This is a genomic window from Cupriavidus sp. PB-02 (assembly GCF_058252315.1).
Genome location: NZ_CM177695.1, coordinates 562318 through 789813, shown reverse-complemented (window position 1 = coordinate 789813; position 227496 = coordinate 562318). Strand labels below are relative to the sequence as shown.

At 66.8% G+C, this 227496-nt stretch carries 195 protein-coding genes and 2 pseudogenes (2 of these 197 cut by a window edge); 74 read left to right on the top strand and 123 right to left on the bottom strand.

Annotated features, from left to right (window positions below):
- Both AC10V3_RS24325 and AC10V3_RS24320 read left to right on the top strand, forming a co-directional pair.
- Positions 1-861: the 3' portion of a 3'-5' exonuclease family protein gene (locus AC10V3_RS24325; protein ID WP_454752764.1), read on the top strand. The gene continues 735 nt to the left of window position 1, outside the view; only the last 861 of its 1596 coding nucleotides appear in the window; its start codon lies beyond the left edge, outside the window; it ends in the stop codon at positions 859-861.
- Positions 862-979: 118 nt separating this feature from the next.
- A complete protein-coding gene (locus AC10V3_RS24320) occupies positions 980-1420 on the top strand; it encodes a hypothetical protein (protein WP_454752763.1) in 441 nt (146 codons plus the stop codon).
- Between the two features lie 43 nt (positions 1421-1463).
- Here the strand turns inward: AC10V3_RS24320 and AC10V3_RS24315 are convergent, their stop codons facing one another.
- Positions 1464-2435, bottom strand: a complete 972-nt coding sequence (locus tag AC10V3_RS24315; protein WP_454752762.1) for a pyridoxamine 5'-phosphate oxidase family protein — start codon at positions 2433-2435, stop codon at positions 1464-1466.
- A 51-nt stretch (positions 2436-2486) separates the two neighbouring features.
- Positions 2487-3137 (bottom strand): glutathione S-transferase family protein, encoded by a 651-nt coding sequence (locus AC10V3_RS24310; RefSeq protein WP_349605225.1) that lies wholly within the window; start codon positions 3135-3137, stop codon positions 2487-2489.
- A 121-nt stretch (positions 3138-3258) separates the two neighbouring features.
- On the opposite strand from AC10V3_RS24310, the gene AC10V3_RS24305 reads away from it, so the two are divergent.
- From AC10V3_RS24305 to AC10V3_RS24290, 4 genes are all read left to right on the top strand, one after another.
- Positions 3259-4149 (top strand): LysR family transcriptional regulator, encoded by an 891-nt coding sequence (locus AC10V3_RS24305; protein ID WP_022537969.1) that lies wholly within the window; start codon positions 3259-3261, stop codon positions 4147-4149.
- A 60-nt stretch (positions 4150-4209) separates the two neighbouring features.
- Complete coding sequence (locus tag AC10V3_RS24300; RefSeq protein WP_022537968.1) at positions 4210-4944, top strand: VIT1/CCC1 transporter family protein; 735 nt, start codon at positions 4210-4212, stop codon at positions 4942-4944.
- 170 nt (positions 4945-5114) lie between these two features.
- On the top strand, positions 5115-5801 hold the full coding sequence (locus AC10V3_RS24295) for a TetR/AcrR family transcriptional regulator (protein WP_022537967.1): 687 nt from the start codon (positions 5115-5117) through the stop codon (positions 5799-5801).
- A gap of 285 nt (positions 5802-6086) precedes the next feature.
- A complete protein-coding gene (locus tag AC10V3_RS24290) occupies positions 6087-6761 on the top strand; it encodes a histidine phosphatase family protein (RefSeq protein WP_454752761.1) in 675 nt (224 codons plus the stop codon).
- Positions 6762-6944: 183 nt separating this feature from the next.
- Here the strand turns inward: AC10V3_RS24290 and AC10V3_RS24285 are convergent, their stop codons facing one another.
- The 3 genes from AC10V3_RS24285 to AC10V3_RS24275 all read right to left on the bottom strand — a co-directional run bounded on the left by AC10V3_RS24285 (position 6945) and on the right by AC10V3_RS24275 (position 9715).
- Positions 6945-8120 (bottom strand): acetyl-CoA C-acetyltransferase, encoded by a 1176-nt coding sequence (locus AC10V3_RS24285; RefSeq protein WP_022537965.1) that lies wholly within the window; start codon positions 8118-8120, stop codon positions 6945-6947.
- A gap of 145 nt (positions 8121-8265) precedes the next feature.
- Complete coding sequence (locus AC10V3_RS24280; protein WP_022537964.1) at positions 8266-8739, bottom strand: PaaI family thioesterase; 474 nt, start codon at positions 8737-8739, stop codon at positions 8266-8268.
- Between the two features lie 4 nt (positions 8740-8743).
- The gene (locus AC10V3_RS24275; protein ID WP_022537963.1) at positions 8744-9715 is read right to left on the bottom strand and encodes an NAD(P)H-dependent flavin oxidoreductase; all 972 of its coding nucleotides are present in this window, start codon (positions 9713-9715) and stop codon (positions 8744-8746) included.
- A gap of 240 nt (positions 9716-9955) precedes the next feature.
- Here AC10V3_RS24275 and AC10V3_RS24270 point away from each other — a divergent pair, with 240 nt between their 5' ends.
- Both AC10V3_RS24270 and AC10V3_RS24265 read left to right on the top strand, forming a co-directional pair.
- Positions 9956-10831, top strand: coding sequence for a crotonase/enoyl-CoA hydratase family protein (locus tag AC10V3_RS24270; protein WP_454752760.1), 876 nt, complete (start codon positions 9956-9958; stop codon positions 10829-10831).
- A 35-nt stretch (positions 10832-10866) separates the two neighbouring features.
- A complete protein-coding gene (locus AC10V3_RS24265) occupies positions 10867-11538 on the top strand; it encodes a nitroreductase (protein ID WP_022537961.1) in 672 nt (223 codons plus the stop codon).
- Between the two features lie 9 nt (positions 11539-11547).
- Here AC10V3_RS24265 and AC10V3_RS24260 read toward each other — a convergent pair whose 3' ends face one another.
- The gene (locus tag AC10V3_RS24260) at positions 11548-14322 is read right to left on the bottom strand and encodes a winged helix-turn-helix domain-containing protein (protein ID WP_454752759.1); all 2775 of its coding nucleotides are present in this window, start codon (positions 14320-14322) and stop codon (positions 11548-11550) included.
- A gap of 224 nt (positions 14323-14546) precedes the next feature.
- On the bottom strand, positions 14547-16094 hold the full coding sequence (locus tag AC10V3_RS24255) for an AMP-binding protein (RefSeq protein ID WP_454752758.1): 1548 nt from the start codon (positions 16092-16094) through the stop codon (positions 14547-14549).
- Between the two features lie 255 nt (positions 16095-16349).
- Between AC10V3_RS24255 and AC10V3_RS24250 the strand changes: the two genes are divergently transcribed.
- The 3 genes and pseudogenes from AC10V3_RS24250 to AC10V3_RS24240 form a co-directional block, all read left to right on the top strand.
- On the top strand, positions 16350-17504 hold the full coding sequence (locus AC10V3_RS24250) for an acyl-CoA dehydrogenase family protein (RefSeq protein WP_490924094.1): 1155 nt from the start codon (positions 16350-16352) through the stop codon (positions 17502-17504).
- A 48-nt stretch (positions 17505-17552) separates the two neighbouring features.
- On the top strand, positions 17553-18788 hold the full coding sequence (locus AC10V3_RS24245) for an acyl-CoA dehydrogenase family protein (protein WP_454752757.1): 1236 nt from the start codon (positions 17553-17555) through the stop codon (positions 18786-18788).
- Between the two features lie 125 nt (positions 18789-18913).
- Positions 18914-19465, top strand: a pseudogene (locus tag AC10V3_RS24240) (IclR family transcriptional regulator); the annotation flags it as partial.
- A 54-nt stretch (positions 19466-19519) separates the two neighbouring features.
- On the opposite strand, the gene AC10V3_RS24235 reads toward AC10V3_RS24240, so the two are convergent.
- The 6 genes from AC10V3_RS24235 to AC10V3_RS24210 form a co-directional block, all read right to left on the bottom strand.
- Positions 19520-20371, bottom strand: a complete 852-nt coding sequence (locus tag AC10V3_RS24235) for an IclR family transcriptional regulator (RefSeq protein WP_454752756.1) — start codon at positions 20369-20371, stop codon at positions 19520-19522.
- A 102-nt stretch (positions 20372-20473) separates the two neighbouring features.
- Positions 20474-21217: an SRPBCC family protein gene (locus AC10V3_RS24230; RefSeq protein WP_022537954.1), complete on the bottom strand. Its 744-nt coding sequence runs from the start codon at positions 21215-21217 to the stop codon at positions 20474-20476.
- On the bottom strand, positions 21207-21683 hold the full coding sequence (locus AC10V3_RS24225; RefSeq protein WP_022537953.1) for a (2Fe-2S)-binding protein: 477 nt from the start codon (positions 21681-21683) through the stop codon (positions 21207-21209). Before AC10V3_RS24225 ends, AC10V3_RS24230 begins: the two co-directional genes overlap by 11 nt.
- Before the next feature lie 9 nt (positions 21684-21692).
- Positions 21693-22559 carry an FAD binding domain-containing protein gene (locus tag AC10V3_RS24220; RefSeq protein ID WP_022537952.1) on the bottom strand — a complete coding sequence of 289 codons (867 nt, stop codon included), beginning with the start codon at positions 22557-22559 and terminating at the stop codon, positions 21693-21695.
- A complete protein-coding gene (locus tag AC10V3_RS24215) occupies positions 22552-24843 on the bottom strand; it encodes a xanthine dehydrogenase family protein molybdopterin-binding subunit (protein ID WP_490924093.1) in 2292 nt (763 codons plus the stop codon). Before AC10V3_RS24215 ends, AC10V3_RS24220 begins: the two co-directional genes overlap by 8 nt.
- Before the next feature lie 49 nt (positions 24844-24892).
- Complete coding sequence (locus AC10V3_RS24210) at positions 24893-25885, bottom strand: Bug family tripartite tricarboxylate transporter substrate binding protein (RefSeq protein ID WP_022537950.1); 993 nt, start codon at positions 25883-25885, stop codon at positions 24893-24895.
- Positions 25886-26207: 322 nt separating this feature from the next.
- Here AC10V3_RS24210 and AC10V3_RS24205 point away from each other — a divergent pair, with 322 nt between their 5' ends.
- Entirely contained in the window at positions 26208-26723 is a 516-nt protein-coding gene (locus tag AC10V3_RS24205; protein ID WP_022537949.1) for a MarR family winged helix-turn-helix transcriptional regulator, read from the top strand.
- A gap of 87 nt (positions 26724-26810) precedes the next feature.
- On the opposite strand, the gene AC10V3_RS24200 is transcribed toward AC10V3_RS24205, so the two are convergent.
- Positions 26811-27710, bottom strand: a complete 900-nt coding sequence (locus AC10V3_RS24200) for a LysR family transcriptional regulator (RefSeq protein WP_454752755.1) — start codon at positions 27708-27710, stop codon at positions 26811-26813.
- 106 nt (positions 27711-27816) lie between these two features.
- Between AC10V3_RS24200 and AC10V3_RS24195 the strand changes: the two genes are divergently transcribed.
- Genes AC10V3_RS24195 through AC10V3_RS24185 form a run of 3 tightly spaced genes read left to right on the top strand, consistent with a single transcriptional unit; the run spans position 27817 to position 30869 of the window.
- Entirely contained in the window at positions 27817-28989 is a 1173-nt protein-coding gene (locus AC10V3_RS24195) for a TauD/TfdA family dioxygenase (protein WP_490924092.1), read from the top strand.
- On the top strand, positions 28986-29861 hold the full coding sequence (locus AC10V3_RS24190; RefSeq protein WP_454752753.1) for an isocitrate lyase/PEP mutase family protein: 876 nt from the start codon (positions 28986-28988) through the stop codon (positions 29859-29861). Before AC10V3_RS24195 ends, AC10V3_RS24190 begins: the two co-directional genes overlap by 4 nt.
- A 54-nt stretch (positions 29862-29915) precedes the next feature.
- Positions 29916-30869: a tripartite tricarboxylate transporter substrate binding protein gene (locus tag AC10V3_RS24185; RefSeq protein WP_022537945.1), complete on the top strand. Its 954-nt coding sequence runs from the start codon at positions 29916-29918 to the stop codon at positions 30867-30869.
- Positions 30870-30942: 73 nt separating this feature from the next.
- On the opposite strand, the gene AC10V3_RS24180 is transcribed toward AC10V3_RS24185, so the two are convergent.
- From AC10V3_RS24180 to AC10V3_RS24120, 13 genes are all read right to left on the bottom strand, one after another.
- Entirely contained in the window at positions 30943-32346 is a 1404-nt protein-coding gene (locus AC10V3_RS24180; RefSeq protein ID WP_374063736.1) for an MFS transporter, read from the bottom strand.
- Between the two features lie 291 nt (positions 32347-32637).
- A complete protein-coding gene (locus AC10V3_RS24175) occupies positions 32638-33594 on the bottom strand; it encodes a PDR/VanB family oxidoreductase (protein WP_022537943.1) in 957 nt (318 codons plus the stop codon).
- A 31-nt stretch (positions 33595-33625) separates the two neighbouring features.
- Entirely contained in the window at positions 33626-34600 is a 975-nt protein-coding gene (locus AC10V3_RS24170) for a VOC family protein (protein ID WP_490924091.1), read from the bottom strand.
- A 22-nt stretch (positions 34601-34622) separates the two neighbouring features.
- On the bottom strand, positions 34623-36101 hold the full coding sequence (locus AC10V3_RS24165; RefSeq protein ID WP_022537941.1) for an aldehyde dehydrogenase: 1479 nt from the start codon (positions 36099-36101) through the stop codon (positions 34623-34625).
- 40 nt (positions 36102-36141) lie between these two features.
- On the bottom strand, positions 36142-36948 hold the full coding sequence (locus tag AC10V3_RS24160) for an aspartate dehydrogenase (RefSeq protein WP_022537940.1): 807 nt from the start codon (positions 36946-36948) through the stop codon (positions 36142-36144).
- 14 nt (positions 36949-36962) lie between these two features.
- Complete coding sequence (locus tag AC10V3_RS24155) at positions 36963-38672, bottom strand: thiamine pyrophosphate-binding protein (protein WP_490924090.1); 1710 nt, start codon at positions 38670-38672, stop codon at positions 36963-36965.
- The gene (locus tag AC10V3_RS24150) at positions 38665-39468 is read right to left on the bottom strand and encodes an SDR family oxidoreductase (protein WP_041681712.1); all 804 of its coding nucleotides are present in this window, start codon (positions 39466-39468) and stop codon (positions 38665-38667) included. The genes AC10V3_RS24155 and AC10V3_RS24150 overlap by 8 nt, the downstream gene beginning before the upstream one ends.
- 5 nt (positions 39469-39473) lie before the next feature.
- Entirely contained in the window at positions 39474-40328 is an 855-nt protein-coding gene (locus tag AC10V3_RS24145) for an IclR family transcriptional regulator (RefSeq protein ID WP_041681960.1), read from the bottom strand.
- A 32-nt stretch (positions 40329-40360) separates the two neighbouring features.
- Positions 40361-40897 (bottom strand): cupin domain-containing protein, encoded by a 537-nt coding sequence (locus tag AC10V3_RS24140; protein ID WP_022537936.1) that lies wholly within the window; start codon positions 40895-40897, stop codon positions 40361-40363.
- 32 nt (positions 40898-40929) lie between these two features.
- Positions 40930-41703 carry an SDR family oxidoreductase gene (locus AC10V3_RS24135; protein WP_022537935.1) on the bottom strand — a complete coding sequence of 258 codons (774 nt, stop codon included), beginning with the start codon at positions 41701-41703 and terminating at the stop codon, positions 40930-40932.
- Positions 41696-42766: an aromatic ring-hydroxylating dioxygenase subunit alpha gene (locus AC10V3_RS24130; RefSeq protein ID WP_022537934.1), complete on the bottom strand. Its 1071-nt coding sequence runs from the start codon at positions 42764-42766 to the stop codon at positions 41696-41698. Before AC10V3_RS24130 ends, AC10V3_RS24135 begins: the two co-directional genes overlap by 8 nt.
- A gap of 47 nt (positions 42767-42813) precedes the next feature.
- Positions 42814-43119 (bottom strand): recombinase-like helix-turn-helix domain-containing protein, encoded by a 306-nt coding sequence (locus AC10V3_RS24125; protein ID WP_374063702.1) that lies wholly within the window; start codon positions 43117-43119, stop codon positions 42814-42816.
- 250 nt (positions 43120-43369) lie between these two features.
- Positions 43370-44260: an alpha/beta fold hydrolase gene (locus AC10V3_RS24120; RefSeq protein WP_022537932.1), complete on the bottom strand. Its 891-nt coding sequence runs from the start codon at positions 44258-44260 to the stop codon at positions 43370-43372.
- A 635-nt stretch (positions 44261-44895) separates the two neighbouring features.
- On the opposite strand from AC10V3_RS24120, the gene AC10V3_RS24115 reads away from it, so the two are divergent.
- The gene (locus AC10V3_RS24115; protein WP_490924089.1) at positions 44896-45990 is read left to right on the top strand and encodes a porin; all 1095 of its coding nucleotides are present in this window, start codon (positions 44896-44898) and stop codon (positions 45988-45990) included.
- Positions 45991-46088: 98 nt separating this feature from the next.
- A complete protein-coding gene (locus AC10V3_RS24110; protein WP_022537930.1) occupies positions 46089-47081 on the top strand; it encodes a Bug family tripartite tricarboxylate transporter substrate binding protein in 993 nt (330 codons plus the stop codon).
- 117 nt (positions 47082-47198) lie between these two features.
- Here the strand turns inward: AC10V3_RS24110 and AC10V3_RS24105 are convergent, their stop codons facing one another.
- Together AC10V3_RS24105 and AC10V3_RS24100 are read right to left on the bottom strand one after the other, a co-directional pair.
- The gene (locus AC10V3_RS24105) at positions 47199-48782 is read right to left on the bottom strand and encodes a fatty acid--CoA ligase (RefSeq protein WP_454752750.1); all 1584 of its coding nucleotides are present in this window, start codon (positions 48780-48782) and stop codon (positions 47199-47201) included.
- Positions 48783-48862: 80 nt separating this feature from the next.
- The gene (locus tag AC10V3_RS24100) at positions 48863-49645 is read right to left on the bottom strand and encodes an SDR family NAD(P)-dependent oxidoreductase (RefSeq protein WP_022537928.1); all 783 of its coding nucleotides are present in this window, start codon (positions 49643-49645) and stop codon (positions 48863-48865) included.
- A 429-nt stretch (positions 49646-50074) separates the two neighbouring features.
- Between AC10V3_RS24100 and AC10V3_RS24095 the strand changes: the two genes are divergently transcribed.
- Positions 50075-52330 (top strand): mechanosensitive ion channel family protein, encoded by a 2256-nt coding sequence (locus tag AC10V3_RS24095; RefSeq protein WP_454753531.1) that lies wholly within the window; start codon positions 50075-50077, stop codon positions 52328-52330.
- Between the two features lie 414 nt (positions 52331-52744).
- The gene (locus tag AC10V3_RS24090) at positions 52745-53935 is read left to right on the top strand and encodes a helix-turn-helix transcriptional regulator (RefSeq protein WP_022537926.1); all 1191 of its coding nucleotides are present in this window, start codon (positions 52745-52747) and stop codon (positions 53933-53935) included.
- 18 nt (positions 53936-53953) lie between these two features.
- On the opposite strand, the gene AC10V3_RS24085 is transcribed toward AC10V3_RS24090, so the two are convergent.
- Positions 53954-54853: a LysR family transcriptional regulator gene (locus AC10V3_RS24085; RefSeq protein WP_022537925.1), complete on the bottom strand. Its 900-nt coding sequence runs from the start codon at positions 54851-54853 to the stop codon at positions 53954-53956.
- Positions 54854-54960: 107 nt separating this feature from the next.
- On the opposite strand from AC10V3_RS24085, the gene AC10V3_RS24080 reads away from it, so the two are divergent.
- From AC10V3_RS24080 to AC10V3_RS24065, 4 genes are all read left to right on the top strand, one after another.
- Positions 54961-56190 (top strand): CaiB/BaiF CoA transferase family protein, encoded by a 1230-nt coding sequence (locus AC10V3_RS24080; RefSeq protein WP_454752749.1) that lies wholly within the window; start codon positions 54961-54963, stop codon positions 56188-56190.
- The gene (locus AC10V3_RS24075; RefSeq protein WP_022537923.1) at positions 56187-56648 is read left to right on the top strand and encodes a MaoC family dehydratase; all 462 of its coding nucleotides are present in this window, start codon (positions 56187-56189) and stop codon (positions 56646-56648) included. Before AC10V3_RS24080 ends, AC10V3_RS24075 begins: the two co-directional genes overlap by 4 nt.
- 143 nt (positions 56649-56791) lie before the next feature.
- The gene (locus AC10V3_RS24070) at positions 56792-57952 is read left to right on the top strand and encodes an acyl-CoA dehydrogenase family protein (protein ID WP_454752748.1); all 1161 of its coding nucleotides are present in this window, start codon (positions 56792-56794) and stop codon (positions 57950-57952) included.
- A 34-nt stretch (positions 57953-57986) separates the two neighbouring features.
- Positions 57987-58985, top strand: coding sequence for an acyl-CoA dehydrogenase family protein (locus AC10V3_RS24065; RefSeq protein WP_022537921.1), 999 nt, complete (start codon positions 57987-57989; stop codon positions 58983-58985).
- 58 nt (positions 58986-59043) lie between these two features.
- Here AC10V3_RS24065 and AC10V3_RS24060 read toward each other — a convergent pair whose 3' ends face one another.
- From AC10V3_RS24060 to AC10V3_RS24025, 8 genes are all read right to left on the bottom strand, one after another.
- Positions 59044-60594, bottom strand: a complete 1551-nt coding sequence (locus AC10V3_RS24060) for a SpoVR family protein (protein WP_041681710.1) — start codon at positions 60592-60594, stop codon at positions 59044-59046.
- Positions 60595-60727: 133 nt separating this feature from the next.
- The gene (locus AC10V3_RS24055; RefSeq protein ID WP_022537919.1) at positions 60728-61990 is read right to left on the bottom strand and encodes a YeaH/YhbH family protein; all 1263 of its coding nucleotides are present in this window, start codon (positions 61988-61990) and stop codon (positions 60728-60730) included.
- Between the two features lie 37 nt (positions 61991-62027).
- Entirely contained in the window at positions 62028-63950 is a 1923-nt protein-coding gene (locus AC10V3_RS24050; protein ID WP_022537918.1) for a PrkA family serine protein kinase, read from the bottom strand.
- A 434-nt stretch (positions 63951-64384) separates the two neighbouring features.
- Entirely contained in the window at positions 64385-65572 is a 1188-nt protein-coding gene (locus tag AC10V3_RS24045) for an acyl-CoA dehydrogenase family protein (RefSeq protein ID WP_022537917.1), read from the bottom strand.
- Between the two features lie 139 nt (positions 65573-65711).
- Complete coding sequence (locus AC10V3_RS24040) at positions 65712-66491, bottom strand: enoyl-CoA hydratase/isomerase family protein (RefSeq protein WP_022537916.1); 780 nt, start codon at positions 66489-66491, stop codon at positions 65712-65714.
- A gap of 23 nt (positions 66492-66514) precedes the next feature.
- Positions 66515-67510, bottom strand: coding sequence for a Bug family tripartite tricarboxylate transporter substrate binding protein (locus AC10V3_RS24035; protein ID WP_022537915.1), 996 nt, complete (start codon positions 67508-67510; stop codon positions 66515-66517).
- A 34-nt stretch (positions 67511-67544) separates the two neighbouring features.
- A complete protein-coding gene (locus tag AC10V3_RS24030; protein ID WP_349605219.1) occupies positions 67545-69257 on the bottom strand; it encodes a long-chain fatty acid--CoA ligase in 1713 nt (570 codons plus the stop codon).
- 33 nt (positions 69258-69290) lie between these two features.
- On the bottom strand, positions 69291-70295 hold the full coding sequence (locus AC10V3_RS24025) for a tripartite tricarboxylate transporter substrate binding protein (RefSeq protein WP_022537913.1): 1005 nt from the start codon (positions 70293-70295) through the stop codon (positions 69291-69293).
- 344 nt (positions 70296-70639) lie between these two features.
- Here AC10V3_RS24025 and AC10V3_RS24020 point away from each other — a divergent pair, with 344 nt between their 5' ends.
- Positions 70640-71800: an AraC family transcriptional regulator gene (locus tag AC10V3_RS24020; protein WP_022537912.1), complete on the top strand. Its 1161-nt coding sequence runs from the start codon at positions 70640-70642 to the stop codon at positions 71798-71800.
- A 30-nt stretch (positions 71801-71830) separates the two neighbouring features.
- Here the strand turns inward: AC10V3_RS24020 and AC10V3_RS24015 are convergent, their stop codons facing one another.
- The 7 genes from AC10V3_RS24015 to AC10V3_RS23985 form a co-directional block, all read right to left on the bottom strand.
- Positions 71831-73183, bottom strand: a complete 1353-nt coding sequence (locus AC10V3_RS24015; protein WP_490924088.1) for a TolC family outer membrane protein — start codon at positions 73181-73183, stop codon at positions 71831-71833.
- Between the two features lie 156 nt (positions 73184-73339).
- Positions 73340-78643, bottom strand: a complete 5304-nt coding sequence (locus tag AC10V3_RS24010) for a beta strand repeat-containing protein (RefSeq protein WP_490924087.1) — start codon at positions 78641-78643, stop codon at positions 73340-73342.
- A gap of 74 nt (positions 78644-78717) precedes the next feature.
- The gene (locus tag AC10V3_RS24005; RefSeq protein WP_022537909.1) at positions 78718-80118 is read right to left on the bottom strand and encodes an HlyD family type I secretion periplasmic adaptor subunit; all 1401 of its coding nucleotides are present in this window, start codon (positions 80116-80118) and stop codon (positions 78718-78720) included.
- Entirely contained in the window at positions 80102-82294 is a 2193-nt protein-coding gene (locus AC10V3_RS24000) for a type I secretion system permease/ATPase (protein ID WP_022537908.1), read from the bottom strand. The genes AC10V3_RS24005 and AC10V3_RS24000 overlap by 17 nt, the downstream gene beginning before the upstream one ends.
- Before the next feature lie 304 nt (positions 82295-82598).
- The gene (locus tag AC10V3_RS23995) at positions 82599-82805 is read right to left on the bottom strand and encodes a DUF6494 family protein (protein WP_022537907.1); all 207 of its coding nucleotides are present in this window, start codon (positions 82803-82805) and stop codon (positions 82599-82601) included.
- A gap of 98 nt (positions 82806-82903) precedes the next feature.
- Positions 82904-84163 (bottom strand): CaiB/BaiF CoA transferase family protein, encoded by a 1260-nt coding sequence (locus AC10V3_RS23990; RefSeq protein WP_022537906.1) that lies wholly within the window; start codon positions 84161-84163, stop codon positions 82904-82906.
- Between the two features lies 1 nt (position 84164).
- Positions 84165-85079 carry an SDR family NAD(P)-dependent oxidoreductase gene (locus AC10V3_RS23985; protein WP_022537905.1) on the bottom strand — a complete coding sequence of 305 codons (915 nt, stop codon included), beginning with the start codon at positions 85077-85079 and terminating at the stop codon, positions 84165-84167.
- A gap of 190 nt (positions 85080-85269) precedes the next feature.
- On the opposite strand from AC10V3_RS23985, the gene AC10V3_RS23980 reads away from it, so the two are divergent.
- The gene (locus tag AC10V3_RS23980; RefSeq protein WP_022537904.1) at positions 85270-86172 is read left to right on the top strand and encodes a LysR family transcriptional regulator; all 903 of its coding nucleotides are present in this window, start codon (positions 85270-85272) and stop codon (positions 86170-86172) included.
- Between the two features lie 35 nt (positions 86173-86207).
- Here the strand turns inward: AC10V3_RS23980 and AC10V3_RS23975 are convergent, their stop codons facing one another.
- The gene (locus tag AC10V3_RS23975; protein ID WP_022537903.1) at positions 86208-86717 is read right to left on the bottom strand and encodes a DUF2628 domain-containing protein; all 510 of its coding nucleotides are present in this window, start codon (positions 86715-86717) and stop codon (positions 86208-86210) included.
- A gap of 195 nt (positions 86718-86912) precedes the next feature.
- Positions 86913-87380: an MgtC/SapB family protein gene (locus tag AC10V3_RS23970; protein ID WP_022537902.1), complete on the bottom strand. Its 468-nt coding sequence runs from the start codon at positions 87378-87380 to the stop codon at positions 86913-86915.
- A 512-nt stretch (positions 87381-87892) separates the two neighbouring features.
- On the opposite strand from AC10V3_RS23970, the gene AC10V3_RS23965 reads away from it, so the two are divergent.
- The 5 genes from AC10V3_RS23965 (at position 87893) to AC10V3_RS23945 (ending at position 93475) form a co-directional block, all read left to right on the top strand.
- Positions 87893-89062, top strand: a complete 1170-nt coding sequence (locus AC10V3_RS23965; RefSeq protein WP_022537901.1) for an acyl-CoA dehydrogenase family protein — start codon at positions 87893-87895, stop codon at positions 89060-89062.
- A 9-nt stretch (positions 89063-89071) separates the two neighbouring features.
- The gene (locus AC10V3_RS23960) at positions 89072-90274 is read left to right on the top strand and encodes a CaiB/BaiF CoA transferase family protein (protein ID WP_022537900.1); all 1203 of its coding nucleotides are present in this window, start codon (positions 89072-89074) and stop codon (positions 90272-90274) included.
- Between the two features lie 71 nt (positions 90275-90345).
- Positions 90346-91728: an MmgE/PrpD family protein gene (locus AC10V3_RS23955; protein ID WP_022537899.1), complete on the top strand. Its 1383-nt coding sequence runs from the start codon at positions 90346-90348 to the stop codon at positions 91726-91728.
- A 10-nt stretch (positions 91729-91738) separates the two neighbouring features.
- A complete protein-coding gene (locus tag AC10V3_RS23950) occupies positions 91739-92563 on the top strand; it encodes an HpcH/HpaI aldolase/citrate lyase family protein (protein WP_022537898.1) in 825 nt (274 codons plus the stop codon).
- Between the two features lie 45 nt (positions 92564-92608).
- Positions 92609-93475, top strand: coding sequence for an HTD2 family dehydratase (locus AC10V3_RS23945; RefSeq protein ID WP_490924086.1), 867 nt, complete (start codon positions 92609-92611; stop codon positions 93473-93475).
- A 173-nt stretch (positions 93476-93648) separates the two neighbouring features.
- Here AC10V3_RS23945 and AC10V3_RS23940 read toward each other — a convergent pair whose 3' ends face one another.
- Together AC10V3_RS23940 and AC10V3_RS23935 are read right to left on the bottom strand one after the other, a co-directional pair.
- Positions 93649-94620, bottom strand: a complete 972-nt coding sequence (locus tag AC10V3_RS23940; RefSeq protein ID WP_022537895.1) for a Bug family tripartite tricarboxylate transporter substrate binding protein — start codon at positions 94618-94620, stop codon at positions 93649-93651.
- Between the two features lie 72 nt (positions 94621-94692).
- Positions 94693-96213 (bottom strand): class I adenylate-forming enzyme family protein, encoded by a 1521-nt coding sequence (locus tag AC10V3_RS23935; protein ID WP_022537894.1) that lies wholly within the window; start codon positions 96211-96213, stop codon positions 94693-94695.
- A gap of 319 nt (positions 96214-96532) precedes the next feature.
- Between AC10V3_RS23935 and AC10V3_RS23930 the strand changes: the two genes are divergently transcribed.
- The 3 genes from AC10V3_RS23930 (at position 96533) to AC10V3_RS23920 (ending at position 99627) form a co-directional block, all read left to right on the top strand.
- Positions 96533-97726, top strand: a complete 1194-nt coding sequence (locus AC10V3_RS23930; protein WP_022537893.1) for an acyl-CoA dehydrogenase family protein — start codon at positions 96533-96535, stop codon at positions 97724-97726.
- 13 nt (positions 97727-97739) lie between these two features.
- The gene (locus tag AC10V3_RS23925) at positions 97740-98867 is read left to right on the top strand and encodes an acyl-CoA dehydrogenase family protein (protein WP_490924085.1); all 1128 of its coding nucleotides are present in this window, start codon (positions 97740-97742) and stop codon (positions 98865-98867) included.
- A gap of 310 nt (positions 98868-99177) precedes the next feature.
- Positions 99178-99627 carry a cellulose biosynthesis cyclic di-GMP-binding regulatory protein BcsB gene (locus tag AC10V3_RS23920; RefSeq protein ID WP_490924084.1) on the top strand — a complete coding sequence of 150 codons (450 nt, stop codon included), beginning with the start codon at positions 99178-99180 and terminating at the stop codon, positions 99625-99627.
- A gap of 104 nt (positions 99628-99731) precedes the next feature.
- Here the strand turns inward: AC10V3_RS23920 and AC10V3_RS23915 are convergent, their stop codons facing one another.
- The 4 genes from AC10V3_RS23915 to AC10V3_RS23900 all read right to left on the bottom strand — a co-directional run bounded on the left by AC10V3_RS23915 (position 99732) and on the right by AC10V3_RS23900 (position 103880).
- Positions 99732-100904, bottom strand: coding sequence for a thiolase family protein (locus AC10V3_RS23915; protein WP_022537890.1), 1173 nt, complete (start codon positions 100902-100904; stop codon positions 99732-99734).
- A gap of 3 nt (positions 100905-100907) precedes the next feature.
- Complete coding sequence (locus AC10V3_RS23910) at positions 100908-101300, bottom strand: Zn-ribbon domain-containing OB-fold protein (RefSeq protein ID WP_041681707.1); 393 nt, start codon at positions 101298-101300, stop codon at positions 100908-100910.
- 188 nt (positions 101301-101488) lie between these two features.
- Positions 101489-103033: an acetolactate synthase large subunit gene (locus AC10V3_RS23905; protein WP_041681957.1), complete on the bottom strand. Its 1545-nt coding sequence runs from the start codon at positions 103031-103033 to the stop codon at positions 101489-101491.
- A 61-nt stretch (positions 103034-103094) separates the two neighbouring features.
- The gene (locus AC10V3_RS23900; RefSeq protein WP_022537887.1) at positions 103095-103880 is read right to left on the bottom strand and encodes a GntR family transcriptional regulator; all 786 of its coding nucleotides are present in this window, start codon (positions 103878-103880) and stop codon (positions 103095-103097) included.
- A 319-nt stretch (positions 103881-104199) separates the two neighbouring features.
- Between AC10V3_RS23900 and AC10V3_RS23895 the strand changes: the two genes are divergently transcribed.
- Positions 104200-104697: an acyl-CoA thioesterase gene (locus AC10V3_RS23895; RefSeq protein WP_022537886.1), complete on the top strand. Its 498-nt coding sequence runs from the start codon at positions 104200-104202 to the stop codon at positions 104695-104697.
- Positions 104698-104781: 84 nt separating this feature from the next.
- On the opposite strand, the gene AC10V3_RS23890 is transcribed toward AC10V3_RS23895, so the two are convergent.
- The 7 genes from AC10V3_RS23890 to AC10V3_RS23860 all read right to left on the bottom strand — a co-directional run bounded on the left by AC10V3_RS23890 (position 104782) and on the right by AC10V3_RS23860 (position 115134).
- Positions 104782-106206, bottom strand: a complete 1425-nt coding sequence (locus AC10V3_RS23890) for a sensor histidine kinase (RefSeq protein ID WP_022537885.1) — start codon at positions 106204-106206, stop codon at positions 104782-104784.
- Between the two features lie 343 nt (positions 106207-106549).
- Positions 106550-106753 carry a CsbD family protein gene (locus tag AC10V3_RS23885; RefSeq protein ID WP_022537884.1) on the bottom strand — a complete coding sequence of 68 codons (204 nt, stop codon included), beginning with the start codon at positions 106751-106753 and terminating at the stop codon, positions 106550-106552.
- A gap of 107 nt (positions 106754-106860) precedes the next feature.
- Positions 106861-107442: a hypothetical protein gene (locus AC10V3_RS23880; protein ID WP_022537883.1), complete on the bottom strand. Its 582-nt coding sequence runs from the start codon at positions 107440-107442 to the stop codon at positions 106861-106863.
- Between the two features lie 339 nt (positions 107443-107781).
- A complete protein-coding gene (locus AC10V3_RS23875) occupies positions 107782-110904 on the bottom strand; it encodes an efflux RND transporter permease subunit (RefSeq protein WP_022537882.1) in 3123 nt (1040 codons plus the stop codon).
- A gap of 13 nt (positions 110905-110917) precedes the next feature.
- A complete protein-coding gene (locus tag AC10V3_RS23870) occupies positions 110918-112129 on the bottom strand; it encodes an efflux RND transporter periplasmic adaptor subunit (RefSeq protein WP_041681706.1) in 1212 nt (403 codons plus the stop codon).
- 53 nt (positions 112130-112182) lie between these two features.
- Positions 112183-113433, bottom strand: coding sequence for a TolC family protein (locus tag AC10V3_RS23865; RefSeq protein WP_349608664.1), 1251 nt, complete (start codon positions 113431-113433; stop codon positions 112183-112185).
- A 543-nt stretch (positions 113434-113976) separates the two neighbouring features.
- Positions 113977-115134 (bottom strand): acyl-CoA dehydrogenase family protein, encoded by a 1158-nt coding sequence (locus AC10V3_RS23860; protein ID WP_022537879.1) that lies wholly within the window; start codon positions 115132-115134, stop codon positions 113977-113979.
- A 232-nt stretch (positions 115135-115366) separates the two neighbouring features.
- Between AC10V3_RS23860 and AC10V3_RS23855 the strand changes: the two genes are divergently transcribed.
- Positions 115367-115606: a hypothetical protein gene (locus AC10V3_RS23855; protein WP_022537878.1), complete on the top strand. Its 240-nt coding sequence runs from the start codon at positions 115367-115369 to the stop codon at positions 115604-115606.
- Positions 115607-115621: 15 nt separating this feature from the next.
- Here the strand turns inward: AC10V3_RS23855 and AC10V3_RS23850 are convergent, their stop codons facing one another.
- From AC10V3_RS23850 to AC10V3_RS23840, 3 genes are all read right to left on the bottom strand, one after another.
- Complete coding sequence (locus AC10V3_RS23850) at positions 115622-116482, bottom strand: LysR family transcriptional regulator (RefSeq protein WP_022537877.1); 861 nt, start codon at positions 116480-116482, stop codon at positions 115622-115624.
- A gap of 228 nt (positions 116483-116710) precedes the next feature.
- Entirely contained in the window at positions 116711-117094 is a 384-nt protein-coding gene (locus AC10V3_RS23845) for a hypothetical protein (RefSeq protein ID WP_454752740.1), read from the bottom strand.
- 218 nt (positions 117095-117312) lie between these two features.
- On the bottom strand, positions 117313-118824 hold the full coding sequence (locus AC10V3_RS23840) for an SLC13 family permease (protein WP_022537875.1): 1512 nt from the start codon (positions 118822-118824) through the stop codon (positions 117313-117315).
- Positions 118825-119106: 282 nt separating this feature from the next.
- Between AC10V3_RS23840 and AC10V3_RS23835 the strand changes: the two genes are divergently transcribed.
- Positions 119107-119844, top strand: coding sequence for an AraC family transcriptional regulator (locus tag AC10V3_RS23835; RefSeq protein ID WP_022537874.1), 738 nt, complete (start codon positions 119107-119109; stop codon positions 119842-119844).
- Positions 119845-119881: 37 nt separating this feature from the next.
- Here the strand turns inward: AC10V3_RS23835 and AC10V3_RS23830 are convergent, their stop codons facing one another.
- From AC10V3_RS23830 to AC10V3_RS23815, 4 genes are all read right to left on the bottom strand, one after another.
- On the bottom strand, positions 119882-120706 hold the full coding sequence (locus AC10V3_RS23830; protein ID WP_022537873.1) for a class I SAM-dependent methyltransferase: 825 nt from the start codon (positions 120704-120706) through the stop codon (positions 119882-119884).
- 131 nt (positions 120707-120837) lie between these two features.
- Positions 120838-121083, bottom strand: a complete 246-nt coding sequence (locus AC10V3_RS23825) for a hypothetical protein (RefSeq protein ID WP_454752739.1) — start codon at positions 121081-121083, stop codon at positions 120838-120840.
- Positions 121084-121170: 87 nt separating this feature from the next.
- Entirely contained in the window at positions 121171-122514 is a 1344-nt protein-coding gene (locus tag AC10V3_RS23820; protein WP_454752738.1) for a PQQ-dependent sugar dehydrogenase, read from the bottom strand.
- 167 nt (positions 122515-122681) lie between these two features.
- On the bottom strand, positions 122682-123386 hold the full coding sequence (locus AC10V3_RS23815; RefSeq protein WP_041681955.1) for a glutathione S-transferase N-terminal domain-containing protein: 705 nt from the start codon (positions 123384-123386) through the stop codon (positions 122682-122684).
- Positions 123387-123702: 316 nt separating this feature from the next.
- Between AC10V3_RS23815 and AC10V3_RS23810 the strand changes: the two genes are divergently transcribed.
- The 3 genes from AC10V3_RS23810 to AC10V3_RS23800 all read left to right on the top strand — a co-directional run bounded on the left by AC10V3_RS23810 (position 123703) and on the right by AC10V3_RS23800 (position 126306).
- Positions 123703-124239 carry a fimbrial protein gene (locus tag AC10V3_RS23810; protein WP_454752737.1) on the top strand — a complete coding sequence of 179 codons (537 nt, stop codon included), beginning with the start codon at positions 123703-123705 and terminating at the stop codon, positions 124237-124239.
- A 72-nt stretch (positions 124240-124311) separates the two neighbouring features.
- The gene (locus AC10V3_RS23805; RefSeq protein ID WP_022537868.1) at positions 124312-125145 is read left to right on the top strand and encodes a fimbria/pilus periplasmic chaperone; all 834 of its coding nucleotides are present in this window, start codon (positions 124312-124314) and stop codon (positions 125143-125145) included.
- Between the two features lie 30 nt (positions 125146-125175).
- A complete protein-coding gene (locus AC10V3_RS23800; RefSeq protein WP_454752736.1) occupies positions 125176-126306 on the top strand; it encodes a fimbria/pilus outer membrane usher protein in 1131 nt (376 codons plus the stop codon).
- A 102-nt stretch (positions 126307-126408) separates the two neighbouring features.
- Here the strand turns inward: AC10V3_RS23800 and acnB are convergent, their stop codons facing one another.
- Complete coding sequence (gene acnB / locus AC10V3_RS23795; RefSeq protein WP_022537866.1) at positions 126409-129000, bottom strand: bifunctional aconitate hydratase 2/2-methylisocitrate dehydratase; 2592 nt, start codon at positions 128998-129000, stop codon at positions 126409-126411.
- 465 nt (positions 129001-129465) lie between these two features.
- Here acnB and fliL point away from each other — a divergent pair, with 465 nt between their 5' ends.
- The 8 genes from fliL (at position 129466) to AC10V3_RS23755 (ending at position 134979) form a co-directional block, all read left to right on the top strand.
- Positions 129466-129960, top strand: coding sequence for a flagellar basal body-associated protein FliL (gene fliL / locus AC10V3_RS23790; RefSeq protein WP_022537865.1), 495 nt, complete (start codon positions 129466-129468; stop codon positions 129958-129960).
- A 59-nt stretch (positions 129961-130019) separates the two neighbouring features.
- Positions 130020-131039, top strand: a complete 1020-nt coding sequence (fliM, locus tag AC10V3_RS23785) for a flagellar motor switch protein FliM (RefSeq protein WP_022537864.1) — start codon at positions 130020-130022, stop codon at positions 131037-131039.
- Positions 131032-131481 (top strand): flagellar motor switch protein FliN, encoded by a 450-nt coding sequence (fliN, locus tag AC10V3_RS23780; protein WP_022537863.1) that lies wholly within the window; start codon positions 131032-131034, stop codon positions 131479-131481. The genes fliM and fliN overlap by 8 nt, the downstream gene beginning before the upstream one ends.
- Positions 131478-131987, top strand: a complete 510-nt coding sequence (gene fliO, locus AC10V3_RS23775; RefSeq protein WP_454752735.1) for a flagellar biosynthetic protein FliO — start codon at positions 131478-131480, stop codon at positions 131985-131987. Before fliN ends, fliO begins: the two co-directional genes overlap by 4 nt.
- Positions 131984-132805: a flagellar type III secretion system pore protein FliP gene (fliP, locus tag AC10V3_RS23770; protein ID WP_454752734.1), complete on the top strand. Its 822-nt coding sequence runs from the start codon at positions 131984-131986 to the stop codon at positions 132803-132805. The genes fliO and fliP overlap by 4 nt, the downstream gene beginning before the upstream one ends.
- A 35-nt stretch (positions 132806-132840) precedes the next feature.
- Positions 132841-133110, top strand: a complete 270-nt coding sequence (gene fliQ / locus AC10V3_RS23765) for a flagellar biosynthesis protein FliQ (protein ID WP_022537860.1) — start codon at positions 132841-132843, stop codon at positions 133108-133110.
- Positions 133111-133155: 45 nt separating this feature from the next.
- Positions 133156-133941, top strand: coding sequence for a flagellar biosynthetic protein FliR (gene fliR / locus AC10V3_RS23760; protein WP_022537859.1), 786 nt, complete (start codon positions 133156-133158; stop codon positions 133939-133941).
- Between the two features lie 315 nt (positions 133942-134256).
- On the top strand, positions 134257-134979 hold the full coding sequence (locus tag AC10V3_RS23755; protein ID WP_454752733.1) for a hypothetical protein: 723 nt from the start codon (positions 134257-134259) through the stop codon (positions 134977-134979).
- A gap of 79 nt (positions 134980-135058) precedes the next feature.
- Here AC10V3_RS23755 and AC10V3_RS23750 read toward each other — a convergent pair whose 3' ends face one another.
- The 3 genes from AC10V3_RS23750 to AC10V3_RS23740 form a co-directional block, all read right to left on the bottom strand.
- A complete protein-coding gene (locus AC10V3_RS23750; RefSeq protein ID WP_490924083.1) occupies positions 135059-136288 on the bottom strand; it encodes an RtcB family protein in 1230 nt (409 codons plus the stop codon).
- A 91-nt stretch (positions 136289-136379) separates the two neighbouring features.
- Positions 136380-137345: a threo-3-hydroxy-L-aspartate ammonia-lyase gene (locus AC10V3_RS23745; RefSeq protein WP_022537856.1), complete on the bottom strand. Its 966-nt coding sequence runs from the start codon at positions 137343-137345 to the stop codon at positions 136380-136382.
- Between the two features lie 73 nt (positions 137346-137418).
- The gene (locus AC10V3_RS23740; protein WP_490924082.1) at positions 137419-139053 is read right to left on the bottom strand and encodes a methyl-accepting chemotaxis protein; all 1635 of its coding nucleotides are present in this window, start codon (positions 139051-139053) and stop codon (positions 137419-137421) included.
- A 396-nt stretch (positions 139054-139449) separates the two neighbouring features.
- On the opposite strand from AC10V3_RS23740, the gene AC10V3_RS23735 reads away from it, so the two are divergent.
- The gene (locus AC10V3_RS23735; protein ID WP_490924081.1) at positions 139450-140961 is read left to right on the top strand and encodes a serine hydrolase; all 1512 of its coding nucleotides are present in this window, start codon (positions 139450-139452) and stop codon (positions 140959-140961) included.
- A 56-nt stretch (positions 140962-141017) separates the two neighbouring features.
- Here AC10V3_RS23735 and AC10V3_RS23730 read toward each other — a convergent pair whose 3' ends face one another.
- The 11 genes from AC10V3_RS23730 to AC10V3_RS23680 all read right to left on the bottom strand — a co-directional run bounded on the left by AC10V3_RS23730 (position 141018) and on the right by AC10V3_RS23680 (position 153201).
- Positions 141018-141551: a cytochrome b gene (locus AC10V3_RS23730; protein ID WP_022537851.1), complete on the bottom strand. Its 534-nt coding sequence runs from the start codon at positions 141549-141551 to the stop codon at positions 141018-141020.
- Positions 141548-142621, bottom strand: coding sequence for a catalase family peroxidase (locus tag AC10V3_RS23725; RefSeq protein WP_454752729.1), 1074 nt, complete (start codon positions 142619-142621; stop codon positions 141548-141550). The genes AC10V3_RS23730 and AC10V3_RS23725 overlap by 4 nt, the downstream gene beginning before the upstream one ends.
- A gap of 107 nt (positions 142622-142728) precedes the next feature.
- Entirely contained in the window at positions 142729-144132 is a 1404-nt protein-coding gene (locus AC10V3_RS23720; protein ID WP_022537849.1) for a heavy metal sensor histidine kinase, read from the bottom strand.
- Positions 144129-144803, bottom strand: a complete 675-nt coding sequence (locus AC10V3_RS23715; RefSeq protein ID WP_022537848.1) for a heavy metal response regulator transcription factor — start codon at positions 144801-144803, stop codon at positions 144129-144131. The genes AC10V3_RS23720 and AC10V3_RS23715 overlap by 4 nt, the downstream gene beginning before the upstream one ends.
- A gap of 327 nt (positions 144804-145130) precedes the next feature.
- Entirely contained in the window at positions 145131-146456 is a 1326-nt protein-coding gene (locus AC10V3_RS23710; RefSeq protein WP_041681703.1) for an MFS transporter, read from the bottom strand.
- A gap of 176 nt (positions 146457-146632) precedes the next feature.
- Positions 146633-147955, bottom strand: coding sequence for an amidase (locus AC10V3_RS23705; RefSeq protein WP_022537846.1), 1323 nt, complete (start codon positions 147953-147955; stop codon positions 146633-146635).
- Positions 147952-148629, bottom strand: a complete 678-nt coding sequence (locus AC10V3_RS23700) for a DUF2848 domain-containing protein (protein WP_022537845.1) — start codon at positions 148627-148629, stop codon at positions 147952-147954. Before AC10V3_RS23700 ends, AC10V3_RS23705 begins: the two co-directional genes overlap by 4 nt.
- A gap of 51 nt (positions 148630-148680) precedes the next feature.
- The gene (locus AC10V3_RS23695; protein WP_490924080.1) at positions 148681-149379 is read right to left on the bottom strand and encodes a GntR family transcriptional regulator; all 699 of its coding nucleotides are present in this window, start codon (positions 149377-149379) and stop codon (positions 148681-148683) included.
- Between the two features lie 644 nt (positions 149380-150023).
- Positions 150024-151526 carry a tripartite tricarboxylate transporter permease gene (locus AC10V3_RS23690; protein ID WP_022537842.1) on the bottom strand — a complete coding sequence of 501 codons (1503 nt, stop codon included), beginning with the start codon at positions 151524-151526 and terminating at the stop codon, positions 150024-150026.
- Between the two features lie 10 nt (positions 151527-151536).
- A complete protein-coding gene (locus AC10V3_RS23685; protein WP_022537841.1) occupies positions 151537-151998 on the bottom strand; it encodes a tripartite tricarboxylate transporter TctB family protein in 462 nt (153 codons plus the stop codon).
- A 273-nt stretch (positions 151999-152271) separates the two neighbouring features.
- Entirely contained in the window at positions 152272-153201 is a 930-nt protein-coding gene (locus tag AC10V3_RS23680) for an MBL fold metallo-hydrolase (protein WP_490924079.1), read from the bottom strand.
- Between the two features lie 349 nt (positions 153202-153550).
- On the opposite strand from AC10V3_RS23680, the gene AC10V3_RS23675 reads away from it, so the two are divergent.
- Together AC10V3_RS23675 and AC10V3_RS23670 are read left to right on the top strand one after the other, a co-directional pair.
- Positions 153551-154525 (top strand): Bug family tripartite tricarboxylate transporter substrate binding protein, encoded by a 975-nt coding sequence (locus AC10V3_RS23675; protein WP_490924078.1) that lies wholly within the window; start codon positions 153551-153553, stop codon positions 154523-154525.
- A gap of 17 nt (positions 154526-154542) precedes the next feature.
- A complete protein-coding gene (locus tag AC10V3_RS23670; RefSeq protein WP_041681950.1) occupies positions 154543-155988 on the top strand; it encodes an N-acyl-D-amino-acid deacylase family protein in 1446 nt (481 codons plus the stop codon).
- Positions 155989-155991: 3 nt separating this feature from the next.
- Here the strand turns inward: AC10V3_RS23670 and AC10V3_RS23665 are convergent, their stop codons facing one another.
- Positions 155992-156900, bottom strand: a complete 909-nt coding sequence (locus AC10V3_RS23665) for a LysR substrate-binding domain-containing protein (protein WP_490924077.1) — start codon at positions 156898-156900, stop codon at positions 155992-155994.
- A gap of 153 nt (positions 156901-157053) precedes the next feature.
- Between AC10V3_RS23665 and AC10V3_RS23660 the strand changes: the two genes are divergently transcribed.
- Together AC10V3_RS23660 and AC10V3_RS23655 are read left to right on the top strand one after the other, a co-directional pair.
- A complete protein-coding gene (locus tag AC10V3_RS23660) occupies positions 157054-158535 on the top strand; it encodes an amidase family protein (RefSeq protein ID WP_490924076.1) in 1482 nt (493 codons plus the stop codon).
- 73 nt (positions 158536-158608) lie between these two features.
- Positions 158609-159538 (top strand): LysR family transcriptional regulator, encoded by a 930-nt coding sequence (locus AC10V3_RS23655; RefSeq protein WP_022537835.1) that lies wholly within the window; start codon positions 158609-158611, stop codon positions 159536-159538.
- Between the two features lie 10 nt (positions 159539-159548).
- Here the strand turns inward: AC10V3_RS23655 and AC10V3_RS23650 are convergent, their stop codons facing one another.
- Entirely contained in the window at positions 159549-160511 is a 963-nt protein-coding gene (locus AC10V3_RS23650; protein WP_490924075.1) for an aliphatic sulfonate ABC transporter substrate-binding protein, read from the bottom strand.
- A 162-nt stretch (positions 160512-160673) separates the two neighbouring features.
- Here AC10V3_RS23650 and AC10V3_RS23645 point away from each other — a divergent pair, with 162 nt between their 5' ends.
- The 4 genes from AC10V3_RS23645 to AC10V3_RS23630 all read left to right on the top strand — a co-directional run bounded on the left by AC10V3_RS23645 (position 160674) and on the right by AC10V3_RS23630 (position 165623).
- Positions 160674-161039, top strand: coding sequence for a glyoxalase superfamily protein (locus tag AC10V3_RS23645; RefSeq protein ID WP_490924313.1), 366 nt, complete (start codon positions 160674-160676; stop codon positions 161037-161039).
- A 306-nt stretch (positions 161040-161345) separates the two neighbouring features.
- Entirely contained in the window at positions 161346-162203 is an 858-nt protein-coding gene (locus AC10V3_RS23640) for an adenylate/guanylate cyclase domain-containing protein (RefSeq protein WP_490924074.1), read from the top strand.
- A 294-nt stretch (positions 162204-162497) separates the two neighbouring features.
- Positions 162498-163700 (top strand): MFS transporter, encoded by a 1203-nt coding sequence (locus AC10V3_RS23635; RefSeq protein WP_022537831.1) that lies wholly within the window; start codon positions 162498-162500, stop codon positions 163698-163700.
- 162 nt (positions 163701-163862) lie between these two features.
- Positions 163863-165623 carry an FAD-dependent oxidoreductase gene (locus AC10V3_RS23630; RefSeq protein ID WP_490924073.1) on the top strand — a complete coding sequence of 587 codons (1761 nt, stop codon included), beginning with the start codon at positions 163863-163865 and terminating at the stop codon, positions 165621-165623.
- Positions 165624-165713: 90 nt separating this feature from the next.
- On the opposite strand, the gene AC10V3_RS23625 is transcribed toward AC10V3_RS23630, so the two are convergent.
- The 3 genes from AC10V3_RS23625 to AC10V3_RS23615 all read right to left on the bottom strand — a co-directional run bounded on the left by AC10V3_RS23625 (position 165714) and on the right by AC10V3_RS23615 (position 168354).
- Positions 165714-166049 carry a hypothetical protein gene (locus tag AC10V3_RS23625; RefSeq protein ID WP_022537829.1) on the bottom strand — a complete coding sequence of 112 codons (336 nt, stop codon included), beginning with the start codon at positions 166047-166049 and terminating at the stop codon, positions 165714-165716.
- 263 nt (positions 166050-166312) lie between these two features.
- Positions 166313-167614: a sensor histidine kinase gene (locus tag AC10V3_RS23620; RefSeq protein ID WP_022537828.1), complete on the bottom strand. Its 1302-nt coding sequence runs from the start codon at positions 167612-167614 to the stop codon at positions 166313-166315.
- Positions 167611-168354 carry a response regulator gene (locus AC10V3_RS23615; protein WP_022537827.1) on the bottom strand — a complete coding sequence of 248 codons (744 nt, stop codon included), beginning with the start codon at positions 168352-168354 and terminating at the stop codon, positions 167611-167613. The genes AC10V3_RS23620 and AC10V3_RS23615 overlap by 4 nt, the downstream gene beginning before the upstream one ends.
- Before the next feature lie 228 nt (positions 168355-168582).
- On the opposite strand from AC10V3_RS23615, the gene AC10V3_RS23610 reads away from it, so the two are divergent.
- The 3 genes from AC10V3_RS23610 to AC10V3_RS23600 all read left to right on the top strand — a co-directional run bounded on the left by AC10V3_RS23610 (position 168583) and on the right by AC10V3_RS23600 (position 172416).
- The gene (locus tag AC10V3_RS23610; RefSeq protein ID WP_022537826.1) at positions 168583-170376 is read left to right on the top strand and encodes a cytochrome c biogenesis protein DipZ; all 1794 of its coding nucleotides are present in this window, start codon (positions 168583-168585) and stop codon (positions 170374-170376) included.
- Positions 170377-170632: 256 nt separating this feature from the next.
- Positions 170633-171034: a cupin domain-containing protein gene (locus AC10V3_RS23605; RefSeq protein WP_022537825.1), complete on the top strand. Its 402-nt coding sequence runs from the start codon at positions 170633-170635 to the stop codon at positions 171032-171034.
- Positions 171035-171087: 53 nt separating this feature from the next.
- Positions 171088-172416 carry an epoxide hydrolase family protein gene (locus AC10V3_RS23600; protein WP_041681698.1) on the top strand — a complete coding sequence of 443 codons (1329 nt, stop codon included), beginning with the start codon at positions 171088-171090 and terminating at the stop codon, positions 172414-172416.
- A gap of 9 nt (positions 172417-172425) precedes the next feature.
- Here the strand turns inward: AC10V3_RS23600 and AC10V3_RS23595 are convergent, their stop codons facing one another.
- Both AC10V3_RS23595 and AC10V3_RS23590 read right to left on the bottom strand, forming a co-directional pair.
- Positions 172426-173565, bottom strand: a complete 1140-nt coding sequence (locus AC10V3_RS23595) for an acyl-CoA dehydrogenase family protein (protein WP_022537823.1) — start codon at positions 173563-173565, stop codon at positions 172426-172428.
- Complete coding sequence (locus tag AC10V3_RS23590; protein WP_022537822.1) at positions 173558-174805, bottom strand: CaiB/BaiF CoA transferase family protein; 1248 nt, start codon at positions 174803-174805, stop codon at positions 173558-173560. Before AC10V3_RS23590 ends, AC10V3_RS23595 begins: the two co-directional genes overlap by 8 nt.
- A gap of 143 nt (positions 174806-174948) precedes the next feature.
- Between AC10V3_RS23590 and AC10V3_RS23585 the strand changes: the two genes are divergently transcribed.
- Complete coding sequence (locus AC10V3_RS23585) at positions 174949-175893, top strand: LysR family transcriptional regulator (RefSeq protein WP_490924072.1); 945 nt, start codon at positions 174949-174951, stop codon at positions 175891-175893.
- 40 nt (positions 175894-175933) lie between these two features.
- Here the strand turns inward: AC10V3_RS23585 and AC10V3_RS23580 are convergent, their stop codons facing one another.
- From AC10V3_RS23580 to AC10V3_RS23520, 13 genes are all read right to left on the bottom strand, one after another.
- Positions 175934-176302 carry a hypothetical protein gene (locus AC10V3_RS23580; RefSeq protein ID WP_490924071.1) on the bottom strand — a complete coding sequence of 123 codons (369 nt, stop codon included), beginning with the start codon at positions 176300-176302 and terminating at the stop codon, positions 175934-175936.
- A gap of 227 nt (positions 176303-176529) precedes the next feature.
- Positions 176530-177462 carry a LysR family transcriptional regulator gene (locus AC10V3_RS23575; RefSeq protein WP_490924070.1) on the bottom strand — a complete coding sequence of 311 codons (933 nt, stop codon included), beginning with the start codon at positions 177460-177462 and terminating at the stop codon, positions 176530-176532.
- Between the two features lie 87 nt (positions 177463-177549).
- Complete coding sequence (locus AC10V3_RS23570) at positions 177550-178533, bottom strand: Bug family tripartite tricarboxylate transporter substrate binding protein (RefSeq protein WP_022537818.1); 984 nt, start codon at positions 178531-178533, stop codon at positions 177550-177552.
- 69 nt (positions 178534-178602) lie between these two features.
- On the bottom strand, positions 178603-179577 hold the full coding sequence (trxB, locus tag AC10V3_RS23565; RefSeq protein ID WP_454752721.1) for a thioredoxin-disulfide reductase: 975 nt from the start codon (positions 179575-179577) through the stop codon (positions 178603-178605).
- Positions 179578-179622: 45 nt separating this feature from the next.
- Positions 179623-180852 carry a CaiB/BaiF CoA transferase family protein gene (locus tag AC10V3_RS23560; RefSeq protein ID WP_490924069.1) on the bottom strand — a complete coding sequence of 410 codons (1230 nt, stop codon included), beginning with the start codon at positions 180850-180852 and terminating at the stop codon, positions 179623-179625.
- Positions 180853-180958: 106 nt separating this feature from the next.
- Positions 180959-181297, bottom strand: coding sequence for a thioredoxin family protein (locus AC10V3_RS23555; protein ID WP_041681695.1), 339 nt, complete (start codon positions 181295-181297; stop codon positions 180959-180961).
- Positions 181298-181299: 2 nt separating this feature from the next.
- Positions 181300-181881 (bottom strand): UGSC family (seleno)protein, encoded by a 582-nt coding sequence (locus AC10V3_RS23550; protein WP_022537814.1) that lies wholly within the window; start codon positions 181879-181881, stop codon positions 181300-181302.
- Between the two features lie 44 nt (positions 181882-181925).
- Positions 181926-183041, bottom strand: coding sequence for a hypothetical protein (locus tag AC10V3_RS23545; RefSeq protein ID WP_490924067.1), 1116 nt, complete (start codon positions 183039-183041; stop codon positions 181926-181928).
- Between the two features lie 354 nt (positions 183042-183395).
- Positions 183396-184361, bottom strand: coding sequence for a tripartite tricarboxylate transporter substrate-binding protein (locus tag AC10V3_RS23540; protein ID WP_490924066.1), 966 nt, complete (start codon positions 184359-184361; stop codon positions 183396-183398).
- A gap of 60 nt (positions 184362-184421) precedes the next feature.
- The gene (gene gorA, locus AC10V3_RS23535) at positions 184422-185852 is read right to left on the bottom strand and encodes a glutathione-disulfide reductase (RefSeq protein WP_490924065.1); all 1431 of its coding nucleotides are present in this window, start codon (positions 185850-185852) and stop codon (positions 184422-184424) included.
- A gap of 17 nt (positions 185853-185869) precedes the next feature.
- Positions 185870-187156, bottom strand: a complete 1287-nt coding sequence (locus AC10V3_RS23530; protein WP_022537810.1) for a CaiB/BaiF CoA transferase family protein — start codon at positions 187154-187156, stop codon at positions 185870-185872.
- A 19-nt stretch (positions 187157-187175) separates the two neighbouring features.
- Positions 187176-187880: a glutathione S-transferase N-terminal domain-containing protein gene (locus AC10V3_RS23525; protein ID WP_022537809.1), complete on the bottom strand. Its 705-nt coding sequence runs from the start codon at positions 187878-187880 to the stop codon at positions 187176-187178.
- Between the two features lie 11 nt (positions 187881-187891).
- A complete protein-coding gene (locus AC10V3_RS23520) occupies positions 187892-188518 on the bottom strand; it encodes a 2-hydroxychromene-2-carboxylate isomerase (RefSeq protein WP_022537808.1) in 627 nt (208 codons plus the stop codon).
- A gap of 165 nt (positions 188519-188683) precedes the next feature.
- Here AC10V3_RS23520 and AC10V3_RS23515 point away from each other — a divergent pair, with 165 nt between their 5' ends.
- From AC10V3_RS23515 to AC10V3_RS23500, 4 genes are all read left to right on the top strand, one after another.
- Positions 188684-189661 carry a LysR substrate-binding domain-containing protein gene (locus AC10V3_RS23515; RefSeq protein ID WP_022537807.1) on the top strand — a complete coding sequence of 326 codons (978 nt, stop codon included), beginning with the start codon at positions 188684-188686 and terminating at the stop codon, positions 189659-189661.
- Positions 189662-189751: 90 nt separating this feature from the next.
- Positions 189752-190984, top strand: a complete 1233-nt coding sequence (locus AC10V3_RS23510) for a CaiB/BaiF CoA transferase family protein (RefSeq protein WP_490924063.1) — start codon at positions 189752-189754, stop codon at positions 190982-190984.
- A 610-nt stretch (positions 190985-191594) separates the two neighbouring features.
- The gene (locus tag AC10V3_RS23505; RefSeq protein WP_022537804.1) at positions 191595-191918 is read left to right on the top strand and encodes a DUF3175 domain-containing protein; all 324 of its coding nucleotides are present in this window, start codon (positions 191595-191597) and stop codon (positions 191916-191918) included.
- A gap of 85 nt (positions 191919-192003) precedes the next feature.
- Entirely contained in the window at positions 192004-193026 is a 1023-nt protein-coding gene (locus AC10V3_RS23500; RefSeq protein WP_490924062.1) for a class I fructose-bisphosphate aldolase, read from the top strand.
- Between the two features lie 119 nt (positions 193027-193145).
- On the opposite strand, the gene AC10V3_RS23495 is transcribed toward AC10V3_RS23500, so the two are convergent.
- On the bottom strand, positions 193146-194033 hold the full coding sequence (locus tag AC10V3_RS23495; protein WP_041681693.1) for a LysR substrate-binding domain-containing protein: 888 nt from the start codon (positions 194031-194033) through the stop codon (positions 193146-193148).
- A 159-nt stretch (positions 194034-194192) separates the two neighbouring features.
- Between AC10V3_RS23495 and AC10V3_RS23490 the strand changes: the two genes are divergently transcribed.
- Positions 194193-195182, top strand: coding sequence for an SLAC1 anion channel family protein (locus AC10V3_RS23490; RefSeq protein WP_022537801.1), 990 nt, complete (start codon positions 194193-194195; stop codon positions 195180-195182).
- An 83-nt stretch (positions 195183-195265) separates the two neighbouring features.
- Here AC10V3_RS23490 and AC10V3_RS23485 read toward each other — a convergent pair whose 3' ends face one another.
- From AC10V3_RS23485 to AC10V3_RS23470, 4 genes are all read right to left on the bottom strand, one after another.
- Positions 195266-197395 (bottom strand): TonB-dependent receptor family protein, encoded by a 2130-nt coding sequence (locus AC10V3_RS23485; protein WP_490924061.1) that lies wholly within the window; start codon positions 197393-197395, stop codon positions 195266-195268.
- 245 nt (positions 197396-197640) lie between these two features.
- Positions 197641-198432 (bottom strand): GntR family transcriptional regulator, encoded by a 792-nt coding sequence (locus AC10V3_RS23480; protein WP_022537799.1) that lies wholly within the window; start codon positions 198430-198432, stop codon positions 197641-197643.
- Positions 198433-198518: 86 nt separating this feature from the next.
- The gene (locus AC10V3_RS23475; RefSeq protein ID WP_022537798.1) at positions 198519-199511 is read right to left on the bottom strand and encodes an HpcH/HpaI aldolase/citrate lyase family protein; all 993 of its coding nucleotides are present in this window, start codon (positions 199509-199511) and stop codon (positions 198519-198521) included.
- A 45-nt stretch (positions 199512-199556) separates the two neighbouring features.
- A complete protein-coding gene (locus AC10V3_RS23470) occupies positions 199557-200618 on the bottom strand; it encodes a MaoC family dehydratase (protein ID WP_022537797.1) in 1062 nt (353 codons plus the stop codon).
- Positions 200619-200871: 253 nt separating this feature from the next.
- On the opposite strand from AC10V3_RS23470, the gene AC10V3_RS23465 reads away from it, so the two are divergent.
- The 5 genes and pseudogenes from AC10V3_RS23465 to AC10V3_RS23445 all read left to right on the top strand — a co-directional run.
- The gene (locus AC10V3_RS23465) at positions 200872-202038 is read left to right on the top strand and encodes an acyl-CoA dehydrogenase family protein (protein ID WP_022537796.1); all 1167 of its coding nucleotides are present in this window, start codon (positions 200872-200874) and stop codon (positions 202036-202038) included.
- Positions 202039-202054: 16 nt separating this feature from the next.
- Positions 202055-203431 (top strand): MmgE/PrpD family protein, encoded by a 1377-nt coding sequence (locus AC10V3_RS23460; protein ID WP_022537795.1) that lies wholly within the window; start codon positions 202055-202057, stop codon positions 203429-203431.
- 21 nt (positions 203432-203452) lie between these two features.
- Positions 203453-204694 carry a CaiB/BaiF CoA transferase family protein gene (locus tag AC10V3_RS23455; RefSeq protein WP_022537794.1) on the top strand — a complete coding sequence of 414 codons (1242 nt, stop codon included), beginning with the start codon at positions 203453-203455 and terminating at the stop codon, positions 204692-204694.
- An 89-nt stretch (positions 204695-204783) separates the two neighbouring features.
- Positions 204784-205749 carry a Bug family tripartite tricarboxylate transporter substrate binding protein gene (locus tag AC10V3_RS23450; protein WP_022537793.1) on the top strand — a complete coding sequence of 322 codons (966 nt, stop codon included), beginning with the start codon at positions 204784-204786 and terminating at the stop codon, positions 205747-205749.
- Positions 205750-205839: 90 nt separating this feature from the next.
- Positions 205840-206697: pseudogene (locus AC10V3_RS23445) on the top strand (CaiB/BaiF CoA transferase family protein); the annotation flags it as partial.
- A gap of 122 nt (positions 206698-206819) precedes the next feature.
- Here the strand turns inward: AC10V3_RS23445 and AC10V3_RS23440 are convergent.
- From AC10V3_RS23440 to AC10V3_RS23420, 5 genes are read right to left on the bottom strand one after another with little or no spacing between them, the layout of a single operon-like run.
- Entirely contained in the window at positions 206820-207785 is a 966-nt protein-coding gene (locus AC10V3_RS23440) for a tripartite tricarboxylate transporter substrate binding protein (protein ID WP_022537791.1), read from the bottom strand.
- 32 nt (positions 207786-207817) lie between these two features.
- Positions 207818-208708: an amidohydrolase family protein gene (locus tag AC10V3_RS23435; RefSeq protein WP_022537790.1), complete on the bottom strand. Its 891-nt coding sequence runs from the start codon at positions 208706-208708 to the stop codon at positions 207818-207820.
- Positions 208701-209897: a CaiB/BaiF CoA transferase family protein gene (locus AC10V3_RS23430; RefSeq protein WP_022537789.1), complete on the bottom strand. Its 1197-nt coding sequence runs from the start codon at positions 209895-209897 to the stop codon at positions 208701-208703. Before AC10V3_RS23430 ends, AC10V3_RS23435 begins: the two co-directional genes overlap by 8 nt.
- 24 nt (positions 209898-209921) lie before the next feature.
- Positions 209922-210914 carry a tripartite tricarboxylate transporter substrate binding protein gene (locus AC10V3_RS23425; RefSeq protein ID WP_022537788.1) on the bottom strand — a complete coding sequence of 331 codons (993 nt, stop codon included), beginning with the start codon at positions 210912-210914 and terminating at the stop codon, positions 209922-209924.
- Positions 210915-210957: 43 nt separating this feature from the next.
- Positions 210958-211836 carry an HpcH/HpaI aldolase/citrate lyase family protein gene (locus AC10V3_RS23420; RefSeq protein WP_490924312.1) on the bottom strand — a complete coding sequence of 293 codons (879 nt, stop codon included), beginning with the start codon at positions 211834-211836 and terminating at the stop codon, positions 210958-210960.
- 95 nt (positions 211837-211931) lie between these two features.
- On the opposite strand from AC10V3_RS23420, the gene AC10V3_RS23415 reads away from it, so the two are divergent.
- Entirely contained in the window at positions 211932-212807 is an 876-nt protein-coding gene (locus AC10V3_RS23415) for a LysR substrate-binding domain-containing protein (protein ID WP_022537786.1), read from the top strand.
- Positions 212808-213106: 299 nt separating this feature from the next.
- Here the strand turns inward: AC10V3_RS23415 and AC10V3_RS23410 are convergent, their stop codons facing one another.
- The 4 genes from AC10V3_RS23410 to AC10V3_RS23395 all read right to left on the bottom strand — a co-directional run bounded on the left by AC10V3_RS23410 (position 213107) and on the right by AC10V3_RS23395 (position 219171).
- On the bottom strand, positions 213107-213535 hold the full coding sequence (locus AC10V3_RS23410; RefSeq protein WP_041681943.1) for a TOBE domain-containing protein: 429 nt from the start codon (positions 213533-213535) through the stop codon (positions 213107-213109).
- 46 nt (positions 213536-213581) lie between these two features.
- Positions 213582-214751, bottom strand: coding sequence for a hypothetical protein (locus AC10V3_RS23405; RefSeq protein WP_022537784.1), 1170 nt, complete (start codon positions 214749-214751; stop codon positions 213582-213584).
- Between the two features lie 109 nt (positions 214752-214860).
- On the bottom strand, positions 214861-215376 hold the full coding sequence (locus AC10V3_RS23400) for a hypothetical protein (protein ID WP_022537783.1): 516 nt from the start codon (positions 215374-215376) through the stop codon (positions 214861-214863).
- A gap of 204 nt (positions 215377-215580) precedes the next feature.
- Positions 215581-219171 carry an indolepyruvate ferredoxin oxidoreductase family protein gene (locus tag AC10V3_RS23395; protein WP_454752715.1) on the bottom strand — a complete coding sequence of 1197 codons (3591 nt, stop codon included), beginning with the start codon at positions 219169-219171 and terminating at the stop codon, positions 215581-215583.
- Positions 219172-219325: 154 nt separating this feature from the next.
- On the opposite strand from AC10V3_RS23395, the gene AC10V3_RS23390 reads away from it, so the two are divergent.
- Complete coding sequence (locus AC10V3_RS23390) at positions 219326-220258, top strand: LysR substrate-binding domain-containing protein (protein WP_022537781.1); 933 nt, start codon at positions 219326-219328, stop codon at positions 220256-220258.
- A gap of 13 nt (positions 220259-220271) precedes the next feature.
- On the opposite strand, the gene rraA is transcribed toward AC10V3_RS23390, so the two are convergent.
- The 3 genes from rraA to AC10V3_RS23375 form a co-directional block, all read right to left on the bottom strand.
- A complete protein-coding gene (gene rraA, locus AC10V3_RS23385) occupies positions 220272-220772 on the bottom strand; it encodes a ribonuclease E activity regulator RraA (RefSeq protein WP_490924060.1) in 501 nt (166 codons plus the stop codon).
- Positions 220773-220787: 15 nt separating this feature from the next.
- On the bottom strand, positions 220788-221780 hold the full coding sequence (locus AC10V3_RS23380) for a Bug family tripartite tricarboxylate transporter substrate binding protein (protein ID WP_022537779.1): 993 nt from the start codon (positions 221778-221780) through the stop codon (positions 220788-220790).
- Between the two features lie 105 nt (positions 221781-221885).
- Entirely contained in the window at positions 221886-222797 is a 912-nt protein-coding gene (locus AC10V3_RS23375) for a LysR family transcriptional regulator (RefSeq protein ID WP_022537778.1), read from the bottom strand.
- A gap of 182 nt (positions 222798-222979) precedes the next feature.
- Here AC10V3_RS23375 and AC10V3_RS23370 point away from each other — a divergent pair, with 182 nt between their 5' ends.
- A complete protein-coding gene (locus tag AC10V3_RS23370; protein ID WP_490924059.1) occupies positions 222980-224953 on the top strand; it encodes an aconitase family protein in 1974 nt (657 codons plus the stop codon).
- Positions 224954-225021: 68 nt separating this feature from the next.
- On the opposite strand, the gene AC10V3_RS23365 is transcribed toward AC10V3_RS23370, so the two are convergent.
- Positions 225022-225486: an ElaB/YgaM/YqjD family protein gene (locus tag AC10V3_RS23365; RefSeq protein ID WP_022537776.1), complete on the bottom strand. Its 465-nt coding sequence runs from the start codon at positions 225484-225486 to the stop codon at positions 225022-225024.
- A 363-nt stretch (positions 225487-225849) separates the two neighbouring features.
- Here AC10V3_RS23365 and AC10V3_RS23360 point away from each other — a divergent pair, with 363 nt between their 5' ends.
- Complete coding sequence (locus tag AC10V3_RS23360; protein ID WP_022537775.1) at positions 225850-226029, top strand: hypothetical protein; 180 nt, start codon at positions 225850-225852, stop codon at positions 226027-226029.
- A 72-nt stretch (positions 226030-226101) separates the two neighbouring features.
- Here the strand turns inward: AC10V3_RS23360 and AC10V3_RS23355 are convergent, their stop codons facing one another.
- The 3 genes from AC10V3_RS23355 to leuD form a co-directional block, all read right to left on the bottom strand.
- Positions 226102-226563, bottom strand: coding sequence for a ferritin-like domain-containing protein (locus AC10V3_RS23355; RefSeq protein WP_022537774.1), 462 nt, complete (start codon positions 226561-226563; stop codon positions 226102-226104).
- A 178-nt stretch (positions 226564-226741) separates the two neighbouring features.
- Positions 226742-227173, bottom strand: a complete 432-nt coding sequence (locus AC10V3_RS23350; protein ID WP_022537773.1) for a universal stress protein — start codon at positions 227171-227173, stop codon at positions 226742-226744.
- Between the two features lie 170 nt (positions 227174-227343).
- Positions 227344-227496 carry the end of a 3-isopropylmalate dehydratase small subunit gene (leuD, locus tag AC10V3_RS23345; RefSeq protein WP_022537772.1) on the bottom strand. It continues 492 nt past the right edge of the window, so only the last 153 of its 645 coding nucleotides appear in the window; its start codon lies beyond the right edge, outside the window; the stop codon is at positions 227344-227346.

The following is a 227496-nucleotide window of genomic DNA, read 5'->3' as shown; positions in this document are numbered from 1 at the left end:
AGCGTGCACCTGCGGCAGCGCATCGGTGCCCATTTCTCGGGCGACTATCGATACGGCAAGGACATGCGGCTGGCCCGGCTGGTACGCCGCGTCGAATGGCGCGAAACCGGCGGCGAGACCGGCGCGCTGCTGCTCGAAGCCCAACTGGTCAAAAGCCTGCAGCCCGTGCACAACCAGCTGCTGCGCCGCAATGCCCGGCTCTACGCCTGGGAGTTGCCGCAACAACTGCCCGTGCCGCGCCTGCGCTCGGACCGCGACACCAACTTCTGCCGCCATCGCGACCTCTTTGGCGTGTTCGGCAGCCGCGGCGCGGCCGAGGCGCGTTTGCGCGCGCTGGCGGAAGAGCATGGCCTGTGCATGGCCACGCTGTCGCTGGAAAAAACCACGCTCCGCGGCAGCCCCTGCTTTGCGCGCCAGGTCCACCGCTGCGCCGGCGCCTGCGTCGGCGCCGAACCCCTGGCGGGGCACCGCGCCCGGCTGGCCGCCGCGCTGGCCCCGATCGCGCTGATGCGCTGGCCCTTCGATGGTCCGGTCGCCTGGCGCGAGCAGCATGGCGAGCGCGCGTGGTGGCATGTGGTTGAGGACTGGTGCTACCTCGGCTGCGCCGGCACGCTGGAGGAAGCACAGGCGCTGGCCGGTGCGCCCGCACGATTCGACCTCGACACGTACCAGATTCTCGCGCCCCGCATGGCGCAATGGATGCCGCAGGCGGTGCCGATGGCCGTGGCGAAGGCCTTCGCGCTGACGGCACCCGAAGCCCCTGCCGAAGCGCCGCGCCCGCTGCGTGCCCCGCCCGGGCTGGCCGCGCGCAAGGCACCGTCCGCTGCCGGACAGCAAACCCTGGGTCTGTTCGCCGACTGAAGACTTCCTGCCCGGGCTCTGTTCGCCATCGCGCAAAACGTGCTTGCGACGCGGCCCTCGCCTCCGTTAGTCTCCACAGACCGGCTCTTGCGGCCGGCAGCGCCGACGCGGAGTGATCATGTCTGCCAACCCAGTTCGTCCCGCCGAGAAAGTCTGCGGCGCCGCCCGGCTGCGCGCATGCCTGGCCGCCATGTGGGCGATGGCCGCCACAGGCGCCTGCGCGGGCCTGGAAGCCAGCGCCATGCAGGACGTCTTCGATTCCTGGAAGAATGTTTCCATCGACGAAGCCAAACGCCAGTGGGGACCACCGCAAGCGGTGCAGGCCATGCCCTCCGGCACGGCCTACGTGTGGAACGACACCATCCCGGCCGCGCGGCCGCCGGGCACCGGCCCGCGCGATGCCGGCATGGAACGCACGCCGATGCCCGGGCATTGCCAGCGCAAGCTGGTGGCAGGCCCGGACGGCATCGTGATCGGCGGGGAATGGCGCGGCAATGCCTGCTGCGTCACCACCCTGGTCGGCCGTTGCGCCGGCCTGAAATACCGCGGGCGCGACTGAGCGCGGCGGCCATCGCTCCGGTTGTCCTGACGCGCGCCGCTACTCACGGCGCCGGCCAGGCCCCCGTATCCTCCAGCACCGGCGAATACTCCCGCAACTGCCAGCGCAGCGGCAGCACGCCCGGGCGCCGCACCACATGCTCGACATGCAGCCGCACCAGCCGCTCGGCGCCGGCGAATGACGCCAGTTCGGCGCCGTCCCAGACCACTTCGGCGCGCCCGCCGACATGCAGCAGCGAGCCGTCGGCAAAATCCGGCACGACCAGCCCGGCACGCGGGTTGGCAAGCAGGTTGCCGACCGTATTGAAGTAGTTGTTGCCGTTGAAGTCCGGAAAGGTCAGCGTGCCGTCGTCGTCGACGCGGATAAAGCCCGCCTTGCCGCCACGGTGCGAGACATCCACGCCGCCGGTGTGCGCGCCCTCTGCTTCCGACGCCGTATGGCTGGTCGCGATAAACAGCGTGTCGGCGCCGCGCAGCCAGGCCGCGGCCTGATCATCCAACGCGGCGCCTTGCCAGGCTGCCACGGCCGGCGCCGGCTCGGCAAAGCTCAGTTCGCGCAGCTGGATATAGCGCGGGCAGTTGCCGAAGCTCTGCTCGACCTCCACCGTCAGCCCCGCCTCATCGCGCTCGACCACGATGCCGTTCATGCGGTTGCGCCGCCGCGTATGCAACTCGATGCCGAGCAGGCCGATGCTCGCGCCCCGCGCCAGCGCAGACTGCGCCGGATCCCCCGGCAGCGGCAGCGCGTCGATGCGCAAGTGCCTGGCGTCAGGCGTGTGCGCAAACCCCGGCCTGCCGGCCAGCGCCGTCGCCCACGGCAGCCCGTCGGCGTCGACCGCGCCGAGCAGAAGGAAGGGCAACTGGGCAAAGAACGCCCGGTGCTGCTCCGGCATCTCGCCCCGGATCACACGGTTCGCGACCGCGGCCAGGCGCTCGCGCTTGCCCGCGCGTTCCTGCGCGGCCAGTTCGCCGGCGTGGAAAGGCAGGCCGGCATGCGGCCAGATCGGCAGGTCCATGATGCGCTCCTGGTTCGGCGCTGCTTCAGCGGTAACTACGACAGGCCGGCCTCAGGCAGCCAGTCCGACCTTTGACGGCACCATCGGCACAAAGCCGGGCAAGGCCTCGATGCGGCGCAGCCATGCATTCAGCGCGGGGTACGGCGCCAGCGGCACGTTGCCCTCTTCGGCCCGGGCAATATAGCTGTAGGCGGCGACGTCGGCGATGGTGGCGTGGTTGGCAGCGAGGAACGGCTGTGCCGCCAGCACGGCTTCCATCACCGCGAACAGCCGCTGCGCCCGTGCGATGGCGTCATCCATCGCCACCGGCCGGCCGAACAGCACGCCCAGGCGCGCCGTCGCCGGCCCGAAGGCGATCTCGCCGGCCGCCACCGACAGCCATCGCTGCACGCGCGCCGCGCCCGCCGCGTCGCGCGGCAGCCAGCGGCCGTCGTCATAGCGCGTGGCCAGGTAGACCAGGATCGCATTGGAATCGGCCACCACCACGCCATCATCGTCCAGCACCGGCACCTGGCCGAACGGATTGAGCCTCAGGAACGGCTCGCCGCGCTGCTCGCCGCCGCGCAGGTCGACGTCCACCATCCGGTGAGGCAGCGCCAGCAGCGACAGGAACAGCTGCGCCCGATGGGCGTGGCCGGACAGCGGCGAGCGGTACAGCACCAGCGGGGTGGCCGGCGCGGCGGGGCGGTTGGTGGCTTGCATGGCATCTCCTCGACAGTCTGGGTTCGACGGTTGGTATATGGGGATTCTGGGCGCCGGCCACCTTGCAATAAAGGGGGCGTTTGATATTTGACTACTCCACAAATCGGAGTAATGTGGCGCCATGGACAAGCTACGCGCGATGCAGACCTTTGTGCGGATCGTCGACGAGGGCAGCCTGACCGCCGCCGCCGCGACGCTGCATACCTCGCTGCCAGCCGTGGTGCGCACGCTGGCCGCGCTGGAGTCGGAGTTGCAGGTGCGCCTGCTCAACCGCACCACGCGGCGCCTGTCGCTGACCAGCGAGGGGCGCAGCTACCTGGACAGCTGCCGGCGCATCCTGGCCACCATTGACGAGGTGGAGGCAGGCCTGAGCGCCAGCCATGTGGAACCCAGCGGCCAGCTCACGCTAACCGCGCCGGTGCTGTTCGGGCAGATGTACGTGGCGCCGGCGGTCACACGCTTCGTGCAGCGCTATCCGCGCGTGCGCTGCCGCATGGAATTCACCGACCGCGTGGTGAACCTGCTCGAAGAAGACCTGGACGTGGGTGTGCGCATCGGCCCGCTGGCGGATTCCACGCTGGTGGCGCAGAGCGTCGGCCGCATCCGGCGCGTGGTGGTGGCCACGCCCGCCTACCTGCGCAAGCACGGCGTGCCGCGCCGCCCGGAGAAACTGGCCGACGCCAATTGCGTGCGCTTTACCGGCAATGCCGCGGACTGGTGGACCTTCCAGGAAGACGGCCGCCCGTTCCACGTGCAGGTGTCGGGCAACCTCGAATTCAACCAGACCGCGCCCGCCGTGGCGGCGTGTGCCGAAGGCGCGGGCTTCGGCAACTTCCTGTCGTACCAGGTGGCCGAGCTGGTGCAGGCGCGCAAGCTGCGCATCGTGCTGGAAGCCTTCGAGCAGCCGGCGTGGCCGCTGTCGCTGATCTATCCGCATGCGCGGCTGCTGCCCGCGCGCACGCGGGCCTTTATCGAATGGATGCGGGATGACCTGGGCCCGCGCTTCGGCTGACTTTGCACGCTGCCGCCGCTCGCCCCATCGACAAGCACGCCGCCCTTACCCCCACTGACCATGCCCCTGACCAGCGCCCCGACTCCAACCAGCTTTGGCGCCCGCGTGCGGCGCCTGATCCATCGCCCCTCCGGCAATGCGCTGCGCGCCGCGGTGCTCGGCGTCAATGACGGACTGGTGTCCAGCTTCTGCCTGGTGATGGGGCTCGAAGGCGCCGCCGCCACGCGCGAGGCGGTCATCCTCGCCGGGTTGGCCGGCCTCACGGCGGGGGCGTGCTCGATGGCGCTGGGCGAATGGCTGTCGGTCACCAACAGCCGCGAGATGAACAGCAAGCGGCTGCGCGATATGGCGTACGAGATCGCGCACGATGCGGGCAAGGCGCGGCAGCGACTGGTGGCGGTGATCACGGCCAAGGGTGTACTGCCGGCCGATGCCGTGCGCGCCGCCGACGAGATTATGCGCAACCCGCAGGCGGCGCTCGACACGTTTGCGCGCGACGTGCTGGGTATCAACCCGCAGGAACGCGGCGGCAATCCCGTGCAGGCGGCGGTGATCTCTTTCGTGCTGTACAGCAGCGGTGCGCTGGTGCCATTGCTGCCATTCATGGTGACCGACGGGCCGTCGGCCCAGCTCGGCAGCATCGTTGCCTGCCTGGCCGGGCTCGGCCTGGTGGGCTGGGGCACGTCCTCGTTCAACGGGCGCCCCGGGTGGTTCTCGGCCGCGCGGCAGATCCTGATCGGCGGCATGGCGGCGTCCTTTACCTACGGACTCGGCACGGTGTTCGGCGCGCTCTGAGACGGCTTCCCTGTGATGGCGCTGACGCGGCGCCGAAGGCCCGCCCTGCCAAGCGCCACCGTGCAGCCCCCCACGCGGGGCGGGCTACCACCCGACAAAAGCCTTGACGCGTCGCAGCGGGCACCGGTATTTTTCAAAATCGAATCCGAATTCGAATACGGAAAAACCCTATGTCAACAACCCCCTCCGGCCTCTCGGCCTCCGCCTCCTTCCCCCGTATCGATACGCCTTCGATCCTGCAGCCGCCGCGCCAGCGCCGTGCGCGCGAGACCGAACAGGCCTTGCTGGGCGCGGGCCGTGAGCTGCTTGCAACGCGCGACTTTGCCGCGGTGTCTGTCGCCCAGATCGCCGCGTCCTGCCAGGTCTCGGTGGGCGCCTTCTACGGGCGCTTCCGCGACAAGATGGCCTATTTCGAGGCGCTGCGCACGCTGGTGATGGAAGAAACCTCTGCCTCGATCGACCGCTACCTGGCGCAGGAGCGCTGGGACGACGTTCCGACCGGCATACTGCTCGACAAGACCGCGCGCTTCATGGTGCTGGGCACGCTGGCCAATCGCGGCGTGATCCGCGCTTCGCTCCGGCATGCGTCGACCCGGCCCGAGGAATGGCTGCCCCACCGCCAGAACGGCGAGGCGATCGTCGAGCGCATGGTGCAGCTGCTGGTGCCGCGGCTGTCACTGCCCGCCGATATCGCCGAGTTGCGTGTGCGTTTTGCCATGCAGGCCGTCTTCAGCGTGCTGGTCAATGCGGTGCTCAATGACTCGGGCCCGCTGCATCTCGACGACGAACGGCTGGTGCCTGAACTCAGCCGGATGATGGCCGGCTACCTGGGTGTGTCGTCCGAGCCGCAAGCCTGAGCGCAATTCGCACTGCGTGCCGGGTCACCAGCACCGTGCAGCACCCTGCGGTAATGCAGCCCGGCCATGGCTGCTATGAATTCCGTACCGCTTGCTTGGCTGGCGCGGTGCGCATCCCTAGAATGCGTTCACACCGGGCCCGCGCCCGGCCAGGCCGACCTGGCACCCGGCGCGGCCTGGACCCTGATATCCGCACCTACGCGCACCTACGCGCGCCTACGCGCCTACGCGCACTAACGCGCACCAACGCGCACCAACGCGCATCAACGTTTACCGAGACCGATCATGGCCACGCTTTTCCTCGTCCGGCACGGACAAGCCTCGTTTGGCGCCGCCAACTACGATTGCCTGTCGCCAACCGGCCGCCAGCAGGCGCGCTGGCTGGGCGAGTACTTCAGCGAGCGCGGCGTGCGCTTCTGCCGCGTGGTGGCCGGCTCGCTGGTGCGCCAGCAGGACACCGCCAGCGAGATCCTCGCCGCCATGGGACAGCCGCAGGCTGAGATCGCCACGCATCCGGGCCTGAACGAATACGACGGCGAGGCCTTGTACCGCTGCCACACTGGCGGCGCCGACCACCGCGCCCACCAGAACAGCGACTACAACGACTACTGGCGCACCTTCCGCGCGGCCTACCACGCGTGGACCCAGGACGGCCTCGCCGACATGCCCGAGAGCTGGGGAGACTTCGGCTCGCGCATTGCCGGCGCACTGGCGCACGCCTGTGAAGGCACGTCGCGCGAGGATGCCATCCTGGTGGTGAGTTCCGGCGGTGCGATCGGCCGCGCCACGGCAGACCTGCTCGGCGCCCCTTCGCAAGCAGCGATCGAGATGAACCTGCAGTTCCGCAATACCGCGTTCTGCGAGATCATCGTGGGCCGCGGCGTGCAGCGGCTGCTGAGCTTCAACAACGTGCCGCACCTGGATCGGGTGGAGCGACGCAGCGCGCTGACGTTCGCCTGAAGGAAATCCGCCAAGCGGTTCGCGCCCTGGCGACAAACAAAAGTAGGCCGCAGTGACGCGGCCTCATTGATCCGGCTGCTGGCGCGGGCACTTTGACATGCCCGCGCCGCCGGTCCTTCTCCCTTTTACTCCTTACTGCAACAAACCTTGCTGCCCGGCGTGCCGGCGCGGCACGCCCAGGCTTTACAGCCGCTCGACGATCGTCACGTTGGCCAGCCCGCCGCCTTCGCACATCGTCTGCAGGCCATAGCGCTTGCCATGCGTATGCAGCGCATGCACCAGCGTGGTCATCAGCTTGGCACCCGAGCCGCCCAGCGGATGGCCCAGCGCAATCGCGCCGCCATGCACGTTCAGGCGCGAAGGATCGGCGCCCGTCGCCTTCAGCCAGGCCAGCGGCACCGGGGCGAACGCTTCATTGACTTCGAACAGGTCGATATCGCCGATCTTCAGGCCCGCCTTCTTCAGCGCAATCTCGGTGGCCGGCAGCGGTGCTTCCAGCATGACCACCGGGTCATGGCCGATCACGGTCATATGGTGCACGCGTGCCAGCGGCTTGACGCCGAGCTTCTTCAGGCCGGCCTCGTTGACCACCATCAGGCCGGCGGCGCCGTCGCAGATCTGGCTGGCCGAGGCGGCGGTCACGCGGCCGCCTTCGGCAATCAGCTTGACGCTGCCGATGCTCTCCAGCGTGGCGTCATAGCGGATGCCCTCGTCGGACGTATGCATTTCACCGTTGCCGCCCTCGGCCGTGCGCACTTCCACCGGCACGATCTCGGCATTGAAGCGGCCCGCCTTGGTCGCGGCGGCTGCGCGCTGGTGGCTCAGCAGCGCATAGGCATCGATCTGCTCGCGCGACAGGTCATACTTGCGCGCGATCATCTCGGCGCCGGTGAACTGGCTGAACTGCACGCCCGGATAACGCGCCTCCACACCGGGGCTCTTGGGCACGCCAAACCCGTTCTTGGCCGGCAGCTGCGACGACAGGCCCATCGGCACGCGGGTCATGCTCTCGACGCCGGCGGCGATCACGATATCCATCGCACCCGACATCACCGCCTGCGCGGCAAAGTGCAGCGCCTGCTGCGACGAGCCGCACTGGCGGTCCACCGACGTACCCGGCACGCTCTCCGGCAGGCGCGAAGCCAGAATCGCATTGCGCGCCACGTTGCCGGCCTGCTCGCCTACCTGGCTCACGCAACCCATGATGACGTCGTCGACCAGCGCCGGGTCGGCGCCGGTGCGCTCGACCAGCGCATCGAGCACCTGCGCGGCCAGGTCGGCCGGATGCCAGCCCGACAGCTTGCCGCCCTTGCGGCCGCCGGCGGTGCGGACCGCCGCGACGATATATGCCTCTGCCATGTGATCTCCTTTATCGGTGCCGGCCGCCAGGGCCGGCCACTGCGTTATCCGGGGTGCCGGCAAGAGTGCCGGCCGTGTTGATCCGTATTCTTGCCCTGCACCGTCGCGGCAGCGTCGTCGGAAGCGACGAAGTCCGCCAGGCTGCTCAGCCGCGCGGCGCCAGAACAGCGAAGATGGCCGTGGCACGCAACAGGCAACGCTCGCCGCTGACCACCCGGCAGGTGCCATAACGCAGCCGCGAGCCCAGCTTGTCGAACTCCACGCGCGCCTCGACCCAGTCGCCCAGGCGCGCGGAATCGAGGTAGTCCAGGCTCAGGTTGACCGTGACCGCGCTCTTGGAGCGGCCGGTCTCCAGCGACATCATCATGCCGATGGCGGTATCGGCCAGTGTCGCCAGCATGCCTCCGTGCGGGATGCCGAGGTTGTTCAGGTGGCTCTCGTCGATCCGCACCGCCAGCGTGCGGCGCTCCGCATGCAGGTAGAGCTGGCCGAAATTGGCCATGTAGCCGCTCATCCGGCGCAGGGGCACAAAGCCCTCCGGCAGGTCCCCTGCGCCAGCGACCCCGGCCGGCTCGGCCAGGGCCTGGGTCATGGCCGCCTCGATCCCGGCTTCGGCCATGGCGTCAGGCAAAGTAGCGCGAAGCCACGCCGAGGTATTCCCGGCAATCGGCAACCATGCGCGTGATCAGTTCTTCGCAGCTAGGCACGTCGTCGATCAGGCCCACGCACTGACCGGCGCTGATGATGCCGCCATCGGTCTCGCCCGCCTTGAGCGCGGCCTTGCCGCGCACGCCGGCGACCAGGTGCTTGACGTCTTCGAACTGCGCACCGCCCGGGCGGCGTTCAATGCTCACCACCTCATCCGACACAGCGTTCTTCAGCACGCGCGCGGTGTTGTGCAGCGTGCGGAAGATCAGGTTGGTGTCGCGCTCGCTGGCCTGCACCAGTGCCTGCTTGACATTGTCGTGGATCGGCGCTTCGCGCGTGGCGCAGAAGCGCGTGCCCATATTGACGCCCTCGGCGCCCAGCACCAGCGCGGCGGCCATGCCGCGGCCGTCGGCGATGCCGCCCGAGGCGATCACCGGCACCGACAGCTTGCGCGCGGCCTGCGGGATCAGCACCATGCCGGGCACGTCGTCCTCGCCCGGATGGCCGGCGCACTCGAAGCCGTCGATCGACACCGCGTCCACGCCTAGGCGCTCGGCGGACAGCGCATGGCGGATCGCCACGCACTTGTGGATCACCTTGATGCCGGCGGCCTTGGCGCGCGCGATATGTTCCTTGGGGTTGTTGCCCGCCGTTTCCAGCACCTTGATGCCGCTCTCGATGATGACGTCGAGGTAGCGCGCGTACGGCGGCGGGTTGATCGACGGCAACAGGGTCAGGTTCACGCCGAACGGCTTGTCGGTCATCTCGCGGCAGCGGCGGATCTCGTCGGCCAGCGCCTCGGGGGTCGGCTGCGTCAGCGCTGTGAGGACGCCCAGCCCGCCAGCGTTGGAAACGGCGGAGGCCATTTCGGCGTAGCCGACCCATTGCATGCCACCCTGGATGATCGGGTAGCGGATGCCAAGCAGTTCGGTGATTCGTGTCTTCATGGTTGTCCTTTACTGTCTGCGCCGGCCGGTGCGCGCGAGGGCTGGCCCGCCGGCGATCGGGCCCAGTCTACGGCCAGCCGCGGCTGCCGGGCCTCGTCGGAAGCGACGATTGCGGGCGGCGCATTCTGCACTAGTGTTGGCTGGCCCCTTGCCGGCGCAAGGCACAGCCTGGCCCCTGCCGATGTGTCGCTCCTCGCCGGCCGCAGCATCCTCGCCCCCCTTCCCTTTGCCGGAGCCGCCATGACGCAAGCCACGCCTACGTTCGAAACCCTGCGCTACGCCGTCGAAGACGGTGTCGCCACCATCACGTTGCACCGCCCCGACCAGCTCAACGCCTTCACCGCGCAGATGATGCAGGACCTGATCGCGGCGTTCGATGCCACCGATGCCGACGACAACGTGCGCGCGGTGATCGTCACCGGTTCGGGCCGTGCCTTCTGCGCCGGCGCCGACCTCTCGGCCGGCGGCTCGACCTTCGATTTCGAGAAGCGCTACGGCGCCAGTCCCGACACCGCCCATCGCGACGGCGGCGGGCGCGTGTCGCTGCGCATCTTCCGCAGCCTCAAGCCGGTGATCGCCGCGGTCAATGGCGCCGCGGTCGGCGTAGGGGTGACCATGCAGCTGCCGATGGATATCCGGCTGGCCTCGACCGACGCCAAGTTCGGCTTTGTCTTTGCCCGCCGCGGCATCACGCCGGAAGCGGCGTCGTCGTGGTTCCTGTCGCGCGTGGTCGGCATTTCGACCGCGCTGGAATGGTGCTACACGGGCCGCGTCTTCTCCGCGCCGGAAGCGCTCGAGCGCGGCCTGGTGCGCTCGCTGCACGCGCCGGAGGACCTGCTGCCGGCCGCGCAGGCAATCGCCCGTGAAATCGCGGACAACGCCGCGCCGGTGTCGGTGGCGATCTCGCGCCAGCTGATCTGGCGCATGGCCGGTGCCAGCCACCCGATGGAAGCGCACAAGCTCGACAGCCGCGCGATCCAGTCACGCGGACGCTCGGCCGATGTGAAGGAAGGCGTCAGCGCCTTCCTTGAAAAACGTCCCGCCGCTTTCCCCGATACGGTGTCGCAAGACCTGCCGGACTTCTTCGACTGGCGCGGCGAACCGCCCTTCGCCTGAGTCGCACCTGCCCGCAACAATCTTCCGGAGTTCGCATGAAAGTCAGCCAAGCCGTCGCCAGCCGCAAGTCCGTCCGCGGCTTCCTGCCCAAACCCGTGCCGCCGGGTACCATCCGGCGCGTGCTCGACGCCGCCGCGCGCGCGCCCTCGGGCGGCAACCTGCAACCCTGGCATATCCACGTCATCGGCGGTGAGGCGCTGGAGGGGCTGCGGGGCATCATGCGCGAGCGCATCGCACAGGCACCCGCCGGCGAAGAACGCGAGTACGACGTCTACCCGCGCGAACTGGTCTCGCCCTACCGCGACCGCCGCTTCCAGGTGGGCGAGGCGCTGTACCACTACCTCGGCATCCCGCGCGAGGACAAGCCGCGGCGGCTGGCGCAGTTCGCCAATAACTTCACCTTCTTCGGCGCGCCGCTGGCACTGTTCTGCACCGTGGACCGCCGCATGGGCCCGCCGCAATGGTCGGACCTGGGCATGTACCTGCAGTCAGTGATGCTGCTGCTGCGCGAGGAAGGACTGGACAGTTGCGCGCAGGAATGCTGGGCGATGTACCCGCAGACCATCGGCGAGTTCCTGTCGCTGCCGGCCGAGCGGATGCTGTTCACCGGCATGGCGATCGGCTACGAGGATCCCGAAGCTCCCGCCAACCAGTTGCGTGCCGCACGTGCGCCGCTGGAAGAGTTCGCCGAGTTCATCGGCATCTGAGCCGCGAGCTCAGAGCAAGCCCAGCTGCCGCGCGATGGCCACCGCCTGCGTGCGGTTGCTGGCGTGCAGCTTGGCGCTGATATTGCGCAAGTGCGTACGCACTGTGGTCTCTGAAACGAACAGCCGTTCCGCCATCGCCACGTTGGAGAAACCTTCGGCAAGAAGCTGCAGCACCTTCAGTTCCTTGGGCGTCAGCGGCTCCACCAGCGCTGCCGGCGCGGGCCGGCCCGGCGTGCCGGCCTGCGCGTCAGCGCTGCGCTGGCCGCAGGCCTGCAGCAGCTTTGCCACGTAGGCGGCGGACAGGCTGGCTGACTGGCGCGCACACGCATCGGCCACCAGCCGGCACACGTCTTCGCCCTCGTCGGCAAAGATCCGGACAAAGCCCTCGGCGGCACCGAAGCGCAGCGCCTCGCCCATCACCACCAGCGCATGCGCGCCGTCGCCGATGCGCTGGCACGCCTGCGCCAGCAGGATGCGCAGCTTGAGCGCGCGGCGCATCAGCTGATTGACTGTGGCAGCGGCCAGTTCGCGCTCGATCGCCTCGCGCACCTGCGCGCCGGGCCGCGCATGCACGTCCAGCCGCAGCCGCCCGACGGCGATGTCCTCGACATCCTGGGCAAAGGAGCTGACCCCCGGGCGGGTGCGCCACAGCGCCGGATCCGCGGCGCGTTCGATTGCTTCCTGCGCGGCGTGGACATTGCCCTGGCGCAGCGCCAGCCGCGCGCGCTCCAGCATCGCCGCCATCACCAGCCGGGTCAGGCCGCGGTGGTGCCCCAGTGCCTCCAGTTGTGCCAGCCACTCATGGGCCTGGTCGGTTTCGCCGCGTTCGAAGGCGATGCGGGCCAGCACCGCGTGGCCGGTGATGATCTGGTCCGGCAGACCAAGGTCGCGCGACAGCGGCAGGTAGACGTTGAGCAAGCGGCCGGCGCGCTCGGTGTCGCCGCTCTCGTACAGGCCTTCGGCCAGCAGGATGCCGGCCATGGCGTTGCCATTGGTCGGGCCGAAGCGGTTCGGCAGCATCGTGCGCGCGGCGATGCGAAAGCGCGCCAGCGCCTGCTGCAACCGGCCCTGGCGCAGGTCGATCAGCCCTTCGACCGACTCCGAGAAAATCTTGTTGAAGTTGCTGTCCGAGCCGCGCACCGCCTGGCGCGCGACCTGCAGCAGCCGCCGCGCCTCGGGATAGTCGCCGCTGACCGCGGCCAGGCGCGCCATCGAGGTGGCCAGGATCGCATCGGGGAAGGCGTAGCCCATCGGCAATGGCGGCAGCTCGTTGCGGGCAAAGGCGCGCGCGTCGTCGAAGCGGTCCATCATATTCAGCAGCATGTGCCGCAGCGCGCGGATATGCGCGAGCAGGTCGCCGGCCGCGCCCTCGGTCGGGATCGCCTGCAGCAGCGCGATGGCATCGGCCGGTCCGCGCGTGAAGGAGACCGCCCACACATGGGCAATCTGAAGCTTGGGCCAGCGCGCCAGTTCGTCCGCCGGCACCGCTTCCAGCCAGCGCGTCAGCAGCCGCATGCGGCCCTGCGCCAACAGCTCGTCGGCGGCGCCGTCGAGCAGCTGCAGTGCGTGCCACAGCGCGCCGGCCGCGAGCGCATGCTCGATGGCGGGCACCGGGCGGCCCTGCGACTCGTACCAGCGCGACGCGGCAAGATGCAGTTGCGGTACCACGTCGGGCATGGCCTGCGCGAGCTGGCCGCGCAGGAAACCGGAAAACAGGCTGTGATAGCGGTACCACTGCTCCGGCGCCGCGCCGGTGCCGCGTTCGCCATAGCGCTCGCTCTCCAGCGGCAGCAGGAACAGGTTGGCGCGCTCCAGCCACGCAAGGATGTCGTCGCTGCTGCCGGCGCCGCCCGAGGGCTGGCACACGGCATCGCACAGCGGCCCGCACAGCTGGTCCAGGATCGAGGTGCGCAGCAGGAAGTCGCGCACCGCCTCGGGCAGGTGCAGGAAGACGTCTTCGACCAGGTAATCGGCAATGGCCGCGTTCGAGCCGGAAAAGCCGGCGATAAAACCCTCCGGCTGGCTGCGCCGCTCCAGCGCCACCGACGCCAGCCACAAGGCCGTGGCCCAGCCTTCGGTGCGGCGATGCAGCGCGCTGATCGCGGCGGGTTCCAGCTTGAGCCCGCGCGCCTGGCGCAGGAAGGATTCAGTTTCGCTGGCGCTGAAACGCAGTTGCGCGGGCTCGATCTCAAGCAGCTCGCCGCGCGCGCGCAGCCGGCCCAGCCCGGATTCAGGAACCCAGCGCGTGCCGATCACCACGCGGCAGCCCGGCGGCAGGCTTTCCACCAGCTGCCAGACCAGGCCGGTCACGGCGGCATTCTGGATCGCTTCGAAATCGTCAAGGAACAGCGTGAAGGCGCCGCTGTAGCTGGCCAGGCGGTCGATCAGCGCCAGCGCCTGTTCGCCGGCATCCTGCGCCAGCGCGGGGCGCGCGGACCGGCCCGCCACGCTGCCGCCCAGCGCCTGCGCAATGGCGGCTTCGACCGAGCCGAGAAAGCGCGTGGCGTCGTTGTCCGAACGGTCCAGCGTAAGCCAGGCGGTACGCCCGCCCGCGGCCTCCAGCCGCGCGCGGCACTGGAGCATGGCGGTGGTCTTGCCGAAGCCCGCCGGCGCGCGCACCAGCACCAGCTTGACGAAGCCCGCGGCGCACACGGCGTCACAGATCCCCGCGCGCTCGACCTGGAACGGGGTCAGCAGCGGCGGACGCAGCTTGGCCGCCAGCGATGCGGCGCCGGCGCCGGTGGGGGACGGCGTGCGCCGCCCTGTCTCCTCGATACTTGCCATTGGCGTGTTGTTGTCTTGCGCGCATGGCCGCCGCCGCGGGCGGAGCAACACGCCTGCCCTTCTCTGCGGTGCAGGCCGGGGCGGGCGTGACTGGGATGGAACACGGAATTATGGCGTAAACAGTGGCGGTGCGATGGCCGGCGCGTTTCAGGCAGAGTACGGGCGACGCAGCAAAGGGAGATCCGGCGGCCGGCGCTGGCAGCACCGCGCCGCCGGCACTGGTGTCACACCAGCTTGTTGGCGTGCCCGGCCCAGTAGCGGTCGCGCAGCAGCCGCTTGAGCAGCTTGCCGGTCGGCAGGCGCGGCAGCTCGGCGGCGAAGTCCACCGAGCGTGGGCACTTGATCGAGGACAAACTAGCGCGGCAGAAGGCGATCAGCTCGGCGGCCAGTTCCGGCCCGGCCTGCGCCATGTCGATGGGCTGCACCACGGCCTTGACCTCTTCGCCGAAGTCTTCGTTGGGCACGCCGATCACGGCCACGTCCATCACCTTGGGGTGCGTCATCAGCAGGTTCTCGGCCTCCTGCGGATAGATGTTGACGCCGCCGGAGATGATCATGTTGGCCTTGCGGTCGGTCAGATACAGGTAGCCCTCCTCGTCCACGTAGCCGATATCGCCGATGGTGCTCCAGTCCGGATGCTGCGGGTGGCGCGACTCCGCGGTCTTGGCGTCGTCGTTGTGGTAGGCGAAGGCGCGGCCCTCGGCAAAGTAGATCGTGCCTGGCTCGCCCGGCGGCATCAGCTCGCCGTCCGGGCCGCAGATACACAGCTTGCCGATCATCGCCCGCCCCACCGTGCCCTTGCGCTGCTGCCACTCCTGGGTGCTGACCACGGTCACGCCGTTGCCTTCGGTGCCGGCGTAGTACTCCCAGATCACCGGGCCCCACCAGTCGATCATCGCTTCCTTGACCTGCACCGGGCACGGCGCGGCCGCGTGGATCGCCACGCGCAGCGACGATACGTCGTATGCGAGCCGCTGTGCCTCGGACAGCTTGAGCATGCGCGAGAACATCGTCGGCACCAGCTGCGTATGCGTGATGCGGTGCTGCTGCACCAGCTGCAGGAACTGCTCCGCGTCGAAATGCTCCATCACCACCGAGGTGCCGCCCAGCGCCTGCACGGTCATGTTGTAGCGCAGCGGCGCGGCGTGATACAGCGGCGCGGGCGACAGGTAGCGCGTGTCGGCATCGAAGCCGTAGAGCCGCTGGCACAGCGCCGTCAGCGGCGTGGGATCGTCGATGCGCGGGCTTGCCGGCGCCGCGAACACGCCCTTGGGCCGGCCGGTGGTGCCGGAGGAATAGAGCATGTCGCCGCCGGTGGCCTCGTCTTCGATGCGCGTGCCCGGGCAGCGGCGCAACACCGTTTCATAGGCCTCGTAGCCCGGCACGGTGCCGTCCAGCATCAGCCTGCCGATCAGGTTAGGCGTCTGCCCGGCCAGCGCCGCGGCGGTTTCGGCCTGCGCCTGCGTGGTCACCAGCATCTTCGCGCCACTGTCGTTGACGATGTAGGCGGCATCGGCCACGTTCAGCCGCGTGCTCAGGCAGATGAAGACGATGCCGCTGCGTTGCGCACCCCAGCACAGCTCGAACAGCCGCGGATGGTTCTCCACCATGAAGGCGACGCGGTCGCCCGGCCGCAGCCCACGCGCGCGGAACAGCTGGGCGACCTGGTTGGAGCGCGCGTCGAGCTCGCGGTAGGTGACGACTGCGCCGCTGCTGCCCATGATGACGGCCGGCTTGTCTGGCGTGCGCTGCGCGTGGATGTGCGGATGCATGACGTTGAGCTCCTCGACAGGTGTCACGGTATAGGCGATTGCCAATCCCGCATTCTGGGAAGGCCCGGCGGTTCAACCATCGTCGGAAGCGACGAAGCGCCGCGGCCAAGGTTTGCCGCAGCGCCGCATAAAACGGGACTTTGCCCCGGCCGCGCGGCTTCGTCCGATGCGACGATGCGCCACCCGGCGGCTCGGCCGGATCATGCCCGGCAGACGACCGCAGTCACGTCTCATCCCCAATCCGAAGGAGCCACGGTGGATTTCCAGTTCAGCGAAGAACAGTCGATGCTGCGCGACACGATCGCGCGTTACCTGGCCGATCACTATGATTTCGAAGCGCGTCGCGCTGCCACGCAATCCGCCGCGGGCTGGCGCCCGGATTGCTGGCGCGCGTTCGCACGCGAACTCGGCATCCTCGGCGCGGCCTTCCCCGAGACGCTGGGCGGCCTGGGCGGCGGCGCGGCCGAGCACATGATCGTGATGGAGCAGTTCGGCCGCCACCTGGTGCTGGAGCCTTACCTGGGCACGGTGGTGCTGGGCGGCGGCGCGCTGGTGCACGGCGACCCCGAACTGGCGGCGCAGTGGGTGCCGGCCATCATCGGCGGCGAAGCGACCGCGGCCTGGGCCCACGCTGAACCCGCCAGCCGTTACTGCCGCCACGACGTGCAGGCGACTGCCACGCGCCAGGGCGACGGCTACAAGCTAAGCGGACGAAAGCATGCGGTGGTCGGCGCGCCGTTCGCCTCGCACCTGGTGGTCAGCGCCCGCACCGCCGGCACGCGCCGTGACCGCGACGGCATCAGCCTGTTCTGGATCGCGCGCGATACGCCGGGCGTGGGTCTGCGCGAGTACCCAACCTTCGACGGCCAGCGCGCCGCCGAGGTCTTGCTCGACGGCGTGCAGGTTCCAGCCAGCCAGCGCATCGGCGCCGAAGGTGAAGCGTTCGCATTGATCGAGCGCTTGTGCGACGAAGCCATGGTCGCGCTCGCCGCCGAAGCCAACGGCGCGATGGCGCGCATGCTGGCCGACACCATCGACTACGCGCGCCAGCGCAAGCAGTTCGGCGTCCCGATCGGTACCTTCCAGGTGCTGCAGCACCGCATGGCCGACATGTATATGCAGCTCGAGCAGTCAGTGGGGCTGACCCAGGTGGCGGCGATGCAGGCGGCGAGTGCGACGAGTGCGCCGGAGGTCCGTGCGCAGGCTGCGTGCGCGGCCAAGATCCAGGCAGGCCAGGCGGGTGCCTTCGTCGGCCAGGCCGCGGTGCAGATCCACGGCGGCATGGGCGTCACCGAAGAACTGGCGGTAGGCCACTACTTCAAGCGCGTCACGGCGATCGACCTGCAGATGGGTTCGGCCGAACACCACCTGCGCCGCTACGCCGACCTGCTCTATCCTGCCGCGGCATAAGGCCCGCCTCCCCGCCAACCCAGACGACTATCCCAGCGAGGCCCGTCGATGCATCTCGATTTCTCCCCGCAAGACCAGCAGTTCCGTGAAGACGTACGCGCCTGGATCGCCCAGGCCCATGACGCCGACCTGCGCGCCATGATGGCGCAGTCCAAGAACGGCTACCTCGACAAGGCCGGCCAGGTGCGCTGGCAAAAGGCGCTGCATGCGCGCGGCTGGGCCGCGCCCAACTGGCCCGAGGAATACGGCGGCCCGGGCTGGAACGCGACCCAGCGCTTTATCTTCCAGTCCGAGCTGGCCGCCGCCGGCTGCCCGCCGGTATCGCCGATGGGCCTGAAGATGGTGGCGCCGGTGATCATGAAGTACGGCACGCCCGAGCAGAAGGCGCGCTTCCTGCCGCCGATCCTGGCTTCCGACGTCTGGTGGTGCCAGGGGTATTCCGAGCCCAACTCAGGCTCGGACCTGGCCTCGCTGCAGATGCGCGCGGAGCGCGTCACCGATGGCGACGGCGAGTACTACGTCCTGAACGGCTCCAAGATCTGGACCACGCACGCGCAGTGGGCCGACTGGATGTTCTGCCTGGTGCGCACCAGCCGCGAATCGAAGCGCCAGGAAGGCATCTCCTTCCTGCTGCTCGACATGCATACGCCCGGCATCACGGTGTCGCCGCTGCCGACGCTGGACGGCCCCATGGCCGGCCAGCAGGAAGTGAACCAGGTCTTCTTCGAGAACGTGCGCGTGCCGGTGACAAACCGCATCGGCGAAGAAGGCAAGGGCTGGACCTGTGCCAAGTACCTGCTGGAGTTCGAGCGCGGCGGCACCTACAGCCCGATGCTGCGCAAGCAGCTGGCCAAGATTGCCGACATTGCCGCCGACCAGCCCGCCGACGACGGTGGCCGGTTGCTGGACGACCCCGCCTTCCGCCGCAAGCTGGCGGCGCTGCACGTGCGCGCCGCGGCGCTCGAAGCGGTGGAGTTGCGCGTGTTCTCGGGCTTGGAATCGGGCAGTTCGGTCGGCGCGGCTTCGAGCATGCTGAAGCTCACGGGCACGGAGACGCTGCAGGCGGCCAGTGAACTGGCGGTGGAAGCCGCCGGCCCGGCGGCGCTACCGTTCGTGCGGGACACCTGGGCCGAGCTGCAAGGCCGCGAGGCCGCGCCGCGCGTCGGGCCGGACTATGCCGCGGTGCTGGCGCCGCGCTATTTCAACTATCGCAAGGCGTCGATCTACGGCGGGTCCAACGAGATCCAGCGCAACATCATCGCCAAGCTCGTGCTCGGGCTCTGAGCGGCAGGTCGCCGCCCGCCGGCAGCGGACGTTCTCCAAGGCCAGCCGCCATGTGCGGCTGGCCTTTTGTCCCATCTGTCACGGCCTAGGGTTCACCCTTGGTTGACGCCATCTCAGCCGGTTTGCTGGCGGCCAACGACCTGACCATCTTCGCAGGCCGGGTGCTGACGCGTCTCAGCGCGTCGCTGCAGCTGTCGGCCTACCTGGTCGTGCGCGACGGCGGTCATGCGCTCTACCTGCTGCGCCATATGCCCGAAGCCGCCCTGGTCAGCAATATCCAGGTGGGCAGCCGTGTTGCCGCGCACCTGACCACGCCCGGCCGGATGCTGATCGCCGAGCTGCCTCCGGAGACGCTGCGCGAGTTGCTGGGGCCGGACCCGCTGCCGACCGTGACCGGCCAGAGCCCGGCCACCCATGCGCGGCTGGCCGATATCCTGGCCGCCGATCGCGAGCGGGGCTGCGCGTGGAGCATTTCTGCCTACGAACCGGGCATCGACTCCTGTGCGGCACCGGTGCGCGGCGCCGACGGCGAAGTGATTGCCGCCATCAGCGTGGCGGGGCCGCAGCAGCGCTTCGAGCACGATGGCACGTTGCGCGAGCGTGTGGAGAAAGAGGTCAAACTGGCCGCGCGCGACCTGTCGGGGCTGATGGGTTATCGCCCCGAACGCTCACGCTGAAGGCGACTCCGCACTATTCCGCGGTAAGCATATCGCTTCCAGTCGGATGGCCGGTCAGACGAACGGCTTGGGCACCTGCGGCCGGTAATCGAGCAGGCGCGACAGCTCGGCGGCCGACTGCCTGACCTTTTCCACCACGATGTCGAGCTGGTCCGGGTCGATGCGCGCGGCCGGGATGGTCGCGCCCAGCGCCGCCACGACCTTCCCGCTGCGGTCCCGCACCGGCGCCGCGATGGTCGAGATGCTGGCCTCGAAGAATCCTTCGTGCAGCACATAGCCGCGCTGGCGGTCGCGCTGGACCATCTCGTACAGCTCCTCGACGGTGCGCGGGGTGCTTTCGGAGTAGACCTCCAGCCGCTCCTCCGGATACAGCGCGCGCAGCTCTTCCAGCGACAGGTCCTCCAGCAGCACGCGCCCCAGCACGGTGGCGTGCGCCGGCAGCCGCGTGCCGACATTGACCGTGCTGGCAAACGGCCGCGCCGCCACCGACTTGGCCACGTAGACGATCGAGCGACCGTCGCGCACCACCAGGTTGCACGGGTAGTGGATCTCGTCGCGCAGCCGGTCCAGCAGCGGCCGGCCCAACTCGGTCAGTTCCAGCGACGCCAGGTAGTCGAAGCCAAGGCGCAGCACCGCCATGCCGAGGCGGAACTCGCGCCCGCCATCGGTGCGCTCGACGAAGCCCATCATTTCCAGCGTGGCCAGCAGCCGGAACACGGTAGAACGCGGCACCTTGAGCCGGCGCGCCAGCTCGGCGGCCGACAAGGTGCGCTCGCGGCTGCTGAACTCGCCCAGCAGCCGCAGGCCGCGCTCCAGCCCCGGCACGATGTATTTGTCCTGGCCGCTATCCTGGGCGCTACCCTGGCCGCTCTCCTGGGCCTCATCCTGCGGCGAATCGGTAGTCATGGTCTGTCTCTGCAATATTCGGTCTTGGCGTAACGTTCCCATATATCACGCCTGCGACCCGTAGGGTACCCGTATTGCGGACAAAACCCTGCCCTGCGCCCGCTATGCCTCCTGGCGCAGGTAATCGCGCAGCCAGGCCGCGCACTGCTCGCCATGCGCCGCCGGCCAGCGCACCACGACGGTTTCGTCACGTCGGCGCAGTTCGACGCAGATGTCGCTGTGGGGGCCGCGCGCGGCCTCGCCGCGGCCGAACCAGCGGGCGAACAGCCCGCCCATGGCCGCGGCCGCCGGCACGGATGGCGCCGGCAGCACCGCATGGCCGTTGACCGCGACCGGTCCCTGTCCCGCAGCGGCTTCCGGCCGCCGGGGCGCAGGTTGTGGCGCGGCAACCGTTGCGTTGTCAGGCGACAGCCGCGCCAGCAGGTTGGCGCCGAACTCGTCCCACATGCGGTCGGCCTTGGTCTTCATCACGCTCAGGCCGAAGGTGCCCAGCCGGCCCAGCACATCGACCTGCACCTTGATCCGCAGCTGCGTCGAGCCATCATCCTGCCCGGTCAGGAAGATCTCGCTCGACTGGCGCAGCGAGCTGGCCACCGAGGCATCCTCGCCGGTGCCCTCGGTGCGCAGGTAATGCGGCGCCCGCGTCTCGACGATCTTCGTATGCAGCCGGAAACGCGCGTTGATAAAGGCGATCTTGACCACCATGTGCGCGATGTACTCGACATCGCTGAGCACTTCGATGGATTCCATGCCGGGCACGCAGGCGCCCATCACGTTGGGGTCGAGCAGCAGCTCCCACACGCGCGCCGGCGGCGCCGCGGTGATGAGGGTCTTTTCAATTTCCACGCATTTTCTCCGCGGCGGACAGGATGGATTCGACGATGCCGACGTAGCCGGTGCAGCGGCACAGGTTGCCGTTCAGGCCGTGGCGGACCTCTTCTGCCGTAGGGTTGGGGTTATTGGCGAGCAGCGCGCACGAGGCCATCAGGAAGCCCGGCGTGCAGTAGCCGCACTGCAGCCCGCCGTTGTCCATGAAGCACTGCTGCAGCGGATGGAGCTGCCCGTCGGCGGCCAGTCCTTCCACGGTCATCACATGGCGCCCGCGCACTTGCACGGCGAGCATCAGGCAGGACTTGACCACCTCGCCGTCGACCAGCACGGAGCAGGCGCCGCAAATGCCGGTCTCGCAGCCGCGCTTGGTGCCGGTCAGGTTCAGGTCGTCGCGCAACAGGTCGGAAAGCAGGCGCCGGGCCAGCACTTCCACCTGGTGTTCTTCACCGTTGACGGTGAGTTCGATGCTGACTTTGTTCATGAGGACTCCTTACTCGGATGCCACGCCGAACAACTCGGCGATGGTGCGGCGCGTGACTACCCGCACCATTTCGCGCCGGTAGCTTTCGGACCCGCGCATGTCCGAGACTGCGTTGATGTCCGCGGCGACGATGGCTGCCGCTTCCTCGGCCAGTTCCGCGGTGACGGCCTTGCCGGCCAGCAGCGCCTCGGCACGGCGCAGCCTGGCCGGGATCGGCGTGGATGCGCCTACCGCCAGCCGCGCCTCGGCGCAGAACGCGCCTTCGCGACGCACCGCCAGCGCCACGCTGGCTAGTGGCCGATGTTCGGCGGCCGTGCGCAGGAAGCGCGCATAGCGGCCATCGGCGCCCACGCCGGGCGCGGGCAGGCGAATCTGCGTGACGACCTCGTCCGGTGCCAGTGCGGTGACGTAGTAGTCGACCAGGAAGTCCTTGATATCGATCACGCGCTCGCCGTTGCCGCCGCTGACCACGATCTGCGCGCCGAGCGCCATCAGGCAGCCAGGCGGATCGGTGGCGGGATCGGCATAGCAGAGGTTGCCGCCAAGCGTGCCCTGGTTGCGCACCTGCGGATTGGCCACGCGCGCGGCCATGCTGGCCAGCATCGGGTAATGCGCCTGCACCAGCGGCGAGCGCGCCACCTCGGCATGCAGCGTCAGCGCGCCGATGCGCAGGCCTTCGCGCGCATCGAAGCTGATCCCCCGCAGCGCGTCCAGCCGCCCCAGCGACACCAGGTGGCTCGGCGTCAGCATGCGCTGGCGCATGCCCAGCATCAGTGCGGTGCCGCCTGCGAAGATGCGGCAGCTATCGCCGAGGTCGGCCAGCATGCGGCTCGCCTCGGCCACGGTCGCCGGCTCCAGGAACTCGAAATCACGCATTGGTAGCCCCCTGCTCCCTCAGTTCGCGCAGACCCGCCAGCACCTTCTCCGGCGTGATCGGCAGCGACTGGATGCGCACGCCCACGGCGTCGAAGACGGCATTGGCGATCGCCGCCGCACCCGGCAGGATCGCGGTTTCGCTGGCCCCCTTGGCGCCATACGGTCCATTGGGATCGTTCGACTCGACCACGTCCGTGCGCAGCATCGGCACCGCATCGGCGGTAGGCATGGTGTAGTCGGCAAAGTTGCCGTTCATCAGCCGGCCATCCTCGTAATGCAGGTTTTCATACAGGGTCCAGCCGATCGCCTGCACGGTGGCGCCGTGGGTCTGGCCGTGCACCGCGAGCGGGTTGATCGCCTTGCCGCAGTCGTCTGCGACAAAGCTGTCGATCACGGTGACCTGGCCGGTGCTGGTGTCGACTTCTACCTCCACCGCCTGCACCGCGAACGAATGCGCCGGCGCGACGTTGCCGTAGTAGTCGGCGTCATGCATCACCGTGGGCGCGTCGTAGGTGGCGCGCACGTGGATGCCCTCGCCGCCGTGACGGAAGATATGCAGCCGCGCGATCTCGGCCAGCGTGGCGGATTTGTCCGGCTGGTCCTGCGCACTGATACGGCCGTCGGCGATCACCAGCCGCTCCGCATCGACGCCGAGCTTTTCCGCCGCCAGCGCCAGCAGCTTCGCGCGCGCTTTGCGCGCAGCGCGCAGCACCGCGTTGCCGGAGATGATGGTCACGCGCGAGGCCAGCGAGCCCAGGCAGAACGGCGCGGTATCCGTGTCGGGCGCCATCACGGTCACGTGCGACAACGGGATGTTCAGTTCCTGCGCACAGATCTGGCTGAGCATGGTGTTGGCGCCCTGCCCGATGTCGCATTCGCTGGTCTGCAGCATCACGCGGCCGTCCTCATTGACCTTGAGCAGGATGGTCGAGCCGTCCCAGTTGCCCAGCGTGCGGTTGCCGCTGACGTGCATCGCCGCGGCAATCCCGACGCCGCGCCGGCGCGTGCCGGTGCTGCGCGGGGCGGCGCGTTTCTCGTCCCAGCCGATGGCCTTGCGGGTCATGTCCAGGCACTCTTCCATGCCGGTGCTGCTGATCTTCCAGCCGTGCACGCTGGTCTCGCCCGCGCCGATCGCGTTGCGCTTGTGCACCTCCACCGGGTCCATGCCGATCATGCCGGCCAGCACGGTCAGGTGGCAGTTCAGCGGGAACTGCATCTGCTGCCCGCCAAAGCCGCGGAAGGCGCCGCGCGGCGGGTTGTTGGTATAGGCCATCACCGCGTGCGAGCGCACGTTCTGCACGCGGTGCATATTGTCGCTGCGCATCGCGGTGACGTGCATCACGTCGCCGGCCAGGCCCGAGTACGCGCCGCATTCGGCGACGATGCGCACGTCCTTGGCGAGGATCACGCCGTCGGCCGACAACCCCATGCGCAGCCAAACCTTCATCGGCACGCTGGCGCGCGCGCCCTGGAAATCTTCCAGCCGGCTGTTGACCAGCCGCACGGGGCGCTCCAGCCGGCTCGCCAGGAAGGCGCAGATCAGGCTGTTGTTCTCCTCGACGATCTTGGCGCCGAAGCCGCCGCCGGTGGTGGCCTGCACCACGCGGATGGTCGACGCGGGCCGGTCCAGCGCCTCGGCCAGCCGCGCGCGGGCCAGGAACACCGACTGCGTCGAGGCCCATAGCGTCAGCCGCCCGTTGCCGTCCTGCGCCGCGACCGAGGCCATCGGCTCCAGGTAGCCGGGGTACTGCGAGTGCATGTCGTAGGTGGCTTCATACACCGCGGCCGCCGCGGCAAAACCCGCCTCCACGTCGCCACGTTCGATCCGCATCTCATGGCCAATATTGTGCGTGCCGGGGTGGAGTTCCGGCGCGCCCTTGGCCAGGGCCGCTGCCGGCGTCAGCAGCGCCGGCAGCGGCACGTACTCGATGCGGATCAGGTCCAGCGCATCGCGCGCGATTTCCTCGCTGACCGCGACCACCGCCGCGACTTCCTCGCCGACATGGCGCACCACGCCACACGCCAGGATGCGCTGCTCCTTGCGGTGCGGGCCCCAGTTGCGCGTGGGCACGTCATGCCCGGTCACCACCAGCTTCACGCCGGGCAGCGCCTTTGCCGCCGACGTATCGATGCCGACGATGCGCGCATGCGGGTGCGGGCTGCGCAGCACCTTGGCGTGCAGCATGCCGGGCAACCTGATGTCGCCGGCATATTGCGCGCGCCCCATGACCTTTTCCCGTGCGGTCACCTGCGGTGTTGAGGTTCCCACGATGGCCTTGCTCATGCCGGTCTCCTGCTTGTCGGATTGCATGAATGCGATGCGCTGGCCGGCGTCATTCCGCGGTGATGGCCAGGTCGCGGATGACCTTGCCCAGCCGCTCGTAGTCGGACGCGTTGACCTTTTCCAGCGCGGCCGGCGCGCCGCCCACCGGGATGGCGCCGAAGGTCGCCATCTTCTCGGTCACGTCAGGCATACGGATCACGTCGTTGAGCTGCTGGTTCAACACCTTGACCACCTCGGCCGGCGTGCCCTTGGGTGCCATCACGCCATGCCAGGCGCCGACCACCACATCCTTGTAGCCAAGCTCGGCCAGCGTCGGCACGTTGGGCAGCAGCGGCGAGCGCTTCGCGTCGGTGATCGCCAGCGGGATCAGCCGGCCGGTGTTGATGTACTGCGCCACCGGGCCCAGCGTGACATAGGCGAAGTTCACATGCCCCGCCACCACGTCGTTGACCGCGGGCGCCACGCCCTTGTACGGCACGTGCTGGATCTTCACGCCGGCGGCGCGGTTGAGCATCTCGCCGGCGATATGCATCGGCGAACCGGCGCCGGGGCTGCCGTAGGTCAGCGCCCTGCCCCCCTTGGCCGCGGCGACCATCTCGCTGACGGTCTTTACGCCCGCCGCCGGATTCGCCACCAGCAGCACCGCCTGCACCGCGGTCTGGATCACCGGGGTGAAGCCGTGCAGCGGGTCATAGCTGGCCGCGGGCGCGAGCTTGAGCACCATCGGTGCGAGGGTGAACGGGTTGGGCGTGTACAGCAGCGTGTAGCCGTCGGCCTGCGCGCGGCTGACAAAGCTCGCGCCGACCACGCCGCCGGCGCCTGGGCGATTCTCGACGATCACCGGCTGCTTCAGGCGCGCGGACAGCTTGTCGGCATACAGGCGCGCCATGGCGTCGGTGTCGCCGCCGGGCGGATAGGCGACCACCATGGTCACGGTCCTGGCGGGCCAGGCGGCGCTTGCCAGCGGGCTGCCAGCGGCCAGCGTGAAGGCGGCCATGGCAGTGGCGGCAAGGAAGATACGGCGGGGGCGGTCTTGTCTCATCAACAGCTCCTGTGGGGGCATTCGCGGTGTGGAGTGGGCTGTTGTGCGCACCGCGGAAACAGGGTTGGCTCGGGGTTACAACGCTTCGGTTGTTTTATTAGCGAAACTTACGTTCACATCAGGAACACAAGCATCCTAGGTCGCCAATATTGACAACTCAACTTACGTTAAACCCTAATTGACATTTATATATACTCACATACCGGTTTCGGAGTATCGACAGCAACACACCCCGGCGGATTCGGATGCCGCATATGAGACAATCTGGCCCGCCAACCGGCCCTGACATTCCATTGCCGACAGATTCGATCAAGAGGACCGCATGCCCCGTGACGCCGCGCCCGCGAAGGGCCAGCCCGCGCCAGACATCCCTGCCAGCCCCTGGACCGACCTCGACGAGGCCGGCAGCGGCCTGACCGTCGACAATTTCCTGACCACGATGCTGAGCCAGCTGGTCACCGCGCTGCGCAGCACGGTGACGAAGCCATATGCCGAGCAGTTCGGGCTGACCGTGCCGGAGTGGCGCATCCTTGCGCTGCTCGCGCACGCGCGCGAACTGCCCTTTGCGGAGCTGGTGAAGCAATCAACGTCGGACAAGGCGCTGGTGAGCCGCACGCTGCGGCTGCTGGAAGAGCGCGGGCTGGTGCACCTGACCTCGACAGGCAACACGCCGCGCAAGAAGCTGATCTGCGCGATTACCGAAGCCGGCGCCGCGCTGCACGACCAGGTGATGCCGCTGGCGCGGCGGGGGCAGGCGCAGGTGATCCGGCAGCTTTCGCCGGAAGAGCGCGAGGCGGTCTACCAGGGGTTGCGCAAGCTGTTGCGCGCGCAGGGCTGACAAAGAATATCGTTCCGGCCGAACTGCGCTGCTGGAACCGTCACAAACACGGCTTGCCGGGTGCCCGAACCCGGCCCTCACGACGCCTCAGTGCCGCGCCGCCACGTTCTGGCGCTGGTACGAAGCCAACGTCATCCGCATGGCGTCGCGCACAGCGGCCACCGAGCGATTGTCGTCATCACCCTTGCGCGTCACCATCGACAGGGTCAGCACCGGCGCCGCACGGCCCAGCCGCACCAGCCGCACCGGGTAGTTCTGCACCAGCGTCGGATCGGGCCCCTGCAGAATCGACACACCCAGCCCGGCACTGACCATCGCCACGATCGCCGACGCACTGTCGAATTCCAGCGTGCCGCGGATTTCGGACACGTGCGTATGCACGTATTGCGCAGCCATGGCGCCTGACACGGTATTGCGGTCGTAGCGGATCCAGTCGTACAGCCGGAACAGCGAGGCCACGTTGGCCTCGGTGGACGCGGGTGGTGCGATCAGCATCAGTTCGCGCCGCATCATCGGCGTCCAGCGCAGCCGCGCCGAGCCGCCGCCTGCCGGCTGCGCCACCAGCGCCGCATCGATATCCCCCGCCTTGACCGAGGCCGTCAGCGTGCTGCTGCGGCCGCGCACGAGGCGCAGCTCCAGTTTGGGATGACGCTCGCGCACATAGCGCACGATGCCGGGCAGCACGACCGGCTGCAGCGACTCGATCACCCCCAGCCGCACCACTCCTTCCACCGCCAGCCCGCTGCCGGCGCGCAGCGCCTCCAGGTTCTGCAGCGCCTGGCGCATGGTGTCGGCCACCTCGTGCGCGAGCTGGTTGGGCCGCGCCTGCAGCCCGGAACGGTCGAACAGCGGCTTGCCCAGGTACTGCTCGAGCTGCTTCATCTGCATGCTGACCGCGCTGGGCGTGACGTTGGCCTGGCGCGCGGCGCCGGCGAAGGTGCCGGTCTGCAGCACGCCTTCGAGCGTATGGAAGGTCTCGATCTTCATCAAAAACTCTTATGAAGTAACTCAAATATGTTCGCTTTTCTAATGATAGGCGACGTCGCTAGACTTGCTTCCAACGTCATGCACAAAGACCCGAAGGAGCCCCCACATGTCACCCATCGCCGCATCGCAACGCCCCGTCGCCTGGACCGCCCAACAGGCTCGCGACGACCGCTCCTGGATCCTGCGCATGAACGAGGCAGAAATCCAGGGCATGCGCGACGCCCTCGACCACGCCAAGACGCTGAACAAGCCGCTGCTGGAGATGGAACAGGCCGACTTCCCGCTCCACCAGGCCGCGCGCGCAGTGCTCAAGCGCGCCATCGACATCACCCAGGGCGGCTGGGGCATGTGCCTGGTCAAGGGCTTCCCGGTGGACGAATGGACCGAGGAAGAATCGCGCCTGGCCTACTGGGGCATGAGCCTGTACATGGGCGTGGGTCGCACGCAGAACCGCGCCAGCCAGTTCATGAACGACGTGCGCAATGAAGGCGGCGAATACAAAGTCAAGGGCGGCCGCGGCTACAACACCAATGCCGGGCTCGATTTCCACCAGGACTCATGCGACGTGGTCGGCCTGCTGTGCCGCCGCACCGCCCGCGCGGGCGGCACCAGCAAGGTGATCAGCTCGATCGCACTGCATGACGAAGTCCAGCGCCGCCGCCCCGACCTGATCCCGGTGCTCAAGGGCACCTTCTTCCACAGCTACCAGGGCACCCAGGACCCCAGCCAGCCGCCGTACTACCGCTGCCCGATCTTCGGCAGCCATCCCGAGTATTTCTCGGCGCGCACCAACCGCAAGAACACCGACGCGGCCCAGCGCGACTTTGCCGAGCTGCCGCGCCTGACGCCGGCGCAGGTCGAGGCGCTGGACTTGCTGGACGAGCTGATGCCGAGCGATCAGCTTTGCTTCACCATGGAGCTGGAGCAAGGCGACATGCAGCTGCTGAACAACTACGTCACCCTGCATTCGCGCACGCCGTTCGAGGACTATGAGGAGCCGGACCGCAAGCGCCACCTGTTCCGCCTGTGGCTGGCCGTGCCGGGTTCGCAGCCGCTGCCCGACGACTGGAAGGAGTACTACGGCGACGTGCGTGCCGGATCGGTGCGCGGCGGCGTGCGCGGCAGCGAGATCACGCAGGCCTTCCTCAAGTACGAGAAGCGCCAGGCGGCCGCGCTCGGCATGGCGTTCGAGACCTGGCGCCCGCAAGTGCGCCAGGAAGACATGGCGCGCATCCTGGCCGAGCATGCGGCCAAGGCCGCCGAGGGAGCTACGGCATGAGCGCCTCCCCTTCGCTGAAGGAACGCCTGCGCCGGCGCGAGCCGGTGCTGGCGCCCGGCGTCTACGATGCGCTCAGCGCGCTGCTGGCCGAGCAGGCCGGCTTCGAAGCGCTGTACCTCTCGGGCGGCGCGGTCGCCTACACGCTGCTGGGCCGCTCCGACGTGGGCCTGACCACCGCCACCGAGACCGCCGACGTGCTGGCGCGCATCACCGACCGCGTATCGCTGCCGGTGATCGTCGACGGCGACACCGGCTACGGCAACGCGCTCAACACGCAGCGCACCGTGCGCGCCTTCGAGCGCGCCGGCGCCGCCATGATCCAACTGGAGGACCAGGGCTTTCCCAAGCGCTGCGGCCACCTCGCCGGCAAGTCGCTGGTGTCGGTGCGCGAGATGTGCGGCAAGCTGCAAGCCGCGCTCGACGCGCGCCATGACGCCGACACGCTGATCCTGGCGCGTACTGACGCGGTCGCAGTGGAAGGCCTGGACGCTGCCATCGAGCGCGCCGAAGCCTACCTGGCCTGCGGGGTCGATGCGCTGTTTATCGAGGCGGTGATGTCCGCCACCGACATGGACCGCGTCTGCGGCCGCTTCGGCGCGCGCGTGCCGCTGCTGGCCAATATGGTCGAGGGCGGCAAGACGCCGATCCAGAGCGCGTCCGAACTGGGCGAGCGCGGCTATCGCATCGTGATCTACCCGGGCGGCACCGTGCGCTTCCTCTCGCACCAGCTGCAGCACTACTTCGCCGGGCTCAAGGCCAATGGCAGCACACGCGCCTTCATGGAGGAAATGAACGACTTCGATGCACTGAACCGGCTGATCGGCACGCCCCAACTACTCGATGCCGGCCGCCGCTACGCGGAAGACGACTGACGGCACATGCCGCAGCCCATCGAACAAACATAAATAGAGAAACGGAGACAAAACATGGAACGACGCGAATTCCTGGCGCTGCTGGCGGCCAGCACGATGCTGCCCAGCACCCTGCAGGCCGCCCCGGCCGTGACCAAGGTGCTGGTCGGCGCCACGCCAGGCGGCGGCACCGACTTGGTGGCCCGCGCGCTGGCCGCTGAACTGGAGCAACGCCTCAAGCATCCCTTTATTGTCGAGAACCGCGGCGGCGCGGCCGGCAATATCGCCGCGACCGCGGTGGCCAAGGCCGACCCCGACGGCGGCACGCTGCTGCTCAGCTACACCAGCCACGCCATCAACCCCGCGCTATTCGACAAGAAGCCGTTCGATCCGATCAAGGACTTCACGCCGATCTCGCTGATCGCCAGTTCACCGCTGCTGCTGGTGTCGCGGCCCGACCTGGGCGCGAACAACGTGCGCGAGCTGATCGCGCTGGCCAAGTCCAAACCCGGCAAGCTCAGCATCGCCGTGGCCGGCCTCGGCAGCGCCAACCACCTGGCCGGCGAGATGCTCAAGCATGAGGCCGGCATCGACCTGGTCAGCGTGCCGTACAAGGGCGCGGGCCCTGCGGTGGCCGACGTGGTCGCCGGCCAGGCCGACCTGCTGCTGGGCAATGTCGCCACCGTGCAGCCCCTGCTCCAGGCCGGCCGGGTCAAGGGCCTGGGCATCAGCAGCCTGAAGCGGCTGGCCACGTTCCCGCAGATCGCACCGATCGCCGACGTGGTACCCAATTTCGATTACAGCTCGTGGTATGGCCTGCTCGGCCCGGCCGGCATGCCGGCGGACCTGGTTGCGCAACTGGAGAAATCCGTGCGCGCCGCGGTGGCGTCGCCGGCCATGCGCAAGCGCCTGACCGGCGAAGGCCTGGTGCCGGTGGGCAACGATGCCGCCCAGTTCACGCAGTTCCTGCAGAGCGAGATCGCGCGCTGGGCCAAGGTGGTGGCGGTTACCGGGGCGAGGATGAGCTGAGCCCCGCAGAAGGAAAAAAGGCCGCACCGGATCACGGTGCGGCCCTAACTGAACGGGACGAGCACTCCCCCGTTCAGACCTCCAGTTCCTCCAGCACCCGACCCTTGGTCTCGATGCCCAGGAAATGCACGGTGATGGCCGCCAGCGCCGGCACCACCGCCAGCGCAAAGAAGGCGACGCTGAGGTTGCCGCTGCCGATGGTGCCGGCAATCAACCCGGGCGCAAAGATCGCCGCCAGCTTCAGCCAGGCTCCGCCCAGGCCGCAGCCCATCGCGCGCACGCTAGTCGGGTACAACTCCGGCGTATAGACATAGGCGGTGATAAAGCCGCTCGCGAGGAAGCCCATCGCCAGCGCACAGAAGGTCGCCACCACATATACCGAGGAGGCGTGGAACACGCCCGCCAGCACCAGCGACAGCGCGCACAGCAGGAACGACACGTTGATCACCGGCTTGCGTCCGACCTTGTCGACGATCATCGCGCATACCAGCGAACCGACCACACCCAGCACCGAAGCACCGGCGGCAAGGTTCAGCGCCAGTTGCAGCGGCGCGTGGTACACAGTCTTGTAGACCGTAGGCAGCCACGTCGACAGCCCGTACTGGATAAAGCCGCAGGTCGCCCACAACATCCATACCGCCAGCGTGCGGCCGAGGTAGGCCTTGCTGACCAGGTCACGCACGCGCCGGCGCGGGTGCTGGGTCATGCGGTCGTAGCTGCTGGCATTGACCGGCGGCGGCAGCGGACCCCTGGCGCGCGCCTCGAACGCACGCAGTGCGGCATCGGCTTCGTCAAGACGGCCTTTCTCCGCCAGCCAGCGCGGCGATTCCGGGATCACGCGGCGCAGGATGAAGAACAGCACCAGTGGCACGCCGCCGATGAAGTACATCACCTCCCAGCCGTAGTGCGGCACCAGCCAGGCGCCAACGCCGTTGGACACCATCAGGCCGATCGGGAACACCACCTCGTACAGCAGCACGAAGCGCCCACGGCCATGCGCGCGCGTGACTTCGTTGATATAGGTGGCGGCCACCGGCAGCTCACCGCCAAGGCCGAGGCCCTGCACGATGCGCAGCAGCAAGAAAATCTCGAATGACGGCGCGAAGCCGCAGGCAATGCTCATCAGTCCGATGATGCCCGCGCTCCAGCCGATCGAACGCAGCCGGCCGAAGCGCTCGGCCAACCCCGGGAACAGCAGCGCGCCGACCAGCTGGCCGACCGAAGGCGCCGCGATCAGGAAGCCGATCTGGCCTGGCGTCAGCGACCACTGCGCGATCAGCAGCGGCAGCGTGGCGGCGATGGCGATGACGTCGAAGCCATCGAAGAAGGTGGCCAGGCCGATCAGCAGCCGGGCGCGGATATGCATGGCGTTGCCCGGCATGCGTTCGATGCGGGCGACGATGTTGCCGCGGGTGACGGGGCCGGTACGGGCAGTTGCCGTGGCAGCGCCCTGGCTGGCGCTGTCGGCCGTGGTCACGATACCTGCGGTGGCGGCCACCGGCGCGCCGGGCGGCGCTGCGTCTTGTCTCTGGGTCAACACGGGACTTCTCGTTTGATTCGTGGGGGTGGTTTGCTCCCCTCTCCCGCTTGCGGGAGAGAGGCCGGGGGAGAGGGCTGGCGTTCGCGATCGGCATCCACGCGTGGAACTACCACCCGGCGGCCTTTGAAGAGGAGATCGGAATGTGGCAGTGCGTCGCCTGCGGCCAGCGCTTGCCCTCTCCCCCGCCCCTCTCCCGCACGCGGGAGAGGGGAGCACCCAGTCGCGAAATTACAGGTCCAGCACCAGGCGATTGCCCTTGCAGCCGGAGACGCACACCATCATGGTCTTGTTGCTGGCGCGCTCGCTGTTGCTCAGCACGCTGTCGCGGTGGTCCGGGCAGCCTTCCAGCACGGCGGTCTCGCACGAACCGCACACGCCTTCGCGGCAGCTGTAGTCCATCTCCACGCCGGCATCGAGCAGTGCGTCCAGCAGCGACTTGCCCGACGGCACCTTGACGGTGGTACCGGTGCGCGACAGCGACACCACATACTCGCCCTCCTGCACCGCCTCGGTCGACGGGTCAGCGGCAAAGCGCTCGATATGGACATTCGGATAGCCGTGCGCTTCGCAGGCGGCCTCGAATGCCTTGAGCATCGGGCCGGGGCCGCAGCAGTAGAAGTGCGTCTGCGCATCCTGACCGGCCAGCATTGCCTTCAGGTCAGGCGGCACGCCAGCCTCGTCATCGAAGTGGAATCGCACCGCATCGCCATGCGCCGACAGCGCCTCGACAAACGCCGCCTCGGCGCGCGAACGCGCACAGTACAGCAGCGTGAACGACTTGCCCAGCTCGGCCAGCCGGCGCGCCATGCAGACGATCGGCGTGACGCCGATGCCGCCGGCGACCAGCACGGTGTGCGCGGCGGACTCGTCCAGCGCGAAGTTGTTGCGCGGCGCGCCCACGGTCAGCGTGGTGCCCACGCGCAGCTGCTCGTGCACATAGCGCGAGCCGCCGCGGCTGCCGCGGTCCAGCAGCACGCCCACGGTATAGCGCTGGCGCACTTCCGGCGCACCGCACAGCGAGTAGCTGCGCACCAGGCCATTGCCCAGGTGCAGGTCGATATGGGCGCCCGGGCTGTACTCGGGCAGGGTCTTCCCTTCGGGATCTTGCAATTCGATGCTGACCACGCCGCGCGCTTCGTAACGCATGGCCTGGACACGCAGGGTCAGGGACTGGTGGGCACTCATGCTGCTTCCTTCGTTTCCGCTTGCTGCTGACTTACCGCTTCTCGGTCAGGAACTTGCCTGCCGGTCCGCCCGCGTTCTTCTGGCGGCGGGTGTTGCCGTCGATGCCGCCCTCGATCGCCCACTCGGCGAACATGGTCGGGCCAGGCTCGAAGGCGCGCGGCTCCCAGTGCTCGTCGAGCTGGTCTTCGTCGGCGTAGTACTCGATCAGGCCGCCGGCCGGATTCTTGAAGTACCAGAAGTAGGCCGACGAGATTGGGTGGCGGCCCGGGCCGAGCTGCGTGTCCCAGCCCTTGCGCGAGACGTGCATGCCGCCGCCGAAGACCTCGTGGATGTCGCGCACGGTGAAGGCAACGTGGTTCAGGCCGCTCTTCGGTTCCGGCAGCTGCAGCAGGAACAAGTCATGGTGACCGCCGTCCGCCGTGCAGCGCAGGAACGCGCCGCGATCCGGATAGCGATCCGACGGCACGAAGCCGAACTTCTCGACATAGAAGCGCTCCGTGGCCTTTACGTCTTTCACGAAGAACACCACGTGGCCCACCTCGATCGGCGTGGCGTGGTCGTAGATCGGGCTGCGCTGGTTCAGGCGCGGCTTGTCGTTCCATGTGTTCATCAGCGCGCATTCGACCTGCACGTCATGCTTGCGCGTGACCTGGAAGCGCACTGCCAGGCCGTTCGGGTCGGTGCAGCCGATGCGCAGGGTGTCACCCTCGCCTTGCTTCACATAGCCCGGTGCGTCGGCAATTGCGTCCGCCAGATGGTCGAGCGATGCCTGCGAGTCCACGCCCCACACCACTTCGCGCAGCGAAGGGCCGGCTTCGATGGCGGGCGGCAACGTGGCGTCGTCGATGCGGCGCACCAGCACGCGGCAGCCGTTCAGCGTTTCGAAGTCCAGGCCCTGCGCGTCGTCGCGCTTGATGGCCAGGCCCCAGTCCGAGAAAAAGCCACGGCAGGCGTCAAAGTCATCCGCGCCGTAGACGATCTCGTCGATCCCCAATACCTTGATCATTGCTAGCTCCAGCCTGCCGGGTTCAGTGGTTGGCCCACGGCAGCGGTTGTTCGTTCAGGCCCCAGTACACGCTCTTCTGCTCCATGTACTGCAGGATGCCAAGCCGTCCCTTCTCACGGCCCAGGCCGCTGTCGCGCCAGCCGCCGAACGGCGTCGCAATCGAGAACTGCTTGTAGGTGTTGATCCACACATTGCCCGCCTGCAAGGCCCGTGCCACGCGCCAGGCGCGCTTGTAGTCGCGCGTCCAGATGCCGGCGGCCAGCGCGTAGACGCTGTCGTTGGCCTGCGCGATCAGGTCGTCCTCGTCGTCGAACGGGATCGCCACCAGCACCGGCCCGAAGATCTCTTCCTGGCAGATGCGGGCGTTGTTATCCAGCCCTTCGATGATGGTCGGCGTGTAGAAGTAGCCGTTGGGCAGGCCAGCGACCTCGGGACGCAGCCCGCCAGTGCGCAGTTGGCCACCCTCTTCCACGCCTGCTGCCACGTATGACTCGATGCTGTCACGGTGGCGGTCGGTGATCAGCGGCCCCATCTGGGTGCGATCGTCGGCGGGGTCGCCCACGCGCAGGTGCGCCGCGCCCGCGGCCAGGCGGTCGATAAAGGCCTCGTACTGCGAGCGCGCCACGAACAGGCGCGAGCCGGCGATGCACGACTCCCCCGACGAGCTGAAGATGCCGTACAGCACGCCGTTGACCGCGTGGTCCAGGTCGGCATCGTCGAACACCATGGTCGGCGACTTGCCGCCCAGCTCCAGCGACACCGGCATCATCTTGTCGGCGGCGATATGGGCGATGTGCTTGCCGGTGGTGGTGCCGCCGGTGAACGACACGCGGCGCACCAGCGGATGCTTGGTGATGGCGTCGCCGATCACCGAGCCCTTGCCGGGCAGCACGCTGATCAGGCCCTTGGGCACGCCGGCCTCTTCGCAGATGCGCGCCAGTTCCAGCGCCATCAGCGGCGTGACCTCGGCGGGCTTGACCACCACGGCGTTGCCGGCTGCCAGCGCGGGCGCCATTTTCTGTGCCTCGCTGGCGATCGGCGAGTTCCACGGCGTGATCGCCGCGACCACGCCCATCGGCTCGTACACGCTCATGGTCAGGCAGTCGCCGCGCTGCGGCGTGATGGTCTCTTCCAGCGTCTCGCAGGCGGCGGCAAAGAACTGGAAGGTGCCGGCGGCGCTGGCCACCAGCGCGCGCGTCTCGCTGATCGGCTTGCCGTTGTCCAGGCGCTGGCGCTGGGCGAGCGGCTCGGCTTGCGCGCGGATCAACTCGGCAACGCGATAGAGGACGGCAGCACGCTCGTGCGGCTTGCGCTGGGCCCAGCCGCTGGTGAGGAAGGCCTGATGGGCGCCCTGCATGGCTTCTTCCACGTCCGCCAGGCTGGCGGCGTTGAGTTCGGCCACCACTTCGCCGGTAGCCGGGTAGCGCGTGCCGTAGCGGTCGCCGGTCCCCAGGCGCCATTCGCCCGCGATGCAGATGCGGAGTACTTCTTGTGGGTTCATTGTCGTTGCCTGCTAAGTCTGTGGGGCGCGTGGAGCGCGACTAGATCGAGACCGCGTGGGCGCGGTTGCCCAGCGCCCGCACCACGCTGAACACCGTCAGCGCGGAAGTCTTGGGATTGGCCGCGAGCGGCTTGCCGCGCATGGTCAGCTCGAAGCCGCCAAACGCGCCGCGCGCTTCCACGTGATGCACGTTCTCAACCGCATGCGGATCGGCCAGCAGCTTCACCGACGTGCGATCCAGCCCGAGCCCGGCCAGCGAGACCGTGGCGGCCACGTTGGCGTTCTTGGGATAAAGACGCGCCGCGTCACGAGCGCTGCCTTCGAAGATCACGGTCGGCTCGGTCAGCGCATCCAGGTCGAACAGCTGCTCGGCCGGCGTGCCGACCCAGGCGCGCGCCGGCTTGCGGCCGGTGTAGATGACCTCGTCCAGGCCGCCGACACGCGCCGCTGCCAGCGCGTCGATGGCGCCGATCGCGCCAGACAGCAGCTGCACCTGCGTGCCGCCGCGGCGCGCGGCTTCTTCCAGCCGCTCGGCCATGCCGGGTTCGGACAGCGCGCCCACCGACACCACCATGCACGGGATGCCGCGCTCCAGCGCCGGCACGATGTGCTCTTCCAGCGCATGGTGGCCGGCACACTCGACCAGCAGGTCGGGACGGCCGTCGCTGTCGTTCAGGTGCGTCGCCACGCGGACGCCTGGCGCCAGCGCGGAGAGCGCGCCGCGTGCTTCGTCCATCGTGCTCTCGGGCACGATCACCACGTCGAACACGACATCCGGATCGCTCTTGAGCAACTCGAGCACGCCGCGGCCGATCGCACCGCACCCAATCATGGACACATGCAGCATTTTTCTGGTCTCCCTCAGGCGCTGACGGTGGCCTGTTCCGAAGCCGGGGTTTCCTTGTTCACCGGCGGGCCGGCAAACACGGTCTTGAAGCTGCCGATGGACAGCATGTCGATTTCCAGCAGGAACGGACCGGGCTCGATCGTGGCCTGCTCCAGCGCGGTGCCGATCTCGGCCAGGCTGCTGACGCGTGCATGGCGCAGCGACAGCGACTTGGACAGTGCGGCGTAGTCGGGCGTATGCAGGTCTACGTAGTGACGGCGGCCGCCATACTGCGCGTCCTGGATGTTCTTGATCACGCCGTAGCCCTTGTCGTTCATCAGCACAATGACCATGTCGGCACGTTCCTGCACCGCAGTCGCCAGCTCGCCCAGGTTCAGGATGAAGCCGCCGTCGCCGGCCAGCGTGAAGGTCTTCTTGCCCGAGGCCGTCGCCGCCGCGCCGATGGCGGCGCCGATGCCCATCGCCAGGCCCTGGCCGATGCCGCCGCCCAGCGCATGCACGCCGGCACGCGAGTCGAAGATGCGCAGCTGGCGGTTGCCCCAGGTGCTGTTCGACACGGTCACGTCGCGCACCCAGTTGAAGTTGCGGCCGACCGCTTCCTGCAGCGCCTGCACCAGCGCCGAGTACGGGCCGAGGCCATCGACCAGGCCGTTGACGGCGACGTCATGCGCGCGGCGCAGGTCGGCGGCAAAAGCCGGGTCGACCTTCATGCGGCCTTCCAGGCGGTCGGCCAGCGCATCCAGCGCCAGCGCGGCGTCGCCGCTGACAAAGCAGTCGCTCTGGTAGCAGCGGCCTTCGGCGGCCGGGTCGGCGTCGATGCGCAGCAGCGGGCGCGGCAGCTTCAGTTCGTACTTCAGCGTTTCATTGCCGCGCAGGCGCGAGCCCACCACCAGCATTGCGTCGCAGGTCTGGTAGAAGTTCTCGACCGGCTTGTGCAGGTTGAAGGCGCCAAGCGTTCGGGGATCGTCTTCCGCCACGATGCCGCGGCCCTGCGTGCTGGTGACCACGCCGAAGCCCAGGTCCATCAGGCGGCGCACCTGCGCCGAGGCGTGGCGCGCACCGCCACCCAGCCACAGCAGCGGACGCTTGGCATTGGCCAGGCGCTCGGCGAGCGCGTCCAGCGCGTGCGTCGACGGCACGTGCTTGGGCACCGACAACGGCTGCAGGTCGGCCGGCAGGTCGATCAGCGCGGCCTGGATGTCGATGGGGATCTCCACGCTGACCGGGCCGGTCGGCGCCGTCAGCGCGGTCTGCACCGCCAGCTTGATGGTGCTGATAGCGGTATCCGCGCTGCGGATGCGGAAGGCGGCCTTCGACACGGCCTTCAGCATGGTGAGCTGGTCCGGCGCTTCGTGGATGTAGGCCAGGCTCTGGTCCAGGTACGGCGTCTCGATCTGGCCGGTGATATGCAGCAGCGGCGTGCCGGCGGTCAGCGCTTCCACCATGGCGCCGGCGGCATTGCCCGCGGCGGTGCCTGTGCTGGTCAGGCACACGCCCAGGCCGCCGGTGGTGCGGGCATAGGCATCGGCCATGTTGGTGCCGCCCGCTTCGCCGCGCGCCGGCACGAAGCGGATCTTGCCGCGCTCGCCCATGGCGTCGAGGATCGGCATGTTGTGGATCGAGATCACACCGAATGCAGCCTTGACGCCGCACTGTTCGAGAAACGCCGTGATGGCGCAGCCCACGGTGACCTGTTGTTGTTCGTACTGTTGCTGATTAGGCATGACGGGAGTGTCCTCCGGAGATATCGATATGGCTGCCCGTGGTGTACGAAGACAACGGCGAGGCAAGGAACAGGATGGCGCGGGCTGCCTCGACAGGCAGGCCCAGGCGGCCAAGGGGAATATGTTTCTGCTGGGCCAGGCGCGCGGTCCACGCGGCCCAGTCCAGGTGGCGGTCTTCTTCGGGGCGCGCTTCAAAGCGGCGGCGCCACTGGCCCGATTCGACCAGCCCGATCAGGATGCCGTTGACGCGGACACCCTTGGGCGCGAACTCGGTGGCCATCGAGCGCACCAGGTTGAGCACACCAGCGCGCGCAGCGGAGGTCGCCACCATGTGCGGCTCCGGCTGCTGCGCCAGCAGCGAATTGACGCACACGATGGCGCCCTGGCTGGAACGTTCCAGCTGCGGCAGGAAGGCGCGCGTCGGGTGGATCACGGAGAAGAACTTGAGCTGCAGTTCTTCCATCCAGGCCGCGTCCTCGGTGTTCGCGAAGGTGGAGACACGACCCTGGCCGGCGTTGTTGACCAGCATGTCGGCGTTGCCCAGCGTGGCCTGCACGGCGGCGGCAAAGGCAGCGACCTGTTCAGGCTTGAGCACGTCACAGGTGGCGGCAAAGAGCCGGCACCCGGCAAACTTCTCGCGCAGCTGCGCTTCGGCGCTGCGCAGGCGGGCTTCGTCGCGGCCGCACATGGCGACGGCGGCACCCGCTTCGAGCAGCAGTTCGACGGTCGCCAGCCCGATGCCGGAGGACCCGCCGGTAACGACGGCAACCTTGCCGCCGAGTTCAATCATGGACATTGTCCTCACTCCCGATACAGATTCACCACCTTGCCGGTGCTGTGCAGCGACGGCCGGTAGTCGAGCAGGCGCGACAGCTCGCCCGCGGTAAGCCTGACCTGCTCCACCATCGCGTCCAGTTGTTCCGGATCGATATGCGCGGCGGGGATGGTCGCGCCCAGCGCCGCCACCACCTTGCCGCTGCGGTCGCGCACCGGCGCCGCGATGGTCGAGATGCTGGCTTCGAAGAAGCCCTCCTGCAGCACGTAGCCGCGTTCGCGGTCACGCTGGACGATGCCGTGCAACGCATCGACCGTTCGCGGTGTGCTGTCGGAGAAGACTTCGAGATGGGTCTCCGGATACAGCGCGCGCAACTCCGCCAGCGACAGGTCTTCCAGCAGCACGCGCCCCAGCACCGTGGCATGCGCCGGCAGGCGCGTGCCGACGTTGACCGAGCTCGCGAACGGCCGCGGCGACACCGCCTTGGCCACGTAGACGATCGAACGCCCGTCGCGCACCACCAGGTTGGTGGGGTAGCCGATCTCGTCGCGCAGCCGCTCCAGCACGGGTCGGCCCAGCTCGGTCAGCTCCAGCGATGCCAGGTACTCGAACCCGAGCCGCAGCACAGCCATGCCGAGCCGGAAATCCCGGCCGCCGTCGGCACGCTCGACAAAGCCCAGCATTTCCAGCGTGGCCAGCAGGCGGAACACGGTCGAGCGCGGCACCTTGAGCCGGCGCGCCAGTTCCGCGGCCGACATGGTGCGATCCTTGCTGCTGAACTCGCCGAGCAGGCGCAGGCCGCGCTCCAGGCCCGGGACGATGTACTTGTCCGGAGTCTCGTTGGCAGCGGCTTGCGTGGCTGGGATTGCGTTCGTGCTCATGGTCAGTGCTGGCGGACGGGCGGATGCCGGCATCAGCGCTTGATCTTCGACAGCGGGTGCTCGGGCGGGTACGTCGGCGTGATCGGCTTCTTGGCGCCGAGCATCACGCACATCAGCGCGTCTTCCTCGCCGATATTGATTTCCTCGCGGTAGACGCCCGGCGGCACCGAAACCAGGTCGCGGTCGGTCAGGATGGTTTCGTAGCGCTCGCCGTCCTTTTCCAGGATCAGCTTGACCTTGCCGCGCAGGATGAAGAACACCTCTTCCACGTCGGTGTGGATATGCGACGGGCCTTCATGGCCGGCCGGGATGATCATGGTGGAGAAGGTGAAGTTCTCGCTCGGCACGGTATTGGTGTCCGCGGCCACGCCGGTGCCGCCGGTGCCGAGGTAGCGCATCTGCGCGCGGCGGTACTTGGGGTCGTAGTCGGCCTGGAACTTCAGCGCGTCCCAGTCGTACTTGCGCGTGGCGAAGCGCGCGACGCGGCCTTCCATCCACTGGTCGAACGAGGCGCCGGCCGGTTGGTCCCAGGAACGCTTGATGTTTTCTTGTTGGGAAAGATCGCTCATTTGGATTCCTTGTGTTTTCCGTGGATCGGTGATCAGTGCATGACAAAGCCGCCGTTGACCGCCAGCGTCTGGCCGGTCACGAAGCGGGCAAGATCGGAGAGTGCGAACAGCACCGCGCCGCAGACGTCGTCGGGCAGCTGCTCGCGCGAGATCGCGCGCTGTTCGCGATACAGGTCGTGGCGATGCTGGGGCACGTATTCGGTCGCTTCCACCAGCGTCAGGCCGGGCGCCACCGCATTGACGGTGATCTGGTCGCGGCCCAGTTCGCGGGCGAGCGAACGGGTCATGCCGATGATGGCGCTCTTGCTTGCCACGTAGGCCAGCAGGTTGGGCGCGCCCCACAGCGGCGTGTCCGACGCCAGGTTGACCACCGCGCCGCGGCCGCTGGCGCGCAGTGCCGGCAGGCAGGCGGCGGTCATCAGCCAGGTGCCGCGCACGTTGACGTTCATCACGCGGTCCCAGGTGGCGATGTCGATGGCGCTGGCGTCGCGCCCGCCGGAATCGGTCACGGCGGCGTTGTTGACCAGGCCGTCCAGGCCGCCCAGCGCCTTGACCGCGGCCTCGGCACAGGCCTGCACCGAGGCGGGATCGGCCAGGTCTACCGGCACCGGCACCACCTTCAGGCCACGGGCGCGCAGTGCATCGGCTTCCTGCTGCAGGCGCTCGGCCAGGATGTCGGCCATCGCCACCGAAGCACCCGCTTCAGCCAGCGACTTGACGAAGGCCAGGCCCAGGCCGCGCGCGGCGCCGGTGACCAGCACCTTGCGGCCGGCCAGCAGCGTGTTGTTCGTGAGGGCCTCAGGCATGGCTGGCGGCTCCGGCGGCTTGCGCGGGTTTCAGCATGGCGACCGGCTCATCGGCCACTTCCTGGTCGGCGCGGCGCTTCAGCAGCCGGCGCACGCGCGTGATGCCGGCGTCGTGCTGGTACAGCATCTCGTGATCGCGCGCATTGGGCGCCATCATCTCCAGCACCACGCGGTCCTGCTCCAGCACGTCCCAGTGCAGCTGCTCCAGGCGGTTGCGATACAGGAAGCGCCACACATCGCGCTCCCAGCCCTGCACGTGGCGGGTACGCCAGAAGAACACCATGCAGTGGTCTTCATCGACCGGCGTGGCCATGCCGACGATGCCGAACGGGCCGCCGGGGCCGACCTTGGCGCGGTACGGGATCGCCAGGCGCAGCCACAGCGTGCCGGTCTCGCCGAATTCCACCCAGTCGAAGTTGACGCCGCGCTGGCCGGTCTTCTCGAATACCAGGCCGTGCTCGGTTTCGCGGATCTGCATCACGGCGGACTTCTCGCCGCTGGCCATCGAGTGCGACACCGCATGCAGATAGGCGCCGTGCATCGGGTCCATCACGTTGTCGATGGCATAGCGGTAGTTGCAGTCCCAGTGCGCCACACACAGGAAGTTGCTGTGTTCTTCGCTGACCAGTTCTTCCGGCAGGCGCAGCTCGTCGGGGCTGCCCTCGCCTTGCGGGGCCTGGTCGCCGAACCACAGGAAGATCGCGCCGGCCTTCTCCTGCACCGGGTAGCTGCGCACGCAGGTGCGACCTTCCAGCGGGCAGCTCTCGACCGCCGGCACGCTCTTGACCTGGCCGTCGCCACCGACTTCGACGCCGTGGTACCAGCAGGCGACGCGGTCGCCGAGGTTCCAGCCCATCGACAGGCGCGCACCGCGGTGCGGGCAGCGGTCTTCCAGCGCGTGGACCTGGCCGGCGCCATCGCGCCACAGCACGATGTTCTGGCTCAGGCGGGTGATGCCGATCGGGGCATGGGACACCGCCCACGAGGCGGCGACCGGGTACCAGTAGTTGCGCAGGCCGGTGTTCAGGCGGGCTTCGGCGCGGGCTTGCTTGTTCGATTCCATGTTGTTCTCGCTACGACGCGTTTCGTGGAGGGCGGGCGGGCCGGGGCTCAAGCGCCAAGCCGGCGCATTTCGGCCAGGAAGCGCTCTTCGGTCCAGGGCTGGCCGTCGACGCCGAGGAAGCCGGCGGCATTAAAGGCGCGCACGATGTCCTGCGGGTTCTGCGCGCCGCCCTCGAACGCGGCTTCCAGGGCATCGCCCAGCGCGTTCTCGTAGGCGGTCGCGGCGCTGGCGCGGGTCTGCCAGACGATGTTGGCGACCTTGCCGGGTTGCTCGATATGGCCCTTGCCTGCGACGTTGTTCGGCGCCGGACGCTCCCAGGGCACCAGGTTCGGGTTGTACGAGAGGCTTTCCATTGCGCTTTGCTCCATGTCTTGCAGCTTGGGGGACCGTGTTCCAACGTCGTCCGGATGCGCCTTGCTTTGCGTCCGTCATGTTTTACTAATGAAACACTGGTTTAGATATTGAACACAGGTACGACTATAGACAACGTCGCCTTAAAAATTGACTGGGGTTAACCCGCGGAATGCGCAGCGATGTGGGACGGGTGGCGCAACGTGCGCGCCGATGGCGGCGATGCGGGGCACCGCCGCTATTGGGTCAGGATTAAGAGGCCTGGTCGGCAGGCAACGCGGCCCGGATCAGGCGGGCGGTGGCGGCCGCCTGATCGATATAGCAGGCGTGGCCGGCATCCGGGATCAGCGAGAACGGCAGCCCGAAGCGTTCGGCGAGCGTGCCGCATGCAGGCGGCGTGGTGACCACGTCGCGGCTGCCGCAGGCGATCTGCGTCGGCGGCGCTGCCGGGCGGCGCGCCAGGTAGGCGTCGATATCGTCGCCGCACAGCATGGCGACCGCCTGCCGGTAGCCGTCCGGGTTCAGCCGCTGCATGTTCCAGCGCACCCAGGCCTGGGCGCCGGGGTCGGCCTCCTCGCTCAGCAGGCGGGCCGGGCCGCGCTGCGCCAGGCCCTCGACGCCGAGGGATTCGAGCGCTTCCAGCCGCTGGCGCGCCACCTCCTTTGCCTGCGCTTCCTTGCCCGGGCCGCCGTAGCCCTGCGCCACGCTGAGCAACAGCAGTCGCGCCGGCAGGTTGCGCGCATTGGCGACATAGGCCGCCGCCATCAGCGCGCCGAGCGAGTGCCCGACGATCAGCGCGGGCTGCACGCCGAGCGCCTGCAGCAGCCCGTCGAGCCGCATCGCATAGTCGGCCGCCAGCGGCCGCGGCTGCGCCAGTGGCGTCGAGTTGCCGTAACCCGGCGCGTCCCAGGCGATCACCCGCGCCTGCGCGGTCAGCAGGCTGGCGCACGGCAGCCACGAGGCAGCGCCGGAACTGATGCCGTGCAGCAGCACGATCACCGGGCCGCTGGTGCCGCCGCTGCGGTAAGCCACCTGCGCGCCGTCGGGTCCGACCTGCGCGACCCGCTCCGCAAACCCGCTGTCAAGGGCTTCCAGCAACTGCCGGTCCGGTTGTGCCGGGATGTGGGGCTGTCTTTGTTTCATATATAAAACCTAGGTTTGCAAATAAAACCTTTGAAGCATAGGCGTCGGCCTGGCGAAGTGGGATCAGGGTTAACGATAGTGTCGAAATCCTCTGTCATGGACTGCTTCGGCATGGTGCATGTGCCGGTTCGCGCGCGCCTCGCAGCGCCGGACCCTGTCATCCGGCGCAATGCCTTTGTTAATGCGGATTTCAAGCTGACCCGGCCAAGCGGCGGACGCGGCCACGCATGCCGCTCCCTGCACTGCCAGTGCTCACCCGTCGCACTCGCCGGGTGCAGAACCAGCCGGCCAATGCCGTCGTCGCGCGACCGCACTAGGGATAACCCTCCTCACAGTTTAAGGAAAGTCGCGGCTATATTTTCATCAACGTTTCTTAGGTTGTTTGACGTTCCATATATAAAACATACAAGAGGCTGAAGCAGCATTTTTCACCGGTTCCCATGGGCCGCTGCATCAAAGCCCCGCCAACGGGACATGGCTGCCCTGACTGCATCGCCCTGGCCCGCCTGCCCGCGCAGACCCATAACGAGGAGAAGAACCTGCCCACCACAAGCCTGCCCTGAAGCGCGGCCGCCATCGAAGCGGCCCGGACCACAAGACGATTACAAGACGGAAAACTGGAAGGAAACTGGTAGATGAAACTTGCACGAATCGCCGCGGGCCTGGCCGCGGCTTTCCCCCTGCTGGCCTCGGCGCAGTCCTCGGTCACCCTGTACGGGGTCATCGATACGGGTGTCGAGTACGTGAGCAATGTCGGCGCCAACGGCGACGGACTGGTGCGCATGCCCAACCTGACCGCCACCGTGCCCTCGCGCTGGGGCATCCGCGGTACCGAGGACCTGGGCGGCGGACTGAAGAGCATCTTCGTGCTGGAGTCGGGCTTCTCGCCGGACTCGGGCACCTCCAACCAGGGCGGCCGCCTGTTCGGGCGCCAGGCGCTGGTCGGGCTGACCAGCCAATATGGGCAACTTTCGTTCGGCCGCCAGTACACGATGCTGTTCTGGGCTCTCCTGGACAGCGATATTCTCGGCCCCAACGTGTACGGCTCGGGCTCGCTCGACAGCTACCTGCCCAATACGCGCGCCGACAATGCGATCTCGTACAAGGCCAACTTCAGTGGCTTCGTGCTCGGCGCCAACTACAGCTTCGGGCGCGATGCGGTCAACGCCGGCCCGAGCCCCTCCGGCACGAACTGCGCCGGCGAGAACGCCGCCGACAAGAAGGCGTGCCGCGAGTGGTCGGCCATGATCGGCTATGACAACAAGACCTGGGGCGTGACCGCGGCATACGACTCGCAGCGCGGCGGCCCTGGCGCGTTCGGCGGCCTGACCAACAGCAGCCTGACCGACGACCGCCTCTCGGTGGGCGGCTACATGCTGCTGAAGCGCACCAAGCTCGGCGCCGGCTGGATCCGCCGCGACAACGAAGGCAGCCCCACGCCGATCAGCGACCTGTACTACGCCGGCGTGTCCTACGACATCACGCCCGCGGTCAACCTTGCCGGCCAGGTCTACTTCCTGAACTACCACGGCAGCGACAACCAGGCCATGCTGTATACGCTGCGCGCGATGTACAGCTTCAGCAAGCGCACCTCGGTGTATGCGACCGCCGGCTTTATCAACAACGGCGGCCAGCTGGCGATGTCGGTCAGCGGCGGCTCGCCCGGTTCGAACCCGCGTCCGGGCGAGAACCAGTGGGGCTCGATGGTCGGCATCAAGCACATTTTCTGAGTCCGGCGGTCGCCCGGTGCCGCGCAGGCGCCGGGCTCTCCCCAGCCATGCGGCCCCCGGCCCTGCCGGGTGCCCAGTTTTCCCGAGGTCTGAACATCATGAAGTCTGCACGCCGCAAAGTACTCGCCACGCTGGCCGCCGCGACCGCGCTGGTCGCCACCGCCACCGGCACTGCCCTGGCCCAGGGCGCATACCCGAACAAGCCCATCACCATCGTCGTCGCCTATCCGGCCGGCGGCGATGTCGACGTCCTGGCCCGCCTGTTCGCGGAGAAGCTCGCCCCGCGCCTGAAGCAGTCGGTGGTAGTGGAAAACCGCACCGGCGCCGCCGGCACCATCGGCAGCGCCTACGTGGCCCGTGCCAACCCGGACGGCTACACGCTGCTGCTGGCACCCAACACCGTCGCCATCGCGCCGCTGGTGCTCAAGGCCGGCACCGGCGCCAGCTACGACGTGCAGCACGACTTCACGCCGGTCGCGCAGATCGGCACGCAGTCGCTGTTCGTGGTGGTCAACAAGGGCACCGGCATCACCAAGATGAGCGACCTGGTGGCCCGCGCCAAGGCCGGCAAGGTGGAAACCTATGCCACGCCGGGCAACGGCTCGCCGATGCACATCATGGGCGAGCTGTTCAACAAGTCCGCCGGCATCAAGATCAGCCAGGTGCCCTACCGCGGCCTCGCCCCTGCCATCGTCGACGTAATCGGCGGCCAGGTGCCGGTGACCTACGTCACCTACGGCGCGGTCGCGCAGTACGTCGGCAACGGCAGCCTGGTGCCGCTGGCGGTGGCCGACCAGAAGCGCTCGCCGTTCGCGCCCAACGTGCCGACGCTGGCAGAGCTCGGCTACAAGGATGTGGAGATCGGCGCGTGGCAGGCATTGCTGGGACCCAAGAACATGCCGGCTGACGTGGTGCGCCTGCTCAACACCCACGTCAACGAGATCCTGAAGATGCCCGACGTGGTGTCGCGCATGGCGACCATCGCGGTGACGCCCGCGGGCGGCGAGCCGGCAACGCTGTCGAAGCTGATTGCCGCCGATACCACGCGCTATACCAAGATCGTCAAGGAGTTCGGCATCCAGGCCGACTGAGGCAGCGCACCGGCTTCGGCTTGCGCCGCTTCGCGGCAGCAAACCGTGTGCGGCTGGGGTAACCGGCAAAGCAAAAGCCCGCCAACTATGGCGGGCTTTTGCTGTGGGCGTACTGGCTCAGTTCACCTGCCGGTTCATCCCTTCCCAGAACGGCTCGCGCAGCTTGCGCCGCAGCAGCTTGCCCGACGGATTGCGCGGCAGCGCATCGACGAAGTCGATACTCTTGGGCACCTTGAATCCCGCCAGCCGTTGCCGCGTCCACGCGATGATGCCGTCGCGGTCGGCTTCCAGTCCGGGCTTGAGCACGACGATGGCCTTGACCGCCTCGCCCCACTTCTCGTCGGGCACGCCGATCACCGCCACGTCCGCCACCTGCGGGTGGCCGTAGATCGCGCTCTCGACCTCGGCCGGATAGACGTTCTCGCCGCCGCTGATGATCATGTCCTTGACGCGGTCGTGGATGTACAGGTAGCCCTCGGCATCCATGTAGCCGGCGTCGCCGGTGCGCAGCCAGCCTTCGGCGTCGATGGCACGCGCGGTCTCTTCGGGCTGCTTCCAGTAGCCGGCCATGTTGTGCTGCGCGCGCACCACCACTTCGCCGACTTCGCCCGGCGCCAGCTGGCGCCCCTCGTAGTCCACCACCTTGAGTTCGACACCCGGCAGCGGCTTGCCGGCAGCCCGCATGCGCGGCACCTCCTCGGTGGTGTGGTCCTCGGGCGGCAGCGCCACGATGGTGCCGGTGGTCTCGGTCATGCCGTACTGCTGCACGAAGCCGCAGCCAAACACCTCTATGCCCTCGCGCAGCAGCGCCGCGGGAATCGGCGCGGCGCCGTACAGCAGGTACTTCAGGCGCGAGTAGTCCACCTGCCGCGCGCGTGGATCGCGCAGCACGATCTGCATCGCGGCCGGCACCATGAACAGCTTGCTGATGCGTTCCTGCTCGATGAAGTCGAGCACCGCGCGCGGGTCAAATTCGCGCGCCACCACGCCCTTGGCGCCGGACAGCAGGTTGCGCAGCCCCCAGCCGGAGCCGCCGATATGCGCCACCGGCATCGCCACCAGCGAGATGTCGTCCGCGGTCCAGTGCGACCACGGAATGCTCTCGCGTTCGCTGACTTCAGTGCCAATGGTCAGGTTGCGGTGCGTGAGCATCGCGCCCTTGGGCCGGCCGGTGGTGCCGGACGTATAGAGCTGCAGCACGACGTCGTGCGCCGCCGGATGGTGCGCCGGTGGCGTGGCGGGCTGCGCATCGCGCCAGGCGGTGTAGCAGGGGCGTTCGGCCAGCTCCGCGCAGGGTTCCATGGCGATCACCTTGCGCACCATGGGCAGCGCCGGCAGCAGGCGCGTCACCAAGGCCGCGGATTCCGGCCCGACGAAGAGCACCACCGCATCGCAATGCCCGACGATGAACTTCACCTCCGGCGGCGCCAGCCGCCAGCTGACCGGCGTCATCACCGCGCCGCACTTGCCCGCGCCCAGCAGCAGTTCGAAGTAGTGATCGCTGTTCTTGCCGATGTAGGCGATGCGGTCGCCCACGCCGACCTCCTCGGCCAGCAACGCCTGCGCCACGCGGTCGGTATTGCTCTCGAACCCGGCATAGGTGGTCAGCCGGCCTTCGAACGAATACGCCGCGGCGTCGGGCCGCAGCCGGGCAAAATGGCGGACTGCAGCGGGCAGCGTCGCCAGGTAGCTGAATTCCATCCGCGTCTCCGTGATGGTTGCGGGGGCGGGCCGGCTCGATGGTGGCCGGCCGCGCCGATCAACTGGCGCCGTTGCCGGCCTCAGCGCGGCGCCATGCGGATGGCGCCGTCCAGGCGCACCGACTCGCCATTGAAATAGCCGTTGCGGCACATCTCCACGGCCAGCGAAGCGAACTCCTCCGGCTGCCCCAGTCGCTTGGGGAACGGCACCGATGCGGCCAGCGCTGCCTTGACGTTCTCGGCGGCGCCCTGCAGCAGCGGCGTATTGAAGATGCCCGGCAGGATGGTATTGACGCGGATGCCCTCGCCCGCGAGGTCGCGCGCGATCGGCAGCGTCATGCCGACCACGCCGGCCTTCGATGCCGAATACGCGGCCTGCCCCATCTGGCCGTCCTGCGCCGCCACCGACGCGGTGTTGATGATCACGCCGCGCTCGCCGTCGGCGCTGTCAAGCGTCAGCATGCCCGCGGCCGAGCGCGCGATGCAGCGGAAGGTGCCGATCAGGTTGATCTGGATGATGCGTTCGAAGGCATCGGTCGGGAAGTGCTTGATCTGGTCCGGCGCTTCCTTGGAACGCGAAGCGGTCTTGATGGCGTTGCCAGTGCCGGCGCAGTTGACCAGGATGCGTTCCTGGCCGATCGCGGCACGCGCCCTGGCAAACCCGGCTTCGACTTCGGCTTCGGAGGTGACGTTGACCTGGCAGAACACACCACCGAGCTCGCGCGCCAGCGCTTCGCCCTTTTCAACGTTGAGGTCGAACAGCGCCACGCGCACGCCGTGCGCCGCCAGCGCGCGGGCCGTTGCCGCGCCCAGGCCCGAGGCCCCGCCCGTCACCACTGCCGATACCGATGCATTGAGTTCCATGCCGTCTGTCCTTTGTCTGTTGTCACTGGCCGGGCCGCGCCGGATGCGTGCGGCCCCGCGGTTTCGATGTTGCCGGCATGTGCCAGGAGAAATTACGCCTGTGCCGGAGTGGGTTCGAATTTCGTGCATCGGGCCTGCACACGCATCGTCCGAAGCGACGAACGGGGTGGCATGGCAGCGACGCGCGCGTGCCGGCATTTTTGCGCAGTGCGCCGCCTTGGCCACGCGCCCCCGGCATCACCCGCGCCAGTCGCGGCCGATGCGCTACAGTGAGGCGATCGACGGCCCCTCCCCCGCCAGGCCCGACAGCGGCACGCCGGACCCGGCAACGGATTCCAAGCCATGCGCAAAACCGAACGCAATGCCCCCGCTCGTTTGCCGCTGCCTGGCGCCACGCCGGCGGCGCCGATCTTGCTCACGATCTTGCTGATGACGTTGCTGTGCGCGCTGCTGCAGGCGCCAGCGGCCCGCGCCGCACCGGCCGGTCCGCTCGCCGGGCTGCTGCCGCAGGCGGCGCGGCCGGCGCCCGCCAGCGCGCCTGCCGCGCCGGCCAGCGTGCCGCTGGCGCAGTCGCTGGACCAGGTCATCGCCACCCTGCAGGACGATCGCGAGCGGCGCACCCTGGTGGGGCAGCTGCAGGCCATGCGGCGCGGCCTGGATGCCTCCGCCGTGGCGCCCGCCTCCGCGGCGGCTGCCGAGGCCGGCGCGTCGGCGCCCGGGCTGATCACGGCCGTGGCCGAAGTGCTGGACGAGGTCGACTTGCACCTGCGCGAGGACCACGGCGCGAGGCAGTACTGGCGCTGGCGCATGCGCTTCGCAGGTGAGGAATGGCGCGCCGCGATCACCCACAGTGGCACGCGCACGGCGCTGGCGTCGCTGCGCGAGTTCGCGCTGGTGCTGGCAGTGTGGGCGATATGCGGCTTTTTGTTGTGGGAGATCGGCCACCTCATCCGGCGCCGGCGTGCGCCCAAGCCAGCGCGTGCCGAGCGCGGCAAGCTGCCCGAGCTGCCCTCCTGGGTCGACATCGCCATCTACATGCTGCGCCATATCGGACCGTGGATGGTGGCCTTCGGGCTCACGATGCTGCTGGCCAACCGCACCTTTGCCCAGTCGCCGGCGAGCGTCGCCGGCGTGCTGGTCGCGTATGCGATCGTGGCGGGCGCGCTCGCGGCGGCGATATGCCAGGTCATCTTCGTGCTGTTCCGCAGCGCCCACCGGCAGCTCGCGGTACGGCAGCTGCTGGCGCGCTCGCCGTGGCTGTTGTTCTGTACCGGCGCGCTGGCGGCACTGGGCGACAGCACCACCGACGGCCGCGTCACCGCCGTGATCGGCACCAACCTCGCGGCGCTGGTGTCCACTACCGCCAATATCGCCGCGGCGCTGGGTATCGGCGTGTTCGCGCTGTATTTCCGCCGCCAGATCGGCCAACTGATCAGCCAGCGGCCGCTGGCCTTTCGCCAGGCGCATCCGGCCGTGACCGACCTGTTGCGGCTTGCTGGCCAGGCGTGGCACCTGCCAGTGCTGGCGGTGGTGGTGGCGTCGGTGATCGGCACCGTCCTGGCCACCGGACATGCCGACGTGTTCCTGCGCCGCACGGTCGCGTCCGTGGCACTGTTCGTCGCCGCACTGCTGCTGACCATGCTCGCCAGGCGCTCGCCCAAGGCCACGGCGCATGCACTGCGCATCCGCGACCGCCGGCGCTCGGCCTACCTGCAACGCTTCGGCCGCTTTGCGATGGCGCTGGTGCGCGTGCTGGTCTGGGCGTTTTTCCTGGAAATGATCATGCGCACCTGGGACACATCTCTGGTCCGGCTGGCCGAATCGTCGACTGCGGGGCGCCATATCACCGAGACGGTGTTCAGCGTGACCAGCACCGTGCTGCTGGCGTGGCTGGTCTGGCTGCTGATCGACACCGCCATCACACAGACGCTGTCGCCGATGCACGGACGCGGCGCGCAGCCCGGCATGCGTGTCAAGACCATCCTGCCGCTGGTGCGCAATGCCTCGTTTATCGCGCTGCTGGTGATCGCGGTGATTGCGGTGCTGGCCAACCTGGGCGTCAACGTGACGCCGTTGCTGGCCGGCGCGGGCGTGGTCGGGCTGGCGATCGGCTTCGGCGCGCAGAGCCTGGTGCAGGACCTGATCACGGGGCTCTTTATCGTGGTCGAGGACACCATCGCCATCGGCGACTCGATCGAACTGCCCGACCATGCCGGCGTGGTCGAAGGCATGACCATCCGCACGGTCAAGCTGCGTGACGGCCGCGGCGCGCTGCATACGCTGCCGTACAGCCAGATCAAGGCGGTCAAGAACCTGTCGCGCGGCTACGGCTACGCGGTGTTCAATATCGGCATCAGCTACCAGAGCGACCTGGACCGCGCGGTGGAACTGATCCGCGCCACCGGCGCCGAGATCGCGCGCGACCATCGCTACGCGCGCAACCTGTTGTCGGGGCTGGATATCCAAGGGCTGGACCGCTTCGACCCCAGCGGCCCCGTGGTGATGGCGCAGTTCAAGACCCGGCCGCTGACGCAGGCGGAAATCACGCGCGCCTTCAACGTACGGCTCAAGCGCAATTTCGACGCCAACGGCATCCGCATGGCCTCGCCCAGCCTGACGATCCAGGTCGATGGCGGCGTGGCCCAACTGGCCGGCACCGACAATGGGCCTCCCGCATCACAATAGAGGGCTCGAGCCACACGCAGAAACGGGTACGCCGTGTTTTTTTGCCCCTGTATGACACGATCATTGCGCCCGCCGGATGTGGCGCGCGCGAAACGCCTGGCACTGTTTCAGCGCTGAAAATTTTGAAGTTTTCCTCTCGGCGATTACCATCGCGGCGCGGCGGTATCAGGCCCCGCACGGACAAGAGCGGCCGGCCAACGCCGACAATCCGTGTTTTCCCCCCCGACACGGGGGATAAAACAAACAACATTGTTTGGCATGATTGGCGTACCGCAACCGCCCGGAACGGCGCGTTGCCCGCAGCAGCCGTATCGGCGCATATACAGAACGCCAGAACGGAACCGATAACACTAGAGGATGGCCACTTGCCGTGGCGCTGAGCAAGAGGCGTTTGCCACCGGGGGGAATTTGAACATGGGCGAACACCCGACTTCGGACGATGACTTTCATCGCCTGGTCGACTCTATCTACGAGTCAGCGCTGGACGTCGCGGCCATGCCCGCCGCCCTTGACCTCTTTTCCCGCTACACCTCCACCGGCAGCCCCCGCTACCTGATCTGGGACAAGCTCGCAGGCCATGCCCGCTTGGGCGTGACGCCGCACGGCTGCTACACCAGCGGCGTCAGCGTGCCCGGGTGGCTGCCCGGCCCGCTCGACCTGCCCCACGGCGGCCCCTGCTGTGCCCCGTCCGATATGCCGGAACTGGCGCAAGCCACGGTCGCGGCCGCGCATGACGGCAGGGTGGTCGCCCCGGCCGCGGCCACGCTCGCCTGCAGCGGGCTGGAACAGGGCATGCGCCTGATCGAGAACGCCGAAGTCTGCGTGCTGATGAGCGGCACCAGCGCCGGCAGCATCAGCGCGGGCCAGCGCGAGCGGCGCCTGGCGCATGTGATGCCGCACTGGGTGCGCGCAGCGCGGATGCAGCAGCGCAATTTCGAGCTGAGCGGGCTGGCCAGCCTGGGACTGGCCGGCCTCGATACGCTGGACTTCGGCGTGATGGTGCTGCAGGCCGACCTGCGCGTGCGCTACGCCAACAGCTGGGCCGAGGCGCTGGTGCAGGCCGACAGCAACCTGTCGCTGCAGGACGGCGTGCTGCGCGCCCACAGCGACGCGCTGCAGGCGGTGCTGCGCCGGCTGCTCGACGGCGCGGTGCGGGACCGCGGCGCCGATGCAGCGTCGGGCTCATGGATGCATATCACCTCCGGGGGCCAGCCGGTGCCGATCATCGTCACGCCGCTGGTGTCGCGCCAGCCGGTGGAAGGCCCGTGGCAACTGCCGGCGGCGATGATGCTGCTGGGCAATTCGGAATCGCGTTCGGTGCTCGATGCCAGTGTACTGACATCACTGTTCGGGCTGTCGCGCAAGGAAAGCATCATCGCGATCCGCCTGGCGGCTGGCGAAACGCTCAATGAGATCGCCGAGCGGGAATTCCTGTCGCCCCATACCGTGCGCGTGCATATCCGCGACACGCTGCGCAAGACCGGCACGCATCGCCAGTCCGAGCTGGTGCGCCTGCTGCACCTGCTGCCGGGCGTAAACCTGGAGCGTGCCGGCGTGACGTCGGCCGTCCGGCCGCGCACGCCGCGTCCGACGCGGGTCGCCTAATCCACCTGAGCCGCCTCCCTATTTCCCTTCGCCGACCGCTTCCTGCGCCGCGGCCAGGAAGCGCTGCACCTGGCGGTCGCCAGCGTCCGGCCGCGCCGCCAGCGCGATACCGATGCGCCCAGCGGGCCGCGGGCTGGACAGCGGCAGGAAGCGCACGCGCCGGTTGGCGTAGCGCGCCGCCACGCTGGGCACCAGCGCCACGCCCAGGCCGCTCTCCACCAGGCTGACCTGGGTCTGCACCTGCACCGCCTCCTGCGTGACGCGCGGGACAAACCCCGCCTGCTGGCACAGCATCATCGCCACGGCATGCAGGTTGGGCACTTGCTCCGCCGGATACATGATGAAGGGCTCGGCCGCGAGCGTGCGCAGCGGGATCGATTCCTCGCCTGCCAGCGGGCTGTCGGCCGGTACCGCGGCCACGAACACGTCATTCTCCAGCGGCGTCAGCGAATAATCGCCGCTGCTCAGGATCGGGAAGCGCACCAGGCCGGCGTCGAGCTGGTGCTTCTCCAGGCGGTCCAGGATCGATGCGGTCGTCGATTCATGCAGGATCAGCTCGATTCCCGGATGCGCCGCCCGGAACGCCGGGATCAGCTTGGGCAGCAGCGCATAGGTGGCCGAGCCGACAAAACCGATGCGCAGCGCGCCGCGCTCGCCCTGCCCCGCCGCCATCGCCGCGGCGCGCGCCTGCTGCGCGTGGAACAGCGCGCGGCGCGCGTCGTGCAGGGCCGCCTCGCCCGCCTGCGTCAGCCGCACGCCGCGCGAGGTGCGCACGAACAGCGCGGTGCCGAGCTGTTCCTCGAGCTTGCGGATCGAGATCGACAGTGGCGGCTGCGCCATGTGCAGGCGCTCGGCAGCGCGGTGGAAGTTGCCGGTCTCGGCCAGGGCGACGAATTGCTGCAGTTGGCGAAGGTCCATGATGGCCTGATATCCCACACATATCGGTTACTAAAAAACTAATATTAGACCAGCGGGGCTCCCTGATCTACGCTGTGCCCCACGGTACAAAGATCGGAGACAACAGCATGCTGCCGCTCGCAGGCATCCGCGTGGTCGATTTGTCCACGGTGGTGATGGGGCCCTACGCCAGCCAGTGGCTGGCGGACCTGGGCGCCGAAGTGATCAAGATCGAGCCGCCCGAGGGCGATTCCACGCGCCGCACCGGCCCCGCCGCCGAGCCCGGCATGGCGGCGATCTTCCTTGGGGTCAACCGCAGCAAGCGCAGCGTGGTGCTGGACCTGAAGCAGCCGGCCGCGCAGGCGGCGCTGGACCGCGTGCTGGCCGGCGCCGATGTGCTGATGCACAGCATGCGTCCGCAGAAGCTGGCAGCGCTGGGGCTGGCGCCGGATGACGTGATAGCGCGCCACCCTGACCTGGTCTTCGTCAGCCTGCTGGGCTTTGCCGAGGACGGCCCCTACGGCGGGCGGCCGGCGTACGACGACATCATCCAGGGCCTGTCCGGCAATGCGGCGCTGATGGCGGCGCAGACCGGCGAGAGCCGCTATTTCCCGACCATCGCAGCGGACAAGACCAGCGGGCTGGTGGCCGCGCTCTCCGTCTGCGCGGCGCTGGCCGGGCGGGCGCGGCGCGCGCCCGATGCCGGTGGCAAGGGCACGCTGGTGGAGGTGCCGATGTTCGAGTCCATGGTCGCCTTCAACCTGGTCGAGCATTTCTACGGCCGCCATTTCGAGCCGCCACGCGGGCCCAGCGGCTATCCGCGCGTGCTGGCACCGTTGCGCCGGCCTTACCGGAGCGCAGACGGGTACGTCTGCATGATGCCGTACACCGATGCCCACTGGCGCGACTTCTTCCACGCCGCGCAGCGCCCCGAACTGGCCGCCGACGCGCGCTTTGCCGATATCGCCGCACGCACGCGGCATATCGAGACGTTGTACGAGATCACCGGCGAGATCGTGGGCCAACACACCACCGAGCACTGGCTGGCGCTGTGCGAACGCCTGCAGATCCCGGTGGCGCGCATCAACGAACTCGACGACCTGCCTGACGACCCGCACCTTGCCGCGACTGGCTTCTTCGAGACGCTCGACGACCCGGCCATGGGCACGCTGCGCTTTCCCGGCGCGCCGGTACGCTTCGACGGCGAGCGCGCGCCGCTGGGCATCCCGCCGCGGCTGGGCGAGCACACCGCCGGCGTGCTGGCGCAGGCGGGGCTGTGCGCCGACGAGATCGCGCGCCTGCAACAGACCGGCGCGGCGCGCTGCAGCCAACCCGCATCCACCGAGGAGACACCATGATGCACACCGAATTGCCCCGGCTGGGGCAGGGCTTCTACTGGCAGGACCTTAAGGAGGGCCAGGCCTTCCGCACCTTCGCCCGCACCGTGACCGAGACCGACCTGGTCAACTTTATCTCGGTCACCGGCATGGTCGAGGCCATCTTTATCGAAGCCGGCTACGACGGCGGCGCGATCCAGGGCCGGCCGGTGCCGGCGGCACTGACCTACACGCTGATCGAAGGCTTCATCCTGCAGACCATGATCCAGGGCACCGGGCTGGCGATGCTCGAACTGGCGCAGCAGATCCACGCGCCGGTGATGGTGGGCGACACCATCCGTGCCACCGTGACCGTGACCGGCATCCGGCCGACTTCGCGTAGCGGCCGGGCGGTGGTGGATTCGCGTATCGAGGTGTTCAACCAGCGCGACGAAAAGGTCATGACCTATACCGCGCGCCGGCTGCTGGCGGGACACTGAACCATGCGGCACGCGAGGGTGCATGCTTCGCCGCAACGTCTTGCCTACCGATTGCGTGCCCCCTCTCCCGCAAAGGCGGGAGAGGGGGGCGAACCGCCGGCATATGAGACCGCCTCCGCAATATCAAGCCACAGGATTTCATCGTGACCGCATTGCTTTCCACCTTCGACCTCACCACCCTGCCGCCGCACGCCATCGCATTCCGCGGCGAGGTGCGGGCCTTTCTTGACGAGCACCTGCCCTCCCTGCCGCCGGAAACCCGCGCACGCTCGTGGATGGGCTTCGACGCCGCCTTCAGCCGTGCACTGGCCGCGCGCGGATGGGTCGGCATCACGCTTCCGGCGCAATTCGGCGGCGCGGGGCTGGACCCGTTTTTGCGCTTCGTGCTGGTAGAGGAGCTGTTGGCCTGCGGCGCGCCGGTGTCGGCGCACTGGATCGCCGACCGCCAGAGCGGCCCGCTGATCCTGCGCTACGGCAACGACGCGCAGAAGGCGCGCTACCTGCCAGCGATCTGTCGCGGCGAGGCGTTCTTCTGCATCGGCATGAGCGAGCCCAACTCCGGCTCGGACCTGGCCAGCGTGGCCACGCGCGCGGCGCGTCAGCCGGACGGCTCCTGGCGCCTGACCGGCCGCAAGATCTGGACGACCAACGCCGACCGCTGTCACTTCATGATCGCGCTGGTGCGCACCTCGGGCACGCCGCAGGACCGGCAAGCCGGGCTGTCGCAGTTCATCGTCGACCTGCACGCGCCCGGCGTCACGGTACGGCCGATCCGCGATCTCGCCGGCGATGCGCATTTCTCGGAGGTCGCCTTCGACGACGTGGTGCTGGCCGCCGACGCGCTGGTCGGCCAGGAAGGCAGCGGCTGGGAGCAGGTCAATGCGGAACTCGCGTTCGAACGTAGCGGGCCGGAACGCCTGTACTCCAGCGTGGTGCTGCTCGATACCTGGCTCGACGCGATGCGCCGCCTGCCGCCGGCACGCCGCGACACCGTGACCGCAGGCCGGCTGGCCGGCCACCTGGCGGTGCTGCGCGCGATGTCATTGGCGGTGACGGCGCGCCTGGCTGCCGGCGAAAGCCCGGTGGTCGAGGCCGCGCTGGTCAAGGACCTTGGCACCACCTTCGAACAGTCGATTCCCGCGCTGGTGGAAGCGGCACTAGGCGACGAACCCACACTGGCAGCCGATGCGGCGCTGTACCGCACGCTCGCCTACGTCACGCAGATCGCGCCATCGTACTCGCTGCGCGGCGGCACGCGCGAGATCCTGCGCGGCATGATCGCGCGCGGGCTGGGCCTGCGCTGAACCGCCACCGCACCGCATCCCACGAGACCCCATCATGCATAACGCCTACTCCGACGCCCTCGATGCGCTGCTGCGCGACTGCTGCCCGCCCGCCACGGTGCGCGCGCTGGAACACCAGGCCGATCCGCTGCCGCTGTGGCAAGCGCTGCGGGACAGCGGCTTTGCCGACTGCCTTCTGCCCGAAGCCGCGGGCGGCGCCGCGCTGCCGCTGCGCGAACTGGCGCCGGTGCTCTTTGTCACTGGCCACCACGCCCTGCCGCTGCCGCTGGCGCAGACGATCTTTGCGCGCGCGCTGCTGCATGCAAATGGCATCGCCCTGCCCGCCGGCCCGATTGCACTCGCCGGCTTTGAAGACAATGCCGCCGCAGCGCTGGTTGCCGACGCGCGCCACGCACAGTGGTTCCTGCTGCAGGATGGCGAGCGCTGCCTGCTGCTGTCCGCAACCGACGCGCACGCCCAGGCCACCGGCACGCACGCCGACCTGACGCTGCGCGTGCCACGCCCCGATGGCGCAGCGCCGGCGGCCTTCACGCTGCCGGAAGGCACGCTGCGCACGCTCGGCGCCTGCCTGCACGCCGCGCAACTGGCCGGTGCGCTGTCGCGCGTGCTCGACCTGACGCTGCAATACGCCAACGACCGCCAGCAGTTCGGCCGCGCCATCGGCAAGTTCCAGGCGATCCAGCACCAGGTCAGCGAGATGGCCGAGCATGTCGCTGCAGCGCGCGTCGCTGCACAACTGGCATGCGACAGCAGTACCGGCGAGCCCGACCCGCTGCGCGCGGCCATCGGCAAGCTGCGCACGAGCGATGCGGTGACGCCGGTGGCGGCCATCGCCCACGCCGTGCACGGCGCGATCGGGATTACGGAGGAGTACGACCTGCAGCTCTATACGCGCCGCATGCACGCGTGGCGCGTGGCGGACGGTTCGGAGCGGTGGTGGAGCCGGGTGCTCGGCGCAGCCGTGTGCGCCAGCGAAGGACGCAACGCCGTGGAACTGGTGCGCAGCTGGAGCGAACCCGCGCCCGCGGTGTAAGCCGCGGGCGGGCGGGCGCCGGCCCGTCAGCGCGCCAGCGAGTCAGCGAGTCAGCCAATCAGGCGGCCAGGCTCAGGCCGCCATGCGGCCGGCGGTGCTTGCGTTCGGGCTTGCACTCGTACTTGAGTTCGGTGCGGCCGTCCTCGTACGCGACTTCAAGTCGCACAGTGAAGCCCCACAGCCGCGTCACGTGCCGTATCACCTCGTCGAAGTTGTGCGCCAGCGGCCGGCGGTCGTTCTGCAGGTGCCGCAGCGTCAGCGAGCGGTCGCCACCGACATCGACATTGGTGACCTGGATATTGGGCTCCATGCTCGACAGATCATACTGCGCCGCCATCAGCTGTCGGATCGCGCGGTAGCCTTCGTCGTTGTGGATCGCGGTAACGCGAAGCTTGCCTTCGCGGTCGTCGTCCAGCACCGAGAACAGCTTGAGTTCGCGGATCACGCGCGGCGACAGGAACTGCAGCAGGAAGCTCTCGTCCTTGAAGTTGCGCATGGCGAAGTCGAGCGTGGTGCGCCAGTCGGTGCCGGCGATCTCCGGCGCCCAGCGGTAGTCCTCTTCCGTCGGATGCTCGCACATGCGGCGCAGGTCCTGGAACATCAGGAAGCCCACCGTGTATGGGTTCATGCCGCTGTAGTACGGGCTATGGTACGGCGGCTGGTAGATCACGTTGGTGTGGGCCTGCAGCAACTCCATCATGAACGCGTCGTTGACCAGCTTTTCCTCGTAGAGCTGGTTGATGATGGTGTAGTGCCAGAACGTGGCCCAGCCTTCGTTCATCACCTTGGTCTGGCGCTGCGGGTAGAAGTACTGTGCGATCTTGCGCACGATGCGCACGATCTCGCGCTGCCACGGCGCCAGCTTGGGCGCGTTCTTCTCGATAAAGTACAGCAGGTTTTCCTGCGGCTCGGGCGGGAAGGTGATATCCGGCTCCCCCGAGTCGTCGTCCGACGCCAGCGCATGCGGACGGTGCTTGGGCAGCGTGCGCCACAAGTCGTTGACCTGCATCTGCAGGTAGTTCTCGCGATCGGCCTGGCGCGCCTTTTCTTCGGTGATGGATAGCTTCTTGGGCCGCTTGTAGCGGTCCACGCCGTAGTTCTGCAAGGCGTGGCAAGAGTCCAGCAGCAGTTCCACCTCCCGTTCGCCGTAACGCTGCTCGCACTCGGCCACGTAGTTCTTGGCGAACAGCAGGTAGTCGACGATGGCGTCCGCGTTGGTCCAGGTGCGGAACAGGTAATTGCCCTTGAAGAAGGAGTTATGGCCGTAGCAGGCGTGCGCGATCGTCAGCGCCTGCATCGGCATGGTGTTCTCCTCCATCAGGTAGGCGATGCAGGGGTTGGAGTTGATGACGATCTCGTAGGCCAGCCCCATATGGCCGCGCTGGTAGCTGCGCTCGGACGCCAGGAAGTGCTTGCCGTAGGACCAGTGGCTGTAGCCGACCGGCAACCCCGCCGACGCGTAGGCGTCGAGCATCTGCTCGGCGGTGATGATCTCGATCTGGTTGGGATAGGTATCCAGCCCGAATTCGCCGGCGATGCGGGCGATCTCGCGGTCATACCGGTTGATCAGCTCGAAGGTCCATTCCGAACCCGTGGAGAGATAAGCCATCTTCGCCCCTTGTTGCCCGGGCAAGGCGGCAGACCTGTCCGGCGCGCACGGATTCGCCGCGCCGCGTGGTCCGCGTTGCCTCGCCATTTGCCTTCTGTGGCCTTCCGGCTGGAAGACCCGGATCGGCGCCAGTCTACGCCGCGCGCTTCTGGAACAGGTCGTGCAGCACCGGGTAGATCTCGTCCGCGCCGATGATGCGCTGCATCGCGAAGTGGTCGAACTGGTTCTTGACCGTCAGGTACTCTTCCCAGAGGTTCTGCGGTTCCTCGGACGCCACTTCCACGTATGCGTAGTACTGCACCAGCGGCAGGATCGACTCGCGCAGCAGGCGTCCGCACAACTCGGAATCGCCAGCCCAGTTATCGCCGTCGGAGGCCTGCGCGCAGTAGATGTTCCACTGGCTCGGCGGATAGCGGTCGTGGACCACTTCCACCATCAGCTTCAGCGCACTGGACACCACGGTACCACCGGACTCGCGCGAGTGGAAGAAGTCTTCCTCTTCGACTTCCTTGGCCACCGTGTGATGCCGGATGAACACCACGTCGATACGCTCGTAGTTGCGCTTCAGGAACAGGTACAGCAGCATGAAGAAGCGCTTGGCCAGGTCCTTGCGGCTCTCGTCCATCGAGCCGGACACGTCCATCAGGCAGAACATCACTGCCTGGGCCTGCGGGCGCTTCTTGAGCACGCGGTTGTTGTAGCGCAGGTCGAGCTTCTCGATAAAGGGCACGCGGTCGATGCAGGCACGCAGGTGCCGCATCTTCTCCATCAGCTCGAGCGTGCCTTCGGCGTAGGGGCCGTCCTTTTCCAGCGCCTCGGCGTAGGCCAGCTCCAGCTCGCGCAGGCGCTTCTGGTAGGGGCTGGACAAGGCGATGCGCCGCCCGATCGAGCTGCGCATGGTGCGCAGGATCGACAGGTTGGATGGCGTGCCGTCGATGGAAAAGCCGGCGCGCACCTTGCGCACCTCGGCGATCTTGGCGAGGTGGCGCTTGGCCAGGTCCGGCAGCGCCATGTCCTCGAAGAAGAAGTTCAGGAAATCCTCGCGCGACAGCGTGAAGACGAAATCGTCTTCGCCCTCGCCGCTGTCGCTGGCCCGCGAACCGGTCCCGCCGCCGCCCTGCTGCTGGCGGTCGAAGGAATCACCCTTGACGAACTTCTTGTTGCCAGGGTGAATCCACTCGCGCCGCCCGCCCGGGCCGTGGTGGAAGATCGGTTCGGAGATGTCCTTGACCGGAATGGACACCTGGCCACTCTGCTCGATGTCCATGATCTTCCGGCCGGACACCGCCTTTGCCACTGCTTGCCGGATCTGCTCGCGGTAGCGTTTGATAAAGCGTTGCTGGTTGACGGCACTTTTGTTGCCGCCGTTTTCGCGCCGATCGATGACCGTAGCCATATGTTGCCCTCGTTGAGAGACCTGTTCCGCGGCGCCGTTACGATGATTTTCTTACGCGCAGATACCACTCCACCAGAAGTCTCACTTGCTTGGGCGTGTACCCCTTCTCGACCATGCGGTTGACGAAGTTCTCGTGCTTGTCCTGGTCTTCGCGAGAAGACTTGGCGTTGAACGAGATCACCGGCAGCAGGTCCTCCGTGGTGGAGAACATGCGCTTCTCGATCACCATCCGCAGCTTTTCATAGCTGGTCCAGACCGGATTCTTGCCACTGTTGTTGGCCCGCGCCCGCAGCACGAAGTTGACGATCTCGTTGCGGAAGTCCTTCGGGTTGGAGATACCCGCGGGTTTTTCCACTTTCTCCAGCTCGTCGTTCAGCGCATTGCGGTCGAGGATCTCACCGGTATTCGGATCGCGGTACTCCTGGTCCTGGATCCACAGGTCGGCGAACACTACATAGCGGTCGAAGATGTTCTGGCCATACTCGGAATACGACTCCAGGTACGCGGTCTGGATCTCCTTGCCGATGAACTCCACGAACGGCGTGGTCAGGTACTCCTTGATGTGCGACAGCAGCTTGGCTTCCTGCTCCGGCGGGAACTGCTCGCGCTCGATCTGCTGTTCGAGCACGTACAGCAGGTGCACCGGGTTGGCCGCCACTTCGGTGTTGTCGAAGTTGAAGACCTTGGACAGGACCTTGAACGCGAAGCGCGTCGAGAGCCCGTTCATGCCCTCGTCGATGCCGGCATAGTCGCGGTACTCCTGGTACGACTTCGCCTTCGGGTCCACGTCCTTCAGGCTCTCGCCGTCGTAGACGCGCATCTTCGAGAAGACGTTCGAGTTCTCGGGCTCCTTGATGCGGGTGAGCACCGCGAACTGCGCCATCATCTTCAGCGTGTTGGGCGCGCACGGCGCGGCCGACAGCGAACTGCAGCGCAGCAACTTGTCGTAGATCTTCACCTCGTCGGACACGCGCAGCACGTACGGCACCTTGACGATGTAGATACGGTCCAGGAATGCCTCGTTGTTCTTGTCCGACTTGAAGGTCGTCCACTCCGCCTCGTTCGAGTGCGCCAGGATGATGCCATCGAACGGGATCGCACCGAAGCCCTCGGTGCCCTTGTAGTTGCCTTCCTGCGTTGCAGTCAGCAGCGGGTGCAGCACCTTGATCGGGGCCTTGAACATTTCAACGAACTCGAGCAGGCCGCGGTTGGCCAGGCACAGGCCGCCGGAATACGAGTACGCATCCGGGTCGTCCTGCGGGAAGTCCTCGAGCTTGCGGATATCCACCTTGCCCACCAGCGACGAGATGTCCTGGTTGTTCTCGTCGCCCGGCTCGGTCTTCGAGATCGCGATCTGCGACAGCACCGACGGGCGCAGCTTGACCACGCGGAACCTGGTGATGTCGCCGTTGAACTCGTGCAGGCGCTTGACCGCCCAGGGCGAGGCGATGGTGTTCAGGTAGCGGATCGGAATGCCGTAATCCTCTTCGAGGATCTTGCCGTCTTCTTCCGGCGCGAACAGCCCCAGCGGCGACTCATGGATCGGCGATCCCTTGAGCGCGTAGATGGGGATCTGCTCCATCAACGCCTTGAGCTTCTCCGCGAGCGAGGACTTGCCGCCGCCAGGAGGCCCGAGCAGATACAGGATCTGCTTGCGCTCTTCCAGGCCCTGCGCCGCGTGCTTGAAGAACGAGACCATCTGCTCGATCGTGTCCTCCATGCCGTAGAAATCGCGGAAGGCCGGATAGATGCGGATGACCTTGTTGAAGAACAGTCGGGACAGCCTCGGGTCATGGTGGGTGTCCACCAGTTCCGGCTGACCGATCGCGGCAAGCATGCGCTCGGCAGCGGTCGCGTAGGCAGTGGGATCCTTCTTACAGATCTCCAGGTATTCCTGGATGGTGTATTCCTCTTCCTTGCGAGCTTCGAAGCGCGTAGCGTAATGGCCGAAAATGTCCATACCTCACTCCCGTCAGAGTCAACATCCGAGGCGAAGGTAGTTCTACCCCTCAAGGCTTCGCAGGTTTCGCGGTACAACCACCCCGGCTTGGCTACCGCTGAATGTTGCGAAGTCTTTACTTCATCATAGTCAAATAACGGCGATGGTGGAGGCCGAGTTGACGAATCGTGCATCGATGCAACGGCTGTTTCTGTGCTGCATTTTCTGCCGGATTTCGCTGTCAGCTTTTGGCTGATTTCCGCTCTGCGCTTCGCCCCCGCACGCGACGGGCCATTGACCATGCTTGTGACACACCTTACACCTTTCCCGCCAACCGTGCACAGCCGGTTTTGTAACCAGAGACACAAAAGCCGGCACAGGTGCCGGCTTTCGATTGGTTTCAGAATTTGCTTCTGCGCGCACTAGCACGCGGACACTGCTGATAGCGGAACGCGTCAGAGCGTGCGCGCCACCAGCTCCTTCATGATCTCGTTGGAGCCGCCGTAGATCTTGCCCACACGTGCGTTGGCGTACATTCGCGCGATCGGGTATTCCAGCATATAGCCGTAGCCGCCGTGCAACTGCAGGCACTCGTCGATGATCTCGCAATTCTTCTGCGTGCACCACCACTTCGCCATCGCCGCGGTGGCGGCGTCAAGCGTGCCCGCCATCAGCCGCATCATGCAGTCGTCGACGAAGGTCGCGGCGATGGTCGCCTCGGTCTTGCACTCGGCCAGGCGAAAGCGCGTGTTCTGCAGGTCCGCCAGCGGCTGGCCGAACACCTTGCGCTCACGCACATATTCAGTGGTGAGCTCGATCGCGCGCTGCATCGACGCGGTCGCGCCAAGGGCGATGATCATCCGCTCCTGCGGCAGCTGCTGCATGAGCTGATAAAAACCCTGGCCTTCCTGCTCGCCGAGCAGGTTCTCGCATGGCACCAGCACGTCGTCGAAGAAGAGCTCGGCGGTGTCCTGGCCCTTCTGCCCGATCTTCTCCAGGATGCGCCCGCGACGGAAGCCCGGCAGGTCGCGCGTCTCGACCATGATCAGCGAGACGCCGCGCGAGCCGGCCTGCGGATCGGTCTTGGCGACCAGGCACACCAGGTCGGCGTGGTAACCGTTCGTAATAAAAGTCTTTGCACCGTTTATGCGATAGCAGTCTCCGTTTTCGGCTTTTTCCCGCACCGCGCGGGTGCGTACCGATTTGAGGTCGGAACCGGCGCCAGGTTCCGACATGGCGATGGCGGCCACCATCTCGCCGCTGGCCATCTGTGGCAGCCATTTGCGCTTCTGCGCCTCGGTGCCGTAGTTGAGCAGGTAATGTGCCACGATGCCGCTGTGCACGTTGTTGCCCAGGCTGGTGCATATGGCGCGCGCCATCTCGCGCGTGATCACGGCCTCGTGCGTAAAGCTGCCCCCGCCGCCGCCGTACTCCTCCGGGATGCTGGCGCACAGGATGCCGGCCTGGCCGGCGCGGCGCCAGACGTCGCGGTCGATATAGCCCTGTTCGGCCCAGCGAGCCTCGTTCGGCGCCAGTTCGCGTTCGACAAAGCGGCGCACGGTTTCCTGGAACATGGTCAGGTCTTCGGTCATCCAGGGGGTCTGGCGTGCGGCGGGCGCCGCGTGCTGGTCGTGGGATCCCATATTGGTGTGCTGATGCGAGGGTAAACGATGAGTCGGAAGGCCGCGGGCCGGGTCCTGCCGGCCGCATGCCTGTATACGTAAACGGTGCGATGGCGAACCGACCGGCTGCTGCATCGCATCAACCGGCCGGCGCGTCCGGTCAGTCGGGCCAGCGATAGCGCAGCGGTTGCTTGGCCATGAAGCGGTTGGCGGCTTCCATCCGGTATTCGGTGGAGAAGGCGATGCCCTGCCCGTCCGCTTCCATCGCCAGCATGGTGTGCAGGTCCTGGTTCAGCGAGGCGTTCAGCGCCTGCTTGGTCAGGCCGACCGCCACCGGCGAGGCTTCGATGAAGGCGCGCGCCAGCGCCTGCGCGCGCGCGGCCAGGCTTTCCTGCGGCACGATTTCCATGACGATGCCAAGGTCTTGCGCTTCCTCGGCACTGAGTTCCTTCATCGAGAACATCAGTGCCTTGGCGCGCTGCACGCCGACGATCCGTGGCAGCGTGTAGAACACGCCACAATCCGGGATCAGCCCCATGCGCAGGAACGGCAGGCCGAAGCGCGCCCGCGGTGTCGCCAGGATGATGTCGGCGGTCAGTGCCAGGCTGAAGCCGGCGCCATAGGCCGCGCCGTCGACCGCGGCGATCACCGGCACATCGAGCTGGATCAGGTCTTCCAGCCAGCCGTGGGCCTGCTGCAGGCGGCGGCGCCCCTGCGGCGCGCTCATTTCGGTCTGCATCGAGCTGATATCGCCACCCGAGCAGAACTCGGTGCCGGCGCCGGTCAGGATCAGCGCGCGAACGTCATCGTCGGCACGTACCTGGCGAATCACTTCCGCGATCTCGCCGCGCATGGGGATCGACAGCGCATTGCGGCGCGCGGGGAAGTCGAGGGTCAGGGTGGCGATCCCGTCCTCGACGGCAAAGCGGATGTATTCCATGGATGGACTCCGGAACGGCTGCCTCAGTCGAGCTGGATGTTGGCGTCGCGCACGATCTTGGCCCACTTGGGCGTGTCGGCGCTGACCACCGTGGCGAGTTCCTGCGGCGTCGACCCGACCGGCTGCAGGCCCATGCCGGCCAGCTTCTGCGTCACCTCGGGCAGGCGCACGATGCGCGCGGTCTCGGCCGCCAGCTTCGCCGTCACGTCCTTGGGCGCGCCGCCCGGCAGGAACAGTCCGAACCAGCCATTGGGCTCGAAGCCCGGCAGGCCGAGTTCGGTGAAGGTCTGCACGTTGGGCAACGCCTTGTAGCGCTGGCTGCCGGTGATGCCAAGGATCTTGAACTTGTTGCTGGCCAGGTGCGCGTTGGCCGAGGTCACGTCGACAAAGGCCGAGTCCACCTGCCCGCCGAGCAGGTCGCTGATCAGCGGCGCGGCGCCCTTGTACGGGATGTGGGTCAGCTCGATGCCGGCCTGCTGCTTGAGCAGCTCGCCATGCAGGTGCGACGAGGTGCCGTTGCCATACGAGCCGTAGCTGAGCTTGCCCGCCTTGGCCAGCGCCAGGAACTCGCGCATGTTATTGGCCGGCACGCGGTTGGGCACCACGAACAGGTCCGACGACTTGGCGATCAGCGACACCGGCGTAAAGTCCTTGGCCACGTCGTACGGCATGCGCTTGTACAGGCTGGGCGACTGGATCAGCGCGGTGATCGCCAGCAGGATGGTGTAGCCGTCGGCCGGTGCCTTGGCGACGATGTCGTTGCCGAGCATGCCGCTGGCACCGGGCTTGTTCTCCACCACCACCGGCTGGCCCAGGCTGTCGGCCAGGCGCTGGCCGATCAGGCGGCCCACGGTGTCGGTGCCGCCGCCGGCGGGGTAAGGAACGATCATGCGGATCGGCTTGCCGGGATATTGCTTGGGATCGGGCTGCTGCGCGAAGGCCGTGCCCGCGCTGCCAAGGACGGCCGCGCCGGCCAGGGTGCCGGCCTGCGCCAGCCAGTTGCGTCTGCTTTGCTGCATGCTGTCTCTCTCTTTCTTTATGTCGCGGCGAGGCTCAGGCGCGCGGGTTGTCCGCCTGCATCTCGCGTTCCTGCAGGGCGCGCCACTGGATCTTGCCGGTGGCGGACTTGGGCAGCGCATCGACAAGATCGACGATGCGCGGCACCTTGTATGCGGCCAGGCGCTCGCGGCACCAGGCCATGATGCTTTCCGGATCGGCCCCGGCAGTGCCGCGCGCTTCGGGGCGCAGCGCCACCACGGCCTTGACAGTCTCGCCGCGGCGCTCGTCGCGCGCGGCGATGACGCAGGCCTCGTGGATGGCCGGGTGCGCGTACAGCAGGTTCTCCACCTCGGCCGGCCATACCTTGAAGCCGGAGGCGTTGATCATGCGCTTGAGGCGGTCGCGCATGAAGAAGTAGCCCTCTTCGTCCATCAAGCCCAGGTCGCCGGTGCGCAGGAAGCGCTTGCCGTCGAGCTCGATAAACGAGGCCTCGTTGGCCTCCGGGTTGCCCCAGTAGCCCACCATCACCTGGCCGCCGTGGGCAACGATCTCGCCGGTCTGGCCCTGCGGCAGTTCCTGCAGCGTCTCCGGGTCGATCACGCGCGCATCGACGCCGAAGGTGGCGATGCCCAGGCACTCCCGCTTCGGCTTTTCGCGCGGGTTGGAGAGCAGGAACGACGCGGTCTCGGTCATGCCGTAGGCTTCGACGTACGGCAGGTTGAAGCGCTCCTGCAGCATGTTGGCGACCGCGTCCGGCATGGCCGCGCCGCCGCCGCCCAGGTAGGCCAGGCTCGACAGGTCGCGGCTGTCCAGGTCGGGCTGCGCGAAGAAGTCCACCAGCATCGCCGGCGGCGCGCCCCAGACCGAGACGCGGTAGCGCTCGATCAGGTCGGCGGCCAGCGCGCGGTCCCAGCGCGGCATCAGCACCACGGTGGCGCCGAGGTAGAGCGGCGAATTCATGCAGTTCTGCATGCCGAGCAGGTGGAACATCGGCGCCACCGCCAGCACCACGGACTCAGGCGTGCTGCTGCGCCAGATCTGCGAGCCCACCGCCGCGGTCATCAGCGTGCCGTGGGTATGCATGCAGCCCTTGGGGTTGCCGGTGGTGCCGGAGGTATAGGCCAGCATGCACAGCGTGTCGTAGCGGGCCTGGTGCGGCAGCGGGCGATGCCCTGCCGCGCTGGCTGTATCCCACGCCACCGGCATCGCGCCAGACGGCGCGGCCTGCAGTGCGGGCGCGGGCTCGCGCAGCCAGTCCGGCACCGGCAGGCCGCCGTGCTCGCGCAGCATGCCGGCGTAGTCGTGCACGATTACATGGCGCAGCGCCGGGCCGTACAGCGGCGCCATGCGCTGGTACAGCTCGCTGCCGGCAAAGGCGGCCACCGCGCCGCTATCGTCAACCACGTGGGCCAGTTCGGCCTCCAGCCACATCGGGTTGGCCGGCACCACCACGCCCTCGGCGCGCAGGATGGCGTAGTAGGCAATGATGAACTGCGGGCAGTTCTGGCTGAACAGCACCACGCGGTCGCCCGGCTGGATACCGCAGGCCTGCTGCAGGTAGCCCGCTATGCGTTCGATCTCGTCCTGCAGCTGCGCGTACGTGATCGCGGTACCGAAATACTGGATCGCGGTCTTGTCCGGATAGCGGTGCGCCGCGGCCTCGACGTTGTAGAACAGGCTGGTGCGCGGCGTATGCAGCGTGGCCGGCAGGCCGGGGGGCCAGGCGGGAGAGCGGAACGGCTGGTGGTGACTTGTAGCAGGCTTCATATGCAGCAGATCAACAGGTGAATCAATCAGGGCTCAGTCCAGGCGGATGTTGTTCACGCGGATGACCTTGCCCCAGCGGGCGTAGTCGGTCCGGACGACCTGGGCGAAGGCATCGGGCGTGCTGCCGGTCAGCACGATGCCCAGGTCGCTCATGCGCTTGCGCACGTCGGGCTGGGCCAGGATGCGGTTGACGTCGGCCGAGAGCTTGTCGACGATGGGCCGCGGCGTCGCGGCCGGCAGGAACAGGCCGAACCAGCCCTGCCCGTCCATGCCGGCCACGCCGGCTTCGCGGAAGGTCGGCACGTCCGGCAGGTGCGGCGAGCGGCCGCCGCCGGTGACCGCCAGCGCGCGCAGGCGCCCGGTGGCGTTATGCGGCTTGGCGCCCATCACCGAGATGATCGCGGCGGGCACCTGTCCACCGAGCAGGTCGTTCAGCTCCGGCGCCTCGCCCTTGTACGAGACGTGCACCATGTCGAGCTTGGCCGACTCCTTGAAAATCTCGCCATACAGGTGGCCGCTGGAGCCGGTGCCGTAGGAGCCGTAGGAGAACTGCTTGGGCTTGGAGCGGACCAGTTCGATGAATTCCTTCAGGTTGTTGGCCGGCACCGAGCTGTGCACGGCGAACACCAGGTTGGTGGTGGCCAGCTCTGACACCGCGACAAGATCCTTGACCGGGTCGAACGGCGGCTTGCTGTAGAGGCTGGGCGCCTGCACCAGCGTGGTAATGGTCAGCAGCGCGGTATGGCCGTCGGCTTCGGCGCGGGCCACCGCCTCGGAGCCGATCATGCTGCTGGCGCCGGGGCGGTTCTCCACCACCACCGGGCGCTTCCAGGCCTTGCCGAGGCCGTCGGCCAGCGCGCGCGCCAGCACGTCAGTGGCGCCGCCGGCCGGGTATGGCACCACCAGGCGCACCGGCTTCGACGGGAATTCGCCCTGTGCCCAGGCGGCACCGGTGGCCAGCATCCCGGCCGCGGCGGCGGCTACGGTCATTACCCCGGCGCTGAGGCGCCGCAATGCATTACGACGATTTTCCTGCATGGGCTTGTCTCCTTTGGTGTCTGGAAGCGGGCGCGGGGTTCTGTCCCCTGTGTGCGTCCCGCCTGGCCGGTGCGTTCCGGCCATTGCTTGTCGGCGTGCGGGCAGCGCTGCCCGCAGGTGTCCGTGTTATGAGCCGGAGAGTGCGCGATGCTGCGGTGCTTGGACAATGACCAGACTCGCCAAAATGATTGGCCGAATCGCTCAGGCGAAAGACAGCCTTTGGCAAATCCCGATTGTGCGGTGCGCGCGCGGCTTGCTAAGGTGGCGAAAAGACCGGCCAAGCCCGCGAATATGACTGCCGCGCCCTACCAGGGCGCCCGCGCGTCACCCTGACCAGGAGACCCATGCACACCGCCGCCCTGTCATCGCACCCCCCGCCCGTGCCGGGTAAGCTGCACATGGCCGGTGCGCTGCCGGCCTTGCTGGACAAACCTCTGGTTCGACCTGCCGAGCCGCCGCCCGCCGCGGTTGCACCGGCGCGCCACACCATCGCGATCAAGCATGTCGACCACATCCTGCTGGGCGCGCGGCGGCTGGGCCTGGACATCGACGCGCTACTGCGCCGCGCCGGCATTTCGCCGGCCCTGCTGGCCTCGCCCAGCGCGCGCGTCACCCAGGGCCAGTACGCCGCGCTGATCCGCACGCTGCGCCGCGTCACGCGCGACGAGCTGTGGGGCTTGCTGGACCGCCCGGTCACACCCGGCGTGTTCGCCCAGGTATGTGGCAACCTGGTCCACTGCGCCACGCTCGAAGACGCCATCCGGACCGGGATGCGCCTGTACCGGCTGCATGTCGACGCCTTCGCGCCGCGCCTCCACCTGAGCGCCGATGGCCAGACCGCCACGGTGGAGCTGCACCCGCGCGTGCCGGCCTCGGCCTGCCGCAGCTTTGCCGAATCGACCTTTGTCTTCCATGCCTATGCGCTGGTCAGCTGGCTGGTGGCGCAGCATATCCCGCTGCGTCGCGTCGACCTGAGCGCCGCGCCCTCGCAGGGCGGCACCGACACTGAGCGCGTGTTCAAGGCCGCCGTGCACTATGGCCAGCCCGTCACCGCGCTGCATTTCGACGCCGCCTGCCTGCGCCTGCCGGTGATGCGGGATGCCACCAGCCTGCGCGAGTTCCTGCGCGAGACTCCGCGCAACCTGCTGATCCGCTACCGCGACAACTGCTGCCTGGCCGAACGCATCCGCCAGCACCTGCGCTCACACTTGGACGACGAACTGCCCTCGCTGGAGCAGATGGCCAAGCTGCTGCGACTCACGCCGCAAACCCTGCGCCGCCGGCTGCGCGACCAAGGCCGCGGCTACCAGAGCATCAAGGACAGCCTGCGCCGCGACGTCGCCATCGGCATGCTGGAACGGCCGGGCATGACGCTGCAGGATGTGGCGCTGCGGCTCGGCTTCTCGGAGCCGAGCACCTTTCATCGGGCGTTCAAGAAATGGACGGGCGTGGCGCCGGGCGAGTATCGGCTGCGGGGGATGCGGGGCGAGGGCGTGTTGGGCTGAGAGGCAAGCTTCAGCGGCAGGCGCCGCCCGCTAGCGCTGGCCGGCCGCCGACCCGGTCCGCTGGCCGACCTGGATCATCCCCTCCCTGGGCAGCGGCACCTGCAGCGTCGCCAGCAGCAAGCCCATGCCGGCAAGGATGCGGTACTGGCTGGCCAGCTCGGTGTACCGGCCGGTCACGAAGGCGGTGCGGGCGCTGAAATACTCGTTCTCGGCATTGAGCAGGTCGAGCAGGCTGCGCTGCCCGATCCGGAACTGCTTGCCGTAGCTCACACGTGTGGCATCGCTGGCCTCGACGTATTGCCCGAGGCTCGCCAGCCGGTCCTGCGCGGTCAGGTAGGCGTTATAGGCCTGCGACACGCTTTCCTGCACCTGCCGGCGCAGCCGGTCCAGGTTCTGTTCGGCTTCCTGTACCTGGTAGCCGGCCTCGTTGATGCGCGCCTTGTCGGCGTTGCCGCGGAACAGGTTGTAGCGCACCCGCAGCATGACGCTGCGCTCGTCGGTGGTGCCGAGCACGCGGTCACGATCGCGCGCCACGCCGACCTCGAGATCCAGCCGTGGCCACAGCGCCGACTTGGCCAGCGAGCGGCCGGCCTGGGCTTCGGCGATATCGGCCTGCCCGGCGCCTAACGCAGGATGGCTGGCGCTTGCCACCTGCTGCGCCTCCCGTTCGGTGGCGGGCAATACCGCCGACAGCGATTCCGGTGTGGATAATGCCTGCGGCGTCGCGCCGACCACGCGCAGGAAGGCCGTCACCGCGTCCTGCAGGCTGCCCTGCTCCGCCCGCAGGCTGGCCTTTGCCAGCGCCAGGCGGCTCTCGGCCTGGTACAGGTCGGCGCGGCGCAGCACCCCGTTATCGGCACCAAGCCGGATCTGGTCGTAGATGTGCTGGTGCGCTTCCAGATTGGCCACGCCGATGGCCACGGTCTCCTGGCGGCGCAGCACTTCCACGTAGACGCCGACTGTGCGCAGCGCGATGTCTTCAGCCGTCGCCCCGACCCGGTAAGCCGCGCCGTCGATCCGTGCGCCCTGGCGCTCCACGTCGCTGCTGGTGGCAAAGCCGTCGAACAGCATCTGCGAGATCGTCACGCCGGCCGCGTGGCTGGCATAGGAAGAATCGGACAGGCCCATCAGGCGCGTGCTGTGGCTGTCCAGGCGGACGCGGCCGGTGGCGGCGTTGACATCGACACGCGGCAGGTAACCGGCGCGCGCCTGCGTCAGTCCCTCGTCCGCGGCCAGGCGGCGGCTGCCCGCCGCCAGCACTTCGGGATTGGTGTGCACGGCTTGTTCGACTGCCTGGCGCAGCGCCTGGGCTGCCGCGAAATGCGGCACCGCCAAGACGGCCCATAGCAGTACGTGTGCCAGCCGGCACCCTGTCGTTGTCATGCTTCCCCCACTCGGGCGCACCCGCTGCCGCGTATCGGCTTGCCTGCGCGATACGGAAAGCGGTGCGCTACCCGTTTATTATGGTTTTCAACTTCACCGGCGTCCGGTTGCTGCCGTGCCGCTTTTTGCTTGCTGAACCCGCCACCCGCCGTACCCTCAGGCCGTGTGGATATTGCTGTTGCTCAGCAGCGTGTTGAGATCGAGCCCGACCACGCCCTGCAGCACAGCCACGTCCTGGAATGCAGCTGCCGTGCCGCTGCCATCGCGGTCCAGGCTGACCACGGTGTTGCCATCGACCTCCGACAGGCGGACGAACTGCGCGGCGTTGGCGGTGGTAACGGTGACGCCGGAGAGCAGATCAGACAAATCCAACACATCGCCGCCCGCAGCCGCGGGCGCCCGGTCAAAATCGGTGATCTTGTCCACCGAGGCCGGGTCGGCCCGGAGAAAGGCGAAGGTATCGCTGCCTGCACCGCCGGTGAGGATGTCGACACCGGCACCGCCAATCAGGGTATCGTTACCGCTGCCACCAGCCAGGCTGTCGTCGCCGGCCCCGCCACGCAGCACGTCGTTGCCACTCGAGCCAATGAGGTTGTCGCTGAAGGCCGAGCCGATCACACCTTCTATGTTCCTGTAGGTGTCGGTGCCAAGGCCCACTGCGCCCAGGTTCACCGTGGTGTCTGTGCTGCTCTGTGTCAGCGAAAAACTCACAGCCCCGGTGGCATCGGAGAAATCCAGCAGGTCGATGCCCGCACCGCCATTGATGGTGTCGTTGCCGGCGCCAGCGCGGATGATATCGTTGGCGGAGCTGCCGGTGAGCGTATCGTTGTAGGCCGACCCGATCACTCCCTCAATATTGCTGTAGGTGTCCTTACCCAGGCCGCCACCCAGAGTGACCTGGGTCCCGCTGCTGCTCTGCGTCAGGCTAAACGTGATCGCGCCGGTTGCATCGGAGAAATCCAGCATGTCGATGCCCGACCCGCCGTCAATGACATCGTTACTGGCGCCCCCTCGCAAGACGTCGTCGCCGGTGCCGCCGTTGAGGGTGTCGGCAGCGCCGCCGCCAATGAAGACGTCACCCACGCCGGCACCAGTCATGGTGTCTGAATTGCCGCCACCATCCAGATAAGACGCCTGGTAACTGAGATTCTCAAGCGAAAAGCCGGCAGGACTGTTCTTGTCCATAACGTTGACGGTCACCGTCGCCATGCTGGTGCCACCTGCGCCGTCGGAGACGGTATAGCTGAAGCTGCCCGACGTCGACTTGTTGTCACTATCAAACTCGATGAAGCTGCCATTGCTTTCAGTGACAAGTCTGAGGCCGGAAACCGTGCCGGAGGCGGAATCGACCGCAGTAATAGACAAGGCTCGTCCGTCGATGTCGACATCGTTGCCAAGCAGCGCGCTCACCGGAATCAGGATGTTGCTGGTGTTATTCGATACGTAGACAACGTCCCCTGCTGCCACTGGCGCATCGTTGACGGGATTGAGCGTAATCGCCACCGTATCGGTATCGACCGAAGCGCCATCGTTGGTCTGTATCTGCAACGATGCGGTGCCTGCGTAATCTTTCTCGCCAAGGAAGCTCATGCCATTCAGCGCAGCATTGATTGCCGCATCGCTGCCCGTGAATGTCATGGTGCTGTCCGCGGTGCCGTCGCCCGACAGGAACTGCAGTCCGGCAACGCCGTTCAGCGTAATCGCGCCGTGGCTTGCGCTCAGTGTCACGGTGTGGCTCGCGTTGTCCACGTCAGAGATGCCGAGTGCATTGCCGTTGGCGGTACGGAACACCAATGGCGTATCTTCGTTGACCACCTGCGCCAGGGGCACGGCATTCACCGCAGCATCGTTGGTGCCGGTGATGTTGACGGTGATCGCCTGGGTGGCGGTGAGATCAGCCGACTGCACGGACAGCGAGTCGGTCACATGCTGGCCCGCGCCGAGGGACTGGGCCTTGCTGTTGTCCAGCGTGTAGGTCCAGGCCCCGGTATTGCTGTCGAAGGTGAAGGAGCCGTATTGCCCGGCCAGGCTGGCCGGTGGCACGGCAGCAAAGTGCGCTTCGCCGCTGTCGGCATCGCTGACCGTCAGCGTGCCGCTGGCCGTAGGGTCGCCGGGAATGGCATTTCCTGCCCCGCCGGCCTCGGTCACCGAGGTGTCCTCGCTGGCTGAAGACGTGATCGTGGCGTAGTCGTTCGCGCCGGTGATGTTGACGGTGATAGTCTGCTGCGCGGTATGGTCGAACGAAGCCACCGTCAGTGAATCGCTGACCTGCTGGGCTGCTGTCAATGCATTGGCCTTGCTGTTGTCGAGCGTGTAGGTCCAGGCGCCGGTGTTGGCGTCGAAGGTGAAGGTGCCATACTGCCCCACCAGACTCGGCGGTGGCACATCGGCAAAGAGCGCTTGGCCCGCATCGACATCGCTGACCGTCAGCGTGCCGCTGGCGGAAGCGTCGCCAGCAATCGCATTGGCCGCGCCGCCCGCTTCGGTCACCGACGTGTCTGCACTGCCCGACGCCGCGATGGTGGCATGGTCGTTGGCGCCGGTGACGTTGACCGTGATGGTCTGCTGCGCGGTCTGGTCGAACGAGGCGACCGTCAGCGAATCGCTAGCCTGCTGCCCTGCGGTCAATGCATCGGCCTTGCTGTTGTCGAGCGTGTAGGTCCAGGCACCGGTATTGCTGTCGAAGGTGAAGGTGCCGTACTGCCCCACCAGACTCGCCGGTGGCACATCGGCAAAGTGCGCTTGGCCGGCATCGACATCGCTGACCGTCAGCGTGCCGCTGGCGGAAGCGTCGCCAGCAATCGCATTGGCCGCGCCGCCCGCTTCGGTCACCGACGTGTCTGCACTGCCCGACGCCGCGATGGTGGCATGGTCGTTGGCGCCGGTGATGTTGACCGTGATGGTCTGCTGCGCGGTCTGGTCGGCCGAAGCCACCGTCAGCGAATCGCTGGCCTGCTGGCCTGCGGTCAACGCATCGGCCTTGCTGTTGTCCAGCGTGTAGGTCCAGGCACCGGTATTGCTGTCGAAGGTGAAGGTGCCGTACTGCCCGGCCAGACTGTCCGGCGGCACGTCAGCAAAGTGCGCTTGGCCCGCATCGACATCGCTGACCGTCAGCGTGCCGCTGGCGGAAGCGTCGCCAGCAATCGCATTGGCCGCGCCGCCCGCTTCGGTCACCGACGTGTCTGCACTGCCCGACGCCGCGATGGTGGCATGGTCGTTGGCGCCGGTGATATTGACCGTGATGGTCTGCTGCGCGGTCTGGTCGGCCGAAGCCACCGTCAGCGAATCGCTGGCCTGCTGCCCTGCGGTCAACGCATCGGCCTTGCTGTTGTCGAGCGTGTAGGTCCAGGCACCGGTATTGCTGTCGAAGGTGAAGGTGCCGTACTGCCCCACCAGACTCGGCGGTGGCACATCGGCAAAGAGCGCTTGGCCCGCATCGACATCGCTGACCGTCAGCGTGCCGCTGGCGGAAGCGTCGCCAGCAATCGCATTGGCCGCGCCGCCCGCTTCGGTCACCGACGTGTCTGCACTGCCCGACGCCGCGATGGTGGCATGGTCGTTGGCGCCGGTGATATTGACCGTGATGGTCTGCTGCGCGGTCTGGTCGAACGAGGCGACCGTCAGCGAATCGCTGGCCTGCTGGCCCGCGGTCAACGCATCGGCCTTGCTGTTGTCGAGCGTGTAGGTCCAGGCACCGGTATTGCTGTCGAAGGTGAAGGTGCCGTACTGCCCCACCAGACTCGGCGGTGGCACGGCAGCAAAGTGCGCTTGGCCCGCATCGACATCGCTGACCGTCAGCGTGCCGCTGGCGGAAGCGTCGCCAGCAATCGCATTGGCCGCGCCGCCCGCTTCGGTCACCGACGTGTCTGCACTGCCCGACGCCGCGATGGTGGCGTGGTCGTTGGCGCCCGTGATATTGACCGTGATGGTCTGCTGCGCCGTTTGGTCGAACGAGGCGACCGTCAGCGAATCGCTAGCCTGCTGCCCTGCGGTCAATGCATCGGCCTTGCTGTTGTCCAGCGTGTAGGTCCAGGCACCGGTATTGCTGTCGAACGTGAAGGTGCCGTACTGCCCGGCCAGACTGCCCGGCGGCACGGCAGCAAAGTGCGCTTCACCGGTGTCGACATCGCTCACCGTCAGCGTGCCGCTGGCAGTGTCGACGGCAATGGTGTTGGCGGCAACGGCGCTGGCTGCCCCACCCGCTTCCTTCACCGACGTGTCCTCGCTGCCCGACGCCGTGATGGTGGCCCCATCATTGGCGCCGTTGATCCGGATGCTCAGCGACGATGCCGCGCCGGCCTGGCCGTCGGTCACGTCATAGCTGAAAGTGTCCTGCACATGCTCACCCTGCCGCAGTGCCTGCACCTGGCCATTGCCGTTATCCAGCTTATAGCTATAGCTGCCGTCAGCATTGATCGTCAGCGTGCCGTAGTGCCCGACATACGTGCCGGCATTGGCCACCGCCAGCACATTGCCGGCGTCGACATCGCTGTCATTGGCCAGCACATTGCCGGTGATCGGGTTCGGCGAGTTGTCCTCGCCGATCGCGTGGGTATCGGCCATGGCCGTGGGCGCATGGTTCTCGTAGCCGGCAAAGTCCGACTTGGTCAACTCGTGCAGGCCATTGAGCCTGATGACCATTTCCGCCGTCGCGGGATTGCCGTCGACATCGACATAGACATAGGTATTGCCGCCCGATTGCTGGAACCAGGCGCCATGAGCCGTGGGCTGGCGTCCACCCCATTCAAAACCGGAGTTGCCCAGCACCGGGCGCAGGTCGAGGCGGTCCGCGCCACGCTGGAAGTCGGTGATGACATCCATGCCGGACGCTGCGGAGTCGGACACCGCGTTGTAGACGAACACGTCGCCGCCACTGCCGCCGCTCAAGGTATCGCCGCCTGCCCCGCCGCCAATGTTGTCGTCGCCGCCTTCGCCGTAGATGGTGTCCTTGCCATTGCCGCCGGCGACGATGTCGTTGCCGCCCAAGGCGGCATTGTTGCCGTTGTCCCCATAGATCAGGTCATCGCCGTTGCCGCCAAAGATGCGGTCGTTACCCGGCTGGGCCGACTCATGGCCGCGCCCGAGCAGGTGGTCGGCGTAGCTGTCGTAGCCGTCGCCATACAGCGTATCGCCGCCATTGTCGCCGGTGTAAAGCGCCGAGGAACCGTCGATGCTGCCGATCACGTCGTCGCCGCTGCCGCCATAGACCGCGTCGGCGCCGTTGCCGCCGGACAGGTTATCGTTGCCGCGCCCGCCGAATACGCGGTCCTTGCCATTGGCCCCCAGCAGCGTGTCGTTGCCGTCGCCGCCTTCGACGATATCGTCGCCGTTGCCCGCATCGACATAATCATTGCCATCGCCAGCGCTGACATAGTCATTGCCGTTGCCGCTCAGGATGGTGTCGCTAGACGTGGTGCCGCCGATGTTGTCGCTGCCGTTGGTGCCGGTCAGTGTTGCCATGATGTCCCTCTCTCCGTCCTGAGTGCCGGCCTGGTGGCCATGCCTTGCTTGTTGTCGTTGTGGGTAACGCTCGCTTATCGTTCGCGGAACGCCATCTCTTTGGTCTTGATGATTGGCTTGAGCAGGTAGTGAAGTACCGTCTTCTGCCCGGTCAGCACATCGACCGTCGCTACCATGCCGGGCAGGATGGGCACCTGCACCGCGCTGCCGCCGGGCCGGTTGTCGCGGGTGCGAACGCGCACCAGGTAGTAGCTTTCGGGGCGCTCGCCGGGGCGCTCCGGGGTCAGCGTATCGGCGCTGATATGCTCGACGGTGCCGGGAAAGCCGCCATACACCGAGAAGTCATAGGCCGACAGCTTGACCGTCGCCGGCTGCCCGGGCCGAAGGAAGGCAATGTCAGCCGGGCGCACGCGCGCCTCCACCAGCAAGGTGTCTTCGAGCGGGACGATTTCCAGCAGGTCCATGCCGGGCTGCACCACGCCGCCCACGGTGTTGATCTTGAGCTGCTTGACGATGCCGGCCAGCGGCGCGCGGACCAGGGTACGGTCGACACGGTCCTGCAGCGCCGTGTTGGTGGCACTCTGCGCCGCCTGCTCGGCCTTGGCCTGGTTGAGTTCGCGCATGGCCTCCGCGCGGAAATGCGTGGCCGCCTCGTCGAGCTTCTGCTGGCTCTCGCGGTAGGCCGCTTCCAGGCGCGGCATGGCGAGCCGCGTGGCATCGAGCTCGCCCTTCAGGTCATTGGTCTGCCGCTCGAGCCGCAGCACGTCGACGTCGGACACCACGCCCTGCGCCACCATCGGGCGCATCATGGAAAGCTCCTGCGCCACCAGCCGGTGGCTCTGCCGCAGCTGCTGCTCGCGCGAGCGCTTCTCGGTCAGTTCCTGTCGCCGCTGCTCGGACTGCTGGCGCAGCACGGCAAGGTTGGCCTCGAACGCGCGCTTGCGCGACTCGAACAGCGAACGCTCCTCGGCGACGAAGCGGCGGCCCTCGGCATCGGCGGGTGCGCTGGCGACGAAGTCCGTGCCGCCGGCCTCGCCGCTCAGGCGGGCGATGCGCGCCACCAGCGCATCGTCCTTGGTGCGGCCCTCCTGGTATGAGGCGGTGAAGCGGGTATCGTCGATGCGCATGAGGGCCTGGTCCTTCTTCACGACTTGGCCCGGGCGCACCATGATCTCGGCAATGATTCCGCCTTCGAGGTTCTGCACCACCTGTACCTGGCTCGACGGGATCACCTTGCCCTCGCCCACCGTGACTTCATCCACGCGCGCCAGCGCAGCCCAGGCCAGCGCCACCATGACAAAGACGAGGGCCGACCAGAGGATCCAGTGCGTGAAATAGCGCGGCTGGGCCATCGCAGCCGCATCGCGCTCACCCATGAAGGCGGTGTCGTCGGCACGCGGCCTCAGCGCGGCGGCGAGCCATCGCGCCATGCGTCGGGGCGGCGCGACGCGTTGCGGGTCAGGCTGAGGCGACATGGAGCTTCCTCCCCGCGAGCGCGTTCAGGACTTCGGCCTTGGGACCGTCGGCGACGATGCGACCCTGGTCCATCACGATCAGGCGATCGACCAGGCTGAGCAGCGAGCCGCGATGCGTGACCAGGATCAGCGTGCGCCCGCCCAGCGCCGCGGCCAGGCGCGCCTTGAACTGCTCCTCGGTGCGGTTGTCCATCGCGCTGCTCGGCTCGTCGAGCAACAGCAGCGGCGGCTGCAGCAACTCGGCACGTGCGATGGCGATGGCCTGGCGCTGGCCGCCCGACAGCCCTTCGCCACGCTCGCCGAGCCGCAGGTCATAGCCGTCCGGCAGGCGATCGGCAAAGTCGCTGACGCCGCCCACGCGCGCCGCGCGCAGCACCGCTTCGTCATCGGCGTACGGGGCGCCCATCACGATGTTGTCGCGGATGGTGCCGCTGAACAGCATCACGTCCTGCGGCACATAGCCGATATCGCGCCGCAGCGCCGCCGGGTCGAGCTGGCGCACTTCGGCGCCATCGACCAGCACCGTGCCGGTATCCGGCGCGTACAGGCCGAGGATCAGCTTCTCGATCGTGGTCTTGCCCGAGCCGATGCGGCCGATCAGCCCGACCCGCTCGCCGCTGGCAATGTGGAACGAGACGCCGTCCAGTGCCGCGTTGTCGCGGCCCGGATAGCGGAAGCTGACCTGGCGGAACTCGATCTCTCCGCGCAATGGCGGACGATGCAGGAAATGCTTGCCGGGCGGGCGCTCGACCGGCAGCGCCATCATCCGGTCGATGCCGGCCAGTGCGGTGCGGGCCTGGTGATAGCGCGTGGTCAGCCCCGCCACTTGCGACAGCGGCGCCAGCGCGCGGCCGGCGAGGATGGTGCAGGCGATCAGGCCGCCCATGGTCAGCCGGTCGTCGGCAATCAGGTACACGCCGATGACCACCACCACCAGCGTGGCGGCCTGCTGGGCGAACAGCGCGACGTTGATCACGCAGGCGGAAAGCAGCCGCGCCCGCAGCCCGAGCTTTGCCATCTGGCCGGCCACCTGTTCCCAGTTGCGTTGCGCTGGGCCTTCTGCGCCGGTGGTCTTGATGGTTTCGAGCCCGACCAGGGTCTCGACCAGCGCCGCCTGGCGCTGGGCCGCGCAGGCGCTGCTGGCGCGTACCGCGCGCGACAACGGACCCTGCAGCGCCAGGCTGATGCCGATCACCAGCGGCACCGCCAGCAGCGGCACCCATGCCAGCGGGCCGCCGACCCAGAACATGGCAGCAATGAAGACCGCGGCAAACGGCAGGTCGATCAGGGTCGTGATGGTGGCCGAGGTCAGGAACTCGCGCACGGACTCGAATTCATGCAGCTGGCTGCTCAGGCTGCCCACGGACGCGGGCCGCGCCTTCATCTCGATGCCCAGCACCTTTTCGAACACTGTCGCGGAGACCGTGACGTCGATGCGCCGGCCGGCCACGTCGACGAAATAGCCCCGCAACGTCCGCATCACCAGTTCGAAGGCAAGCACCAGGCCGACGCCGATGGCCAGCGCCCACAGCGTTTCCAGCGCATGGTTGGGCACCACGCGGTCATAGACGTTCATGGTGAACAGCGGCATGACCAGCGCGAACAGGCTGAGCAGCAGCGAGGCCACCATCACCTCGCCATAAAGCGGCCACGAGTGGCGCAGCACGCCCCAGAACCACTCGTGCGGCGGCGTCGGCCCTGGCTCGCCCGCCGTCTCGAAGCGGTGCGTGGGCCGGGCCAGGATGGCATGCCCGGTGTAGCGGGCCAGCAAGTCTTCGCTGCGGACAGCGTGCTCCCCCTCCCCCCACTCCGGCATCGCGACCAGCAGTTGTCCGGCTTCGCCGCCGCGGCGCAGCAATACGCAGGCCTCGCCCTGGTCGAGCAGCAGGATCGCAGGCAGCACCAGCTCGGGAATCTCGTCCAGCCGGCGCCTGACCAGCCGGGCCGACATACCGGCGCGCGCAGCCGCACGGGGAAACAATGCTGGTGTCAGGCGATGCGTTTCAAGCGGCAGGCCGGCAACCAGGGCTTCGGCCGAAGCTGGGCGGTTAAAACGTCGCGCCAGCCATAGCAGGCACGCAAGCAGCGGATCGTCGGGACGGGCATGTCGGGATGCCGGATCCGGCATATTCCAACCGGCGTCCTCGACAGGGCGTGCGGGTGCGGCGGCATGCATGGCGGGAGCCTGCCTGCTTCAGCGCGGCCCGTGGCCAACGCGGTGGCGTGCGATGCGGCCTGGCGCCATCATCGCTGCGCGGCTTGCGAATACCGCGCTCCCTGCGTAAAGCCTGCGCCAATTGCATCCAGCCATGGTGTCCCCCCGGTCCCATTGGTGTGGCGTTTTTCGCAAGAATAGGCGCGGGGGGCTGGCGCGCCCATCGTGCAGATGGATCAGCGGGCGCAACAAAGGGGCTGGACGGAATCATCCGTTTGGCGTTTCACGCAAGAAACGGGTGACGCCGGGTACAACAACAACCGGCTCACTCGAGCTGGATCTCCCCGTCGAACCGCACGTTGAGCTGCACGCCCGGCAGTTCCAGGGTCACCGAGACCGGAAAGCGCTCGGTGCCGGCGATGGTGCCGGCGGCCAGCGCCTTCGATATCGCCTGTTCGATCTCGCGCTGGGAACTGACGCCGACGACCTTCAGGAACTTGCGGATGCTGAGGTTGAAGGTTTCCTCGTTCATGGCTGTCTCCTGGGAGCGGGCTTGCGACCGCTACCAAGACAGCCTAGGCGATGCGGGGGCAATGCGGGGCGTTTTGCAGGCCCCCGCCGGGGTCCCCGTCAGATCACGCGCTGCTCCCGCAGCTTCGCGATCCGCTCGGCCGACAGGCCCAGCACGGCTTGCAGCACCTGCTCGGTATGCTCGCCCAGCCGGGGCGGCGGCGCGTCATACTGCACCGGCGTGGCCGACAGGCGCAGCGGGCTCTTGACCGTCGGGCATAGGCTGCCGTCCTCGCGCACCAGGTCGACCTGCAGTTCGCGATGCCGCACCTGCGGGTCCTCCAGCACCTGGCCGTAGTCATTGATCGGCCCGCACGGAATGCCCTGCGCTTCCAGCGCCTGCACCCAGTGCGCCGTCGGCCGCGTGCGCATGTGGGCCTCCAGCATCGGCACCAGCGTTTCGCGATGGACGATGCGGCCGGGGCCGGTGGCGAAGCGTTCGTCGGCGGCCAGGTCGGGACGCTCGATGCCGCGGCAATAAGCCTGCCACTGCCCGTCGTTGCCGGCCGCCACGATCATGTAGCCGTCGGCGGTGGCGAACACATGGTAGGGCACCATGTTGGCGTGCGCGTTGCCGTAGCGCGGCATGGCCTTGCCGGTCACGCGCTGGGCGATGATCGGCGTGGCGCCGACCGCGACCACCGCGTCCAGCAGGGCCATGTCGATATGCTGGCCCTCGCCGGTGCGCTCCGCGTGGCGCAGCGCGGCCAGCACGGCCACCGTGGCATACATGCCGGTGAGCATGTCGACCACGGCCACGCCCACCTTCTGCGGGCCGCCGCCGGGCAGGTCGTCGCGCTCGCCGGTGACGCTCATCAGGCCGCCCAGGCCCTGGAAGATAAAGTCATAGCCGGGCTTGTGCGCGCTCGGCCCGGTCTGGCCGTAGCCCGTGATCGAGCAGTAGACGATCGACGGATTAAGCGCCTTGAGGCTGTCGTAGTCCAGCCCGTAGCGCTTCAGGTCGCCGACCTTGTAGTTCTCCAGCACGATCTGCGACTTCGCGGCCAGCTCGCGCACGATCGCCTGCCCGTCGGGGCTGGCGATATCGAGCGTCACCGACTGCTTGCCGCGATTCGCGCCGGCAAAGTAGGTGGCATCGCGCGACGGCTGGCCGTCCGCGCCAGGCAGCCAGGGCGGCCCCCACGAACGGGTGTCGTCGCCCGCGCCGGGACGTTCGACCTTGATGACCTCGGCGCCCAGGTCGGCCAGGTTCTGCGCGCACCAGGGCCCGGCCAGGATGCGGGACAGGTCCAGCACCCGGACGCCCGCAAGGGCGCCCCGGGTGCCACGGGTTTCTCGCGTGGCTTGCGTGCCCGCCATCTCAGATCGGGTCCCAGCCGATCACGTCGGGCGAACGCTCCAGCTTGAAGAAGCTGTTGCGCATCGCCGGCATGGCGATCTCGCCCACGCTCTCCGGCGTCCAGCCTTCGCTCATATGCACCGAGCGCACCGGGCGCGGCTGGCTCATCAGCATGATCTCGTTGGCGCGCACCGCGAAGATCTGGCCGTTCACTTCGCTGGCGGCCGGGCTGGCGAGGTACACCGCCACCGGCGCGATCTTGCCGGCTTCCATCTTCTGCAGCTTGGCCACGCGTGCCTTCTCTTCCGGCGTCTCGGCCGGGATCGAGCTGGTCATGCGGCTCCACGCGAACGGCGCGATGCAGTTCGAGCGCACGTTGAAGCGCTGCATGTCCAGCGCGATCGACTTGGACAGCGCGGCGATGCCCAGCTTGGCCGCCGAGTAATTGGCCTGGCCCAGGTTGCCGATCAGGCCCGAGGTCGAGGTCATGTGCACGTAGGCGCCGCCCTCCTGGTCCTTGAAGTAGTTGGCCGCGGCGCGGCTGACGAAGAACGTGCCGTGCAGGTGCACGTCGATGACCGAACGCCATTCTTCCTCGTTCATCTTGAAGAACATGCGGTCGCGCAGGTTGCCGGCGTTGTTGACCACGGCGTCGATGCGGCCGAAGTGGTCCAGCGCGCATTGCACGATGGCATTGGCGCCGTTCCAGGTCGACACGCTGTCCGTGTTGGCCACGGCCTCGCCACCGGCGGCGCGGATTTCATCGACCACGCGCTGGGCGGGGCCGGCGTCGCCGCCTTCACCGGTCATCGACACGCCCAGGTCATTGACCACAACCTTGGCGCCGGCGGCGGCCATTGCGAGCGCGATGCCACGCCCGATCCCACCACCCGCGCCCGTCACCAGCGCGACCTTGCCTGCCATCAAACCGCTCATTGCGTTGCTCCTCTGAATACTTTTTGTGCGGTCACCGACCGCAAATCCGGCAAACACCCTTTCGCCGCGGGCACATGGCGCGCCAATGCGGTCAGTCCGGATGTCAATGCCCCGCGGGATACGATAAATTGGCGGCCGCGACATTGGAATTCACGAATCACAAAAGTGGCCTTTGGCCTTACGGAAGCCCATGCATTACGACCTGACAGACCTCCGCCTCTTTCTGAACGTCGGCGAGACGGAGAACCTGACCCGTGCAGCCGAGCGCAGCTTCCTGTCCCTGCCCGCGGCCAGCACCCGGATCAAGCAGCTGGAAGAGGCGTTCCAGACACAATTGCTGATCCGCCAGGTCAAGGGCGTGCGCCTGACGCCGGCTGGCGATGCGCTGCTGCGCCACGCGCGCGAAGTCTTCCGCGAGCTGGAGTGCCTGCATTCCGACCTGCGGCCGTACGCCAAAGGGGTCAAAGGCCGCGTGCGGTTGCTGGCCAACACCACCGCCACCAACTCATTCCTGGCCGCCGGTGTGTCGCGCTTCCTGACGGAAAACCCGGATGTCGATATCGAGCTGGAGGAGCACCTGTCGCAGGAAATCGTCTCGGCGATCAGCGCGGGCGCGGCCGACCTGGGCATCGTCGCGGGTGAAGTCGCCACCCAGGACCTGGACGTGATGCATCTGTGCAGCGACGAGCTGATCGTGATCGCCCCGGTCAACCACCCGCTGCCGGCGTTCAAGCGGCTGCATTTTGCTGACCTGCTCGATACCTGCCGCTTCGTCGGCCTGAACCAGTTCAGCGCGATCCAGTCGTTCCTGGACCGCATCGCCAGCGGCATGGGCAAGCGCATCAGCCTGCGCATCCAGGTGGGCAGCTTCGACGCGGTGTGCCGCATGGTGGAGGCCGGCGCGGGCATCGCCATCGTGCCCAACAGCTGCGCGCGCCGCTACGCCAGCCGCAAGGTGCTGCGCTTCATCCAGCTGGAAGACGAATGGGCCAAGCGCGAGCTGCGCCTGTGCCGCCGCCCTGGGCGCGAGCTGCCCCAGTTTGCCGAGACCCTGATCCAGTACCTGGTGGACGCGGCGCGCGAGCCGGTGTAAGGCCCGCCTGCGCCGCCCTGCAGCGAATCAGCCCCTCAGCCCGCGGCCAGGCCCGCGGAATGCGCCACCAACCCCGCCAGCGGGCGCAGCGACACCACCATCACCGCCAGCAGCAGGCCCATGGCGAACACGCCGGGCCAGCTGGTGCGCCCGCTGCGCGCCAGTGAATAATTGACCAGCTCCGGCGACCAGTGATAGTCGCGCAGGCGCCGGATGGTGGTTTCGGCATGCCAGCGGTAGAGCTGGTTGCCATACATGCCCAGCAGCAGCGCCAGCGCATACAGCATCGGCCGCGACAGCACCAGCGGCATGTCCAGACGGAACAGCGCGTGCAGCACCGGCTCTGCGCAGACGATCAGCGCATAGACGCCCACCTGCCAGTACATGCGCCGGTAGGCCATCCAGAACGGCCCCAGCAGGCACGCCGCCCAGTTCCACGACATGCCGCCGCGGCCCACGGCCAGGGCCCAGCGCGCGCTGTAGAACGGGTAGCGCGGCCCCACGAAAACGGCCAGCGCCGCGTCGTCACGGATCGATGATTTCATGCCAACCTCCCCCTGCCTGCGCTGCGCTCGTCCGTCGCGGCGCAGCCTGTGCCAAAGCATAGGCCGGGCGGCGCGCCGCCTGCGTGCGCTAGCGCGCATTGCGGCGGAGATTGGCGCAGGATCGGGGCAGGACTGGCGGCCGCGGTGCTGCCGGCGCATCCTCGCCCCGGGCCGGGTAATTCTCCGGCCCTATTCCTATTTCCAGCGCCACAGGATCTGCAGGATGATCAGCGTGAAGACGGTCGCGATCACGGCAGTGGTTTCGCGCCCCAGGCCGGCGGCGACGCCGATGGCGGCGACCATCCAGATGCTGGCAGCCGTGGTCAGGCCCTTGATATGGGCCTCGTCGCTCTGCTTCAGGATCGCGCCGGCGCCCAGGAAGCCGATGCCCGCGATCAGGCCCTGCAGCACGCGGCTCATGTCGGCCAGCGGCACCCCGGCCTGCAGCGGCACCAGCACGAACAGCGCCGAACCCAGCGCCACCAGCATATGGGTGCGCAGCCCGGCAGCCTTGCCGGCGGCCTCGCGCTCATAGCCGATCAGGCCGCCCAGCACCACCGCCACGCACAGGCGCACGAGGATGCGGGTGGCCTCGCCGGCGTCGGGCACGTCGGCAAATTCGGCGCGCAGCGCGCTGTAGATTTCGGACCAGACCCCATCCATCGCTTTGCCTCCGGGTGCTGTGGCACAGACCCGAGCGTAGCACGGGGCACGCGCCGGGAACGTGGCGCCCGCAAAGCGGGGACGCCGGCGCCACATCGCCGCAAGCGCCCCGCCCTGAGCATGCGGTGGCGTCCTACAAGGCAAGCGGAAGGTCCCCGACAGTCCCGCTACGCCCCGGTTCCTATATTGGAATCACCGCGACATGACTTCGACAGGAGCCACACCATGCCCTACATCCTCGCCTGGCTACTTGGTGTCCCAGCCTTCGTTCTGATTCTGATCTGGCTGTTCGTACACTGATCCACGGGGCCAAGGCTGCGGCCACAGGCCCCTTCCCCCGACCGCGCGGCGCCGCCAGGCGCCGTCGCCTCCCGACGCCCGGCCCCTGCCGGGCGTCGTGCTTGCCGCACCCCGCTTCCGGGTCCCCTAAGCCGCTCTTTCGCAAATCCGAATTTCGGCGTGCAGGGGGCTCGGGAATAATGGCCCCCATTCAAATCGAACCGGGCCATCCCATGCTTGCACAACAGGATCCAGACCAGCTCTACCCCGAAATCCGCGAAGCGGTGCGCGACCTCTGCGCCGGCTTCGACTCTGCCTACTGGCAACGCGTGGAAGAGCAGAACGCCTTCCCGGAGAAGTTCGTCCAGGCGCTGACCCAGGCCGGCTGGCTGTCGGCCCTGATCCCGGAATCCTATGGCGGCTCGGGCCTGTCGCTGACCGCGGCCTCGGTCATCATGGAAGAAATCAACCGCAGCGGCGGCAATTCCGGCGCCTGCCACGGCCAGATGTACGTGATGGGCTGCCTGCTGCGCCACGGCTCGGACGAGCAGAAGCAGCGCTGGCTGCCGGGCATTGCCTCGGGCGAGCTGCGCATGCAGTCGATGGCCGTGACCGAGCCCACCACCGGCACCGACACCACCAAGCTCAAGACCACCGCGGTGCGCCAGGGCGACAAGTACATCGTCAATGGCCAGAAGGTATGGATTTCGCGCGTGCAGCACTCGGACCTGATGCTGCTGCTGGCGCGCACCACGCCGCTGGACCAGGTCAAGCGCAAGTCCGAAGGCCTGTCGGTGTTCGTGGTCGACCTGCGCGATGCCATCGGCAAGGGCCTGACGGTCAAGCCGATCCGCAACATGGTCAACCACGAGACCAACGAGCTGTTCTTCGACAACCTCGAGATCCCGGCCGAGAACCTGATCGGCGAGGAAGGCAAGGGCCTGAAGTACATACTCGACGGCCTCAACGCCGAGCGCATCCTGATCGCCGCCGAGTGTATCGGCGATGGCTACTGGTTCGTCGAGCGCGCCAGCAACTATGCGCGCGACCGCATCGTGTTTGACCGCCCGATCGGCCAGAACCAGGGCGTGCAGTTCCCGATCGCGCGCTCGTACATCAATGTGGAAGCCGCCAGCCTGATGCGCTACAAGGCCGCGCAGCTGTTCGACGCGGGCAAGCCCTGCGGCAAGGAAGCCAATATCTCCAAGCTGCTGGCCGCCGACGCCTCGTGGGAAGCAGCCAACGTCTGCCTGCAGACCCACGGCGGCTTCGGCTTTGCCGCCGAGTACGACATCGAGCGCAAGTTCCGCGAAACCCGCCTGTACCAGGTGGCACCGATCTCGACCAACCTGATCTTGTCCTTCGTGGCCGAGCACGTGCTCGAACTGCCGCGTTCGTTCTGAGGGCCGCGCATGTCTGTCAATTCGCCCAAGGACATCCGGCCGCTCGACGGCATCCGCGTGGTCTCGCTCGAGCACGCGGTGGCGGCACCCTTTGCCACGCGCCAGCTGGCCGACCTGGGCGCACGCGTGATCAAGGTCGAGCGCCCAGGTGCGGGCGACTTTGCGCGCGGCTATGACGAGACCGTGCACGGCCAGGCCTCGCACTTCGTCTGGCTCAACCGTGGCAAGGAAAGCCTGACCCTCGACCTGAAGCAGGACGAGGCGCAGAAGGTCCTGCACCAGCTGCTGGCCGACGCCGACGTGCTGGTGCAGAACCTGGCGCCCGGCGCCGCCGCGCGCATGGGCCTGGACTTCGACACGCTGCACGCCAGTTACGACAAGCTGATCGTGTGCGATATCTCGGGCTACGGCGATGCCGGCCCGTATCGCGACAAGAAAGCCTACGACCTGCTGATCCAGGCCGCCGCCGGCCTGATCGGCATCACCGGCGGCCCGGACGAGCCCTCGCGTGCGGGCATCTCGATTGCCGACATCGCCGCTGGCATGTACGCCTACACCGGCATCCTGTCCGCGCTGCTGCAACGTGGGCGCACCGGCAAGGGTGTACGCGTCGAGGTCACCATGCTCGAGGCGCTGTCCGAATGGATGGGCTATGCGCTCTACTTCGGCCACTACGGCGGCACGCCGCCGGCGCGCTTCGGCGCCTCGCACCCGGCCATCGCACCCTATGGCGTGCATCGCACCGGCGACGGCGGCAGCGTGATCTTCGGCCTGCAGAACGAGCGCGAATGGCGCGCCTTCTGCGAGAAGGTGCTGGAGCAGCCCGAGCTGCTGCAGGACGAGCGCTTCGCCACCAACTCGGGCCGCGTGAAGAACCGCCCCGCGATGACTGAAATCATCGAGCAACGCTTTGCCTCGATGACCGTATCGCGGGCGGAGGCGCTGCTGGACGCGGCGCAGATCGCCAACGCGCCGATGAACGATATCGAAGCCGTCTGGAACCACCCGCAACTGGCCGCCCGCAACCGCTGGCGCGAAGTCGCGGTGCCGGGCGGCACCATCGGCGCGCTGCTGCCGCCGGCCAACCTGTCGGGCGTGGAGCCGGTGATGGGCGATGTTCCTGCACTGGGCGCGCACAGCCGGCAGATCCTGGCCGAGCTCGGCTACGCCGACAGCGACATCGCTGCGCTGGTGGACCGGAAGACTATCTGAGCCAATACCGGCGCCCGGGCAACCGGGCGCTTTTTCCTTTCTGCAAGTACACATCCATCTCCGGAGCCGGCATGAGCCAACCCGCAGACACTACCTACCCGACCCGCCAGCTGTGCGACTTCCTCGCCGACCTCAAGCTGGCCGACGTGCCCGCGCCCGTGATCGAGCGCACCAAGGACCTGTTCCTCGACTGGATCGCCTCGGCCATCGCCGGCAAGGATGCGCCGGCGGTACGCAAGCTGCAGGAATTCGCCGCGGCCATGGGCCCGGCCCAGGGCGAGGCCGAAGTGCTGGTCGACCGCCGCCGCACCTCGCCCTATTTCGCCGCGCTGATCAACGGCGCCTCCTCGCACGTGGTCGAGCAGGACGACGTGCATAACGGCTCGGTGCTGCACCCTGCCGCCGTGGTGTTCCCCGCCGTGGTGGCCGCGGCGCAGGCCGAAGGCAAGACCGGTGCCGAAATGCTGCTGGCCTCGATCGCAGGCTATGAGGCAGGTATCCGCATCGGCGAGTTCATGGGCCGCTCGCATTACCGCGTGTTCCACACCACCGGCACCGTCGGCACGCTGGCTGCCGCCGCCGCCGTCGCCAAGCTCTACGGCCTGGACGCCGAAGGCATCAACCAGGCGCTGGGCTCGGCCGGCACGCAGGCCGCGGGCCTGTGGGAATTCCTGCGCGACGCCGCCGACTCCAAGCAGCTGCACACCGCCAAGGCCGCGGCCAATGGCCTGCAATCGGCCTGGCTCGCACGCGCGGGCTTCACCGGGGCCAAGCAGATCCTGGAAGGCGCGCAGGGCATGGCTGCCGGCATGTCGAGCGATGCCAATCCCGCCTGCCTGACCGACGGCCTCGGCACGCGCTGGGCCACCGCCGAGACCTCGTTCAAGTTCTTCGCCTCGTGCCGCCATACGCACCCGGCCGCCGATGCGCTCAAGGCCGTGATGCAGCGCGAAGGCATCGCCGCCGACCAGGTCGCCGGCGTCACCACGCACGTGCACCAGGGCGCCATCGACGTGCTCGGGCCGGTGGTCAACCCGACCACCATCCACCAGGCCAAGTTCTCGATGGGCACGGTGCTGGGCCTGGTGGCCGTGCACGGCCATGCCGGCCTGGGCGAGTTCGAGCAGCATGCGCTGCAGGACGACAGGGTGACTGCATTCCGCGGCAAGGTCGAGATGGAACTCGACGACGAGATCAACGCCGCCTACCCGCGCCAGTGGATCGGCCGCGTGACCGTGAAGACCACCGACGGCCGCACGCTGGCCGCGCGCGTCGACGTGCCCAAGGGCGATCCCGACAACACGCTGTCGCGCCCGGAACTGGAAGCCAAGGCGCTGCAACTCGGCGCCTTCCGCCACGGCGCCAGCGAGGCCGAAATGCGCGAGATCATCCGCCGCGTGTGGGCGCTGGAGCAGGCGCCCAACGTCAACGACTGGCTGCCCGCCGCACGCTGAGAACCCGCGCATGTCCACTGCAGTCACTTACCTGTTCGTGCCGGGCGACCGGCCGGAACGCTTCGGCAAGGCCGCCGCGGCCGGCCCGGATGTCATGATCCTCGACCTCGAGGACGCGGTCCATCCGGACGCCAAGCCCGCCGCGCGCGAGGCCATCGGCGCCTGGCTGGCCGGCCGTCCCGCGGCCAACGCCTTTGTCCGCATCAACGACAGCGCCTCGCCCGCCTTTGCCGCCGACATGGCCTGGCTGCGCGCGCTGCCGCCCGGCACCGCGCTGGCCGGGCTGCTGGTGCCCAAAGCGGAGGATGCCGCCGCACTGGCGGGCATCGCGCAGGCCCTGCATGCGATCAATCCGCAAGGCGAACTGGTCGCCATCATCGAGACCGCGCGCGGCCTGCATCAGGTCGATACCGTGGCGAGCGCAACCGGTGTGGCGCGCCTGGCCTTCGGCTCGCTCGACTATGCGGTCGACCTGGGCTGCAGCCATACGCGCAACGCACTGGCCTTCGCGCGCGGGCGCATCGTGCTGGCCTCGCGCGTGGCCGGGCTGCCGCCGCCGGTCGACGGCGTGACCACCGCGCTGAAGGACGAAGCGGTGCTGGCCGATGATGTCGCCTACGCGCGCGAACTCGGCTTTGCCGGCAAGCTCTGCATCCATCCGGCACAACTCGCCGCGGTACGTGGAGGCTTCCTGCCAAGCGCCGAACAACTGGACTGGGCCCGCCGCGTGCTGGCAGCCACCGCCAGCGGCAGCCATGCAGTGCAGGTCGACGGCAAGATGGTCGACCGCCCCGTGATCGAGCAGGCGCGCCGGCTGCTGGCGCTGGCGCAATAGCGCGCTCCCCGATTTCCACCCGATGTTTTAGAGGGCTTTGATGCCATGACTGACGCCAACTCCGAACTCGAACGCCTGCGCGGCTGGATCGGCCGCAGCGAATCGCGCACCGAAACGCTGTCGCCGGAACCGGTCATCGGGCTCGCGGCCACCTTCGACCTCGATCCCGAGGCCATCGCCGCCGGCCCGCTGCCGCCGCTGTGGCACTGGCTCTATTTCCTGCCACGCGCGCCACAGCGCGAACTGGGGCGCGACGGCCATCCCTCGCTTGGCGGCTTCTTCCCGCCGGTGCCGCTGCCGCGACGCATGTGGGCCGGCAGCGAGCTGACCTTCAGCCATCCGCTGCATCTCGGCGATACCGTCACGCGCACCTCCACCATCAAGGACGTGCAGTACAAGACCGGCCGCACCGGCGAGCTGTGGTTCGTCGCCGTCGACCATGAACTGACCGTCAATGGCAAGACCGCCGTCAACGAGCGCCACGACATCGTCTACCGCGCCATGCCGGACCCGTCCAAGCCACAGGCGCCGCGCCCGCGGCTGGAGCGAACCGCGCAATGGCAGCGCACGCTGCAGGCGGATCCGGTGATGCTGTTCCGCTATTCGGCGCTGACGTTCAACGGGCACCGCATCCACTACGACCGCGAATACACGCGCAACGTGGAGGGCTACCCCGGCCTGGTGGTGCATGGGCCGATGCAGGCCATGCTAATGCTGGACCTAGTGGCGCGTGAACAGCCGCAGGCACGCGTGAAGCGCTTTGGGTTCCGCGGGCTGGCGCCGTTGTTCGATCAGGACATCATCACTGTTGGCGGCACAGCTGATCCGGCGCAACCTGGGCGGCTGGTGCTGTGGACTGGCGATGATGCTGGCGGGCAGGCGATGCAGGGATGGGCTGAAGTAGAAGGCTAAAGAGCTGCCGGTTTGCTCCCTCTCCCGCTTGCGGGAGAGGGAGCACCCAGGCGGTTATCGAAGTCCACGGGCATTTGGTCCCGCCCCCAACGCGACATCAACTCGGCCCTAGCGGCTACATCAATGGAAAAAGCCGGCTCTCGCCGGCTTTTTCCATTGGTACCTGACAGCCCTCAATCCGCCTGGATCTTCGCCGTCTTCACCACCCCACCCCACAGCGCCAGCTCACGCTGGATACGATCGCCCAGCGCCTTCGGCGTGCTGACATTGACGTCATAACCGCCCGCAGCCATCCGCTGCCGATACGCAGGATCGTCGCCGATCGCCTTCTGTGCCTTCACCAGCTTGTCCACCACATCCGCCGGCAGCTTCTGCGGCCCGATCAGCGCATACCACCCGGTCAGGTCATAGTTCTTCTGCCCCGACTCGATCATGGTCGGCACGCTAGGCAGCGCCGGATTGCGTGTCTTCGACGTAACCGCCAGCGCGCGCACCTTGCCGCCGTTGATATGGCCGATGGCGGTGCCAGTGATATCGAACATGAACGTCACCTTGCCGCTCATCACATCGGCCATGGCCGGCGAGTTGCCCTTGTACGGCACGTGCAGCATCTTCACGCTGTTCATCTGCGCCAGCAGTTCCGCCGACAGGTGGTTGGACGCGCCCACGCCCGCCGATCCGAACGAGACGTCGTCCGGATGCTTGCGCGCATACTCAACCAGCTCGCCAACGTTCTTCGCCGGGAAGTCCTTGTTCACCAGCAGCACGTTGGTGTAGTCGGTGATCAGGCCAATGTAGGTAAAGTCCGTGGTCGGGTTGAAGTTGACCGAGCGCTGGATCAGCGGCGTCATGGTCATGGTCGGGCTGGCGACGAAGTACAGCGTGTAGCCGTCCGGCGCCGCCTTGGCGGTCAGGTCGGCGGCGATCGCGCCGCTGGCGCCGGCGCGGTTGTCCACCACCACCGGCTGCTTGAGTACGCGGCCGAGTTGTTCGGCGTAGATACGCGCGGCCGTGTCCACCGGGCCACCCGGGGCGTAGCCCACCAGCAGCTTGACCGGCCGCGACGGGTAGATGTCGTTAGCCCACGCCGCGCCCTGCAACAGCAGCGTGGTGGACAGTGCCGCCAGTGTCGTCCATGTTTTCATGTTGTTGTCTCCTCCAGATATGACTGAAAAGCCCGGGCCGGAACGCGGTGCCGGGCCCGTAAAGAAAAACGTCTAGTCCAGCAGCGCGCGCAGCGGTTGCTTGAGCAGCTTGCCGCTCGCCGTAGTGGGAATGACGTCGATGATGCGAATTTCCGCCGGACGCTTGTACGGCGCCAGGCTCTCGCGCAGGTAGGCGTCGAGCGCCTTGCGGTCTGGCTCGCTGCCATCCTGCATCTCGATAAAGGCCACCACTTCCTCGTTGCCGTCGCTGGTGGTGCGCCCGACCACCGCAGACTGGCGCACGCCCGGGAAGGCATTGATCACCGACTCGACCTCGATCGGATAAACATTGAAGCCCGAGCGGATGATCAGGTCCTTCGAGCGGCCCGAGATAAACAGCGCGCCGTCGGCATCCAGGTAGCCCAGGTCGCCGGTGTTGAGCCAGCCGCCGGGCAGCAGCGCCTCGGCGGTCTGTTCGGGGTTGCGGTAGTAGCCGAGCATCACCCCCGGGCCACGCACGCGGATCTGGCCCCGCTCGCCGGCCGGCAGCAGCTTGCCTTCGGCGTCGGTGATCTCGATCTCCACGCCTTCGACGATATAGCCCGCCGAGCAGTCGGCGCGCGGCGCGTCCATGCGCGTGATGAACAACGAGCCGGCGTATTCGGTGATGCCGTAGCCATGGTGCAGCGCCTGGCCGAACAGCGTCTCGACCTCGCGCTTGAGCGTGGGATCGAGCGGCGCGCCGCCGGTGTACAGGTAGCGCAGGCGCGGGTAGTCGCCGGCCTTGGCGCCGAGCGCCGGCGCCACCGCCATGATGCGCGTGAACATGGTCGGCACGCCCTGCAGGATGGTGACGCCCGGCGAAGCCAGCGCCTCGAATACTTCGTTGGCGTCGAAGCGCGGGCGCAGGAACAGGCTGGCCCCCGCATAAAGGGTAGCCATCAGCACCGTGGCGATGCCGAAGATATGCGACATCGGCAACGCGCCATAGGCCACGTCGGCCGGGCCCATGTCGCGCGAGGTGGCGGAGATGCGGGCAAAGTGCGTCAGGCCCGCGTGCGGCACCATCACGCCCTTGGGCGCGCCGGTGGTGCCGGAGGTATAGATCAGCGTGGCGACGGTGCGCGCCTGTTCGGCACTCACGCGCTCGGGCGGCGTGGCGGCGCGCACCGCGTGCATGCCCTCGTCATACACCGGGCAGCCGCTGGTCTTGGCGCCGAGGCGCTCGCCGTGCGCGGCGGCCACGTCGGACACATGGCCGGTGAACAGCACCAGCGCCGGCTGCGCATGGTCGCGGATATTGTCGATCTCGCGCGCCGACAGGCGCGCGTTGACCTGGATCGGCCACGCATGCAGCAGGCTGCTGGCGAACAGCGTGACCACCATCTCGTTGCAGTTCTCGCCGATCACCATGACGCGGTCGCCCTCGCCCACGCCCTGCCCCGCCATCCAGTCACGGGCGGCTTCGATGCGCCGCCACAACTCGCCGTAGGCGATCACGGCGCCGTTCTCGTACAGGCACGGGGCGTCTGGCGTCTGCGCCGCCCAGTGGCGGGGAATGTCGTGGATGTATTTGGGGCGGAAGGAAGACATGGGCTGAGTCGTAAGGCGGGCTGAGGTTCAAAGCAGGCCGCTCGCGGATGCTCCGGAATGCATCCCCGAGCACTCGAGCAGTGCTGCGCCAGTTTGCGCCAAGCCCGGCGGCGAAGCCATTTGCAATTCGCTAAGGTGGTCTTCGGCGCCGCTGCCACCCAACGCAGGTGGTTCCGCCGGCATGAAGGACGCCTTTACCATTGATGAAGCAACGAATCGCGCCCGAGCCCTACAATCGGCCGGCACAGTGAGGGCTGCTGCACGCCGCACAAGATCTGCCCAGGCGCCGCGCAGCCCGCGTACCACAGGGGACATACAGATGGATTTGCGTTTCACCGCCGAGGAACAGGCCTTCCGCGAGGAAGTCCGCGCTTTCGCGCAGGCCAGCCTGCCGGAAGACATCCGCAACAAGGTGCTCAACCACCAGCGCGTGGAGAAGGACGACTACGTCCGCTGGCACCGCATCCTGCATGCGCACGGCTGGGGCGCGCCCACCTGGCCCAAGCAATGGGGCGGCACCGGCTGGACCCCGCTGCAGCGCCTGATCTTCGAGATCGAGACGTTCCGCGCCGGCGCCCCGCGCATGCTGCCGTTCGGCCTGACGATGATCGGCCCGGTGCTGATGAAGTACGGCAGCCCGGAGCACCAGCAGCGTTTCCTGCCGCGCATCCCGGCCGTCGAAGACTTCTGGTGCCAGGGCTATTCCGAGCCCGGCTCGGGTTCCGACCTCGCCTCGCTGAAGACCCGTGCAGTGCGCAAGGGCGACAAGTACATCGTCAACGGACAGAAGACGTGGACCACGATGGCGCACTTCGCCGACTGGATCTTCTGCCTGGTGCGCACCGATCCCGAGGCCAAGGCCCAGGAAGGCATCTCGATGCTGCTGATCGACATGAAGTCGCCGGGCGTGACCGTGCGCCCGATCAAGACGCTCGACGGCGGCCACGATGTCAACGAGACCTGGTTCGAAGACGTGGAGGTGCCGGTCGAGAATCTGCTGGGCGAGGAAAACCGCGCCTGGACCTATGCCAAGTACCTGCTCGGCCATGAGCGCACCGGCATCGCCGGCATCGGCCACTGCAACCGCGAGCTGCGCCTGCTCAAGCACTACGCCAGCCAGGCCACCGACGGCGCCGGCCGCCCGCTGATCGAAGACGTGCGCATGCGCGACAAGATCGCCCGCGTGGAAATGGACATCATGGCGCTGGAAATGCTGCTGCTGCGCGTGGCCACGCAGGCCGCCGGCACGCCGGGTCCGGAAGCCTCGATCGTCAAGATCCGCGGCTCGGAGGTGCAGCAGGACCTGGCGATGCTGATGATGGAAGTGGCCGGCCCCAATGCCTGGCCGTATTCGCCGGACTGGCTGGAGCCCGGCGCAAAGCAGCCGGTGGCGGGCCCTGAGTGGGCCGCCCCGGCCGCCTCCACCTACTACGACATGCGCAAGACCTCGATCTACGGCGGCGCGACCGAAGTACAGAAGAACATCATCTCCAAGATGATCCTGGGTTTCTGAAGGGATAGCTGACATGGACTTCACCTACAGCGAAGAGCAACAGATGCTGGCGGACAGCCTGCGTCGCTTTATCGATACCGAATACACCTTCGAAGCCCGCCGCAAGAGCGCGCGTGCGGGCGAGAGCCTGGATCGCGGCGTGTGGGCCAAGCTGGCCGAGATGGGCGTGCTGGGCCTGACCGTGCCGGCCGACTTCGGCGGCTTCGGCGAAGGCCCCGCGAGCCAGCTGGTGGTGCAGCGCGAACTGGGCCGCGGCCTGGTGCTGGAGCCGGTGACCCCGAGCGGCGTGATGGCCGCGGCCATCCTCGCCGCCAGCGGCAGCCCCGCGCAGAAAGACGAATGGCTGCCCGCGATCGCCGCAGGCGAGCGCATCGTCACGCTGGCCTACCTGGAGCCGGGCACGCGCTACCGTCCGGAATCGGCGCGCGCCAGCGCCGAGCGCAGCGGCGACGGCTACGTGCTCAACGGCACCAAGAGCGTGGTCTGGCACGGCGCCGCCGCCGACGCTTACCTGATCACCGCGCGCGTGGCCGGCAGCAACAAGATCGCGCTGTTCCTGGTGCCGCGCGACAGCAAGGGCCTAGGTGTCACCGCATATCCCACGATCGACGGCCTGCGCGCCGCCGACCTGTCGCTGCTGGACGTGACGGTGCCGGCCAGCGCGCTGGTGGGCGAACCCGCCGACGGCCTCGCCGCGCTGGGCGTGGGCCTGGAGCACGGCATCGCCGCGCTGTGCGCCGAAGGTGCGGGCGCGATGGAAAAGCTGATCGAGATCACGGGCGAATACCTCGGCACGCGCCAGCAGTTCGGCAAGCCGCTGGCGACATTCCAGGCGCTGCAGCACCGCATGGCCGACATGCTGGTGCAGAAGGAGCTGGCGCTGTCGATGGCCTATGTGGCAGCACAGGCGCTGGATGAATCCGATCCCTCGGCGCGCCGCCGCATGCTGTCCGCCGCCAAGGTGACGGTGGCGCGCGCCGGGCGCTTCGTCGGCCAGCAGGCGGTGCAGCTGCATGGCGGCATGGGCATGACTGACGAACTGTCGGTCGGCGACTACTTCAAGCGTTTGACCATGCTGGACCAGTTGCTGGGCGACAGCGACTATCACCTGCAGCGCTTTGGCGAGGTGATGGAAGCCTGAAGCCGGCGCCTGAAGCGGCCTGCGCAGCGGCCTGCGCTGCGCAGGCCATCACTCCCATGCCGCAAGCGCAGGCATGACAGAGGTACCGCTGCACGGCAGCTGAGCCCGCGGCCCCTCTCGGGCCGCGACAGCGGACCACGCATCCCACACCAAAACGCCGCCCCCTGACAAGGGGTGCGGCGTTTCTCTTTTTCTAACACCCCAATGAATCTGAGTTCCCGGCAATTCGTGCGGCAGTGCGGCCACCACCCTCCGCCTGGCGGGCGGCACCTGTGACCGGACCCATGCAAAAGGAAACCGCTTCCTGCTCATGAACCACCCTGCCCCGCCCCGCTCATTGCCACCTTCACTGCGCGCTGCCCTCGGCCTGCTGGCCATGTCGTCGTTGCCATGGGCGCCATGGCAGGACGCGGCTGCACAGGCGCCGGCTTTGGCGGCGACGCCTGCTGCGCAAGTCTCGCCCGCGCAAGCGGCCGGCGCAGCCACGCTTGCCCCGGCCACCAGCGCCCACGTGATGACCCTGCGCCAGATGGGCGCCTACGGCCCGATCGCGCTGCGCGGCGTGGACCAGGCGCGCCAGCTCGACATCGGCGTGCGGCTGGATGAAGTCGTCACCGCCGCGAAGCTGAAGCTGGCCTTCACCTACTCGCCGGCGCTGGTGTTCCCGCTCTCGCATATCAAGCTCACGCTCAACGACGAGGTCATTGCCACGCTGCCGCTCGATGAAAAGGATGCGGGCCGGCTGGTCACGCGCGACTAGCAAGTGCGGCGGCGGTCAAGTCGCGATGCCGAACACTCGCCACCGGCAAAGGAAAACGGCGGCAGGGATTGCCCCTGCTGCCGTTCTTGTTCCTGTGCTGGCGCCTACAGCGTGGCCGCCGTGCCCAGGATCGCCGTGGCCTGGCTCGACAGCGTGCCGCCGTTGCCGTGCACGACCGCCACCTCGGCATCCTTCACCTGGCGCTCGCCGCATTCGCCGCGCAGCTGGCGCACTGCCTCGATGGTGATGAACATGCCGTACATGCCCGGATGCACGCAGGACAGGCCGCCGCCGTTGGTGTTCACCGGCAGCCTGCCGCCCGGGGCAATGCCGCCGCCGCTGACGAAATGGCCGCCTTCGCCCTTGGCGCAGAAGCCCAGGTCTTCCAGGAACAGCAGCGTGTTGATGGTGAAGGCGTCGTACAGCTCGGCGACGTCCACGTCCGACGGCTTCAGGCCGGCCATGGCGAAGGCGCGCTCGCCGGATTCCTTGGCGGCCGTGACGGTCACGTCAGGCATGCACGAGATCTGGCGGTGCCAGGTCGCGGTGGCATTGCCGAGCACGTAGACCGGCGGCTTGGCCAGGTCTTTGGCGCGGTCGGCACGCACCATCACGTAAGCGCCGGCGCCGTCGGTGACCAGGCAGCAGTCGCGCACCGACAGCGGGTCGGACACCATGCGCGCGTTGAGCACGTCGTCGATGCTGAGGGGGTCGCGCATCATCGCCTCGGGGTTCAGCTGCGCCCATTTGCGCGCGGCCACGGCGACTTCGGCCAGGTGTTCGCGCGTGGTGCCGTATTGATGCATATGGCGCGCCGCGGCGAGCGCGTAGGAGGTGATCGGCTGCAGCGGGTTGTACGGGTTCTCGTACGGCTGCGGGTCCAGCACCGCGCGCACCTTCGAGATGCCGGCGCGGCCGACGGTCGAGGTGCGCTGGTTGCTGCCGTAGCAGACCAGCACGGCGTCGCACTGGCCCGACTCCAGCGCCATCATCGCGGGCAGCATGTGCGAGACAAAGCTGGAACCGCCGATCATGGTGCTGTCGACAAACTTTGGCTTGATGCCGAGGTACTCGGCCACCGGCATCACCCACATGGTGGCGCCGACGCTGGCGGTGGCAATGCCATCGATGTCGCGCATCGACATGCCGGCATCCTTGACGGCGGCCTTGGCGGCCTCCACCAGGATTTCCATTTCCGTCTTGCCGTGCGCTTCGCCAAGGCCCGCCTGGCCGACACCGACGATGGCGACGCTGCCACGCAAATTGGACAAACTCATGGCTCAGCCCTCCACCGGATCGAACACGACGAGAGCAGCCTCGCCTTCCTTGCCCTGCGCCACACGCGCCTTCACGCGCATGCCGATGCGCACGCTGGCCGGCGCGATGCCTTCCACCCGGCTCATCATGCGCACGCCTTCGTCCAGGTCGACCAGCACGACGTTGTAGTCGCCACCGGCGTCCGGCTTGCGGCGGATCACGCTGGTGGAGTAGACCGTGCCGGTGCCCTTGGGCTCGACCCAGGCAAGGGTGTCGCCGCCGCAGTGCGGGCAGATATTGCGCGGGAAAAACACGTGGCGCTGGCAGTCCTGGCAATGCTGGATGCGGAACTGGCCTGCGGCGAGCATTTCCGCATAGACCTTGTCCGGACCCGCCGCCGCTTCCTGGTGGGGCATGGAGTCTCCTTCACTTTTGATGGTGCCGCCATGGGCATGCCATGGCACGGTTATGAGCTTGACGCAGTCTTTGCGTTGCAGCAATTCGCTTCTGCGGAAGGGTGGATTTTTGAATGCGGAAAGCGGCGCTGCACAGGGCTTTTGTGGTGGAGCAGACGTCCTCGCCCCACTCCGGCCCTGCAAGCGTTTCAAATCACCAACTCAATCAAGAACGGCCCCTTGCGCCCGTTCGCCATCCGAAACAGGTCGGCAAAGCTCTCCATATCCGTCGCCCGCGCCCCCTCCACCCCCATGCCATTGGCCAGCTTGACCCAGTCCAGGTCCGGATTGCCGATGTCGAGCATGTCCATCGCAGTCTTCCCCGGATTCGCCCCCACGCCCGCCAGCTCGCCCAGCAGGATCGCGTACTGGCGATTGGCCAGCAGTACCACGGTCACATCGAGCTTTTCGCGCGCCATGGTCCACAGCGACTGCAGCGTGTACATCGCCGAGCCGTCCGCCTGCAGCGAAACCACGCGCCGGTCCGGCGCCGCCACTGCCGCGCCCACCGCCAGCGGCAGGCCAGCGCCGATGGCGCCGCCGGTCAGCTGCAGCCAGTCGTGCGGCGCGGCGTGGACCGTGCCGGGATAGAACGCACGACCGAAGCTGACGCTCTCCTCCACCACGATGGCCTGTTCCGGCAGCAGCGCGCTCAGCGTGCGCGCCACGTTCTCGGACGTAACCGCACCGCGCGCCGGCTCGGCGCGCGGTGCGGTATCCGTAGCGGGCAGCGCCACATTACGCGCGCCGACCTCATCGGCCAGCCGCGCCAGCGCCTCGGCCAGGTCTTCCTCGGGCCGCGCCAGCACATGCACCACGGCATCTTCCGGATATGGCCGCGGCGACTTGCCCGGATAGGCGAAGAAGGTCACCGGCGCCGGCGCGCCCACCAGGATCACGTTGCGGATGCCGGCGAGCTTGTCGCGCGCCACGTCGCCCGAATACGGCACGCGGTCCACCGCCAGACGCCCGCGGCCGCGCGATACGCGCGCATTGGACATCGGCGTGATCAGCCGCGCGCCGGTGGCGGCGGCGATGCGGTGCGCATCGGCCAGCGGCGCCTGGCGCAGCGCGCTGCCCGCCAGCACGACTAGCGTGGGCTGGCCCGAGCGCAGCACGCGCGCGGCCTGCTGCACGGCGTCGGGCGAAACCTTGGGCACGGCCAGCGGCGGCAGCGGGCCCGCTACCACGCCGCCGGCATCCCAGCACACGTCGGACGGCAGGATCAGGCTGGCGACGCCACCCGGCGCGGCGCAGGCGGCCTGCACGGCGGCAGCGGCGTCGGCGCCCACCGAGGCCGCGCGCGTGGCGGTGCGCGTCCACACCGAGACTGGGCGGGCCCAGCCCTCGGTGTCGGCGGTCAGCGGCGCATCCAGCGGGCGATGGTAGGTGGCCTGGTCGCCGATGATATTGACCACCGGCGTCTGCGCGCGGCGCGCGTTGTGCAGGTTGGCGAGACCATTGGCCAGGCCCGGGCCGCAATGCAGCAGCGTGGCGGCGGGCTTGTCGGCCATGCGCGCATAGCCGTCGGCCGCGCCGGTAACCACGCCTTCGAACAGGCCCAGCACGCAGCGCATGCCCGGAATGCGGTCCAGCGCCGCGACGAAGTGCATCTCGCTGGTGCCGGGATTGGCAAAGCAGGTGTCCACGCCGTTGGCGAGCAGGGTCTTGACCAGGCTCTCGGCGCCGTTCATCGGTTGCGTATTGTCCATGTCTCGGTTTTTGTGTGGCGGGTTGGCATCGGGGGTGCGGGACTCAGCCGCGGCGCTTGCGCGGCGCAAGCAAGTCGAAATCCAGGCAGACGAATTCGGTGGGGAATTCGATGCGGGCGTAATAGACGATCAGCTCGCCTGCGCCGGGCGCAACGGCGGGCACGCAGGCAAAGCGCCTCAGCTCGGCCACCGGCGCGCCCACGGCAAGCGCCAGCGCCCCGGCCGACTCCGCACCGGCCGCGACGATCGACAGGCGTTGCCGCGCGGTGCTGACCGACAGGCCCGGGAAGCGGTCCAGCACCGGCACCGAGGCGCCGTGCCGGAAGGCCTCGGGCTCGCGCGCAAAGACGCCGGCCTCGATATAGACCTCGCCCACCGCGAAGGGCCGCCCGTCGAGCCGGTGCAGCCGGCGCAGGAAGTGGTAGTCGGCCGCGCGCGCGGCGTTGCATGGCATGCCGAGGTCGTCGGGCAGCGGCACGTTGCCGGCCGACTCCACCATCGCCTCGGTATCCAGTTGCCCGCCCACGGCCACCGCCTCGTCCCAGCTGGTGGACAGCGACACCTGGCGGCGCGTGCGGCACGGCGCCTTGACGAAAGTGCCGCGCCCGCGCGAACGCTCGAGCAGCCCTTCTTCGTCGAGCATCGACAAGGCATGGTGCATGGTCATGCGCGCCACGCCGTACTGGCGGCACAGCTCGTCCAGCGAGGGAATGCGTTCGCCCTGGCGCCAGGCGCCGCTCTCGATCTGGCGGCGGAAGATGGTGGCCAACTGCAGGTAGACCGGCTGGCGGCTGCGCGACAGGAGTTCGGCGGAAGCGGTGTCTGCCATTCGGCGAGGTGGCGGAGGGAGGGGGAGATGCGGGAGCGCTCCCCGCGACCCGGGGAGCGATACGACTTTATAAAAGTCTACAAACCTAGACTACTAGGGTTAACGCGATGGCAAGCAAGCTCGTTCCCGCATGTCGCGGGGCCTCCGATAAGCGGTAAATTCGGCGCTTCTTGTGCTTCGGGCATCACGCTTTTGCGTAGCCCGGAACCCCACTTCAGCGCCCTCCTCGCCCATGGCCAAGCAGCCAGAATGCCACCATGCCCCGACCTCCCCGGGGCAGGCGTGGCTGCCGCTTGCAGCCATCTCAAGGAGTCAACCCATGTTGATGCGAGACGTGATCCCCCATGTTCTCAACCGCGGTACGGCCCTGCCGGAAGCCGGCGTGCTCGAGTCAGGCACGCACAAGACCTTCCACCATGCGATCGACATCTACCTCAAGGATTCCAATGCCTTCATGAACACTTACTTCGCGCGCTATTTCGAGTGGCAGGGCGTGTGCCGGGAGCGCTGGTTCCATGAGTGCATCCACGACAACCTGCTGGCCGCGGGCGGCGTCTTCGTGACCAAGCGCGCGCACCAGGAGTATGTCGAGGAGACCTTCCCGTTCCAGCGCGTGGATTGCTACCTGAATACCTTCCAGGTCAGGCAGTGCTCCGCCTATTTGCTGTTCCGCTTCTGCGTGGGCGGCAAGCCGGTCTCGCTGGGTTACCAGCAGATCGTCTTTGCCGACCGGCAGAAGCGCATTTCGCGCTTTCCCGCGGGCATCATCGAGCGGGTCAGGGAATATGAACTGGCGCTGCCGGAATTTGCGAGCTGATTGGCGTACGCGTTTGCAAACCAGTCCGCGTCCGGCTGAAACCGGGCGGATCTGACATCTGAATTCAGCGCCGCCGGCCGCGGCTCAGCCGGCGGTGCTGGTGCGCAGGCGGCTGTCGGCCATCGAGGTGAAGCGCGGCAGCCGTAGCGTGAAGGTGGTGTGTTCGCCGGGCACCGACTCGCAGTCGATGCGTCCGCCGAAGGTCTCGATCACGCGCCGGCAGAACGCCAGCCCGAGACCCGCGCCACTGCCATGGGCCTTGGTGGAGAAGAAGGGATCGAAGATGCGCGGCATCACGTCGGCGGGGATGCCGGGGCCGGTGTCGCGGAAGCGGATCACGTGGTACTGGCCTTCGCTGGCGCCGGTGATGTCGATGCGCCCGCCGCCGGCGCCGCGCGCGCGGATCGCGTGCAGCGCGTTCTTCAGCAGGTTGAAGAGCACGTAGACCAGCAGCGTGTCGGAGCCGACAAAGCGCCAGTCATGGTCGATGCCGCGCACCTGCACGCAGCCGCGCTCCTCGCCCTGGAACGGAAAACGCTCCAGCGCGGCATGCACGCAATCGGCAATGCCGTGCGGCGCGAAGGTGCTGCGATCGAGCCGCTCCAGCGTGACCGAGGCCAGCGCCATGTCGATCACGGTGCTGGTGCCGTCGACCTCGCGCGTGATCGCGCCGACCAGGCTCGACACGCGCTCCAGTTGCCCGGGCCGCAGGCGGTCTTCGCACAGCCCGTGCTCGACCGCCAGCCGGTAGCCCTGCAGCACCTGCGGCCAGGTGCGCGCCAGTTCCTGCGCCTGCATGCGGATCGTGGCCAGCGGCGTGCGCACTTCATGCGCGACGGTGGCCGCCAGCGAGTAGGGGTGCATCAGGTCGTAGCGCACCACGCTGACCGCCAGGATGCCAAGGCTTGCCGCCACGAAGACCACGCCAGGCGGGTAGAAGGCGATGCCATAGTTGACGGCGTAGTCGACTGCCGCCAGCGAATAGAGCGCCACCGCCACCAGGCACAGGTTGTAGCGCTTGCGGCGTTCGGCCGCGGCATTGTGCCGCGCTTCGGCCAGGATCCACGCGCTGCGCAGCGCCACCAGCACGGTCTGCAGCAGGTGCAGCGGATGCAGCGGCCCGGCCTTGGGATACTCGCCGAAGAAATAGGTGTAATAGCCCGACACCACCTGTCCCGTGCTCAGCAGCAGCATCGCCAGCACCAGGCTCATGCCGTACGAGGCCAGCAGCAGCGGCCGCTCCTGGCGGCGCTCGGTGACCTCGGCGATGAAGTGGTAGAAGGTGGTCGGCAGGAACAGGATGAACAGGTAGCCAAGCCGGGCCAGCAACAGCGCGACGTCGGGATGCGAGGCCTGGAACAGGAACACCCACGTCCCCTGCCAGGCGAAGGTGGTCACGCACAGCAAGAAGAAGGACGCCGAGATGCGCGTCACCCCCTTGGTCACCAGCACATAGAGGCCGTAACCGAGGAAGGTCGACGAGACGAAGGCGGGCAAGGCAGCGTACATGCGCAGAGCAACAAGGCAGGCCAGGCAAGCCGGGCGGATGGTTGGCGTGCCCCCGTGCGCTGCATGGCGGTCGCGCGATGCAGCCTGTCGCCGGGGGACGCCTGACAGGCGCGCGGTGCAAAGAGCGTGGCGCGCCGGGTGCGCGCAATCTTCTTTCGACCGCGACGCGACATGGTATGCCTTCCGTGTGCGGCGTGTGCATCATTCGGTTGCATTCTGAGCTAACGCGCGCTTAATCCACCGCAACTCCCCTCGTTTCGGGGGTATCTGTTGCCCGTTGCGAATGAAACGAACGGCGGGGCGCCCTGGGGCGCCCCGCCGTCTTGCTGCTGTCACGCGCCGCTTACCAGCGGACGTCGCTCTCCCACTGCTTCATTTCTTCCTCGGCCCGTTCCTTGGTGTAGCCATAGCGCTCCTGGATGCGGCCCGCGAGCTGGTCGCGCTTGCCGTTGATCTGCGTAATATCGTCGTCGGTGAGCTTGCCCCACTTTTCCTTGACCTTGCCCTTGGCCTGTTCCCACTTGCCTTCGATCTGGTCCCAGTTCATGATCGCTCCTTCATGCAGTCGCGGCGCGGGCCGCCGCGAAGAGCGGCCCGGTCGCGAGTGAGTCGATGAATGTTCCGCCAGCGGCTGGCGGGATGGCGTGCGGATGCTTACTTGGCGTACTTGGCCTTCACGTCAGCCTGACACTTGTCCTTGGCGTCGCCCGACATCGCGTCGCAGCGTTCCTTGTCGGCCTTGTAGGCAGCGTCGGTGGCGTCCTTCTTGGCGTCGGCGCGGGCTTCGGCAACGTCCGTGCGCGTACCGGTCGCCGCGGCCTTGTCGACCTTGGCAGCCGTCAGGGCTTTCTCATGGACAGCCTTGGCGTCCTTCTTGCAAACGTCCTTGTCGTTACCCTTCTTGTCGTCGCACATTTCCTTGGCCACGTCATAGTCGCGGTCGGCCTTGGTCTTCTCGGCCTTGGCCATCGCCTTTTGCGTGCCGTCGCGGCGAGCTTCCGCCTGGGCCTTGGCCACGTCGCGGTCGCGCTTGGCTTCGGCCTTGCACACGTCCTTGGCGTTGTCCTTCATGCCGTCACATTTGGCGGAGGCAGCCTTGTAATCCGCGTCCGCCTGCTTCGCCGCGGCGTCATAGTCCGCTTTGGATCCAGCAGTCGTCGTCTGCGCCAGGGCAAACCCTCCCGGGGCGGCAATCATCATCGAACACACTGCTGCAGTCAGCCATTTCTTCATCATGTCGAGCTCCTTTCCGGGTGATTGCGTAAGGTACTAAGGTACGCATGAGGGGCCGGCGGCTATGCTGCTGCTGGCCACGCCGTATGTACAGAGTAGGACCCGGGGGATTGCTCAAGCAGGCGAGGGGCTCCGAAAGGCGCGTCAGACTATTCCGACACCAGGGTCCGGTGGCGGCACATCGGCGCGGCATGCACCTGGTTGCGGAGGTGGCGGCATCCCTGGGAGAGGGTGCGCGAGGGAGATGAACAGCGCAGGAGAGGATGGCGATGAAAAAGTGCGGCGCTACGCGTCGACGGCGCCGCTCGCCCGGCGGCGGGGCGTGGCCCCGCCGCCTTGTCATCATCCTGAAATCGACGGCGTCAACACGTTTGCGTCTGGCGCCTCGCCCTCCTCGTCCGGCCAGTTGCGCCCCACCATCCATTCATAAAGCGTCGGCAGCACGATCAGCGTCAGCACCGTGGCGGTGATCAGGCCGCCGATGATGACGATGGCCAGCGGGCGCTGCGTCTCCGAGCCGATGGCGCGCGAGATCGCCATCGGGAACAGGCCCAGCATGGCCAGCAGCGCGGTCATCAACACGGTGCGCAAGCGGTCCATCGAACCGGTCAGCACGGCCTGGCGCACCGGCATGCCTTCGTCGCGCAACTGGTTGAAGTAGGTCACCATCACCACGCCGTTGAGCACCGCCTGGCCGAACAGCGCGATAAAGCCGATCGCCGCCGATACCGACAGCGGGATGCCGGTCAGGAACAGCGCGAACACGCCGCCGATCAGCGCGAACGGGATGTTCGAGATGATCAGCGTGGCGCTCTTGAACGACTTGAAGGCGTTGAACAGCAGCAGGAAGATCACCAGCACCGACAACGGCACCACGATCGCCAGCCGCGCCATGGCACGCTCCTGGTTCTCGAACTCGCCCGACCAGCTGATCTTGACGTCGTCGGCCTTGACGTTCCTGGCTACCAGCTTCTGCATGTCCTTGACCACGCTGCCCATGTCGCGGTCGCGGATAAAGATGCCGATCGAGGTGGTGCGCTGACCGTTCTCGCGGCTGATGTTCATCGCGCCGGAAGCGGCGCGGAAGCTCACCAGCTGCGACAACGGCACCTGCGCGCCGTCGGCGGTCTGCATGAAGATATTGGGCAGGTTCGGCAGCGCGCGCTCGGACGGCTTCAGGCGCACCGCCACGCTGAAGTGCCTCTCGCCTTCCCACAGCTCGGTGGCGGCCTTGCCGGCCAGCGCGGTTTCCATCAGGTCCTGCACGTCGGCCACGTTGATGCCGTAGCGCGCGGCCTGGGCGCGGTCGAACTCCAGTACGTACTGCGGCAGCTCGCCGTCGCGGTCGATAAAGGCGCGCATCACGCCCTTGACCGACTGCACGTTGGCCAGGATCTGGTCGGCCACCCGCTTGTTTTGCTCGAGGCTGTCGCTCTGGACCTTGATCACGATCTGGCCCTTGATCTGCGAAATGCTCTCCAGGATGTTGTCGCGCACCGGTTGCGAGAAGTTGGGCTCGATGCCGGGCAGCTGGCGCAGGTTGTGGTCGATCTCGCCGATGATGCGGCGCTTGTCGTAGCCGTCGCGCCACTGCTTTTCCCCTTTCAGGTCGACCAGGATCTCGACGGTGTTGATCAGCTTGGGATCGGTGCCATCGTCGGGGCGACCCACCTTGGAAATGGTGGTGTTGACCTCCGGCGTCTTGCGGATCACGCCGCGCAACTGCCGCGCCTGCTCGCGCGCCTCGTCGATCGAGACTGACGCCGGCAGGTCGAAGCTGACCCACATCGAGCCTTCGTCCAGTTCGGGCAGGAATTCGCTGCCGAGGAACTTGCCCACGCCCACGGTCGCCACCAACAGGCCCAGGGCCACGCCCACCACCAGCTTCTTGTGGTCCAGCGCCCAGGCGAGCATCGGCTCGTACAGTTTCTTGCAGTAGCGCACCACGAAGTTGTCATCGTGCGCGATGTTCTTCGTCAGCAGCAGGTGGCACAGCAGCGGCACCACCGTCAGCGAGATGATCAGCGAGCCGATCAGCGCGCCCGTCACGGTATAGGCCATTGGCGCGAAGATCTTCCCTTCGTGCCGCTGCAGCGTGAAGATCGGGATGTGCGCGGCGATGATGATGACCATCGAGAACACGGTCGGCCGGCCCACTTCGCTGGTGGCCAGCAGGATCGCGTGCAGCCGCGCCCTGCTGTCCTGGATCTGCTGTTCCTTGAGCTCGCCCAGCCGCTTGAAGATGTTCTCGACCACGATCACGGCGCCGTCGACGATGATACCGAAGTCCATCGCGCCAAGAGACAGCAGGTTGGCGGGGATGCCCACCCAGGTCAGGCCGATGAAGGTCGACAGCAGCGCCAGCGGGATCACCAGCGCCACGATCGCCGCGGCGCGCACGTTGGCCAGGAACAGGTACAGCACCGCCATCACCAGCAGCGCGCCCTCGACCAGGTTGCCGAACACCGTGTGCAGGGTCTTGTCGATCAGCGTGGAGCGGTCGTAGTACGGCACGATCTTCACGCCCTTGGGCAGGATCTGGTCGTCCAGCAGCTCGATCTTCTTCTTCAGCGCCTCCAGCACCAGCGACGGGTTCTCGCCCTTGCGCATCACCACGATGCCCGAGACGATGTTGTCCTCGTCGTCCTGCCCCATCAGGCCCTGCGGCGGCGCGCTGCCGATCCTGACGTCGGCGATGTCCTTGACCAGGATCGGCGTGCCGTTGTTCTCGGCCACCACCACGTTGGCGATATCGGCCGAGGTGCGGAAGCTGCCCAGCGAGCGCAGCAGGAACTGCTGGCGCCCGTGCGTCACGGCACCACCGCCGGCGTTGGCGTTGGCGCGCTGCAGCGCGGTAAAGAGCTGCGACAGAGAGATCTTGGCGTCGCGCATGCGCGCCAGGTTGGGGTTGACCTCGTACTGCTTGATGGTGCCGCCGATCGTGACCAGGTCGGCCACGCCCGGCACCTGGCGCAGGTTCTTCTCAACCACCCAGTCCTGCAGCGTGCGCAGTTCCTGCGGCGTATAGCCCTTGCCGGTCAGGCGAAAGCGGTAGATCTCGCCGATCGCGGTGGACAGCGGCGCCAGGTCCGGATGCACGCCGTCGGGCAGGTCCACGCTGCGCAGCCGCTCCAGGATCTGCTGGCGCGCGGTCACGTCGGTGGCCTTGTCGTTGAAGGTCACCATCATGAACGACAGGCCGAACTGCGTATGCGAGAACACGCGCACGGCGTTGGGCGTGCCGGCCAGCGCGGTTTCGATCGGGATGGTTACCTGGCGCTCCACCTCTTCGGCGGCGCGGCCCGGGTACAGCGTGATGACGTTGACCTGGATGTCGGAGACGTCGGGAAAGGCCTCGATGGGCAGGTTCTTGAAGGCGGCCAGGCCGCCGCCGACGAAGATAAGCAACCCCAGCCAGATAAAGAGCTTCTGGTGCAGGGCAAAGCTGACGATGCGCGAGATCATGTGGCGGCCGTCCTCACTTCTTCTCGGCCGCGCGCGCCGCGTTGACGGCGGTGGCGTCGCGCAGGATGTCCTGCAGGTAGAGATTGCCTTCGGTCACCACGGTCTCGCCGTCCTTCACGCCTTCCAGGATCTCGCTGGTGCCGGGCATGGTCACGCCCACGCGCACCTGGCGGCGCTCGAAGCTGTTGGCGGCGGTGCGCACGAACACGTAGTTGCGGTTGTCGGCCAGGAACACGGCCTTGGACGGCACCGAGATGCCCTTGAACGACGCCGCCGGCAGCTTCGCGGTGACGAACATCTCGGCCTTCAGGCGGCGGTCGGAGTTGGGCACCGACAGCCGTACCTTGATGCTGCGCGCGGTCGGATCGACATAGTCGGCGATCTTGACCACGGTACCGGCAAAGGTCTCGCCGGGATAGGCGGCGGTGCTCAGCTGCACGCTGACGCCGGGCTTGAACAGGCTCAGGTCGGCTTCGCTGGCATCGACCTGGGCCCACAGCGTTGTGGGATCGGTCACCAGGAACAGCGGCGCGGTGGGCTGCTGGTCCGGGCGCAGTTGCATGCCGGGATTGATATTGCGCTCCACCACCAGGCCGTCGATGGGGCTGCGCAGCGCAAAGCGCTGGTTGACCCCATCGCTGCCGCCCTCTGCCGCGCCGTACTGGCGCAGCGCCGCCTGGGTGCGCTGCAGATCGGCCGCAGCGCGCGCGGCATCGGCCTGAGCCTGCTCCAGTTCCTTCTGCGCGACGATGCCGGCGCCGTACAACTCGCGCTGGCGCGCCAGCGCCTTGGCGGCTACCGCGCTGTCGGCGGCGGCCTTGCGCGCATCGGCCTGGGCCACGCCAAAGTCCGGCGAGGTCAGGCTGGCCAGCGGCTGGCCGGCCTTCACCGTCGCCCCGGGCTGCACCAGGATCTCGGTCACACGCCCGGCGAAGGGCGTGAACACGCGCACGGTCTTGTCCTCATTCCAGACCAGGCGCCCGGGCAGATTCAGCATGCGCTCGCCGCCGGTCTTGGCCACTTCGCCGGCAATGCCGGGCAGCGTCTTCACGCTGGCGGGGAACTGGATGGTGTTGCCGGTGACCTTGGGGTCGTCATCGGGCTTGGGCGCTTCGGACTTGCCGCAGGCGGCCAGGGCCAGTGCGCACAGCGACACGGCACAGAGGGCGGAACGGCGGGCAGGCCAGCCGGCGAGGAAGCCGGAGAAGCGGGGGTTGCAGGACATGCTGGACAGGAGAGACATGAGGGAAGCGCGGCAACTGCGGTTTCTGGAGCGGTTCAGGGACGTGTCTGCGAGGTCGTCGCGGCGCCAGCGGTGGTAGAGGTCTGCAGCGCGGCGCGGTAGGCGGACAGCGCCTTGGCGTATTCGCCCTGCGCTTCGACGGCGTCGAGCCGGGTCTGGCGCAGCGCGCGACGCGCATCGAGCAGGTCGAGCACGCCGGTGGCGCCCTTGCTGTAGGCAAACTCGGCGCTGGAGGCCACGCTCTCGGCGGCGGGCAGCACGTCCTCGCGCATCTGCCGCAGCGACTGGCGCGCGGTCTCGAGTTGGCTGCGCAGCCGGTCGATTTCATTGCCGGCCTCGAGCAGCACGCGATTGCGGTCGTCGAGCGCGGCGTAGTAGTCCACCTCGGCACGGCGGGCCTCGCCGCCGTTGCTGTGGCGCACCGGCAGCGGGATCGAAACGAATACGCCGTAACTGTTGCCGGTGCCGTAGGTATTGGTGGCGGAGACGGGAAAGTGCTCGGCCTGTGCGCCCACGGTCACATCGGGCACGCGTCCGGCGCGAGCCAGTTCACGCGCGGAGGCGGCGGCGGCCAGGCGCGCCTCGGCGGCGGTCACGTCGGGGCGGCGCTGCAGCGTGTCGGGGTCGGCCTGGGGCACCGGGGTGTCCACCGGCGGCCAGTCGGGCACCAGGCGGTTATCCGCCAGCGTGCCGGGCACGCCCATGGCCTGGGCCAGTTGCGCCTTGTCGCGGTAGTGGCCGGTCATGGCCTGGCGCATGTCGTTCTGCGCACGCAGCCCGTCGAGCTGCAGCTTGGTCACGTCGGCACGCGCTACGTCGCCCGCCTTGAGCCGCGACTCGCTGGCCTGGCGCGTGCGCTCGTAGAGCCCCAGCGTTTCCCTGAGCACGGCCACGCGCTCCTGGCTGACCAGGGCCTCAAAGAAGGCCTGCTCCACCGCGCCGGTCTGCTGCGCCACCACGGCCTGCACCACCTCGCCCGCCGCGGCGCTGGCCTTGCGCGCGGTATCCACGCGCAGGCCGGCCTTGTTGGCGGTCTCGATCACCTGGTCCACGCGCAGCTTGGAATCGACCGTCTTGCTGCGCAGGTTGCCCGAGCCGACGCCGGCATGCGGGTTGATGTTCTCCACGCCCAGGCTCAGCACCGGGTTGGGCCGCTGCGAGGCGATCTGCACATCCGCCTGGCTGGCTTCCACGCCCCGGCGCGCGGCGATGATGTCGCGGTTGCAGCGCAGCGCGTCCAGGCGCGCCTGTGCCAGCGTCAGCGCGGCGCCGGCCGGCGGGGGCACGCAGGGCCCGGCGGCATCGGCGGAATCAACGTAAACGACAGGAGCAGGGGGAGCAGGGGGAGCAGCAGGAGCCGCGGAAGCACCGGTAGCGGTGGAAGGAGGCGCCTCCGCGGCGCCGGCCGCGGGGCTGGCCAGGACCCCGGTCACAAGCAGGGCCCCCAGGGCGGCACGGGTGAAGACAAAAGGCACGATCAGTCAGGCTCGGTTCGACTACGGTCTGCGGTAAACGACCGTGCCCGCCCAACGGTGCACCGGACCGATGAATTTTCATTGGTCCCCGCCCGCCAGTGCATCGCAAGCCGGGGCTGTCCTGGTGCAACCCTCGCCTGCCGTCCCGATGCAAAAAACGCCACCCGGACACGTTCTCCCGCCCGCATTCAAACCGAATCGCATTACAAACGGCTTTCATATGGCTGACAAAAGCCTTCAAATGCGTGAAAACCCCAAGTAACCGAAAAAATTCGGAAAATGACTACCTGCGGCCAGGCGATTCCCTACGTGGCCCTCGCAAATCCCCTTAAGCCGCCCACCTGCGGCCCCGGCTTACGCCTTGGCGCGGTCGTCCAGCCCGAGGCTGCGGCCGATGATTTCCTTCATGATCTCGCTGCTGCCGGCATAGATGCGCGAGATCCGGGCATCGGTGTACATGCGGCAGATCCGGTATTCCTCCATATAGCCCGCGCCGCCGTGCATCTGCACGCCCTCGTCCACGACCCGCCCCTGTAGTTCAGAAGTCAGCAGCTTGGCCGAGGCCGCGGTCTCCACCGTCAGCGTGCCGGCGTTGTGCTGGAGCACGCACTGGTCGACAAAGGTCTGCAACGCATCGAGCTGCGCGCGCAGCTCCGCCAGCTTGAAGCGCGAGTTCTGGAACGTGCCGATGGCACGGCCGAAGGCCTTGCGTTCCTTCACATAATCCAGCGTGATATCGAAGGCCACCTGCGCCGACGCCATGTAGCCGCAGGCGCCGATCAGCCGCTCCTCGGCCAGGTGGCGCGTCAGGTAGCGGAAGCCCTGGCCCGGCTCGCCCAGCACGTTGGCCTTGGGCACCTTGACGTTGTCGAAGAAAAGTTCCGACGTGTCCTGCGAATGCAGGCCCATCTTGCGCAGCTTGCCCCCGCGCTCGAAGCCCGGCATCCCGCGCTCGACGATAAAGAGGCCCAGGCCGTGGCTGCGCTCCGGGTCGGTGCGGGCGACCACCACCACGTAGTCGGCCAGCTGGCCGTTGGAGATATAGGTCTTGGCGCCGTTGAGCACCCAGTGGTCGCCATGCTCCTCGGCGCGCGTGCGGATGCCGGACAGGTCCGAGCCGGTCTGCGGCTCGGTCATGGCGATGGCAAAGATCGCCTCGCCGCGCGCGGCCGCCGGCAGGAGGCGCAGGCGCTGCTCCTCGTTGCCGATGCGCCCGACATAGGGCGCCACCAGCCGCGAGTGCAGCGTGCCGAAGAAGCCCGAATCGCCATGGCGCGCGTTCTCCTCGATCAGGATCTGCTCGTAGCGGAAGTCCTCGACCCCGGCGCCGCCGTATTTTTCGTCGGCCCACATCAGCAGGTACCCCTGCTCGCCCGCCTTGCGGAACACCTCGCGGTCCACGCAGCCCTGCTCGCGCCAGCGCTCCCCGTGCGGCCCGACCTCGCGCTGGTAGAAGCGACGGGCGGATTCGCGGAAGGCGTCGTGTTCGGCTTCGAAGATCAGGCGTTGCATGGCGGGGTCTCCTTGGATCTGGTGTTCAGGTCGGATGAGTGTCCGCCGGGCCGCGTCCATCAGATTCGTCGGAAAGGATGATTTTTTCTACAACACCCGAATGGGCGGGGCTGCCGGGAAGGCCCGTTCAGTGCAATCTTATTGATATGAATTAGCGATAACTTTCATTTACCGCCGGGCACGCTTCGTGCGCATACTGAATCCACAGACACACGATTCGAGGGAGCGGGCAATGGAAGTCATTCTCTGGATTGCACTGGCGCTGGCCCTGGTCGCGCTGGGTGGCACCGTCACATGGCTGATCGGGACGCTGGTGCCGGAACCGGTCTTCGAGCATGCGCAGAAGCATGGGCGTTTCGCCGGGCTCGAGCCGCGCCCGCCCCGCCGTGGCGGCGGTGGCCGGCGCGTGCGGCAATGGCGATTGGTGGCCGTGCCCGGACCCATGGGGCAATTGGTGCCGGTGCGGATCTGAAGCTGTCGGCAAGGCCTATTGCAGGAAATCCCAGCGCTGCGACCAGTCGGATTCCTCGCGCACGATATCGTGCAGGATGCGCACCGCATCCTGCACCGTGCCGGCAGGGGTCTTCGCGCAGACCAGGAATACCGGGTAGGAGAATTCGGACGCCTCCTCCACGCGCGCCAGCACCCCGCTGTCCAGGTAGCTCTGCACCACGCGCGTCCGGAAGTAGCCGCTGCCGCCGAACTGCAGGATGTATTGCAGCGCCAGCGGCCCCAGGTTGAAGTACAGCGACGCGCGCGCATGCTCCGGCAGCGCGCTGTCATGCTGGCGGCGGAACTCCGGCCCCCAGTCGACATAGACATAGCCGCCGTCGCGCTGCGTCGAGCGGATCAGGATCAGTTTCTCTTCCATCAGGGCCTCGACGTGCATGCCCGGCGCGTACTCCGGCTGGTAGACCAGTGCCGCGTCGAGCGTGCCCGACTGCAGCTTGCGCTGCAGCGCGTCCCCTTCCCCCACCTCCGCCCGCACCGCCTGCGCCGGCATCTGCTGGAGCAGGCGCGTGGTCCACAGCAGCACCAGCGGGTTGCCCAGGCTGATCTCGGCACCGAAGCGGAACAGGCTGCCCAGCCCGGCCGGCAGGGGCAGCTCGCGGCAGGCCGCTTCCCAGGTCTGTACCAGCTGGCTGGCGTAGCCGAGGAAGCGCTGCCCGTCGGGCGTCAGGCGTGCGCCGGCCTTGTTGCGCTCGAACAGACGGCAGTTGAGCTGCGACTCCAGGCTCTTGAGGCGGGCGGTTACCGCGGTCTGGGTGACGTGGAGCTTGTCGGCCGCCGCGAGCAGGCTGCCACTACGCACCACCTGCAGGAAGGTGCGGGCGAGTTCGATGTCCATGGTGTCCCGATGATTGGGCGGTGTGACGAATTGTAAGCAATGGGCGCCAAAAATCGCGAAACGGCCACACATGGATGTACTTCTGATGGCCAGGTATATGCTCGACACGAATAGCCGAAGACCTGACGATAGTCACGCGCAACGTGCGCGATTTTGCGGCCTATCCAGGCCTGCGCATCGAAGACCGGACGCAGCCGCCGGCGGGTTGAATTCCCCGCCTGCGGAGTGTCAGTGCGCCGGCTGCTCCCGCCCCACCGGCCGCCCTGCCGCTGGCATGGCAACCGGCACGGCGCCCGCCATCGGCGCCGCCGGCTCGCTGCGCGCCTCGCGCGGCTGCCTCAGCGGCGCGACACCTTCCGGCGCCTGCAAGGCCACGCCGTTGTCATAGCCCGTGGCAACGGCCTCGAGGTATCCGGGGGCAAATTTCTGTTCCGGCGTCACGGCCTGCACGGCAGGCGCAGCCGCCTGTGGGGCCTCGGCCTTTGCACAGGCCACGCTGTTGAGGCATAAGCCAAGCACACGCAGCAGCACCATGGCGCGGCGCGTACGGTGGAGTTTGGGGTGCGGGCGCAGCGCGCCCTGCCCGCCCTGGCATTGGGGTTGGGTATTCATCGGGATTCTCCGGGGAGCCATTGCTGGCGGGTGGAACTACGAGCTGCGGCGCCGCGCTCGCTGTTCATTGCGCAATGACCGTGCCACCATCACAGCGCCCGTTGCGGCGCGGATTACGGCACTTTCCGGAGGTTGATTGGTGGGGCCGGGCCGACGTCGGCGGTCAGGGTGTCGGGCCGCGCCCAACACCGTCAGCCCGCTTCGCACTGGAGTTCCCGTCAGGGCAGGTATCCAAGCAAGCGCCACCAGAAATAGTCCAGCGGCAGCAACACCAGCACCGTGATCGCCGCCAGCGCCAGGCACAGCCGCGTGCCGTAGCGCAGCCCCACGCCGCCCAGTTGCATCGCGATCACGATCGGCGGCGACTGGTAGGGGAAGAACACTGTGGAGAACACCGGCACCTGCAGCATCAGCACCGTTTCCAGCGGCAGGCCGGTGGCCGCGGCGAACTCCCGGGCCAGCGGTGACAGCACTGCAGGCAAGCCGGGCAGCGTGGTCATCAGCCCCAGGCTGGCACCGACCGCGCCCAGCGCGCCGACGTTGGCCGCGGTATGCCCCGGTGTCAGCTGCAGCCAGTGCAGCAGCGCCTGGCTGATCGCGGTGCCCAGTCCGGTCGATTCCACCACCGCCCCCAGCCCGAGGAAACCCGCCACATAGAGCAACGGCACCAGGTGGACCTGTTCGGTCAGCGCCCTGGACGACACCAGCCCCACGCCCGGCAGCAGGCAGATGATGCTGGCCGCCAGCGCGATCCACGCGGGCGAGATGCCGTGCAGCGCATCGGTGGCAAACCCCAGCACGGCGATGGCGAGGATCACCGCCAGCAGCCGCTCCTGCCGCGCCATCGGCGTGCGCGCGGCCGCGGCCTGCGGCGCCAGTGGCGCGTCGTGCGGGAACAGCCGGCACACCAGCCACACCAGCACCACGGTCTTGAGCAGGCCCAGGATCGGAAAGTGCAGCAGCAGGTAGCTGCCGTAGCTCAGGTTGATGCCGTACAGCGAACTGGCCGCTCCCAGCAGCACGCTGTTGGGAATGTTGGCGGGCAGGATCGTGGTCGGCGGCATATAGCTGGCGGCGGCCACCGTCAGCACGATGCCGATGCGCCCGTTGGAGCCGGGCGCCAGGCCCACGCGATCCGCCAGCGCCAGCACGATCGGGATCAGCAGCAAGACGCGTCCGGTGGTGGACGGCATCAGGAACGCCAGCCCCACGGTGCTGGCCGCCACCATCGCGATCAGCTGCGGATAGGTGCGCATGCGGTGCTTGAAGACGGCATCGGCCAGCCGTAGCGCCAGCCCGCTGTTGCGCAGCGCCACGCCGGTGACCGCGCCACCGAACATCAGCCACCACGCCGGCGAGGCAAACCCGGAGAACACCACCTTGGGCGGCGCGATGTGGAATACCACGGCGCACAGGAAGAACAGCAGCGTGGCGGTCGGCTCGGGCAAGGCGCCGACCGCCCAGCAGCATACGGTCGACAGCACCAGCGCCGCGGCCCAGACCAGCGCCGGGGGCGCGCCCACGGCCTGCCCGGTGATCCAGACCAGCGCGATGCACAGGCCGATGGCCAGCGCCGCCCTGGTGGACTGCTGCAGGCCTGGCTGCGAAATGGGAACAGCAGCGGGAGCAGGAGCGGGAGCAGCGGCCGGCGCCGCCGCCACGGTGGCCTGCGCGGTGTCGGGCGCGTGCAGGCCGAAGCGCGCCACGGCGCGGCGAACGAATGGGGGCATGGAGAAACGTCTCATCGGTGGCGCCGGTCCCGCGCTGCGCGCGCGTAGTGTGGGCAGGTGCCTGTTTTAGGGGGACCGGTAGGTGCCGGGCCTCTTCTGCCTGCATCGTAGGCTGGGCCCGATTGGCCGGGTTACACTTATCGGGCAACTTCTTGCGAATTTATGCCACGCGCCGCCCCAGCCTCTCCTGCGCTTCTCGCGACTGCCACGTCTGCCAAGCCTGCACGCCGGCGCCCGGTCTACTCGCCAGTGCCGCGCGCCCGGCCCAGCGCTGAGCAGCCGGTGATCGCGCACCTGCGCCGCCCGCCCCCCAACGCCGTGATCCATCCGCACCGCCACCCGTGGGGCCAGCTGTCGTTCCCTATCAGCGGCAGCCTGCGCATCACGGCGGCCGGCACCACCTGGCTGGTGCCGGCAATGCGCGCAGTCTGGATTCCGCCGGACGTGGAGCACGACACCGTGGTGCTGGGCGCGGTGCGCTTCTACGCCTGCTATATCGCGCCGCAGGCCTGCACGCTGTCGGCGAGTTCCTGCGTGGTGCTGGAGGTATCGCCGCTGCTGCGCGAACTGATGGAGGCACTGGCCCACGACGACACCCTGGGCGAGCGCCGCCGGCAGCTGTGCGCCAGCCTGCTGGTGGAAGAACTGGCAGCCGCGCGCACGCTTTCGCTCGGCCTGGCGCTGCCGTCAGACCGCCGCCTACAGGCGCTGTGCCACGCGCTGATGGAAGACCCCGGTTCGACGCTGACGCTGTCCGAATGGGCCGCGCGCACCGGCGCCAGCGAGCGCACGCTGGCGCGCCTGTTCGAAAGCGAGCTGAAGACAAGTTTCGGCCACTGGCGCCAGCAACTGCGGCTGGCGCATGCGGTCGACCTGATGTGCCGCGGCAAACCGCTGGCGCACGTGGCGGCCGAGACCGGCTATGCCCACGCCGGCGCGTTCTCGACCATGTTCCGGCGCGCGCTCGGGCAGACTCCGCGCGACTTCATGGCGCGCCGGCGCGCCGGCGCCGGCGACTGAACGCCGCGGCGTTCGGGCTGGGGGAGCGCCGCGGCGCTCAGGGTTTTACCGCCGCGGCCAGCACGGCCGGCATCGGCACCTCGAAGCCGCTGCCGCGCATATAGGCGGCGACCGTACCGCGCAGCACGGCGCGGATCTCGTCGCGGGCCTTCGGTGTCTGCGCGCGCAGCGTGGCCGCGGCGCGCACGGTGCCTTGCGCCAGCGCGTCAAACAGCTGGTCGGGCGTGGAGAAGCGCCACACCTGGTGCACATGCCGGCAGGTGGGCGAGACAAAGCCGGCCTTCTGCAGCGCGCTGCGGCATTCCCCCGGATCGCTGAACAGGAAGAAATTCGGGCCGGCCGGGATATCGACCTCCATCGAGCCATAGGCGCGGATCGCGGCATAGACGGCGCCGAAACCCACCGCCCGTTCGGGCGCGTCCCAGACCGTGAAGGCAATGTGCCCGCCCGGGCGCAGCACGCGGAAGGCTTCGTTCAGCGCGGCGTCGGGATCGGACAGGTGGCACATGCCGAAGCCGTTGACGACCACGTCGAAGCTGGCATCTTCAAACGGCAGCGCCTGCGCGTCGGCCTGTTCGTATTGCACATCGGGATAGAGCTTGCGGGCCAGCTGCACCTGCGCCAGCGAAAAGTCGATGCCGATGGCCTCGGTCCCGCGCCGCGCAGCCGCCGCGGCGACATGGCCGGAGCCGCTCGCCACGTCGAGCACGCGCTGGCCGCCGGCGGTATGGGCTTCGTCCAGCAAGGCCTCGATCGATTGCTTGGTTACGTGCGACAGGTGTTCCTGGTACTGGCTGACGACCTCCGGATCCTCCCAGCCAGCCAGTTCAAAGGCGCGAAACGAATCTTCGGTGTGATTCATGACCCCCTCCTCGGCATCGGTATCCAGGCTGCCGGTTGCCCGGGGGAACTGCGCAGGCGCGATGAAGCCGCGCCGCGCGACCCAGTCACGCGAAGTATAGACAGCGCCGGCTGCCCGCAGGGCCCGCTCGCTCAGGCAAAGCGCAGCGGCGCCACCGGCGCGAAATACACCACTCGCACGGCCACGGAAGCGACGATGAACCGCCAGCTGGGCGCCGGCTGCGGCAGCGCGGGCAGCGCCACGGCGGCGATCAGGCCTGCGGTGACCGCCACCATCACGGTCGAGAGCATCTTGTCGCCGCCGCCCTTGACCACCGCGTTCCATGCGGCATGCAGGAAGGCGGCAAGCAGGACGACGGCGAAGACGGTCAGGGACATGGAAGGGCGGCGCGGATCGGCTCGGGGAACGCGGTCACTCTGATGGCGCCACGCGCGTGCCCGCCGACCGCCACCCGCTTCGCTGCCCTACTTCGCCCCGCTCACCCGCCACACCATGTTGCCCACGTCGTCGGCCACCAGCAGCCCGCCGCGCGTGTCGATCGCCACGCCCACCGGCCGCCCGCGCGCCTTGCCAGTTTCGTCGAGAAAGCCGGTCAGCACGTCGAACGGCGCACCGTTGGGCCGACCCTGGCTGAACGGCACGAAGATGACCTTGTAGCCGGCCAATGGCCTGCGGTTCCACGAACCGTGCTGGCCGATGAACATGCCATCGCTGAAGCGCGCCGGCAGGCTGTTGCCGCTGGCGGCGGCCAGTCCCAGCGGCGCGGTATGGGAGCCAACCGCGTAGTCGGGCACGATGGCCCGCGCGACCAGCTCCGGCGCCGGCGGCTTGGCGCGCACGTCGACGTGCTGGCCGTAGTAGCTGTACGGCCAGCCGTAGAAGCCGCCGTCGCGCACCGAGGTGATGTAGTCCGGAACCAGGTCGCTGCCGATCTCGTCGCGCTCGTTGACGGCGGTCCACAGCACGCCGGTGGCCGGCTCCCACGCCATGCCGTTCGGGTTGCGCAGGCCGCTGGCGAAGATACGGTGCGTGCCGGTCTTCGGGTCGACCTCCCAGATGGCCGCGCGCCCGGCTTCCTTGTCCATGCCGTTCTCGCCCACATTGCTGTTGGAACCCACCGTCACATAGAGCTTGCTGCCGTCGCGGCTGGCGATGATGTTCTTGGTCCAGTGGTGGTTGAGCGGCCCGCCGGGCAAATCCACCACCTTCTGCGGCGCCGCGCTGATCTGGGTCTGGCCGGGCTGGTAGGGGAAGCGCAGCACCGCGTCGGTGGCGGCCACGTAGAAATCATTGCCGACCAGCACCATGCCGAACGGCGAGTTCAGGTCCTCCAGGAACACCGAGCGCTGGTCGGCCACACCATCGCCGTTGGCGTCGCGCAAGAGCGTGATGCGGTTGGCGCTGGGCGTGCCGGCGCCGGCGCGCGTCATCACCTTCTTCATGATCCAGCCCTTGATGCCCTTGCCATCGTCGGGCTTGGGCGGGGCATTGCTCTCCGCCACCAGCACGTCGCCGTTGGGCAGCACGTAGACCCAGCGCGGATGGTCGAGCCTGTCGGCAAAGGCCGTCACGGCCATGCCCTCGGCAGGCACCGGGCGCTGGCCCTCGGCCCAGCCGATGGCCGGTGCGATCTTGACGGTGGGGATGGCGGTCTTGTTCGGGGGCGGCAGCTGCGGGGTGGGACCGAAGCCGGCTTCGGAGGGCAGCTTGGCCGATTCGCCGCAGGCGGCCAGGGCTGTGACAGCAACCGCCAGCAGGGCGGCTCGCAACAGGGGCGGGCTCGATCGGGACGGGGTGGGCATCGGCATGGTCCGGGCTCCTCAGGCAAGGCATGGCCACGCCGGGTGCGCAGCCCGGCGCGCCTGCTCTTGGACTATAGGACGCAGGCCCGCCGGCCCTCTGTAGGGCGCCGGCGCAGCCGTCGTGTAGGACAAACACGCACAGGTGCGCCGCCAGCGCCGCGCCGCCGCCAGCCTCAGCCGCGGTGCGGCGTATCGAGCCCCTTGATCACGGCCGGACGCGTCACGAAGGCTTCCAGCGCGCGCGTGACGTGCGGGAAGTCCTGGATGCCGACAAGCTCGCCCGCCTCGTAGAAGCCGACCAGGTTGCGCACCCACGGGAAGGTGGCGATATCGGCAATGGTGTACGCGTCGCCCATGATCCACGCGCGGCCGTCCAGGCGCTGGTTCAGCACGTTCAGCAGGCGGCGGCTTTCGGCCACGTAGCGGTCGCGCGGGCGCTTGTCCTCGTAGTCCTTGCCGGCGAACTTGTTGAAGAAGCCCAGCTGCCCGAACATCGGCCCGATGCCGCCCATCTGGAACATCACCCACTGGATGGTCTCGTAGCGGCCCGCCGGGTCGGCCGGGATCAGCTTGCCGGACTTGTCGGCCAGGTACAGCAGGATCGCCCCCGATTCGAACAGCGCCAGCGGCTTGCCGCCGGGCCCGTCGGGATCAAGGATGGCCGGGATCTTGTTGTTCGGGTTCAGCGACAGGAATTCCGGCGACATCTGGTCATTGGTGTCGAAGCGCACCAGATGCGGCTCGTACGGCAGGCCGGTCTCTTCCAGCATGGTCGACACCTTGACGCCATTGGGCGTCGGCAGCGAGTAGAGCTGGATCCGGTCGGGATGCTGCGCCGGCCATTTGCGGGTAATCGGAAAGGCGGAAAGATCTGGCACGTGGCCTCCAGTTGCGCGATGGCCGCCGCGGGCGGGCCCACCGGTTTGCGGGAAAACCGGATGATAGCCCGGGTGCCGGAAGCGTGCCGAAGCCGCCGCGGGCGCCGTCGGCACGCCTCCCTCCCCTGCCTTGATATCGGGCGCTTCCCAGCGCATGGCGTCGCAAGCCCGCCATTGTCCGGAGTTTCGCCGAACTACGATTTTTTGGTTTTTGGCCCGCTCATATAGTCGCGTCTCCTTCTAGCAAGGAACCAGGCGATGACCGCAAGGTCGTCCCGCCAGGGCTTAACCAACCCCATTGATCTCTTTCGCAAACATGAACGCTAAGCTTTTCGCCGCCATCGCGGCGTTGACCGCCGCGGTCCCGCAATTCGCCAATGCGGCTGACGGCACCATTACCTTCAACGGCAAAATCACCCCGGTGAGCTGCACCATCTCGGGCAACGGCTCCACCTCGAAGGACTTCACCGTCGTGCTGCCCGACGTGTCGGTCTCGTCGCTGGACACCGCCGGCAGGACCGCCGGCCGCACCGGCTTTACCATCGGCCTCAGGTGCACCCCGGGCACGGGTCCGGTGCATACCTTCTTTGAAGCCGGACCGAACGTGGACACCACCACCGGCCATCTGAAGCTGAATGCGGGCGGCGCGACCAACGTGCAGATCGGCCTGCGGAACGGCATCGACGCCTCGGAAATCCGCCTGGACGCCCCCGATGCCGCGCAGAACTCCAAGGCCGTGACGCTGGTCGACGGCAACGGCACGCTGAGCTACTACGCCGAGTACGTCGCCACCGGCGCAGCCACCCCGGGCGTGGCTGAAGCCAGCGTGCTCGCCACCATCGCCTACGAGTAAGCCGGCCACTGCGCCGCCACGCCGGGACGGGCCCACGCGCGTCCCGTTTGCCTTGCCTCGACTCACAGAAACATGATCTCCATTCCCCTGCGGCCGATGCTTGCGGCCGTGTTCTCGATCGGCATGGCCTTCTGCGCCGCCGTGCACGCATCGGTCGTGATCGGCGGCACGCGCGTCATCTACGATGCGCGGGACACCGAAGTCACGATCAAGCTGACCAACGAGGGCAAGAACCCGGCGCTGACGCAGGTATGGCTCGATACCGGCAACCCGAATGACGATCCCTCGCTGATCAGCACGCCATTCGACATCGTGCCGCCGCTGGCACGGATCGACGCCGGCCGGGCGCAGACGCTGCGCATCATCCATACCGGCGCAGCGATGCCGGAGGGCAATGAATCGCTGTTCTGGCTGAACGTGCTGGAAGTCCCGCCCAAGCCCAAGTCCGCGGGCGGCACCGACAACTTGCTGCAGCTCGCATTCCGGTCCCGCATCAAGCTGTTCTACCGCCCGCGCGGACTGGCGGGCGCGCCGGCGGACGCGCCGGCGCAAGTCCGCGGGCGCCTGGCCACCGCTGACGGCAAGCCCGTCATCGAGGCGCATAACCCCACGCCCTACCACGTCTCGTTCACGGTGCTGGACCTGCTGGACGGCAAGGCCGCCGGAAACACCCCAGCGGCACCGATCACCGCCGGCATGGTGGCCCCGGGCGAAGCGCGCCGCTTCCCGCTGCCAGCGGGCATGCAGGTCACGGCGGGCGCGCAGATGCGCTACCGCGCGATCAACGACTACGGCGGCGACGTGGAAGGACAGGCCAGCGTGGAAGCCGCTGGCGAGCCCGGCTCGCCAGCCCCCTCGCCGGCTCCAGCCCCGAAGCAAGAGGCGGGGGCAGCGCGGGAGCCGTAGCAGCACTGCCCTGATTCGGGCGCGGCCGCGGTGCCGCATCGCCGGCGCCTCCTTTGCGAGGCCGCCGGCACCTACCCGGAGCGCCCGCGCGCAGACGCCGGCGCCCTGACAACGAGGCGCTGGGGTTCGTTCTACCTGTCCGGCTCGACCCAGAACTACTGGAACCGCAAAGGCTCCGATACGCAGTTCGTGCTCGGCTACAACAACAGCTTCGGACGCATCAACCTGGGCGTGACCGCATCGCGCCAGTTCAATGTCAGCAGCGCGCGCTGGGAAAACCGCGTGATGCTCAACCTCGGCGTGCCGCTTGGCAAAGGCGCGCATGCACCGTACTCGATGACCAGCGCGCAGACCGACTTCCACGGCGCCACCAGCCTGCAGGAATCGGTCACCGGCTCACTGGGCGTGGACAATGCCTTCACCTACGGCCTGAATGCCGGCTACAACAATGACCGCCAGGGCGAGTCCGCCAGCGTTGGCGCCAGCGCCGGCTACGTGGCCCCGTTCGCGACGCTAACCGGCAGCGCCAGCACCAGCCGCAACTACACGCAGGCCAGCGCCGGCATCTCCGGCGGCATCGTGGCCTATCCCGGCGGTGTCGCCTTTACCCCGACCCACAGCGATACCGTGGCTGTGATCGAGGCCGACAATGCCACCGGCGCGCGCGTGGTCAACAACAACGGCGCGCGCGTCGACCCCTGGGGCCATGCGATGGTGTCCGGCCTGATGCCGTTTGCCCGCAATGAAATCGAGATCGATCCGCGCGGCCTGCCGCTGGACGTTGAATTCAAATCGACTACACAGGCCGTGGTGCCGACCGCCGGCGCGGTCGTGGTGGCGCGCTTCGACACCACCAGCGCCGGGCGTGCCGCCGTGCTGCGCGCACTGACGCGCGACGGCAGGCGGCTGCCGTTCGGCAGCGATGTGCTGGACAGCGAGGGCAACACCGTCGGCACCGTCGGTCAGGGCGGCCGCATCGTCGCCCAGGGACTGAAGGCGGACAGCGGCGAACTGGTAGTGCGCTGGGGCGAAGTGCCCTCGGCCCAATGCCGCTTCCACTATGATCTACCCGAGGCGAAGCTGCAGCGCGGCAAGCCGCTGCCGCAGATCGACGTGTGGTGCCAGGATCCGGTGGTCAAGGCAGGACGGGACCAGCGCTAGCAGCGCCACCCCCAATGGAAAAGGCCCCGCCTCTGCGAAGAGGCGGGGCCTTTCCAATGCCGGCCACCGCATCGCGGCGCCGGCCCGGCAGTGCGACAGTCCTTAAACCGTCACGCCATCAGCCACTTCCTTGAAGTCCTCGATCTGGTCGAAGTTCATGTACTTGTAGATCTTGTCGCCGTTGGCGGTGAGCACGCCCATGTCGGCCATGTACTCGTCCTTGGTCGGGATGCGGCCCAGGCGCGAGCAGATCGCCGCCAGTTCGGCGGAACCTAGGTACACGTTGGTGTTCTTGCCCAGGCGGTTCGGGAAGTTACGGGTGCTGGTCGACATCACCGTGGCGCCTTCGCGCACCTGTGCCTGGTTGCCCATGCACAGCGAGCAGCCCGGCATCTCGGTGCGGGCACCGGCGGTGCCGAACACGCCGTAGTGGCCTTCCTCGGTCAGTTGCTTCTGGTCCATCTTGGTCGGCGGAGCGACCCACAGCTTGACCGGGATGTCGCGCTTGCCTTCCAGCAGCTTGGAGGCTGCGCGGAAGTGGCCGATGTTGGTCATGCACGAACCGATGAACACTTCGTCGATCTTGGCGCCGGCCACGTCCGACAGGGTCTTCACGTCGTCCGGGTCGTTCGGGCAGGCTACGATCGGCTCGTGCACGTCGGCCAGGTCGATCTCGATCACGGCGGCGTACTCGGCGTCGGCGTCCGGCTCCAGCAGCTCCGGCTTGGCCAGCCACGCTTCCATGGCCTTGATACGGCGCTGCAGGCTGCGCGGGTCTTGATAGCCCTGGGCGATCATCCACTTCAGCAGCGTGATGTTGCTGTTGATGTATTCGATGATCGGGTCCTTGTTCAGGCGCACCGTGCAACCGGCGGCCGAACGCTCTGCCGACGCGTCCGACAGTTCAAACGCTTGCTCGACCTTCAGGTCGGGCAGGCCTTCGATTTCCAGGATGCGGCCCGAGAAGATGTTCTGCTTGCCTTGCTTGGCCACGGTCAGCAGGCCTTGCTTGATCGCGTACAGCGGGATCGCGTTGACCAGGTCGCGCAGGGTCACGCCCGGCTGCATCTGGCCCTTGAAGCGGACCAGCACCGATTCCGGCATGTCCAGCGGCATCACGCCGGTGGCGGCGGCAAAGGCCACCAGGCCCGAACCTGCCGGGAAGCTGATGCCGATCGGGAAGCGGGTGTGCGAGTCGCCGCCGGTGCCGACGGTGTCGGGCAGCAGCATGCGGTTCAGCCACGAGTGGATCACGCCATCGCCCGGGCGCAGCGAGATGCCGCCGCGGGTGCTGATGAACTCAGGCAGGGTGTGGTGGGTCTTGACGTCGACCGGCTTCGGGTAAGCGGCGGTGTGGCAGAACGACTGCATCACCAGGTCGGCCGAGAAGCCCAGGCAAGCCAGGTCCTTCAGCTCGTCACGGGTCATCGGGCCGGTGGTGTCCTGCGAGCCCACCGAGGTCATCTTCGGTTCGCAGTAGGTGCCCGGGCGGATGCCCGTGCCTTCGGCCAGGCCGCAGGCGCGGCCAACCATCTTCTGTGCCAGCGTGTAGCCCTTGCCGGTATCGGCCGGGTTCTGCGGCAGGCGGAACAGCGTCGACGGGGCCAGGCCCAGCGCCTCGCGCGCCTTGGCGGTCAGGCCACGGCCAACGATCAGCGGAATACGGCCGCCGGCGCGGACTTCATCGAACAGCACGTCGGACTTGACCTTGAACTCGGCGATCACTTCGCCGTTCTTCAGGGCCTTGCCGTCGTAGGGGCGCAGCTCGACCACGTCGCCCATTTCCATCTTCGACACGTCCAGCTCGATCGGCAGCGCGCCGGCGTCTTCCATGGTGTTGTAGAAGATCGGGGCGATCTTGTTGCCCAGGCACACGCCGCCGAAGCGCTTGTTCGGGATGAACGGGATGTCTTCGCCGGTGAACCACAGCACCGAGTTGGTGGCGGACTTGCGGCTGGAGCCGGTACCGACCACGTCGCCCACGTAGGCAACCAGGTGACCCTTTTCCTTCAGCGATTCAATGAACTTGACCGGGCCGCGCTTGCCGTCTTCTTCCGGCTGGAAGGCAGCGCCGTCGCGCTTGTTCTTCAGCATGGCCAGCGCGTGCATCGGGATGTCCGGGCGGGTGGTGGCGTCCGGGGCCGGCGACAGGTCGTCGGTGTTGGTTTCGCCCGGCACCTTGAACACGGTGATGGTCAGGCTTTGCGGCACTTCCGGGCGGCTGGTGAACCACTCGGCGTCGGCCCAGCTTTGCAGCACGGACTTGGCGTTGGCGTTGCCCTTGTCGGCCTTTTCCTTCACGTCGTGGAAGGCGTCGAACATCAGCAGGGTCTTCTTCAGCGCGTCGGCGGCGACGGTGCCGACTTCGGCGTCGTCCAGCAGCTCGATCAGCGGCGAGATGTTGTAGCCACCCAGCATGGTACCCAGCAGCTCGGTCGCCTTGGCGCGGGTGATCAGGGCGCACTTTTCCTTGCCCAGGGCGACGGCGGCCAGGTACGACGCCTTGACCTTGGCGGCGTCGTCCACGCCGGCGGGAACGCGGTGGGCGATCAGTTCGACCAGGGTCTGCTCTTCACCGGCGGGCGGGTTCTTCAGCAGTTCGATCAGCTCGGCCGTCTGCTTGGCGGTCAGGGGCAGAGGGGGGATGCCAAGCGCGGCGCGCTCGGCCACATGTGCGCGATAGTTTTCAAGCATGGGAACCTGCTGAGTAATTAGGTTTAGAAAGTCTCGTTACGTCGCGATTGTAGTCCGAAGCCGACCTAAGGTCAAATGTCTTATATCTTATATAAGAGTGAAAATCAGAAAAGCGCGACAGATCAACGGTTTGCATCGCAGAAGTCATGCAAGACCACATAAAAGCCTACCCGAGTAGCCTAGTAGGGAATGCCGGCGGGCATCACGATCCCGCTGCAAGGATAGGCCTCAACATCAGGCCCCGAAAATCCCCGAATCGCCCGGAAAGCTACGCCAGCACTCAAGTTCGCCCCGCGCGAAGCGTTAACCAGCCTGCAGGCGCGCACCACGAAGCGCCCGCTGGCGTAGCCATGCCCGCCCCCTTTCCGCTCAAACGGCCAAGCTGAAAGGGTTTCCCCCTTTTTTTCGGCCCTTTGCTGGCCTGCGATTCCGGAAGAATGGCAGGCATTCCGACACAGGCTTCTCATGGCGAACACGGCTTCCCCTTCCCGGACTGGCAGCAACTCAGGCAAGCGCGGTCGGCTGCTGCTGATCGGCGGCGGCGTGCTTGTCGTGGCACTGGGCGCCGGAGGATTCGTGCTTGGCAGCGTGCTGAGCAACCGCCAGCCGGCCGCAGCCGCAGCGCCGGCCGCCCCGGTGATCCCGCCGCCGATCTTCGTGCCGCTGGATGCATTCACCGTCAACCTCAAAAGCGAGGACGGCGACCGCTTCCTGCACACCGGCCTGTCGCTGAAGGTGGCCGATACCGAGACCCAGGCCCGCCTGGCCCAGTACCTGCCCGAGGCCCGCAGCCGCATCCTGCTGCTGCTGTCCGCCAGGCAGCCGGCCGAGCTGGCCACGCTCGAAGGCAAGCGCAAGCTCGCCGCCGATATCCGCGACACCATCAGCAAGCCATTCGCCAACGGCCTGCCGGCCCAGCGCGTGCTGGATGTGTTGTTCACCTCTTTCGTGGTGCAGTAAGCGCAAGCCAGGGCAGCACCGGTTTCATCCATAACGCCGCACAAGGGGCAGGACACTAGATGGCCTACGACAAGTTCCTCTCGCAAGACGAGGTCGACGAGCTGCTCAAGGGCGTATCCGGCGAGGCCGATACACCCAAGGCCAGCGAGCCTGCGCTCGATGACAGCGGGGTGCGCCCCTACAACCTGGCGACGCAGGAACGCATCATCCGCGGCCGCCTGCATACGCTGGAAATCATCAACGAGCGCTTTGCGCGCTCGATGCGCACGGCGCTGTTCAATTTCATCCGCCGCGGCGCGGACATCACCGTGGGCAGCATCAGGATCGAGAAGTTCGGCGACTTCGCGCGCAACCTGCCGATGCCGACCAACCTGAACCTGGTCCACCTGAAGCCGCTGCGCGGCACGGCGCTGTTCGTGTACGACCCGAACCTGGTGTTCCTGGTCGTGGACAACCTGTTCGGCGGCGATGGCCGCTTCCACACCCGCGTGGAAGGCCGCGACTTCACCCAGACCGAGCAGCGCATCATCCAGCGCATGCTGGAGCTGACGCTGACCAGCTACGGCAACGCCTGGCGCACCGTGCACCCGATCGAGACCGAGTACATCCGCTCGGAGATGCATCCCAAGTTTGCCAACGTCGCCACGCACAACGAGGCCGTGGTGACTACCGCCTTCCATATCGAACTGGGCGCCGTCGGCGGGCAGCTTCATGTCTGCCTGCCCTACGCGATGATCGAGCCGCTCAAAGACCTGCTGATGAATCCGCTGCAGGACGAGAAGGAAGTCGACAAGGGCTGGGTCGACCAGCTCTCCACGCAGTTGCGCGCCGCCGAAGTGGAACTGGTGGCCGAGTTCGCCCACCTGCAGAGCACCGTGGCTGAAGTGCTGGCGATGCGCGCCGGCGACGTGCTGCCGATCGAGCTGCCGGAGAAGGTCTTCGGCAAGGTGGATGGCGTGCCCGTGATGCAATGCGGCTTCGGCACCATGAATGGCCAGTACGCGCTGCGGGTAGAACGAATGATCAATCACCAGGACAGCGATTCCCACCTGGACATTAAGGACACCGATTATGAGTGACGGCATCGAGGACAAGCCGGTCGATCCGATGGACGACTGGGCCAGCGCGCTGGCCGAACAGACCAGCGCCACAACTGCCGAGGTGCCCGCAGCAGCCGCACCCGCTGCCGCGCCCGCGGCCACCCCGGCCGCCGCCACCGTCTTCCAGCCCCTGGCTAAGGAAGCGCCGAGCGGCTTCCACAACGATATCGAGATGATCCTCGATATCCCGGTGCAACTGACGGTGGAACTGGGCCGCACCAAGGTGCCCATCAAGAACCTGCTGCAACTGGCGCAGGGTTCGGTGGTGGAACTGGACGGGCTGGCCGGCGAGCCGATGGACGTGCTGGTCAACGGCTACCTGATCGCTCAGGGCGAGGTGGTGGTGGTGAACGACAAGTTCGGCATCCGCCTGACGGACATCATCACGCCGTCCGAACGCATCCGCAAGCTGAACAAATGACCGTCCTGAAGCGCCCCGTGCGCGGCGCCGCCCTGACTGTCCGTCAGCGTGCGGCATGCGCGAGCCTGGCCGTGCCTGCGGCCTTGCCTGCCGCCGCCACGGCCGCCCCGGCCTCGGAAAGCACCCACGCGCCGGCGGTCAGCGGCGCGGCCAGCCTGGCGCAGGCCGGGCTGGGGCTGTTTGCCGTGATCGCCCTGATCCTCGGCATGGCGTGGGTGGCCCGGCGTGCCGGGCTGGTGCGCCAGGCCACCGGCGGCGTGATGAAGGTGGTCGGCAGCACCATGCTCGGCGCGCGCCAGCGGCTGGTGCTGGTGGAGGTGGGCGATACCTGGCTGGTACTGGGCGTGAGCCCGGGCGAAATCCGACCACTGCACAGCATGCCGGCCGGCAGCACCGGCGCCAACACGATCACCGCACCCGGCGCCACGGTAGCGTCGCAACAGCCGACCGGCGGCAGCTTTTCCGAAAGGTTGCTGCGCTCGATGCAAAACCAGTTCAAGTCATGAATTTCCCGCGTGCCGCGCTGCGGCGCCGCTCCCGGCCCGTGCGCGCAGCCGTGGCCGCGCGCTGTCTCCCGATGCTGTCCCTGCTGGCGCTGATGCTGGCCACCGCCGTGCTGGCTTTCGCTCCGCTGCCGGCCTGGGCGCAGTCCCTGCCGGGCGTGATCAGCAAGCCCGCGCCGGGCGGCGGCCAGATCTGGTCGTTGCCGATACAGACGCTGGTGCTGCTGACCTCGCTGTCGTTCCTGCCGGCGGCGATGCTGATGATGACCGGCTTCACCCGCATCATCATCGTGCTGGGCCTGCTGCGCAGCGCGCTGGGCACGGCCACCTCGCCGCCCAACCAGGTGCTGGTGGGCCTGTCGCTGTTCCTGACCTTCTTCGTGATGGCACCAGTGCTGGACCGCGTCTACAACGACGCCTACAGGCCGCTGTCGGAGAACAAGATCAGCCTGGAGGCGGCAGCCGCCAAGGCCGCCGAGCCGCTCAAGGCCTTCATGCTGCGCCAGACCCGCGAGAAGGACCTGGCGATGTTCGCGCAGATGGCCAAGGCGCCCGAGATGCAGGGCCCGGAAGAAGTCCCCCTCAGTATCCTGGTGCCGGCCTTCGTCACCAGCGAACTGAAGACCGCGTTCCAGATCGGCTTCACCATCTTTATCCCGTTCCTGATCATCGACCTGGTGGTTGCCAGCGTGCTGATGGCGATGGGCATGATGATGGTGCCGCCGGCCACCATCTCGCTGCCGTTCAAGCTGATGCTGTTCGTGCTGGTGGATGGCTGGCAGCTGCTGCTGGGATCGCTGGCGCAGAGCTTCATGAACTGAGAGGCGCCCCGCCTCACCTCTCCAGAACCCGAGCCATGACCCCGGAAACCGTAATGACCATCGCCACCCAGGCGATGAAGATGACGCTGCTGCTGGCCGCCCCGCTGCTGCTGGTGGCACTGGCCGCCGGCCTGGTGGTGAGCCTGTTCCAGGCCGCGACCCAGATCAACGAAATGACGCTGACCTTCATCCCCAAGCTGATCGCGCTGTTCGTCACCATGGTGCTGGCCGGCCCGTGGATGATCAACACCATGGTCGACTATATGCGCGAGGTGTTCCAGAGCATTCCCGCGCTGGCGCACTGACGCCCGCCGCGCGCCTTTCCATTTCCGGCTCCCCGACTGCCCGCCGTGATCGAAGTCACCTCAGCCCAGCTCTACAGCTGGCTCGCGGCGTTCCTGTGGCCATTCTTCCGCATCCTGGCGCTGGTCGGCACCGCACCGCTGTTCGGTGAATCCACCATCCCGCGGCGCGCCAAGATCGCGCTGTCCGCCATGATCGCGATGGTGGTGTCCCCCACCATCGCGCAGGTGCCGGTGGTGTCGGTGTACTCCTATGGCGGGCTGGTGGTCATCCTCAATGAGGTCGGCATCGGCCTGGCCACGGGCTTTGTCATGCGGCTGGTCTTTGCCACCGTGCAGCAGGCCGGCGAGATCATCGGCCTGCAGATGGGCCTGTCGTTCGCCTCGTTCTTCGATCGCGCCGCCGGCGGCCAGACCATGGTGCTGTCGCGCTTCCTGAACATCATCGCGATGCTGCTGTTCCTGTCGCTGGACGGCCACCTGCTGATGCTGGGCGCGTTGGTCGACAGCTTCAATGGCTTGCCAATCGGCGGCACGCCGCTGTCCGCCGGCGGCGCCATGGCCGTGGCCCGCGCCGGCGGCATGGTGTTCGCCTCCGGGCTGCTGCTGGCGCTGCCGATGATCGCCGCGCTGCTGACGCTGAACCTGGCGATGGGCATCCTGAACCGTGCCTCGCCGCAACTGTCGATCTTCGCGGTGGGCTTCCCGGTGACGCTGTCCGGCGGCCTGCTGGTGCTGATGCTGGTGATGCCGCAGATGGGCACCTATATGCAGCATATGATCGAAGCCGGGCTTGAGGCGGTGACTACGGTGCTTGGGCAGTTTGCGCGCTGAAGGCGGGTGGCTACGGTCATTCGACCGGTTGCCTCTGGCACATGTATCAGGAACGGAACCGAAGGCTCCGTTTCACCGGTATGCCGAACTACGGGTTCGCAAAATCGTAGAGAAAACAAGCCCAATGGCGCCGGTGGCATATTTTTTGCGCATCGGCTCCCGCGACGCCCTCGCGAGCCAGACCTGCCCGACAGGAGGGTAATTTGAAGGGTAGCGGGGATGGGAAGCTTGCGCCTTACGCCAGGATTTCCTCTTTCTCAGAGTCGCATCCAAATACATGTTTCGAATCCGGGGCACTTCCGCCAGGAGCCGGCGATGTCCAAGAGATTCCTATTGTTGCTTGCATGTGCATTCATCCTTGGTAGCTGCGGCGGCGGTGACGATGACGGCGGCAACGGCGGCCAGGCCAGCGCGCCTGCACAAACGCTGGCCGTGCCCCTCCCCACGGCCATGGCAAGCCTGGCGGCCAATGGCCTGACCGCCGATTTCTCGATTTCCGGCACGGCAGAGAATGTGCCGGTAACAGGCTCCGGCGCCCTGCAAGCCACGCCTTTCGTTGCCGCCATGCTGAATGGCGCCACCGTGCTCAAGACCACCGAGACCGTCACCGGCACACTCATGGCGAACGGGAACTCCACGCCGTTCTCGGGGACCAGGACCATCTTCCGCAACGCATCCACCTATGTCCTGGTCGCGATCGATGAGGGAACTGCCTTTGCGGTGTTTGCAGACTACACATTCCCGCTCACCGTCAAGGCGGGCGACTCGGGACCGTTGGCAACGGCCACGATTTTCTCGGACAGCACGCAGGCCACGAAGCTGGGTTCGCTCACCCAGTCATATGCCGTGATTGCCGATACCGGGAGCAGCCTCCTTGTGACCTTCCTCGACAAGGCGTTCGATAACGGCAATGCCAGGGTTGGGGAGGAGGAAACAACGTTCCGCATCGACACAAGCGGAAACATCAGCTTCGTCTCGTCCAAGTCCACTGCATTCAATGCAAGCGGACAAGCGCTGGGCACGCTGATCTTCCAATAGAGCAGCCGGCTTCAACGCCCCTGCGCAGGAAGGTTCCGGGCCGGATGTCCTGCCAGGGGCGCTGACGACAATCCCCCCCTCACCCCTTCACGCACACCACCTGCCTGAGCGTGTGCACGACCTCCACCAGGTCTGACTGCGCCGCCATCACCGCGTCGATGTCCTTGTAGGCCATCGGGATCTCGTCGATCACGGCGGCGTCCTTGCGGCATTCCACGCCTTCGGTCGCATGCACCTGGTCGGCCACGGTAAAGCGGCGCTTGGCCTCGCTGCGGCTCATGGTGCGGCCGGCGCCGTGGCTGCACGAGCAGAACGACTCCGGGTTGCCCTTGCCCCGCACGATAAACGAGCGCGCGCCCATCGACCCCGGGATGATGCCCAGTTCGCCCTTGCGCGCACTGACCGCGCCCTTGCGCGTCACCAGCACGTCCTTGCCGAAATGATGTTCCTTCTGCACGTAGTTGTGATGGCAGTTGACCGCCTCCAGCTCCGCCTGGAACGGCTTGCGCAGCACGCGCTGCGCCGCGGCCAGCACGGCCTCCATCATCAGCTCGCGGTTGCGGCGCGCGTACGCCTGGGCCCACGACACCGCGAACACGTAGTCCTCATAGTGCATGGAGCCCTCCACCAGGTAGGCCAGGTCGCGGTCCGGCAGGTTGGCCAGGTGGTGGCGCATATCCTGCTGCGCCAGCGAGATAAAGGTGGTGCCGATGGCATTGCCCACACCGCGCGAGCCGGAATGCAGCATGAACCAGACCGACTGCGCCTCGTCCAGGCAGACCTCGATAAAGTGGTTGCCGGTCCCGAGGGTGCCGAGATGGTTGCGGTGGTTGGTGCGCGCCAGGTGCGGGTATTTGTCGGTAATGCGCCGGAAGCCGCCCGCCATCTCGGCCCATGCCGCGTCGACCTGTGCCGGGATCGCCCCCCAGGCGCCCTGGTCGCGCCGCCCGCCCTGCGCGCTGCGGCCGTGCGGCACGGCGTGCTCGATTGCGCTGCGCAGCGGGCCGAGGTTGTCGGGCAGGTCGCCGGCGGTGAGCGACGTCTTCACGGCCATCATGCCGCAGCCGATATCGACGCCCACCGCCGCCGGGATCACCGCGCCCACGGTGGGAATCACCGAGCCGATGGTCGACCCCTTGCCCAGGTGTACATCCGGCATCACCGCGAGGTGGCGGAAGATAAACGGCATCCGCGCGGTATTGACCAGTTGCGCGCGGGCAGCGTCCTCCAGCGGGACGCCCCGCGTCCACAGCTTGACCGGCTTGCCGGCGCCGGTGTCGAGTACGTCGTAGTGGTGCTTGGCCGTCATGGTCGCCCCTGGCCTTGTCGTCGCGGATGCAGGTTAGACGGCCAGGGCCGGCCCGGGATTCCCCGGCCGGATGCCCGGATGCCCGGATGTCTTATGCCAGCAAGAAGCTGGCAAAGGCGCCCAGGTCGACATTGCCCCCGGACACGATGATGCCCACGCGCTTGCCCTTCACATCGAGCTTGCCATGCAGCACCGCGGCGGCAGCCAGGCAGCCAGTGGGCTCGGCCACGATCTTCATGCGGCCGGCGAAGAACTTCATGGTTTCGACCAGCTCCGCATCCGACACCGTGACGATATCCGTCACCAGTTCGCGGATCACCGCAAAGGTGTGCTGGCCCAGGAACGGCGTCTGCGCGCCGTCGGCAATGGTGCGGGGCGTGTCGATGCGGACGATCTCGCCGCTGCGCAGGCTTTGCTGGCCGTCGTTGCCTGCCTCGGGCTCCACCCCGTAGACCGCGCAGCCGGGCGACATGGCCTGTGCGGCCACGGCGCAGCCTGACAGCAGCCCGCCGCCGCCCAGGCACACCACCAGCATGTCCAGCGGCCCGGTTTCCTCCAGTAGCTCCTTGGCCGCCGTGCCCTGCCCGGCCATCACGTGCGGATGGTCGTACGGCGGGATCAGCGTCATGCCGCGCTCGGCGGCGATGCGCCGTCCCAACGCCTCGCGGTCGTCCTGGTAGCGGTCATACAGCACCACCTCGGCGCCGTAGCCGCGCGTGGCTTCGATCTTGATCGCGGGTGCGTCCTGCGGCATCACGATCACCGCCTGTACGCCCAGCAGCCGCGCCGACAGCGCGATCGCCTGTGCATGGTTGCCTGACGAGAACGCCAGCACGCCACCCGCCTTTTGCTGCGGCGTGAACTGCGCGATGGCGTTGTAGGCGCCGCGAAACTTGAAGGCCCCGATGCGCTGGAAGTTCTCGCACTTGAAGAACAGCTGCGCCCCGGTGGCCGCGTCGGCGGTCGAGGAAGTCAGCACCGGGGTGCGGTGGGCCGCTGCGCGGATGCGTTCGTGGGCGGCGGCTACGTCGTCGAAGGAAATAGGCAGGGCGGTCATGGCAGTGGCGTTGGCAGGGAAGCGGGGACAGGCCAGTTTACCTGTCCCGCGCCCGGCGCGCAGCCACCCAACACTAGGCCGCGGCCAGCTTTCCGGCCGTGCGGACCGGTGCACCCCCTGCCACCATTGCCGGGCGGGCTGCGCCGTTCTCGCCTGGCAGGCGGAAGAACGCCACCACTTCACTCAGCTCGCGCCCCTGCTCTTCCAGCGCACGCGACGCCATCGCGGCCTCGTTCACCAGCGAGGCGTTCTGCTGCGTAACCTCGTCGATCTGCACGATGGCCTGGTTGACCTGCTCGATGCCGCGGCTCTGCTCGGCCGACGCCGTGGCGATCTCTTCGACGATGCCGGTCACGCGCGCCACCGCCTGCGTCACCTCGGCCATGGTCTGCCCCGCTTCGCTCGCCAGCGCCGAGCCGTCCTGCACCTGGCGCCCGGAGGCTTCGATCAGCTCCTTGATCTCCTTGGCCGCGCTGGACGAACGTTGCGCCAACCCGCGCACCTCGCTGGCCACCACCGCAAAGCCGCGCCCCTGCTCGCCGGCGCGCGCCGCCTCGACCGCCGCGTTCAGCGCCAGGATATTGGTCTGGAAGGCAATGCCCTCGATGATGCCGGTAATGTCGGCGATCTTGGACGAACTGGCGCTGATGTCCTGCATGGTGCCCACCACGCGCTGCACCGTGGTGCTGCCGCGTTGCGCCACGTCGGCCGCGGTGCGCGCCAGCTCGCTGGCCTGGCGCGCGTTCTCGGTGTTCTGGCGCACGGTCTCGGTCAGTTCTTCCATGCTGGCCGCGGTTTGTTCCAGCGACGCCGCCTGCTCCTCGGTGCGGCTGCTCAGATCAGCATTGCCGCGCGCGATCTCGCTGGTGCTCAGGGCGATGTTGCCGCTGCTGGCGCGCACCTGCGTGACGGTGGCGGTGAGCCGCTCGTTCATCTCACGCAGCGCCCCCAGCAGGCGGCCGGTCTCGTCATGCCGGTCCACTTCGATGCGCGCGCCCAGGTCGCCGCCGGCCACGGTATCGGCCACCTCCACGGCCCGCTGGATCGGCCGCGTGATCGCACGTGTGATCAGCACCCCGCCGGCCGCCGCCACCACCGCGGCCACCAGGGAAACCAGGATCAGCAGGTTGCGCTGTTGCTGGTAGTCCGCCTCCAGCTTCTTCTCCATCTCCTTCTGCCGCGCCTTGGTGAAGTCGGCATAGGCGTCGGTCGCCTTGATCAGCGCGGCCAGCAGCGGGCGGCACTGCTTGTCGATGCGGGACACGGCTTCCTCGAGCTTGCGCTCCACCGCCAGGCCGACGATGCCGGTGGCCACCGGGCCGTATTCCGCCTCAATCTTCGCCACCGCTTCCACCAGCTTGCGTGCCTCTTCGCCGACGCCGGGCTGGCGCACCATTTCATTGAGCCGCGCCAGCCGAGTCTGCACATCCTGGTGCGCGCTCAGGGCCTCGGCCTTCTCGCGCTCGAGTTCGGCCGCATCGGTCACCAGCACCAGGTTGCGCGCCGCGATCGCGCGCCGGTCCACGGCGCTGCGCACCTGCGCGGCCATATCCGCGCGTGCGTTCAGCCCGTTGAGATAGTCGTTGAAACCGTCGGTGGCATCGCCCAGCGCATGCAGCGAATACCCCGACACCACCAGCACCACACCCGCCAGCGTCCCGAACCCGGCCAGCATCCGCGTGCGAATAGACAGACTCTTGAAATCCATGATCCCTCCCCCTTGCCGTCCGGTCGGACGTTTGCGCATGACTGCTTGAAATTACCCGCTGCATGCCTAATCGCGGCCTGCCACACTGCGCGCCCGTTCCCTGCTGGTCGGCTCGGCGTCCGCGCTTCCGGCAGGGGTGCGTTGCCCCCGCGACTTGCGCGTATCCGTGCTCTGTGTTGCGGTGGCTAACGGCCTCGCTGCGGTGAACTGTTCCCCACGAGAGGGGGGACATAGGTAGACAAAGCCGGTGGGGGGGCGAGGATGAGTGCGGTAGCGGTCACAGCCCCATGACCAGTGCGATCGCCATGGCCATCGCACCGGCCACCCCCACAAGGGGGACGACTGCGCCGCCAGGACATGGCAGCATACGTGCCCGTGACCTGCCAGGGAGGCACCATGCTGAGCGGATTCGATGCGCTGGTCGAGAAGTCGATGGCCGAATGGAAGATCCCCGGACTTGCCCTGGCCGTGATCCGCGACGGCGAACCCATCCTGCTGCGGGGCTACGGCGTGCGCGACAGCGCCGCGCCGGCGCCCGTGACCACCACCACGCAGTTCCTGCTGTGCTCGATCACCAAGTCATTTACCGCCGCCGGACTTGGCCTGCTGGTCGACGAGCGCAAGCTCGACTGGACCACGCCGGTGCGCGACATCATTCCCGGCTTCCGGCTGCATGATGCCGTCGCCACGCAACGCATCACGGTGCGCGACCTGCTCAGCCATCACAGCGGCCTGCCGCGCCATGACTGGATCCACACGCCGGGCGACCTCGACACCAGCCAGATGCTCGAACGGCTGCCGCACCTCGCGCCAAGCCGCGAGCTGCGCGAAAGCTGGCAGTACCAGAACCTTGGCTACGTGATCGCCGGCCACGTGGCCGAGCGCATCAGCGGGCAGCGCTGGGAGGACTTCACCACGCAACGGCTGCTGCAGCCGCTGGGTTTTACGCGCTTCGGCTTTTCGGTCGAAGCGCTGGCGGCCGATCCCGACCATGCACACCCGCACGCGATGGACGGCGACGAGCGCCTGCGCGCCAGTTGGTCCCCGATCCGCGCGACGCCGGCCGGCGGCCTCAACGCATCGGTGGAAGACCTGGCCCGATGGATGCGTTGCCTGCTGGACGAAGGCAAGGTGGACGGACATGCGCTGCTTGCGCCTGGCATCGTGCGCGACATGATGACGCCGCGCGTCCACGTTTTCCGTGCAGAATTCCCGGAGGTCGGCGATGTGCACTACGGACTGGGACTCACGGCCGAGCACTACCGCGGCGAGCGGACGGTCTCGCACTCGGGCAGCTGGCTGGGTTGGGCAACCCTGATGACGATGATGCCGGCACGGCGCCTGGGCATCGCCGTACTGACCAACCGGGCTCCCGGCGCGGTGACCGCCTTGCTGACCTACGCCGCGCTGGACCAGCTCTGCGGGCACTCCCCCATCGACTGGTTCAGCCGCCTGCGCGCCAGGCGGCACGAGATGCTGGCGCAGCTGCAGATCGACAAGGCTGCACGGCTGGCACGGCAGCACGCCGGCACTAATCCCAGCCACGCGCTGCACGATTACTCGGGCACATACTCGCATCCCGCCTACGGCGACATCACCATCGAAACCGATGGCGATGCGCTGTCGTGGCACTGGCGCGGCATGTGCGGGCGGCTCGAGCACCGCCACTACGACGTCTTTACCACGGCGGAAAAGCCCGCCGAGATCCATCCGGACAACCTCGCCCTCACCTTCCTCTACGACCGCGACGGCACCATCGACCGCATTGCCGCGCCGCTGGAACCGCTTGTCGACGACATCGTCTTCCATCGCATGGCGGCGGACGAGGCAACCAACGCCGCCTTCCGCGCACGTCGCCGGAAAAACCTCGACGGTGCCGACGTATGCCGGACTGATCAAGAGCCTTGAGTTGTGAACACGCGAGGCAGAAGGCAAGGGCTATCTGGCGCACGCCCCCCGCCCGCTCACGGCGCCATACTGGCAAACACCCGATCCCGCCGCACCCACCAGTGGAACAGCGCGGCCGCCACATGCAGCAATACCACTGCCAGAAAAGCATAGGCCAGCCACGTATGCGCGCTGCGCAGGAACGCAAACGCCACGACATCGGGATTCATTAGCGGGGGCAGCGCCCATGCGCCGGACATCGTCACCGGATACCCGCCCGCCGACAGCATCGCCCAGCCGACCAGCGGCTGCAGGCCCATCAGGGCATAGAGCGCCAGGTGGCTGGCGTGCGCGGCGCCGCGCTGCCAGCCGGGCAGGTCGGCCGGCGGCGGCGGCGCGCCGCGCACCAGGCGCGTGACCAGCCGCACCGCCCACAGCGCCAGCAGCAACGCGCCCAGCGGCCGGTGGATCGCGACCAGCGTCAGGTGCAGGTTTGATACGGTGGCCACCATGCCGATGCCGATGAACAGCATGGCGAAGATGCCGGCGGCCATGGTCCAGTGCAGCCATCGCGCCAGGCCGCTGTACCGGTTCGGGGATGTGCTTGTCATTGTCCGGCTCCCGCGTGAAGTTCCTGTTGCGCGTTTTCCATGCTGCGGCGGCGGTATGACTCGGCATAGGCCGATGAACGTGCGGCCAGCAGCGGATCGTCGGAGGGCCTCAGGCCGCGCGGCAGGATGGTGGGGTCATAGTTGATATCGCGGCAGCTGCCGTCCTGCTGCGCACTTTGCCGCTCCAGCACCAGCGTGCCGGCATCGATCTGCTGCCGCTCCGCGGGCCACGCCTGCGTGGCATCGGCGGTGGGATCGCCGGGCTGCGCCACGGTCACGACCAGGTGCCATCGCAACGGTCCTTGTGCGAGCCGGCTGGCGAGGTCGCGCGCGAGGAAATCGGCCGATGCGCCGGTAGCGGATGCGGCGCTGGCCGGGGTCTCGGGATCGAGCCGCCATCGGACAGCCCGCTGCAAGCCCGCGCCATCGGTGGCGACGAAGGCGTTGATGCCGTAGTACGCGGTGGTGGCGAAACTGCCGCTCAGCGGATGGTCCTTGACCCATTGCCGGAACGGTTGCGTCTCCGGGTACTTGCCGAAGAACGCTGCCAGCCGCCTCGGATCCGGCTTGCCGGTAGCGGGATCGGGCCGCGCTGCCACCAGTTGCTCATAGAACTGCTGCGGCGTGCGCACGCCGAACACCGGCGTTGAGTTCATGGCGGTGCGCCATTGCTCGCCGTCTGCCAGCCGGAATTCCAGTGCCAGGCTGCGCACCGGGGCGCCGGCATCGGGCGCGGCCGGGTTGCCGCCGGGGATGGCAAGGCGGCCGGTCACCGGCGTGCGCACCGTTCCGAACACCACCGCGCGCGATACCGCCAACGCCTTGCCATTGCCTTCGAAGTACCCTTCGACGCAGACACCCTTGGCATGGTTGCGGCGATATCCGGCGTGGATGCCGGCGTTGGCCTCGAAGGCATCGATGATCCTGAATGCCGACAGGCGCGCCGGCGTCACCCAGCCAGCCGCCCAGGCAAAGCCGGCGCCGATCGTCCCCACTACCGCGGCAATGGCGGCCAGCCTGCATGGCAGGCAGGCTGGACGGCCGGGCGGCGCTGCTTGGTGTCGTGTCATGGGCTTTTTCCATTACTGGTTGCGCGCGCCTCGTCCGGGCGCGCTGAGCCCAATGTAGCCCGCTAGCGGGGCCGCAAACGATGACGGCTTGATTACCGATCCGTAATTCAGGCCGCGCCGCCGCGCAATGGAAAGCTGAGCCGGAAACGCGTCATCGCCGCCGGCACCGACTCCGCCCCCACCGTGCCCTGGTGCAGGTCCATGATGGTCTTGACGATCGCCAGCCCGATGCCGGAAGACGCGCCCGAGTTGGCGCGCGCCGGATCGCAGCGGAAGAAGCGGTCGAACAGCTTGGGCAGGTGCTCGGCGGCGATACCGGGCCCTGGGTTGCTGACCTCGATATGGGTGTAGCCGTCCGCCTGCCGCGCCGTCAGCACGATCTGCTCGCCTGCCGGCGTATAGCGCACCGCATTGGAAACCAGATTGCTGAGCGCGCGCCGCAGCAGGCCGGCATCGGCAAACACCCTGCCCGCGGCCTGCACGCGGATCGATACCTGCTTGGCGTCGGCCAGCAGGCCGAAGTAGTCCGCCACCCGATGCAGTTCCGATTCCAGGTCCAGCTCGGCCACACGCATGGCCACGCGCGCATTGTCGGCACGCGCCAGGAACAGCATGTTCTCGATCATGCGCGACAGGCGCTCATACTCCTCCACGTTCGAGGCCAGCAGCGCCTGGTACTCCTCGGTGCCGCGCTCGGCGGACAGCGCCACCTGGGTCTGCCCCAGCAGGTTGCCCAGCGGCGTGCGGAAGTCATGGGCCAGGTCGGCGGAGAACTGCGACAGCCGGTGATAGCTCTCGTGCAGCCGCTCGATCATCTGCTGCAGCGCATGCGCCAGCTCCTTGAGCTCGACCGGCAGCCGCGCCGGATCGATCGGCAGCGCCACGCTGGAGAACGTGACCGTGCGCGTGCCGGTGGCGATGCGGCGCAGCGGCGACATGCCCGCCCGCACCGCGGCGTAGCCGAGCAAGCCGACCGACAGCGAGCCCAGCAGCGTCGCCCACACCAGCTTCCAGCGGTACTCGCGCATCAGCGCAAAGCGCGAGCGCGCCACCTGCGACACCGTCACCTTCACCGGCGCGCCGTTGTCCTGCGGCCGCGCCAGCAGCACCACGCCGCGGATCTGATAGCCCGCGGGCGTGCGCCAGGCGCGGATCGATTCCGGCCCCAGCGCGGCGCCTTCGGCCAGCGGCGGGCCATCCGGCACGGACTCGCCATGGAAGTTCGCCTCGGTAAGCAGGCTGCCGCTGGCGGACTGCACCCTCAGCGCATACTCCTCATTGCCCGACACCACGCGGCCGATCTCGCGCCAGCGGTCGGCATCGCTGTCAAAGCGCTCGGCGAGCTCGTCGCGCACGCGCGCGGCCTTGCGCAGCAGTTCGGCATCGTCGCGCGCCACCACCTGCATGGTCAGCGCCTTGTAGAGGTAGGTGCCGACGCCGGCAAACGCCACGCCGGCCACCAGCGCAAAGGCCAGCGCCAGCTGGACGGTCAGGGACAGGCGCGATCTCACGGACGCCGGCTCTCGAGCACGTAGCCGATACCGCGCACACTGTGGATCAGCTTGTTGCCGAAGCTGTCGTCCATCTTGGCGCGCAGCCGGCGCACCGCCACGTCGACGACATTGGTATCGCTGTCGAAGTTCATGTCCCACACATGCGAGGCGATCTGTGTGCGGCTGAGCACCTCGCCATTGCGCCGCGCCAGGAAGTGCAACAGCGCAAACTCGCGCGGGGTCAGGTCGATACGCTGCCCGGCGCGCGCGACGCGATGCCGGATCAGGTCGATTTCCAGGTCGTCGACCTCGATGCGCTCGGCCTCGCGCGGCGGACCGCGGCGCAACAGCGTACGCACTCGCGCCAGCAGCTCGACAAAGGCGAACGGCTTGGCGAGGTAGTCATCGGCGCCCAGTTCCAGGCCGCGGACGCGGTCCTCGACCTCGTCGCGGGCGGTCAGGAACAGCACCGGGGTCTGCTTGCGCTCGCGCAACTGGCGCAGCACCTCCCACCCGTCCATGCCGGGCAGCATCACGTCGAGGATGATGAGGTCATACTGATGCTCCGTGGCGCAATGCAGGCCGTCCGCGCCGGTGACGGCCAGGTCCACCACGAACGCGGATTCGGTCAGGCCTTTGCGCAGGTATTCGGCAGTCTTGGGCTCGTCTTCGATTACCAGGATCTTCATTGTCTTTCGGGTTCGGTTCTGTCCGGCCCGCGTCGCGCATGGCCCCGAAAAGCATAACCCCTGACCTCCGGGCCAGGAATGACAAAACCGTAATCGAAACGTCAGCATCCCGACGCAGGACGGCTGCAAGGGACGGCGAAGCCGCATGCAAGGGCCACGGCGTGCCCAAGACTTCACACCGCATCTGGCTGCTTCGCACCCGTCGCCCGCCGGAGGTCTTCCCACCTGTGACTTCATGCCGCGGGATGGCCGCATTGCGCAGTTCGCGATCGAGCAGCATTAAGCGCGGCGCGCGTGCCGGGTACGCCGCGCCGCGCCCGGCCGCGCTCAGCGGTTGCGGCGCACGCCGGCCAGGATCAGGACCGTGGCGCAGGCTTCGAGGAAGGCCACGAAGTACAGGCCCGAGGACAGCTGCCCGGTGTTGGTCTTGAACCAGCCGATCACATAGGGCGCGACGAAGCCCGCCAGGTTGCCGACTGAATTGATCAGCGCGATGCCGCCCGCGGCGGCGGTGCCGGCCAGGAATGCCGACGGCAGCGACCAGAACACCGGGAACGCGGCCAGGATGCCGACCGAGGCCACCGTCAGCGCGGCCAGCGCCAGCAGCGCGCTGTGCAGCCACAAGCCGGTCAATGTCAGCCCCACGGCGGCCAGCAGCGTCGCCATCGCACAGTGCATGCGGCGCTCGCCCGAGCGGTCCGAGTGGATACCGTTGAGCACCATGGCGATGGTGCCGGCGATAAACGGGATCGCCGATACCAGGCCGATCCGCAGGTTGCCCTGCACGCCCAGCTCCTTGATGATCGACGGCGACCAGAACGCGATGGTGGCGTTGCCGCTGACCACGCAGAAGTAGATCGCGGCGCAGATCCAGACGCGCGCATTGGTAAAGGCGTCACGCAGCGCCGAATGCTTGGCCGGGTCGCGTGCCTCGGCTTCCACGGCCTGCGTCACCAGCTGCTGCTCTTCAGCCGTGAGCCAGCGCGCGCTGGCCGGCCGCTCGGGCAGGTACATCAGCACGGCAATGCCGGCCAGCACCGACGGAATGCCCTCCAGCACGAACAGCCATTGCCAGTTGGCGAGCCCGTCCACGCCGTCCATGGTGGTCATGATCAAGCCCGCGAGCGGGCCGCCGATCACGCCGGCGATGGCGAACGAGGTCATGAACAACCCGTTGATGCGCGCGCGGCGCGCCGCCGGGAACCAGTACGTCAGGTAGAGCACCACGCCGGGAAAGAAGCCGGCCTCGAAGATGCCCAGCAGGAAACGCAGCGCGTAGAACTGCGTGGGGGTCTTGACGAAGATCATCGCCATCGACGCCAGGCCCCACAGGATGGTGATCCGCGCCAGCGTCTTGCGCGCGCCGATCTTCTCCAGCAGCAGGTTGCTCGGCACCTCAAACAGGAAGTAGCCGAGGAAGAAGATGCCCGCGCCCAGGCCGTAGACGGCCTCGCTGAACTGCAGGTCCTGCAGCATCTGCAGCTTGGCGAAGCCCACGTTGACGCGGTCGATCCAGGCGAGGATGAACAACAGGACCAGGAACGGGATCAGGCGCACGGTGATCTTTCGGTACGCCACGTTGCATTGCTGGGCAACTTCTGCCGGTGGCAGGTTCTCCAGGGCGCCGGAGGCGCCAGTCATCACGGAAGACATCGGTGATTCTCCTTGGGTAGGTTGGGCGGGGCCCCGCTGCATTGGCGGGGCCCTCTGGCTTGCGCTGTGCCGGAGTGGGATGGTTGAGCGAGGCCGCTGCGCTTGGACCGATACGGGACCGGCGCAGCCTGCCCCGGGGCAGGCCGTTCGCTAACGCCCGCGCGACCGCATGGCCTTTACATCAGGCTGCGCTCGATCGCACCAGCCACCTGCAGCACGCGCGCGTCCTGGCCGTGCAGCGCGCAGACGCCCAGGCCGATTCCCTGTGCAACGGGCAGCGTGACCGCGCATCCGTCCAGGAAATTGATTACGCTCGGATTGCGCAGCACCAGCCCGTTGAGGGCGAAGAAATCTTCGTCGCGCGCCAGCGCGTCCAGGCGCGGGGGCCGCACGGCCACGGTCGGCATCAGCCAGGCATCGGCGTCGCGCAGGCGCTCGCCGGCGCGGTGCTGCATCGCGCGGCGCTGGGCCAGCAGGTCGATATAGTCGGCCGCGCTCTGCTGCTGGCCGCGCCGGATACGCTGGGCCACGCGCTGGTCGTAGCGCTCGCCCTGCTCCGCCAGCAGTTGGCGGTGCCAGGCCCAGGCTTCGGCAGCGGTGAGGCCGCCGCCGCCGTTGATCTCGGGCAGCCGGCGCAGTTCCGGGAAATCGAACGGCACGATGCGCGCGCCGCGTTCCGACAGCCGCGACAGGGTGTCCTCAAACGCTTGCGCGACCTCGGCGTCGAGCCCGTCGCAGACGAAATCGCGGGTCACGTAGAACCGCATGCCCGCCAGCTCGGCGGGGCGCGTATCGAGGGTCTCGCCACTCAGCACGGCGTCCATCGCCGCGCAGCACGCGACCGAGCGTGCCAGCGGCCCGGCGGAGTCGAGCGAGGTCGACAGCGGCACCGCGCCGGCCAGCGGCACGCGGCGCGCCGTCGGCTTGAAGCCGGTCAGCCCGCAGAAGGCCGAGGGGATGCGGATGGAGCCGCCAGTGTCGGTACCCAGCGCGGCCACTGCCATGTCTTCGGCCACGCTGACCGCGCCGCCGGAGGTCGAGCCGCCCGCAATCCGGTCCGCGTCGAAGGGCGTGCGCGGCGTGCCATAGTGCGGATTCAGGCCGAGGCCCGAGAACGCAAACTCGCTCATATTGGTGCGTCCCAGCAGCACTGCGCCGGCCGCGCGCAGGCGCGCGACCGCGGGTGCATCGGCCTGCGCTGGCGCGGCGCCATCGAGCGCCTTCGAGCCGGCGCGGGTCACCTGGCCGCGTACGTCGAACAGGTCCTTGACCGAGATCGGCAGCCCCGCCAGCGGCGACGCCACCAGGCCCGCGGCACGCGCCTGGTCGGCCGCGCGCGCCGCGGCCAGCGCGCCGGCCGCGTCGACTTCCATGAAGGCGGTGCCGCCGGTGCGGGCATGGCTGTCGATGCGGGCCAGTGCCTGCTCGGTCAGCGCCACGCTGGTGGTGCGGCCCGCCGCCAGGGATGCCGCCAGCGCGGCAATGGTCGGCGCGCTCATTCGGCCACCGCCAGGCTCTGCACGCGGTACGCATGGCGCAGCGTGCGATTGCGCACGGGGTCGTGCAGCTCCACTTCAAAGGCATCGCCGTGGCCCAGCTCGCCAATCACCGCCTGCGTGCCGCAGAACATCGCGGTGCCGGGCGGCAGCGTGGCTTCGCCGGTCAGCCGCTCGACCAGGTCGCGCGGATCGAGCAGGCGCGTGACCTTGCCTTCCTGGTACAGCGCGCGCTGGCCGTCGCGCACGCGCCAGCAGCGCATCTCCAGGCTGTCCCAGTGATCGGCCACCTCGTCGAAGCGCCACACCTGGCGACCGAGAGGCTTGCCGCACATCTGCTTGGACACGGTGACGTCGTAGGCCTCGACCTTGCGGTCGGTATGGTCCGAGCCGATGCCGATATACAGCGCGTCCTCTGCCTGCAGCAGGACAAACTCTGTTTCGCCGGAAGAATCGGCGCGCGGCACCTCCAGTTCGTCGGCCGTGGTCAGCAGCGACGCGGCCAGTGGATAGAAGCACGGCACCGTGGCGGGCGGCTTCACGCCGATCGCCTGGAGCTCGTCGATATGGTGCTGGACGGCGTCCTTGTCGCGGCCGGTCCATCCGGCAATGATGAGGCGCTGGATATCGAGGGCGAGTTCACCCCCGCCGGCGACCTGGAAATGCAGTGTCGGCATTGCGTACTACCTTGTTACAGGGAAAAAGCGGGTCAGGCCGGATGCAGAAGGTCAGAGCGTCCTGATGATGTTCTTGCGGAACTCGTCGATATGCTGGCGCACGGCCTTGCTCACGGCCGGCACGTCGCGGCGTTCCAGCGCCTCGACGATCTCGAGGTGTTCCTGGTACACGTTCTCGAGATGCTGCGGGTCGGACAGCGACAGGAACCAGAAGCGCGCCTGCTTCTCATGCAGGCCGCGCAGCAGCTCGGCCAGCACGCGGTTGCGCGAGGCGGCCGACATCGCCGTATGGAACTTCAGGTCCAGCGACGCCAGTGCGGGGATGTCGCGCCGCGCGATCAGCGGGGGCGAGCGGTCGACGATTTCGCGCATGGCCTTGAAATCGCTCTCGTGGCCGCGCTCGCAGGCGAGCGTGGCGCACAGGACCTCGTTGGTCGCGCGCACCTCGATCATGTCGAGCACCTCGTTGAGCGACAGCGGCGTCACCAGCACGCCCTTGCGCGGCAGGATCGACACCAGGCCCTCCACTTCCAGCCGGTGCAGCGCCTGGTGTACCGGCGTGCGGCCCAGGCCAAGCATGTTCGCCACCTGGGCTTCGTTCAGCGGCTCGCCGGGGCGGAACTCGCACGAGATGATGCGGCGCTTGATCTCGACATAGGCGAGGTCGCGCATGGCCGCCCCGCTCTGGGTTGCGGTCTGCGCGGGGCTACGCATGCCATCTGTTTCTACCAGCCGAATGGATTTAGCCACGGGTCATTCCGAAAAGCATCTGAAGTAGTAGTGATAGTAGTGTGATATTTCACAGGCTGCAAGCGCCGCCATTCTCGGGGTAAACGAGAATGACGCGTTCGGATTCGTTAAGTCAGGGGAGATTGCGCAGGGTCATGTGCAGACTAGCCCACCTCCGACAGCGCGCAGCGTCATCGGGCGGCGGCCCCGCAGCAGCATGTGCCGGACCGCCGTGACACCGCCATCCGTTTCCTACGCCAGCATCCGCACCTGCGGCTCCCGCTCCCACTGCCGCGTCTTCGCCGCCGCGATAAAGCGCTTGGTATCGCTGGCCGGCACCACCCCGTTGTGGCGGGCGGGGCGACGCTGGCCGATGGCTCGAAACTGCCTGCGGACGGGTTTTTTGACGATAACAAGGACACACCACTGACAGCAATTGCCGGGCCTGCTCGTCTGGAAGACCGTTCTGCGGCATTCGGGGGGTTTTGCGGGACGCATGGAGACCGGCAAGGATGCGGTCAGCGGTCCGGCGACAGGAGTGATGCGATGGCTTGCGCGCAGGCTGGTCGTCCTGCGTGAAGTCGGGCTGTTTCGTCCATGGCGGGCGAAACAACCCAGGCGCGCGGCATTGCGCCGCTGCGCGACTGCTGCGTGCGACTGCGGCGTTATTCCTCCTGGAACGCCTCCTCACGCTTGGCCTTGATCGACGGCAACGCCACCACCGCCACCAGCGCCGCGGCAGCCACCAGCAGGCCCAGCGATAGCGGACGGGAGGTGAAGACCGAGAAATCCCCGCGCGACAGCAACAAGGTGCGGCGGAAGTTCTCTTCCATCATCGGCCCCAGCACAAAGCCCAGCAGCAGCGGCGCCGGCTCGCAGCGGAGCTTGAGGAACACGTAGCCGATCAGGCCGCAACTGGCCGCCGCGAACACGTCGAACACCGTGTTGTTGACCGAGTAGACGCCGATGCTGCAGAACACCAGGATGGCCGGGTACAGGAAGCGGTAAGGCACGGTCAGCAGCTTCACCCACACGCCGATCAGCGGCAGGTTCAGCACCACCAGCACCAGGTTGCCGATCCACATCGACGCGATCAGCCCCCAGAACAGCGCCGGGTTGCTGGTCATCACCTGCGGGCCGGGCTGGATATTGTGGATGGTCATGGCGCCAACCATCAGCGCCATCACGGCATTGGGCGGGATGCCCAGCGTCAGCAGCGGGATGAACGAGGTCTGTGCCGCGGCATTGTTGGCCGACTCCGGCCCCGCCACGCCTTCGATCGCGCCCTTGCCGAACTCCTCCGGATACTTTGAGGCCTTCTTCTCCAGCGAATACGCGGCGAACGACGCCAGCGAAGCCCCGCCGCCCGGCAGGATGCCCAGCGACGAACCCAGCAGCGTCCCGCGCAGCACGGCGGGGATCATGCGCCGGAAGTCTTCGCGGGTGGGGAACAGGTTGGTGACGCGGTCGGTGAAGGTCTCGCGATGTTCCTTCTGCTCCAGGTTGGCAATGATCTCCGCGAAGCCAAACAGCCCCATGGCGAGCGCGGTGATGCTGATGCCGTCGGTCAGCTCCGGCACGTCGAACGAGAAGCGCGCCGCGCCCGAGTTCACATCGGTGCCGACCAGCCCGAGCAGCAGCCCCAGCACGATCATCGCCACCGCCTTGACCAGCGATCCCGAAGCCAGCACCACGGCGCCGATCAGTCCCAGCACCATCAGCGAGAAGTATTCGGCGGGACCAAACTTGAACGCCAGCTCCGACAGCGGCGTGGCAAACGCGGCCAGGATCAGCGTGGCCACGCTGCCCGCAAAGAACGAACCCAGGCCAGCGGTGGCCAGCGCCACGCCCGCCCGCCCGCGGCGCGCCATCTGGTAGCCGTCGAGCGTGGTCACCACCGCCGACGACTCGCCGGGCAGGTTGACCAAGATCGCGGTGGTGGACCCGCCGTACTGGGCGCCGTAGTAGATGCCGGCCAGCATGATCAGCGCCGCCACCGGCGGCAGCGTGTAGGTGATCGGCAGCAGCATGGCGATGGTGGCCAACGGGCCGAGGCCCGGCAGCACGCCGATCAGCGTCCCCAGCACGCAGCCAAGGAAGGCATAAGCCAGGTTCTGCAGCGAAAGCGCGGTAGAAAACCCCAGCGCAAGATGACTTAGCAGCTCCATCCGATGTCTCCTAGTTGGTGAGGATCGCAGGCCAGACCGGCATCTGCAGGTTGATGCCGTACACGAACGCCACCGTGCTGATCAGCACCAGGATCGCGGCATTGAGCATGGCGCCCTTCCAGGTGAACTCATGGCTGGCCATCGACGACACCAGCACCAGCGCCAGCACCGACAACACCATGCCGAGCGGCTTGAGCAGCAGGCCGAACAGCACCACCGATCCGAGGATCCACAAGAGTGTCTTGATGTCCCAGCGGGCCATCCGGTCCGCATCGCCTTCACGCGACATCGAACCCAGCGCCACCACGGCGCCAAGCAGCGCCAGCACGATGCCGAGCCAGAATGGGAAATAGCCCGGGCCCATCTTTGCGGCGGTGCCCATGGAATAGCCACGGGCGACGAATGAAAAGCTGAGGCCGACCATGACGAACATCAGGCCGGAGAGAAGATCGGTTTGCTTGCGTATGCGCATGCGGGGGCTCCTTGTGGCGCGCGCAGCGGGCGCTGCCGGCGTGGGGCAGTCGCCAGCGCTGTCGCGTCTGTTTCGGGAGTCCCGAACAATACATCATGTTGTGATATATTTTTATGAAGGCAAGGGTTATTCCCTACAAATTCGCCGGTGCGTCAGGATCCTTGCGTCACGTGAGCGGCGAGACTTGGCAGTTGTATGCATACATGAAGGCCTGCGCTGTCATCCTGCAGTCATCGTCGCCGTCCACTCGATTCGCTGCGCCAGGCTCGGGTGTCAGTGCGACGCGCCCGCCGCCGCCTTTTCTCGTCCCATGCTGTACTCGGCCGGCACCCATGCGTAGCCCTTGCCCTGGCGCCGAACATGCCCGAGGCCCGGGAACGAGATATGCGCCGCGCCCACCCAATAGCCCTTGGCCGCGGCGTCAGCCATGGCCCGCTTGCGCATCTTCACCGCGGCGGTGGCATCGACATCGAAATCGATCGCGACGCCCGGCTCCGGAAACTGCACCTGCTGCGCATGGATGGTGTCGCCCCACAGTTGCAGGCGCTGTCCCTCGCTGCTGATCTCATAGAACGCGTGACCCGGGGTATGGCCCGGCATGCGCACCGGACGGATGCCGGGGAACAGCTCCTGCTCGCCGTCGAAGGGCCGGACCTTGCCGGCCTTCAGGTAGGGCGCGAATACCGCCTCCGATTGCGCGAAGTTATGCCGCTGGCCTGATGTCGCCTTCGCGGCATTGGCGGGGTTCAGCCAGAAATCGGCATCGCGGCGGTCGACGTAGACCACGGCGTTCGGGAACACGGCATTGCCGTCGACGGCCAACCCACCGGAGTGGTCGACGTGTATATGCGTCAGCAGCACCGCATCGATCTGCTCCGGCTGGTAGCCGGCCGCGCGGATATTGTCCGGCAGCTTGCCGCCGACGCCGGGACCGAACAGGCTGCCCGCGCCGGTATCGACCAGCACCAGCTGCTGGCCGGTGTTGATCAGGAAAGCGTTGATCGAGGTCTCGGGCTCGGTGGACTGGTAGCTGCGCGCCTGCAGCGACGCAATGTGCTCGTGCGACGCATGCTTGAGCAGCTTGCCGATCGGCACGTTGACGGTACCGTCTGACAGCGCCGTGATCTCGAACTTGCCGAGCTTCATCCGGTAGTAGCCGGGCGCCTGGGTCCCGACCTGCGGCGCCGCGGCATGGACCGGCATGGCAATCACCGACCAGAGCAAGGTACCAACCAGCAGTGCACGTCGCCACAGGGAAGGCTTTAACGGGGAATGGTGAGTGTTCATTGTGCTTGCCTCGAAAGAACCGCGAACGACAGGCTGTCGCGTGTTGTGAGGATTCTGGTGGCCGAAGCGGACTCGCACAAATCGATTGGAATGATCGCCGGCATCGCCGCCGGCGATACCGCACTCCGGGACCGCGCGGCGTGTGGCCCGCGCGGCATTCATTCCGCCACGGAAACTATCCGAGCATAAAACTTCACTAGGCCGGCGCCGGGCCGTCGCTGATACTCAATTCCACAGTTACACCACGATGACGAGGGGAGTCAGCATGAGGAAGTCAGCAATACAAGTCCTGGCCGCGGGGATCTTCGGCGCGCTGCTGTGGGCGCCGGCGACGGCGCAGGCAGCGTGGCCGGAGAAGCCGGTGCGCCTGATCGTACCCACCGCGCCGGGCGGCGCACCGGACATCGTTGCGCGCCTGTTCGGCGACGCGTTGTCGAAGCGGCTAGGCCAGGCCGTGATCGTCGAAAACCGGCCCGGCGCGGGCGGCAATATCGGCATGCAGGCGCTGCTGGCCGCGCCGGCGGACGGCTACACCATCGGCTACGGCAACAACGCGACGCTGTCGACCAACCGTTTCCTTTACAGCAAGCTGCCCTACGACCCCGACAAGCTGGTGCCCATCGTCGGCCTGGTCACGACCTTCAATATCCTTGCCGTCAACCCATCGCTGCCGGTCAGGACCACGCAGGAACTGGTGGCCTACGCGCGCGCCAACCCGGGCAAGCTGTCGATGGGCTCGGCCGGCAACGGCACCACCAGCCACCTGGGCGGCGAGCTGTTCAAGGTCATGGCCAACCTGAACATCGCCCACGTGCCCTACAAGGGCAGCACGCCGGCGCTGCAGGATCTCGTCGGCAACAACGTGCAGTTGATGTTCGACAACGTGCCGTCGATCGGGCCCTACGTGGTTTCCAACCGCGTGCGCGCGCTGGCGGTGACGTCGAGCAAGCGCTCGCCGCACTTCCCGGACCTGCCGACCATGGCGGAGGCCGGCCTGAAGGGCTACGAGCTGACCGCGTGGGCGGGACTGGTGGCCGCGCCGGGCACGCCTGCCGAGGTCATCGAGCGCCTGAACCGCGAAGTCAACGCCGTCATCAAGGATCCGGCTTTCCGGGCGCACCTGGACAAGCTCTCGTTCGATCCGCTGGGCGGCACTGCCCACGACTTCCAGCAACTGATCGCGACGGAGACCGTCAAGTTCGGCGAGCTGGTGCGCAAGAGCGGTGCCAGGGTCGATTGAGGGAGCACGCCATGCAAATGCACTATGACCTGATCATCCGCAACGGCGACCTCATCGACGGCACCGGCGCGCCGCGTCGCGCCGCCGACATTGGTGTGGTGGACGGCGAGATCGCCGCGATCGGCAACCTCGCGGCAGCGCGGGCGGACACCGAAGTCGATGCCGCCGGCCTGATCGTGGCGCCGGGCTTTATCGACACCCACACGCATGACGACTGGATGGTGTTCCAGTCCCCGGAGATGCTGCCCAAGGTCACGCAGGGCGTCACCACCATCATCGCCGGCAACTGCGGCATCAGCCTGTTTCCGCTGGTGACCGACAGCATCCCGCCCGCCCCGCTCGACATCATGCGCGGCGGCTACCGCTTCGATTCCGTGCGGGCCTACCGTGAATCGTTCGTGGCGCAGCCGGCCGCGGTCAATGTCGCGGTGCTGGTAGGCCAGTCCACGCTGCGCGCCAGGCATATGCGCCAGCTTGGCCTGCCCGCCAGCGATGCGGAGATCGAAGGCATGCGGCAAGACGTCGAGGAAGCGCTGCGCCAGGGGGCAATCGGAGTGTCCACCGGCACGTTCTATCCGCCATCGGCCGCGGCGCCCGAGGATGAGATCGTGCGCATGTGCGAGCCGATGAAGCGGCTCGGCGGCGTGCTGGTCTCCCATATGCGCGATGAAAGCGACAACATCGGCGCGTCGATCGACGAGACCGCGCGCATCGGCAAGGCACTGGGGGTATCGACGGTGATCTCGCACCACAAGCTGGTGGGCAAGCAGAACCACGGCCGCAGCCGCCACACGCTGGCGCAGGTGCGCGGGCTGGCCGAAACCATGCCGCTGTGCCTGGACTGCTATCCGTATGCGGCGTCGTCGACCATGCTGCGGCCCGAGCGCGTGCATCAGTGCGACCGCATCCTGATCACCTGGTCGGCCCCGCACCCTGAAGCCGCCGGGCGCTACCTCGAAGACCTCGCGCGGGAATGGGGCCGCTCACGCCATGAAGTCGCACAGGCGCTGGTGCCGGGCGGTGCCGTGTACTTCATCATGGACGAGACCGACGTGCGCGACATCCTGTCCTATCCCGACACGATGGTCGGCTCCGACGGCATCCCTTCCGACGAAACGCCGCACCCGCGGCTGTGGGGAACGTTCCCGCGCGTGCTCGGCTTGTACTCGCGCGACCTGGGGCTGTTCCCGCTGGAGCGCGCGGTCCACAAGATGACCGGCTTGCCGGCACAGCGCTTCGGGCTGGAGCGGCGCGGGGAGCTCAGGACGGGCCATGTCGCGGACATCACCGTCTTCGATCCGGCGACGATCCAGGATCGCGCCACCTTCGACGATCCGCAGCAGCCCTCCGTCGGTGTGCGGCATGTGTTCGTCGCCGGGCAGGCGACCCTTCGCGACGGGCAACCGGCCAGCAGCCGTCCCGGACGCTTCGTCACCTCCACCCTGGTGAAGGCACAGCCGTAGCGCCTAGCGCCGGTTTGCGTCGGCGCTCTGCTCCAGCAGCCACGCGATGAAGGTCTGTATCGCGGGGCTGTCGCGCTTGTCCTCGCGGCAGATGAAGTAGTAGGCCTTGGGCGAGACGTAGGGCTCGTCGGACAGGCGCAGCAGCCGGCCCGCCCTGATGTCGTCGCCGGCAACGTACTCCGGCAGCAGCGCCAGGCCCATGCCGCCGAGGGCAGCCTGCAAACCCATGGTCAGCAGGCCATAGCGCGAGCCGTCATCCGGGTGCGCGAGCTTGATGCCGGTCTGCCCGAGATAGGCGGGCCACGCTTCCAGCGCGGCGTTCTGGTGCAGCAAGGGCAGACGCTTCACCGCCCTGGCCAGCGTAGCGCCGGCCGGCAGCAGCTCAGGGGCGCACACCGGATACAGTACCAGCGGCATGACCTTCAGGCTGAAATGGCGCGGCGGCGGCCCCGCGCAATACATGATGGCCGCATCGAGCCCGGTGCTTTCGAGGTCGACGGGGCCTACCTTGGTGGTGACGTTGAGCTGGATATGCGGCTGTTCGCGCGCGAACCTGAGCATGCGCGGCAACAGCCAGATATTGCCCAGCGACACAGGCACCGACACGTTCAGGCGCCCGCCCGAGGCGCGCCCCGACTGCACCTCCATCGTGGCTTCCTCCAGCATGGCCAGGGCCTTGCGCACGCTCTTGAGGTATTCCTCGCCGGCAGGCGTCGTCGCCACGGCGCCTTTGCGGCGGTTCAGCATGCGCTCACCGAGGAAGGATTCCAGCTCGGTGATCTGTTTGCTGACCGCGCTTTGCGTCAGGCACAGCTCCTCGGCCGCGCCGGTGACGCTGCCCGTGCGCGCCGTGGTCTCGAATGCAATCAGGTTTGCCAGCGCGGGCAGGTGGCGGCCGTTGGTACTTTTCATGTCGGTAGGCGTGGCGGGAAGCCGACTCCGGTTGCGGGGGCGCGTGCCGGCATTGTCGTGCATTCATTCCGGGATGGAAAGCTGGACGGATAAAACATCCATTGCCTGCGCGCACCGGCGGGCCAATACTGCATGCATACCGAACGATCGCCGATGACATCCAATTCTTCTGCTGCCCCGACTGACGGCTTCGACCCGTTCGAAGCCTCCCTCCGGGAACTCGCCGATGCCATGCGCGCCGGCACCATTTCCGCGGCCGGCCTGGTCGACTGCTACCTCGCCCGTATCGCCGCCTTCGACAAGTCCGGCCCGCTGATCAACGCGATCAGTTGCGTCAATCCCGCCGCCTTGCACGAGGCGCGTGCGCTGGACCAGGAACTGCGCGCAAGCGGTCCGCGCGGGCCGCTGCATGGCATTCCCATGGTGGTCAAGGACAATATCGATGCCGTCGGCATGCCGACCACTGCCGGGTGTGCGGCGTTGCGCGAGGCTTATCCGAACGCGGACGCGCCGTGCGTGGCGCGCCTGCGCGAAGCCGGCGCCATCGTGCTGGCCAAGGCCAATATGTCGGAGCTGGCCGCCTCCAACGGCCGCTTCGGCTACAGCTCCGCCAACGGCCTGACGCGCAATCCCTATCGCCTGTCGCGTAATGCCAGCGGTTCCAGCAGCGGCACCGGCGCGGCGGTGGCGGCCAACTTCGCGGCCTTCGGACTCGGCACCGACTCATTCGGTTCCGTGCGCGGTCCGGCCTGCGTGCATGCGTTGGCCGGCATGCGGCCGACCCATGGGTTGCTGGAGGCGGAAGGCGTGCTGCCGCTGGCGGCATCGTTCGATACCGTGGGTCCGGTGGCGCGCAGTGCGGCCGATGCGGCCATCGTTTTGGACGCGCTGGTGCCCGGCGCAGGTTTCAGCGAGATGGCAGCGTCGTTGCGCGGCCGCAGGCTGGGCATCGTGGCCAACTTCGCGGGCGGCAACGACGAGATCGATCAGCTCTTCCTGGCGGCGACCGAGACCATGCGTGCGGCGGGCGCCGAGACCATACCCGTGCGCCTGCCGGCCGGCGCGCGCACGCTCTACGCCGACCTGCTGGGCGATATCGCCCGCGCTGAATGGGTGCGCGGGCTCGACGCCTGGCTGGGGCAGTTGCCTGCCGGCGTGCCGGCCAATACGTCTGCGTTGCTTGCGCGCATGGCCGCAACGGATGGCTGCCATCCTGTGAACCCGCTTACCCTTGCCGCGCTAAGGCAAGCGTACGAGACGCAAGACCTGCCGCCGCAAGGCGATGGTGTGGCGGCAAGCCACTTCGGCGCCCTGCTCGACGATATCTTCCGTGCCGACGGCGTGGAGGCGCTGCTGTTCCCCACGCTGGCATGCCCTGCATCGCCGCGCTTCGACATGGCCGATGCCACCTACCACTGCCGCGCCGAGCAGCCCCTGGCGGCGATGCATATGGCAAGCGCTGCCGGCTTTCCCGAGGTCAGCGTGCCGATGGGATTCACGTCGGCCGGCGTTCCCGCTGGCGTGTCGTGGCTGGGCCGGGCAGGCAGCGATGCCGTGCTGCTGCCCCTGGCGTCGGCCTTCGAGCAACTGACCCGGCACCGCCGCCCGCCCGCCAGTACGCCGGCGCTGCGATGACGAGGACGGCTTGCCTTGCCGCAGGCATCGCGCGATAGTTCAGTGCCGCAAAATCCGACGGAAGGTAGCCAAGGTGAGCATCAAGGAAAGCCATTTTCGCGGCGTCGACCTGAACCTGCTGGTCACGCTGGCCGTGTTGCTGCGCGAGCGCAGCGTCTCGCGCGCGGCGGCGCACCTGCACCTGGGGCAGCCGGCCGTCAGCGGCGCGCTGGCGCGGCTGCGGGAGCTGTTCGACGATCCACTGCTGGTCAGGACCGCGCGCGGCATGGAGCCGACCGAACGCGCCCTGGAACTCGAGCGGCGGCTGATGCCGGCACTCGGGGACATCGAGGCCGCCCTCCTCGAACGGCGTGAATTCGACCCGCCGACGTCCGACCGGACTTTTGTCGTGGGCATGCCCGATTGGGTGGAACTGTGGCTTGCGCCGGCATTACTGACGCGGCTCGATGCGCTGGCCCCGCGCGTGCGGCTGGCCATCGTGCCGACCGACCCGTTCCGTGGCACGGACATGCTGGAGCGCAACGAGATGGACCTCGGCATCGGCCCCTTCGCCAAGGGGCCGGCATGGCGGCGCGAGCGCGCACTGCGGACCATGGGCTTTCGCTGTGTCTATGGCGCGGCGCCGCTGCGCGCCGGCCAGGGCCTGTCGCTGCGCGACTACCTGCGGTTTCCCCATGTGCTGGTGTCCTATCGCGGCGCCTTCGACAGCGCGGCCGACGCCTGGCTGGCGGAACGGGGCCAGGCACGGGACGTTCGCTACAGCAGCGCACGCTTCGCCAGCGTGCCGGCCATCCTCAGGGGAGCCCCCGCGCTGGCGACGGTGCCGGCGGTGCTCGCCGACCAATGGTGCAACAGCGCGGGCCTGCGCGATGCGCCCTCCCCGGTGCCGATGCCGGACTTCACCGTGATGTCGGTCTGGACGGCTGCGCGGGACAGCGATGCCGGCCTGATGTGGCTGATGGACCTGATCGCGGCACTGGCACAGGGGGATGCGGCGACCTAGCCTGCTTCCCTCACGCCTTGCGCCACACCGGCGACGCCGGGATCGCCACCTTGCGCGGCAGGATCTGCTGCGCGGTGAAGGCATCGGCAATGCGCTGCTGTTCGGCCAGCGCAGCGGCGTCGACCGTGCGCACCGCATAGCTGCGCCGCGCGTTCGCGGCCTCGACCGTGGCCGCGTCCAGCCCGATCAGCGGCGCATGCCAGCGTGCCGCCTCGGCGGGATTCTGCTTGACCCACTCGCCGGCCTCGCGCAGCGCGTCGAAGGCCACGTTGAGCACCTCCGCGTGTGCGCGTGCAAAGGGCGTGGCGGCGAGGTAGAAGCGGCGATAGCTGGCCAGCCCCTCGCCGTCGCGCAGCACGCGCGCATTGGCCTGGCGCTGCACCGCGGCCAGGAACGGATCCCAGATCGCCCACGCGGCCACGCTGCCGCGCTCGAAGGCGGCGCGCGCATCGGCCGGGCTCAGGTACACCGGCTCGATATCGCGGATCGACAAACCCGCGCGCGCCAGTGCCTCCAGCATGAGGTAGTGCGCGCCGGCACCCTTGGCAAAGGCCACCCGCTGGCCCTTGAGCTGCGCTACCTCGCGGATGCGGGAATCGCCGCGCACGACAATGGCCTGCGCCTGCGGCGACGGTGTCTCGCTGGCGTAATAGGTAAGCTCGGCACCCGCGGCCAGCGCGAACGGCGGCACGGCATCGGCCACGTCGGCGCTCAGGTCGAGGTTGCCCAGGTTCAGCGCTTCCAGCAGTGGCAGCCCCGAGGTGAACTCATACCACTGCACGGCAACCCCTTTGGGCGCGAGCGCCTTCTCCAGCGTCTGCCGCGACTTCAGCAGGATCATCAGCGTGGAAGACTTCTGGAAGCCGATGCGCAGCACGGGCTGGCCTTGTCCCCAGGACACGCCGGGCAACGCGCAGGCTGCGGCGGCGGCTTGCAGCAACAGGCGGCGGCGCGGGTTGTGGGTCGGGGTCATGGCACTGGGCTCCGGGAAATCTGGGACGGAGCGCCAGCATAGTCAGGCGCGGCGATGAAGCCAACGAAGATTGTCGCGGATGCTTATGCGCGCGGCGTCACCTCGCGACAAATCCGCGGGTATCATCGCGACATCCGCTCCCCCGCCTTCGCACGGAACACCATGCACCTCTCCGCCGCCATCCCCATCCTCCGGATCTTCTCCGTTGACAAGGCCAAGGAGTTCTATCTCGACTACCTCGGTTTCACCCTCGACTGGGAGCACCGGTTTGAAGAGGGGTTTCCGATGTATGCGCAGGTCAGGCGCAGCGGCCTGACGCTGCACCTGAGCGAACACCATGGCGATGCCACGCCGGGGTCGACGGTGTTCGTGCCAGTGCAGGATATCGATGCGCTGCATCGCGAGCTGGCCGCCAAGCCATATCCGTACGCCAGGCCTGGCGTTGAGGCGCTCGGCTGGGGGCGGCAGCTGCAAGTGGCGGATCCCTTCGGCAATCGACTGCGCTTTTGCGAGCTCGCCCCGGATTAAGCCGTCATTCGACGCGGTACGCGACCAGCTCCAGCGTTTCATTCACACGCTCGCTCCTGCAGCGTCGAGCGCGGACCGCCGCTAGTGGAACGAGGTTCTATCATGCAAACGGAGCGCCCCCGAGTTTGCCGGGCGCGCCCGACATGGCCCCCAACCGACGCGAGTGCATGGTGTGCGAGCATCATTCGTCACGGCACCAGGGGACCACGCTTCCAGCAGGCGGGATCGGCCCGCCGGGTACAGACGGAACGGCCGGTGATGCACAAGGACCCAGAATCCCTACGAGACGCGTCTGACGGATCGGTGATGTTCGCGGATATCTGCGACAGCACGAGGCTCTATGAGACAGCCGGGGATACGGTTGCGCTCGGCGCAATCCGCCAGTGCCTCGCGCTGATGAAAGCGCGCTCCGCGGACGCGCAAGGCCGGGTCGTCAAGACGATCGGCGACGAGATCATGGTGCTGTTCCCTGCCGCGGAGAACGCGATGCAGGCCGCACTCGGCATGCAGGAGGGTGTCGCCGGGCTTCCTCCGGTCGCCGGAACGCCCCTGGCGATCCATATCGGCTTCCACCATGGGCCGATCCTGTCGGACGAATCCGGCGATGTGTTCGGCGACACGGTCAACCTTGCCGCCCGCCTGGTCAAACTCGCGTCGCGCGGCCAGATCATCACCAGCAAGAACGCCGTGGAGCAGCTGTCCGCCAGCCTGCGCCAGATGACACGCCACTTGTATCCGATCCAGGTGCGGGGCAAGAACCAGATGATCGAACTGTACGAGGCGCTCTGGCAGCAGAACATCGATATGACCGTGGTGGCCCCGCTGGATCAGGCATTGCGCCGCTCCGTGTTGCTTTCGCTGCGGTATCGGGGCGCCCACTTCGAAATGGACTCCGCCTCGGCGCCGCTGACCATCGGCCGCGACACCACCATGAGCGTCGTGGTCACGGATCGGCAGGTATCGAGATTCCAGGCCACGGTCGAGCCTCGCGGCGGCCGCTTCGTGCTGATCGACAGGAGTTCCAATGGCACCCACGTCAGGATCGATGGCGAAGAGGCGCTGATCCTGCGTCGTGACGAAATCACGCTCAGGGGCCATGGCTGGATAACGTTTGGCCAGCCGAACGAATACGCGCAGGAGGGAATTGAGTTCTTTGTGGGCTGATGCCCGCCGGCGGCGCCGCCAGGAGTGCCGTGCCCGACGCCGCATCCTACGATCCAGGCGACGTTTGCAAGCCAGGGAAGCAGCAGCCAGATCGATCCAGCCCCACGGCTGGTCCGTAGCCCGTGCCGCTTGCCTTTGACGCCGTGCCGCAGCGCCGCGACTGCGCGCCCCGCGCGGCGCGTCACCCACACTGCAGGCGCTGCCCTATCCTTGCAACTGGAAGCTCCGGCGCGCGGCACGCCTGCGCCGGGCATAAGAACAAACCAGTTGGCTATTCCAGGCAGGGTGGGCGGCATGCGCGCATTGATCTTCTGCTCCGTGCAGTTCCTGCTGGCGGTGACGTGGACCCTCTACGTGGCCTTCCTGCCGCAGCTGGCCGCGCAGGCAGGCATCGCGCGCGCGCACGTCGCCTGGATCCTGCTGATGGACCAGGTGATCTTTGTCGCCATGGACTGCGCGCTGGGCATCGCGGCCGACCGTGTCGCCAACGCCATGCGCAGGCTGGGAGGCTGGATCCTGGCGCTGTCCGTGGTTTCTGCCCTGGCCTTCGTGCTGCTGCCCCGGGTCACGTCGCCCTGGCTGCTGCTGGGCCTGACCGCGGTCTGGGCGGCCACCTCGTCCGCATTGCGCGCGCCGCCCATGGTGATCATTGCCCGGCGCATGCAAGCGACCGCGTCGTCGTTCCTGGTGGGATCTTCGCTGCTCGGCATCGGCCTTGCCGGGGCCGTGGCGCCGCTGCTGACAGCGCGACTGCGGGAGGTCTCACCCCTGCTGCCGTTCATCGCAGCCAGCGCGGCGCTGGTGCTGGCCGTGGTCGCGCTGCAATGGAGCGAGCCCGCCGCGGCGCGCCATGACGCCGACGCGGCGCCCGCCCCGGCAGCCGGCGTGGCGCTCAAGCGCATCTGGCTGCTCTTTGCCGCGGTCTGGCTGCTCGCCCTCGGATTCCAGGTCCACACCACCGTCAACTCCGCACCGGCCTACCTGCGCTTCGTTCCCGCTGCCGGGCTCGTGCGCGTGATGCCGGCGTTCTGGATCGGCTTTGCGCTGTGCGTGCTGCTGCCCGGGGCGCCGGTGCTGCGGCGCTATCCGGCCTATGTGCTGCTGCTGGCCGCCGCGAGCCTCGGCGCGCTTTCGTTGTTCGGTTTCGCCGCGGCCACCTCGCTCGAGGCCGTCCTCGCGGTGCAATGTCTCGCCGGCGGCCTGTGGGGCATCATGTTCGCCTCGGCGGCCAATGCGGCGCTCGACGCCGGCTACGTCGGCCGCGAAGGGATGTTCACCGGACTCGTATTTGCCGTGCTGGCGGTCGCCGCTTTCATGCGCATTGCCATGGTGTCGTCAGGCGCCATCAAGACCGCCATGCTGGCGAGCCTGCTGCCGTGGCTTCCTGCCGTGGCATGGAGTGCCGGGGCGTTGCTGCTGGCGGTCTTCGTGTCGGCGAACCTGCCCTACCTGTCCGGGCGGACCCACGACCTGCGCCAGCAGGCACGTTCGGGCTAGCGGCGACGCCAAAGCGCGAATGCAAGACTACTTGGCTGGCCGCCTCAACTTGAATACTCTCGTTTTATCAGGCGGCCACAGCGCACAGTCATTTCCGTGGACACCGGTGACTACGCGATAGCGGCGCCGATTCACCCCAATTGGCGCCGAGGAGAATCGGCGATGAGCAACGAGTCAAGCCCGGGCGGCGGCAAGCTCACCCCTGAGCCAGCCGTGGATGCGAGCGGTATCGACGACAGCGCGCTGGTCGAAGACCCGAGCGTGCGCGAACATCCGCGCTACTTCCAGATGTTCCCGATCCTCACCGAGACCGAAATCGACCGCGTGCGCCGCTTCGGCAGCCAGTGCCACTACACCAGGGGTGAATTCCTCTATCAATCCGGCAGCCTCTGCCCGGGCATGTTCCTGCTGCTGTCGGGCAAAGTGCGGATCGTCATTCGCGAGGGCATGGGTCACCACATTGTCCACACCTATACCCAGCGCGGCGAGTTCACCTCGGATATCACCCAGCTGTCGAACAAGCCAGCGATCGTCGACGCGCACGTCGTCGAAGACGTCGAGGCGGTGCTGCTGCGGCCGGATGCGCTCAGCGCCCTGGTGATCAGCGAAGCCGATCTTGGCGAGAAGATCATGCGCGCCCTGATCCTCAGGCGTGTGCTGGCCATCGAACGCGGCCGGGGTGCCGTCCTGGTCGGCGCCCCCGGCGATGGGCGACTGGTCGCGTTGCAGGACTTCCTGCGCCGCAATGCATTTCCAAACATGGTGCTCGATGCGGAGCAGGACGCGGAAGCCATCGCCTTCCTCGAACGCGTGACGCCACAGCCCGATGACTTCCCGCTCGTTATTTGCCCGAACGGCACCGTGCTGCGCAACCCCGATGTGGGACAGCTCGCGTCGTGCCTGGGACTGATCCCGGAGTTTGATCCGACGCACGTCTACGATGTGGCGATCGTCGGCGCCGGCCCGGCGGGGCTGGCGACGGCCGTCTACGCGGCGTCCGAAGGGCTGTCGGTCGTGGTATTCGACTGCCGCGCGCCCGGCGGCCAGGCCGGCACCAGTGCGCGCATCGAGAACTACCTGGGCTTTCCCACGGGCATCACGGGGCAGGCACTGGCGGGCCGCGCGTTCGTGCAGGCGCAGAAGTTCGGTGCGCATATCGGCATCCCGTGCGAAGTCAAGGCGATGTATTGCGACAGGCAGCCGCTGGTGGTGGAGCTTGCCGATGCCCGCCGCATCCTTGCGCGCACCGTGGTCGTCGCCAGCGGCGCCGAGTACCGGCGTCCTGCCGTGGACGGGCTGGCGCGTTTCGAACGCTGCGGCGTCTATTACTGGGCGACGCCGATCGAGGCGCGGCTATGCCGCAAGGAACCGGTGCTGCTGGTCGGCGGCGGCAACTCGGCGGGGCAGGCGGTGGTCTTCCTGGCCGCGCATGCCGAGCATGTGCACATGTTTATCCGCGGGGCGAGCCTGGCGCACAGCATGTCGCACTACCTGATCGAACGGATCGGCGCGCTGCCGAACGTGACGCTGCATACACGGGTGGAACTGACCGCGCTGGAGGGGGATGCGCGTCTCGAACGCGTGCGCTATCGCGGTGCCGGCGGCATGGAAGGCAGCCTGACGACACATCACCTGTTCGTATTCATCGGCGCCGAGCCGAATACCAACTGGCTCAGGAACTGCGGCGTGTCGCTGGACAGCAAGGGCTTCGTCCTGACCGGCACCGACGTGGCCGATGCGCCCTTGCAGACACTGCCCTTGCAGACGAGCGTGGAGGGTGTCTTCGCCATCGGCGACGTTCGCTCCGGATCCACCAAGCGTGTCGCGTCGGCGGTGGGCGAAGGCGCGGCCGTGGTGGCGCAGATTCACCGCTTTATTGCCCGGGGTCTGGTGGACGCACCCGCGGGGCGAGAGCTGAGCTAGCAAAAAAATCTGCGGTGTGAAGAAGCGCGCGCATGTCCCGGGCCCGGACGAGATGCCGGTCACGCTCCTTGTGTTCCGCAGTCCGGTGCATCAGGCGTAGGCGCCGTCGAGATAGGGATCGACATGGCGCGCCGGATCCGCCGAGACCCCCGTGCGATCCATGCCGGCCAGCGTGCGGGCGCCGTCGGTGAACGGATCCACGTTGCGTGCGCCGTCGGTGAACGGGTCCACGTTGCGCGCACCGTCGGTGTAGGGATCGACAGCCCGCGCGCCATCGGTAAATGTGCTGCGCTCCGAGTGGACCGAACGGGCACCGTCGGTGAACGGGTCGCGGGCGCTGGAGATTCCGGCGGCCTGCGCGCCGGCAGCGGCGGCAACCAGGGCAACGGCGAACACAAAACGCTTGGCGATGTTGGTGGTGGTCATGATCGGCTTCCTTAAAGTTTGCGGTGGCTGGTGCAGCCCCGGATCGCTGGTTTGCGATGCGCCGGCTGGCTACGGAACGTATTTAAGGAGACCGATGTATCGCGCCAGTAGCGAGTTATGGCCGTTACTGTGCATGTGCGTATCGTTGTGGGGTCTTGATACAGAAGCGTACAAATCTGCGGAGGACGGGCGGCCAGCGAGTGCGCAGGTGACGCGCATGATGCACTTCCCTTCCCCCTCGGAAGCGGCTGCGGGATGGCCAGTCAGCCCAGCCTGACTTCCGCCACCAGGCCGCCGCCTTCACGATTGCGCAGCCTGAGCGAGCCGCCGATGGCCACCGCAAGCTGCTGGGCGATCGCCAGCCCGAGCCCGGTACCACCGGTTTCCCGGTTGCGCGAACCCTCCAGCCGCACAAACGGCTGCAGCACGGCTTCGAGCTGGTCTTCCGGGATGCCGGCGCCGCGGTCGAGTACCTCGATGACCACGGCATCGCCCTCGCGGCGCACGCTCAGCTCCGCCGCCCCGCCGAACTTGATGGCGTTGTCGACCAGGTTGGTCAGGATCCGCCGCAAGGCATTGGGGCGCGTCACGACGGTTCCGCCGATGTTCTGCAGCACCGTCACCGCCTTGCCGGTGTCCTGGTAGTCAAATGCCAGGCTTTCGACAAACGAGCCGAGGTCGAGCCGCGACGCCTTTTCGCCATCGCCATGGGTGGTGCGCGCATACGCCAGCCCTTCCCGCACCAGCGCTTCGATCTCGGCCAGGTCTTGCGCCATCTTGCGCTTGTCGTCGGAGTCTTCCGCCATCTCGGCGCGCAGCTTCATGCGCGTGATCGGCGTCTGCAGGTCGTGGGAGATCGCCGCCAGCAGCCGTACGCGTTCCTCGACAAACCCGGCGATGCGCTCACGCATGGCATTGAATGCGTGTGCCGCGCGCACCAGTTCGGTGGGACCGGTCTCGGCAAGCGGCGCCGTCTTCGCATTCGGGTTGAGCGCGTCGGCGGCATCGGCCAGCGCCACCAGCGGGCGGATCGACAGCCGCACAGCGAACCAGCAGCACAGCACCAGCAGCAGCAACTGGAGCACCAGCACATAAGGCAGCCACTGCGCGATCGGCGTCGGGCGCGGGTGCACGTCGATGGTCAGCGGGCTGCCGTCGCTGAGCGTCAGGTGTGCCTGCATGCGCTTGCCCTGACCGGGGATCGATTCCACCCGGACCGCAAAGCGGCCGCCGCTCGCCTCCATGATCCGGTCGGCAATCTCCTTGGCCTGCGGCGTCATCTGGGGCACGCCCGGCATACCCGGACCCAGCATGTACTGATAAGCGCCACGGTTCACGCGCGGCAACCACTGCGGGCGCTCGGCGGCAGGCACGCGGTCCAGGATCGCGAGCGAGGTGGACACGTCGTTTTCCAGCGTGCCGAGCATCACCCTGCGCGCAGTGATGTAGCGTTCCGCGAACAGCACCCCGAAGGACAGCCCATGGGCGACGATCAGGCCTGCCAGCAGGATCAGGAACAGGCGCGATCCCAGCGTGCGCGGCCAGGGCCAGTGCCGCGCACTCACTCCCGTGCCTCCTTGATCTCCACGGGCATGGCGAACACATAGCCCTCGCTGCGCACGGTCTTGATATAACTGGGCTCGCGCGCATCGTCATTGAGGCGCTGGCGCAGGCGGCTGACCAGCAGGTCAACCGAGCGCTCGAACATCTCCGCCTCGCGGCCCTGCGTCAGGCTGAGCAGCTGGTCGCGGTTGAGCACGCGCTGGGGATGGTCGACAAAGACGCGCAGCAGCCGGTACTCCGCGCCGCTGAGCGCGACGATGGTGCCTTCGCGGTCGACCAGCTGGCGCGCGGTGGTATCCAGTTGCCAGTCGCCGAACGCGAGCACCTGCCCGGCCACGCTGATCTGCAGGTTGGGCGGCAGCATCCTGGTGCGGCGCAGCACGGCCTTGATGCGGGCCAGCAGCTCGCGCGCCGCGAACGGCTTGGCCAGGTAATCGTCGGCGCCCATTTCCAGGCCAACGATGCGATCCGTCTCGTCGTCGCGCGCGGTCAGCATCAGCACTGGGGTGGCCTTGTGCTTGCCGGCGCGCAGTTCCCGGCACAGCACCAGGCCGTCATCGCCGGGCAGCATCAGGTCGAGCACGATCAGGTCGACGGCATTGGTCTCCAGGAACGCGCGCATGTGCCGGCCATCCGGCACGACGGTCGTGCGCAGGCCGTTCCTGGTGAGGTAGGCCGAAACCAGTTCACGGATCTCCCGGTCGTCATCGACGATCAGGATATGGTCGACATGGGAATCCATCGATGTCCTCTTTGCGCTGAATAGGAACGGCCCGTCCGCATCGCCATGCGGTGGGGCGCATGGGGGGAGGCGATGAGGCGCAACAGGCGCGATTTTTCTTGTACCGCAATGTATCAGGCGGCGGCGCCTCAACAATCGTACACATTATCCGCCGATGGCGACACATTGCAGCGACGCCGGCGGTGTCTGATCGATGGCAAGCCAAACCATTGCGAAAGGACCTCGATCATGGCCCTGCTGATCCTCGCCTACCTCGGGGGTGTACTGACTATCCTGAGCCCGTGCATCCTGCCCGTCCTGCCTTTTGTGCTGAGCCGCACCGGCCAGCCGTTCCTGCGCGGCAGGCTGCCGATGCTGGCCGGCATGGCCCTGACCTTTGCCGGGGTGGCCACGCTGGCGTCCGCTGGCGGCGCGTGGGCCGTGCGTGCCAACGAAGCCGGGCGCCTTGCTGCCCTGGTGCTGCTGGGCGTGTTCGGGCTGTCCCTGCTCTGGCCGAAACTGGCGGATATCCTCGCACGGCCTGTGGTGGCGCTGGGCAACCGGCTGGCCAACAACGGTCCGGCCAACGCCGCTGCGTCAGCCCAGGCTTCGCCGTGGGGTTCGCTGGTGCTTGGCATCGCCACCGGCATGCTGTGGGCGCCCTGCGCCGGCCCGATCCTCGGTCTGGTCCTGACGGGCACCGCCCTTGAAGGTGCCAGCGTGTCGACATCGGTGGCGCTGGCGGCCTATGCGGCCGGCGCGGCCACCTCGCTGGCGGCGGCGCTGGGCCTGGGCAACCGCGTCTTTGCGGCGATGAAGCGGTCGATGGGTGCAAGCGAATGGCTGCGCCGCGGCTTGGGGGCGGGCGTGCTGGGCGGCGTGGTCCTCATCGGCAGTGGTGCCGACACCAGCCTGCTGGTGCACTTTCCGTTCAGCGGGCCGACCGGCATCGAGCAGGCGCTGGTCGACGGGCTGCGCAAGGAACAACAGCCCGCGCCGCAAGCCACCAACGCCGCCAGCGGTGGCGGCGGCATCTTGCTGGCCGCCAATGACACCCAGGCGGGTTTCCCGGGCCCGTTGCCCGTGGAAGGCCGCCTGCCTGCGCTCGACGGAGCCGTGCAATGGTTCAACTCCCCGCCGCTGTCGCGCGAGCAGCTGCACGGCAAGGTCACGCTGGTCTACTTCTGGACCTACTCCTGCATCAACTGCATCCGCACCCTGCCCTACCTGCGCGCCTGGGCGGAGAAGTACAAGGATCAGGGCCTGACGGTGGTTGGCGTGCACACGCCCGAGTTCGCCTTCGAGAAGAGCCCGGAAAACGTGCGCCGCGCGATCGCCAACTTCCGCATCGGCTTCCCGGTGGCCGTGGACAGCGATTACCGCATCTGGCGCGCGTTCCATAACAGCTACTGGCCGGCCGCCTACTTTGTCGACGCCAGCGGCAATATCCGCCACCACCAGTTCGGCGAGGGCGACTATGCCAAGTCCGAGCGCGTGATCCAGTCGCTGCTGGCGGAAGCGGGCAACCGGTCGGTGGCGCGCGATGTGGTCGTTCCCGAGGCGGGTGGCGCGCTAGCGGCACCGGACCTGTCGAACCTGCGCTCGAACGAGACCTATCTCGGCTATACGCAGGCGTCCAATTTCGCCTCGCCGGGCGGCATTCGGCAGGACGCGCCGAGCCAGTACACCGTTGCCAGGCTTCGCCTCAACCAGTGGGGCCTGTCCGGGCAGTGGACGGTCGGCGTCGAGCAGGCCACGCTCAATCGTGCCGATGGCAGCATCGCCTATCGCTTCCACGCGCGCGACCTGCACCTGGTGCTGGGACCGGCGGCCGACGGCCGGGCGGTGCGCTTCGTGGTCACCATCGACGGCAAGCCCCCGGGCGCCAGCCACGGCGCCGACATCGATGCGGCCGGCAACGGCGCGGTCACGCAGACGCGGCTCTACCAGCTGGTACGCCAGGCCGGCGAGGTCGGAGAACACACTTTCGAGATCCGCTTCCTGGATCCCGGTGCCCAGGCTTATGCCTTCACCTTCGGCTAGGAAAAAAAATGAGGCGGGCACTGCCTTCGCGGTGCCCGCTTTGTATCGCAGTGTGTCAGCCGTTACCGCGAACACACGCGCTTACGAAAACCCCGCCCGGCCGATACATCCCCAATACGTCACGTTGCTCAAATGGTGTCACTGGCTTCGAAACGCGGCGTTGACACCGCGCTTTCCGGATACCGGATGGCGGTCATCGCCATCTCACGCATCAGTTCACTTAACACGCATGCCCCGGGCATGAAAGGACCTCCAAATGAAAACGACTCGACTCATTGCGACTGCGTTGCTGGTCGTCGGTAGCAGCATGGCGATGCAAGCGGCCCAGGCGCAGGCCGTGGGCATCCATCGCACGGACCTGCTGAAGCAGGATATCAGCGTGCCCGGACGCGAGGCCGTCCAGGTGCGAGTCGATTTCGACCCGGGCGCGTTTGCCCCGAAGCATTCTCATCCGGGCGAAGAAGTCGCCTTTGTCCTCGAAGGCACGCTGGAGTACCAGCTCGGGGACCAGCCGCCGGTCACGCTCAAGGCCGGCGAGAGCTTGTTCATCCCCTCGGGAACGGCCCACTCGGCACGGAATGTCGGCACCGGCAAGGCGGCGGAGCTCGCTACCTACATTGTCAAGAAAGGCGCTCCGCTGGCCGTACCGGGCAAGTGAGCGTGACCTGAATGCACCGCGATACTGAAGACCAGAGTCCAGGAAGTGCGACCATGAATGCATCGGAATCTCCCAACGCTACCGTCCTGTCCCGCCGGGCTCTGTTGCTGAGCGGCGCGGCGGCGGCAGCCCTTGCGGCATTTCGTCCGGTAACGGCCGCCACCCCGTCCGATACGGCACAGGCCGCCGGGGCGCGGGCCGCAGCCACAGACGCCATCCGCCCTTTTCGCGTCAACGTTCCGCAAGCGGCGCTCACCGACCTGCGCCGCCGCCTGGCCGCGACGCGGTGGCCCGACGCCGAGCCGGTCAGTGACCGCGCGCAGGGCGTGCAGCTCAACAAGCTTCAGCCGCTGGTGCGCTACTGGCAGACCGGCTACGACTGGCGCAAGGCCGAGGCGAAACTCAATGCCTTGCCGCAGTTCCTGACCAATATCGACGGTCTGGACACTCATTTCATCCACGTCCGCTCCCGCCATCCGAACGCATTGCCGCTGATCATGACCCACGGCTGGCCCGGGTCGGTCTTCGAGTTGCTGAAGGTGATCGGTCCGCTGACCGATCCCACGGCGCACGGCGGCTCTGCCGACGATGCCTTCCACCTGGTGCTGCCGTCCCTGCCTGGCTTCGGCTTTTCGGAGAAGCCCAAGGGCACCGGCTGGAATCCGGACCGCATCGGCCGCGCCTGGGACGTCCTGATGAAGCGCCTGGGATACACGCGCTACGTCTCGCAAGGCGGCGACTGGGGCGCCATCATTTCCGATGCGATGGGCCGCCAGGCGCCTGCCGGTCTGCTCGGCATCCACGTCAACCGGATCGAGCGCGCGACGACGCTCCCGCCGGAAATTGCCAGGGCACTGAAGAGCGGCGACCCTGCCCCGGAGGGCCTGACTGCCGAGGAGCAGGCGGTATTCGACCAGGCCAGGGAGTTCCTCAACAAGGGCTTGGGCTACGCCGCGATCATGGGAACGCGTCCGCAAACGCTGGGCTACAGCCTCGCCGACTCGCCCGTGGGACTGGCGGCGTGGATCTATGACAAGATCGCCGACTGGGTCTACACCCGCGGCGACCCGGAGCGCGCGCTGACCCGCGACGAGCTGCTCGACAACATCACGCTCTACTGGCTGACCAACACCGGGCCGTCGAGCGGGCGCATCTACGCGGAGAGCAATCCGGGCGCGGCCAGCGGGACCGGCATCTCGATCCCGGCGGCAGTGACGATCTTCCCCGGAGAGGTCTACAGGCCGCCGAAGCACTGGGCGGCACGGACCTATCGGAACCTGGTCTACTACAACCGCGTAGACAAGGGCGGCCACTTCGCGGCCTGGGAAGAGCCGGCGCTGTTCAGCGCCGAGGTGCGCGCCGCGTTCCGCTCCCTGCGCTGAGCGCGGCGCTCAGCCCAGCACGGCGCGCGCGATCACGGTGCGCTGGATCTCGGACGAGCCCTCGTAGATGCGCAGGATGCGGGCATCGCGCACCAGCCGCTCCAGCGGCATCTCGCGCGTAAAGCCGTAGCCGCCGTGGATCTGCAGCGCGGTATCGGTGACGAAGGCGACGGTCTCCGAGGCATAGAGCTTGGCCATCGAGGCGTGCTCGGTAAAGGGCTCGCCGTCCCGGCGCCGGACCGTTGCCTGCAGCGTCAGCAGCCATGCCGCCTCCAGCCGCGTGCGCATGTCGGCGAACATCCATTGCAGGCCTTGCTTGCGCGCCAGCGGCTCGCCGCCGACCTGGCGCTGCCGGGCCCAGTCCACCGCGCAGGCCAGCGCCGCCTCGGCGATGCCCAGGCTGGTCGCGGCCACGTCCAGGCGGCTGTTGTCGAGCACCTTCATTGCCGTGCGGAAGCCGCTGCCTTCTGGCCCCAGCCGGTTGGCGGCCGGCACGAAGCAGTCCAGCGCCACCTCGTGGGCCGGCGCGCCGCGGATGCCCATCAGCTTCTCGGCGGGCGCGACCTCGACGCCGGCGCTGCGGCGATCGACCACGAAGGCGCTGATGCCGCGCGTGCCGGCGCCCGGATCGGTCTTGGCGTAGACCACGATGAAGTCCGCCGCGTCCGCGTTGGAGATAAAGTGCTTGACGCCGCGCAGGCGGTAGCCGTCGCCCTCCGGCGTGGCGCGCGTGGCCATGTCGGCCGGGTTGGACCCTGCGCGCGGCTCGGTCAGCGCGAAGGCGCCCAGCTTCGTGCCCGCCGCCGCATCCGGCAGGTAGCGCTCGCGCAGGCTGTCGTCGCCGCCGATCAGGATGGAATCGGTGGCCAGGTAGTGCGCGCCAATCATCGAAGAGGTCGAGGCGCAGGCCCTGGCGACCTCGGCCAGCGACAGGATCAGGGCGACCGGCGAGGTTTCGGTGCCGCCCCAACGCTCAGGCAGGTTCATGCCCATCAGGCCGAGTTCGGCTAGCTGGGGAACATAGCGGGTGGTGGAGGTTTCGTCGCGATCCACTTCGGCCGCCTTCGGCGCCAGTTCGCTCTGCGTGAAGCGGCTGATCGCGTCCGCGATTTCCAGATCGCCCGGCTCGACACCCAAGCGCTTATGCATGTTGCTTCTCCGTGTTGAACATATGCGTTTCCCCGCTATCGGCGGACATCGCCGCGGCACCCAGCGCGCCGCTGGCCCACAACCTGGCAGAGGCGATGCCCAGCCCGCCCAGGATGGCCTCGGTGTGCTGCCCCAGCGTCGGCGCAGGCGTCACGCGGTTGGCGCCATAGCCTGAGAACTTCACCGGCTGCGATGGCAGCCGCACGGTGCCGCCGTCCGGCTCGGGCACTTCGGTCAGCAGGCCGCGATGGGCGGCATGCTCGCTTTCCAGTGCCTCCTTCACATTGCGGATGGGCGCAACCGGAATGCCCGCCGCGCCCAGCAGCCGGTTCACCTCGGCCACCGAACGGGTGGCCGACCAGGCTTCGAGACCGGCGCGCAGCTCGGCCTCGAAGCGGCAGCGCGTCTGGTCGTCGGCAAAGCGCGGGTCCTGCGCCATCTCGGGCCGGCCGATCGCCGTGGCGAGCGCCTCGAACAGCTTGTTGTTCAGCACCGCCACCACGTAGAAACCATCCGCCGCGCGGTACGCGCCGAACGGCGCGGACGACGGATGGCGGTTGCCGACCCGCTGCGGCGCCAGGCCGGTCGCGGCATAGCGCGCGACCAGGGTGGCGCTGAGGCTCAGCGTGGCGTCGAACATCGAGACGTCGACATGGGTGCCCCGGCCGCTCTTCTGCCGCGCCAGCAGCGCGGCCAGCACGCCCCAGGAGGCAAACAGGCCACTGACGGCATCGGAGACCGCTTCACCAAGCAAGGTAGGCGTGCCGTCCGGCGCGCCGGTGGCGTCCATCAGCCCGCACATCGCCTGCAGGATGATGTCGTAGGCCGGCCGGTGCGATTCCGGGCCGGTCTGGCCGAAGCCCGAAACGCTGGCGTAGACCAGCGACGGATTCAGTGCGTGCAGCGCCTGGTAGCCGATGCCGAGCTTGTCCGCCACGCCCGGGCGGAAGTTCTCCACCACCACGTCGGCCCGGGCGCAGAGCGAGCGCGCCAGTTCCAGCCCCGCTTGCGCCTTCAGGTCGATCACGATGCTTTGCTTGTTGCGGTTCATCGCGGCGAACAGACCGCTCTTGCCGTCGACAAAGGGGCCGACCGCGCGGTAGTCATCGCCACCCGGCGGCTCGATCTTGATCACCTCGGCGCCGAGATCGCCGAGCAGCGCCGTGCAGTAAGGGCCAGCCAGCACGCGCGAGAAATCGATGATGCGAATGCCGGCCAGCGGCAGGTCGGATTGGGTCACCTCTTGCTCCTCCAAAGCTTGCAGGCCTGGCGGCGCCCTGCCCTGCAGGGGGGCGGCCGGCTTGCGTTGCGGTGACACGATTCTGTGCGGCGGAGGCTATCAAGTAAAATATTGAAATCAACTAGCACCTATAGGATTTTCTAATGCGCACCTCGCTGCGGCTGTTGCGCTACTTCGTCGCGACTGCGGAATCGGGCAGCACCACGGCGGCGGCGCGGCAGTTGAACGTCTCCCAGCCCTCCATCTCCGTCGCCATCCGCGAACTGGAGACGCTGTTCGAGGAAGCGCTGTTTGCGCGCGACGCCGGCGCGAAGATGACCCTGACCCGCTTCGGCGTGCGCAAGCTCGCCGAAGCGCGCCACATCCTTGGCGCGGCCACGGCCTTCGAAGTCGACAAGAGCGGCGACGCCACCGCCGGCGAGGTCCGGCTCGGCGTCTTCCGCACGCTGGCGCCGGCCTACCTGCCGTTGGTCCTGCGCATCGCGCGCGAGCGCTATCCCAGGCTGTCGGTGCGCTTCGTCGAGGGCGACCTGGCCCAGCTTGAAGACTGGCTGCACGGCGGGCAGATCGAGTTGGCGCTGACCTACGACGTGGGCCTGCCCAATGAAATCGATCGCGAAGTGCTGGCGGAACTCAGGCCCTACGGGCTGGTGCCTGCCGCCTCCCGGCTGGCGCGGCGCAAGGGTGGGATATCGCTGCACGAACTGGCGGGGGAGCCGCTGATCCTGATCGATCTGCCGCACAGCCGCGAATTCCTGATGGCACCGTTCTGGCAATTCGGGCTGCAGCCCGAGGTGCGCTACCGCGCAACTTCGCTGGAGCTGGCGCGGAGCATGGTGGCGAATGGGTTGGGGGTGGCGCTTCTGATTACGCAGGCGCCTGCGTCAAGCCAGAGCGCAAGCGTGGCGGAGCGGCCGATTCTGGAGGAGACGGTGCGGCAGCCGCTGGTGATTGCGCGGCCGAGTGCCACAACCCGGACGCGGGCTTCGGAGTTGCTGGCGGCATGCGTGCGGGACGCGGTGGGAGAGGCGATGGCGGCGCGGGCAAGGCCGGCTCAACGCAAGCGTGCGGCTGGCGGGGAACGGTGATGGCTGGGCGGATGAAGCCGGGGTCTATGCGGCCCAGGTTCTAGATGACGAAGCGGCGGCGATCTTCTCCTGCTCTCGCGCACCGATGCCGCACAGCCCACAATGCACCAACCAATGTAGGCTTTCCGGCAGCACGGACCGCCGAAGTGCACTGCTCCAATATGGTCTCTTCTGGATATAAGGACAATTCTGCCGCACAGCCGAGCGTCACGACAATATCAAGCGCGGATGAACTGTCGATCGCGTGCCTCAAGAGCGTTGCCAGGCGCCGTTCGATACTTTGATCATGGACGCGGTGAGGTTCGGTTGCGGCGGCGCGAAGTCTTCTTACCATTGCCCGAATGTAGTGAAGAAGATCAGCGGATGTCGGATCGGCGCAGGTTCCCAGTTGCTTTGCGGGCTGGTCCATCGTTCTAGTCCACGATCGGAGTTATGAGAGTCGAGCATTTGAGTTCTGCCGCCAATGAAGACGACCGATTCCTGCAGCCCTAGCACGTATTTGATATCCGTGGCCTCGGGCATCGCTTCCATCAGTGCAAGCTCAGTGGTTCCGGGATCTCCGTCATCGCATCCGCATCGCGCGAACTTGGACGAGGATTGATTCAGACCGCTTGCGCGTTGAATCGGCATAAATACCTATGAGGCCTTCCTGGTTCCAGGACGAGTCATCCAATGCTCCTTGAGCTGCGACAGGAAGCCTTCGGCGCTAGGCGTGAGACTGCGGCCCTGCAATACGACAACTCCAATGCTCCGCGTCAACGCGGGCTGGGCCAGCGGCTTCAGTATCAGGCCAGGCCCCAGGGCGGCAGGGACTGCGCCGCCTGGAACGATCGCCAGGCCAACACCGGCGTGCACGAACTGCATCACCGTCGCGAACTGATTCACCGTGACCGCATGTTTCAGATTCAGGCCAGCGGCTGCGGCGGCACCGTCCAGCATTCGGCGCGTTTGAGCCTCCTTCGGTAGCGACACCATGGCGTAGTTGGCAACTTCGACAAGCGTCAGCGTCTTGCGGCCAGCGAGGGGGTGGCTCGTGGGCATGACCACGTGAAATCCCTCACGACCCAATGCAATGCTGGAAAACTCGCCGGGGATATCGTCGACATAGGTGAGCCCCAGGTCGGCGACACCGCTGCGTACGTCGTCCATTACCGTGCCGTGAACGCCTTCCCTGACCTGGATCTCAATGCGCGGCCTTGACTCTCTATAGCTTGCAACAACGGTCGGGAGATGGGTATATGCCACCGACATCACAGCGGAGATGATGACCTGACCCCGCTGCTCATCGGCGATCTCCCGCATTCCCTCGAATGAAATCCGGAGGTCCGCCAGGATCCGGTTTGCCAGCGCGACAAATTCTTGTCCTGCGGGCGTTATCTCGACCTTTCTGGTGGAGCGACGAAACAGCTCGACGCCAATTGCAGCTTCGACTCGCTGCACCGTGCGCGTCAGTGCCGGCTGCGAAAGATCCAACGCAATGGAAGCCGCGAGAAAGCTTCCTTCGTCGGCGATGGCGCAGACCGCCTGCAACTCGCGGGAACTCAGGTCAGGTACGAGGTTCTTGTTCATGGCGGCAGGCAGGTGACGTTCGATGGCTACCCGATTATGCCGCAAGCCAACGCATGTCTCGCGCCCGTTGTGGGCATGATTCGGCAGTTACGCCAGCCGAATTCCCGCCGCCTTGATGATCTTTGCGTAGCGGTCCGCTTCCTCCTTGCAGAAAGCAGCAAATCGCTCGGGCGATTCCCCGAGCGGCTCGGCCGACAGATCTGCCAACCGCGCGCGCACCTCCTGGTTGGCCAGCGCCTTGACCGTGGCCGCCTGAAGCGCCGCGACAATTTCCTGTGGTGTCTTTGCGGGAGCCCAAAGTCCGTACCAGGTCGTCATCGTCATCTCCGGATAGCCGCTCTCCACCAAGGTCGGGGTGTCCGGCAAACTCTTCGAGCGGCGATTGCCCGTCACGGCCAACGCGCGGAGCTTTCCGGCCTTGACCAGCGGCAACGACGCCGGCATGGAATCAAACATGAATGTCACCTGCCCGCCGATAAGATCGGTCAATGCGGGCGCGCTCCCCTTATAGGGGGCGTGCACTGCCGAAATTCCCGTGAGCATCTTGAACAATTCGCCTGCCAGATGGCCGGGCGTCCCGTTGCTGGATGACGCAAAGCTGCAGCCTGTTGGGCGGGACTTGACGTACCGCACCAACTCACTGACGCTATGAATCGGCAGGTCGGACGCCACCAGGAGCTGAATCGGCGTGGATGCCAGGCTCGTGATCGGCGTGAAATCCTTGATGGGATCGTGGGGAAGCTTCGGGTACAGGAACGGATTGATGACCTGCGCCGAGACATTGATCAGCAACGTCTGCCCATTGGGCGGCGCCTTGGCTACCATGTCTGCACCGATCGTGCCGCTCGCGCCGCCGCGGTTGTCCACGACAAACGATTGCTTGAGAACCTCCGACATCTGGTGCGCCACAATCCTGCCAACGACATCGGTGGGACCGCCGGCCGGGAAGGGTATGACCACGCGAACCGGACCAATGGGATATGGAGTTGCCGACGCGAGCGTCGGAAGTCCAATAAGCTGGGCTGTGCCAAATGCGGCAACTCCGGCCCTCAAGAACTGGCGCCTATCCATCTTTGTCTCCTGGATGTCATCATTGTTTTAACTTCCGACCGGAACACTTGCTTCCGTTGTTACCGAGGACTATCTCGTTACGCTTCCCTCTTCCTGGAGGTAGCGCTGCGCGTCCAGCGCAGCCATGCAGCCACTTCCTGCCGAGGTGATGGCCTGCCGATAGATGGCGTCCTGAACGTCTCCGGCCGCAAAGACGCCGGCAATGCTTGTCATCGTCGACATGCCGCCCAGCCCGCTGCGAGTCAGGATGTAACCATCCCGCATCTCGAGTTTCCCCTTGAAGATGTCCGTATTCGGTTTGTGCCCGATCGCAATGAAGCAGCCGGTCACCAACAGCTCGACTTCCCCGCCTTGCCTGATGTCGCGCAGTCGCACGCCGGTGACGCCGGACGCGTCGCCAGTCACCTCCTCGAGTTCGTGCCAAAGATGAAGATGAATCTTTCCGGTAGCGACCTTCTCCATCAGGTGGGAGACGAGGATCGGCTCGGCGCGGAAGCTATCCCTGCGGTGAATCAGATGCACGGTCGCGGCGATGTTCGACAGGTAAAGCGCTTCCTCCACCGCCGTATTGCCACCACCGACAACGCAAACATCCTGGTTTCGATAGAAGAAGCCGTCGCACGTCGCGCACCCGCTCACGCCCCGGCCCCGGAACGCTTCTTCGGAAGGGAGGCCGAGATACTTTGCAGAAGCACCTGTCGCGACAATCAGTGCGTCGCACGTGGTCGTCCCAGACTCACCGCGCAGCGTAAAAGGACGCTTGCTCAAATCGACCTCCTCGATCTGATCGAAAACGATCCTCGCATCGAAGCGCTCCGCATGGCGCTGGAATCGTTCCATCAAGTCGGGGCCGGTGACCCCATCGACATCGGCGGGCCAGTTGTCGACGTCGGTCGTGGTCATGAGTTGCCCGCCTTGCGCGGCACCGGTAACCAGAACGGGCGAGAGATTGGCTCGTGCCGCATACAAGGCGGCGGTATAGCCGGCGGGGCCAGAGCCAAGGATCAGCACGCGCACGTGGGCATTCGCTTCATTAGAACTCATGGTGACTCTCGAAAAATGGATACGTAACTGACTACTGCAAACAGATTAGGTCTGAATAATGTTGTCCTTGGCGAGCAGCTCGATTTCCGCGTCGTCAGTCCTGAGCACGCTCTTGAGCACAGCGGCAGTACTCGATCCAAGACGGGGTGGCGGGCTCCTGTACTCGACTGGTGTGCCGGACAGGCGTATCGGGCTTGCGACGACGCAGACGCTGCTCCCGTCCTCGGATGCCATGTCGACCTTCATGCCACGATGCATGACATGCGGATCGGAGAAGACGTCATTGAGATTGTTGATAGGGCCGCACGGAACCCCGTTCGCCTCAAGTTGCGTCAGCCAGTCCTGCGTCGTCCTGGTCCTTACGACCGACTCGATCAGAGGCACCAGGACGTGGCGATTCTCGATGCGACGGTTGTTCGAGGCGAAACGAGGATCATGGCGCCACTGCGGCTCACCCAGGACCTCGCAGAGCCGGGAGAATTGCCCCTCATTGCCTACCGTGATAATGATGTGACCATCCGAGGTACCGAAATCCTGGTAGGGAACGATGTTCGGATGACCATTTCCCAGACGCGGCGGCTGATCTCCGCTCGCCAGGAAATTCATGGCCTGGTTTGCCAGGCACGCGATCTGCACGTCCAGCAATGCTGCATCCACCCACTGGCCGATCCCCGATTTCTCCCGGTGTGCAAGTGCCGCCAGAATACCGATGGTGGCGTAGAGCCCCGTCATGATGTCGGTAAGCGCAACACCAACTTTCAGGGGCCCTTCTCCCGGCTCACCATCGGGCCTGCCGGTAATGCTCATGAGTCCACCCATCCCCTGCACGAGGAAATCGTATCCGGGCCGATGGGAATAGGGTCCGGTCTGGCCGAATCCAGTGATCGAGCAGTACACGATCCTTGGATTGATCTCGCGAAGTGACTCGTAATCGAGGCCGTATTGCTTCAAGCCACCCACCTTGAAGTTTTCAACAACGACATCGCAGTGCTCGGCTAAGGCACGAACCAGTGCCTGGCCGCGCGGATGACTGAGATCGATGGCTACCGATTGCTTGTTCCGATTCGCGCCGGCAAAGTATGCGGACTGACGCGCATCGTCGCGCCAATCCACGGGATTGACCCATGGCGGGCCCCATGAGCGGGTGTCGTCACCCGCTTCCGGTCGCTCGATCTTGATGACCTCCGCGCCAAGATCGGCGAGTATCTGGCTCGCCCATGGTCCCGCAAGTACCCGGGATAAATCCAACACGCGCAGATGAGACAATGCCCCCATGACTTCATGGCCTCCATTTGGAATGCAGCCAGACCAGTCATCGCACGCCCAAAGGTTTGGGCGTGGATGTCGTGCGTCCCTTCACAGGTATTGACGCCCTCGGGATTCAACGGGTGGCGATCCGCTGCGCCGCAAGCCACGTAACCAGTTGGGTACGTGTGGCCGCGCCGGTGCGCGTGGCTTGCAACTTTCCGCCCTGGAACAGCAACAGCGTTGGTACGCCACGCACACCAAACCGGGAGGCCACGTCCGGGTTCGCTACCACGTCCACTTTCTCGACGACCATGCGGCCGTCCATCGCACCCGCCACCTCGTCAAGCACCGGCGCCAGGGCAGCACAGGGCTTGCAATCGGGGCTGAAGCAATCGATGAGAACTGGCATTTCGCTTTGCGCGAGCAATGCATCGATGTCCTGCATGCCGGAACTTTGGGCGGTCGTGTTCATGATCACTGGAGCTCGACTTTGGTCTTCAGCGGCTCCTTCGTGCCAAGCCACACTTGCTGAGCCTGTTCCTTGATCTGCCCTACGCGATGCGCCACTTCTTCAGGCGTGATGGAGCTCACGGGGTGCGAGATGACCACAGGCTCGAGGGACTTCATGCCGACCGCCTGGCGGGTCAGTTCCGTCTCGCGAACGAATTCGGTGGTGATAATCGCGGCGCTCGGGATACCCAGTTTTTCCAGGGCGATCGAGTCGCGAATGCAGGCCGAGCAGCACGAGCCGCAATCCCCGATGGCAGTCAGCACGACGTCGTTCTCTGCCGCAATTTGCGCGATCAGCTCAGGCGTAGCGTCCTTTGAGAAGCTGTGCTTGACGTAGTAGTTCACCGCAGCGAAGTCGATGTCCTCACCCAGCGCTGCCGCTGCACCGCGGAGCAGCTTGTTGGCATTCCACTTCGAGTTGTCCAGGATGCCGAGGCGCAGCTGTTTCAGCGACGTCTTTCGCTCGGAAACCGGCGCATCCTCAAAACGCAGCGCGCCGCGCGGGTCGAACACTTCAACAGTGGATTCTTCGCTCTTCATCAACATGGCAATCTCCTAATGTTCTTTGTTACGGGTTCGGTACGACAACATCAGAGGGCGCACGCACCGCCAACACACTCCGCGCCGTTGTCACCGGCCCCACTGCCCTCGACCGCGCGCAGCACCGGCGTGCTCATGTGGCCCCAGCCGGGGACCAGCACCGAGAAACGCCCCGCCTCACCACCCATCACAAACAGGTGGATGTTGTCCGGGCTATGGATGATGGGAATGCGCGTGTCATCTTCGCGCTTGTAGTACTTCGGCAGGTTTCGGTTGTAGACCTTGCCATAGCGATGGCCATACGCCAGGTCGATGAAGCGATTGCCGTGGTTGTGGAAGAGGTAGTTGCGCACGTCCGCGCGGGACCAGCCGTATTTGCCGATGGTTTGCGCATGCTCCAGGCCTAGCACCACCGCAATGTGCCCACCCAGCACGGCGCTGTTCGAAGCAATGGTGCTCATGGCCGAGCACATCGTGTCCAGGATGCCTTCTGGGTCGTTCGAGATGTGGTTGGTCACACTGTGCGGTGCTTCAGCGGCCATCACGAACACGGTCGAGTCTTCCGGCTTGTAGCCATGTTCGACGTGATACGGGGCCAGCGGGCTTTGCGCCTCGTTCTCGGCCACGCAATAGGTGTACTTCCCCGGATGGCCCAGCGTGCTCTTGTCCAGATCGCCGGGCCAGCCACCGCCGACGTTGAGCATGATCAGGCGAATCGCCCGGCCGATGGTCGCGTTCGCACGGTTGCCCGAGCCAAAGGCATTGCAGCCGCCGTTCATCCCGATCTCGCGGGCAATCGGGCCATTGACGATCAGCAGCGGCGAGGCGACGTGCGTGGTTGCCTGCACCCCGTTCAGGTTGAACGCCTGGTCCGTCAGCGCCTTGACGGCGGCCAGGACAACCGGGGTGTACTCGGGCTTGCAGCCGGCCATCACCATATTGACCGCAAGCACTTCGCGACTCAGTTCGCCCCAACGCGGGGCAATGCGGGCCTCAACGAACTTCGGATCACCGCCCAGCCGCGCAACGATTTCGTCGACCTTTTCCTGCGTGGGCGGCACCACCGGCAAGCCATCGCTGAACCCGCGCTCGTAGTAGTACTCAACCAGGTCGACCCCAGCCGGAACACAGCTCACCCCCGCACCTTCCTGCATCACAGCGCTCATTGTCCTGACTCCTGTCTAACGTTGTCGTGTTGGTAGAGAGGAGAATAGAGGCTGTGGCCGATTAATTACAACAATAAACTATTTACCAATTTGATTGCGTTTTATGCATATATTGCGGGGAGCGGTGGCACATCAACCCCCGCGCCCTCGAGGGCCGCAGCGGGACAGTTCGCCCCCCTCGTCACGACAGGGCTCGTTGTCGCAAAAGCCTGCCAAGGGCCGCATCGGCTCGCCGCAACCTGCGTTCCTTCGCCGACCTCGAACCGCCGGAGGCAGCATCCGGCGGATGCGCCCCCTCCACGTCATTCGCTCCGACTTGTGGAACCGAGGCATCGAGATCGGCCGCGTCTGCGGTCAGTCCAGGTAGGCTCGCGCGTTCGTGATCACTGGGGTCCATTTGGCAATCTCCTTTCGCAGTTGGTCCTCCAGCCCCTCCGGCGTTGCTTTGTTGCCGTCTACCGGGACGGCACCAAGCTTGGCCATCGAAGCCTTGAACGCCGGCTCCGCCAGCGCGGCCCGCAAGGCGGCAGAGAGCTTGTCGATCACTGGCCTGGGCGTACGTTTCGGCGCATACAGTCCGTGCCAGACAGTCACCTCGAAGCGATCCAGTCCCTGCTCCTGAAGTGTCCGAACCTCCGGCAGGTTTGAAAGGCGGGCCGCCGTGGTCGTGCCGTAGGCCTTGACCCGGTGCGTCAGAATCGGCTGTGTCGTCGTCGTTACCTGGTCGCACATCAAGTCCACCTGTCCGCCCATCAGGTCGGTCATCGCTGGCCCCGCTCCTTTGTAAGGCACCGATGTCATCGATACGCCCAGCCGGTTCATCAGCAGCAGCCCACACAGATGCGACGCCGTACCGACGCCTGCATTAGAGATGTTGATCTGCTTCTGCCGCGCCGTTATCCAGGGTACGAGTTCCGCGAATCCCTCTGGCTTCATGTCTTTCCGCCCGATCAGGGTCATCGGCACGTCGACCACCTGGCCGATGTACGAGAAGTCCTTCAGGGGATCGAAGCGGAGGCTGCGCGACAAGGCTGGCAGGGTCGCAAAGCCAATGTTGTGGATCAGAAGCGTATAGCCGTCCGGCTCGGCCCGGGTTACGACTTCGCTGCCGACAATGCCGCTGGAGCTCGCTCGATTCTCGACCACCACAGGTTGCCCGAGCGCACGGCCCATCGCTACCGCCAAGGATCTCGCGACCACGTCCGTTGGGCCGCCTGCGCTGAAGGGAACCACCAGCGTCACCGGCTTGGATGGAAATGAATCCGCATAGGCCGGACACGAAAGGATCGCGCCTGCCAGAAGGTAGAGGTACTGCTTCATTGCTTGTCTCCATTTATCTTTTGGTCTGTGCTGTGTCGGAGCCGTGGCCGGCCGCAGCATTCACGAAACTGCCAGCGCCCCGGTCATCAACGGGCTCGCGATGCCTTGTGGTGAATGGTCAGAAACCGGGTCGGGAAGTGGCTCTCGCAGCGTGACCAGTTCCTCGGCAGCCGTTGGATGCAGCGCGATGGTGCTGTCGAACTGCGCCTTGGTCGCCCCGGCTTCGAGCGCGACCGCAACGAGTTGCACCATCTCTGCCGCGCCGGCGCCTGCGATATGCACGCCGACGACCTTGTCGGTGACCGCATCGACCACGATCTTCATAAGTACGCGTTCGGCGCTCCCGGAAAGCGTTGCGGACAGCGGGCGGAAGTCTGTACGAAACACCCGCACGGGCCCGCCGCCTGCTCGCGCTGCCGCTTCGGACAGGCCCACGGTAGCGATCTCCGGCGTCGAGAAGACAGCGGTAGGAATCCTTCCGTAGTTCATCCTGCGCGTCTTGCCATCGCCAAACAGCAATTCCGCGACGGCTTGCCCCTCCAGGATTGCCGCGGGTGTCAGGTTGGCACGATTGGTCACGTCACCTACCGCAAAGATTGATGGCACGCTCGTTCGTGAGTCGGCGTCGACCTGGATGGACCCGGACGAATCCATGGCCACGCCGTTTTCCTTGAGCCCAATCTCCGATGTAAGAGGCCGACGCCCCACGGCAAACAGCACTGTGTCGACTCGCATTCCGGTACCGTCGGAAAGGTTTGCATCCAACCCTCCGCCCTCCCCTTGTTCGATGCTGGTAACCGTTGTGCGCAGCCGCAGATCGACGCCCCGCTGTACGTAGGCAGTTTCGAGGCGCGACTGCAGGTCGGCATCGAATCCTCGGAGCAGATGGCTCCCTCGGTGGACCAGTGTTGTGGCGACACCCATCCCACGGAAGATGCCGGCAAACTCCACCGCGACATAGCCGCCGCCGACGATCAGGATGCGATCGGGCAAGGCCTCGAGGCCGAACGCCTCATCCGAGGTGATCCCGTGGCAAGCTCCGGCGATATGCGTGGGCATGACTGGGGATCCACCTGTCGCCACCAGTATGTAGCGCGAACGGAGGGACCTTCCAGACGCCAACCGGACGGTGTGCGCGTCCTCGATCACGGCACGCTCTCGATAGAGGGTGACGCCGTCTGCATCCAGGCCGTTGGAATACGCTTGCTCCAGCCGCGCGAGTTCGCGATCCTTTGCGGCGAGGAGTCGGGACCAATCGAAGTGCCGGTTGTCTACGCGCCAGCCAAATCCCGGGGCGTCGGCAAAGCTATCGGAGAACCGGCTTGCCAGGACCAGCAACTTCTTTGGTACACATCCTCGCATGACGCATGTGCCACCAACCCGGTCGGCTTCCGCGATCGCCACACGGGCCCCGGCGCGCGCCCCAATGCGCGCAGCCCGAACGCCGCCAGAGCCCGCGCCGATGACGAACAGATCCAGCTCATAGGACATGAAAGCTCCTGGTGGGCCTACTCGGCCATAGCATGGGTTGCGTCGCGCTCACGACGAGAGAGCTTGTCGATGCTGGGGTCGCGGACCAGCACGCCCTCGGCATAGAGACCAGCGATCTCGGCGTCGGTGAGCCCAAGAAGCTCCACCAGCGTGGACTCGTTGTTCTCCCCCATCAGATCCGCATGGAGATCGTTGGACGGCGTCCAACCGGAGAACCTGACAGGCATCCCGGGAATGTCAAACGCCCCGAGCGTCTGATCATGTACGCGTCGGACCGTGCCACGAGCGCGCATGTGCGGATGGGCCATCGCCTCGTTGAGCGTCAGGACCGGCGCTACCGGAATACGCTTTACCTCGAGCCGCTCGATCGCCGTTTCGCGCGTAGGGAATCGCGCCAGCCACGCCTCGAGGACCGATTTCAACGCTGTATTGTTGTCGCGTCGTAGCGCCGCTGTGGAGAAGCGCGGGTCATCGAGCAACCCGGGCTGCTCCAGCGCCTCGACGAACGCCTTCCACTGGTGCGGCAGCGTGGCCAGCGTTATGTAGCTGCCATCCGAACAGCGGAAGATGCCGGTCGGCCCACCGTCCGGATGCTGCGATCCGGTTCGCCTGGGTGTGTAGTTCTTTCGCAGAGAGACGCGAGGCATCGCCACCTCGTGCATATTCATGTAGCTGTCGAGCAACGAAGCTTCGACATGCTGCCCCTCCCCGGTGCGCTCACGGTGCAGCAGCGCGAAGCTGATGGCCATCGCGGCGGCCCAGCCGGTGGTCATGTCCCCGATTGCCATCGTGATGAGCGCCGGCTCGCCATTCGGGTCACCGATCAGGTCAGTGACGCCGGAATAGGCCTGGGCGATGTAGTCGTAGCCAGGCTTCTGGCTCAACGGCCCCGTCTGTCCCGCCAGCGAGATCGAGCACATGATCAGGCCGGGATGCAGCGCCTTGAGTTCGCCGTAGGACAAACCTGCGCGCGCCATCACGCCGGGTGAGAAGTTTTCGATCACGACGTCGAACTTGGGCACCAGCCGCCGGATCAGATCCCGGGCATGAGGATGCTTGAAATCCAGCGCCAAGCTTCTCTTGGAATGGTTGTGCTGAAAATAGTAAGTGCTGTGCGTGGTGCCCTTGTATTCGGGGGCCGTCGGCCGCAAGCCACCGATCCGCGTCCGGTCACCGTGCGGACCAAGTTCGAGCTTGACGACATCCGCGCCCATCTCGGCCAGGAGACGGCCACAGGTGGGACCAGCAACAATCTGCGTGATATCAAGGACACGGTATCCCTGAAGCATTGAAGGCGAAGACATGTGCGTTCCTTGCGAGAGCTCAGCGGGTGTCAAACTGCGAGGCGCCGAACAGGTTGTCCCAGCGTTCGCCGGCGGGCTTCGCGCCGGATTTGTCCACTTTGTCGGAGAGCACCGCAAGCCCCCTCTGGACTGCCGGACGTGCCCGGACGGTTCCGTACCAACGCCGCAGGTTCGGAAAATCCTCCAGTGCCTGCCCTTGCCATTTATGCGCGCGCAGCCACGGGTACGTGGCCATGTCAGCGATCGAGTACTCGTTGCCGCCCAGGTACGCCACGTCTCCCAGGCGCCGGTCGATCACGCGATACAGCCTGGCCGCCTCATTCGTGTAGCGATCGACCGCGTAAGGGATTGGCTCGGGCGCGTACTTGCGGAAATGATGGGCCTGGCCGAGCATCGGGCCGACTCCCCCCATCTGGAACATCAGCCACTGCACAACTTCCTGGCGCGGCTGCATGTCCTGGGGAAGGAACTTCCATCCGGCTTTCTCGGCGAGATACATCATGATGGCGCCGGACTCGAACATAGCGAACGGTTCGTCGCCCGGGCCGTCATGATCGACGATCGCGGGGATCTTGTTGTTCGGGCTGATCCTGAGGAAATCCGGCTTGAACTGATCCCCCTTCCCTATGTGCACGGGTATTACCCGGTACGGGAGGGCGAGCTCTTCCAAAAGGATCGAGACCTTATAGCCGTTGGGCGTGCTCCAGAAGTACAGGTCAATCATGATCGACCTCGTCAGGCAATTGCCAGGACTTGCGAATTCTCGAACTGCCGGCGAAGTTCATCTTCAACGAACTCCATGCGGTCCTTGCCCCAGAACATCTCATCGCCGACAAGGATCATCGGCACCCCGAAGACCCCGCGTTCGACTGCGCGGTCCGTGGCCTCCACCAGTTCCTTGCCGATCTCATCACTGGCGCTCATCGCCTCAAACCAGTCCGGGTCGACCCCCAATTCCGTGGCAATCGGCCGCAAGCCGGCGTACTCGACAATCGTCGCGTCGCCCCTCTCCCAGTAAGCACTGAAGACCTGCTCGACGAATTCGAGTTCGAGACCCTGGCGGCGCATTGCCAGAGAGCCGCGCAGCACCCGGCTCGACTTGATGGGAAACTGGCGCGGGATCTGAAACGGCAGATTGAACTTTTCCGCCCAACGCATCAGATCGCGCTTGCGGTACCGCAACTTGGACTTGGGCTCCTTCATCAGCTCATAGCCGTACTGCCGGAAGACATGGCCCAGGTTGTACGGATGCAGCACGAGTTCTGCGTCGTGGCGCTCCAGGATTGGCCTGATAAGTTTGAGGGCGAAGTAGGTATTGGTGCTTCCAATGTCCCAGTAGACGTCGACACGATTCTTGGTCACTGCATTGCTCCTGGCTGATAGGATCTGGTTGCTGGCGGGGTAGTGAGGCCAGTGTAAGATTCCATCGAAGCCCGGCCTAATAGCGAATTCAGATCTGGGTATAAGTCAAAGATATCGCCCGCACTGGGCAGCCCAGCGAGTGCCGGCAGGAGACGATCACACGCCATGGAACTGCGGCAACTCCGGTATTTCGTTCGCATCGTAGAGTTGGGTGGCCTGTCCCGCGCTGCCGCCGATCTCTACATCGCACAACCCGCGCTGAGTCAGCAGATTGCCAATCTGGAAGCCGAGTTTGGCGTGCAACTGCTGACGCGCACATCGCGCGGCGTCACGCCAACCGCCGCAGGTAAAGTGCTCTATCGCCATGCCCAGGCGGCGCTGCGGCTGGCGGAGCGGATCAAGGCCGACGTGCAGCACGCGGGAGGCGCGCCAGTCGGCGCGGTCTCCGTGGGTATGCCGACGAGTGTGGCGAACATTCTCGCCGCGCCTCTCGTCGCGGCTGTGCGCAGCCGCCTTCCGCAAGTCCGATTGCAGATCATGGAGAGCTTGAGCGGCCACCTGGCAGAGATGGTGGCCAACGGGCGTATCGAAATGGCGCTCTTGTTCGAACGGCACGAACCCGGCGATGCGGCGGCACCACACAGAAAGGCGTTGCCGCATCTGGACATCAAGCCTTTATTGGTCGAAGAGCTCTTCCTGTTGGCCGCTGGCAGCGGGCCATTCGGAGAGCCCGTGAGCCTGGCCGACGCCGCGTCGCGGCCTTTGATCTTGCCGGGGCGTGCGAATGCAACGCGACAGATCATTGACGACGCGCTGGCAAAGGCGGGCCTGACAGCAGAGATCGTCGCAGAGCTTGACTCGCTGGCCACCATCAAATCGGTGGTGGCGGATGGCTTGGGCGCCACCATTCTGTCTGCGTCGGCGTTGGCCGGCGCCTCCCCCGTGAAGGGTGTGGTCGCACACCGGATTTCCGACGCAACACTCAAGCGTCAGGTATCGCTGTGTACCTATGATGTGAAGACGTTGAGTGTGGCCGCTGAACACGTATCGGCACTGCTCCTTGAGGTGAGCATGGCGCTTGTACGCGACGGCACGTGGGAGGGCGCACACCTGCTTCTCGCAGGAGATGACCCGGCGCCATAAGTTTGAGCGATAGGGGCAGGCGTCGATCGTATTGGCGCGGTTCGTCTCCCCGTCCCTACACTTTGGCATCGCCTCGATTCGGGATTCTCCATGCCAAAGATCCTCGACGGTATTACCGTCCTAGACCTCACACGCTTCTTCTCCGGCCCTCAGGCAACACTGTTTCTGGCCGGCATGGGCGCTGAAGTCATCAAGATCGACGATCCCAAAGGCGGCGACCCCACCGCGTTTGCGCCCCCGTATGCCGGTCCGGAGGGGGTCTCGTTCGAGCGCCAGACCGAGCAAGACATGGGCATTGCCTATATGAAGCGCGCGCGGGGAAAGAAGTCGATCACATTGAATCTGAAGTCGCAGGAGGGTCGAGACATCTTCCTGCGCATGGTGGGGCAGGCGGACGTCGTCGTGGAGAACTTCAGCGCGGGCGTGGCGACGCGCCTGGGCATCGACTTCGAGACGCTGCGGGCCGTCAATCCCCGGCTCGTCTACTGCTCCATCACCGGGTATGGAGCCACCGGCCCCGACAGGGACCTGAAAGCGTACGACCTGATGGTCCAGGCAGCGGCTGGACTGATGAGCATCACGGGACATCCGGGTTCCGCGCCGGTAAAGGCTGGCTCCCCGCTATCCGATGCGATCGCCGGGGTCTTCGCCGCAAACGGCATTGTTGCCGCGTTGCTGCACCGCGAGCGTAGCGGTGAAGGACAGGCCGTAGACATCTCCATGGCGGACTGCCTCTTCTCCCTGATCTTCGACGAACCGCTCGATTGCTACGAACGGCTTGGCCTGAGCTTGCAGCAAGGCAGCCGGATCATGCGCTTCTCACCGTTCAACGTCTATCCGTGCAGCGATGGCTGGGTAACGATTGGCGCAGCGACAAACGATGATTGGAGCGCGTTGCTTGCGGCAATGGATCGGAACGACATAGCCGACGACGAGGAGATGATGCATCTGCCATGGCGTCTGAGCCACAACGAATTGGTCGATGAACTGGTGAGTAGCTGGACATGCAAGCGACAAGCACGCGAGATCATCGGCACGCTAACGACAGCTAAAGTCCCCTGCAGTCCTGTGCGAACCATCAACGACGTGATCACCTGGAACCAGCTGTTGGAGCGGGATATGGTCGAGCGCTTGTGGAATCCGCTGACGGTCGGGCACGTCAGTGCTTCCGCACCGGGATTTCCGCTGAAGTTCAGTGCCACGCCAGGTGGGTACGACCATCCGGCGCCGATCCCGGGCGCTCACACTGACGAGGTCCTGGGCCGCCTTGCCGGGCTGACGAGCATGGACATGCAGCAATTGCGGTCTGCCGGTGTAGTTTGAGTTGGGAAGGCCAGCTGCTTGGAGTGAGTTTGCACCTGGCATCACATGGAGAGTTCCCAAGCTCCGTACCCAAGTCCGGAGTAGAGGCCCCTGCTCGCGCGCCTCAGGCAACGCCAGCAGCGCCATCACGAACGCTATCGAATAGTCGCTACAAGGCAATTCGCAGAAGATCCGTTAATCGACTTCTTCGAACACCCCTGTGCGCACCTCGCCGTTGCGCATGTAGCGGGTAATCAGCACGCCGCCAGGCGTGCTGGTCGAGTGAATATTGTTCTCCAAGTCTACGGACCCGACCGGTCCGTAGATAATACGACGGACGATGTGTATGTGGATCGACAACCAGCCAACGGCCAACACGTGCTGGCCCCGCCAAGTCTGATGCCTGAGTTAAGCCATCCCGCGAAGCGGGGGGGGCTTGAATGTATTGTCAGGCCCCAACGCCAGTGTCTGACGCCAGGACCGCCGTACGACCAAACCATACGAAATAACCCTCTGCGCGCGATCGTGCATGCCGCTGGCGGTACCGCATCTTGCAGCCCCCGACCTGGCCAAGACGGCGAAAGGTTGCCTACGCTTGATGGATGCCGATGAAGCTGTAGGAGGACCGGCAATGGCCGCCACGAAATCCATTCGCCAGCCGGCAAAGGGTGGCGCCAGGAATGCGCAGCGCTGGTCACAGGACGTGACCGAGCACAGCAACGCGCTGGACCTCGAACCGCATCTCTTCGCTTCGGACAGCCCCGAGGAGATCGCCGCCTCGCTCAAGCGTTCCGCCCTGGGCAGCCGGCGCCGCAAGGGCACGGCTTTCCAGTCGGCGATGTCGATGCTCAACTTCTACATCAATCGCGCCGGCCGCAATCTGCCCAAGGAGCGTCGCGCCACGCTCGAGCAGGCCAAGGGCAAGCTGCGCGAAGCGTTCGGACGGCCACCATAAGCACGGGCAACGCGCCACGGCTCGCTTGCGCGATTGCATTTCCGAGCTAATGCTTGTTCCTATGTCACCTTCGCGGAGCAACATCATGGACACAGGAAACGAACTGCAAGCCACCGTGGACGCCCTGGTGCAAGCGGGCAAGGGCCTGCTGGCCGCCGACGAGAGCGGGCCGACGATCGCCAAGCGGTTCGAGCGTATCGGTGTGGAATCGAGCGAGGAAAGCCGCCGGGCGTGGCGCAACCTGCTCCTGTCGACACCGGGCCTTGGTGAATTCATCAGCGGCGTGATCCTGTACGAGGAAACGCTGGGCCAGCGCGCCGACGATGGCACGCCGCTGCCAGAACTGGCTGCGCGCCAAGGCATCGTGCCCGGCATCAAGGTGGACAAGGGCAAGCTCGCGCTCGCCCATGCTCCCGGAGACGAGGTCACCGAGGGTCTCGACGGGCTGGCCAAGCGGCTTGCCGGCTATCACCAGCAGGGCGCGCGCTTTGCCAAGTGGCGCGCGGTGTACATCGTGTCGGACAACCTGCCTGGCTGGGCTGCCATCCAGGCCAATGCGGAGGCGCTGGCACGCTATGCAGCCATCTGCCAGGAGACGGGCGTGGTGCCCATCGTCGAGCCCGAGGTGCTGATGGATGGCGCGCATTCCATGGCGCGTTGCGCCGAGGTCACCGAGGCCGTTTTGCACGAAGTCTTTCACGCCTTGCACCGGCATGCGGTGGTGCTCGAACACATGCTGCTGAAACCCAGCATGGTGCTCCCCGGCAAGGAGGCCGGGCACGCGGCGCCGGCCGAGGTTGCCAGGGAGACTGTTCAGGTGCTCAAGCGCACGGTGCCGGCGGCGGTGCCGGGCATCTTCTTCCTGTCCGGCGGACAAACTCCCACTGAGGCCACCGCCAATCTCGATGCCATGAACCGGCTCGCCCCATTGCCCTGGCGGCTGAGCTTCTCCTACGGGCGCGCCTTGCAGGAGCCGCCCCTGTTCGCCTGGCGCGGCGAGGCCGCTAACGCGGCGCAAGCGCAACGGACGCTGCTGCAGCGCTCACGACTGAATGGCATGGCCTGCCTGGGGCAATACGAAGCAGCGCGGGAGGATGCTGCGGGCTGAGCTTTCGGCAGGTGCGGGCGAACGCACCCTTCGAACCACTGAGGGACAAGATATTGATGATGCGTCCCCAGCCCCGCTTCACCATGCCTTCGCACAGAGGCGGGCCGCCGGACCTGCCTTCAGATACCCAGCTCCAGCAGCCGGGCCTTCAACCGAGGCCCGGCGAAATCAAGAAATGCGCGCAGTTTCAGCGGCAGGATTCCCTGTCCGGTGTGAACAAGGCTGATGGGCCACGGTGCCGGCTCGAACGCTTCGAGCACGGTCTTGAGCGCACCGGCACGCATCGCATCCGCCATCTGGTAGGACAGCACGCGAGTGAGGCCGACCCCGGCCACCGCCGCATCGATTGCGGCTTCGGCAGTGCTTACGGCAAGCCGCGAGCGGACAGGCACCTCCATCTCCGCCTTGCCCGACATGAAGGTCCAGACTTGCCTGGATGCAATCTGTTCCATGGTGATGCATGCATGGGCGGTGATCTCAAGGGGGCTCGTCGGCGTGCCATGTTCAGCGAAGTAGGCTGGGCTCGCGCAAACCACCCGACGCGTTGTGCCAATCCGCGTCGCGATGTAACTGCTGTCGGGCAGTTCAGCGATCCGCACTGCGACATCGACCTGCTCTTCAAGCAGATGCATCACTCTGTCGGTCAGCACCATCCGCACATCGATGTCCGGGTAAGTCTTGAGGAATTCCGCGACCACCGGCAACAAATGTAAACGTCCGAAGACAAGGGGCGCAGTGATGGCAAGCTCACCTTTAGGCGCCGCGTATTCCCCCGACGCGGCACGCTCCGCCTCTCCCACTTCCTCGAGAATGCGCCGGCATGCGGCGACATAGGAATGTCCGGCTTCGGTAAGGGCAAGTTGTCGGGTGGAGCGATGCAGGAGTCGGGTTTTCAGGTGCGACTCCAGTTCTCCGACCTTGCGGCTGACCGTTGCAAGCGGAATCTCTAGCTGGCGCGCCGCGGCAGAAAAACTGCCTGCGTCGACCACGGCCACCAGGATCGACATCGATTCGAAACGATCGGCCACGTTCTCATTTTTTGGGAGGATGATTCCCAATAATGCCGGATTATCTTCCTGGGTGGAAGCTCCTACCATCTGGGCGTCCCCCGGCGAGCGCGTCGAGAACGCCGCGCCGTAGGTCACCCAAAATCTGGAGAATATGCTGTGTCAACGCTTTCGAGTACCCATCCGCAGGCTTTGCGACGAATCGCTTCCATCAGGAATTTGCCCGTCAACTTGTTTGCGTCGGTCATGGGCATTGCCGGACTCTCTATCGCGTGGCGCCAGGCCAGCCAGGAATTTGGGGTAAGTCCGCTGATATCCGAGGCCGCCGGAATCCTCGCCATCATCGTGTTCCTGGTGCTGAGCGCGGGATATCTCGTCAAGGCGATCAAGCATCCGGACGCGGTCGTCGGCGAGTTCCGGCATCCCGTCGCCGGCAATTTTTTCGGCACGATCACGATCGCCATCCTGCTGCTCTCCTCGGTCGTTGCTCAACTGAGCCAGCCGCTCGCCGAAGTCATTTGGATAGTGGGCACAATTTCGACGATCGCGCTCTGTTTCACCATTGCGAGCCGGCTGCTGCAGGGCAAGATTGACGCTGCGCACGCGGTTCCCGCCTGGTTCATCCCGGGAGTGGCGACGCTGGATATCGCGGTTGCAGGGGGCGCCATGCCAATGGCGTGGGCCCATGAAATCAACATGTTCGCGCTGGCCGTTGGAACGATGATCGCCCTGTTGTTCTTTACGATGATCATGTCGCGAATGATTCATCACGAGCCTCTGCCCGCCGGCATGGTCCCTTCGCTGTTGATCCTGATGGCACCTTTCGAAGTGGGCTTTCTCGCCTACACCAACTTTACGCAGCGCGTCGACACTTTCTCCGGCTTGCTGTTCTACTTCGGGCTCTTCATATTCCTTACGCTGGCGCCCAAGGTATTTCGCAGGGGAATTCCGTTTGCTTCCGGTTGGTGGGCGATCAGCTTTCCGATGGCGGCGCTCGCCAGCGCCTCGCTGAAATACTCGATGTTCGTCCAGGCCTGGCCCGTGACGGTGATCGCGATCATCCTCCTCGCCATGCTGAGCATCGCAATTGTGGTTCTCTTTGTCAGAACGCTGCACATTCTTCTTAACGGCAAGCTGCTCGCCGGCTGATGCAGAAGAGCCGTAGGTCGAGGTCTGATCGAGGCCGGCCGAATGCGGTGCACTGAAACCGCCTGGCCAGCCCCGCATCAGTCTCAGAAGCCGGTACGCGCCTGGATATAAACCATGCGCGGCGCGCCGACCAGACGACCGGCATTGCTGTCGGTGGTGCGTGTGTAGTAACGCTTGTCGAACACGTTATTCAAGCCGATCGTGATGTCGGTACGCTTCCACTGCGGGACCTTGAACATCGCCTGAAGATTCCAGGTGCGGAAGCCCGGTATGCGGCCCACGCTGCCATCCGGCGACTCGGCAACCGTATTGGCCAGGTCAGAGAATTGCGAGCTCTGGTGCGTGGTGGAGACATTGAACGTCCAGTTGCGCCAGTCGTAGCGTACACCGAGCGTATCGGTATTACGCGAGTAGAACGGTACGTCCAGGCCGGCCGTGGCGCCTGACTTCTGAATCGCGCGCGTGTACGTGTAGTTGGCGTAGACATTCAGCCCCGCGAACAGACCGGCGCGATCGAACGTGTAGTCGATCGCGGTTTCCACGCCGTCGTGGTCAGTAGCGCCGATATTCTGGAACGTGACGGGGAACAGCCCCGGCACCTGCAGGATCTGGTTGTCGAACTTGATCTTGAATGCAGTCAGTTCGGCCTTGATCCGGTTGTCGGTCCAACGCGTACCCACTTCGAACGTACGCGCCACTTCCGGCTGCAGCGGATTATTCGGCGTCTGCGAATTGAGCTGGGTGTTCTGCACCGGCCCGAACGACGTACTGTAGTCGGCGAACACGGTCCACGCATTGTTCACGAGGTACGAGACATTGACCGAGGGCAGTGCCTTGTTATTCATGCTTTCGAACTGCGTCGCGGTACCCCGCTGCTGGCGCGTGGTGTCGATATGTTCGAAGCGCACCCCCGGCACGATGCGCCAGTTGCCGATGGCGATGCGATCGTCGATATAGACGGCGTGCGCATCGGTGGCGTTGTCGAAGGTGGTGGTCGGGCCGGCCCTGCCGGTTACGAGGCTCTGGTTGTAGGTATTGTCGTCGCCACGCTCGCGGATATACCGATATCCGACGGTGACGTCGTGCAGCGTCGGTCCCAGTGCCACGCGCTGCGTATAGCGCGGCTCGATGCCGAACGTGGTGTAGTTGCGAGGCTGGTGCGCGATCTGGGTGGCGCTCTGCTGCAGCGTGCTCTGGCGATAGCTGTCGTTGAAGAACGTGCGAATTTCGAACTCCTGATTGGCGGAGATCGTGTTCACATAGCCCAGATCGAAGCCCGTGCGGTTGCCGCTCCAGTAGTCGTTCGGCCGCGTATTCTGGAACGGATCCGCATTGAATTGCGCCACCGTCAGGCCACCTGGCGTACGCGAGCGCACGTCGTAGTACGAAACCTTACCGTAGACCTGCGACGTGCTGGTGAGGTCGTAGGCAAATTTCACGGCCAGATCATTGACGTCATCATCGCTGCCCTTGCGCCATTCGCGGCCCGTCATGCCCGAGTACAGGAGAGCCAGTCCCAGCCCGTTCTCGAGCGTGGTCCCTACAAACGCGTTGTACTGGGTATTGCTGCCGCCACCCTCGGTGTAGATGTTTTCGCGGATCGACGCATCGCCGGTGATTCCCGGGCCGCCAGGAATCGGCTTGGTGTTGAAGTTGATGATGCCACCGACGTTCTGCGGGCCATACCGCACCGCGCCGCCGCTGCGCACCACGTCGATCGCTTCGATATTGCCCAGGCTGACCGGTGCGAAAGACAGTTGCGGTTGCCCATACGGCGCCACCGCCATCGGAATACCGTCTAGCAACACCGTAGAGCGAGGCGAGTATCGGCCCGTAAGGCCGCGCACGCCGATATTGAGCGAGATGGCGCTGCCGGCGGTGCCGGAGTTGTCGGTCGACTGCACCCCCGGAATCCGGCGCATGACGTCACTGATACTGCTCGCGCCACTCTGCTCGATTTGCTCCTCGCTAACCACGGTGCGTGCGCCGGCGAACGTCTTCACACTGTTCTGCAGCCCGGTACCCAGCCAATTGCCGGTGACCTGGACGGTATCGAGCACATGCTCCGCATTGCCGTTCTGCCCCGGCTGCGCATCGGTCTGCTGAGCGGATGCCCCTAGCGGCGCCAGGCATAGCATCGAGACGGCGAACGCCGTCGCGCGCAGCGCGACTTGGGGTGCGGCGGGGAGCTTGCCGCATCGGCTCGAACTCATGGCTTTTCTTCCTTATAACAAGCAAATTACGAAAAGCCATGAATGTAAATGATAACGGTTATCGCTTGTAACTAGTTAGATTAAAGTGCTGCTTGGTGCTCACGGCCTCAGGTCAACTGTTGCTGCGGCACGACGACCTCGCTGACGACGATCGTGTCGGGCGCGGTCCCGCCTGCGTCTGGTCATGCGCGAAATTGCTGCAGGCATTGGTCGCGCGCTTGTGGCGCGCACGGGGCCGCCGGCGCTTACAGATGCACCCGGCTGCGCTTAAGCTGGAACGCCACGGTCACACGATCGGCGGGGTAGATCGTATCGGTGATTTCAAGGATCCTGCCCATCGCGTCCTTGTAGTGGCGAATCAGCCTCAGGCCGGCGGATCCCGCTTCTGCGCCCAGCACTTGTGCCAGGCGCTCGTCGATCAGCACGCCGTGGATGACCTGCCGGATCTCGGCAATGGCCACGCCGCAATCGCGCTCGATCAGCGTGCTGACAAGCAGCTTCGGATTGCTGCGGATGGTGTCCGTCAGGTGCGCAAGCGAGGCGTCGATGTAGATATCGGCGTGTGCCACCGGCGTGCTGCCCTTGCGGGAATCGACCCGCGTGCCGGAAAAGCGCAGCCATTCGCTGCCGATCGGCGCTTCCAGCAAGCGGGCGTCGGCGCGGTCGAGCGTGACGCTGTGCACCGCTTCGATGCTGCGGATCTCCGTGGCGGCCACCCGCACCAGGTCTTCGGCGGTGCCGAACGACTGGGTGTAGGCAGCGTCCGGGTTGGCGCTCTCGACGATGGTCCCCACCGCCTTCTTGCGCGAGATGTAGCCCCAGTCCTGCAGCAGCCTGAGCGCGGCGCGCACGGTATGCCGGCTGACCCCATGATGCTCGGCCAGTTCATGCTCGGTCGGCAGCAGGCTGCCGACCACGCGGCGGCCCTCGACGATATCCCGCACCAGGGTGCTGGCAAGCTCGGCATAGCGGGTCGGGGCTGTCCCGCCCGGCGCGGCCGGTGCTTCCGTCCGCTTGTCCTTCAGTTGGTTGCGCATTGCGATGAGCTGGCCCCAGGCCGCTCCATGAAAATGGGTGGGCGCATTGTAAGACAAGCGACGGCGGCGCCCAGGCGCCGCGCGGCTCAGGCCGCGAAGAAGCGCTTGTCCGCTTCGGCCGGCAGCGTCATGCCGGTGATCTTCGCCTTCTCCAGCACGCCCCAGAAGTAGCGATAGGTGGCGCGGTCGTGCAGCTCGCCCTTGTACTGGATCGGGCCCCAGTCCGCATCCTGCGCGGCGCACAGGATCCCTGCCGCGTCCTCCACCTCGGTGAAATCGGGACGCATGGCATTGACGATGGGCAGGATCTGCGCGGGATAGATGCTCCACATGCGCAGAAAGCCGAATGCATTGCGCGCGCGCGTGGCATCGCCGCCGATCACCTCGGCGTCCTTCAGGTTCAGGCAGACGTTGTGCGCCGGCACGATGCCGTTGGCCAGCGCCGCGGCCACCATGTCGGCCTTGGCGCGCGCCAGCAGCGCGTGCTCGAACTGGCCGGGGCTGCGCATCGCCGCCGCCGGGATCGCGCCATGGTGGCCGCTGACGAAATCCATCAGGCCGAAGTCCAGCACCTCGATATTGGGCAGTGCCGCGATCTGGAACACATCGCGCAGCGCACCGTGCGTTTCCACCAGAACGTGGACCGGGATGTCGCGGCCAAGGCCCGCCTTGCGCGCGGCATCGCCGATGTAGCCGATCACCTCGGCCACCTGCTGGTGGCTGGTGGCCTTGGGCACGGTGATATAGGCCAGGCGGCTGCCGGCCTCGCCCACGATGATGTCGACATCCTGGCGCCAGGCCGGGTGCGCCGGGTCGTGGATACGTGCGCCGGCACGGCCATGGCGGTTGCGCTCCGACGCGATCATGCGCGCCACCATGGCGGCATGCTCGCGCTCCTGGCCAGCGGCGGCGCCGTCCTCGCAATCGCAGGTCACGTCAAAAACCGGACCGTACTCGACCTGCAGGTCGAAGGCCTTGCCGATCAGCTTCTCGCTGCCGGCGAAATGCTCGCACGCGGCCAGCACGGGGAAGGATTTCTCGCCGGCAAAGAGCGCGTCGCGCGGATGGGTGGTGGTCATGGATAACTCCTGGAAGCGGATGTTGGAATGGGTACGCAGGCTGGATCAGCGGCCGCGGCGTGGCATTGCGATGGTGTAGTCGAGATCGAGCACGACGTTGGCCGGATGCGCCGGCTTGCCGTCGCCCGCCGGCGGGAACACCACCGTGCTGGCGGCAGCGTTCTTGATGCCGATGGTGCGCAGGCGCAGCGCACCGACATGCGCCAGCCCCAGGTCGAGCTTTTCCACCACCTGGGTTGCGCAGGCGATGGTGTCGCCGGCATAGGTGGGGTTGACGTGGCTGCCGCCATTAATCGCCAGCACCGACAGCGCGTTCTCCAGGCCGCCATACGACAGCGCCTTGCACAACGAGATCACGTGCCCGCCGTACACCAGCCGCTGCCCGCCGGCGGCCGCCATGGCAAAGCCGTCGAAGTGCGCGCGTGCGGTGTTCTGGTAAAGCCGCGTGGCGATGCTGTGGTCGCTGTCGTTGACCGTCATCGCGCCGAGGTGGTCGATGCGCTCGCCCGGCGCATAGTCTTCCCACAGGTCCTGCACGCCGGTCACGCTGCAGATCTCGCGCACACGGGCGCTATAGCCGCCGTGATAGAGCCGCGCGGCCGGCACCACCGGCTCGGTCGCCGGCACCACCGCTGCGCCGCAGGCAGCGCCGTGGTCACGCTTGTGCACCATCACCCAACGGATCCACGACAGCACCTCCTGTCCGCGCTGGTTGCTCGCGGTCGAACGCACGTAGACCACGCCACTCTTGCGGTTCGAATTCTCCTTCAGCCCGATCACCTCGCTGTCCACCGACAGGGTGTCGCCGGGATAGACGTGGGCCAGGAAGCGCACGTCGGCGTAGCCGAGATTGGCCACCGCGTTCAGCGAGATATCCGGCACGGTCTTGCCGAATGCGGTGTTGAACACCAGCAGGTCCTCCAGCGGCCGTTGCGCCAAACCAAGCCGCGCCGCACTGGTATCGGCGCTGCCCAGTGCCGTGCGGCTGCCGGTCAGGGCGATGTACAGGCTGCGGTCGCCCTCGGTCAGGGTGCGCGGCGTGGCGTGCCGGATGCGCATGCCTACGCGGAAGTCTTCGAAAAAGTTGCCGCTCCGGTTCTTCTGCATTGCTCCTTCTCTCCTCAGCTGACGGAATATCGCCTTCTTTATGTCCGCACATAGTGAATGGCACGAGAACGTATGTCAACTGCTGCGGCGCCACTTGGCTGCCGAAATTCACGCAAAACCGCGCCGAAACCACCCCCCCGATATGGGGGGTACCGTCGATTTTACTTGCCACCCATCCCCATCAATCTCTTATTATGTACGTACATAAAGGCCAACAACGCGGCATCGAAGAGACTGTCCCAAGGAGCGCAACGTGCAAAAACTGACCGAAGAGCGGCGCATGATCCAGGAAGCCGCAAGGCAATTCACCATGGATCGCGTGCTGCCGCTCGCCAACAAGCTGGACCCCGAGAAAGGCCAGATCCCGCGCGAGCTGATCGACGAAATGGCCGAGATGGGCTATTTCGGCATCCTGATTCCCGAGGAATACGGCGGCCTGGGCCTGGGCGCCTATGAGTACTGCCTGGTGGCCGAGCAGCTGTCGCGCGGCTGGATGAGCGTGGGCAGCATGATCGCGCGCGGCAACGGCCTGATCGGCGCGCTCAAGGGCCTGTCGCCCGAGAAGAAGGCCGACTACCTGCCGCGCATGGCACGCGGCGAATTCCTCGGCGCGTTCTCGCTGTCGGAACCGAACGCCGGCTCCGACGTGGCCAATATCTCGTGCCGCGCCGTGCGCGACGGCGACGACTGGGTCATCACCGGCAGCAAGTACTGGTGCACCTTCGCCGACGAGGCCGACTTCATCCTGGTGGTCTGCCGCACCGACCCCGTGATCGATCCCAAGGCCCGCCATCGCGGCCTGTCCGCCTTCATGCTCGAGAAGCCGCGCGGCCAGCTGCCCGAGGGCGTCCAGGGCAGCCCCATCCCCAAGATCGGCTACTACGGCTGGAGCACCTGGGAGCTGGCCTTCGACGGCTGCCGCGTGCCCGCCGACAAGATGGTCGGCGAAGAAGGCAAAGCCTTCTACCTGGCCACTGCCGGCCTGGAAACCGCCCGCGCCCACACCGCCGCCCGCTCGATCGGACTGGCCCAGGGCAGCCTGGAAGATGCGATCCAGTACTCCCGCGACCGGGCCCAGTTCGGCTCCCCGATCGGCAACTTCCAGGCGATCCGCTTCAAGCTGGCCGACATGGCCACGCAGATCGAAGCCTCGCGCGCCCTGCTCTACGCCGTGTGCGAGCAGATCGACGACGGCCAGCGCTGCTCCACGGAAGCCGCCATGGTCAAGCTGTTCGCCAGCGAGATGTCGGAGCGCGTCACCAGCGAAGGCCTGCAGATCCACGGCGGCGCCGGCTACACCACCCACTTTGCCGCCGAGCGCTACTGGCGCGATGCACGCCTGACCAAGATCTTCGAAGGCACCTCCGAGATCCAGATGCGCATCATCTCGGATGCGATGCTGGGCAAGGTCGAAGCCTGAACGCCGGAGCCCGACCATGCACACATCCCCACGAGTTACGGACCTCGCCGGCGCCGGCATCAGCCGGCAGGCCGCGCGTTTCGCCGTCGACCGCGCGCTGCGCTTGCCTGAGCAGGCGCTCGGCATCGCGCGATTGTCGGTCTATGACTTCTTTGCGGTGGCACTGGCCGGCGCCGGCGAGCCCGTCAGCCAGGCGGTGCGGACCATGGTCCGCGGCGAAGCCGGCACCCCGCAGGCCAGCGCCTTCGGCATGGCCGAACGTGTGCCGGCGCGTGCTGCGGCGCTGCTCAATGGCGCCGCCTCGCATGCGCTGGACTACGACGACACCCACTTCGACTTTGTCGGGCACTCGACCGTCGCAGTACTGCCAGCCGCGCTCGCCGTTGCCGAGCGGCAGCAGGCGGACGGCAAGGCCCTGCTGGAAGCCTTCCTGACCGGCGTCGAGGTGACCTGCCGCGTGGGCGGCTGGCTGGGCCGCCCTCACTACAACGCCGGCTTCCACCAGACCGCCACTTCTGGCGCATTTGGCGCCACTGCGGCAAGCGCACGCCTGCTCGGGCTCGATGCGGTGCAGGCTGGCTACGCACTTGGCCTGGCCGCCACGCGGGCGAGCGGCCTCAAATGCCAGTTCGGCACCATGAGCAAGCCCTTCCATGCCGGCATGGCGGCATCTAGCGGGGTCGAGGCCGCGACGCTGGCCGGGCTCGGCTTTATTTCGCGTCCCGACGCCATCGAGTGCGCCGGCGGCTTTGCCGCCACGCACGGCGTGCGCGAGGGCGGCGTGGCTGCCCCTTTCGACGGGTTGCCGGAAGTTTTCCGCTTTGCCGATGTGCAATACAAGTTCCACGCCTGCTGCCACGGCACCCACCCTGCCCTGGAGGCGCTGCTGGCGCTGCGTGCGGACCACGCCTTGCATGCACAGGACATCGAACAGGTCAGGCTGCGCATCAACCCGCAGTGGCTGCCGGTCTGCTGCATCGAACGGCCGCGCACCGGCCTGGAAGCCAAGTTCAGCCTGTCGCTGACCGCGGCGATGGTACTGGCCGGTATCGACACCGCTGCGCTCGACTCGTTTACCGACGCGCGTTGCGAAGACCCCGTGCTGCTCGACCTCGCCCGCCGCGTGATCATCGAAGCCGATCCGGCGATTGCCGATACGGCCTGCCACGCGCGCGTAGACACGCGCGCCGGCGCCGTCCACACCGCACACGTCGAACTGAGCGACCCGATGCCTTACGCGCGCAAGGCCACCAAGCTCAGGACCAAGGCCGCGGCGCTGGTCGGCTTGGCGCAGGCGGAAGCGCTGTGGGCCTTCGTCGAGGAACTCGATGCGCTGCCGGCTGCCGCGCTGTATCCCCGCATCCACGCTTTCATGGCCGGCGCCGCCGCCTGAGCCGCCCCTTCGGAGTCAAGCATGCAGCAATCACAACCGTCCGCTTCCAAGCCCGCTGGCGCCCTTGCCGGCCTGCGTGTGGTGGACCTCACCCAGATGCTGGCCGGCCCCTTTTGCACGCAGATGCTGGCCGACCACGGGGCCGACGTCATCAAGGTCGAAGCCATGACTGGCGACGGCACGCGCATCACCGGTCCCTTCTGCGCCGACGATACGCTGCGCGACTATGGCGGATATTTCCAGAGCGTCAACCGCAACAAGCAATCCATCGCCGTCGACCTGAAGACCGACGCCGGCCGCGAGATCGTGCGCAAGCTGATCGACGGTGCCGACATCGTGGTGGAGAACTTCCGGGCCGGCGTGATGGAGCGACTGGGGCTGGCCTATGAAGCCCTGCGCGAGACCAATCCGCGCCTGGTCTATGGCACCGTGCGCGGCTTCGGCGATCCGCGCAGCGGCGAGAGCCCCTATGCGCAATGGCCGGCCTATGATGTGGTCTCGCAGGCCATGGGCGGCATGATGGGAATCACCGGACCGGACCGCGACACCCCGACCAAGATCGGTCCCGGCGTCGGCGACACCGTGCCGGCGCTGATGCTGTGCATCGGCATCCTGGCCGCGGTGCATCGCGCGCGCGAGACCGGCGAAGGCCAGTTCGTCGACGTGGCCATGACCGACGCCGTGCTGGCCATGTGCGAGCGCATCGTCTACCAGACCTCCTACACCGGCACCGTGCCTGCGCCGGAAGGCAACCGCCACCCGCTGCTGTGCCCGTTCGGCCTGTTTCGCGCCCGCGATGGCTACGTCTCGATCGCCTGCGCCACCGACGCGTTCTGGATCAAGCTGGCCCACGCCATCGGCCGCCCCGACATGGCCACCGACGAGGACTTCGCCACCAACGCCGCGCGCGTGCGCAACGCACAGCAGGTGATCGACGCGATCGAAGCGTTCAGCACGGCGCGCACCAAGGAGGAGATCGCACAGTGCCTGGGTGGCAAGGTGCCGTTCGGTCCGGTCTACACCTCGACGGAGATCTTCGAGGACCCGCACTACCGCGTGCGCGAAATGCTGGTCGACGTTGAGCAACCGGGCTCGGCCACGCCGGTCAGGATCGCCGGCGTGCCGATCAAGCTCAGTGCCACCCCCGGCGCGGTGCGCCAGCGCGCGCCGATGCTTGGCGAGCACACCGACGCGATCCTGCTGGCTGCGGGGTATGGACAGGAAGAGATCAGGGGCATGCGCGCGGCGGGGGCGATCCGCTAGCACGGGACTGGAAGTACCGACTGGCGCGCCACCGCGCGCGGGTGTGCCGGCTGCAAACGCCGGCGTCATACAGAGAAATAGGAGACAAGATGCATCTACCAAAGCTTGTACTGACCATGCTGTTGTCGGCCGCGGCCGCGCTGCCCGCACTCGCGGAATACCCCACCAAGCCGGTACGCGTGCTGGTCGGCTTCCCTGCCGGGCAGACCACCGACGTCGTCGCGCGCATGCTCGGCCAGCGGCTCACTGCAGCCATGGGGCAGTCGTTCTTCGTCGAGAACAAGCCGGGTGTCGGCGCCGGCCTGGCCGCGGAGATGACCGCGCGCGCCGATGCCGATGGCTACACCATCCTCGCCACGTCGAGCGGGCCGCTGACCGTCAATCCCTGGATCTACCCCAGCCTGAAGTACGACAGCACGCGCGACTTCGAGCCCATTGGCTTTCTCGGGCTGTTCCCGCTGGTGCTGGTCGTCAACGCCCGCTCGCCCTTCAACTCGGTTGAGGACCTGGTCCGCTACGCCCGCCAGCATCCGGGCAAGGTCAACTACGCCTCAGGCGGCAATGGCGTGACCAATCACCTGGCGATGGAGATGTTCCGGCATCGCGCCGGCATCGATCTCACCCACGTTCCGTACAAGGGTGGCGTGGCCGCGCTGACCGATCTCGCCGGCGGCCAGGTCGACGTGATGTTCGAGGTAGCTTCCATCGTCCAGCCGCTGGTCCGGCAAGGCAAGCTCAAGCCGCTGGCGGTCGCCAGCCAGAAGCGCATCCCGACGATGTCGGCAGTGCCGACCATCGGCGATTCTGGCTATCCGGGCTTCCAGGCCGACGCATGGATCGGCGTGGTCGCACCCCGGCGCGTGCCCGCGGCTATCTCGGACAAGCTTGCCACGGAGATCGCCAGGATCGTGGCCACCCCAGACTGGCAGGCGGCTATCAGCAACCTCGGTGCGGTGACTGTGCCAATGAGCCGCAAGGAGTTCGGCAGCTTTATCGCATCCGAACGTACCAAATGGGGCGATGCAGTGAAGCGGGCCAACGTACGCATCGATTGATGGGCACCGCCCGCCCGCCTCCGCACGCCGGACGCGGGCCAGAGAATGACTATTCAATGGGAGACACCACATAAAAATCAGGTCGCTACTGCGGCCAATCCGCGCTTGACGGTGTTGCGCCTGACCGGCTTCGGGCAGACCGGCCCCTATGCAGGAAGACCCGGCTTTGCGCGCATCTTCGAGGCCATGAGCGGCTTCACCAATCTCTGCGGCGAGCAAGGCGGCAGCCCGATGCATATGAACTACCCGGTCGGCGATATGGTGGCGGGTATGTTCGGCGCATTCGCCATCGCGGCGGCTGTTGCGGACAGCCGTCGCGCACCAGGCCAGCGCGGGCGGGAGATCGACCTGTCGGCCACCGAGGCGCTGCTGCGCATCCTCGAGCCGTTGCCGGTGGAATATGAGCAACTTGGACAGGCACGCGAGCGCGCCGGCAACCTCACCACCTATGCGGCGCCTTCCAATATGTACCGGACCGGGGACAGCGTCTGGCTCACCGTGGTGGCCTCGCCCGATGTCACCTTCCGGCGCCTGGCCGATGCGATCGGCAGGCCGGAGATGGCGACATCTTCCGACTACTGCGACAACGCCAGCCGCATCCGCAACCTTCGCGTGCTCGACGGCATGATCGCCGCCTGGTTCGCATCGCGCTCCTACGCCGAGGCAGCGGCCGCCCTCGAACGCTGCGACGTGCCGTTCAGCAAGATCTTCAGCATCGCCGACGTCATCGAAGACCCGCACCTCAAGGCACGCGAGGCCATTGTCCGCCTGCCCGACGCGGATCTCGGCACGATCCCGGCACCTTGCGTGGTGCCGCGCTTCTCAGGACACGCGCCGCTGCCGGTACGCACCGGACCCGCAATCGGCGAGCACAACGAAATCTTGTTCCGCAAGCTCGGCCTCACCCCGGAGCAGCTGCAGGGACTCAAGGCTGCGGGCATCATCTGACGCTTGCTTGCGCAGAGAAAACGAGAAAGGCGGGCAAGTCGGCTTGCCCGCCTTTCTCGTCAGCGTCCCCACTCTCAACGCGAGCGTCAAAAAGAGAGGCGGCTGCCATGGCAGAGCCGTTGTTATTCAACGCGGATGCCACGTGCCTGGACCAGGGCATGCCAGCGCGCCGACTCGGTCTGCAGGAAGCCCTTGAACGCCTGCGGCGTGTTGCCCACCGGATCGAGTCCGGCTTGCTGCAGCCTGGCGCGCACCCCCGGATCGGCCACCGCCTTCTGTACGGCACTGGCAATTGCCTGCACGCGATCCGGTGCGGTGCCCTTGGGCAGGAACACGCCGTTCCACTCAAGCACTTCATAGTCCGGCATGCCGCTCTCGGCCAAGGTCGGCGTATTGGGCAAGGCCTTCATGCGCGTTCTGGAGGTCACCGCCAGCGCACGCAGCTTGCCACCGGCCACGTATTGCAGCGTCGACGCAGTATTGCCGAAATAGGACGCGACCTGCCCGCCCATCACATCGGTCAGCGCCGGCGCGCCGCCCTTGTACGGAACATGCAGCAATTCGATTTTGGCCTGCTCATTGAACATCTCCGCAGCGAGGTGCGAGCCCGTGCCAGCGCCGGCGGAGGCATAGGTCAGCTTGCCGGGCGACTTCTTTGCCGAGGCGATGAAGTCGGCAACGGTCTTGTAAGGCGCGTTCGCCGCAACCACCAGGATCTGCGGCGCGGTCGCCACCAGCGAGATCGGAATGAAATCGCCTGTCGGATCGAACGGCAGCTTGCGCAGCGCGCCGTTGACCGCAAACGCCGAGGCGTCGTACAGCACCGTATAGCCATCCGGGGTAGCCTTGGCCACGACGTCGGCGCCGATGACGCCGCCAGCGCCCGGCTTGTTGTCGATGACGACAGTCTGCCCGAGGATCTCTCCCATCTTCTGGGCCACGACGCGCGCCGTGTTATCGGCACCACCACCCGCCGAATAGGGCACCACCATGCGGATCGGCTTGTCGGGGAACGCGAAGGCGCCGAGCGGCACCGCCGCAGCCAGAATCGCCAGGCCTTTGCCAAGGCGGTGCAGGATCGTTTTCATGTTGTCTCCGATTTTTTATTGGTTCGGGCCGGCTATACAGTCTCGAATCCGTACAGTAGGGCGGGGTTGTCCACCAGGATGCGCCGCCGGAGCGCCTCAGTGCCGGTCCAGTGGGCCAGCAGGTCGTACAGCAAGGCATCGTCCGGCTTGAAGCGGGTCTCCGTGGAGTGGGGCCAGTCACTGCCCCACACCAGCCGTTCCGGCGCGGTGCGCACCCATGCCATCGCCACGGGGTCGATGTCCGCATAGCGCCCGGCGGCGCCGACGACGGAATCCAGATACGCGCCGGACAGCTTCAGCCACGCATTGCCACGCGCCAGCAGGTTGGATACGAGTGAGAACGCAGGGTGCGCGGTACCGCCGGGCAGCGGCAGGCGGGCCAGATGGTCGAATACCAGCGGCGTGCGCAGGCGTGCAAGCAGGTCGCGGCGGGCGACGATCTGGTCTGCGGTCCAGTGCAATTGCAGATGCCAGCCCAGCCCGGCAACACGATTGGCAAGTTCTTCCACCATCCCGAAGCTCACCACCGCATGGGCCTCGGTGTAGAGGGAGAACCGGATGCCACGGATACCGCCCGCATGCAAGGCGTGCAGGGTCTCGTCTGTCACATCCGGCCACACCACGGCAACGCCGCGCGCATTGCCGATACCCAACTGCTGGATCGCATCGAGCGTGGCGCTGTTGTCTGTGCCATAACAGCGAGGCTGCACGATGACCGCGCGGCTCGTGCCAAGCAGCGCTTGCACGCCACGGTAGTCTTCCACGGTTGCATTTGCCACCACTGGCGCAATCGCCGCGAAGCGCGGGTCATAGATGTGCAAGTGAGCATCGCAGGCGTTGGCGAGCGCTGCGCTGTGTGGCGCGCAGCTTGCCGAACTGTTCGACACCGGCGGGATCGGGCCGCCGTAGCGCGGGTCAGGCATGCCGTGCCAGCCTGTCCGCTGCTTCACGGACCCTGTCCCCATGCTGATCGAGCGCCGGGGCGGCGAACGGCTCCGGACCGGGCGTGCGCCCGAACTTCACGGCGCGCGTGAAGCCGCGATAACGGCCAACCACGGGGTGATCGAACGTTGCCAGCATCTCTTCCGCGGCGACCTGGGGAAAATCGAACATGTCCTCCACCGAGCGCGCGGCCGCGCACGGCACCTCCTCGCCGAATATGATCTCCCATTCCAGGGCCGATCGCTCCTGCAATGCCGCGTGCAGGCGGGGCACGATTTCCCCATGATGCTCGGCGCGCTTGCGCACGCTGTCGTAGCGATCGGTCGACAGCAGATCGGCCAGGCCGGTCTTCTCGCACAGCGCCCGCCAGAAATGCGGGGTATTTGCCGAGATATAGATGTAGCCGTCCCTGGTCGGATGAATGCCGGTAATCCCGCCCGAGCGCATGTCGCGCCCAATCTCCCTGGGCTCCGATTCGGCCCAGACCATCCGGGCCGATTGCATGGTCAGCGCCGCGCGCAGCAGCGACACGCCCACATACTGCCCTGCCCCGCTCTTCTCCCGCTCGTAGAGCGCCGAAGATACCGCACCTGCGACCAGGGCCGAGGCATAGTAGTCAACCACGGAGCCGTACAGGATCTCCGGCGGCCCCCCGTGCTTGCCCTGCAGCGTGCACATGCCGGTCATGGTCTGCAGCACCTGGTCGTAACCGGCCTTGTCCTTCAGCGGGCCCGTCTCGCCGTAGCCTGTGACGGCGCAGTAGATCAGGCGCGGGTTGACGGCAATGAGCTGCTCGTAGCCAATGCCGAGCCGGCCCGGCACGCTGGGGCGGAAGTTATGCACCAGCACGTCCGCATTGCGCACCAACGCCAGCAGCCGCTCCAGATCGGCCGGGTTCTTCAGGTCGAGCACGACGCCCAGCTTGCTTCTGTTGACGCCGAGGAAGGCCCGGCTTTCGGCTGCCAGTGTCGAGGGATACTTGCGCAGGTTGTCGCCCACGGGCGGCTCGACCTTGATGACGTCCGCGCCCTGGTCGGCGAGCAGTGAGCAGCCGTACGGCCCCGCGATATAGGCGCTCAGGTCGAGCACGCGTACGCCGCTCAGTGGACCTGGCTGTCCCGCCCGGTTTGAGCCGAAGACATCTTCCCCGGCAGTGGTGTTGGTTTGCATACAGCCTCCGAATCAGCTAGGGGTTCAATCCGCGACAATGTTCTGCTGCTTGGCCAGCGCCTTCCACCGGACCACATCGGCCGCAATCGTCTCGGCGAACTGTTGGGGAGTGACGGGCTTCGCCTCGGCCCCTTCCCTGAGGATGGCCGCCTTGACGGCGGGCGTCGCCAGCGCCTGGTTCACCGCCGCATTGAGCCGCGTGATGACCGCCGGCGGCGTGCCTGCAGGCGCGAGAAAGCCCCACCAGAGTTCAAACTCGTAGCCAGGGACCGCGCTCGCCATCGGCACCAGGTCCGGCGCGACAGGGCTTGGCTTCAGGCTGGTGATACCCACGGCCCGCACCTTGCCGGCCCGGACCATCGGCAGCAGCGAGGGACCGCTCGAGATCAGCACCTGGGTCTGGTTGCCGATCAGGTCGGTGATGGCGGGGCCCATGCCACGGTAGGGTACGTGCGTAATGGCCAGCTTGCCGGCCTTGGCCTTGAGCAGTTCGGTGCCGAACTGGTTGACGCTGCCGGGGCCGGAAGACGCGTAGTTGAACTTGCCCGGGTTGGCGCGGATCGCGCCGATCAGTTCCTGCGGCGTCTTGGCAGGAAAGTCGTTGCTGACCGCCACGATGAACGGCCCCTTGGCAACCATCGCCACCGGCGCAAAGCTCTTGACCGCATCGTATGGCAGCTTGCTCTGCACCGCCGCATTGGTCGTCATGCTCGACGAGACCGCGACCAGGGTATAGCCGTCCGGCGCTGACTTGGCCGCCATGCCGGTTCCCGTGTTGCCACTCGCTCCGGGGCGGTTGTCGATGATTACCGGCTGCTTCAGTTCCTCGCCGAGTTCCTTCGCCACGATGCGGGCGAAGATGTCGTTCGAGCCACCAGGCGGATACGGCACGATGATCGTGATGGGCTTGGACGGATAGGGGTTCTCGGCGGCAGCAGCGGCCGATACCGCCAGAGCGCCGAACGCGGCGATCAGCCCGAAGCATGCGGCGGCACGACGCGATTGTGAGGTCGTCATGGTCTGTCTCCTGTATGGTTTTATGTGGGTCTGTGATGTGGGGTCAGGCGGCGATCAGTCCGAGCCGCCTGGCGATCCCGACAGTGGCCTGTGCACGCCGGACGAAGGGAGCGTCGATCATCTTTCCATCCACGACGTAGGCTCCGACGCCGTCGGCCTGCGCCAGGGCGGCAGCCGCGACGACCCGCAGCGCGTGCGCGATCTCCTCGTCGGACGGGCGATAGACATCGTTTGCCAGCGCGATCTGGCTTGGGTGGATGCAGCTCTTGCCCAGGAAGCCCATCTGCCTGGACATCTCCGCCTCGGCGCGGAAGCCTTCGGTATCGCGAATGTTGGCGAACACCGTGTCATAGGCGTAGACGTTGGCTTCGGCAGCCGCCATCCGCACGGCGAACATGGCTGATGCGATGGCTGCCGTGCTGCGCCGATGAATGCCGGCTGGCTCGAACAGGTCGCCCAGCCCAAGCTGCAGGCCTGCCACGCGGGGATGTGCGCCCGCCAGCTCGGCGGCGCAACGCAGCGCCTTTGGCGACTCGATGTTCAGCAGCAACTGGACCTTCGCATCCCCGTCGGTGAAGCCGTTGGCCCGCTCCGCCTGTTCGATCGCCGCCGCCACGCGGCGGACCTCGTCGACGCTCTCCGGCTTTGGCAGGTTGACCAGGTGCAGGCCCGGCACCACCACTGCGGCCAGGTCGGCCTCGCAATGCCCGGTGTCGAGGCCATTGACGCGAACGATCAGGGTCTTTGCCGTCGAGCGAGTCTCTGGGGAACGCAGCAGTTGTGACAGCAGATCACGGGCTTCGGCCTTCTTCTCTTCGGCAACCGCATCCTCCATGTCGAAGGACAGCGCATCCGCGTCGCTCGCGAGCGCCTTGGCGAAAAACTCGGGTCGTGAACCGGGGACGAATAGCTTGCTTCTCATGGCCAACACCGTATCTCGTGGGGGTGAAATCCAGTGTGGCTTAACCATAAGAGAAGATAAACTATACTTTCCTACCTTCGCACAATAGAAATTCTATGGAGACGAGCTATCTCAAGGCTTTCAGCCTGGTCGTGGAAACCGGGACGCTGGCCGAAGCCGCGAGGCGGCTCAATGTGACGCCGGCGGCGGTCTCTCAACAGATCCAGGTGCTGGAGCGCGAACTTGGCACTGAGTTGCTGGCACGAGCCGGCCGTACCGTAGCGCCCACAGAGTCTGGGCGCCGCCTTGCTGCGCGCTGTGTCTCGCTGCTCAGGGAAGTCGACGAGCTAAGGGGGTGGGTGAACCAGGCGGACGAGGTGCGCGAGCTTCGCATCGGCACCATCAATACGGCGCTCCACAGTCTCCTGCCGGACGCGCTCGCGCGTTTTGCCGCCAGGCATCCGGGCGTGTCCGTCCACATCAGGTCTGCCATGTCCAGCGAGCTATATGACGCTGTCAAGCAATCGGAGCTTGACGCCGCCGTCTGCCTGCACCCTCCCTTCTCCATCCCCAAAGCCTTTGCCTGGGAACTGCTGCGCAAGGAACCGCTCGTCGTGCTTGCAGCGCAGCGGGACAGGGAAGCGGATCCGCATGAACTGCTGCGCACCAGGCCGCTGATCCGCTATGACCGCAGCCTCGGGGGAGGCAAGCAGGCCAACGATTACCTGCGCAAGGCCGGGATCACGCCATCGCAAGAGCGCTTTGAGCTGAGCTCCCTCCTCGCCATCGCCATGATGGTGGATCGCGGCCTGGGGGTGTCGCTGGTCCCGGACATCGCGTCGCCGCTGACTTCCGGCCTGCGTATTGCGAAGCTTCATCTACCGTCGGAACCGGAGCCGCGCCGGTTCGGCTTGCTGTGGCGAAGGACGTCGCACAGCGCCGGCTTGATCAGATCCTTCCTTGAGGAGGCTCGCCTCGCGGCGAAAGCGTAGTTGCACGTGTGCGGAATACGGGACTGTGTGGTTTTCCAGTGCCAACGCCACTCGGTGGAACAACAGACAACCCGATATCGTCGCGTATGCGATGAACGGTACGCCGCTGACAACGGACGGCTTCGCCCGACTTGTGATTCCCAACGACGGAAAGGCGGGGCCCACGTGTCCAACCTGGTATCGCTCGAGGTGGTATCCGCCGCGCCGACCGGCGGCGGCGCGCCTCAGCGCTTCGCGAAGGGCAAGATGGACACTAGCCGCATTGCTGAAGCTGCTGGCCTGACATCGGCCAGGACTGGTCAGCCATCCACGCCCACGACCACGCTCGACGCCTTGAAGACCGCCGCCGCCGGCTTGCCAACGGCCAGCCCGAGCCGGTCGGCGCTGCTCTTGGTGATGATGGCCGAAATCGCCAGGCCGGAATCGTCGGTAATGGTGACATCCGTATTGACGGCGCCCTTCTTGAGGTCGGTCACTTTTCCGCTGATCGCGTTGCGCGCCGACACCTTGCTGACATCGACATCCACCATCACGATCACCGAGGTCGCCTTGACCATGGCAAACGCCTTCTTGCCCTGGGTCAGCCCAAGGCGCGCTGCGCTTTCGCTGGTCACCGTGGCAACGATCGCCTGCCCACCGGCCAGACTTAGCGTGACCTCGTCGTTGACCGCGCCATGCTTGGCCTCGGAGACTTCACCCGAAAACTGATTGCGTGCACTGGTAATCACTTCGCTCTCCATTTTGGTTGTTTGAGCTGCTCGCGGGCGTTCCTTGTCATTCTGTGGCTTCCATCTCCAGGGCGCTGCCTTTCTTGACGTTATCGTCAGAGAAATTGTAGAGGTGCGTGTTGTCCGCAGTTTCCCCGATCCTTGTACCGCTTGGCCGGAACATCAGGCGGCGACGAAAATTCTCGCTGTCCGACCTGGCGCTCTGCAGGGCAAGTTCGGCCGCCTCCGTGTAGGTCGTTGGGCGCTTGTCCTTCTCAATCTCAAGCAGCATTGTCTGCTCGTTCACCCGCACGCTGTATTTGCCCAGGTTGTAGAGGAGATACATGGCGAAGAGGTTGTCGAAGTCCTCGTAGGCGCCCGCTTCCCGGCGGAAGTCGCGGGACAAGACCGAGGGGAAGCGATTGGGCAAGTCCTTGAAGGCCACCTTTTCATCCTCATGAGGATCCACATAGGCCGAGCCCCCGTATTTCTTGTACAGCACCACGTCCATGCCGTAGCCGCGCCCGCCCCATTCCTTGATGAGCTTCATCGCCATCTCGGTAGGAATATTGGCCGTGGCGGCTGCGACCACCCGCCGTCCGGACAGAAACCTCGCGCTGGCGACCTCCAGCTCCTTGTAGCCAGCGCCAAACTTGAATGCGGCCCCGATGGTCTTGGCGCAGTTGAGGCGCAAGTAGTCATACTTGATTTCGCCGCTGTGGTACTCGGTATTCCTGGCCTGCCGGTGATAGTCGTCATTGATGCGTCTGAAGTAAGCCTCCAGGGCCTCCTTGTCACTGGCCGGTACGCCGTAGACGCGCACGCCGATTACCGAACGCTTGTAGATCTCGCCGAAATCGAGGCCAAACGAGGCCGTCTCCGCGACCGAGGAGATCGTCTTGAACAAATACTCTTTCTTCGGGATGCCAACCATCAGATCCGTGGTGTAGAAGCCGCTCTCGTGCTTACGTTTGCGGTCGGCATAATAGTTGGCCGAATAGACCAGATCGTCGCCAGGCACGCCGTCTCGGATAGCCAGAGCGAGATGCCCGGCCGACCCGCCCTTGGAAGTGCCGAAACTGATCAGCAACTCCAGATCATAGGGATCCTCGCGAAGGAGATCGGAAATCTGGTCGACGTTGGCGGGCTCGGCGCCGCCCTTGCTGCCAAAGTCGGCAGCGACCGCCAGCTTTGACAACAGAACGGCTATCACTACGAACCAGGTCGCTGGCCTCATTCTCATTGCTCCTTGCGCGCCCCCCCGCCCGCGCCGCACAACGCGACTGCCGCAACCGGCCACTTGGCCGCCGTCACGTTGCTCAACCGGGCAGCGGGACCGGCAGCGCCTACTTGCTGTCGCGCGTGTCGCCGCCGAGCGGGTCGACGATGATCATGGTGCGATCCAGCACGCCGCGATCGTCAAAGTAGGCGCTGAAGTGCGCCGGCTGGTAGGCGCCCGCGTAGAGCCGATAGGACCAGGCCTCGCGTTTCATCAAGGGGTAGTACTGGATGGGCTCCCGCGGGCGGCCGAAGCGCTCGGCAACGTCCTGCTTGGTCCAGACGCCAGGACGGGCCTCGTAGATCTCCTTCTCGGTCAGCATCTGGCGGAAATTGGTCAGCTTGCCGCTTGCGTCAAAGTCCGCCGCGTAAACCTCGAAGCCGAGCGGCTGCTTCGAGTAGATCCACCGGCTGGTGCCGTTGGCTAACTGGTATGTCTCAGTGGGCGCGCCGAAGGTATCGCGTACGGCGCTCTGGGGGCTGCCGAACATCTTCCGGGCGGTCTCCACAGGCTGGAGGGTGGCACAGGCGCACAGCAGAGTCGCCGCAACGGCGGCCAGCCAGGCGGACAGGCGATGGCGCATGATCGATCTCCGGTAGGGGCGGCGGGCGAAACCAATTCAGCATAGTGCACGCCACGCCAGGCAGGCGCTCCTGCCCTGCTTGGTAAACACGCAGGCCAGGCCGAATATTCCAGCCAGAAAGCATCCAGCATCAAAAATTGCCGACGTTCCCGGCGCATGTGCTCGGATGGATCCTTCCAGCACTATCCGCCGACACCCCACCATTCACGCCATCTGCACCGCTTGCGCGTTGTCGCTTGCCGCCACGCGGCCGGTTCGATACCGATCCAGCAGTTCGGAGCGCCTCATCGCCGTCTTCCGCATGGACGCTTCCTTGACGTGTCCAAAGCCACGGATATCGTCAGGGAGGCCCGCGAGCTGGATGGCGGTGTCCAGCCGGTCTGCGGTCAGCGTGCGCGCGAACTCTTCAATCAGCGCCAGGTACTCGTCCACCAGCCTGCGTTCCGCGCGACGCTCCTCCGTCCTGCCAAACGGGTCGAGCTTCGTTCCGCGCAGCCACTTCATCCGCGCGAGCAGTCTGAACACGGTCATGGTCGACGGGCCAAAGCGCTTTTTTCGTGGCTGCCCCTGGGCGCTCTTGCTCAATGCCGGCGGCGCCAGCCAGAAGCTGAGCTGATAGTCACGGCCGGGCTCGCCTTCGAACTGCGCACGCAGCTTGTCCTTGAATGCAGGATCGGCGTACAGGCGAGCCACTTCGTACTCGTCCTTGTAGGCCATCAGCTTGGCCAGGTTCCGCGCTACCGCCTCGGTCAGCGGGCGCTTGCGGCCGCTTGCAAGCCGGTCTTCGGTCTCGCGAATCCGGTCGACCGCGTTGCGGTACATCCTTGCGTAGGCAGCGTCCTGGTAGTCGGTCAAAAGGCTTTCCCGGCGGCGAACCAGCGCGTCCAGCGTTTCGGGAATGGCGACCACCTTCTGTCGGGCGCCGGCGCCAACCTGCGCCCGTACCTGCGCTTCGCCCAGATGCGCGAGCATCCGCCCCCAGGTGAAGGCCTGCTTGTTCTTGTCGACAGACACGCCGTTCAGCTCGATCGCCCGCATCAGGCTCTCCAGCACCAGCGGTACCCATCCTTGCTGCCAGGCAAACCCCAGCAGCAGCGGGTTGGAGTAAATGGCATCGCCAAGCAGCGTCAGGGCCCAGTCGTTAGCGTCCAGGAACTTGCAGGCATCCCCGACGCTGCCCCTGATATCCTGCTCCGCGGAGGTCCCGGGGAAGGTCCATTTCGGGTTGGACAGAAACTCGGCAGTTGGCGTGCGCGCGCTGTTGATGGCAGCACTGGTGCGGCCATGCTGGACCTTGGACAGGACTTCCGCGGATGCCGACACGATCGCGTCGCAACCGATCACCAGCCTTGCCTCGCCCGTGGCGATGCGCGTGGCATGCAAGGCGTCCGGCGTGCGGGCGATCTGGACATGACTGAGCACGGCGCCACCCTTCTGGGCCAGGCCTGCCATGTCAAGCACGGTCACGCCCTTGCGTTCCAGGTGAGCGGCCATCCCAAGCAGCCCGCCAATCGTAACCACGCCAGTGCCCCCGACACCCGTCACCAGGATCCCGTAAGCACCATTGACCTCCGGGATCTGCGGCAGCGGGAGCTCACCGCCCGCGCCGGCGCTTTCCTTGCCGAGCGTGCCGGGCTTGCGAAGCTGCGCCCCTTCTGCCGTCACGAAGCTTGGGCAGAAGCCGTTCACGCAGGAGAAATCCTTGTTGCACGACGACTGGTTGATGGCGCGCTTCGTGCCCAGCGGGGTTTCCAGAGGCTCGACCGACAGGCAGTTCGACTTGACCGAGCAGTCGCCACACCCTTCGCAAACGGCATCGTTGATAAACGCCCGCCGTGCGGGATCCGGGTACTTGCCCTGCTTCCTCCGACGGCGCTTTTCGGTGGCGCAGGTCTGGTCGTAGATCAGGATGGTGACGCCCTCGACCTCCCGCAGCCGGCGCTGTACCGCATCCAGGTCGTCGCGATGGAATACCTTGACGTCCGACGGCAGCATCTCGCCATTGCCATACTTCTCCGGCTCGTCGGTCACGACAACGATCTCCCGAACCGATTCCGCCCTGACCTGGTGGGCAATCTGCGGCACCGTCAGGACACCGTCGACAGGCTGCCCGCCGGTCATCGCGACCGCGTCGTTGAACAGGATCTTGTAGGTGATGGTGGCGCTGGCCGCCACGGCGGCGCGGATGGCCAGCAGGCCGGAATGGAAGTAGGTCCCGTCACCCAGGTTGACGAAAACATGCTTCTCCCGGGTGAAATGCATCTGGCCGACCCAGGCCACGCCCTCCCCGCCCATCTGGCTGAAGGTGTCGGTATTCCGGTCCATCCACATCGCCATGTAGTGACAGCCGATGCCGGCCATCGCACGCGAGCCTTCCGGCACGCGCGTGGAAGTATTGTGCGGACAGCCGGAGCAGAACCACGGCTTGCGCTCTACCGCCAGCCGGGGCCGGGACGCTTCCCGCTCCTTGGCCTGGATGATGGCGATGCGCGAGACGATCCGGCTACGCACTTCTGCCGGCATCTCGAATCCATCCAGGCGCCTCGCAATGGCCTTGGCGATCAGGGCCGGCGACAGCTCATAGTGCGCGGGCAACAGCCACTGGCCTTGCGGCACCGACCATTCCCCACCCTGGTTGTCCCGCTCGTCGAACTTGCCGAAGATCTTGGGGCGCACGTCCTCGCGCCAGTTGTACAGTTCCTCCTTGAGGGCGTACTCGAGAATCTGGCGCTTTTCCTCGACAACCAGGATCTCGTCCAGCCCGGTCGCAAACTCGCGCGCATCCTGGGCATCGAGCGGCCAGACGCAGCCGACCTTGAACAGCCTGATGCCAAGCTGGCGGCAGGTGTCGTCGTCCAGGCCGAGGTCGAGCAATGCCTGGCGGACGTCGAGATACGCCTTGCCTGCCGCCATGATGCCGAACCGGGGCTGGTCCGGGTCCAGCACGATCTGGTTCAGCTTGTTCGCACGGATATAGGCCAGCGCCGCGTACAGCTTGTGGTCCAGCAGCCTGGCTTCCTGTGCCAGCGGGGAATCCGGCCAGCGGATGTTCAGGCCCTCCGCCGGCATGGAGAAATCGGTCGGCCGTACCACCTGGACACGGTCGGGGTCGATCTCGACCGAGGAAGTCGATTCGACGATGTCGGTCACGCATTTCATCGCCACCCACAGGCCGGAGTAGCGGCTCATCGCCCAGCCGTGCAGGCCATAGTCCAGATACTCCTGCACGGTGGAAGGATAGAGAACGGGAATGCCTGCCGACAGCAGCACGTGCTCGGACTGGTGCGCAACCGACGACGACTTCGCGGCATGGTCGTCTCCCGCGAGCACGAGGACGCCGCCGTGCTGCGCCGAGCCAGCGGCGTTGGCGTGCTTCAGCACGTCCATCGACCGGTCCACACCCGGCCCCTTGCCGTACCACATCGAAAAGACGCCGTCGCGGGTGGCGTCGGGAAACAGGTTCAGCTGCTGCGTGCCCCAGACCGCGGTGGCAGCCAGGTCTTCATTGATGCCCGGCTGGAACACCACGTCGCTGCCGGCAAGATGCTGCCTGGCCTTCCATAGCGCCATGTCGAGCGCGCCCAGCGGGGACCCGCGATAGCCTGAGATATAGCCGGCAGTATTGAGCCCCGCCGCGCGATCGCGTTCCTTCTGCAGCAGCGGCAAGCGCACCAGCGCCTGGGTTCCGCTGAGGTACACGCGGCCCTTGGGCAGCGTGTATTTGTCGTCCAGGCTTGCCTCAGCGAGGGTGTCGACCAACGCCTGCTTGGATTGGGGGGAAAGAGGACTGTTCACAGACGTGGTCTCCGGGGTCACAAGCTGCTTTTATGGATATGTCGTGCCAGTGTAGAAAGCGTTGGACATATCGTAAAATCACAATTTCAGACAGCAGGTATCCGATTTCCATATGTCTGCGCAGAAGCGCGATCCTCGCTCCGGCAGCCGGAAAATGTCAGTCCCGGAAAGTGCATTCCCAGCGGCAAAGGAGATCACGCTGCGGCAGATGCGCTACTTCCGCGCCGCCGCCGCGACCGGGCAGTTCTCCATGGCTGCTATCGAGGAACATGTGTCGCAGTCGGCCATTACCAATGCCGTGCTTGCGCTGGAGCAGCTGCTTGGCGTGCGCCTGTTCGACCGGCTGCCACACGGCGTGGCGCTGACGGCCGAAGGCAACCACCTCTACCAGCACGTCACGCGCATCCTGGAATCCGTCGACGATGCGCTCAGGCAGCCGCGCATCAGGCTGGACAGCATGGCGGGCAGCGTCAGCATCGCCGCCACCTATACGGTGCTGGGGTATTTCCTGCCTGGACTGCTGGCGCGATTCCGGAACCATTACCCCAACGTGGACCTGGACCTGCGCGACCTCCATCGCGCCGAGGTCGAGGAACGCATCCTCGGCGGTGAAATCGAACTCGGCATCGTGCTGCTGTCCAATGTCCCGGAACTCGGGCGGTTTTCCCATCGCACGTTGATCCGGTCGCGCCGCCAGCTCTGGGCGTCACCGGGGCATCCGCTGCTGGCGGGGGACGCGCCGTCACTCCGGCAGGTTGCGGAGTTTCCGTACATCCTGCTGACGGTCGACGAAGGCGAGGCATCCACGTTGCGGTACTGGCGGTCGAAGGGGCTTGCGCCGAACGTGGCATTCCGCACGACGTCGATGGAGGCCCTGCGCGGCCTCGTCGCGCATGGCTTCGGGATTACGGTACTGTCGGATATGGTGTTCCGCCCCTGGTCCCTGGAAGGCAAGGAGATCGAAGCCAGGCCGCTGTCCGCGTCAATCCCGGACATGGAAGTTGGCATACTCTGGCGCAAGGATGCGGAACTGAGTCCCGCGGCGGCGGCGCTGCGGGACTTCCTGATCTATGCATGCGGTCGTTGAGCCGGCCGCAAGACTACGCGCCTGGATCAAGGGACGTTTCCGCAGTCAGGATTCCGTCCGCGTCACAGTAGACATGGCTCCCCCGAGCAAAGGGGATACCCGCAATCTCGAGCGTGGCCGTTCGCTCCCCGGTTCCACGGCTCTCGCCCCGGACCGAGACAGCCCCTAGCGCGAAGACGCCGAAGTCCACCTCCGCCAACGCCAGACGGTCGCGGATGGCCCCATGCAGGATGATGCCGGCCCATCCGTTGTCGTGGCCCAGGCGCGCCATCCTGTCCCCCAGCAGCGCCACGCGCCTGGAGCCACCGGCATCGACGACAAGGACCCTGCCGTGGCCGGGCTCTGCCAGGCATGCCCGGATCAGGCTGGGATCCTCGAAGCACCGGATCGTCTCGATGACGCCGTGGAACGCGACGCAGCCGCCATAGCTGGTGAACGGACTCGGGTAGCCACGTACGCGATCGCCATGGAGGTCGGACAAGTCGCTGGTGAAGGCAGTGCGGGTCGAGTTCATTGCGCGCGATCCTCGTCAATTCAGCGTGGCGCCTGCCTGCTTCACGATCCGCGCGTGCTTGTCCAGCTCGCTCTTGAAGAACGGCACTGCCGCGTCGGCACCGGTCGCGGTCACCACCACGCCTTGCCCCGCCAGGTGTTCCTGGACGTCGCGCTCCTGCAGCGTGGCCTTGATCTTCGACTGCAGCTCCGACACGCTCTGCTTCGGCATCCCGGCAGGACCGACGATCGCGAGCCACGCGTCGAAGCTGTATCGGGGAAGCCCCGACTCGGCAAGCGTCGGCACATCGGGCAGCGTCGGAACTCGCTGCGCAGTGGACACCGCGATGGCCTTCAGCTTGCCGGCCTTGATCAGCGGCAAGACGGCCTGCACCGTGAGAAACCCGAGCTGAACCTGGCCACCGATCAGGTCGGTGGTGTAGTTGCCCGCCCCCTTGTATGGCACGTGCCGGATATCGACCTTCGCTTCACTGGCGAAGAGTTGCCCGGCCAGGTGCAGGACGGTGCCGTTCCCTGATGAGCCATAGTTCAGCTCGCCCGGCTTCGACTTCAGCAGGGCGATCAGCTCTTTTACCGTATTCGCACCCACCGCAGGATTGACGACGAGCACCAGTGGCAGCGTGCCGATAACCATGATGGGGGTAATGTCCTTCAGCGAGTCATAGGGCAGGTTCTTGTAGATAAACGGGTTGATGACGTGATTCGACGAAATCAATCCGAGGGTCGACCCGTCTTTCGGCGCCCTGACGATTTGCTGGGTACCCGGCACACCGCCAGCGCCGGCAATATTCTCGACCACCACTGAGTGACCAAGGTTCTTCCCAAGGGGTTGGCTCAGCGCGCGCGCCACGGCGTCGGCCTGCGAACCTGGCTGGGTCGGAACAATGAGCCTGACCGGCTTCGAATCCGTGGCTTGCGCGTGGGCGGGCACGTTCAGGCCGCCGAAGACGGCAAGGGTTGTCAGGGCGGCAAACGCGTTGCACGCCTGTCGAAACAGCGAAGTCGGCATTCCTTGTCTCCGTTTATTAAGTAGCACTGGGGACAGTGCCCTTTGGGACGGAGTTTAGTGTTGCGCCGCTGTCGGGCAGAGTGCTAATCGGCTGGACCGGGTATCTCAGCCTGGCATACCGTCCACTACCCCCTGTGGCTGGAGCGCGCGGATCACCGCGGCAATTGCCCGCAGCCGCGGTTGTTTGTAAGGGGCATAGATCAGGAGCTGGCGCTCGCGCCATGGCTCATCCAGCGGAATGCGAACAAAGCGGCGGGTGCCGGCATAGGCGGCGCTTGCGCTGGCTGGCAGCACTGCGATGCCCAGCCCCGCCTCCACCATGCGGCAAGCGGCCTCGAAGCTGGAGACCGCCACGCTCTGGTTGAAGGGAAGCCGTAGATTTGCCGCCTGCTCCCTCAGCTCCTGGTCGAGCGCGCCACCGGGTTGAACAACCACCAGCGGATGCTCCAGGACTTCGGCATAGCGTATCCGCTTGCGCCTGGCCGACGGATGCGACGACGGGATCACGACATTGAGCGGGTCGCTGGCAAACTGCCACGATTCGAGGCCGGCAGGCGTCTTGGCCGCGACCCCGATACCGATGTCGACACGGTCATCGAGGCAGGCGCGGATGGTCTCAGCCGTTGATCGCTCGTAGAGCGCGATCTCGACCAGCGGGTGCGCCGCCTTGAACGCGTGCAGCCGCTCCGGCAGGAACCCGATGATGGCGGACGGGCTCGCGGACAGGCGCACGATGCCGGCAACCTGGTCGCCCAGGTCTTGCACCTCACGCGCGAAGCTGGCGATATCCTCGTTCAGCTTCCGGCCCAGCTCCAGCGCTCTCGCCCCCGCATCGGTCAGGACCACGCCGGAGGGAGATCGCACAAACAGGACCACCCCCAAAGTGCGCTCCAGCTCGGCGATGCGCCGGCTCAGGGCCGACTGGGCAATATGCTCGGTTTCGGCCGCCCGCTTGATGGAACCTTCGCGAGCGGCTGCCAGGAATAGTTGAATGTTGACCGGATCGATGCGGTGCATGCTTCAGTAGGCCCATGCGAGGAAGCCGAAATGTCGCCTGATACTAACCTCCGAGCCAGCGCACTGGATACGCAAGGGTTTACCCTGATATGTCGTCGACGGATATCCGGAATGCCGCATCAGCGCTTCGGGTCCCCGCTCAACGGCAAGTAAAGTTTCCCAAAACCCCACCGGAGACTTGCATGAGCGCCCTTGAGCCATCAGGCCGCATTCTGTTCCTTGCCGACTCAGCGGCGGTCATGGAGAGACAGTTCCAGGGCCACGCGGTGACCGTGGAGGAAGCGAGTTCCCTGCGAGACGACGTCTCCACGGACGAAATCACGCCAGTACCGATCCTGACGCACTATGACGATGCGCTCGGCCGCTACCCTTATACGGGATACAAGGTCGAGGGCACACTCCCGATCGCGGCCAACGCGATTCGCGAGGGAGGCTTTTCAGTCACGGTCGCAGGCAACCGCTATGGGAAGGGCTCCTCGCGGGAACATAGCCCCGCGGCGGAAAAGCTCGCGGGCATCCGCCTGGTCATCGCCAAAAGCTTCGAGCGCATTTACCGCCAGAACGCCGACAACATCGGCCTGTTCACCTCGACGGATTTCAGTCTCATTCCCCGCCTGGAAAAAGGGGAGCCCATCGAGCTGGACACGCTCGTGGCCGGGCGCGACGCACTGGCCGCATCCGTCCTGCTGAACGGCGGGCTTCTGAAGTTCGGGCAAAAATACCTCAGCCATGTCGGTAAAGCGACCCCGGCCATGCCCGCGGGGCCGCGAACCCTGTTCGAGAAAGTCGTCCACCGGCATCTGCTCGCCACGCCTGTCACGCCGGCAGAGCCCAATCCGGGCGACGGCGTATTCGTGCGCGCCGACTGGCGCTTCATTCACGAGTACTACACCGGCATGTGCGCCCACATGCTGCACGCTACGTTCGGCAAACCGCTTCAATTGAAGGACGCCGACCATATCGTCGTCTTCGAGGATCACACTTCCTACGTATTGGAAAGCCCGGCGCACGTGCGTGGCGGCCTGGTGGATAACGTCGCCAGGATGTGCGCGGCGCAACGAGACTTCGTTCGCACCTATCACCTCAGATACCACCGGACCCTGACCGAGGACGAGTCCCGCGGCGATGACGGCAGCAATGTCGCCGGGATTTCCCACGCGATGATGGCGGAACGCTATGCCCTGCCAGGGCAGGTGATTGTGGGCACCGACTCCCACACACCCCATAGCGGGGCGCTGGGGTGCGTGGCCTTCGGCGTTGGCACGACCGACATGGCCAATGCGTTCGTGACGGGCGCGGTCCGCATGACGATGCCGCAATGCATCCGGGTCAACCTGCACGGTGCCCTAGTGCCTGGCGTCACGGCAAAGGATGTTGTGCTTCATCTGCTGGCGCAAGACGAGATCAAGTCAGGCGCCGGGGTCGGCAAGGTGTTCGAATTCACCGGCCCCGTAGTCTGCGCGATGTCGATCGACGAGCGCGCCACCTTGACGAATATGTGCGCCGAGTTGGGGGGCTTTACCGGCATTGTCGCGCCGGATGCGGAGACAGTCCGCTTCCTCGAGGAGCGCCGTGGCATCAAGTTCGTGGTCGAGCCATGGATGCGCAGCGACGATGATGCCGCTTTTGCGGCCACGCTCGAGATCGACTGCCGTACGCTCGGTCCCATGGTGGCGCGCCCCGGCGATCCGGGGAACGGCCTGCCGTTGGCGACGCTGGACCAGCGCGTGCCAGTGGATATTGCCTACGGAGGATCGTGCACGGCCGGCAAGCGGGAGGACTTCGACCTGTACCACGAGGTCCTGCACTGGGCCGTGGAGCACGGCTTGAGCGTCCCCCCTCACGTCACCCTCTACCTGCAGTTCGGCACCACCGATGTCCGGGACTATTGCAACCGCAAGGGCTACGTGGAGACTTTCAACGCTGTCGGCGCCCGCATACTCCAGCCCTCTTGCGGTGCCTGCGCCAACTGCGGCCCGGGATCGTCGGTCAGCGCGGATCAGGTGACGGTCAGCTCGATCAACCGGAACTTCCCGGGTCGATCCGGACCGGGGCAAGTATGGCTCGCCAGCCCGCCTACCGTTGCCGCCAGTGCGATTGCCGGCCAGTTGCTATCGTTTGACGAACTGCAGCAGCGCTACGCGGCGCAACGATAACTTACGTACATAGCGGGCGAACCGGGGCGGCCTGTCGAGCGCGCCCCTGGCGTCCTGGGCTCACACCTTCACTGCTCCCCGCCATGTCGATGCGAGCTGCCAAACAGTATCGCGCCCAGCAGCACGCCGACACCAAGCGCCACGCCGACAGCAGAGATCGGATTGGCGTGGACAAGCGTTTCCGCACGCTCTCGCCCCACCTCCCACTCGTTCTTGACGAGTCCGGTCATTCGACGGGCGACGTCCGCAGACTTGGCGGCCAGTTCCGCCGCGGTACGGCTGGACTTTGCCGCGCGTTCGACAAATTCCGCTTTTGCCTGCTCGAGGCTTTCTCCGGAAAGCCCGGGAAGGCGATCCAGCAGCCGCTCTAGCTCGCGCGCAAGCTCCTGCGAGGCGGCAGATTTTGCCGACGATGAAGCGCCCTGCGGGCGTCGGCTGGTGTCACCGGACGCCCGCTCGCCGAAAGTGGGCTCCTGCTGCGGGTTCGACCCGAATCCGGTGTTGTAGGTGCTTCTGGTTTCAATCTCTTCCATGGTGCTCCTCCGTATGGGAAAAACTTGCGCGCAAGGCCTGCCTTTGCACGCTGAGGAAGAGGGGTGCAGATTTCGTGCCCGGCCCGGCCGATCGACCTGACGAGCCTGCGAGCCATCAGGGAACGACCGTCAGTGGCATCGGAGCGAGGATCTGCGTTCTTGCCGGCTTACAAAATCGGTAGATTTGCGCGCCGGCATTGCTTCCGGGCCATCCACGCTCTGCCGGAAGGACCGGCTGACAGGCAGATCGAAGTGTCCGAAGCCTGGCGTTCGCCACCAATGGCATGCGCTGGCACGACGGTTGCATAATGAGTTTGGGTGCGATATTTCATCGCGTACTCATCTGGACACTGAGAGGGCATCATGAGACATCAAGCACCGCGAAGAGAGCCGCCGAACATGCGTGAAGTGCCGCCGGCAAAGCAATCGCCTGAAAGACAGGAACGCTCGACGCCCATGCACGACGAGGGGCCGGGCAAGCTCCCTCGCCAGCCGGGGCAGATCGATATCGGCAGGCTGCCGCCATCGTCGATGCAGCAGTAGCCTGATTACCAAACCCTGAATGTTGCGGGGTGTAACCTGGCGCAGACCCCGCGCCATACCCATGTGCCCGGGTCAGCCCTTGCGCGGCGCCTCCGCCGCCTGTCCGGGCTTGCGCAGCATCTTCTCGACCTCCCCCGCATGCAGCTCCTCGAGCTGGATCAACTGGCGCGCATACTCCTCCAGTGCGACGGAGCGGTCCTCGACCAGGGTGAGCAACTCGCGGTACAGCTCCAGCGCCTGCATTTCCGTCGCCAGCGACTCGCGCAGGATGATGCCGATATCGGTCGTGTGGCTGTCCAGCAGTTCGCCGAGGCCAAGCGAGGGATAGGCGCCGAGGGTCGTGATCCACTCGCCGGCCTGGTGCGCGTGCAGCAGCGACTCGTTGGCCTGCTCGCGCAGCCATGACACGATGGGAATGCGGCCGAAACCGAAGATCAGAAACGAATAGTGCGTGTAGCGCACAACACCGGCGAGTTCGGCTTCGAGTATCCGATTCAGCACGCCGACGACCTTGTCCTTGTCGATCTCGGTCATGGCAGGTTCCTCCCTGACGCATTCTGCGATAGGTGTCGCACTCGCTCACGTGCTGGGAAGCAGCTGCGCGGCTTTTCCCGCGAGTGTTCTGACGAGCACTCGCGGCGACGACGGGGGCGCGATATCCCCGTCAATGCGTCTTCATTGGCCGACCAGAACGTCCGCGGCCACAAGCACCTTAACGATAGACAAGGACAGGAATCCGGCAGTGCGTCAGCACCTTCTGCGTTTCACTGCCGACCAGCAGGCCTTCCAGACCCCGCCGGCCGTGCGATGCCATGAAGATCACGTCACACCCGTGCCTGTCGGCAGCTTCGATAATCCCCTTGTAGGGTACCGATGTCGTCATATCGGTGGCACACGTGACGCCCGCGGCCTCGGCCGCAGCGACGACCTCGGCAAGGTGAGCGCCGGCACGGGCGGCTTCCTGTTCCTCGAACGCCTTGCGCCGCGGATGGCCGGCGTCGCCTGACGACAGGTAGGGATACTCCTCCATGCACGTATAGGCCGTCAGCTTCGCGCCGCCTTCCTTGACAAAGCCGATAGCCGCCGTCATTGCCAATCTTGAAAGTTCCGAGCCATCTGTGGCCAGCAAAATGTGCTTGAACACGGTTTCTCTCCCATAGGCTTGTTGTTCACAGGGTGCCGAGCCTGTCCGCCGGGCAAGTTCAGTATGGACAAGAAATCCGTGTTCCGGGAGAGACGACGAGAGCACGGCCAGGGCCGACCGGCAACACCATGGCCGGCCGCCGGGGCCGCCAGCCCACCGGCTGCGGCCGTTCAGGTCGCACCCAGCCGGTCCCGCGTCCGCCTGGCCACATCCCTGGCCCACGGGAACTGCGCCCAGTACTTCTCGGCAAACTGCTCGATCTCCCCGCGCTGTTTCAGCGAGAGGCCGATCATGTCCAGGCCTTCGAGGAACATGCGGCGATG

What these genes read in the sequence shown, in the direction of transcription:
- AC10V3_RS24320 (WP_454752763.1), top strand. Translation starts at nt 980, where the DNA reads ATGTCTGCCAACCCAGTTCGTCCCGCCGAGAAAGTCTGCGGCGCCGCC.
- AC10V3_RS24315 (WP_454752762.1), bottom strand. Translation starts at nt 2,435, where the DNA reads ATGGACCTGCCGATCTGGCCGCATGCCGGCCTGCCTTTCCACGCCGGC.
- AC10V3_RS24310 (WP_349605225.1), bottom strand. Translation starts at nt 3,137, where the DNA reads ATGCAAGCCACCAACCGCCCCGCCGCGCCGGCCACCCCGCTGGTGCTG.
- AC10V3_RS24305 (WP_022537969.1), top strand. Translation starts at nt 3,259, where the DNA reads ATGGACAAGCTACGCGCGATGCAGACCTTTGTGCGGATCGTCGACGAG.
- AC10V3_RS24300 (WP_022537968.1), top strand. Translation starts at nt 4,210, where the DNA reads ATGCCCCTGACCAGCGCCCCGACTCCAACCAGCTTTGGCGCCCGCGTG.
- AC10V3_RS24295 (WP_022537967.1), top strand. Translation starts at nt 5,115, where the DNA reads ATGTCAACAACCCCCTCCGGCCTCTCGGCCTCCGCCTCCTTCCCCCGT.
- AC10V3_RS24290 (WP_454752761.1), top strand. Translation starts at nt 6,087, where the DNA reads ATGGCCACGCTTTTCCTCGTCCGGCACGGACAAGCCTCGTTTGGCGCC.
- AC10V3_RS24285 (WP_022537965.1), bottom strand. Translation starts at nt 8,120, where the DNA reads ATGGCAGAGGCATATATCGTCGCGGCGGTCCGCACCGCCGGCGGCCGC.
- AC10V3_RS24280 (WP_022537964.1), bottom strand. Translation starts at nt 8,739, where the DNA reads ATGGCCGAAGCCGGGATCGAGGCGGCCATGACCCAGGCCCTGGCCGAG.
- AC10V3_RS24275 (WP_022537963.1), bottom strand. Translation starts at nt 9,715, where the DNA reads ATGAAGACACGAATCACCGAACTGCTTGGCATCCGCTACCCGATCATC.
- AC10V3_RS24270 (WP_454752760.1), top strand. Translation starts at nt 9,956, where the DNA reads ATGACGCAAGCCACGCCTACGTTCGAAACCCTGCGCTACGCCGTCGAA.
- AC10V3_RS24265 (WP_022537961.1), top strand. Translation starts at nt 10,867, where the DNA reads ATGAAAGTCAGCCAAGCCGTCGCCAGCCGCAAGTCCGTCCGCGGCTTC.
- AC10V3_RS24260 (WP_454752759.1), bottom strand. Translation starts at nt 14,322, where the DNA reads ATGGCAAGTATCGAGGAGACAGGGCGGCGCACGCCGTCCCCCACCGGC.
- AC10V3_RS24255 (WP_454752758.1), bottom strand. Translation starts at nt 16,094, where the DNA reads ATGCATCCGCACATCCACGCGCAGCGCACGCCAGACAAGCCGGCCGTC.
- AC10V3_RS24245 (WP_454752757.1), top strand. Translation starts at nt 17,553, where the DNA reads ATGCATCTCGATTTCTCCCCGCAAGACCAGCAGTTCCGTGAAGACGTA.
- AC10V3_RS24235 (WP_454752756.1), bottom strand. Translation starts at nt 20,371, where the DNA reads ATGACTACCGATTCGCCGCAGGATGAGGCCCAGGAGAGCGGCCAGGGT.
- AC10V3_RS24225 (WP_022537953.1), bottom strand. Translation starts at nt 21,683, where the DNA reads ATGAACAAAGTCAGCATCGAACTCACCGTCAACGGTGAAGAACACCAG.
- AC10V3_RS24220 (WP_022537952.1), bottom strand. Translation starts at nt 22,559, where the DNA reads ATGCGTGATTTCGAGTTCCTGGAGCCGGCGACCGTGGCCGAGGCGAGC.
- AC10V3_RS24215 (WP_490924093.1), bottom strand. Translation starts at nt 24,843, where the DNA reads ATGAGCAAGGCCATCGTGGGAACCTCAACACCGCAGGTGACCGCACGG.
- AC10V3_RS24210 (WP_022537950.1), bottom strand. Translation starts at nt 25,885, where the DNA reads ATGAGACAAGACCGCCCCCGCCGTATCTTCCTTGCCGCCACTGCCATG.
- AC10V3_RS24205 (WP_022537949.1), top strand. Translation starts at nt 26,208, where the DNA reads ATGCCCCGTGACGCCGCGCCCGCGAAGGGCCAGCCCGCGCCAGACATC.
- AC10V3_RS24200 (WP_454752755.1), bottom strand. Translation starts at nt 27,710, where the DNA reads ATGAAGATCGAGACCTTCCATACGCTCGAAGGCGTGCTGCAGACCGGC.
- AC10V3_RS24195 (WP_490924092.1), top strand. Translation starts at nt 27,817, where the DNA reads ATGTCACCCATCGCCGCATCGCAACGCCCCGTCGCCTGGACCGCCCAA.
- AC10V3_RS24190 (WP_454752753.1), top strand. Translation starts at nt 28,986, where the DNA reads ATGAGCGCCTCCCCTTCGCTGAAGGAACGCCTGCGCCGGCGCGAGCCG.
- AC10V3_RS24185 (WP_022537945.1), top strand. Translation starts at nt 29,916, where the DNA reads ATGGAACGACGCGAATTCCTGGCGCTGCTGGCGGCCAGCACGATGCTG.
- AC10V3_RS24175 (WP_022537943.1), bottom strand. Translation starts at nt 33,594, where the DNA reads ATGAGTGCCCACCAGTCCCTGACCCTGCGTGTCCAGGCCATGCGTTAC.
- AC10V3_RS24170 (WP_490924091.1), bottom strand. Translation starts at nt 34,600, where the DNA reads ATGATCAAGGTATTGGGGATCGACGAGATCGTCTACGGCGCGGATGAC.
- AC10V3_RS24165 (WP_022537941.1), bottom strand. Translation starts at nt 36,101, where the DNA reads ATGAACCCACAAGAAGTACTCCGCATCTGCATCGCGGGCGAATGGCGC.
- AC10V3_RS24160 (WP_022537940.1), bottom strand. Translation starts at nt 36,948, where the DNA reads ATGCTGCATGTGTCCATGATTGGGTGCGGTGCGATCGGCCGCGGCGTG.
- AC10V3_RS24155 (WP_490924090.1), bottom strand. Translation starts at nt 38,672, where the DNA reads ATGCCTAATCAGCAACAGTACGAACAACAACAGGTCACCGTGGGCTGC.
- AC10V3_RS24150 (WP_041681712.1), bottom strand. Translation starts at nt 39,468, where the DNA reads ATGTCCATGATTGAACTCGGCGGCAAGGTTGCCGTCGTTACCGGCGGG.
- AC10V3_RS24145 (WP_041681960.1), bottom strand. Translation starts at nt 40,328, where the DNA reads ATGAGCACGAACGCAATCCCAGCCACGCAAGCCGCTGCCAACGAGACT.
- AC10V3_RS24140 (WP_022537936.1), bottom strand. Translation starts at nt 40,897, where the DNA reads ATGAGCGATCTTTCCCAACAAGAAAACATCAAGCGTTCCTGGGACCAA.
- AC10V3_RS24135 (WP_022537935.1), bottom strand. Translation starts at nt 41,703, where the DNA reads ATGCCTGAGGCCCTCACGAACAACACGCTGCTGGCCGGCCGCAAGGTG.
- AC10V3_RS24130 (WP_022537934.1), bottom strand. Translation starts at nt 42,766, where the DNA reads ATGGAATCGAACAAGCAAGCCCGCGCCGAAGCCCGCCTGAACACCGGC.
- AC10V3_RS24125 (WP_374063702.1), bottom strand. Translation starts at nt 43,119, where the DNA reads ATGGAAAGCCTCTCGTACAACCCGAACCTGGTGCCCTGGGAGCGTCCG.
- AC10V3_RS24120 (WP_022537932.1), bottom strand. Translation starts at nt 44,260, where the DNA reads ATGAAACAAAGACAGCCCCACATCCCGGCACAACCGGACCGGCAGTTG.
- AC10V3_RS24115 (WP_490924089.1), top strand. Translation starts at nt 44,896, where the DNA reads ATGAAACTTGCACGAATCGCCGCGGGCCTGGCCGCGGCTTTCCCCCTG.
- AC10V3_RS24110 (WP_022537930.1), top strand. Translation starts at nt 46,089, where the DNA reads ATGAAGTCTGCACGCCGCAAAGTACTCGCCACGCTGGCCGCCGCGACC.
- AC10V3_RS24105 (WP_454752750.1), bottom strand. Translation starts at nt 48,782, where the DNA reads ATGGAATTCAGCTACCTGGCGACGCTGCCCGCTGCAGTCCGCCATTTT.
- AC10V3_RS24100 (WP_022537928.1), bottom strand. Translation starts at nt 49,645, where the DNA reads ATGGAACTCAATGCATCGGTATCGGCAGTGGTGACGGGCGGGGCCTCG.
- AC10V3_RS24095 (WP_454753531.1), top strand. Translation starts at nt 50,075, where the DNA reads ATGACGTTGCTGTGCGCGCTGCTGCAGGCGCCAGCGGCCCGCGCCGCA.
- AC10V3_RS24090 (WP_022537926.1), top strand. Translation starts at nt 52,745, where the DNA reads ATGGGCGAACACCCGACTTCGGACGATGACTTTCATCGCCTGGTCGAC.
- AC10V3_RS24085 (WP_022537925.1), bottom strand. Translation starts at nt 54,853, where the DNA reads ATGGACCTTCGCCAACTGCAGCAATTCGTCGCCCTGGCCGAGACCGGC.
- AC10V3_RS24080 (WP_454752749.1), top strand. Translation starts at nt 54,961, where the DNA reads ATGCTGCCGCTCGCAGGCATCCGCGTGGTCGATTTGTCCACGGTGGTG.
- AC10V3_RS24075 (WP_022537923.1), top strand. Translation starts at nt 56,187, where the DNA reads ATGATGCACACCGAATTGCCCCGGCTGGGGCAGGGCTTCTACTGGCAG.
- AC10V3_RS24065 (WP_022537921.1), top strand. Translation starts at nt 57,987, where the DNA reads ATGCATAACGCCTACTCCGACGCCCTCGATGCGCTGCTGCGCGACTGC.
- AC10V3_RS24060 (WP_041681710.1), bottom strand. Translation starts at nt 60,594, where the DNA reads ATGGCTTATCTCTCCACGGGTTCGGAATGGACCTTCGAGCTGATCAAC.
- AC10V3_RS24055 (WP_022537919.1), bottom strand. Translation starts at nt 61,990, where the DNA reads ATGGCTACGGTCATCGATCGGCGCGAAAACGGCGGCAACAAAAGTGCC.
- AC10V3_RS24050 (WP_022537918.1), bottom strand. Translation starts at nt 63,950, where the DNA reads ATGGACATTTTCGGCCATTACGCTACGCGCTTCGAAGCTCGCAAGGAA.
- AC10V3_RS24045 (WP_022537917.1), bottom strand. Translation starts at nt 65,572, where the DNA reads ATGGGATCCCACGACCAGCACGCGGCGCCCGCCGCACGCCAGACCCCC.
- AC10V3_RS24040 (WP_022537916.1), bottom strand. Translation starts at nt 66,491, where the DNA reads ATGGAATACATCCGCTTTGCCGTCGAGGACGGGATCGCCACCCTGACC.
- AC10V3_RS24035 (WP_022537915.1), bottom strand. Translation starts at nt 67,510, where the DNA reads ATGCAGCAAAGCAGACGCAACTGGCTGGCGCAGGCCGGCACCCTGGCC.
- AC10V3_RS24030 (WP_349605219.1), bottom strand. Translation starts at nt 69,257, where the DNA reads ATGAAGCCTGCTACAAGTCACCACCAGCCGTTCCGCTCTCCCGCCTGG.
- AC10V3_RS24025 (WP_022537913.1), bottom strand. Translation starts at nt 70,295, where the DNA reads ATGCAGGAAAATCGTCGTAATGCATTGCGGCGCCTCAGCGCCGGGGTA.
- AC10V3_RS24020 (WP_022537912.1), top strand. Translation starts at nt 70,640, where the DNA reads ATGCACACCGCCGCCCTGTCATCGCACCCCCCGCCCGTGCCGGGTAAG.
- AC10V3_RS24015 (WP_490924088.1), bottom strand. Translation starts at nt 73,183, where the DNA reads ATGACAACGACAGGGTGCCGGCTGGCACACGTACTGCTATGGGCCGTC.
- AC10V3_RS24010 (WP_490924087.1), bottom strand. Translation starts at nt 78,643, where the DNA reads ATGGCAACACTGACCGGCACCAACGGCAGCGACAACATCGGCGGCACC.
- AC10V3_RS24005 (WP_022537909.1), bottom strand. Translation starts at nt 80,118, where the DNA reads ATGTCGCCTCAGCCTGACCCGCAACGCGTCGCGCCGCCCCGACGCATG.
- AC10V3_RS24000 (WP_022537908.1), bottom strand. Translation starts at nt 82,294, where the DNA reads ATGCATGCCGCCGCACCCGCACGCCCTGTCGAGGACGCCGGTTGGAAT.
- AC10V3_RS23995 (WP_022537907.1), bottom strand. Translation starts at nt 82,805, where the DNA reads ATGAACGAGGAAACCTTCAACCTCAGCATCCGCAAGTTCCTGAAGGTC.
- AC10V3_RS23990 (WP_022537906.1), bottom strand. Translation starts at nt 84,163, where the DNA reads ATGGCGGGCACGCAAGCCACGCGAGAAACCCGTGGCACCCGGGGCGCC.
- AC10V3_RS23985 (WP_022537905.1), bottom strand. Translation starts at nt 85,079, where the DNA reads ATGAGCGGTTTGATGGCAGGCAAGGTCGCGCTGGTGACGGGCGCGGGT.
- AC10V3_RS23980 (WP_022537904.1), top strand. Translation starts at nt 85,270, where the DNA reads ATGCATTACGACCTGACAGACCTCCGCCTCTTTCTGAACGTCGGCGAG.
- AC10V3_RS23975 (WP_022537903.1), bottom strand. Translation starts at nt 86,717, where the DNA reads ATGAAATCATCGATCCGTGACGACGCGGCGCTGGCCGTTTTCGTGGGG.
- AC10V3_RS23970 (WP_022537902.1), bottom strand. Translation starts at nt 87,380, where the DNA reads ATGGATGGGGTCTGGTCCGAAATCTACAGCGCGCTGCGCGCCGAATTT.
- AC10V3_RS23965 (WP_022537901.1), top strand. Translation starts at nt 87,893, where the DNA reads ATGCTTGCACAACAGGATCCAGACCAGCTCTACCCCGAAATCCGCGAA.
- AC10V3_RS23960 (WP_022537900.1), top strand. Translation starts at nt 89,072, where the DNA reads ATGTCTGTCAATTCGCCCAAGGACATCCGGCCGCTCGACGGCATCCGC.
- AC10V3_RS23955 (WP_022537899.1), top strand. Translation starts at nt 90,346, where the DNA reads ATGAGCCAACCCGCAGACACTACCTACCCGACCCGCCAGCTGTGCGAC.
- AC10V3_RS23950 (WP_022537898.1), top strand. Translation starts at nt 91,739, where the DNA reads ATGTCCACTGCAGTCACTTACCTGTTCGTGCCGGGCGACCGGCCGGAA.
- AC10V3_RS23945 (WP_490924086.1), top strand. Translation starts at nt 92,609, where the DNA reads ATGACTGACGCCAACTCCGAACTCGAACGCCTGCGCGGCTGGATCGGC.
- AC10V3_RS23940 (WP_022537895.1), bottom strand. Translation starts at nt 94,620, where the DNA reads ATGAAAACATGGACGACACTGGCGGCACTGTCCACCACGCTGCTGTTG.
- AC10V3_RS23935 (WP_022537894.1), bottom strand. Translation starts at nt 96,213, where the DNA reads ATGTCTTCCTTCCGCCCCAAATACATCCACGACATTCCCCGCCACTGG.
- AC10V3_RS23930 (WP_022537893.1), top strand. Translation starts at nt 96,533, where the DNA reads ATGGATTTGCGTTTCACCGCCGAGGAACAGGCCTTCCGCGAGGAAGTC.
- AC10V3_RS23925 (WP_490924085.1), top strand. Translation starts at nt 97,740, where the DNA reads ATGGACTTCACCTACAGCGAAGAGCAACAGATGCTGGCGGACAGCCTG.
- AC10V3_RS23920 (WP_490924084.1), top strand. Translation starts at nt 99,178, where the DNA reads ATGAACCACCCTGCCCCGCCCCGCTCATTGCCACCTTCACTGCGCGCT.
- AC10V3_RS23915 (WP_022537890.1), bottom strand. Translation starts at nt 100,904, where the DNA reads ATGAGTTTGTCCAATTTGCGTGGCAGCGTCGCCATCGTCGGTGTCGGC.
- AC10V3_RS23910 (WP_041681707.1), bottom strand. Translation starts at nt 101,300, where the DNA reads ATGCCCCACCAGGAAGCGGCGGCGGGTCCGGACAAGGTCTATGCGGAA.
- AC10V3_RS23905 (WP_041681957.1), bottom strand. Translation starts at nt 103,033, where the DNA reads ATGAACGGCGCCGAGAGCCTGGTCAAGACCCTGCTCGCCAACGGCGTG.
- AC10V3_RS23900 (WP_022537887.1), bottom strand. Translation starts at nt 103,880, where the DNA reads ATGGCAGACACCGCTTCCGCCGAACTCCTGTCGCGCAGCCGCCAGCCG.
- AC10V3_RS23895 (WP_022537886.1), top strand. Translation starts at nt 104,200, where the DNA reads ATGTTGATGCGAGACGTGATCCCCCATGTTCTCAACCGCGGTACGGCC.
- AC10V3_RS23890 (WP_022537885.1), bottom strand. Translation starts at nt 106,206, where the DNA reads ATGTACGCTGCCTTGCCCGCCTTCGTCTCGTCGACCTTCCTCGGTTAC.
- AC10V3_RS23885 (WP_022537884.1), bottom strand. Translation starts at nt 106,753, where the DNA reads ATGAACTGGGACCAGATCGAAGGCAAGTGGGAACAGGCCAAGGGCAAG.
- AC10V3_RS23880 (WP_022537883.1), bottom strand. Translation starts at nt 107,442, where the DNA reads ATGATGAAGAAATGGCTGACTGCAGCAGTGTGTTCGATGATGATTGCC.
- AC10V3_RS23875 (WP_022537882.1), bottom strand. Translation starts at nt 110,904, where the DNA reads ATGATCTCGCGCATCGTCAGCTTTGCCCTGCACCAGAAGCTCTTTATC.
- AC10V3_RS23870 (WP_041681706.1), bottom strand. Translation starts at nt 112,129, where the DNA reads ATGTCCTGCAACCCCCGCTTCTCCGGCTTCCTCGCCGGCTGGCCTGCC.
- AC10V3_RS23860 (WP_022537879.1), bottom strand. Translation starts at nt 115,134, where the DNA reads ATGCAACGCCTGATCTTCGAAGCCGAACACGACGCCTTCCGCGAATCC.
- AC10V3_RS23855 (WP_022537878.1), top strand. Translation starts at nt 115,367, where the DNA reads ATGGAAGTCATTCTCTGGATTGCACTGGCGCTGGCCCTGGTCGCGCTG.
- AC10V3_RS23850 (WP_022537877.1), bottom strand. Translation starts at nt 116,482, where the DNA reads ATGGACATCGAACTCGCCCGCACCTTCCTGCAGGTGGTGCGTAGTGGC.
- AC10V3_RS23845 (WP_454752740.1), bottom strand. Translation starts at nt 117,094, where the DNA reads ATGAATACCCAACCCCAATGCCAGGGCGGGCAGGGCGCGCTGCGCCCG.
- AC10V3_RS23840 (WP_022537875.1), bottom strand. Translation starts at nt 118,824, where the DNA reads ATGCCCCCATTCGTTCGCCGCGCCGTGGCGCGCTTCGGCCTGCACGCG.
- AC10V3_RS23830 (WP_022537873.1), bottom strand. Translation starts at nt 120,706, where the DNA reads ATGAATCACACCGAAGATTCGTTTCGCGCCTTTGAACTGGCTGGCTGG.
- AC10V3_RS23825 (WP_454752739.1), bottom strand. Translation starts at nt 121,083, where the DNA reads ATGTCCCTGACCGTCTTCGCCGTCGTCCTGCTTGCCGCCTTCCTGCAT.
- AC10V3_RS23820 (WP_454752738.1), bottom strand. Translation starts at nt 122,514, where the DNA reads ATGCCGATGCCCACCCCGTCCCGATCGAGCCCGCCCCTGTTGCGAGCC.
- AC10V3_RS23810 (WP_454752737.1), top strand. Translation starts at nt 123,703, where the DNA reads ATGAACGCTAAGCTTTTCGCCGCCATCGCGGCGTTGACCGCCGCGGTC.
- AC10V3_RS23805 (WP_022537868.1), top strand. Translation starts at nt 124,312, where the DNA reads ATGATCTCCATTCCCCTGCGGCCGATGCTTGCGGCCGTGTTCTCGATC.
- acnB (WP_022537866.1), bottom strand. Translation starts at nt 129,000, where the DNA reads ATGCTTGAAAACTATCGCGCACATGTGGCCGAGCGCGCCGCGCTTGGC.
- fliL (WP_022537865.1), top strand. Translation starts at nt 129,466, where the DNA reads ATGGCGAACACGGCTTCCCCTTCCCGGACTGGCAGCAACTCAGGCAAG.
- fliM (WP_022537864.1), top strand. Translation starts at nt 130,020, where the DNA reads ATGGCCTACGACAAGTTCCTCTCGCAAGACGAGGTCGACGAGCTGCTC.
- fliN (WP_022537863.1), top strand. Translation starts at nt 131,032, where the DNA reads ATGAGTGACGGCATCGAGGACAAGCCGGTCGATCCGATGGACGACTGG.
- fliO (WP_454752735.1), top strand. Translation starts at nt 131,478, where the DNA reads ATGACCGTCCTGAAGCGCCCCGTGCGCGGCGCCGCCCTGACTGTCCGT.
- fliP (WP_454752734.1), top strand. Translation starts at nt 131,984, where the DNA reads ATGAATTTCCCGCGTGCCGCGCTGCGGCGCCGCTCCCGGCCCGTGCGC.
- fliQ (WP_022537860.1), top strand. Translation starts at nt 132,841, where the DNA reads ATGACCCCGGAAACCGTAATGACCATCGCCACCCAGGCGATGAAGATG.
- AC10V3_RS23755 (WP_454752733.1), top strand. Translation starts at nt 134,257, where the DNA reads ATGTCCAAGAGATTCCTATTGTTGCTTGCATGTGCATTCATCCTTGGT.
- AC10V3_RS23750 (WP_490924083.1), bottom strand. Translation starts at nt 136,288, where the DNA reads ATGACGGCCAAGCACCACTACGACGTACTCGACACCGGCGCCGGCAAG.
- AC10V3_RS23745 (WP_022537856.1), bottom strand. Translation starts at nt 137,345, where the DNA reads ATGACCGCCCTGCCTATTTCCTTCGACGACGTAGCCGCCGCCCACGAA.
- AC10V3_RS23740 (WP_490924082.1), bottom strand. Translation starts at nt 139,053, where the DNA reads ATGGATTTCAAGAGTCTGTCTATTCGCACGCGGATGCTGGCCGGGTTC.
- AC10V3_RS23735 (WP_490924081.1), top strand. Translation starts at nt 139,450, where the DNA reads ATGCTGAGCGGATTCGATGCGCTGGTCGAGAAGTCGATGGCCGAATGG.
- AC10V3_RS23730 (WP_022537851.1), bottom strand. Translation starts at nt 141,551, where the DNA reads ATGACAAGCACATCCCCGAACCGGTACAGCGGCCTGGCGCGATGGCTG.
- AC10V3_RS23725 (WP_454752729.1), bottom strand. Translation starts at nt 142,621, where the DNA reads ATGACACGACACCAAGCAGCGCCGCCCGGCCGTCCAGCCTGCCTGCCA.
- AC10V3_RS23715 (WP_022537848.1), bottom strand. Translation starts at nt 144,803, where the DNA reads ATGAAGATCCTGGTAATCGAAGACGAGCCCAAGACTGCCGAATACCTG.
- AC10V3_RS23710 (WP_041681703.1), bottom strand. Translation starts at nt 146,456, where the DNA reads ATGTCTTCCGTGATGACTGGCGCCTCCGGCGCCCTGGAGAACCTGCCA.
- AC10V3_RS23705 (WP_022537846.1), bottom strand. Translation starts at nt 147,955, where the DNA reads ATGAGCGCGCCGACCATTGCCGCGCTGGCGGCATCCCTGGCGGCGGGC.
- AC10V3_RS23700 (WP_022537845.1), bottom strand. Translation starts at nt 148,629, where the DNA reads ATGCCGACACTGCATTTCCAGGTCGCCGGCGGGGGTGAACTCGCCCTC.
- AC10V3_RS23690 (WP_022537842.1), bottom strand. Translation starts at nt 151,526, where the DNA reads ATGGAGCTGCTAAGTCATCTTGCGCTGGGGTTTTCTACCGCGCTTTCG.
- AC10V3_RS23685 (WP_022537841.1), bottom strand. Translation starts at nt 151,998, where the DNA reads ATGCGCATACGCAAGCAAACCGATCTTCTCTCCGGCCTGATGTTCGTC.
- AC10V3_RS23680 (WP_490924079.1), bottom strand. Translation starts at nt 153,201, where the DNA reads ATGCCGGTCCATGCCGCGGCGCCGCAGGTCGGGACCCAGGCGCCCGGC.
- AC10V3_RS23675 (WP_490924078.1), top strand. Translation starts at nt 153,551, where the DNA reads ATGAGGAAGTCAGCAATACAAGTCCTGGCCGCGGGGATCTTCGGCGCG.
- AC10V3_RS23670 (WP_041681950.1), top strand. Translation starts at nt 154,543, where the DNA reads ATGCACTATGACCTGATCATCCGCAACGGCGACCTCATCGACGGCACC.
- AC10V3_RS23665 (WP_490924077.1), bottom strand. Translation starts at nt 156,900, where the DNA reads ATGAAAAGTACCAACGGCCGCCACCTGCCCGCGCTGGCAAACCTGATT.
- AC10V3_RS23660 (WP_490924076.1), top strand. Translation starts at nt 157,054, where the DNA reads ATGACATCCAATTCTTCTGCTGCCCCGACTGACGGCTTCGACCCGTTC.
- AC10V3_RS23650 (WP_490924075.1), bottom strand. Translation starts at nt 160,511, where the DNA reads ATGACCCCGACCCACAACCCGCGCCGCCGCCTGTTGCTGCAAGCCGCC.
- AC10V3_RS23645 (WP_490924313.1), top strand. Translation starts at nt 160,674, where the DNA reads ATGCACCTCTCCGCCGCCATCCCCATCCTCCGGATCTTCTCCGTTGAC.
- AC10V3_RS23640 (WP_490924074.1), top strand. Translation starts at nt 161,346, where the DNA reads ATGTTCGCGGATATCTGCGACAGCACGAGGCTCTATGAGACAGCCGGG.
- AC10V3_RS23635 (WP_022537831.1), top strand. Translation starts at nt 162,498, where the DNA reads ATGCGCGCATTGATCTTCTGCTCCGTGCAGTTCCTGCTGGCGGTGACG.
- AC10V3_RS23630 (WP_490924073.1), top strand. Translation starts at nt 163,863, where the DNA reads ATGAGCAACGAGTCAAGCCCGGGCGGCGGCAAGCTCACCCCTGAGCCA.
- AC10V3_RS23625 (WP_022537829.1), bottom strand. Translation starts at nt 166,049, where the DNA reads ATGACCACCACCAACATCGCCAAGCGTTTTGTGTTCGCCGTTGCCCTG.
- AC10V3_RS23615 (WP_022537827.1), bottom strand. Translation starts at nt 168,354, where the DNA reads ATGGATTCCCATGTCGACCATATCCTGATCGTCGATGACGACCGGGAG.
- AC10V3_RS23610 (WP_022537826.1), top strand. Translation starts at nt 168,583, where the DNA reads ATGGCCCTGCTGATCCTCGCCTACCTCGGGGGTGTACTGACTATCCTG.
- AC10V3_RS23605 (WP_022537825.1), top strand. Translation starts at nt 170,633, where the DNA reads ATGAAAACGACTCGACTCATTGCGACTGCGTTGCTGGTCGTCGGTAGC.
- AC10V3_RS23600 (WP_041681698.1), top strand. Translation starts at nt 171,088, where the DNA reads ATGAATGCATCGGAATCTCCCAACGCTACCGTCCTGTCCCGCCGGGCT.
- AC10V3_RS23595 (WP_022537823.1), bottom strand. Translation starts at nt 173,565, where the DNA reads ATGCATAAGCGCTTGGGTGTCGAGCCGGGCGATCTGGAAATCGCGGAC.
- AC10V3_RS23585 (WP_490924072.1), top strand. Translation starts at nt 174,949, where the DNA reads ATGCGCACCTCGCTGCGGCTGTTGCGCTACTTCGTCGCGACTGCGGAA.
- AC10V3_RS23580 (WP_490924071.1), bottom strand. Translation starts at nt 176,302, where the DNA reads ATGGACCAGCCCGCAAAGCAACTGGGAACCTGCGCCGATCCGACATCC.
- AC10V3_RS23575 (WP_490924070.1), bottom strand. Translation starts at nt 177,462, where the DNA reads ATGAACAAGAACCTCGTACCTGACCTGAGTTCCCGCGAGTTGCAGGCG.
- AC10V3_RS23570 (WP_022537818.1), bottom strand. Translation starts at nt 178,533, where the DNA reads ATGGATAGGCGCCAGTTCTTGAGGGCCGGAGTTGCCGCATTTGGCACA.
- trxB (WP_454752721.1), bottom strand. Translation starts at nt 179,577, where the DNA reads ATGAGTTCTAATGAAGCGAATGCCCACGTGCGCGTGCTGATCCTTGGC.
- AC10V3_RS23560 (WP_490924069.1), bottom strand. Translation starts at nt 180,852, where the DNA reads ATGGGGGCATTGTCTCATCTGCGCGTGTTGGATTTATCCCGGGTACTT.
- AC10V3_RS23555 (WP_041681695.1), bottom strand. Translation starts at nt 181,297, where the DNA reads ATGAACACGACCGCCCAAAGTTCCGGCATGCAGGACATCGATGCATTG.
- AC10V3_RS23550 (WP_022537814.1), bottom strand. Translation starts at nt 181,881, where the DNA reads ATGTTGATGAAGAGCGAAGAATCCACTGTTGAAGTGTTCGACCCGCGC.
- AC10V3_RS23545 (WP_490924067.1), bottom strand. Translation starts at nt 183,041, where the DNA reads ATGAGCGCTGTGATGCAGGAAGGTGCGGGGGTGAGCTGTGTTCCGGCT.
- AC10V3_RS23540 (WP_490924066.1), bottom strand. Translation starts at nt 184,361, where the DNA reads ATGAAGCAGTACCTCTACCTTCTGGCAGGCGCGATCCTTTCGTGTCCG.
- gorA (WP_490924065.1), bottom strand. Translation starts at nt 185,852, where the DNA reads ATGTCCTATGAGCTGGATCTGTTCGTCATCGGCGCGGGCTCTGGCGGC.
- AC10V3_RS23530 (WP_022537810.1), bottom strand. Translation starts at nt 187,156, where the DNA reads ATGTCTTCGCCTTCAATGCTTCAGGGATACCGTGTCCTTGATATCACG.
- AC10V3_RS23525 (WP_022537809.1), bottom strand. Translation starts at nt 187,880, where the DNA reads ATGATTGACCTGTACTTCTGGAGCACGCCCAACGGCTATAAGGTCTCG.
- AC10V3_RS23515 (WP_022537807.1), top strand. Translation starts at nt 188,684, where the DNA reads ATGGAACTGCGGCAACTCCGGTATTTCGTTCGCATCGTAGAGTTGGGT.
- AC10V3_RS23510 (WP_490924063.1), top strand. Translation starts at nt 189,752, where the DNA reads ATGCCAAAGATCCTCGACGGTATTACCGTCCTAGACCTCACACGCTTC.
- AC10V3_RS23505 (WP_022537804.1), top strand. Translation starts at nt 191,595, where the DNA reads ATGGCCGCCACGAAATCCATTCGCCAGCCGGCAAAGGGTGGCGCCAGG.
- AC10V3_RS23500 (WP_490924062.1), top strand. Translation starts at nt 192,004, where the DNA reads ATGGACACAGGAAACGAACTGCAAGCCACCGTGGACGCCCTGGTGCAA.
- AC10V3_RS23495 (WP_041681693.1), bottom strand. Translation starts at nt 194,033, where the DNA reads ATGTCGATCCTGGTGGCCGTGGTCGACGCAGGCAGTTTTTCTGCCGCG.
- AC10V3_RS23485 (WP_490924061.1), bottom strand. Translation starts at nt 197,395, where the DNA reads ATGAGTTCGAGCCGATGCGGCAAGCTCCCCGCCGCACCCCAAGTCGCG.
- AC10V3_RS23480 (WP_022537799.1), bottom strand. Translation starts at nt 198,432, where the DNA reads ATGCGCAACCAACTGAAGGACAAGCGGACGGAAGCACCGGCCGCGCCG.
- AC10V3_RS23475 (WP_022537798.1), bottom strand. Translation starts at nt 199,511, where the DNA reads ATGACCACCACCCATCCGCGCGACGCGCTCTTTGCCGGCGAGAAATCC.
- AC10V3_RS23470 (WP_022537797.1), bottom strand. Translation starts at nt 200,618, where the DNA reads ATGCAGAAGAACCGGAGCGGCAACTTTTTCGAAGACTTCCGCGTAGGC.
- AC10V3_RS23460 (WP_022537795.1), top strand. Translation starts at nt 202,055, where the DNA reads ATGCACACATCCCCACGAGTTACGGACCTCGCCGGCGCCGGCATCAGC.
- AC10V3_RS23455 (WP_022537794.1), top strand. Translation starts at nt 203,453, where the DNA reads ATGCAGCAATCACAACCGTCCGCTTCCAAGCCCGCTGGCGCCCTTGCC.
- AC10V3_RS23450 (WP_022537793.1), top strand. Translation starts at nt 204,784, where the DNA reads ATGCATCTACCAAAGCTTGTACTGACCATGCTGTTGTCGGCCGCGGCC.
- AC10V3_RS23440 (WP_022537791.1), bottom strand. Translation starts at nt 207,785, where the DNA reads ATGAAAACGATCCTGCACCGCCTTGGCAAAGGCCTGGCGATTCTGGCT.
- AC10V3_RS23435 (WP_022537790.1), bottom strand. Translation starts at nt 208,708, where the DNA reads ATGCCTGACCCGCGCTACGGCGGCCCGATCCCGCCGGTGTCGAACAGT.
- AC10V3_RS23430 (WP_022537789.1), bottom strand. Translation starts at nt 209,897, where the DNA reads ATGCAAACCAACACCACTGCCGGGGAAGATGTCTTCGGCTCAAACCGG.
- AC10V3_RS23425 (WP_022537788.1), bottom strand. Translation starts at nt 210,914, where the DNA reads ATGACGACCTCACAATCGCGTCGTGCCGCCGCATGCTTCGGGCTGATC.
- AC10V3_RS23420 (WP_490924312.1), bottom strand. Translation starts at nt 211,836, where the DNA reads ATGAGAAGCAAGCTATTCGTCCCCGGTTCACGACCCGAGTTTTTCGCC.
- AC10V3_RS23415 (WP_022537786.1), top strand. Translation starts at nt 211,932, where the DNA reads ATGGAGACGAGCTATCTCAAGGCTTTCAGCCTGGTCGTGGAAACCGGG.
- AC10V3_RS23405 (WP_022537784.1), bottom strand. Translation starts at nt 214,751, where the DNA reads ATGAGGCCAGCGACCTGGTTCGTAGTGATAGCCGTTCTGTTGTCAAAG.
- AC10V3_RS23400 (WP_022537783.1), bottom strand. Translation starts at nt 215,376, where the DNA reads ATGCGCCATCGCCTGTCCGCCTGGCTGGCCGCCGTTGCGGCGACTCTG.
- AC10V3_RS23390 (WP_022537781.1), top strand. Translation starts at nt 219,326, where the DNA reads ATGTCAGTCCCGGAAAGTGCATTCCCAGCGGCAAAGGAGATCACGCTG.
- rraA (WP_490924060.1), bottom strand. Translation starts at nt 220,772, where the DNA reads ATGAACTCGACCCGCACTGCCTTCACCAGCGACTTGTCCGACCTCCAT.
- AC10V3_RS23380 (WP_022537779.1), bottom strand. Translation starts at nt 221,780, where the DNA reads ATGCCGACTTCGCTGTTTCGACAGGCGTGCAACGCGTTTGCCGCCCTG.
- AC10V3_RS23375 (WP_022537778.1), bottom strand. Translation starts at nt 222,797, where the DNA reads ATGCACCGCATCGATCCGGTCAACATTCAACTATTCCTGGCAGCCGCT.
- AC10V3_RS23370 (WP_490924059.1), top strand. Translation starts at nt 222,980, where the DNA reads ATGAGCGCCCTTGAGCCATCAGGCCGCATTCTGTTCCTTGCCGACTCA.
- AC10V3_RS23365 (WP_022537776.1), bottom strand. Translation starts at nt 225,486, where the DNA reads ATGGAAGAGATTGAAACCAGAAGCACCTACAACACCGGATTCGGGTCG.
- AC10V3_RS23360 (WP_022537775.1), top strand. Translation starts at nt 225,850, where the DNA reads ATGAGACATCAAGCACCGCGAAGAGAGCCGCCGAACATGCGTGAAGTG.
- AC10V3_RS23355 (WP_022537774.1), bottom strand. Translation starts at nt 226,563, where the DNA reads ATGACCGAGATCGACAAGGACAAGGTCGTCGGCGTGCTGAATCGGATA.